This is a genomic window from Acinetobacter pseudolwoffii (genome assembly GCF_002803605.1).
In the GTDB taxonomy this organism is placed as follows: Bacteria; Pseudomonadota; Gammaproteobacteria; order Pseudomonadales; family Moraxellaceae; genus Acinetobacter; species Acinetobacter pseudolwoffii.
The window spans coordinates 1-230,686 of the sequence record NZ_PHRG01000004.1; the positions used below are offsets into that span (position 1 = coordinate 1).

Consider the following 230,686-nt stretch of genomic DNA (forward strand, 5'->3'; position numbering starts at 1 on the left):
ATCTAAAAAACTTGATTAAAATAATATATTTTTTATCTTATAAATAATAAATAAATTATCTAATCACGACCCAAATTATTATTTATTTTAATTTTAAAAATCTGTAAATTTTTATTTTATTAGAACTTCTCATTAATAATAATAAATATCACACTTTATTAAAAATACAATTAATCAATGAGAATGAAAACCACTTATAAAAAAATGCCGATTTTAAGCTGTTTTTTTGATAAAAAATGCCAAATAGCTTTAATGAATCCTTTCTGTTTGCAAGCTTTTGAGAGCAGCCAGCAAACCGTCAGCTGCTTTGAATATAAAGAAATGGCCAATCAGGCCTGTGTATAGATAGAGTACTGAGGAAGAAAAACCTCCAAAATCTTATAGTGTCCTGCATGATCGAAATAATTCAAAAATGACTCACGCAGATAAAAATAAATATATTTACAGCTGAAATACAATGTTTTAGCGTTAATTCAACTAGAATCAGGAAGGTAGGAAATGCTCCTGACCTCAGGATTCAGCATGTATATATGCTGTTGCAGCATATTATGAAGAGCTGCTGATCTAGAGAAAATTGCATCTCCTCCATAAACTTAAAACAAGTGAATACCAATCCTTGATGGAAAAACCTATGCAATGTCCTAAATGTGGTTCCACTGACATCGAACAGCGTGATCACGAACAGAATTTAAAGAAAATTGGTGGCATTCTCATGAGCTCGGCCGGTGCCACTGCGGGTACAGTCGGTGGTGCCGCTTCTGGCGCATCCGTTGGCGCAGCGATTGGTACTGTTGCTGGCCCCTTAGGTGTAATTTTAGGTGGGACAGTGGGTACTTTTGTCGGGGCAATCAGTGTTGGCATTACCGGTGGTGTAATAGGGAATTTCCTCGGCAAAAAAGCCGGGATTTCCGTCGACCGTAATTTATTCTTGGATTATCAATGTTTAAAATGCAAACATAGATTTATTCAAAAAGATCAAAAAGATCAAAAAGATCAAAAAGATCAAAAAGATCAAAAAGATCAAAAAGATCAAAAAGATCAAAAAGATCAAAAAGATCAAAAAGATCAAAAAGAAGATTAATATCATGAAGGAAATGAAGTGAGTGAGTTCTTCATTTCCTTCTGAGTTAATGCTTAAGACTGATTGAGTTTGAAAGCCACTTCAGCCAGTCGTTTGCCCTGTACTTCGCACAAAACTTTTTCATCTGGGCTTAAACCCTGATCATGCCGTGGGCCACTGACATGACTGGCACCGTACGGCGTACCGCCAGTCTTGGTATTGGACAAGGCAGCTGTAGCATTACTGAGCCCCATAATCATCATACCGTGGTGGAATAATGGTGGCAGCATAGTCAACAAGGTACTTTCCTGTCCGCCATGCATGGAGCCCGATGCGGTAAAGACACAAGCCGGCTTACCATGCAACGCGCCATTCAGCCATAGACTGGTGGTCTGATCCCAAAAGTATTTCATTTCTGAGGCCATATTGCCAAAACGGGTCGGTGAACCTAAGGCCAAGCCAGAACACTGGGCCAAATCCTCTAAACTGCAATAAATATCCCCTTCTGCCGGGATACTCGGCTCGGCTATGGTTACGACGCTAGAAATATTCGGGACAGTCCGAATTTTTACCGCCATTCCTGCCGATTCAACGCCATTGGCTATCAGATGTGCCATTTCTTTCGTTGAGCCATATTTGCTGTAATATAAAACAAGAACATAAGGTTGCATGAGGCTTCTTATTCATTACTTAAAAAAATAAAACTATACGATATTCTGTAACTTTTTTGGTTAAGCTAATGGATGAAAATTCATGATGATTAAAAAAATTGAGATTGGATGCACATGATTGTTGAGTATTTAAAAAAGTTACCCTTTTATGAGAAACACTGGTTTCAGTTTATTTTATTCGTACTTCGACGCTTTGAAGCAGACCGTTGTCGTGAGCAAGCCGGTTCTCTGACCTATACTACGCTTTTCGCAGTCGTGCCGATGTTGACGGTTTTCTTGGTCATTATTTCATCGATTAAAGCCTTAGAGCCTGCACGACAACAATTGCAACAGCTGATCTACAGTAACTTTCTACCCAAAACCACGATTGCCTTTGATAAAGCGCTGAATGCCTTTACCGATAAATCCAGTAATTTAACCGTGATTGGTATCCTGTTTTTATTTATTACGACCGTATTGATGCTCACCAGTATCGAAACGGCCTTTAACCGAATTTGGCGAGTGACTCAGACCCGAGGTGGAATTATCGGGTTTATGCGCTACTGGACTATCATTTCGCTGGGACCAATTTTACTGGGTAGTGCCTTCGTCATTTCATCAACCGTGGCTTCCATGAGTATCCTCAGCAATAACTTTGCCGGGTATGAACTTAATGGTGCTTTTATCCTCTGGGCCATTTCCTTTTCTCTGACCGTACTCGGGTTTTTCATTCTCAACTGGACCATCCCCAATCGCAGTGTGCCACTCAAGTCTGCATTTATTGCCGGCCTGTTTAGTGCAGTGGTGTTTGAGCTGCTTAAAAACCTGTTCGGTTTTGTGATGTCAAACTTTACCAGTTATGAGATTGTCTATGGTGCATTCGCCGCTGTGCCGATCTTTCTACTGTGGATTTATTTATCCTGGAATATTGTCTTACTCGGCGTTGAGATCAGTTATGCCCTGACGGCCTTTGAATCTGGCCAGGATCATAAACGTCACCCAATCATCATGCTGCTGGATCTATTAGAGCTGTTTTATAAAAAGCAAAAAACTGGTGAGAGCATTAGTGAAGCAGAAGCATTAGATGCTTTGGGTCGTGATGAAATTGGTCGCTGGCCAAACTATGTGAGCATGTTTGAAAAACAAAATCTGATCAAACGTACCGATGACAATGAATATGTCTTGGTACGTGATCTGGATCAGGTGAGTTTTTGGGACTTTTATCTGCAACTTCCTTATCCATTGCCACGTAAGCATCACTTCACCGAGGCACATACCGAGGAAATCTGGATGCAGAAATTCTCGCCTAAGCTACAGGAAACCGATCAATATCTGGAAGAAAAGCTGAGTTTTCCACTTTCCGAATTGTTCCGGAATAAATAATCCTAAATCCTCTCGCTTGAGAGGATTTTTTTAAGTTGTTTGCGTAGACTTCCAGCAGACGATCGCACCTGCGGTCACCAAAGCAGTACCAATCCAAAAACTCAGCTCGGGTCGAATATCCAGAATCAGCATCGACATAACTGAAGACAGAATTGGCATAAAATAGGTGGCCAAAATCAGTACCTTGATATTGCCGTACTGCATGCTCTGATTCCAGTTACTATAAGCAATCCCGATCAGACTGCCTACTATGGCGATTTCCAGCCAGAGCTTCAATGAAGGCATCCTGAAAGGCTCATCCAAGCCCAGATGTAAGCCCCATAACGCAATGACGGCGACCACAAAAAAAATCGGTACGCCGTTTTGTCCACGACCATATTTTCTGGTCAGAATGCAATAACATGGCCATAACAAGGCACCGATAAAAGCAAAGCCATAAGCCCAAGGATTTTCAGCTAAAACCTGCATAAGTTTCGATAGATTGGTAATTTCAGGATTGACCACCAACATCAGACCGACTACAGCAAGCAAAAATCCTGGAATGACCCAAAGACGCGCCTGCAATTGCCGAGCAAATATCGAAAAGACAATCATCAAAGGTGGCCAGAGATAATTAATCATCGCAATCAGCATCACCTGTTCACGGTGATCCGACCAGGCAACTGCAACAAGAAATAGAATTTCATAAGCAACGAACAAAGCCCCACAACCCAAGAGATAGCGCTTGGACATTTGCCTGATTTTAGGAAATCCAATCAATGCCAGAATCGCCAGACTACTAAAAGTGTAAATCAGGGCAATCCCCTGCACCGGACTGGTAGATTCGGTAATCAATTTGACCACAGCCACCAGACTGGCCCAGATCAGAATGGAAGACAGGCCAATCCAGGTGGCCAGTTTCATCGACCAGACGTTCATGTTTGCTCTTGAGGATTATTCGTTGTATTCGGTTTTTTCAGCCATCCCTGCAAGCTCACCAGAATCACGCCCAGCATGACCATACAGGTTCCAACAATAAAATTCAGTTCGATCTGTTCATCCAGAATCAGCACCCCAAACAGCATGCCAAATACAGGCGTTAAAAAAGAAAATACGCCCAAACGTGAAGCCAGATAATGTTTCAGCATCCAGAACCAGATCAAATAACTAGCAAAGGAAATCAGCACGGTATGAAAGATCAGACTGGAAATAGACAGGGTCGTCCATTGAATGGTCGCTTGCCCACTAAAAAAGGCCAAGGGTAGCAATAATATGCCGCCCATCAATAATTGATAGAATAAGGTCTGGGTGGCAGGTGCTTCAGCCAGTCGGCTCAGACGTACACTGACAGTGGTGGCTGCCCAGAATATACCTCCGAGTAAGGCCAGAAAATCTCCCCACAAAGCATCGGTTTGTAAAGTAGAGCTTGTCTGTGGTCTGAGTAAAAAACTGACCACAATCCCGCTAAATGCCACGAAGATACCGCCCCATTGCACACGCGACAAACGCTCTGCCGGCAATTTCCAGTGCAGACCCAATGCGACAAAAATCGGCGCAGTATAAAGCAAAACAATGGTATGCGAAGCTGAGGTATAGCGTAGTGCTTCCCCAATCAGATAAAACTCGGTTGCGAACAGTATTCCGACCAGCAATCCTGCAGGCAAATAGCGGGTGCTCAAAAGCTGACGGCGCACGCTCTGCTGAATCAGGGGATACACCATGATCGCAGACAAGGCTGAACGCAAGGCAATTTGCATCAAGACTGAAATATCACTGGCCGCCCATTTCAGCACGACCTGTTGTAGCCCCACAACATACATAATACAAACATGATGGCAGATGCTTTGGCATCTAGCGCCTGACGTTGCTTCACCCCTACTCCTGTGACCGCTTTAAAGTGCCCACTATAATCTTCTCTGCGGTAAAACAATACTTTTCTATTATTTTGCCAGCGCTGTAAATATTTTAAAACTCGATAAAAAAGGACTGCGTTCGCAGTCCTTTCAATCAAAAAATAAACCGTTCAGCTTATTTAACCCAAGTCGTCCAGATATAATCCTGAGACTGGCCTTTCAGGATCATTTTTAACTGATCGCCTGCATGCAATGCCGCCACACCTGCGGGTGTACCCGTCATCACCACATCACCTTCTTCTAAAGTGAATACCTGGCTGATATCTGCCAGTAAAGTCGCGATATCAAAAATCAATAAAGCGGTATCGCCTTTTTGACGCAGTTCTTCATTCACCTCCAAAGTGTAATGCACATCTTGCCAGTCCGCGACCACATCATTCACAGGAATCCAGTCTGACAACAGACACGAACCATCAAAGGCTTTGGCACGTTCCCAAGGCTGGCCTTTTTTCTTGAGTTCATCCTGCAAGTCACGCAGGGTCAAGTCCAGACCTAAAGTCACCGCACCCACCGCTTGCAGTGCTTTTACAGGATCATTTTCTTTGCTTAAAGTCCGGTCAATACGCAAACTGAGTTCACATTCATAGTGGCAGTTGCCCCACTCCGGATTCCATTCAATCCCTGCATCAAGCGAGCCTAAGGCACTCGGTGGCTTAATAAATAAGACCGGACGATCAGGGATCGCATTTCCGAGTTCTTTGGCATGATCGGCATAACTGCGACCAACGCAGACAATTTTGGATGGGCGTGTACTCATGATCAAAACTTTCCTTTATTTGTCTTTATATCGATCTCTGGATTATTTTTTAAATGTATTCTCAAAAATGTTTTGCTCAGTCGCATCTTTAAAGGCACGTTTTGGCACAATGATGACGGTACGGTTTTTCAGTTCCAGCATATAGGTCAGTTTGCCGGCAGCAAAATTCTGCACTTCACTATACGCTACCAGCTTGCTACGCTCATTATTAAAAATCTCCGCATAGTCCTGATACAGATCGAGGCCTTGCTCACTCTTACCAAACTGATATTTGACGAACTGGCGTTTAAACATCATCGGTAGAAACCAGTAACGCATGATGCCTTGCAGGATCAGGAAGAATGCCCCCAAAGCCACGTAATAGCGTCCTACCCCGTCAAAGCCCATCGAAAAACCCCAAATAATAATCCCGATACTGACCAGAGGCGTCAGAAAACGTGAAATCTGCTTTTTGCCAAAAGTCGCCAAGGCAAAACCATCCTGAGATTCTTCTAAAGTCAGAAAATAACGGGTCGATAAAGTCGGTGCTGACTCAGTCATAGCATCACATCAAAAAAATAAAATCTTGCCCAATACTATAGCAAAATATGCACAATGCTTATGGCCTGACGCATCAATTACATAACTTTGCTTTGGAAAAACGTGTATTTAGTTTTAAATAAACAGCAATTAAAACAAAAAATATGCAACAGGATGTTGAATGAAAGGATTCAAGCAATGCATTGCGATCGGTATCTGTTCGGGTCTGTCTACTTTATCACTGGCCAAGATCATTCCCTGGGATGCAGAATTACCCAGTAGCCTGAGTGCTTATCCGGGCAATGCCCAACAATTGGCAGAATTGACAGGCGAAAGGATTCTGATTTATGCGCATCCGGTGACTAAAACCCAGCTTCCTACCTTAAACAGTAAGGCCACCAGCAAGGCACAATTTTATAGTGCCGCCGTGGTTTTGCCTGTGGCTGAAACACAGGTCGAGAAATTGCTACAGCATTATCCGGATTATGTTGGCCTGTTTCCGACTTTAAAGTCAGCCAAAATTCTAGAACAGCAAGGCTCGATTCAGCAGGTCAAATATCAGGTGCATATCCCCACACCAATTCCGATATTGAACTTCAAAGAAACCGTGGTGATGCAGCATCATCTGGGCAATAACAGCATCAGCACTTTAATTATTGATGCACCCATTCCTTATGGCGCGGGAAAACTGGAATGGTTCGCGCTTGATCCGCACAGAACTCTGGTGACAGTGACCCAGTGGGGCGACCTGAACCAGCCCAAAGGTTTTCTATTCAGTAAGATTCTCAATGCCCTGCCTGAAGCCAAACTTGGCATTCCTCCCGGTACCAACGCATTTCTACTCGAAGCACTGCAACAGCGTTTTAAAATCAGTCATGCCACAACACTCACCGCCCCGACTCCACAGCTCAAATTTAATTCACAACAGCTACAGAAGATTGCCCAGCTTAGTCAAAAATCCGGCCAACCGGTCAGTTTTATTTTGCCCAGCTATCAGGTCAAAGAAGGAAAAGCGTCAGAAAATTTGAGATTTAGCAGCACCTATCAATACTTTCCGCATTCGGTAGACAAGCTACGACCGTGGTTGGCTGCACAAGCCAGTCAACAGCTTTTCCCGCGCCAGATCAAGAAAGTCGAACTTAACCCGATCAATACCCAAAGTGTAGATGCCAACTATAAAGTTTCAGTGGGCTTAGGCGTGATTCAGATTCCATTTAACTTCAAGATGCGTTTTTACCAGCCCGATCCCTTGCAGAATCAGTTCAATGCCAATGGTGGCGACTTAAAGTTTGTCAAAGGCGGCATGAAGCTATTGCCGCAATCACAAGGTAATCTGTTCCAAATTACCAGCAGCATGAAGATTCATGATCAGGCACCGTTTTTATTAAGGGCCATGCGCAGTCTGCCCTATCACGATGTATTACCTGCGGTGGGTGGCAATACCGTCTATGCACTCAAGGTACAGCAAAAATTAAGATAATCAACGAATCGGTAGTTATTGGTTTTTTATATGAAAAAGCGTTAAATATCACAGACGTAAAAAAACCGCATCAATGTGCGGTTTTTTCAAAATTCTTATCAAGATTGGTGCGCTCAGAGAGATTCGAACTCCCGACCCCTTAGTTCGTAGCCAAGTGCTCTATCCAGCTGAGCTATGAGCGCGACGTCTTGATGGGGTGCATTATACGGTTTTTTTAAGGCTTGTTAAGTGTTTTTTAATAAAAGCACAACTGAATGTATAGTAATTAAACGATACAGCAGTATTGACAGTTTTCTGTGAGAATTTCTGCACATTTAGAGCTAAAAACAATTAATACCATCCGGACTTTGACGCTGCATTCAATGTGGCGACAAGCTCCATTTCATCCTGATGAAAAGTACACAGCAAATACCGAGAAAGATGTTCCCAAATTTCAGGCACAAAAAAACCGCTATGAAAGCGGTTGATTGTTCAAGTTGGTGCGCTCAGAGAGATTCGAACTCCCGACCCCTTAGTTCGTAGCCAAGTGCTCTATCCAGCTGAGCTATGAGCGCGTAACTTGTGTGCCTAGGTTGGCAATACGTTTTTCTGCTTAACTTACTTGGTGCGCTCAGAGAGATTCGAACTCCCGACCCCTTAGTTCGTAGCCAAGTGCTCTATCCAGCTGAGCTATGAGCGCGCGACATAAGTAAGCGTGGCGGTGAGAGAGGGATTCGAACCCTCGATACAGTTACCCGTATGCGTCCTTAGCAGGGACGTGGTTTCAGCCACTCACCCATCTCACCGTAACGTGCGGCCATAATACAAATTTCGGCATGGCACTGCAAGCGCAGCATCGAAAAAAAGTGCATATTTTTGCTCGTTTAAATACTTTTTAAGCAATTCAGCGATTTTTCGTACATTTTCCTGCTCAAAAAACCGAATAAATTTCCAGTTATCTAAAATGAACAGAAAATTGAAAACTTAAATGGATTATTGCAATCATTTACGTGCAGTCTGCGCACACATGTTTTATGCTAAACCTATCTCCTAAGATAAATTTAAAGACATGATGAAAAACTGGGTCGATCCTGAAGCAAAAGCTGAAGCCGAACGTTATGACAACCCTATCCCAAGCCGTACGCTAATTTTAGAAACCATAGAAAAAAATAATGCCCAGTCTCATGCCGACCTGGTAGAACATTTCGAAATTGCAGATCAAAAAAGTATTGATGCTCTCAGTCATCGTTTAATTGCGATGGTACGTGACGGGCAATTGATGAAAGATGGTTATAAATTCCAGATTGCCGTCGAGCAGCCTGAATCCGAAGCGACGGTTTATATCAATTCCCGCGGGATGGGAACTGCCAACATTTCTGGCCAGGACGATCTCTTACTGGCTGAGCGTGAACTACGACTGGTCTTTAATGGCGACCGTGTCAAAGTACGTCAAACTTCAGTAGACCGTAAAGGTAAAGCCTGGGGTTATGTGACTGAAGTTGTGCAGCACCGCGTTAAGCAGATCATTGGTAAAGTTTCCCTATATGAAGGTGAATACTTTGTTCAACCTGCCAGCCCAAATGCGCATCAGCCCATTACTCTTGAAAAAGAACTGATTGAACATGCGCAAGTCAATCTGGGTGATTCGATTCGCGTGGCGATTGATACTTATCCGACCCGTGAAGAATTTGCGACCGGTCATATTGTCCAGTCCATGGCAAATAAAGCCGATACCGAAATCATCATTCCACAAACCATTTTAGAATATGGTTTGCCCTATGAATTCCCGGAAGAAGTGATTCAGGATGCAGAAAGCTTTAAAGAACCAACAGAAAAAGACCGTGAAGGTCGTGTGGATCTGCGTGATTTAGCTTTGGTCACCATTGATGGTGAAGATGCACGTGACTTTGATGATGCAGTATATGCTGAAAAACGTCCGGGTGGCGGTTATCGCGTGGTCGTAGCGATTGCCGATGTCAGTCATTATGTACGTACAGGCAAACCACTGGACGATGAAGCGCAGGAACGCGGAACTTCTGTCTACTTCCCGCACTTTGTTTTACCAATGCTGCCTGAAGCCTTGTCGAATGGCTTGTGTTCTTTAAATCCGGCTGTTGATCGTCTCTGTATGGTCTGTGATTTAAAACTGTCACGTGCCGGTCGTGTTACCGGTTTTGAGTTCTATCCATCCGTGATGCACTCTAAAGCACGTTTGACTTATGATCAGGTTGCCCAATATCTGGAAGGCGACAGTCAGGCCATTACCGAAGATCGCGAAGTTCGCAAGTCGATCAATACCCTGTTCCAACTCTATCAGGTTCTGAAAGGTTTACGTGCTGAACGTCATGCCATGGAATTTGAAACCGTTGAAACGTATATGACTTTTGATGAGCTGGGCGGAATTAAAGAGATTTTGCCGCGTAGTCGTAATGATGCGCATAAGCTGATTGAAGAATGTATGTTGCTGGCCAACGTGGCAGCCGCAGAATATGCATTGAAAAATGAAATTCCGATGTTGTACCGCGTACATGAGCCACCTGAATTCTCGCGTATTCAAAAAGTCCGTGATTTCGTCAAGCTGCTTGGTTTGAAATTCCCGGAGCAACCGACCCAAGCAGATTATCAGGCGGTGATTGAAGCGACCAAAGACCGCATAGATGCACCAAGCATTCATGCGGTGTTATTACGCTCCATGATGCAGGCTTATTACGGCCCTAACAATGCGGGGCACTACGGTCTGGCTTATGAGGCGTACACACATTTCACTTCGCCAATTCGACGTTATCCAGACCTGTTATTGCATCGTGCCATTAAAGCGCATTTAAATAAAAAGCCATCTCCGCTTTCAGGTGGAGCTTTAGATGAAGCAGGAACACATTTCTCTGCCACTGAACGCCGTGCCGATGAAGCCTCTCGCTCGGTGACGACCTGGTTGAAATGTCATTATATGCAGCAGCATCTGGGCGAAGAATTTGTTGGCATCATTAGTGCCACAGCAGAGTTTGGCCTGTTTGTGACGCTAAAAGACCTGTATGTAGATGGTATGGTGCATGTCAGCCAGTTGGGCGATGACTTCTTTGTCTTTGATCAAGTCAGTCAGAATCTGGTCGGCCAGAATCGTGGTCAGGTCTTTGGTCTGGGCGATGAAGTCAAGATCAAGGTGGCTGGTGTCAATCTGGAAGAGCGCAAGATCGACTTTGAACTGGTACAGCAGCTCAGTCATGCCGGCCGTGCGATCCGTGCCCGTGCGCCGCGCGTGAGCGAGAAAAAACCGGCAGTACGTCCAGCAGCAACAGAAGAGGTTTTTAGCAAGAATGAGCGCGAGTCTAAATCCAGCCTGAATGCCGATGGAGAACAGCCCATACGACGCAAAAAAGCCAAAGGAAAACCCAGCTCTTACAACAGCAAGTCTGCTAAAAAATCTGCAGCAAAGCCTGAAGCAAAGGCTAAAGATAAAGTAAAGAAAAAGACCAAAGTGAAAAAGAAAAAGTCGAATGCAAAAGCCAAGACTGAATAATTTTTGACGGTATAAAAAGAGCGCTAAGGCGCTCTTTTTTATTTATAATCAAAATATTAAAATAGGAAAAATTATAAGAATGGATACCATAACTATTTTTACTTTGATCATTTCTTTAATGGCTTTGCTTGTGACTTATGCCGTATTTAAATCTGATCAGCAACCACAAATTATAGTTTTTGCTCTTCCGCATTACGGTAAGCAATCTTTCATTCAACTACAGATAAAGAATATAGGAAAATCCATTGCCTATAATGTACAAATATCGAGTGATCAACCCATTCCTAAACGGGCCTTCGGAATTAAAAAATTAAATATTTCAAAAGATTATTTTGATAGCGGTATTTTCAAACATGGAGTCAAAGTATTTACACCCAATCAGAGCTATATATACGATTGGGGACAATACGGCGGCCTCAGAGAGGCTTTAGATAATAATCCTATCACCATGAAAGTCACGTATTGGTATCAGCACCCTTTAAACTTATGGAAAACTCAAATCACTGATATTTCCATCATCGATATAAATGAACTAGAAGCCTTACCCTGATCTGATGGTGGATTTATTGAACAGCTTCAAAATATTAATAAAGAATTGAAAATATTAAATACAAAGCTAGAGAAAAAACTTTAACTACCTTGATTTCCCCCACCAAAGGCCCTACATCTAGACTGAATATAGAAAATTAATTTGGCAGACCGACATGACTTTAGAAAAGGCAACTTTGCCTGTTCCACAATTTGATCAGATTACCCTGGCCGATCTCAAAGAAAAAATTGAAACAACCATTCAAGCCGGACAAAAGTTTTTAAATGAACTGACTGACACGCCAGACTCGGTTCAGGCCCAACTTGAGATTCTGGAACAGGTCGATACCCTCGAAAATAATATGAGTGAATCCTGGGGCGTGTTATCGCATCTGAATGCCGTGATGAACAATGCCGAAACCCGTGACGTCTATCAAGCCTTATTACCGGGTCTGAGCGAATACTATACACAACTAGGTCAACATACGGCGCTGTATCAAACTTATCAGCATGTTCATGATGCATCAATTTTTAATGAATTACCCGCAGCCCAGCAAAGTGCCATCAAACTGGCCTTACGTGACTTCAAACTGTCTGGTGTGGCCTTAGAAGGCGAAGCGAAGAAACGTTATGCGGAAATTTCTGCACGTCTCTCACAACTGTCTTCGGACTTCTCCAACCATGTGCTGGATGCAACTCAGGCTTATTTCAGACCATTAGCTGAAGATGAGTTAGCGGGTCTCTCTGAAAGTAATATTGAGCTGTTAAAACAATATGGCCAGCAACGCGAGCTGGATCAGCCGGTCGCTACGCTAGATTTCCCGTCTTATCTGGCAATCATGACCCATGCGGAACATCGTGAACTGCGTGAAGAGCTGTATAAAGCCTATACCACGCGCGCTTCAGATCAGTCCGAGCAGACTGAATTTGACAATACCGCCTTAATTGAAGAAATCCTCAGCTTACGTCAGGAAATGGCCAAGCTGCTCGGCTTCAACAATTATGCAGAATTGTCTCTGGCCAGCAAAATGGCGCCAAGTGTAGAGGCAGTAGATGAATTCTTGCGTGATCTGGCAGAGCATGCCCGTGCGCCGGCAACCAAGGAAATTGCAGAACTAAAAGCCATTGCCGCTGAAGATGGTATTGATGAACTGAAACCTTGGGACAGCAGCTATTATTCAGAGAAGCTGAAAATGCAGCAGTTTAACCTGTCACAGGAGGCGCTGAAACCTTATTTCCCTGCACCAAAAATCCTGCAAGGCCTGTTCAGTATTGTCAATCGCCTGTATGACATTCAGGTGATTGAACGTGAAGCGCCGGTTTGGCATCCAGAGGCGCGTTATTTCGAACTGGAAGATCAAGGTCAGGTGATTGGCGGTTTCTATTTTGACCTGTATGCGCGCCAAGGCAAACGTGGTGGTGCCTGGATGAGCGGTTTCCGTTCGCGCATGCAGACCCGTGATGGCCTGCAAAAACCGATCTGCTATATGGTGGGTAACTTTACTCCACCTGTTGGCAACCGACCTGCACTGCTCACGCATGATGAAGTGATTACCCTGTTCCATGAATTTGGTCACGGCCTGCATCATATGCTGACTGAAGTCGACAATATCGCGGTGGCAGGTACGCATGGCGTGGCTTGGGATGCCGTGGAGCTGCCAAGCCAGTTTATGGAATTCTGGGCCTGGGATCAGGACAGTCTGAATCTGCTCAGTGAACATATTGAAACCAAGGAATCTTTGCCGGCCGACCTGCTCAAAGCCCTGCTCGATGCACGTTTCTTCCAATCCGGCATGCAAACCCTACGTCAGCTTGAATTTGCCTTGTTTGACTTGAGTATTCACCGTGCCAATCCGGCTTCAAATGCGGAACAGGTTCAGGCCACACTGAATGAAATTCGTGAAAAATATGCAGTTCTGCCCACCACCGCCTATAACCGTTTTCAGCACAGCTTTAGTCATATCTTTGCCGGTGGTTATGCAGCGGGATATTATTCCTATAAATGGGCCGAAGTTTTGGCCAGTGATGCCTTCGACCGTTTCGAAAATGAAGGGATTTTTAATACCACCACTGGAAAACAGTTTCGGGAAAATATCCTCGCAGTTGGCGGAAAAGATCAAGCACTTGACGCATTTATCAATTTCCGCGGACGCGAGCCAAAAATAGATGCATTGCTACGTCATCAAGGTTGGACGAACCGCTCTAAAAACGCTTAAACTAGCTTTTTAAGTTGATCACAAGGTGAGTATGATGACCATTAAACGTCGTTTCATTGCAGGCGCAAAATGTCCAAAATGTCAGGCGTTAGATCGTGTCGTCATGCTGACCTCTGGTGAAGATGAGTGGATTGAATGTATCGAGTGTGGTTATGAAGAAAATCGTCCCACACATGTTGACCAACCAGAAACACCAGCTGTTCCAGATGAAATTGGCGTGATTCAGTTTAAACCTCGTTCAGCAAAATAAAAAATCAAGGTTCAAGCTATGTCAGTAGAACAAAGAAATAACCCCAAACTTTTAATGGGGATTATGGGGGCTTTAGTTACTGTCGTTGTATTGGTGCTGCTCTATCAATGGTTGAATGCACCTTCGAAGGAGACACAACGCATGCAACAGGAGGAAATCGCAGCTGTTCCGGCAACCACATCTACAGCGACAACTGAAGAAGATACAGATGCAAGCAATGCGGCTGAGGCACTCGAGACCAAAGCATTAATCAGCGGCAGCCTGTTAAAAGCGCCAGTGCCGGAAAATTCTACTTTGGCCAACGAAGAGATGGCCAAATTAGCCGATATTCAAGTTCAGCTCAATGAGCAAAAAGCCACGCTAGATGCGCAGCACAGCGATGCTGACCAGCTCATTCAATTGAAAGAGGAACAGATCAAGCTACTCGAAGCACAACTGGCTCAAGGCCAATAATCTTGATGCATTTCGGCTAGAAGATCTGCAGATCTTCTAGCCGAATTGTCTCCCTGTCTACCACAGCCACCTCACTACTATTCAAAGCCATTATTTTACTGACCTGCTCTGCTTTTTTATTTTCAGTGATGGGCGTATGTATCTGTTATGCCTCACAAACGGTTGATCATGCTACTGTGGTTTTCTTCCGTAATGTAGTCGGGCTGTTTATTTTCCTGCCTTTCATTTTCAACCAAGGTCGCGGATTTTTTAAAACTGAAAAACTGTGGATGCACACCTGGCGTGCGGTGGTCGGTCTGATTACCATATATGGCTTTTGTTGCAGTTCGAGCGCTGACCAAAACAGAATCTCCAGAAAAAATCGTATTTTATTTCTGTTTGATTGGCAGCCTGATTTCAGTGATTCCGATGTTTTGGGTGGGGTAGCCCTATACCCTGACAGAACTCAGCTATCTGATTACTGTCGGCATTCTGGCCAATTTCAGTCAGTTATTGATGTCAAATGCTTACAAACTGGCGTCGGCAGGACAAATTGGACCGGTCAACTATGTGGCAATTTTCTTTGCCGGTATGTGGGGATTTCTGTTCTGGCAGGAAGTTCCGGACCTCTATAGCCTAATCGGGCTGGGGCTGATTTTCTGTGCGATTCTACTGTGTAGCCCGATACTGCAGAAGCGCCTGAATTCATCGAAGATTTGATCAAGATTCGAAATCAAAGCAATAAAAAAGCACCCGTAGGTGCTGTTTTATTGCTTTTCTTTTATTGATACCAGCCGAACAGCTTAAAGATATAAGGCACATAGGAAATGATCAACATCGCAGGCAGCAATACTATCACCGGCAAAATCCAGCGTTCATAACGGTAGTAGAAAGACAGGTGTCGTACTTCGGCATCCGCTTCGGCCACTTCAGCATCACCAATCGACTGTCTGGCCAACAGATGATTCAGCGCCACCGGTGGCGTCACGTAACCCAGCTCAAAACCAATCAGGGTAATCATCCAGAAATGAACCGGATGAATGCCGTATTGGTAAGCCACTGGAGCAACGGTTGCAGAAATCAGAATCACCGCGCCAAACGGATCCATGATCATCCCGACAAAAATCATCAAGCCGACAATCAGTGAAATCACCAGAATGGTACTACTGATATCGGTCGGGAAGGCTTCCATAATTTCCATACGTTCCAGCAAGCCACCGACACTCACCGAGAGTGCCATCAGGATGACCAGCGCACCAATATGTCCCACGGTCTCACTGGTCGAAATATGCATTGACTTCCAGAAACCCACCTTGCGCAGGATTTCTGTAGCATTTGAACGCTTTACACCATGATCAACAGCCAGTTCTTTGCCTAGTTGTTCGCTATGTTCAGCTTCACGATATTCTGCATTGGCCGCGGCACCGGCTGTCACCAGTTCAGGTGTCGATCTTGAGTTTAAAGTTGCGGTCAAGGTTTCATCCCAATGCCCCACTGCCGGCAACGGCGCAGGTTCATGACGTAACTTATCGAACAGAACAATCATCAGCAGAATGACCGGCATCATCACTGGTGCGGTAAATTCATTCAGGTCAGTCGACAAGGCATATTTATAGAATAACCAGATCAGAATAAAAATCACGATATAAGGAATAATCGCAATGAAGGCACGACCTGATTGAGGAGCAGCTATAGTAGGCGCAGCAATGCGGAATTTGTTTTCTGCAAAGAACAGGGAAATTACCAGGAATAAAGTCGAGCTGAGCAGGAAGACATAAATCCCGTAGTGATACAGTAAGTCGGTGGTCACTTCTTTATTGAGTGATGCCACAACAACAATCAGCAAGCAAGGACGTAAGACTACGCCCATTGAACCGGACATTGCAGTGGCGGCCAGTGCAAACTGACGGCGTCCACCTGCATTCCAGACTTCCTTATAAATGATCGCACCTGCGGCAATCACGAAAATCCCTGATGCACCGGTATAGGCAGTCGGTAAGGCAGCGGCCAGCAGAATTAACCAGGTCAGGGTTTCAGGGGCCAGATTCCATGGACGCAGAATGTTCAGGAACATATCTACCACACGGGTCTGTTTCAGCAACATACCGGCCCAGATAAACAAGGCCAGATTCAGGAAAATACTGGAAAACTCGACCAGTTGCCCCAGATAAATCCCCTGTCCCATTGGATAATCCATAAAGAAGGTAAAGTTTATTCCGGTAATAATGGCCATATAGGCATACAGTGGCACACTCAAAAAGGCCAGACCAAAACTGCCGCCCTCACGCGTTGGTTTTGGTTGTTTAACCACCTGATATAAACTGATCAAGGTTAAGCTGCTAAACAGAATCATCCACAGCCAGTAGATGTATTTCATCTCGCCCATCGGTACGCCCGAGTTCAGTACAGACTGGTATTGACTGTAGGATGAGAATGCCAGAAAAGCATTACCCAGCAGCATGGCGACCGAATAGACTTTAAAATCGATACCTGTACTTGGACTACGCAGACCAATATGATGGGTTTTTAGGGTGGCACTGATCGCAGCGAATACCACCATGATGACCAAGAGCAAGGCCCGGTTCTCAGTGCCAAACTTGAATATTCCAAAGAAAGACGTTTCAAAGGCCCGATAAGCCCGAATACTCGGTTGTGCTTCGACATGTTGAATGGCTTTATCGTAGAACAGATAAGATTCTTCACAAACCTGCTGTGCCTGTAATACCGCAGCCCGGACATCCGCTTGCGAGCGCACGCCGAAGAAATCAGCATATTCATCGGCTGCATCGGCTTTCATCTGCTGCTGAACACGCTGATCGACATTGATATTGCGTTCACATTGTGGACGTGTCGGTTCAGCACGTAAAAATGAATATTGCATCCCGGTTGCCGGATCGCCATAGAGACGCTCCCCCATGCGCAGCAACTGGCCGTGAATCATTTCTCCAGTACCAATTATCAGTGTGAGCAAAAGCAAGACCAGCACCACGAAGGTCGAGATCCACTCTGTCCAGATATAACGCAACAGACCTAATCCTGATCTGTTTTGATCATCATTTTGCATGTATATTCCTATTTTTATTTTAGCGGCCTGTGTTTGTTCTAGGACGCTGATCTTTCCTTCTGTCCCCGAAAATTCCTTTTCAAAGGTCAGGATTTTTATTCTATGTTTTGACTCTGCATCAAAATCAGCACAATAAAAATGACAATTTATATTTTCTTTTTGTTTTTTCTGCCAAGTGCTTTATTCATTGCTTCACTTTAGCTATCCCGAAAATAGTTGCTGACAATATAGGCCAGCGCCAACATCACTCCCCAAATTACCCCGAGCAAATGTGCTTCGACCAAGACCGGACTGCCAATCAGCTGTGCGGTTCCGACATTGCCAATGGTATTTTCCCAGACCAGTTTGCCAAAGATCAAAAATAACACCAGTGCAGCAAAACTGCGTTCCCGCTTATACAGCAAATGTACACAGGCAACGGCAACATAGGCACCATGCAGCACACCCGACAAGCCAGCGTAGGCTTCAATATTGGGTAAGAAAAAATAAAAACTTAAACTGATCAAAGGTGGCAAGATCAGTAAAATGGCAGAAAAGTGCCATAGAATAGCGCGTGGAAAAATAAAAGGCAGACAGATAAAAGCGAGAATATTCAGGAAATAATGGGTCCACCCCACATGTACCCAATGTGCCGTCCACAGTCGCCAAAACTCACTGAGCAAACTCTCTTGCCAGTAGATGAAACTATCCTTGAAAATTTGCAGACATGCACAGAGAGAGACAAAAGCCGCTAGAAAAATAATTTTTCGTCGAACATGTTGATCTAGCATCAGCTTATGCTTCTCCCTAACCATCTAGTTTAATTTCATCCTTAAAATTCTATGCAGGCTATCTGGGTTACAGGTCTGCACTGAACAGGTCATCGAGTTCCGAAGAGCTGTCTGATTCATCCCAGAAACGTTGCATGCCATCATCGGCGCTGCGCACACCAGTATTTTCTGTCCAGTAACGATCTGAAATTCCACCGACCATAATCGCTGCCATACTGTCGATCAGCTTGAACTGTGGATTTACCGGCTTTTCCTCGGTACGGGCCTGCGCAAAGGTTTTTAAAGCATCGCGGATTTTGGCATCGTCACCACTGGCCTGTGCTGCTACAGCATATAAAGCATGCGATAAACGTACACCTTTTTGCTCACCAATTTGTGTAGATTGTTTTAATGTTTGGTAAGGATCAGGTTTACCATCGCTTGCACCTGGTAATAAAGTCCAGATCACAGCACGCGTAGCATTCGGTGCTCCCCAGAATTTGGCATTATCCAGACAGGTCATACCACGTTCCACCACGGCAGCGATATCTTTGGGTACATGCACTGCACCGCCGGAATTAATATCATTGGTCATGGCTTGTAAACCGCTGAGCATACCCAGCAGATAAACCGTTTGCTCCATATCGCTGTTCATGCGCGGGCATTCTTCACCCAAGGCTTTTTGATATTTTTTTTCATAACGGCTCTGGAACAATTGATAACCGGTATATTGACGCTGTGCCGCTAGAGCCGCCCAGCGCTTCTGCTCAATTCGCGCATCTTGGGCTTCCGCTACCTGGTTGGATTTTGAAGCACGCAAATAGCGTAACTCAGCTTCCAGCGCCTTTTGCTCGGCACAAATGCCGGCAGCCGAATACATCAATACGGCTACCCGGGTCGGATCCGCTCCCATTTCTTTGGTTGCCATGATGGCCGGAGTTAGAGAATTGCCTGAATTACAGACCATCTCGGCATCATCCATGGCTAAAATTGGCGGGACAATATGGTTTTCGGTAAAACCCAGTGCGACATTGGCACCGGTTTTAATGACATGGGAACACCCCGTTAATACTGTTGTTGTTATTGCAATGGTCGCCATACCTTGGCATATTTTACGGACGCCTGACATTTTCCTGTCCTCTATAATTGTGATTATGTCCATCTTTCTGCTAAAGATATCAGAAGCATTTTGTGAATAAAAGAGTATTTACTCTAATCCGGACCAGACACTGTGCCATCAAACTGGCCGACTGCAATTGACTTGATCTGTTGAATTCCCAAATTTTGGGCAAAAAAAAGTAGCATTGCGACGGTTCAGCACATGCTACTTATTAACTGTACAAACAGAGAGCCGGTAATAACTCTGCTTGATTAAGATGAAAATTTATCCTTCAGCACCGTCGCGAATTGTCCAACCCCCAAAGCTGAAACAATCACTACGATCAAAAACATCCACACTGGAGATTCTATTGAGTTCTCTCGTATTTGCTGTTGGTGCGTTCAATGTACAGGCTAAAAATAAAACATAGGTGGGAAATTGTCATACAATTTATCTTACTGATAAGTCATTATTATTTTTTGTCTGACAATGAAAGCGCGTTAATGATCTAAGTATCTGTTTTATTGAAATTTCAATCAAGTGATTAAAATAGCGTTGTCTGACAACTAGATAAGTTTGGTCAGAACTTTCAGGGATTTCCATTGTTTTAGCGGCAATTGGTCACACCAGATCAATAAAGGCTGAGCCTTGGCGTGCTGAAAATACACCACAATATAAGCTTGATGATCAATCACATGACTAACACATACCCGACAGGTGGGCCGAGATTTGGCCGTCAATGACCATTCACGTCCATCCAGATATTCAAACTGTTCAATCTGGGGCGTCTTGCGATAAAACAGCTGATAAATCACCAGTCCAATCGCAGCACACAGCAGCCAAATCGCAATCGGCAATAGCTGGTATAGGAGGTACATCAACAGTGCAAAAATAAAAAGCTGAAACGCCAGTGCACAATAACTGCGTTTCAGCTTGAAACAGCGATTATCCATGGACGTAAAATTTAAGCTTCTTGATCAAATCTTTTAATTCAGGACGCGGCGGCTCAGAGACTTCCATAAACCAGTCCAGCAGATCTGGATCTTCCTGTTCAACCAGTTCGGCAAACATCTGCTTTTCAAATGGATCAGCAGTTAAGTAGTAGTTTTTTACGTAGGGATCAAAATACACATCCAGCTCTTTTAGACCACGACGCGCGCGATAAATCACTTTGCGCTCTTCTAAGGTGATGTCATCAGTCATCGAATTTCCCCAATTCGTTATAAACCGGAATAGTTTACCTGAAGCCATCGCTGAATTTCGAGGGATTTCATACAAATGACCAAAAGCATCAGCATATTTAAGTTATTTGAACATTCCGCTCATTGTTGCTGATCTATGCTTGACCTACTTTAAAGCAAACAGATCAGAATAAGGAATAACAAGATGCAATCCGCAGCCATTCGCCCGCTTGCCCCGATGCTGCCCCGCCAGCTTTTTACTGCCGAACATGAAGCATTTCGTCAAACCGTACGCAAGTTTTATGAAAAGGAAGTTATTCCGCATAGCGAGCGCTATGAAAAGCAACAGCATGTGGATCGAGAGCTCTGGACTAAAGCGGGTGAACTGGGACTACTCTGCGCCACCATGCCGGAGCAATATGGCGGCTCTAGGGTAGACCGGCTGTATAGCATGATTCTGATTGAAGAACAGGCCTATGCCGGTGATTCAGCCACAGGTTTTTCCCTACATTCAGATATTGTCGCCAATTACCTGCTGAACTTTGGCAATGATGCTCAAAAACAGCAGTGGTTACCCAAAATGGCTTCCGGGGAAATCGTCACCGCGATTGCCATGACCGAACCGGGAACCGGTTCTGACCTGCAAGCAGTACGTACCTCTGCGGTACTGGATGGCGATGACTATGTGATTAATGGATCCAAGATCTTTATTACCAATGGCTATCTCTGTGATATGGCGATTGTGGTCTGCAAGACCGGTCATAGTGACAAAGGCTCGGCCAATCTCTCATTGATTATGGTCGAAGCCGACCGGGCCGGATTTAGCAAAGCTAAACCGCTGAATAAAATCGGCATGAAAGGCCAGGATACTTGCGAGCTGTTCTTTGACAATGTACGCGTACCACAAGAAAATTTGCTCGGTCTGGAAGGCATGGGCTTTATGATGTTGATGAAAGAACTGGCCTGGGAACGCCTGATTGTGGCAATTATGTGTCAGGCTGGCGCTGAAGCTGCTTTCGCACATACAGTGAAATACACCAAGGAACGTCAGGCCTTTGGCAAGAGTATTAGCCATTTTCAGAATACCCGCTTTAAACTGGCAGAAATGCGTACCGAAATCGAGTTTTGTCGCGCTTATCTGGATCGCTGCATGGAGCTGCAACTCAAGCAAGAATTAGGCATCGATGCCGCTGCTGCGGCTAAATATAAGATTTCAGAAATGTATAGCAAGGTGGTAGATGAATGCCTGCAATTGCATGGTGGTTATGGCTATATGCTGGAATATCCAATTGCCCGGGCCTATATCGACAACCGTGCCAACCGGATTTATGCCGGTACCAACGAAATTATGAAAGAACTGATTGCACGTTCACTGTAAACTGGACGCATAAAAAGGAGTCACTCAGGACTCCTTTTTCTTTAGTTCGATATCCGACTTTAAGAGACCAGACGCGGTTTATGTTTGACAGCCTTGCTGTTTTTTTTAAATTTCAGCACCCTATCTTCAAACGAAGCTTGTTTGAGTTCCTTACGATCTGCCAGATAATTGTTGCTGACTTTCCATGGCGCATGTTTACCTTGTTTTGGCATCACATCTGCAGCACGGGCAATATAGCCCGAACTGAGACTACCCATCACAGTATCCTCTAGTAATTCAGTCTGATCACCCTGAGCGATGACTTCAGCATAGCCCTGCTGATCCATATAGTTCAGCAAACGGCAAATGTACTCAGCGGCAATATCCACTTTTAAAGTCCAAGAGGCATTGATATAACCAATAATTAGCGCCATATTCGGCACATCACTAACCATGATGCCTCTATACAGCATATGTTGTGAGGTATCGACAGGTTGACCATCAATCGTCGCCTGAATTCCACCAAGAATCTGGATATTTAAGCCTGTGGCTGAAACGATAATATCTGCCTCCAGATGTTGACCCGATTTCAGCTGAATGTCAGTTTCAGTCAAGCTTTCGATCTGATCCGTTACAACTGATGCCTGCCCTTCACGTAAAATTTTAAACAGATCACCATCCGGCACCACGCATAGGCGCTGATCCCACGGCTCATAATTCGGGGTAAAGTGTTTCATATCCACTTTACCTTTGAGCTGAAACTGCACGGATTTAAGTAACAGCGTTTTTAACAGTTTTGGCTGTTTTTGTGCCAAGGCATAAATTCCGCGCTGCATGCCAATATTCCGGGCACGGGTAATTTTATAAGCCACATCTTCTGGTAGATACTGCCGCATCTTTGCATAAATCATATCAATGGAGGGCACTGAAGCGATATAGGTCGGGGAACGCTGTAACATGGTCACATGCCCGGCGCCGCCTTTGACCATCGCCGGAACTAAAGTAATCGCGGTGGCACCACTACCAATGATCACCACTTTTTTGCCCTGATAATCTAAATTTTCCGGCCAATGCTGCGGATGAATGAATTGACCTTTAAAAGCCTCCTGATTTGGAAACTCAGGCTGAAAACCTTGGTCATAATTGTAATAACCGGTACAACTCAGTACGAAATTCGCAATCCAGATCTGCTTCTTGCTGTGTTCATCCTCAATCTCTACTGACCATTTACAGGTCATAGAATCATAGTTGGCGGTTAACACACGGTGTTGATAATGAATTTTCGATTCCAGATTAAATTCATCTACTACTTCGGCCAGATAGCCCTTAATCGAAGCGCCATCGGCAAGTACACTGGCTTTTTTCCAGGGTTTAAAATTAAAACCAAAGGTCGACATATCTGAATCAGAACGAATTCCCGGATATTTAAATAAATCCCAAGTTCCGCCAATGCTGGTACGTCGCTCAATAATTTCAAATGAGCGCTGCGGACAATGTTTAGAAAGATGCGCTGCCAGACCAATTCCCGAGATCCCCGCACCCACAATTAAAATATCGATTTGCTTTTCCATATTGTTCTTTTACCTAAGCGATACTATCTGTTTTTATTAAATCACAAAATTGACAATACACAATGTCAAGTTTGATAAAAAGCCATTATTTTTTTATCTTTTCAGGCCAGATTCAGATTAGTTCTGCATGATGCAAATACCTGAAAATAAATTTCAGACATTAAAAAAGGCCGGTTTATTCAACCGACCTTTTCGAACAACTCGCGTTATTCTTCACGAAATTAGTTAACTTCGCGATCTACTAGCTCAACGTAAGCCATCGGTGCAGCATCACCTGCACGGAAGCCCGCTTTAAGAACACGTAGATAACCGCCGTTACGCTCTTTGTAACGAGGGCCAAGAACGGTAAATAATTTACCAACAGTTGCTGCTGAACGAGTACGAGCAAACGCCAAACGACGGTTTGCTACTGTATCGTTTTTAGCTAAAGTGATTAAAGGCTCAGCTACACGACGTAACTCTTTCGCTTTAGGCACAGTTGTTTTGATCAACTCGTGCTCGAACAAAGAGTTAGCCATGTTTTGGAACATCGCTTTACGATGGCTGCTTGTACGGCCTAATTTCACACCACTATTACGATGACGCATGGTGATAGTCCTACTTAATTAACGGCTACGATAGGCGAAACGATCGTCCATACGGAGACTAGCCGGTGGCCAGTTCTCTAAACGCATGCCGAGTTGTAAGCCTTTAGAAGCCAGAACATCTTTGATCTCAGTAAGCGATTTTTTACCCAAGTTAGGAGTTTTAAGCAACTCAACTTCAGTACGCTGTACAAGATCACCAATGTAGTAAATGTTTTCTGCTTTCAAACAGTTAGCAGAACGAACAGTTAGCTCTAGATCATCTACTGGGCGAAGCAAGATTGGGTCAACTTCTTCACGCGGCTCTTGAGCCACAGGTGCTTGATCTTTCTGAAGGTCAACAAAGATTGCAATTTGTTGTTGCAAGATTGTTGCCGCTTTACGGATTGCTTCTTCAGGATCTACAGTACCATTGGTTTCAAGATCAATGACCAATTTGTCAAGGTCAGTACGTTGTTCTACACGAGCGTTTTCCACTGTATAAGACACACGTTTGATTGGGCTATAAGAAGCATCTAACTGCAAGCGACCCACTGGGCGAGTTTCGCCTTCTGGGAAGCGTGAATCAGAAGTCTCGTAGCCACGACCTTGAGCAACTTTCAGACGCATTTTCAATGAGCCTGAGGCACTTAAAGTACCGATCAAATGTTCAGGGTTAACCACTTCAACATTATGAGGTAAACGAAGGTCAGCCGCAGTTACGTCGCCTGCACCTTGTTTCTCTAATGTTAAGTATGCTTCATTTTGATCGAACAGCTTAATCGACAATCCTTTTAGGTTCAGCAAGAGCTCGACGATGTCCTGCTGCAAGCCTTCCAAAGTACTGTACTCGTGCTCGACCCCTTCAATCTCAACTTCTACCACAGCTGCGCCAGGTAGAGAAGAAAGAAGGATGCGACGTAAAGCATTACCCAGAGTATGACCAAAGCCACGCTCTAAAGGTTCTAGAATAACTTTTGCCGAGGTCCCGCTTGCCGCTTCGACCTTGATCGCTTGCGGAGTTAGAAACTCATTTGCAGTACGCGTCATATTGCTTCCTCAAGGATTATTTAGAATACAATTCTACAATCAAGCTTTCGTTGATTTCAGCAGGTAAATCAGAACGATCCGGTGCAGCTTTGAACGTACCTTCTAATTTAGAATGGTCGATTTCCATCCAAGAAGGCATGCCACGTTGAGTTGCTAATTCAATTGCGTTTTTGATACGTAATTGTTGTTTAGCGCCTTCGTGAACTGCGATCACATCACCCGCTTTAACTTGGATAGACGCAATGTTAACACGACGGCCATTCAAAGTGATGCTGCGGTGAGATACTAACTGACGAGCTTCTGCGCGAGTAGAACCGAAACCCATACGATAAACAACGTTATCAAGACGGCTTTCAAGTAGCTTCAACAAGTTTTCACCAGTTGCGCCTTTAACACGAGCAGCTTCTTTGTAGTAGTTACTAAATTGACGCTCTAAAACACCGTACATACGACGTACTTTTTGTTTTTCACGTAATTGTAGTGAGTACTCAGACTGTTTACCGCCACGAGCTCCACCATGTTGGCCAGGAGCTTTAGCGTGTTTTTTAGTTTTTACATCAAACGGTTTAACGCCTGATTTAAGTTGCAGGTCTGTCCCTTCGCGGCGAGAGAGTTTGCATTTTGGACCAATATAACGAGCCATGAATGTTTCTCCTTACACGCGACGTTTTTTAGGTGGACGGCAACCGTTGTGCGGGATTGGCGTCACATCGGTAATGCTGTTAATTTTATAACCCACTGCACCTAAAGCACGAACCGCAGATTCACGACCAGGACCAGGACCTTTTACAAGGACGTCCAAGTTTTTCAAACCGTAGTCTAAAGCAGCTTTACCAGCAACTTCAGCAGCTACCTGAGCAGCGAACGGAGTTGATTTACGTGATCCACGGAAGCCTTGTCCACCTGAAGTGGCCCAAGCCAGTGCATTACCTTGACGATCGGTAATAGTCACAATGGTGTTATTAAAAGAAGCGTGAATGTGTGCGACACCTTCAGAGACGGTACGAGTGACCTTCTTGCGTGCGCGAGTATCTTTAGCCATCTTTTAGCTTCCAGAAATCTTATTTCTTAATAGGTTTGCGCGGACCTTTACGGGTACGAGCGTTAGTTTTGGTGCGTTGACCGCGGACAGGCAAGCTGCGACGATGACGAAGACCGCGATAGCAGCCTAAATCCATTAAACGTTTAATGTTCATGGAAATTTCGCGACGTAAATCACCTTCGGTCGGAACCTTAGCAACTTCTGCACGAATCGCATCAAGCTGAGCGTCATCTAATTCACGGATCTTAGTCGTTGGAGCAATACCCGCAGCAGCTAAAATAGCTTTTGAAGTATGGCGACCAATACCAAAGATATACGTTAGAGAGATAACAGCGTGCTTGTTATCCGGAATGTTTACACCGGCAATACGAGCCATTCAATTTTCTCCAAAAAGGCAGTAGATAATCAACCGCCCCACAAAAATCTTGAGGGGCGGATAATAACCCAATTTGCCTACAGAAATCAACAGGTCTTAATCAGATTAACCTTGACGCTGCTTATGACGAGGTTCTGCGCTACAAATTACGCGGATAACCCCATTACGACGGATAACTTTACAGCTACCACAAATTTTCTTAACAGAAGCTTGTACTTTCATGATGAAACCTCTAAGTGCGCTTATCCCTTAGGATGAGCTGTCGTTTTTCTCATTAACGTTTGATTATCATACTGGTGCGAGGTGAGGTGTGACTGCAGCTGAGCCATAAAGTCCATCACTACTACCACAACAATCAGCAAAGAAGTACCACCCAAATAGAATGGAATACCAAATGAACTTTGCAACACCATCGGCATCAAACAAATGACGGTGATGTAAATCGCGCCAATAAATGTCAAACGACTGAGAATATGATCTAAGTAACGAGCAGTTTGCTCACCTGGACGTATACCAGGCACATAAGCTCCGCTGCGTTTCAAGTTCTCTGACACTTCTTTAGGACTAAATACCAGTGCTGTATAGAAGTAACAGAAAAAGATAATTAACGCACCAAAGAGCACCAAATACAACGGCTGACCAGGCGACAATACCAATGCTACATCTTGCAGGCTACGCTGAATAAATCCGGCATTCGGATCTGCACTACCCACCCACTGGCCTAAGCTCGCAGGGAACAACAGCAATGAGCTGGCAAAAATTGCCGGAATCACACCCGCCATATTAATTTTCAATGGCAAATGTGTCTGCTGTGCAGTAAATACACGACGACCTTGTTGTTTTTGAGCATAGTTGACCGGAATACGACGCTGCGCTTTCTCGATAAACACGATGGCTGCCAAAACACCCAGAGACAACAGACCAAAAATTACCAAGCCAATCAGGCTGGTCTGGCCATTATCTACAGATGACAAAGATTGCATAATTAAATTAGGCAATCCGGCAACAATACCCGCGAAGATGATCATGGAAATACCATTCCCCACCCCACGTTCGGTAATCTGCTCACCCAACCACATTAAGAACATGGTTCCCGCAACCAATGAGGTTACTGCAGGAATATAAAAAGCCAAACCAGTATTCAGGGTAATCCCCTGACTGATCAAGCCTGCACACATCCCGATTGCTTGTACAAGCGCCAGAAATAATGTGCCTTGTCGTGTGTATTGATTTATTTTACGCTTGCCTTGCTCGCCTTCTTTTTTCAAAGCTTCCAGCGAAGGAACCACTGTCGACATCAGCTGCACGATAATCGATGCAGAAATGTAGGGCATGATCCCAAGAGCAAGAATAGACATTCGTTCTAATGCACCACCGGAAAACATGTTAAACAAACCAAGGATAGTACCTTGGTTTGCATTAAACAGGTTTTCTAGGGCCGCATTATTGATGCCCGGTACTGGAATATGCGCTCCTAGCCGAAACACCAACAACGCACCAATGAGAAACATCATTCGACGAATAATTTCACGGTATTTCACATGAAATGGTTGGCCTTTCATCATGTTGACATGACCTGAAGAACTAGGAGTCATAGACACTGGGGATTACTCCTCGACTTTGCCGCCAGCAGCTTCAACAGCAGCTTTAGCGCCTTTAGTCAATGCAACACCTTGAACAGTGAATGCACGAGTAATTTCACCAGAAAGTACGATACGAGCACGGATCATGTCTTTACGTACAACGTTCGCCGCTTTTAAAGTTTCTAGAGACACGATGTCGCCTTCAACTTTAGCAAGCTCAGATAAACGTACTTCAGCAGTTTTCAAAGCCAATTGGCTAGTGAAGCCGAATTTAGGCAAACGACGATAAAGTGCTGTTTGACCGCCTTCGAAACCTGGACGAGTACCACCGCTCTTACGTGAGTTTTGACCCTTGACACCACGGCCACCGGTCTTACCAACGCCAGAACCGATACCACGGCCTACACGAAGGTTGTCACGTTTAGCACCTTCTGCAGGTGCAATTGTATTTAAACGCAGAGTCATGGCTTATTCCTCTACACTAACCATATAGTAGACTTGGTTGATCATACCACGGTTAGAAGGCGTATCTTGCACTTCTACAGTATGACCAATACGACGCAGACCTAAACCTTGCAGGCTCAGCTTATGATTTTTCAAGCGGTGCGATGCAGATTTAGTCTGGGTAACTTTAATCGTTTTCATGATTGATTACCCTTGAATTTGTTCTACTGAAAGACCACGTTTCGCAGCAACCTTCTCAGGAGTAGTCATATCACGCAAACCGTTGAAAGTTGCGTTAACTACGTTAGCAGCGTTAGTAGAACCACGGCATTTAGTCAAAACGTTACGTACACCTACAGCTTCTAAAACTGCACGCATAGCGCCACCAGCAATTACGCCTGTACCTTCAGAGGCAGGCTGCATGAATACGCGACTAGCGCCATGACGTGCATGAATTGGGTGCTGTAACGTACCATCAACAAGGTCAACAGTAATCATGTTGCGACGAGCAGCTTCAAGTGCTTTAGAGATAGCAGCTGGAACTTCACGTGCTTTACCACGACCAAAACCTACGCGACCATTACCATCACCCACAACAGTTAATGCTGTGAAAGAGAAGATACGACCACCCTTAACAACTTTGGCTACACGATCAACGGCAACCAGCTTTTCAACAAGACCTTCGTTTTGTTCAACTTTAGCCATGATTAGAACTCCAAGCCGTTTTCACGAGCAGCATCAGCCAAGGCTTTGATACGACCATGATATTTAAAACCAGAACGGTCAAATGCAACTTTAGTAACACCAGCTGCTTTAGCGCGTTCTGCGATTAAAGCACCTACTTTTTGAGCTGCTTCAACGTTACCAGTTGTACCTGCACGTAGAGTAGCGTCTAAAGTAGAAGCTTGCGCTAATACTTTGCCACCATCTGCAGAGATAACTTGAGCATAGATGTGACGCGGAGTGCGGTTTACACACAAACGAGTCGCACCCAATGCACGGATGTGCAAGCGTGTGCTTTTCGCACGACGCAAACGGGATTGTTTCTTTTCGTTCATAAGAACCTCGCGCCTTATTTCTTCTTAGCTTCTTTACGAAGTACAACTTCGTCAGAATAACGAACACCTTTGCCTTTATACGGCTCTGGTGGACGGTAACCACGGATATCTGCAGCAACCTGACCTAAAGCTGCTTTGTCAGCAGATTTAAGTACGATTTCAGTTGCAGTTGGAGTTTCAGCAGTTACACCTGCAGGAAGTGCATAATCGATCGGGTGAGAGAAACCAAGGTTAAGATGAACAACATCACCTTTAACCGCAGCTTTATAACCAACACCGATAAGCTGTAACTTACGTTCGAAACCTTCGCTAACACCTTTTACAAGGTTGTTAAGCACAGCGCGAGCAGTACCAGCTTGCATCCAAGCGTCTTTCGACTCTTGTACTGGAGCAATAGCCAGAGTACCGTCTTCCTGTTTAAGCTCGACCAGCGCATGCAGGTTGAAAGACAATGTACCTTTAGTGCCTTTCACTTCGACCTGCCGGCCGTTCTGAGTAACTGTTACACCATTCGGTACAGTTACTGGGGCTTTAGCCACACGAGACATGAGGAATCACCTATTAAGAAACAAAAGCAATAACTTCACCACCAACGCCTGCAGCACGTGCAGCGCGATCAGTCATGATGCCTTTGCTTGTAGAAACAATTGCAATACCTAAACCTTGCTTAACGCTTGGAAGTGCATCTTTACCGCGATACTGACGTAGACCTGGACGGCTTACGCGTTTCACAGTGTCAATCACTGGCTTGCCTTCAAAATATTTTAACGTAATTGTTAAAGTTGGTTTGCCTTCAGCTTCCGCAACTTCTACGTTAGAAATGTAACCTTCTTGTTGAAGTAAGTTAGCAATTGCAACTTTCAACTTAGAATTAGGCATAGAAACAGTTTGTTTCTTCGCCATTTGTGCGTTACGAACACGTGTTAGCATGTCGGCAACGGTATCTTGCATACTCATTTATAGTGCTCCTTACCAGCTTGCCTTAACAACGCCAGGTACATCACCTTGCATTACTGTTTCACGTAATTTGTTACGGCTTAAGCCGAACTTACGGAAATAGCCATGCGGACGACCAGTTAAACCACAACGGTTACGTAGACGTACTGGAGATGCATTACGTGGTAATGCTTGCAATTTCATCATCGCTTCGAAACGTTCTTCGTCTGATGCATTTACGTTTGCAATAACAGCTTTTAATTCAGCACGTTTTGCAGCGTATTTAGCAACAGTAGCTTCGCGTTTCAATTCGCGATTAATCATACCTTTCTTAGCCATATCGACCTCTTATTTGAACGGGAAGCCGAATGCACGCATAAGCGCACGGCCTTCGTCATCGGTGCGAGCAGTCGTAGTAATGGTAATGTCCATACCACGAATACGATCAATCTTGTCAAAATCGATTTCAGGGAACATGATCTGTTCCTTAAGACCCATTGAGTAGTTACCACGACCGTCGAATGATTTCGCAGAGAAACCACGGAAGTCACGGATACGAGGGATCGCAATCGAGATCAAACGGTCTAAGAATTCGTACATACGTTCGCCGCGTAAAGTAACTTTACAACCGATCGGCCAACCATCACGGATTTTAAAACCAGCGATTGATTTACGAGCTAACGTAAGTACTGGTTTTTGACCAGCGATAGCTTGCATATCTGAAAGAGCACCATCAAGGAGTTTTTTGTCAGCAGCAGCTGCGCCAACACCCATGTTGATCGTGATTTTAGTGATGCGAGGAATTTCCATCACATTTTTAACGCCTAAAGTCTCTAATAACTGAGCTTTAAGTTCGTCATTGTAACGTGTTTTAAGTCTGGCCATGGCCTATATCAACCTATTACTTCGCTACCGCCACTGATTCACCATTTGATTTGAATACGCGAGTTTTCACGCCATCAATCACTTGGTAACCAACACGGTCAGCCTTTTGGGTTGTAGCATTAAAAACTGCCACGTTTGAAATATGAAGCGAAGCTTCCTGAGTTACAACGCTACCTTCAGCGCCTGTAGCACGGTTCGGCTTTTGGTGCTTCTTCACCAAGTTAAGGCCTTCAACCTTAACACGGTCATTAGAAACAGACAGAACAGTACCCTGTTTGCCTTTTTCTTTACCTGCGATCACAATTACTTGATCGCCTTTTTTAATCTTAGCCATGATCGCCTCTTATAGAACTTCAGGAGCCAATGAAATAATTTTCATGAACTGTTCAGTACGAAGTTCACGAGTCACTGGTCCGAAAATACGAGTTGCAATCGGCGCTTTGTTGGTGTTCAAAATAACAGCAGCGTTATCGTCGAAACGAATCACTGAACCGTCTGCACGACGGATACCGAATTTTGTACGAACCACAACTGCATTCATCACGTCACCTTTTTTAACACGTGCGCGTGGAATTGCTTCTTTTACAGTAACTTTAATAATGTCGCCAACAGAAGCATAACGACGATGCGAGCCACCAAGTACTTTAATACATTGTACGCGGCGTGCACCACTGTTGTCTGCTACGTCGAGCATAGTTTCGGTCTGAATCATTGCCCTACTCCAAAACCGAGCAACACCGGTCGAAATTTCGAAAGGCTCAAAGAGTACTCGAAATTGACCGATGATGCAACAAGAACGTTAATTACTCAGCAGCTGCTTCAACAACTTCAACTAGAGTCCAAGACTTAGTTTTAGAAATTGGGCGGCTTTCTTTAATGGTTACAACATCACCAGCTTTCGCTGTGTTGTTCTCATCATGAGCATGTAATTTTGTTGAACGGCGGATTAATTTGCCATACAACGGGTGTTGAACTTGGCGTTCAATAAGAACAACGATAGATTTATCCATCTTGTCGCTTACAACTTTGCCAGTTAACGTGCGGACTGTTTTATCACTCATTGTCCGTTCCCCTGTTTTTCGGTAAGGAGGGTCTTAATACGAGCAATAGTCTGACGAGTAAGTGCAACTTCATGCGATTTACCCAATTGACCAGTTGCTTTCGCCATACGAAGACGGAATTGGTTAAGCTGTTGCTCATCAAGCAAAGCTGTCAACTCTTCTACCGACTTTTCACGTAGATCTTTAGTTTTCATTACATTACCGTCCGAGTCACGATAGCGGTTTTAAACGGAAGCTTAGCTGCTGCAAGCGTAAACGCTTCGCGAGCCAATTCTTCGTTAACACCATCAATTTCGTACAAGACTTTACCTGGTTTGATTTGGCAAACCCAATATTCCACAGAACCTTTACCTTTACCCATACGCACTTCAAGAGGCTTAGAAGTAATCGGCTTGTCCGGGAATACACGGATAAAGATCTTACCACCACGCTTAATACGACGGCTAATTGTACGACGCGCTGCTTCAATTTGACGCGCAGTCATTTGACCACGTTCAACTGATTTAAGTGCAATAGTACCGAAAGATACTGTGCTACCGCGGTGTGCTAGACCAGTGTTACGGCCTTTCTGCACTTTACGGAATTTAGTACGCTTAGGTTGCAACATGGATTATTCTCCTTTTTCAGCAGAACGATCATTGCGACGACCACGACGCTCTTGACCTTCACCACGACCACGACCGCGTTTAGCTGGACGTTCTTCTGCTGGAGCTGGGTTCATGACTTGTTTCATGCCGCCCAAGATCTCACCACGGAAGATCCAAACTTTAACACCGATCGTACCGTAAGTAGTCTCAGCACGCATAGTCGCATAGTCGATATCTGCACGAAGCGTATGTAGAGGTACACGACCTTCACGATACCACTCAGTACGAGCAATCTCAGCACCACCTAAACGGCCTGAAACTTCTACTTTGATACCTTTAGCACCAGCACGCATTGTGTTTTGTACTGCACGCTTCATAGCACGACGGAACATTACACGTTTTTCCAATTGAGAAGCGATTGCTTCAGCAACTAGACGCGCGTCTAAGTCTGGACGATCAATTTCATTGATACTTACTTGCGCAGGAACACCCATGATAGATGTTAATTCGCGTTGTAGTTTCTCAATATCTTCGCCTTTTTTACCGATTACGATACCAGGACGAGCAGTGCTAATCGTTACTTTAGCAGCGCCTGTAGGACGTTCGATAAGAATGTTGCTGATCATCGCGTTTTTAAGTTTTTTGATTAAAAACTCACGAACTTGAAGATCTTTAAGCAAGTATTCAGCGTATTGTTTCGGATTCGCATACCAGTTAGCGTTATGACGTTTCACAACACCTAGGCGGATACCGATTGGATGAACCTTCTGACCCATATCAAACCCCTACCTTAACGGTGATGTGACAAGTACGCTTAGTAATACGATCTGCACGGCCTTTAGCACGTGGCATAATACGTTTCAGGCTCATGCCTTCATCAACGTAGATCGTAGAAACTTTAAGGTCGTCTACATCTAAACTGTTATTGTGTTCAGCGTTTGCAATCGCAGATTCCAACGCTTTCTTAACTAGAACTGCAGCTTTTTTGTTGCTGAAGTTAAGGATGTTAAGCGCGTGCGCAACAGATTTGCCGCGGATAAGATCTGCAACCAAACGAGCTTTTTGTGCCGAGATAGCGGCACCGCGTAATTTAGCAGTTACTTCCATCATAGCACCCATTAACGTTTAGATTTCTTGTCAACACCGTGACCGCGATAGGTACGAGTTGGTGCAAATTCACCAAGCTTGTGACCAACCATGTGTTCAGAAACGATCACAGGAACGTGGTTACGGCCATTGTGTACAGAAATTGTTAAACCAACAAAATCCGGTAGGATCATCGAACGACGCGACCAAGTTTTGATCGGCTTACGGTTATTAGCCGCGATAGCCGCTTCAACCTTAGCGAACAAGTGCGCATCGACGAATGGGCCTTTTTTCAGAGAACGAGGCATTGTCAGATTCCTTTACTTGTTACTTAACGCGACGGTCGCGAATGATCATCTTAGTCGTACGCTTATTGGTACGTGTCTTGTACCCTTTAGCTTTTTGACCCCATGGGCTTACAGGTTGAATACCTTTGTTACGCCCTTCACCACCACCGTGCGGATGGTCAACCGGGTTCATTGCCATACCACGAACGGTAGGACGAACACCACGCCAGCGCGATGCACCAGCTTTACCAAGCGAACGAAGGTTGCTTTCCGAGTTAGATACTTCACCTAACACAGCGCGACATTCAACGTGAATTTTACGCATCTCGCCTGAACGTAGACGAACGATAGCGTAAGAACCGTCACGACCCAACAGCTGAACTGAAGTACCAGCTGAACGAGCAATCTGCGCGCCTTTACCGATTTTAAGTTCGATGTTGTGAAGAGTAGAACCGATTGGCATGTTGCGAAGCGGCAAGCAGTTACCTGGACGAATTGGAGCATCGTTACCAGACTGTACTTTATCGCCAGCGCGAAGGCCTTTAGGAGCGATGATATAACGACGTTCACCATCAGCATACAATACAAGTGCAATGTGTGCAGTACGGTTAGGATCGTATTCAATACGCTCTACAGTTGCAGGAATACCATCTTTGTTACGCTTAAAGTCAACTAGACGGTAGTGCTGCTTATGACCGCCACCAACGTGACGAGTCGTGATGTGACCGTTGTTGTTACGGCCGCCAGTACGTTTTTTAGCTTCAACCAACGGAGAGTACGGTGCGCCTTTGTGAAGGTGATCATGAACCACTTTCTCTACAAAGCGACGTCCTGGAGACGTTGGCTTACATTTTTGAATAGGCATAATTCTCGTCCTTATTCCGCTGTGCTTTCAGCGGTATCGCCCAAGTCAGCCATTTCAACATCTTGGCCAGCTTTCAGGGTGACGTATGCTTTTTTAACATCAGAACGACGTCCTAATGTTTTACCAAAGCGTTTAGACTTACCTTTAGTGATAGTCGTGTTAACTTTAACAACTTCTACACCAAAGAGTTGTTCCACTGCTTTTTTGATTTCAAGCTTGTTTGCATTGATAGCAACTTTAAACACTTGAACACCAGCAGTTTCACCTAAAACTTGTGCTTTTTCTGAGAATACAGGTCCTTGCAGGACTTGATAGATACGTTCGTTGTTCATCCGAGTTCTACCTCAATTTTCTTAGCAGCAGCTACAGACATAACAACTTTGTCGAACGCAATCAAGCTAACAGGATCGATTGCAGCAGCATCAACCACATCTACGTGTGGAATATTGCGTGCAGCAAGATACAAGTTCTCATCAACAGCATCGGTAACGATCAATGCACGAGTTGCATTCAAGTCGTTAAGCTTTGCAAGCAATTCTTTAGTTTTTGGAGCTGCAACAGCAAACTCATCAACTAAAATTAGGCGATCTTGACGAACAAGTTCAGCCATGATGCATTGCATAGCACCGCGGTACATTTTACGGTTTACTTTTTGAGACCAGTCTTGTGGACGAGCAGCAAAAGTTTTACCACCGCCAACCCAGATTGGGCTACGAATAGAACCAGCACGAGCACGGCCAGTACCTTTTTGACGGAATGGCTTGCGGCCACCGCCAGAAACGTCTGCACGTGATTTCTGAGCTTTTGAACCTTGACGGCCACCAGCTAAATAAGCTGTAACCACTTGGTGAACAAGAGCTTCATTAAATTCACGACCGAACGCAACTTCTGATAATTCAACAGCAGAGCCGGAAACAGTATTTAAATTCACGTTATTTCCCCTCAGGCCTTGATCGTAGGACGAACGATTACGTCGCCACCAGTAGCACCAGGAACCGCGCCTTTAACAACAAGAACTGAACGTTCTGTGTCGATAGCAACGATCTCAAGACCCTGTGTAGTTACGCGTTCAGCACCTAAATGGCCAGCCATTTTTTTGCCTTTGAATACGCGACCAGGAGTCTGGTTTTGACCAGTAGAACCTAAAACACGGTGAGAAAGCGAGTTACCGTGAGTTGCATCTTGCGTACGGAAATTCCAACGCTTAACACCACCTTGGAAACCTTTACCTTTAGATTGACCAGTTACGTCAACAACTTGACCAACCTGGAACAATTCAACGGTAAGCGTACCACCAACTTCACGACCTTCAAGATCAGCTTCTGTAGCGCGGAATTCTTGAACTAGACGACCAGCTGCAACACCTGCTTTCGCAAAGTGGCCTTTCTGAGCGTTAGTTACGCGAGATTCGCGACGTTCACCAGTAGTGATTTGAATCGCTTGATAACCATCAGTTTCAAGCGTTTTGATTTGAGTGATGCGGTTAGGATCAACCTCAATCACTGTAACAGGCACAGAAACACCAGCATCTGTAAAGATACGTGTCATACCGCACTTGCGACCGACTAAACCAATAGCCATGTGCATAAACCTCTAAAAAAGCGGCCTAATTAACTTAGAGTGTTAATTAACCCGAAAGCCTTAACCCAATGCGATCTGAACATCAACACCAGCTGCAAGATCTAACTTCATCAATGCATCTACAGTTTTGTCTGTAGGTTGAACGATGTCGATCAAACGCTTGTAAGTACGGATTTCGTACTGGTCACGCGCGTCTTTGTTTACGTGTGGTGATGTTAAAACGTTAAAACGTTCAATGCGTGTTGGCATTGGAATTGGACCACACACTTGTGCTCCAGTACGTTTTGCGGTTTCTACGATTTCTTGAGCAGATTGATCAATCAGGCGATGATCAAAAGACTTAAGACGGATACGAATTCTCTGGTTAGACATACCAGTAAACTCCAAGCCAAATATATAAAGAATCACTCCTGACGCATCTCACCCCACTTTAATACGGGTAAGTGTCAAGAGCAGTGAAATATCACTAAGGTCGTGATCGATGCCACGACTGTAACGATAGTTAACTACTTTATTCGCAGTTAACCCCCTTCCTATCGAAGGGTCGCTTATTATAGCCATTGTTTAATGCATAAGCAAATCCCTTTTATGGTTTTATCCAAGTTTTCAATTTACCCCCTAAAACAAGAGTTTATTTTCTGAATGCGGGGCAGTTTTCGCCAAGACATATTCTATAGCTCGATTTAATATCTGATTTCCTTCAACAAACTTATTTTTATGGGTCTTTTTTAATTCAGAGAGATCCTGAACATATTTTCCTGAAAATTGTGCAAGCTGCTCCTCATCTTCCAAAAATAAAGACAGGATTTCTGGAGTACTCTCTGGATGAAACTGAAAACCGAGCACATTTTTACCCAACTGGTACATCTGATTACGACAGGCTTGGTTTTCTGCCAGATGCACTGCCCCTTTGGGTATTTCAAAGCTTTCACTATGCCATTGCAGAATATTGAACTGTTCGGGTAAGCTAAAACATTCTTGCGGTAGATTGGCTACCTTGTGTACCGTGGCCCAGCCCAATTCCTGCTCAGGATTACGACTGACGCCCGCCCCCAATGCATTGGCAATCAATTGTCCACCCAGGCATAAACCGATTGCCGGTTTGCCATGTGACAGATAACGACGCAACCAGCGTTTCTCTATCTTTAACCAGGGGAAATTCGCCTCATCATTGACACTCATGGTTCCGCCCATGATGATCAGTAAATCGACGTCCTCAACCCTTGGCAAAGCCTCAATCTCTAAAGGACGATCCAACGGTAAAGCAAAAAACTCAGTCGCACTAATGTACGCCTGATACTGCTTTAAAAACTCATGACAACTACCATAGCCTTCACCAGCAATATGCTGAAAATAATGCACTTTTAAATGCGACTTCATGCTCCTCAACCTATTTTTTAGCTAGATAGTTTTAGGTTTTGCAAAAATGAAGCCAACTTTTTTCAAGGACCAATTTTTTTAACAATTCACAACCGAACTGGCAGTGAGTCACAGATTCTCTTAAGCTAAGGTAATATTTGATTACATTTAAGGGCATTCACGTGAAAAAAAACGCTCAAACCACCCTGATTCATGCACCACGAAAAGCCCCTCAATCCATTTCTACGGTTCAACCTCCCCTGTTTCGTGCATCGACCATTATTTTTGAGAATACTGATGCGCTATTTAATCGCCACTGGACCGATGCTTATGACTATAGCTACGGCACCCACGGCACACCCACGACATTCACCTTAGGCGATAACATCGCGCAAATTGAAGGGGGTGAATACTGCCTACTTGCGCCGAGCGGTTTATCCGCCATTAACCTGGTGAATTCTTGTTTCTTGAGCCAAGGTGATGAAGTCTGGGTTGCCGATAACATCTATGGCCCAAACATGGAACATCTGCGCAATCTGGAAACGCGTTATGGCATTGCGGTCAAAGTGTATAACCCGCTTGAGGTCGAAACCTTTACACCAAGTGAAAAAGCAAAACTGCTTTGGCTGGAAGCGGCCGGTTCAGTCACACTGGAGTTTCCAGATCTGGTCGGTTTAATCAAAAAAGCCCAGGCACATCATATTTTGACGGCGCTGGATAATACCTGGGGCGCAGGTCTGGCTTTTAATGCTTTTGATTTTGGCGAAGAGCATTTAAGTGTCGATATCACGGTTCATGCCCTGACCAAATATCCAAGCGGTGGTGGCGACATCTTGATGGGCTCAGTTGTTACACGAGATAAAACCCTGCATCACAAACTGTTCCGTACCCATGCCATTCAGGGCATTAGTGTTTCTGGTGATGATGTGGCGCAGGTACAACGCAGTCTGGCTTCGATGCAACTGCGTTATCAGCATCAGTCCGAAAGCGCACTGACTTTAATGAAGTGGCTCAAACAGCAAACTGAGCTTGTTCAAGTTTTACATCCAGCCGATCCAGATTGCGCTGGACATCAATACTGGAAAGATATTTGTAATACAGGTCAAAGTGCCGGCCTGGTTAGCGTGATTTTTGATCATTCTTATAAGCTGCAAGATATTCGCAATTTCTGTGACAGCTTAAACCTGTTTAAGCTCGGCTTTAGCTGGGGTGGTCCTGTTAGCCTGGTCATGCTCTATAACTTAAAAGACATGCGTGTACTGAAACATTCACATTTAAAAGATGGCTTTTTGGTTCGTTTTTGTATCGGACTGGAACATCCGCAAGATTTGATTCAAGATATCCAGTACGCCCTAGAACACATGAAAAAGCCTAAAAATGAATAATAAACAATAGGAAAAGTTATGTGAGCACCCCTTGGTATTGCTAAAAAACCACAAATACCATGCAAGACATTGTTTTATGTTCACAGCTTGCCAGTCGGCATGGTCTGCTTGTCGGTTTAACTGAAACTAAAAAAACAGTCACTCTTATTTATGAACAGAGTGTCGATCGGAATAGTGCTTTTGAAATGCTGCAAAACCCAAGTGGCCGAACCTCAAAAAAATGCCAAACAAGCAGAATTTGCAAAACAGCAAGCCAAGGAACAGTGACCTCTAACCGGTGAGCAACAAAAGGAATTAGAACACGCGACTTAGGCAACCTAAAAAGTTCATAAAAGATACTGATCGATTTATCAAACTGCGCACGCAGGCTCGGAGATGATACCGGAGAGAATTGTCCGCGAGTTTCATGACTGCTTTTTCAGTGAAAATAGCACGATTTATTCCTATCAAGATTTTTAAAATTATGGGATATTCAGATATCCCATAATTTTTTTATGGTTTTATTAAAAAATGTATTTACAAGGCATGCTATAAGATGTATTTTAAATACATCTTACAAATAAACAGCCATGAGAGATCAAACATGACTCCGCAGCAAATTGACCTTGTAAAAGCAACAGTGCCTGTACTCCGCGAAAATGGTGTGGCACTCACGGGCTATTTTTATAACCGCATGTTAGGCAACAACCCTGCCCTTAAAGAAACGTTTAATATGGGTCACCAACGCAGTGGTGCACAGGCGCAAGCTCTTGCCGGCGCTGTATTGGCCTATGCCGAAAATATTGAAGACCCATCTGTACTTTTACCTGTGGTTGAGCTGATCGCGCATAAACACGTGAGCTTAAACATTCAAGCGCCAGACTATAATATTGTGGGTGAAAACCTGCTGCATTCTATTAGTGAAGTATTAAGCATCCCGATGGAAGATCCATTAATTGATGCTTGGGCTACAGCTTATGGTCAATTGGCTGACTTGTTCATCAGCACTGAAAAAACGATCTATGAGCAGCATCAGCAAACCAAAGGTAGCTGGTTAGGCTGGCGCAATTTCAAAATTGCCCAAAAAGTAGTGGAAAGTGACGAGATTACTTCAATCTATCTACAACCGGTCGATGGTGGCGATTTACCGAAATATGAAGCCGGTCAATATATTTCAGTTCGTGTATTCGTAGAAGAACTTGGCTTAAAACAGCCGCGTCAATATACGCTTTCAACCAGCCCTCAAGCAGACTATTTGCGTATTTCAGTTAAACGTGAACCGGGCAATGGCGCAGATCAAGTTGCAGGTTGGGTGTCTAACACTCTACATGGTTTGCCGGAAGGTTCAGAAATTGAAGTATCTGCACCAACAGGTAACTTCTACCTGATCGATCCAGCTAAACGTAATGTGTTTATCAGTGGTGGTGTTGGCCTGACGCCAATGATCGCGATGCTGAACCAGCTGGTGACTCTGGATATGCCACAACCTGTGACCTTTATCCATGCTTGCCGTAGCAAACAGGTTCATGCGATGCACCAGCATATTCATGACCTGAAAGCAAAATATCCGCGCTTAAGCACCCTTACTGCTTATGAATTTCCACATCAAGCTGACAAACTGGGTGAGGATTATGATGTAGCAGGTCGTCTGGATCTGAGTACAGTTGATGCAGCGCTGTTACCAGTCAATGCCGATTACTACCTTTGCGGCCCAATGCCATTTATGGCAGAACAGCAAAAAGCACTCGTTGCCCGCGGTATTCCTGCTGAAAATATTCATAGTGAAGCATTTGGTACAGGTGGGGTTCACCACTAAGCCCTCGCTTCAAGCTGAATAGGTGGGGCTAGTCTGGTTATGCTAGACTAGCCCTTATCTATTTAATTCTTAAAGATATTAGTGCGATCATGCAATTAAACAAATTTACCGACTATGCTTTGCGTATTTTAATGTACATCTCCCAGCCGCGAGATACGCCGTATACGATTGCGGAAATTGCGCGAGATTTGTATGTGTCACAAAATCATTTAATGAAGATTGTGCATTTCATGTCGAAACAAGACTGGATTATTGCCACACGCGGTAAAGGCGGCGGCATCCGCTTAAATCCTACTACACTAAATCTAAAACTCGGTGAGATCGTGCGTAGCTTGCAGGGTGAAAATCATGTGATTGTCGAATGTAATACCCCACCCTGCGTACTGCGTAGCAATTGTGGTTTAAAAGGTATTCTCGACCATGCGCTGGAACAGTTTTACCAAAGCCTGAACCAATATACCCTGGCCGATGTGCTCACCCCATCTAACCAATCTCATTTTAGTACTGTTTCTCCAATCGGTTTAATTAACCTGATGGATTAAGTTGCAATAGCATTGCAAAGCAAAGTTCGCTTGCCTGTGCGACTTCCTTTATAATGTTTCTTTGTAGATCATTTATTGAAGTTGAGTTATGCACCACAGCAGAGGAAAATCCAAAAACAGTAAGACAGCCCATGCACCCAAGCAAAAGATCAGCTATGCGAAAAAAGTTGATTCTGCCATTACTGAATATTCTGTGCGCTCACTCAACTGGCTACGCAAAGCCGAATTTTTAATGAGTGCACCAAAACTCAGTCTTTGTGTAGAAGATACAGGCTATGAAATTGCTTTTGCCGGTCGCTCCAATGCCGGTAAATCCAGTGCGATTAATGCCCTGACCAACCAGAAACAGTTGGCACGTGCATCAAAAAGACCCGGCCGCACCCAGATGATTAACTTTTTTAGCTTGGGTAATCCAGATCAGCGTCTGGTCGATTTACCAGGCTATGGCTATGCTGCCGTACCAGAGGCGATGAAAATTGTTTGGCAAAAAGAACTGGAAAATTATCTGATTCATCGCAAAAGCTTACAGGGCTTGGTGCTGTTAATGGATATTCGTCATCCGCTACAACACTTTGATGTGATGATGCTGGAATGGGCTTATTCACGTCATTTGTTTGTGCATGTTCTTTTGACCAAATCAGATAAACTGAATCGCGGCCCTGCCTCTAAAGCGCTTCAGGAAGTCAAAGCTGCATTGAAAAAAATGAAACTGGACTTCTCGATTCAATTGTTCTCCTCTATGAACAAAGAGGGACTTGAAGAACTGGCCAGCGTCATGGGCGGCCGTCTGAATTTCACTTTAGATCAATCAACTCAATTTGATTTGGACAGTATTCCGGAAGTATCGGCTCATGATCTAAATCAATTCGATGAACCAGTTGAACTCGACTCTGGGTCTGATGCAACTGCTATTGGTGAGGTTTCACCGCATGACTTAAATGAAGCTGAAGAACCGCTTGAATTACTTGAGCAGGATCAGTCAGAACTTAAAGCAGCAGATGAGCTGAACCAGAATAAACGCTCAGCTGAATAATCAAATGACAAAATATTTGATTGATTGATTTAAATTAAAAACCTCCGTTATGTCGCATAACGGAGGTTTTTTTCTAGGCTGATTTTCGCTATGCCAAGCTGGCCAAGTGATAGCAGCGCCGGATTGATCAGATTTACCTGTTTTTACATGAAGACTGCATTGTTTACTTAGTGATTAAATCCTGATTCATATTAGAATAAATCTTGATCAGCCTTAGATCAGGCACCCATTATGAAACCATCTATCTCTGTGATTGCGCTGGCTGTTCAGGACATAGAGCAATCATTGCAATTTTATTGTGAGGGTTTAGGCTTTAAAAGCGACGGAATTATGGGGCAGGAATTTGAATATGGTGCGGTGGCGTTTATTCAACTGCAATCCGGTCTTAAGCTTGCCTTATGGCCGCAGCGCAGCCTTCAGCAAGATACCGGTCTTGAATTGAGTCCGATCTGCCCAACCCAAATGGCGCTGGGACATAATGTCTATAGTCCATTAGAGGTTGACCAGATCATGGTACTGGCTGAACGTGCGGGCGCTAAAATTATCAAAGCTGCACACACCACCTTTTATGGCGGATATGCTGGTTATTTTCAGGATCCCAATGGTCATCTCTGGGAAATTGTCTGGAATCCGGACTTAAATAAAGATTAAACTGGCGCTTCAGGTTCACGGGTATGCCGGTCTACCACCACACTGATCATCATATCGCCCTGCACATTCACCACGGTACGTACCGTATCCAGTAAACGGTCGATCGGCAATAAAATCGCAATCGCCTCGGCAGGCAATCCCACAGATTGCAACACCATAATCATGGTGACCATGCCAGCGCTTGGAATCCCAGGTGCGCCTAAGGATGCAATCATTGCCGTGGCACAGACCACCAGCTGTTGCCCTAAACTCAGATCCAGCCCCATTAAATTGGCAATAAACAAGGCGGCGGCTGCCTCATAAAGAGCTGTGCCATCCATATTCAGCTGTGTTCCCAGTGGAATCACAAAACCTGCCGTATGCGGACGTACGCCCAGATTTTCCTGCGCACATTTCATTGACAGTGGCATGGTGGCCGAACTGGAACTGGTGGCAAATGCGGTAATTAAAGCAGCGCGTGTGCCTTTAAAGAACGTGATCGGATCCATCTTGCCAAAAATCCACAGCAATAAAGGCAATACCACGATGCCATGGAAAATGGTGGTTCCAGTGACCACGGCCGCAAATTCAGCCAGACGACTGAGTACCGAAATATCCTCAGTCGCGATCAGCTTGGCCAATAAAGCAAAAATACCGAAAGGTGCCAGTTTCATCACCCAGCCAATCATCAACATCATGATTTCAAAAAACTGGTGACTCAACTTGCGCACGGTACGGAATTTATCTCCGCCTGCGACCAGTGCCACACCGACAAACAAGGCAAAGACCACCACCGCCAGGACATTGCCATCTGAAAATGCCTTAAACGGATTGATCAGGGTATTTTGGATAAAATTGGTAAAGAAAGAAGATGGCGTTAAGGTGTCCGGAGTCTGATGCTGCGCCATGGCATCCTGGAACATCAGTACATCGACACCCTTGCCGACATCAAACAGATGTGCACAGGCCAGACCTAAAATGAGTGCCAAAGTCGTTGTGGTCACACAGCACATCAGGGTGATTTTCCAGGTGCGATTCAGTTGTCCGCCTGCCTGTAGATTAGATACCCCGACCACAATCGACGTAAAAATTAGCGGAACCAACAGCATTTTTAATAAGCCGATAAAAACACTGCTGACGATGCCGATGCCGTATAAACTGACATCAAAAAATGAGGTCTGCGGAAATATTGTGAGTAAAAATCCAAACAGCACCCCCAATACGGCGGCAATTAAAATTTGCGTATTTAAGCTCATCTTTTCATGCATTTTAATATAGATCTTAAGCGGCACTATGCCATGCCGATTCTACAGAATCGAGTAATATTTTATAAACGCGTGCCTAGAACAAGATCTCAAATAATGATTGTTCTGCGGATTAAAAACAAAAAAACCGAATCTGGGATTCGGCTTTTTGAGCAAAAATATAAAAATTATTGGGTTTCGATTTCACGTAAGCGGATCAGCCCTTCCTGCGTGGTACTACAGACCAGTTCGCCATTCTGCCACATCCGTCCAAAATTCAGACCACGCGAACTGGCACTCTGGGTGGCATCCATGTCATATAGCATCCATTCATCGGCACGAAATGGCTTATGGAAGTACATGGCATGGTCAATACTGGCACATTGCAGGCTTGGCGAAATATAGCTCAGACCATGTGGACGCAGTGCCGTGGTCATCAAGGTAAAGTCTGAATAGAAAGCGGCAATGGCCTGATGCAAAGAAATCTGATCCACTTCTGCAGCAATTCGGTCATGGGTGCGGATATAGTGCGCATAAGACGGCGCTTCCGGTTGCGGCTGAAACGGATTTTGCGGATTGATCGGGCGAATCTCGACATGACGATCACGGGTGAAGGACGCACGGACATTTTCCGGAATAAACTCAATCATTTGTTTGATCAGTTCTGCTTCATTTTTCAGGCTTTCTGCTGGCGGATATTCCGGCTCTGAAATCTGGTAATTGAGACCTTCTTCCTGATGCGCAAAAGACACCATACACATAAAAATAGTGCGACCATGCTGAATCGCACGTACTTGACGGCTGACAAAGCTCTTGCCGTCACGGATACGATCCACTTCATAAATAATCGGTGCATTGACATCTCCACCAAACAGAAAATAGGCATGTAACGAGTGTGCCGGACGGTCTGTGGTATAAGACGCAGCGCGGAGTGCCTGCCCTAAAACCTGCCCACCAAACACGCGCTTGCCCACCAGATTACGGCTGATTCCCCGAAAAATGTTTTCTTCTAACTTTTCCAAGCTGAGCAGCTCGACCAGTTCCTGTGTTAAGGCATTCATAAGCAACCTACGTAATATTGGAGATATCCCAAAAATGGAAAAACAGATCTAAATAATTAATCTGGAATATTCTGCCACAAAATCAGACCGAAACTCTAAAGATTGCATGACTGTTCTGTCATACTGATGTCATAAGTGACTAGGAAAAGCATCTGCTTTCACGCTAAAATTAGCGCACTTCTGTTGAAGTTGTTAAAAAAAGATATATGGTTTCGCTTTGGAAACCCGCAAAAATAAATCCCCTCAGAAGTCCTGTGGTTTTGGTCAGTAAAATTAGGAGCAGCTATGTCCAAGAATGGCTTTGGTCAAATGTATCGCAAGCTTTCAAGTAAGCTACTTGATCTTGTGGTTACCCCTCATGTTCTTGGGGAAGTACCAAGTGAAGTGACAGCACCTGAACCTGATCAGACCGCGGCAGAATCGCGAAAGCTGGTCTGTTACGTTTTACAGAACCATTCGCGTAGTAATGCACTGGTGGTCGATGCAGAAACCCGCCGTTTAAAGTTGCCAGCTGCGCTCGATCCAATGCAACTGGGCAATAGTAAGGAAAAAGCTTCGCTGCTGTTTTTACAGCATCATGATGAAAATAACCTGCTCAGCTCACCGCCGCATGCGTTTCCGCCGCGCCTGTTACGCCTGATTGAAATCCTGGAACAACATCCTGAGCTGGATATCGAACTGGTACCAGTCACGGTGCTTTGGGGACGTGAACCTGAAAAAGAAGATTCCTGGTTCAAACTGCTATTTACCGATACCTGGTCTACGCCAAGCCGGGTCAAGCAACTGGTCAATATCGGTCTGCATGGCCGTCAGTCTTATTTAGAGTTTCACGAACCCCAGTCTTTACGTGCCATGATTGAGCATGCCAAAGAAACGCATCCAAATTCAGCGCCAGCAACTTATATTGTCAGCACTTTAAATGATTATCTGGATGGTCAGCGCGAAGTGATTCTCGGGCCCGACCTGTCCGATCGCCGTAATGTCATGCACAGTCTCATCAAATCGCCAGATGTACAGGCTGCGATTCGCAATGACAGTATTCGTAGCAAAATCTCGATGCTGGAATCTGAACGTCGTGCCATCGGTTATCTGAACGAAATTGTTTCCGATTATTCTCATTCGACTGTACGTTTTGCCGATAAAGCCCTGACCCGTTTATGGACACAGCTCTATGACGGCGTGGAAGTGCATAATTTCAGTACCGTGCGTGAACTGGCCAAAGATTATGAGATTGTCTATACCCCATGTCACCGCAGTCACATCGACTATTTGTTATTGTCTTATGTGATCTATCGTCGTGGCTTGATGGTGCCGTATATCGCTGCGGGCGATAACCTGAACATGCCTTTTGTCGGGCAGATTTTACGTGGTGGCGGTGCCTTCTTTATCCGCCGTACTTTCCGTGGCAATGCGCTCTATACCACAGTCTTTAAAGAATATTTATATAGCGTTCTGTCACGCAATACCCCACTGGAATACTTTATCGAAGGTGGTCGTTCACGTACTGGTCGTTTGCTACCACCTAAAACTGGGATGCTGGCGATGACCGTGCATGGTCATTTACGCGGCAAGGCCAAACCAATTGTCTTTGTACCGACCTATATCGGTTATGAACGCCTGATGGAAGGCGGCACTTATGTCGGTGAGATGAGCGGCAAGCCGAAAGAAGCCGAATCTATTTTTGGTATTGTCAAAACCCTGCGCAAAATTGAACGCATTTTCGGTAAAGTGCATCTGAATTTTGGTGAGCCGGTATTTCTGGATGACATCCTGAAACAGCATGGCGCAGAAAATATTAAAATTGAAAAGAACGATGATCCAATTCCACAAGCAGTTTCTGATGCAGTAAACAGCTCTGCGCAAGCGATTCTGGAAAATATCAACCGTGCAGTGGTGATCAATCCGGTATCGCTATTATCGTTGATCCTGCTGGCGACACCGAAACATACGCTGGATGAAGAAATCTGTATCAAGCAGCTGGATACTTATCGTACCCTGCTGGCGGCATTACCTTATGATGAGCGGATGGAAGTTACCCCGCTTTCAGGCAAAGAAATTATTGCCTATGCGATGAAGCTAAAACTGATCAAACGGGTAAAACATGTGCTGGGCGATATCATTGCCATTGAAGATAATCAGGCAGTTTTGCTGACTTATTTCCGCAACAATATCGTGCACTCCTTTGTGCTTCCGTCATTGATTGCAGCACTGGCTGAACACAATGGAACGATTCGCCGTGATGATGTCGTCAACATCAGCAGCACCCTGTATCCATTCCTAAAAGCAGAGCTGTTTTTAAAATGGCGTGAAGATGAGATTCAGGATCAAGTCAATGCGCATATTGATAACTTGATTTCTGCCAAACTGATCACGCAAGATGGTGAAAATCTGCTTGCTCCGGCACCCAATACTGAAGTCCATCATCAGCTCGAAGTTCTGGCTGCACCAGTGACTCAAAGTCTGGAACGTTATTACATGACTTTGGCACTGATTACCCAGCGTGGTTCAGGCAATATTTCGACCCGTCAGGTTGAAGAATTGAGCTATCTGGTTGGTCAGCGTTTATCAGTTCTATACGAATTCAATTCGCCTGAATTCTTCGACAAAGCCCTGTTTCAGAGCTTTATTAAAGTCTTAACCCAAAAAGGTTATCTGTGTACCAATGACGACAATGCCATTGTTTTTGATGAACAGCTGACCAACGTGGCGCAATATGCAGATCTGGTACTGGATGAAGTGAAATTACAGATGCTGCATCACATCACCGCCTTTACCGATGAAGAACTCAAAGAAGCACTTGATGCAGTTGCGGCTGAACAAGCCAAGAAACGTGCCAAGCGCAAAAAGAAGTAAAGCTTTTATTCTCTCTCCTTTCAGGAGATGGGAAGCACTGCTTCATAAGGGGGATGAGGGGGAATTTAATCCTCCCCTAACCCCTCCTTTTCCAAAGGAGGGGAATTTTCTTTAATTTAAAAAAGGATGAAGATAGCTCTTCTGTAAGGGAGAAGTTCCAAATTTATTCAAATTTATTCATCAACCCCAAATAATCCTCAAAACAATCTGTATGCTTTAATTCAAATCCTGTTTTTTGCATCCGAGTTGCATAGAGCTTTTTACCGGTGACCTGCTTGTTCTCAACTTCGAGTAAAGGCAGCCCCATCTGCTGCTGAAACCATTGCAAGACTTTATGTAAAAGCTGTGGCTGGTTATTGCTCACAATATAAGAAGACTCAGGATGTTCCACGTGAATCATCTGTGACAAGAAATGTGATAAATCTTCGATATGAATCCGGTTTGACCAGTGCAGATTTGGATAGCTGGTCATAGATACTGCCATTTTTTGTAAGCGCTCTACCGATGTTCCATAAATTCCACTTGGGCGAATGATTGTACATTGCTCAGGATAAGCCGCTAAATAGGCCTGCTCCATCCGATACAGGATTTTTCCTTGCACATCGTTGGGCTGTAGAGGCGTTTCATCATTGATATTTTCTCCAGCATTTTGCCCATAGACCCGTGTCGATGACACCACCACAATCCGCTGCACTGGATGCTGTTTCAAGGCAGTCACAATCGGCTGAACTGAATCCAGATAGGTGTACTGATAGCCTTCAACCGTACTTTGTTTTGGACTAAGCAATACATAGACCCAATCAATCGGTGTGACTGTCGTTAAATTCGGTTTATGCACATCTTGAATCAGATGAGTTGCAAAGGAATCTGTTTTGGGACTTGAGCTAATTGTGCTAATTTGATGACCTTGCTCAAATAGTTGTTTAGCAACACGCCGGGATGTTTTACCATAACCGATAAATAGAATATGCATTGAGCACCGAATCACGAATCTGGTTGAGGGGACATGGCTGCAGTCCATCAGTTACAAGGCGTTGGCAATGCCGCCGCTGCATTACTTGAAAAATTAAATATCTTCAATACTGATGATTTGCTTTTTCATCTACCACGTGACTATGAAGACCGTAGCACGATCATTCCCATGAATCAATTGAGCGTGGGGCGTAGCTATTTGCTCGAAGGTATCGTCAAAGGCGTGGATTTCCCGCCGGGTAAACGCAAGTCCATGGCTGTATTACTGGATGATGACTGCGGTAAAGTCACTTTGCGTTTTTATCATATTTATAAAGGCATCACCGATCGCTGCAAGCTCGGTCACCGTTTAAGAATTTTTGGTGAAGTCCGGGTCGGTGCGCGCGGTCTGGAAATGTATCATCCCGAGCTGCAAGTCATTACTGAAGATACCCCGCTACCGCAAACCCAACTTACCGCGATTTATCCTGCCACTGAAGGTCTGACCCAGCCAAAAATACGCGATTATATTCAACAGGCTTTGGCTCAGTATAGCGATCATCTGCCTGAACTGCTGCCAGCAAAATTTAGCAATGGTTATGCGTTAAAACAAGCACTGGAATATATCCATCATCCGCCAGTCAATGCCAATATGTTACAACTGGCACAAGGCTCGCATCCCGCACAGCAACGCCTGATCTTTGAAGAACTGGTGGCGCATCAGATCAGTTTATTGACCCGGCGTGCCTTTATTCAGCAGGTTGAAGCTCCTTCATTTGCACCGAGTAAAACCTATGCCAAACAGCTTCTGGCCAGTCTGGCTTTTGAAATGACCGGTGCACAAAAACGTGTATCCAAAGAAATCGCACAAGATTTAAAAGCCAATAAACCGATGTTACGTCTGGTACAAGGCGATGTCGGTGCCGGCAAAACATTGGTGGCCGGTGTCGCAGCCTGTCATGCCCTGGAAGAAAGCTGGCAAGTGGCGTTGATGGCACCTACCGAAATTCTGGCCGAGCAGCATTATCTCAACTTTAAACGCTGGTTTGAGCCACTAGGTCTTAATATCGCTTGGCTGTCCGGCAAGCAAAAAGGCAAAGCCCGCGCCGCAGCGGAACAGGTCATTCGGGACGGGAGCGCCCATCTGGTGATTGGCACCCACGCCCTGTTTCAGGAGAATGTCGAGTTTGCCAAACTCGGTCTGGTGATTATTGATGAGCAACACCGCTTTGGAGTCGATCAACGTCTTGCACTCAGAAATAAAGGCCTGGATGGCATGTCCCCGCATCAGCTGGTGATGACCGCAACCCCGATTCCCCGCACCTTGGCCATGTCGGCTTATGGTGATCTGGATACCTCGGTGATTGACGAGCTGCCACCGGGTCGTACCCCGATTCAAACGGTGACCATTCCACTGGATCGGCGTGAACAAGTTCTGCAACGTATTGCGACGAATTGCGCTGAAGGCAAACAGGCCTATTGGGTCTGTACCTTGGTGGAGCAATCCGAAACTTTAGATGCTCAGGCCGCGGAAGCCACTTTTGCCGAAATTCGGGAACGCTTTCCTGCGCTGAATATCGGTCTGGTACATGGCAAAATGAAAGCCGATGAAAAACAGGCGGTGATGCAGCAATTCAAAAACAATGAATTACAGCTACTCATTGCCACTACCGTAATTGAGGTCGGGGTCGATGTACCCAACGCTTCCATTATGGTGATTGAAAATGCCGAACGTTTAGGCCTGTCACAGCTACATCAGCTACGTGGTCGGGTTGGCCGTGGTGCCAAAGCCAGTTTCTGCGCCCTGCTATACAAGCATCCGCTGTCGCAAAACGGTCAGGAACGCTTAAGAATCATGCGTGAAACCAATGATGGTTTTATGATTGCCGAGAAAGATCTGGAATTGCGTGGGCCAGGTGAATTACTGGGGACTAAACAAACCGGCGATATGAATTTCCGCGTGGCCAAACTTGAACGCGATGATCACCTGCTCAATCAGGCACATTATGTGGCGCAGCAAATTTTAAAAGATTATCCAGATCAGGCTGAGGCGTTATTACAACGCTGGCTACCGGAAGCACCGCGTTATGCCTATGTTTAAATTACTGGCACAGGGAATCTCCAAGCTGAATACGCTTCAGCCCTGCCAGTTGTGTCAGACTGATTATCAGAGCATTTATTCAGTCTGTCAGGATTGCTGGCAGCAGTTGCCGTGGATACATCAAACCATTCAGCGTCAAGAAATGCAGTTTCAGATTGCCTGCGATTATGCCTACCCAATGGATCGGTTGATTCAGCTGTTTAAATATGAACAGAAGCTGCATTTGCAAAATTTACTGGCCGGTACGCTGTTGAGTTTAGAATTACCCAAAGTCAGTGCAATAGTCCCGATGCCGATCTCGACTGAACGCCTGGCCGAACGCGGTTATAATCAATCTCTGGTACTGGCCAAGCATGTGGCGAAAAAATTGAATGTTCCCATCTGGCAACCTGTTAGCCGGCTGAAACAGCATTCACAAAAAGGCTTAAGCCGTCTGGAAAGAATCGAAGATATCCAGTCGCAGTTTCAGATCAGTACACCGTCTAATATTCGTTACCGACGCGTGCTAATCATTGATGATGTAGTGACGACTGGCAGTTCGATTCTAGCGCTCACTCGAAAACTTGAAGAGCTAGGCTGTCAGAAAATTTATGCAGCCTGTCTGGCAGGCGCGCAAATCTAAAATTTAAGCTTGGGCGAGCAAATGTGACTTCACCCACGGAATCACAATTTCAGTCGTTAAGGGCGCCAGCAAGACCTCTTTTTCATCCAGATCAACCCATTTCATTTCAGCGATTTCTGCTTCAATTTTAGGTGCTTGATCGAGCCTTACCCAATAGACATAACTCACCAGTTGATGATCAGGTTCATTGGCAGTCTGGGTTTCAAAACGGCCAATGAATTGCTGAATCTGGGCTTGTGTGCCAATTTCTTCCTGAATTTCACGCAACATGGTGGCTTCCGGGGTTTCATTTGGCTCCAGCTTGCCACCGACCTGCATAAAGCAGGATGTTCCTTGCTTGCGAACCACCAGCAGTTGCTGCGCTTCATTTAAAATAATGGCTGCAGCCACCGTAATCACTTTCATTTATTTTCTACAATTGCGTATTCTGGATAACTTATTTTACAAGGTCGGTCTGATCAACCATACCCCATTTGGCTTCAGGCGGCTGATAACTTTCGAATTGGCGCAAAATATCGTCCAGATCATCACTGATAATCAAAGCCTCAGTGAAACGTGATTTAGTAAAACCCTTCTCCGTGGTCATACGGATGAATTTAATCAGGTCATCATAAAAACCATCGGTATTGAGAAAAGCACAAGGCTTCTGATGAATCCCCAATTGTGCCCAGGTCCATTGTTCAGAAATCTCTTCCAGTGTTCCTGCACCACCGGGAATGGCAATAAATCCCTGAGCCAGTTCCGACATCCGGGTTTTACGCTCATGCATATTATCCACCACATACAGCTCGGTAATATGTGGATGTGCCAGCTCACGATTGACCAGCTGTCTTGGAATTACGCCAATCACCTTACCGCCCGCCGCCAAGGCACTATCAGCCACAATACCCATTAAGCCAGAACGACCTCCTCCATAAACCAGCGTTTGCTGTCGTGCCGCCAGAGTCTGACCGACTTTTTCGGCAACCTGCGTATAAAGAGGATCCGAGCCAAGCGCTGAACCACAAAAAATTGCGATAGAATTCATCATTTCATCCTCTAATTGACGCCATATTGTACGAAATCGCGGCAAGCACGCTTTTTACCAAAATAACTGCTTAATATCAGTGTTTTTATTCAATTCCTTGTCTAAAATACACCCATTCCAATTCACATACTGCGCCCGGGAGAAAAGACAGCATGCTTGAAGCCTTTTACGCCACAGAGCGCGGTAGCTTAGAAGATATCACGATTAATGGTGATTTCGACCTGCATCCAGATTTAGTCTGGCTTGATCTGATTGCGCCTTCACAGGAAGAGCAGCAATGGATTCTAGATGCCTACGAGCAAAACTTACCGACCTTAAAATCGCTGGAAGATATTTCCTCGAGTGCCCGATTTTACCGTGATGATGACGGTATTTTGCATATCAGCACCTATTTTTTAACCAAGAATAAAAACTATCAAGTCGAAAACGAACACGAAGATGAATCCAGCATGCTGGCAACAGTACAAACTGTTGCATTCATTCTGCACAAGGATCGTCTGTTTACTTTGCGTGGTGAAAAACTGGTGGCTTTTCGCGCCTTTCGTGCCCGCGCGCGCCGCAATGATTATGAAATCGATTATAAAGATCCGACCTGGATTTTATTGGGCTTACTCGAAGCCAAGCTGGATGAGCTGGCCGATATTCTGGAAGATGTGCATAAAGATTTAGAGAAATATTCAACTGAAGTGTTGAATAACCGCCATCGTGAACAGATTCTGGATCTGGATGACATGATTACCCGCTTGGCGCAACTTGAAGATATGTTGGGTAAAGCGCAACTGTGTCTAATCGATTTACGCCGCGTCCTGACCTTCCTGTCGCGTCCACGCGCCTTGGGCAGTCATATTTATGATGCGGATATTCGAGAACTGAGTGAAGATGTGCGCTCGCTGGTCGAGCATGATGCTTTCTTGTTCCAGAAAGTACGTTTCCTGCTCGATACCACGTCCGGATTCATTAACACTGAGCAGAACGATACCATTCGTCGATTCTCGATTCTGCCGAGTATGCTTGCGCCACCAATGCTGATTGCCAGTATTTACGGTATGAACACCGAAGTGCTGCCCTTTGCACAAGGCACCATGAGTTTCATCATGGTCAGTATTATTTTAATTGGCTTCCTGATTGGCCCATTGATTTACTTTAGATGGAAGAAGTGGATCTAGAATCCCTCCTAACCTCCCTTTTGAAAAGGGAGAGATGTTTCCTGTCAGGGAAAGGTTTTTTTATTAGATATCCCTTTCTAAGTCTCACTTGCTCTTTAATTAAAGTGAAGCGCAAGAAATGCCTGTATTTAATTCATATTTATTTAATCCCTCTTCAACTTCTCTTTAAAAAGTGAAGAAAATGGTTAGGGAGGATTTTTACACCCCTCTCTCTAACTCTCTCCCTGAGGCAGAGAGGACGTGCAATCCATATTTAGATCTATTTGATTTTAATGATTTCTTAAAATTTGATCACAATAAAAAAGCACCTTTCGGTGCTTTTCTTTTACTGGACGATGTTTAAATCATCCTGCAAATGGCTGGCCTGAATGATATTCATCATTTTAGCAGGAACAGCTTTAAACTGTAGCCCTTGAGCCTGAGGAGTCTGGCGCAGCCAGCGCACCAACACTGCCAAAGCCAAAGTACTGCCACTTTCAAGCTCAGCCAGATTAACCACAAGTGGAAACTTGCTTTGTGACTGAACCACACGCAGACCATTTAAGTAATAGTCCTGTGCATTGTCATAGTCAATCTTGCCTGAAACCTGTAGTTCCTGATCATTGAATGTAATCACGACTCACCTGTTTGATTATTTCTTGTCGATTGCAGCTTCTGCATCCGGTTTAAAGTTGGCAATTGCTTTATCAATATTACCGCCATTACGTTTTACTGTCGCAGCAAACTGGTTACGGAATTGCAAACCTAGATCGATACCCGATACGTTGATGTTGCGGATTTTCCATTGTGAGCCTTTGTCCACCAGCTGAAACGCTACCGGAATTTTCTCGCCTTTATTATTAAAGTCGATGGTTACAACAGGGTTTTTGCTGTTGCTGGCCTTGTATGGACGCACGCTATAGGTCTGATTACTAAACTTGGAAAATGCAGAACCATAATTTTCAATGAGCGTTTCACGGAAATTCTTTTCAAACTGCGCGCGCTGTGCAGCAGTACTATACTGGTTCGTCGCATAAGTCCCCATCACAATACGCGTGAAAGACTGTGAATCAATGTATGGATCCAAATTCTGGCGGACAATCGCTTTGACCAGCGCCGGATTGTTCTGCAATTTTGCATTATCGGCTTTGAGGCGCTCAATCAAACCATCTGCCACTTTTTTAATAAAAGCAGGTGGTGCTTCAGACGGTGCAGCAAACACTGTACCAGCAACCATTGTGGAAAGAATGCCTGCTGCAAGCGTTTGTTTTACTAAAGTCTTCACTGAAATCTCCTCAATCTATTATTCAACAAATGCAGGTTCTGCATCAGTCGATTCTGAAACTGTCGCCTGTTCTGGGGCAGTTTCTTGACTATCCGACGATTTACCGGCACCGCCAGTAATGAACTTCGTCACTAAATCTTCAATTTCCATGGTGCCTTGGGTATTGGCAATCTGATCACCGCGTTTCAAATAGTTCAGACCACCACCTGGAATAATTTTCAGGTATTTTTCACCCAACAACCCATTGGTCGCTACCATAATATAAGCATCTTCATCAATATTGGTGATGGAGTTCATGTTATCTAACAGTTGTTTTTCCATGTCTTTTTGTTGCGCAGGTGCAGCCGCAGTATAGTCCGAACTATAACGTAACTCTTCCAGTGCTTCCTGCTGAACTTGTTTCAATTGTTCAGTATTAAAAGAGGTCAATGAGCCATCCAGGGTCATATGCACGGTTGCCAGACGCGTTACAGGATCTAAGGTAATGTCATCGACCTGTCCTACTTTCACGCCACTTAAAGCGACTTTGGCACGTGGCTTGATGCCATTTACATTTTCAAACGTTGCCGTCATTTTATAGCTGTCGGAAATATTGCTTCCCACCAGTCCACTGACACGCATCGCCAAAAAGAACAGGGCAATCCCGAACAAAATAACAAAAACACCAACGGCCAGCTCACTAGTACGTGATTTCATTAAACACCTCCGAACATGACCGCAGTCAACACAAAATCAAAGCCTAAAACGCACAGTGAAGAATATACGACTGTACGGGTTGTAGAAGTTGCAATACCTTCCGATGTTGGTACACAGGCATAGCCTTGATATACCGCAATCCAGGTACACATTAATGCGAATACAAAACTTTTAATAATAGTGCCATTCAAGACATCTTTATAGAATTGCACGCTGCTTTCCATGCCGCTCCAATAAGCGCCTTCATCAGCCCCCAAAAAGTCTACACCGACCATTTTGCCGCCCATAATTCCGACTGCGGCAAAGATCACCGAAAGCATGGGCAAGCTGAAAATCCCCGCCCAGAGACGTGGCGAAATCACCCGCTTTAAGGGATCCACCCCGATCATTTCCATACTGGACAATTGTTCAGTGGCTTTCATCAGACCAATTTCTGCGGTCAAAGCCGAACCGGCACGTCCTGCAAACAGCAAAGCCGCGACCACAGGTGCCAGTTCACGGAGCAAGGTCAGCGCAACTGCTGTGCCAAGCATGGATTCACTGCCAAAAGTCGACAGAATACTGAACATCTGCAAGCCAAGTACAGCACCAATAAACAGGCCAGAAACCACAATAATCAGCAGGGACAATACCCCGACCCGATACATCTGATAAATAAATAGTCTTACCCCCAACCAGGTCGGCATGGAAAATAAGATCTGCAACAGCATCAGGGTTGCGACCCCAATCCCCTGTACACGTTCAATAACGCGTCTACCTAATGCGGCAATTGCATTCATGAACGTACCTCATCACTTAAATAAGCCCGATGACTAAACTGATAATCGACTGGACCTTCCACCGAACCCGTCAGGAATTGCTGCACAAAAGTTGAAGGATGCACTTTTAGCTCTGCCGGTGTTCCTTCGCCCTGGATCTTGCCTTCTGCCACGATATAAATGTAATCAGCAATGGATAAGGTTTCTGTCACATCATGCGAGACAATAATCGTGGTCAGATCCAGTGCTTCACGCAGAGAGCGGATTAAACGAGTCAACACCCCCATCACAATCGGATCTTGTCCGGCAAAGGGTTCATCGTACATGATCAGTTCAGGGTCCAGCGCAATCGCCCGGGCTAAAGCCACACGTCGGTTCATACCACCAGACAGTTCCGATGGCATCATTTGCTCTGCACCGCGCAAGCCGACGGATTCCAGTTTCAATGCCACGATTTCCTTAATTAGATGTTCTGGCAGTTTGGTATGGGCCCGAATTGGAAACGCGACATTTTCATACACGCTCATATCGGTAAACAAAGCACCACTCTGAAATAGCATACCCATCCGTGCACGTGCTGAAAAAAGTTCGGAACGTGACATCGAGGCAATATCTTTGCCATCCAATAAGACCTGCCCATGCTCAGGCGTCAGCTGCCCACCGATCAATCTTAATAAGGTAGTTTTACCAGTTCCGGATGGCCCCATAATGGCGGTAATCTGCCCACGACGAATATTTAAACTCACGTCGTCATAAATCACGCGCTCGCCTCGTTTGAAGCTCAAATTCTTGACTTCAATCAAAGACTGAGTATCTCGCGCTGTTTGATTTTTCATAGCTGAGTTTATTCCTACATTTTTTCAGCATGCATACTATAAAGGAACGAAGTTCAAAATGTTAGCAGTTGAAAAAGGTGGGTGAATATCATAAAAAGATGACAATAATTGATTATTTCGTGTTTTTTATAATAAAAATATGTACTTAGGCTTAAAATGACTAGATTGATTAATTAAAAACACTGTATAAATAATAGATAATATTACATAAAATCAAAGTCAATGCGATATATGGCATATGCACCTCCATCAATTGAGATCGAGCAGCTAAACTTTTCATATTAATAATTATCATAACCCTGACAAAATATGAATTAGTAGACATTTTACGTTAAAAAGCAAAAAACTCAATGCATAAAAAAACCGGTATTTCTACCGGTTTTTTTATCTTCATCTAGCGACTCTATTAGTCGTTAAATTTACGACGTGGACGATCTTCACCACCGAACGAACGTTCACCACGTGGTTTGTCATCAAAGTTGCGACGTACTGGACGATCACCGAAATCACGTTTTGGACGATCATCACCGAATGAACGCGCTGGACGATCACCGAAACCACCTTCACGACGTGGAGCAGGACGATCACCAAAATCACGTTTTGGACGATCACCATAACCGCCTTCACGAGCTGGCTTGTAATCTACACGGTTGCCACGGTTGTCATCATTAGAGCGAGGACGGTCACCAAAACCACCTTCACGACGCGGAGCTGGACGATCACCGAAGTCACGCTTTGGACGGTCATCAAACGAACGTTGTGGACGGTCGCCAAAACCACCTTCACGACGCGGCGCTGGACGGTCACCGAAGTCACGCTTTGGACGGTCATCAAACGAACGTTGTGGACGGTCGCCAAAACCACCTTCACGACGTGGCGCTGGACGATCACCGAAGTCACGACGTGGACGATCTTCGCCAAATGCCGGACGTTCGCCACGTGGTTTGTCATCGAAGCTACGACGTGGACGATCATCACCGCCTTCACGACGTTTGAAGTTGCTTTCGCCTTCAAAACGACGACCGCCACCGAAACCACCACGACCGCCATCACGACGACCGCCGTCACGGCCACGACCACGACCAGCGCCATCACGGCTACCACGTGCAGGAGGTGGAGATGGCTCAAGACCTTCAATTTCAGATACATTTAGACGCGCATCAAGGAAGTCTTCTAAAGCACGGATCTTGCCACGCTCACGGTAAGTTGCAAGTGTAATGGCTTTACCAGTACGACCGGCACGACCTGTACGACCAATACGGTGTACATAGTCTTCGTTCTTCATTGGAAGACCGAAGTTAATTACGTGTGAAATGGTTGGTACGTCAAGACCACGAGCAGCAACGTCAGTTGCAACAAGGATTTTTGCACGACCTTCACGGATGCTGCGTAAACGACGGTTACGTACAGTTTGTGGCATAGCACCATGCAGCGCTACAACTGATAGGCCTGCTTCAGCAAGTTCTTCAGCCAGCATATCTGTGTCTTCTTGAGTTGACGCAAATACAACTGCTTGATCAACGTCTTCTTCGTTCAACCAGTGAGTAAGAAGTTTTTTCTTGTGCTCGAAACCGTCAGTCCAATGCAAAGTCTGAGTAATGTCAGTATTTGTAGAGTGACCAGTTTCAATCGAAATACGCAGTGGATCATTCATCATGCGTTCTGCAAGTGTAATGATACGTGGTGCAAACGTCGCAGAGAACATTAGAGTTTGTTTACGGTTTGCAGCCAACTCACCAATTGCTTCTAAGTCTTCAGAGAAACCGAGGTCAAGCATACGGTCAGCTTCATCGACGATTAACGCATCAACTTTATCAAGTTTGATTTGACGGCGATTCACCAAGTCAAGTAGACGACCTGGAGTTGCAACAACAACTTGCGCGCCTTTTAACTGTTGAATTTGCTTACCGAAAGGCATACCGCCCATGATTGCAGCAATACGAACACCTTTCATGTGACGTACAAATGCAATTGCGTCTTGACATACCTGTTGTGCCAATTCACGAGTCGGTGAAATCACCAGAATATTCGGTTGAGTAACCGCTTTCATACGGTCTTTAAATGGTACTAATGTATCTTGGCTTGCCAACGCATTTAGGGTAGGAAGCAAGAAAGCAGCAGTTTTACCAGAACCTGTTTGGCTTGACACAAGAAGGTCTTTACCTTCAAGTGCAGCTGGAATCGCTTGTTCTTGTACAGGAGTTGGAGTAGTAAAGCCTAAAGCATCGAGAGCCTGGGTTAGAGATTCGTCGAGGGAAAAATCAGCAAAAGTTTTGCTCATAGAGAGTATTCACCCTGAAGTGGGTGCTCCATTTAATAAATAACAATTATGGACATCGGCAAAAAGCGGCACAGCAAATAATGCTGAAAATATTAGGATTCAGCAGCGATCCGAGTAACGACGATGTGGATATAACGCACGCATGATTACGGCCGCAAACCTGAAGGAATCGCTTAAGCGATTGGGGCGCGAAGGATATGTCCTCTCTATGGACAGCACGCGCATACAATGATTAGAAGATAGTGTTCAGGTAAAGAACAGAAATTAAGTGCGTGGCAAAATTATAGCAGAATAATCAACAATGTCATTAAGTTTTAAAACTAATTTGCTCTGTTTATAATTTATATATTAATTTCATGCACTTAAATATCAATAAAAAATGTAACAACCGGTATAAAAAGGCAGTTTTCGCCAATTCACTTGATATTTCCAATATTCATATCATGTGAGAAATATACTTTACCTCCCTTCTTAACTACTTTACTGCTCTAAAAAAGGCATCCCGAAGGATGCCTTTTCTGAAAATTAGATATATTTCATCTAAACCCGATTATTTTGCTGCTTCACCCCAAGCAGGAACAACTGCTTGCATTAAAGGTTTAAGCATTTTCATTGAACAAGCCAAAACTTGACCATTTTCCATAGAGTCGCTACCACCACGTGCATCAACTACAGTACCGCCTGCTTCTTTTACGATCAATTCGCCCGCTGCGATATCCCAAGGTTTTAAACCAAGTTCGAAGTAAGCATCAAAACGGCCTGCAGCAACATAGGCTAAATCCAATGCCGCAGAACCTGAACGACGATATTGCGCGCCAGCTTCAGTCACGTTTAACAAACTTTGAAAATGGTTCTTGGCATAAGATACAACTTCGCCATTACGTTTAGCACGGTAAGCGTGTCCAACAGCCATAAAGGTATTTTCCAGACTGTCTTTGACATTCACACGAATACGACGCTGGTTCATCATGGCACCACGACCACGACTGGCAGAGAATAGCTCATCTTTCACCGGGTCATAAATCACCCCGTGTTGAGTAATGCCTTTGTGCTGAACTGCGATAGAGATACAGAAATGCGGGAAACCGTTAATGAAGTTTAAAGTACCATCCAGTGGATCGATCACCCAACACCAATCGGCATCGTGACCATTACCTTCCTGATAGCCAAACTCTTCACCAAGGAAACTGTGATTTTTATAGCTTTTACGTAGGGTATCGATGGTCAACTGCTCCAAATAACGATCTACACGCGTTACTGGACCATCAATTCCTTTTTCTTCGACTTGTAGATCGAGTTTATGACGATTCTGATGCGCTTTTAAAAGCTCTTGACCAACTAACTGAGCCGCACGCGCAGCCATCACCACCATAGGTTCCATTGAACACCCACTACAAATTTAAAGAAACTGATAAAGAATAATGCATAAAAGCCCCGATATCTTAGCAAATATCAGGGCTTTTTTGGAGAAAATGTGTCTAAAATTTTTAAGAACTTATGACAAAACGCTTTGCCTCAAGGCTGACCAGGCTTGATTCATTGATTTTTCAATACCTTGCGCATCTAATCCGGCCTGATGCAACATTTGTGCATGCGTGGCCTGAGCCATGAACGTGTCGTCTAAACCAAGATTCAGCAGCGGTTTCACAATCTGTGCTTCTGCCAGATATTCATTCACAGCACTACCCGCACCGCCCATCACGGCATGTTCTTCTACTGTCACAAACAGACTGGTGCTTGATGCCAGATCATCCAGCATTTGCGTATCAAGAGGTTTGATAAAACGCATGTTCACAACACGCACACCAATCTCATGTTTCACTGCAAAGGCTTCAGCGGCGTCGACTGCGGCCTGTACCCGACTGCCAAAAGCCAGAATAGAAATATATTCGTCACACTGCGCATTAAAGCTGGCGACAATTTCCGCCTGACCGATTGGAATTTCAAACATCTTTTGCTGGATATCCACCCCTAAGCCATTACCACGTGGATAACGCACAGCTGCCGGCCCAGGATATAAATACGCAGTATGCAGCATTTGACGACATTCATTTTCGTCTTTTGGTGCCATGATTACGATATTCGGAATGGTCCGCATATAGGCATAGTCATAGGCACCGGCATGGGTCGGACCATCTTCACCGACCAGACCAGCACGATCAATACCGAAGGTCACATCCAGATTTTGTAAGGCCACATCGTGTACCAGCTGGTCATAACCACGTTGCAGGAAGGTCGAATAAATTGCCACGACCGGCTTTAAGCCTTCACAGGCCATGCCCGCAGCCAGCGTCACGGCATGCTGCTCTGCAATCGCGACATCGAAAAAACGTTCCGGATATTCTTTGGCAAACTGCACCATACCTGAGCCTTCGCACATGGCCGGTGTAATCGCGAGCAAGCGCGAGTCCTGTGCTGCTTCATCGCAGAGCCACTGTCCAAATACATCCGAATATTTCGGTGCAGTCTTGGCAGCGGTAATGGCATTAAGCTTGCTAATCGCGTGATATTTGATTTGATCCGATTCGGCCGGCGCAAAGCCCTTGCCCTTTTTAGTATAGATATGAATCAGACGTGGGCCTGTACGCTTTTTCAGCGCTTTAAATACATGCACCAGTTGTTTGACATCATGACCGTCATAAGGGCCGAAATAGTCAAAGCCGATGGCTTTAAACAGGTTATCTGCGGCATCAGTCGCGGCACAGTGCAAGCGTGAGTTATACAGCCACTCCGGATGCGGCTGTACGTAAGCTTCACCTTCCTCGGTAATATTAACGAATTCACCGCGCTCCCAGATCGCCGCCAGATGCTTGGCAAAACCGCCAGTACTGCAAGAAATCGACATGTCATTGTCGTTCAGCACCACCATCAGATCGGCATTGTGCGCAACGGCATCGTTCAAGGCTTCAAAGGCCATACCCGCCGTCATGGCGCCATCGCCAATAATCGATACCACTTCACATGGCTTGTTCTGGTAGCGACGTGCCAAGGCCATGCCCAGACCAGCAGAAATTGCCGTCGAAGAATGCCCTACCCCAAAGGTATCAAATTCAGATTCTTCACGTGCTGGAAAGGCTGCCAGACCATCTTTGGCTCGGATAGTAGTGAGCTGTTCACGACGGCCGGTCAGTGCCTTATGCGGATAGGCCTGATGCCCCACATCCCAGATCAGACGGTCATGTGGAGTATTGAAGCAATAGTGCAGAGCCACCGTAAGTTCAATAACACCGAGGTTGGCACCAAAATGTCCACCACTTTGCCCGGCAGCATACAAAATGAATTGACGTAACTCATCTGCCACTTGTACTAGCTGGCTTTGCTCGAGTAAACGTAGTTGCTCAGGATGATTGATCGTATCCAGCAACGGTGTTACAGGGCGTTGAGTAGGGATTTCTGTATACAGCATATTATGGCAAAGCCTTCTAAAGCCTGGCAAATCTAAAGCTAGGTCAATGGGGAGTACCCGATCATATAGCTGAATTGTAGCAGCTTCAATTCAGCTACGCTTCTAGCGATGCAATATTAAACAATGATCTCATCGGGGTGAAAAAATCGCAGGCTACGATTATCCTGAATAATCTTACTATTTATCAACTATTATCGTCTGCTTTCTACAAAAAAGAAAATCTAATACAGAATTTCGACTTTGCAATTCTACCAATGTTCAATCATTACGCTATACTTTAGCCACTTTCAGGATTTAACGGGTTCAGCTGTGCCAATCGAATTTGTCGCAACGTCAAGATTACCTACCGCTCACGGTGAATTTAAAATTACTGTATTTCAAGACCCTAAGACTGGCGAAGAACATGTCGCTCTTTCCAAAGGACTTGAAGAAGTTTCTGACGAGCCAGTCGTGGTTCGTGTACATTCTGAATGTTTAACCGGTGATGCCTTTGCTTCACTGAAATGTGACTGTGGCCCGCAATTGCAGGCGACTTTAAAGCTGATCAATGAGTTAGGTCGCGGGGCGATTCTGTATTTGCGTCAGGAAGGACGCGGTATTGGCCTGACCAACAAGATTCGTGCCTATGCCCTGCAAGATCAGGGACATGATACGGTCGATGCCAATTTAATGCTGAACCTGCCGGCTGATGCACGTCAATATGACATGTGCAGTATTATGCTGGATCATTTGCAGGTCAAAGCGGTACGTCTGGTGACCAACAATCCTTTAAAAATTGAAGCTTTAAAAGCCCAAGGGATTAATGTGGTCGATCGGGTGCCCCTCACCGTCGGCTTAAATCCGTTTAATGAGCAATATCTCAAAACCAAACATGAACGTATGGCGCATCTTTATCAGAAGGATGATTTTTAAATCCTCCCCTTAATAAATCCCTCCAAACCTCACTTTCTTGCGCTTCGACTTAAAGCAATGCTTAAGTCTTGCTCAGGGAGGCTTTTCCTTCTTTCAAAAAGAGGAGAAAACTCCCTCCTTTCTTAAAGGAGGGCTGGGGTGGATTAAGTATTAAATCGTCATCGAAAAAATCCGGTTCTCCGGCATGCGTCGCTTTAAACGTAAATCAAAAGCCATACAAATATTACGTACAAATGGTTTCCCTTTCTCCAAAATCGTGACTGATGAGTCTGTCATTTGAATCAAACCATCCTGTGCCATTTCTTTAAGCTGTTCCACCACCTGATCGATTTCAGGGAAAAATAGCTCGGGTTTTTCCCATGAGGTACTAAAGCTGCACATCAAATTCAGAATATGCTGACGAATAATCAAATCTTCCTGATTTAAGACATGTCCTTTAAATACCGGAATTTCATTGCGAGCTAAACAGGCATAATATTCTTCAATAGTTTTCACATTCTGGGCAAAGCTGTACCAGCTATCACTGATCGAAGAAATTCCTAAACCGATCATCACTTGAGTTTTAGAGGCGGTGTATCCCATAAAATTGCGGTGTAATGTTCCAGCTTGAAAGGACTGGTACATGCCATCTGTATCTAAAGCAAAATGATCCATGCCAATTTCATGATAGCCATGCGCCAGCAGTTTCTTTTTGGCCGCTTCATAACATTCACGTTTGATTGCATCTTTGGGTACATCAGCATCTTTAAAACCGCGCTGGCCATTGCCTTTAATCCAAGGCACATGTGCATAGCTATATAGAGCCAAACGATCCGGCAGAAGTGAATTGGTTTGCTCAATGGTGTTTAAGACATCGTCCAGATGCTGAAAAGGCAGGCCAAACACCAGATCATGCGAAATCGACTCATAGCCAATTTCACGCGCCCATTCGGTTACCTGTTTGACATGTTCATAGGGCTGAATCCGGTGAATGGCTTTTTGCACGGTTTCATTATAATCCTGCACCCCATAACTGACCCGGCGAAAGCCCAGATCATACAAGCCTTGTAAATGCTCACGCGTGGTATTGTTCGGATGCCCTTCAAAACTGAATTCATGCACAGGCGCTATGTCTGCTTTGGCCAAAACACCTTGAATCAGTCGAGTCAAATGCTCAACAGAAAAGAAAGTCGGCGTTCCCCCGCCTAAATGAATTTCTTTAATGACCGGCTTATCTTTCAGCAACTCACAATACAAATCCCATTCTTTCAGCACTGCCTGAATATAGGGCTGTTCCATTTCATGTTTTTTCGTGACTCGCTTATGACACCCGCAAAAAGTGCACAGGCTTTCGCAAAATGGCAGATGGATATACAGGCTGATGCCTTCACTTTGATTGGATTCAGTAAAGGATTTTTTCAGCGTTTGCTTCCATTGTTCCAGTGAGAAATTCTGCTCTTCCCAATATGGAACGGTCGGATAACTGGTATAGCGGGGACCGGGAACATTATATTTTTGAATCAGGGAATTGACCTGTACCGACATGACACCCACCTATTACCATCGAGAAATGCTCAAACCCATGAGCGCTTGCAAGTTATTGTGCGGAGCTTGAAAAAAGAATTCAACCTAGCCATTTGGTCGGATTTAATACCCCATTCTGTCCATCAATACTCAAATTTAAAGCCTGGTTCAATCCACTACATTGCTAAATAGACCTTAATCTTTGACTGATTTTATGCTTTGATGTAGCTAGTTTTTTATTTCCCTACGAGGCTCTGATGCAGCATCCTACATCTGCGGATATTCAACGCGTTCGTGAATTTCTCCTCGACTTGCAGGCACGGATTTGTGCAGCACTGGAACAACAGGAGCGTGCTGGCGGCGGTACGGCCGAATTTATCATTGATGACTGGGAACGTCCTGAAGGTGGTGGTGGCCGTTCGCGTGTCTTGCAAAATGGTACCGTGATTGAGAAAGGCGGGGTGATGTTCTCCCATATCAATATTTCCAAACTGCCCGCTTCAGCCACTGAACGCCATCCCAATATTGCCGGTGCCAAGGCGCAAGCGATGGGTGTATCGCTGGTCATCCATCCGAAAAATCCGAATGTACCAACCTCACATGCCAACGTGCGTTTATTCGTTGCAGAAAAAGAAGGGCAAGATCCAATCTGGTGGTTTGGTGGCGGTTTCGACCTGACGCCGTTCTATCCAAATGATGAAGATGTCCTTTCGTGGCATCAGACGGCGCATGATCTGTGTGCGCCATTTGGTGAAGAGATTTATCCTGAACATAAACAATGGTGTGATGATTATTTCTATTTAAAACATCGTGATGAACAGCGTGGTGTCGGCGGGTTATTCTTTGATGATCTGAATCAGTGGGATTTTGATACCTGTTTCCAGTATATACAGGCCGTAGGCAATGGTTATCTAGAGGCGATTCTGCCGATTTTCCAGCGTAATCAGGATAAGCCTTATACCGAAGCACAACGCGAGTTCCAGTTGTATCGTCGTGGCCGTTATGTCGAATACAATCTGGTTTATGACCGCGGTACGCTATTTGGTTTGCAGACCGGCGGCCGAATTGAATCAATCTTGGTGAGCTTGCCTCCGCTGACCGGCTGGTCCTATCGTCCTGAATGGGATGAAGGCTCGCCGGAAAAGCGTTTGACCGATTACTATCTGAAACCCCATGACTGGCTCACAGAATTAAAATCAACTGCAATGAAATGATACAAACAGCCCTCAAATAGAGGGCTGTTTTAATCCATTATTCCTCTATACTGCTGCAGAGTAATCCCTGATTTGGTCGCGGCATCCTATCGCTACATCGATCACAATCTATTAGATGTCTAGTGAGAATAACAATGCATCATCTTCAATTAAATCTTCCTGTTTTTGCCTTTTGGCTTTTTCTGGCTCTCGCCATCAGTGCGATGAGTACCGCCGTTTTGAGTCATAATCTGCTTCTGGATGGCGCAGCTATTCTGGTGAGTATCCTGACTGTGGTCGGAGCTGTGCTTAGTATGGCGCTGGTATTTGCAGAACATATTATGGACATCTGCAGTTCCTAAACCGCATTTCCTGACCCCTTATTTAAAACAGCGCAGGCTTTAGTCCCTGCGCTTTTTCACGTATATTGATGACCATTTCAGCATATGGACATTGTGAAATGAGCAAACAATTTGCCGTGATTGGTAATCCGATTGAACAGTCACGCTCTCCAGAATTGCATCACGCTTTTGCAGCAAAAACCGGAATTGATCTAAATTACAGCAAACGTCTGGCTCCTCTGGATGGCTTTGAGGCCAATATTCAGGAGTTTTTTGCCCATGGCGGAATCGGGATGAATGTCACCGTGCCATTTAAAGAGCAGGCTTTTGCCCAATGTCAGGTACTCAGTGAGCGAGCCAAAATTGCCAAGGCGGTGAATACCCTGTGGATGAAAAATGGCGTTCTGCATGGCGATAATACTGATGGGCAAGGTCTGGTCGACGCGATTCGTGCACTCAACTGGCCGCTGGAAAATACCAACATCTTGATTATCGGTGCAGGCGGCGCAACCCGTGGCGTGATCTATCCACTCGCCCAGGCAGGCGCAAAAAAAATTGTGATTGCCAATCGCACCTTGGCACGCGCTGAACAACTGGTTGCGGATCTACAGGATGCTGTAGCGCAGCTCGAATTACAGGCTATTTCACTAGAACATCTTGCCGGTGAGTTTGATCTGGTGATCAATGCCACTTCAGCCAGTCTCAGCGGTGATGCTTTGCTGCTTCCAGAAGCCTTACAGTTTAACTATGCCTATGAAATGGCCTATGGCAAGCCTTCCTCCTTCCTTGATCAGGCCAAAGCACGTGCTGTGCCAACATCTGAAGGCTTTGGCATGCTGGTCGGTCAGGCACTGGAATCTTTTTCTATCTGGAATGGCATCAAACCAGATTTAAAAGATTTTCTATAAATATCCAGTTATTTTGACCAGAGAATTCGGGTTGTAACAACAACCCGAATTGATCTTAACTCCATTATTAAAGACTAAAAATTCAGCTACTGGATTTAATGACATTTTTAACTTGAATTTTTTATTGATAACAATTGAGTACAATTCATACAAAAGTAGCACTAGACAATCTGGTGTTCAATTCATTAAAGTCCAATCAGATAAGAAGTTTTCAACCTTTCTGTACGCTGACAGCCAGAAGATGAAATCATCCGATTTTATTGGTTGGCTCTAAGACTCGATTCGCTTTTCTGACATTTTTATTTGCTTGCCTTATCAATGTTTTTTTATCTCAAATATGAATAATCAAAGAATCGATACAGATAATCCAAAACTATTTTAATCAGGATTAAACGCATGCCAGCATATAAAGCCCCTTTACACGACATTCGCTTCCTTATGAATGAAGTGCTCGATTACCCTGCGCACTACCAGAATTTGTCGAATGGTGAATATGCCGATACCGACACGGTAGACATGATCTTGGAAGGTGCAGCAGATTTCTGTGAAAATGTACTTTCACCTCTGAATGAAAGCGGTGATGCTGAAGGCTGTCATTTTGAAAATGGCGAAGTGAAAACGCCTAAGGGCTTTAAAGACGCTTATGATCAGTTCGTCCAAGGTGGCTGGCAAGGTCTGTCTTATCCTGAAGAGTTTGGTGGTCAAAACCTGCCAATGTCTTTAAACCTGATCAAATCGGAAATGATGGGAACTGCAAACTGGTCATTCCAGATGTATCCGGGTTTAAGCGTGGGCTGTATCAATACCATTATCCAGTACGGCACCGATGAGCAGAAGAATACCTATCTGCCGCATCTGGTTGCGGGTACTTGGGCTGGCACCATGTGTCTGACTGAGCCGCAATGTGGTACTGACTTGGGTCAGGTTAAAACCAAAGCCGAGCCGCAAGAAGATGGCACGTATGCCATTTCAGGAACCAAAATCTTTATTTCCGCAGGCGAGCACGATCTCACTGAAAATATCGTACATATCGTGCTGGCGCGCCTTCCGGATGCACCGCAAGGTACTAAAGGCATTTCACTGTTTATCGTACCGAAATTTATTGCTGCTGCCGATGGTGGCATCGGTGAGCGCAATCCAGTCAATTGCGGTTCGATTGAACATAAAATGGGGATTCGCGCCTCAGCAACAGCCGTGCTGAATTTCGACAAGGCCACGGGTTACTTGATTGGTGAACCGAATAAAGGCTTGCATGCCATGTTCACCTTCATGAACACTGCGCGTATTGGCACTGCGATTCAAGGCATCTGTCATGCGGAGTTATCCTTCCAAGGTGCTCTGCCGTATGCCAAAGAACGTATGTCGATGCGTGCCCTGTCTGGCAAAAAAGATCCGGAAAAAGTGGCGGATGCCATCATTCATCATGCCGATGTACGCCGTATGCTGTTGACGCAAAAAGCCATTGCCGAAGGTGGCCGTGCCATGATTTATCATGCTGCGCAAATTGCCGACAACATGAATGATGCTTTATTGCGTGGCGATACCGCTGCCTTTGAACAGCATGATGATCACTTAGGTTTCTATACCCCGATTCTAAAAGGCTTCCTGACTGAAATGGGCTATGAAGCATCGAATCACGGTATGCAAGTCTTTGGTGGTCATGGCTATATCAAAGAATGGGGCATGGAACAGATCGTGCGTGACTCACGTATTTCTACCCTTTACGAAGGAACGACAGGTGTACAGGCACTCGATCTGATCGGTCGTAAAGTACTGTTAACCTCGAAAGGCAAAGTGATTCGTGATTATACCGCTGAAATCCTGAAATTTTGTGGTCAGCATGCGCGTAATAAATATATGCGCCGCTTTGCTTGGGATCTCACCAAGCTATGTGCCCAGTGGAATGCATTAACTGTTCGAATCATGCTGGCAGCCCGTAAAGACCGCGACATCGTCTCTTCTGCTTCAGTCGATTTCCTGATGTTCTCGGGCTATGTGATGATGGCATACTTCTGGGCGCAGCAAGCCGCAGTTGCCTCAGCCAAACTGGCTTCTGGCGATGGTGCAGAAGTACCTGAGTTCTATAAAGCAAAAATCAAAACCGCTGATTTCTATTTCGAACGTATTCTGCCTCGTACCCAAGGTCATGCTGAAGCGATGGTGAATCCATCCAAAACTATGACCGCACTGGCACCAGAGCACTTTAGTTTTGATTACTAAGCTGTAAATTGAATTACAAAGAGCGCTTCGGCGCTCTTTTTATTGAGAGCTAACCTTTTAAAACCCTAAAAACACCGGCCTGAATACAAAATATACAGGTTTAATTTTATATTTTTCAATAGCCTAATAAATTAGATAAATAAAACGCTTGTATATCTCAAAATAAGCGGTATGATAATCCCAACTAGAAAAATTCTTGTTTTGGTTAGTTTCTTTTAAGTATCGCAGTTTTAGTCATAAACCTTCGTATTACAGATCAAAAAGCTCCATCCTTTTTATTTTTCAAAGTTACAGTTAGTCATCTGAAATTTTGGCTATAAATTCATACGATTCAATAGGTTACATTATGTCTAATACAGTTAACGGTACAGTAAAATGGTTCAACGAAACTAAAGGTTTCGGTTTCATTCAACAAGAATCAGGTCCAGACGTTTTTGCTCATTTCAGCGAAATCACTGGTTCAGGTTTCAAAACTTTAGTTGAAGGCCAAAAGGTTTCTTTCAGCGTAGCTCAAGGTCAAAAAGGCCCTACAGCTGTAAATATCGTTGCTCTATAATTTAGAAGCAAGATATTAAAAAAAAGCACTCTTAGAGTGCTTTTTTTGTGCTTGTAATTTCTCTTATTCAACTCTAGCTTTTAAAGCTTATTTGTTTGATTTAAAAACCGGTGTGCTCTATGCCAAGCTAAAAATTCCTGATCTGGTAAAATCTGCACAATAAAAACCCCCATATAGATTTATGAAGGTCTTTGAAAAATGTTCAGAAAATAAAAATCAGTTAAAGAAATTCTTCCAGTACCGAATTTAAGAAGATATGCCCCTGCTCGGTACATGCAAGCCGGTTTTGATCATCGATCATTAATTTTCGTTTACGTAAAGAGCTTAATAAATCTTGTAAAGTATCCAAACTTTGACCAGTACGCTCGATATAAAATTTAGCCTCTACGCCCTGATTTAAGCGTAGCGCATTCATCATAAACTCAAATGGCATCTCTTCAGCTTCAATACGCTTAAACTGCAAATGTTCAGCAGGTACTTTGGCTAAGTAATCCTTAGGTAAGCGGGTTTTCTGGAAACGATATACGCCATCAGGTTGAGTCACTTTGCCATGTGCACCCGCACCAATCGCCAGATAATCGCCGAATTGCCAATAATTCAGGTTATGCGCTGAAGGTAGTTCTTTACGCCAGGCAGAAACTTCATAATTGATAAAGCCTTGAGCTTTGAGATAAATTTCGCCCTGCTCCTGAATCTCTTCAAGTACATCATCTACCGGTAGAATAGGTTGGGTACGGAAAAATACCGTATTCGGTTCAATCGTCAGCTGATACCAGGAAATATGTGTCGCGCCATTTTCTACCGCAAGTTTTAAATCATGCAAGGCCTGATCTAAAGTCTGTTCAGGCAAGCCATGCATTAAATCGACATTAATTCGTCGAAAGCCTGCTTCACGCGCCAATCCAATCGCAGAAATCGCATCTTCATTGCTGTGAATCCGACCCAAGCGTTTAAGATGGTCAGTATTAAAACTCTGCACCCCAATCGACAAACGGTTAATGCCGGCCTGCAAATAACCTGCAAATGGGTCATGCTCTACCGTACCAGGATTTGCTTCCAGCGTAATTTCACAGCCTTCTGCAAAGGGAATAATGGCTTGCAACTGATCAAATAACCATTGATAACCTTGAGCAGAAATCAGCGACGGCGTACCGCCACCAATAAATACAGTATGAATCTGGCGGCCTTGGGCAAAATCGACCTGCGTTTTAAAATCCTCAACCAAGGCATGTAAATATTCCTGTTCTAGTTCCAGTGATAATTCACCATCAGGAACAGCATGCGAATTAAAGTCACAATACGGACATTTGCGCACGCACCATGGCATATGAATATATAAAGACAATGGGATAACAGCAGGATTCAATTCAGCCAAAGAACTACTCAAAAACGACTACAAGATATAGCTGAATTTTAACATGACTCGACAGCAACACTGCTAAAATTAAAATGATCACCGGGTTATATCTAAAAACTCAAATAGAATTAGACAGTTAAAATTATGAAAATATCTTCTCAACTGATTATTTTACTTCCTTTAGTCTTTGCAATTGGTGTTTTGCTGACGCTTCAAACCGCAATTAACACGCAACTGAAAGAATATTTATATTCTCCTATGCAAGCTGCATTTTTTTCCTTTTTGATTGGTACAATAGTGCTCGCTGTGATTGTACTTTTTCAGTCCAATCCCAAACCCGGTGTACAGGAATTAATGAATGTTCCCTGGTATTTATGGCTTGGGGGCATCGTGGGTGTCTACGCGATTAGTATGAGCATTTATGCAGCCCCCAAACTTGGCTTTCTGGTGCTTAGCGGCCTGATTATTTTTGGTCAGATGGCCATGTCGATGCTGGTCGATCATCTGGGTTTATTGGGCAACGAAAAAATGCCGATTAACTGGCAACGTCTTTTAGGCGGCGGAGTAATTTTTATTGGTGTGCTTCTCACTTTACAACGCTAAACCCCTCTATTTAAGCACATGATCACGATGAGTAATTTTTGTGTCGAATGTTACACCGGTTACGACCTTTGGTTTTGAATTAAAAAAACTGTTTCATCTGATGTTACCTATTCTGGTAACCCAATTTTCCCAAGCAGGTTTGGGCCTGATTGATACCATTATGGCAGGTCATCTGTCTGCGACCGATCTTGCAGCAATTGCAGTCGGGGTGGGTCTATGGATTCCGGTGATGCTGCTGTTTAGCGGTATCATGATTGCCACGACACCCTTGGTGGCTGAAGCGAATGGCGCACGTACCCCTGAAAAAATTGCCACCATTGCCCGTCAGTCACTTTGGGTTGCCCTGATTCTGGGGATTATTGCTGGCCTGATTTTGCAGCTGTTGCCAGCGACTTTACCAATCTTAGGTGTACCGGAAAGCTTGCAGCCTAAAGCCGGTTTATTCCTGCATGCAATTGGTTTTGGTATGCCGGCAGTGACTATGTATGCCGCCTTGCGTGGCTATTCAGAAGCGATTGGTCATCCACGCCCGGTGACCGTCATCAGCCTATTGGCACTGGTATTGCTGGTTCCACTGAACTATGTATTTATGTATGGAATTGGCCCTGTTCCAGCCTTGGGTAGTGCCGGCTGTGGTTTTGCTACGGCAATTTTACAGTGGTTAATGGTCATTACTCTGGCACTGTATATTTTTAAGAATAAAGCCTATCAACGCACCCAGCCGTTTACTCATTGGGAAAAAATCAACCCGGAATGGATGAAACGCATCTTGCAGCTTGGTCTGCCGATCGGACTGGCGATTTTCTTTGAGGTCAGTATTTTTAGTACTGCGGCGATCGTGCTCAGCCCTTTGGGAGAAACCATTGTTGCTGCGCATCAGATTGCCATTTCAGTGACCTCACAGCTGTTTATGATTCCAATGTCACTGGCGATTGCCCTGACCATTCGGGTCGGCACCTATTATGGCGAACAGAACTGGCAGGCAATGCGTAAAGTGCAATATCTCGGCCTGATCACTGCTACTATTCTGGCAATCCTGACCATGATTTTGCTTTGGGCGTTCCGTAATGAAATCGTGGCGCTCTACACCTCGGATATGATCGTGACCCAAATCGCGGTCTATCTGATTCTGTTTGCGATTGCTTATCAACTAATGGATGGCTGGCAGATCAGTGCAGCAGGTTGTCTGCGTGGGATGCAGGACACCAAAGGCCCTATGTGGATCACCATGCTGGCTTACTGGGTGATTGCCTTCCCGGTCGGGGTGTATCTGTCCCGCTTTACCGACATGGGCGCAGCCGGTGTCTGGGTTGGCCTGATTGTGGGTCTGAGTGTGGCCTGTGTACTTTTATTAGCTCGTTTATATGGCAACAATAAACGTTTAAGTCTCGACCACTCAATGCGTTCAGCCGATTAATTCAAGCTGGAAAATGCGCTGCGATTCAGGATCCAGCGCATTTTTTAATGCTTTGGAAATCTCTGATTCGTCTATCACATCTTTGATCAGCAGCGGCTCTACAACCACCTCCGTGCCATTAAAGCGCATGGTGGGTGAATCATCTAACTTAGGTCCTGTATTTAAAGTTTAAGTGATACGCACACAAAAATACACATCATCTTGAGCAGTAAAATATCGATAGACTTTCATTGAATTTTCTTCATTACTGCGAGTTGTTTTATTTATACTTTTGGGACTAAAACAACCTTTAGTATGATTATGCAGCCTGACCTAAAACAATGATGTATTCAGGAATCTTGTTTGGGTTTAAGTACAGGAGATGAAGAAAAATCTTCTGATAAATCAAAGATCATGCACCAAAGATGGAGAAGTTAAAGAAAATCACAACACAACCTCTACAATTAAATCTAGGCAATTGAATCTTTGTCACCTATGATCAAATACATCAAATAATTGTTGGTTTCAAGGAATCTCGCATGGCAAAAACGGCTAGCACACCCGGTCGTCGCTTTATGAAACTTGCCGGAATGACCGCAAGTATTGCAGGTAAAACCCTATCCAATTCAATTAAAAATTTAACTGCCGACGAAGAGCAGAAAAATACTGCGCGCAGCAAATTATTTCAGGATATTGGTATACAAATCGCGGATACCTTGGGAGAAATGAAAGGCGCGGTCATGAAAGTTGGTCAGATCGCCTCGCAATATAAAGATATTTTTCCACCCGAAGTTGCCAAAGCCATTGCCAAATTGCAACGTCAGGCACCGCCCATGCCATTTAAGGACATTCAGGCGCAAATTGAAAAGGAACTCGGTAAACCTTTACAGCAATTATTTCAACAGTTTGATGAACAACCTTTTGCCGCAGCATCGATTGGTCAGGTACATAAAGCCACTTTACCCAATGGCCAGCAAGTGGTGGTCAAGGTACAGTATCCGGGGGTCGATGAAGCCTGTGAAAGTGACCTGAAACAGGTACGTCTGGCGCTACGCATGATGGGCGTTTTAAAGATTGACCGTAAACTTCAGGATCAGTTATTTAAAGAAATCCAGCATAGTCTGGACAATGAGCTCAACTATGAAATTGAAGCTCAGAACCTGGAAGTTGCCCGCGCTTTCCATGAGTCACTGGATCATAAAATTGTGATTCCACAGGTTTTTCATGAATATTCTTCACGGCATATTCTAACCTTGAGTCAGGAAATGGGAGAAAGTATTGAAACCGCCAGCACCTGGCCACAGGAAACCCGCAATGCCTTAGGGCGACGTCTGCTGCGTGCGATTGGTCAGGAAATTTTTTATCTGAAACGCTTTCACTGTGACCCGCATCCGGGCAACTTTGCCTTTCGTGAAGATGGCTCTGTGATTGTTTATGATTATGGTGGCGTTAAGACTCTTTCGACTGAAGTGATTGGGCATTTCCGGGAACTTATTCATGCCGCACGCGAGAAGAATATTCCCGTGATCGAGCAACAGTTAGATGCGCTGCATTCCTTGACTGAAACCGGAAAATTCCCGACTGAATTGTATGAACAATGGCTGGAAGTTCTGATGCGTCCACTGGTCACCCATTATGATTTTGCTGAAAACTCGGCCCATCATGATGGCATGGAGTTGCTCAAACCTTCTCTAAAATATTGGGATGTGTTTAAGCCATCTCCAGATACGCTCATGGTGAACCGGACGATTTCAGGACAATACTGGAACCTGATTCATTTAAAAGTTCATGATGATCTGAGTGATGTATTTGAAGAACTGGTGCCGAGTCGAGGTTAATTTTGACCCCAAAGGCTTACACGCTGTAACTCTAGATGACTTGAAATACCAAATGTTATATTATAACATTTCATTAAGAATCATAAGGGAATTATATATGCGTCCAGATATTCATCCAGCGTATCGTGAAGTGTTATTTCATGACACCAATGCCGATACTTATTTTGTGATTGGCAGCACAATGAACTCTAGCCAGACTAAAGAATATGAGGGGAAAACATACCCTTATGTTACGCTTGATATTTCAAGTGCTTCTCATCCCTTCTATACTGGCGAGCAGCGTCAAACCAGCAATGAAGGTCGCGTGGCAAGCTTTAATAAACGTTTTGGCCGCTTTAAACGTGGCTAAAACTAAAAACCGTCGATTATCTTGATCTTCAAATCGTGGTTTATGTCAGGAAATAACCTCCAGTTTCCTGACTTTTTTATGTCTGTTTCAGCTTTGAGCCAAAGCCAGTGAAGTCAAGTAAAAACCCAGCGCCAGAACGATAATTCCAACAATTACACTCGACAGCGCATACAATAGAGCTAAACCTACAGCGCCATGTTTCAAGAGCTGAAAGCTTTCCAGACCAAAACTGGAAAATGTGGTAAATCCGCCCAGTATCCCCACCATTAAAAACAGACGTGCTTCCTGTTGCAGCATTGGATATTTTTGGCTACAGGCAAAAAAGATCCCTGCACATAAGCAGCCCAGAATATTGACCCACCACGTCGGCCAAGGAAATTGCATCTGTGGTTTTAGCAACCAGAGCCCTGCTGCATACCGTAAACTGGCACCCGCTGCCCCGCCGATTGCCACCCAAAGCCAGCCCATATACGTTCCTATTCTATTTATTGATCCAGTTGATTTGATCCGGAATTTCAAATTAATTATGAATCATTTTCATGATTATCTTGAACTGCAAACCCATTAAATACCATGGAACTTCGCAAGAAAATTGCTATATTCATCGCATCGAATTTTTATTGATTGCAAAGGGAAAACAGCATGGCACAAGATTTATTGGCACAATTGGCCGCAGGTGAGGCAAAATTTGCAGATGTGATTGCCTATATCGAAGCGCGTTATACCCATACCCCGACTGCATTTAAAAATGGCCAGCAGAGCAATGCGACCACTGAAAACCAAGGCAGCGCCAAAGTTTTTGCCTTTGCACGACTCAATGGGCTGGATCAGGCCCAAACCTTAAGCCTGTTTGCCGAGCACTATGCAGCTGTACAAGCGACGCCTCAAGCCAGCGATCATCCGAATATCCGCCAGTTTATGCAAAATGGCTGGGATGGCATTGCATTTGAAGGTCAGGCTTTAACTGCTAAATAAGCAGTTTATCAGTATAAAAAACCGCTCATAAGAGCGGTTTTTTATAGGCATCTAAATAGCAAATTTTAATTTAGCTTTTCCCAACCTGTTCAATCCACTGAATTGAACTGACACGGAATACCTCACAGGCGCCATCACCGGTATCCGTCGGGGTCAATGAAGAAGTCCAGACCAGATCTTTATCACGCACTTCAACCAGCTCACCCTGCATACGCACCAGATCACCACGTTTTACCTTTTTAATGGCCTTGGCAATTTCAGGATTGGCCGGAATGATATGCATATTGGACACCATCTGCTTGGCTTGTTCTACCGGCACGGGCACCCGATCCATTTTCCAGTTCAGATAACGGTCATATTGATTGACACTAATATGTCGGGCAATTTCAGGTTCAGCAAACAGGCCCCAACTCACCGCATAATCAATCGGAGAGAATTTGGCCTGCGGATCAGCGCTATAGACTTTGGAACCCAAAATACGGAAATCACCTTTAAAAGGCTGCAAGACGGAAATCGACTGTCCTTTGACCACAGGTGGCAAACCTTTGGCAATATTGTGATCGACCGAGCTATAGCTGGAAATAGGCAGCAACAAACCGGCCAACAAAGCATAATGTTTAAAGTGTTTGAACATCATTTTTAATCTAATCCTAATCGAGTTGATCAAACGTTTTAAGGATATCTTCCTTGATCTTACGTATTTTTTAATGAATAAACAGTTGAACTTGGTAACAAACTGGGTGTATTTAGTCAGCTTGGGCATTCCCGAATATTGTATTTTTCAGTTAAGCTAAAATACATTCAGATTAAATTAAAACAACCCAAATGCTGTATCAACTTTATCAACAACACATCTTTCCGCACCTTTTAAATCAGGTGATGCAAACGCCGTCCTTGATGGATTTACGCCGTGAATTGCTTTTGAACATTTCTGGTGAAGTACTGGAAATTGGTTTTGGTACAGGGCTGAATCTGCCTTTCTATCAAGAAGTAGATCTGGTCTATGCCGTAGAACCCAATCCGGCCATTTTCAAGCTGGCAGAACCGCGCATCCAGCAGGCTGCTTTTCAGGTTGAACATATTCAGGCCAGCGCAGAAGCATTGCCTTTTGCAGAACATAGTCTAGAACATGTGATCTCGACCTGGACGCTGTGTAGTATTGCTGACCTCGGCCAAAGTCTGCGTGAGATTTATCGTGTGCTACAACCGGGCGGTCACTTGCATGTGGTCGAACATGTGCTGAATCGACAAAATTTAAATATCCAGCGCCTGCAGCATTTACTCACCCCGATTCAGAAGAAAGTCGCAGATGGCTGTCATTTAAACCGGGATATTGAAACTGCCTTACTGGAAACTGGTTTTGAAATTGAAGAATTGAATTATATCAATGCCGCAGGGATTCCGAAGATTGGCCAGCGTATGCTGCTGGCTCGACTGCGTAAACCGCAAGGCTAATTTATTTTCGTTTTGCCGTTAATGTTGCTGCAACTGAGTCACACGCAGCAACTGACAATGGGCATGATATTCCGAGCCTGTACCCACCTGAAATTCCTGTCCCGTGCTTCCTGAATGTACTGTGACCAGATCACCGCTGAGTGTAATCTTCTGCCCTGATTTTAGCCTGCGAATCTGATTGGCAATTTTCTCGTTGGCAGCGATCAGACTAAAATGCCGGATATGCGTGCTGAGAAATTCAGCTTCAGCCTGGCTGATTTGTTCCTCGATTTGATAACAGCGTTTTGCTTGATCAAATGCTAATGTTGCCTGCATGGCTGGCAGTGACTGGCTGAGCAACAGCACATCGATATTACTGACATAGGCCAGATCATTAAAATGTCCAACCATAGGGCTGGCCTGATGCAAGACACGACGATTCGGTTTAACGAAACGTTTATCATGCACAGTAAATGTAGCTGAAATGGGTTGAATCGGCTCTACCGAAAAGTTTTTCAAGACACCTCGTTCTTCCAGATGTGGGATCGCACGAAAAAACTCATTCCAGACCCACAGTCCCAGCATAAACAGCAGCGCAGTGATCAGTAATTTCTGCATAATTTCTTATTCTTTCCTTGGTTGTGCTCAATCATCGAAATCAATCCGGATGGTTTCAAAACGCACCCGCCCTTCCTGAACTGCACGGGCAATGGCTTGCTGGCCTTTGGTCAGACGCGCTCCGCCACTTTTGATATCAATCAATACCACTTCAATATCCTCTGCTTCGCCTACGCCGTCTCTGAAATCGGTATAGCCATCAAAGACCACATAATCGACAGGATCGCCCAGAAACTTGGCATCACTGGGCAGATATTGAAATTCCGGCATGATCGGTGCGAGCTGTTCCGCCATTTTGCCTTTCAGGACTGCCCTGCTGGTATTGACACTGCGTTTTTGCGCGGCGATCAATGCCTGCTGATGTTCTAGTTCCAGCTCGGCAATATACTGCTCATATTCAGCCTTGATGCGTCCATTGCGTGTCTGACTTAAAATAATGGTGGTCAGCACCACCCCGATACATGTGCCAATCAGCATGGCCATCCATATGGACATTCAATCTTCCTAATTTACTTTATTTTTTCAGCACAACATTCGACTGAAGTTGAAAACATCAGCCATTGGTACGCTTGAAAAGAATGATATGCTAGGCAGGAACAGAATAAAATCACCTTGAGTCATGAAAACAATTTTAGTTGCGAATCAGAAAGGCGGTTGTGGCAAAACCATGACAGCTATTAGTTTAGCGTCAGCACTCGCACAAAAAGGTTATAAGGTGGCGCTGGCCGATGCCGATAACCAGAAATCTGCATTGCAATGGCTCAAGCAACGTCCGGAACAGGCCATGCCGATTCAAAGTCTGGACTGGCGCAATCACAAATCCATTGGTGATGCACCGAAGCAGATTGAGTATCTGATCATTGATGCACCGGGAGCGTTGACTGAAGATCATGCCGAGCAGCTGATCAGTGAAGCGCATGCGATTATTATTCCGATTCAGCCTTCATTTTTTGATATTGATTCGACCCGTCGTTTTCTCAAACATTTGCAGGATATTAAGCGGATTCGTAAAGGCAAGGTTGAAATTTTACTGTTGGCCAACCGTACCAAACCGAATGCAGCCAGTAATCAGGACATACAGCAGTTTTTTGACAAGATCGACCAGCAGCCGGTGGCCTGGATTTCAGAACGTGCACCTTATAGCCGTCTGGCTATGGAAGGTCTGTCAGTCTTTGATAAACCTCAAAAAATCTATCGGGAATTACAGGATCAATGGCAACCGGTGCTGAATGCCATTATCGATGATCCCAGTCAGTGGTTTTAAGCCAGTCCGCTGAATCCTAACACTGCTTTGGGAAAATAATCACGCTACTTACCAAGCCGTCATTTTCGATCGCTTTTTTTTCAGTTAATATGCCTGAACACGACCTAAAAAATGAGCCATTAAATTCAGTGCAACAGTACGCGCCTACATTACAAAAAGTCTTATTATTTGGATTGTTCTTTATCCTGATTTTTTTGAGTTTTCATATACTCAAATATTTCATCATCCCTGTAGTTTGGGCAGCGATTATCGCCTATATGACTTGGCCCTTGTATCAGTCGGTGTTACGCATGTGCGGCAATCGGCCAACGCTGAGTGCAACCGTGATGATTCTGGCCGTGATTCTGGTGTTTGGTCTGCCATTTATCTTCGCCATTTTTATGTTGCAGCATGAAGGTCGTAATCTGTATTTTGAATTGCAGCGACAGGTCTTTTCCGGTCATCTGGATGTACCGGATTTTATTCGTGGCCTTCCGATTGTCGGCAAGGAAATTAGCCGAACTTTAAATGAAATCAATACCGATCCAAACAGTATCGCGCTATCGATCTCGAGCTGGATTCAAGGTCATCTGAATTACGGCAAAGTGGTATTGAATGAAGTCAGTAAAAATATCTTTAAATTGTGTTTTGCGATACTTTCGCTGTTCTTTTTCTACCGTGATGGTCAGACCATTTTAAATCAGGTGCGTAAAGCTTTTGAGATGGTGGTCGGGCCACGTGTACATCATTATTTTTCTACCATTTCTGCCACTACACGTGCGGTGGTCTATGGCGTTGGTTTGACTGCAATTGCCCAGTCTTTATTGGCAGGTCTGAGTTATTTTGTCGCGGGTGTACCGAATCCGATGGTCTTGACCATTGTGACCTTTATTTTCGCCCTGATTCCTTTCGGCCCACCGGTGGCTTATAGTGCAGTATCACTGTGGCTCTTTTCACAGGGACAGACGATTGAGGCGATTGGGGTGATGGCTTGGGGTGTCTGTATTGTCAGCACGGCCGACAACGTAATTCGTCCACTGGTGATTTCTGGCGCAACACAAATTCCATTCCTGTTGATTATGTTTGGTGTTCTGGGCGGTATTGCCAGTTTTGGTCTGGTCGGCGTCTTCATTGGTCCAGTGATTCTTGCAGTCTTGCTGGCAATTTGGCGTGAATGGTTACATGAAAGTAATTTGAATGAACCCTTAATGATGCCTAAAGCCACCATGGCACATGACATCGATCCGCAGACCGAGGACACACCGCCCAAAGCACCTTAAAGCACAGATTGAATCGACTTAAACAAAACAAAACATTTAAGTACTGATTCTATATAGAGCTTCTGATCTTGCTCTGTTTCAATAGATTTACAAAACAGAATAAAGATCAGGATGCCAATACCATGTCTTCATTGTTTAAAATTACGACACTTTGTGCGCTCAGTGCTGCACTTTTCACAGGTTGCGCCTCGACTTCTCCATCGAATGAACTGGTCAGAGCCGTGACTGTAAATGCAGTAACCGCTGAGGGGATAGGTCAAGAGATTGGCACCGTATTACTCAGTGACAGTCCAGCCGGTCTGGTGATACGTACCAACCTGAAACAGCTCCCTGCCGGTGAGCGAGGTTTCCATATTCACGAAAATGGTTCATGTGCACCCGCCATGAAAGATGGCAAGATGGGTGCAGCACTGGCTGCCGGTAGTCATTACAATCCGAACCAGGCCCCCAATCATGGTACCCCGGTGACCGGTCACCTCGGTGATTTGCCTGCATTAAAAGTCAATACTGACGGTACTGCCCGTGTCACCCTGCTTGCACCACGTTTGAAACTGGCAGATCTTCAGGGTCGTGCCATTATGGTTCATGCCGGCGGCGACAACTATTCTGACAACCCCTTACCATTAGGTGGTGGTGGCGACCGCATTGCATGTGGTGTGATCTAAACAGATTAATGTAGATATAAAAAGAAAAAGACGGGCAATCTGCTCGTCTTTTTTCATGAAATTTTCTTTAGAGTTGGTATCTAAATAACTTTTTTACTCTTGAAATAGATCAGTTTATTGCCGGAAAACTTAAAGTTTTTTTGCAGTTATGCCATCAATAACAATATCGTGAAACTCAATAACCAACCGCTTTACTCGGTTATAACTCATTATAAATATTGAATATATTTTTATTTTTAAGATTTAATCTTCAATTTATATTGGGTACACTCAGGGTTAATTTAATTAAATCAGTATGTCTTATGAACATCAAAACTTTACGTCTGGTCGGTTTGTTTGAAGGGATTTCATTTCTGCTACTTTTATTTATCGCGATGCCCGTGAAATACATGATGGATAATCCGATTTTAGTGAAATATGTTGGTATGGGGCATGGCGTACTATTTGTACTGTTTTTAGTGGTGTTATTTGCGGTCTGTGAAAAGCAAAAATGGTCGCTCAGCATGTTTTTGATGGGCCTGATCGCTTCAATTTTGCCATTTGGGCCATTTTTGTTTGATCTGAAATTAAAGAAACTAGAGCAGCCCGTCGCTGAGCTTCAATAGATATTAAAATCCTCTCCCCCTCTGGGAGAGAGTTAGAGAGAGGGTATAGCCTTCCTTTATAAAAGGAGGAGCTTTAAAACTCCCCTCTCACCTTCCGCTCAGAAATAATCTGCTTTAAGCTCAGACGCGGCAAAGTAAACCACAATGCAATCAAAATGAAAGAGGCGATGCAATAGGCCCAAATATCATAGGCTTCATAAGCCATTCGAACTGCTTCAATCACCACGAAAAAGCTCAGCATCAGGATAATCGAAACCATAGCAGCCACCGTACCTTTGGACACTTCAGAAGACATCAGTGCAAAACGGTACAGCACCGAGAAACTTACGCCTTCACCAAGGCTGATACAGGTGGTGCCGATAATCAGGCAATGCACAAAATAATCTGGAATAAACAGACCGAGTATTAATAAGCCTGTACCAAACAGCATCAATGGCACACCCAAGAGTACAGTTTTCCCCAGCGGCATTTTGTCGATGATTTTTAGCAAAACCAGATTACCGATAATCAAGCCGCCCAAGACCGGAAACTGTGCCAGACCATATTGCACGCTACTGAATCCAAATTTCTCGACCAGAATTACAGGCGATAAGGCAATCCATAACATCAACGGCAGGCTGACCAAGGGCAAGGCCGCGGTCATAATTACAAAATGTTTATTTTTTAAAACCTGTTTAAAGTCATCCAAAATATAGCTGAAGGGCTGCTTCGGAACACTGACTTTCAGGTTTGGCATTTTGGCTTTCAGGCCAAACCAGCTTAAAAATGACAGAAATGCAATGCCGATAAAGCCCCAATGCCAGGAGATATGATCAATCATAAAGGCACCCAGCACCGGCCCGAGCAATGGCGCCAGTAAAGAAACATTGGCCATGAGTGCCATGACTTTAATGGCATCGCGCTCTTCGAAGCTTTCCTGAATGGCGGCATAACCTACGGCGGTAATAAAGGACAGTCCAAAGCCTTGTAAAAAGCGCAGGAATAAAAAGCTTTCGATATTGGGTGTCAATAAAATGGCCAAACAGCTAATTGTGAAAAATGCCACGCCGCCCAAGAGTACGGTTTTACGTCCAAGACGATCGGACAATGGCCCCAAAATCGCTGCAACAAATGCCCCACCCAACAGGAAAAAGGACATGGAGGATGGCGCCCATGAACTGCTTATCCCAAAATCACGGGTAATCGATAGCATGGCTGGTTGGATCAGGTCATTACAGATATAGACGGAAAATTCAAACAGAACCAGTGCCAGCGGGAACATGAGTGTGGCACGGGTCAGTTTTTGGGTTTGGATGTTTTGCATGGGAGTTTTTATTGTCACCCTGCTCGTTTAAGCAGGCTAAACTTTGTCTAAAATAGAAAGAGGAAATTTTAGCAGAGTCCTGTTTTTAAGTCCGTTCTCTTTTTTAATGACCTACTCAAAACAAATCAATGGAGGATACATTATTCATCTATATTCTAATAATTTATAAAAATCAAATAGACTCTACTGAGTTCCACTCTTGAAACCATTTTTCTTTTCTAGGATTTTCAAAATGAAGAATTTGTTCTACTAAGTCTATAATTAGTTGATCAATATCTTTTGCTATCGAAGATCCTAACGTTATTTTTGAAATACTTCCACTTTTTAATTGGTCACTACAGTCTAATCTAGAGTAATGATAGTTAGCCCTATCCATGATAAATTTATCAATATAATTAACATATCCTTCTGTTGAAAAATGGTCTTGAGGAAAAAATTTTACTAAGCTCAGCCAACAGAATCTTAAAAACCAGATTAAGTCTTCATTACCTTTCATCATATTAAGAGCAATTTCGCTATCCCAATTGATATGACAGTTTAAATACACTTCTCTTTTCAAGTCAGGTAAAGAAAAAATAAAATTTTGATCTGCCTCTAATTCACTATCTTTCTCACGATACAATAATTTTTCTCGTAGGATTTTTTCTGATTTTCTTTTATCGTAATTGGTATAAAACCTATTTAGATAGAATAATAAGAGTGAAGCTAAAAATCCTCCAATCACGCCAATTGTAGCGGCTAATATATTTGAGTCCATCAACTCCCCCCTCTTCCCAAAAGCAAAAAGCGCACCACTAAGATACGCTTTTAACCAAATTCTGACTAAAGATCAAACACTATTATGGGCAGACTGCTTTCTGGAAGTTTCTGGTATTTGAACCACGTGCACATTGATATAACTTTTCAGCATTGTGCATTTTCCAGCTCTTCTGTTCTTTTTTGAAATGATAAATGGTCTGCACTGATTTGACCGAATCATCCAACAAACCTGTTTCAGTCACTTTCACCTGCCCAACGGTGGGTGACTCCACATTATTAAAAAACTGACGAATCTCGACTGTTGCCAGTTCATTACGTAAATCAGGCCTCATTTTAAGTACCTGATCCAAAGGTGTATCCGAAGAAGACTGCACTTTTGCAATCACCTGCTGGGTAGTGGTACAACCCGACATCATCATACCCAGACCTAAAGCTGTAACCGCCAATAACCGTAACATATCGTTTAACCCAGATTATCCTTATTATACAAATTTATCATGCCGCGCTTTTCAGCTTAACGCTATTTAGACTATGTAACCCCATTTACACAGCAATAAAAAAAGCGCAACTTGCGATGCGCTTTTGTAAACTTTTAAAATCCGATCAGATTAAAGATCAAATAATTTACCCGGGTTCATAATACCATTTGGATCGAACACTTGTTTCAGGGCTTTCATATATTCGATTTCTTCCGCAGAACGTGAATATTCAAGGTATGGCTTCTTGGTCATCCCTACGCCATGTTCGGCTGAAATTGAACCATCATATTTTTTCACGGTGTCAAAGACATACTTGTTTACTACCTGACATTTAGCGAAGAATTCATCCTTGCTTAAATCCGCTGGTTTTAAGATGTTCAAATGCAAGTTACCGTCACCAATATGACCGAACCAGCAAATTTCAAAGTCTGGGTAGTTCTCTGCAACAATTGCATCAATTTCTTTAATAAATGCAGGAACGTGCGTGATCAATACTGAAATATCATTTTTGTATGGTGTAAATGGCGCGATTGACTCAGAGATGTCTTCGCGTAAACGCCATAAGCTTTCGACCTGGTCCAGACTTTGGCTCAGAACGCCGTCCAGTACCCAACCTTGTTCCATACAATGCTCAAAAATTTCCATCGCCTTGTCCATAATCGGCTCAAACGGCGCTTCAAACTCAAGCAAAACATAGAATGGACATTCAGTTTCAAATGGACGTTGTACATGACCATTGGCCAGTACTTTTTGCATTGCCAGTTCACCAAAGAACTCAAATGCGGTTAAATCAATTTTCGCCTGGAATGCATGAAGCACGGGCATGACTGCATCAAAATCAGTGACACCCAGCACCATCACTTGCAGGTCTTGCGGTTGACGTTCCAACTTGATTTCAGCTTCAGTGACTAGCCCCAGTGTACCTTCACCACCAATAAATAAGTGTTGCAGCGCATAACCGGTTGCATTCTTGATCATGCCCTTGTTCAGGCGTAGTACATCACCTTTACCTGTCACCACGGTCAGGCCAAGTACCCAATTACGGGTCATGCCGTATTTAATAACTTTAATACCACCGGCATTGGTGCCGATGTTCCCGCCAATCTGGCTTGAGCCCGCAGAAGCAAAGTCGACTGGATAATACATGCCCTGATCGGAAGCATAGTTTTGCAACTGTTCAGTTACCACGCCTGCCTGCACGCGAACCATCCGGTCTGCCGGGAAGAATTCCAGAATCTGGTTCATCTTGTCCATGCTCACCACAATCTCGCCATTGGCTGCAACTGCACCTGCAGACAGACCCGTACGACCGCCTGATGGGGTGACTGCAACATTAAACTGGTTTGCCAATTTTACGATGTCTTGAACCTGTTCAGTCGTCGAAGGAAAAACGATGACCGATGGGTTTGGATCAAAGTGTTTCGTATGATCACGACCCCAATTCTGGAGGCTGTCCGTATCGGTTTTAATACGGTTTTCACCCAAAATTGCCGTCAATTGGGTCAATAACTCAGGGGTTAAAGCGACTGGAGCATTCATCGTTTGCAGACCTAGCATGATTTAAACAAGAGAGACTTCGCTGGTTTATTTGCATATTTTTTAGGCATAAAAGCCTGTATACAAATCAGGCGAAACATGATGATTAAAGCACCAAAAATGGCAGCTTAAACAGCATGGCGCAATATTATAAGCTATTTTTAGGGGATTCCTTTAAAAAATGACAATTTTGATAATATACCTTTGAAAATGAATATTTAAATCAACCAGATTTATCATTTTCACTACTATCACTTGCAAAAATAGCTGATATTGCCGTCATCAAGGAAATGTATAACCGCCCTTTTCCTGTGCTATTATACCGCGACTAAATTTGGCCTTTGTAGCGGAGCCGTAATGAGCCAACATCTATCTCTACCTAAAGATAAAATCCGTTTTCTACTGTTAGAAGGCGTTCATCAGAACGCAATCGACACATTGAATGCAGCTGGATATACCAACATCGATTATCGTAAAACAGCGCTCGAAGGCGAAGCACTGAAAGAAGCGATTAAAGATGCACACTTCGTCGGTATTCGTTCCCGTACTCAATTGACTGAAGAAGTATTTGAAGCTGCGAACAAACTGATTGCTGTGGGTTGTTTCTGTATCGGGACCAACCAGGTGAACCTTGATGCTGCGATGCGTCGCGGTATTCCGGTATTTAACGCCCCTTACTCAAATACCCGTTCGGTTGCTGAACTGGTATTGGCAGAAACGATTCTGCTTCTGCGCCGTGTACCTGAAAAATCAACAGATACACATGCAGGTGGCTGGAACAAATCGGCTGTCGGTTCATTCGAAACACGTGGTAAAACTTTAGGTATCGTTGGTTACGGTTCAATCGGTTCACAACTTTCTGTACTGGCTGAAAGCCTGGGCATGAAAGTGACCTATTATGATGCAGTGACAAAACTACCTTTAGGAAATGCACGTCAAGTCGGTTCTATGGGCGAATTACTGGCCAATGCAGATGTGGTTACTCTACATGTTCCGGATCTGCCATCTACCCGTAATTTCTTTGGCAAAGAACAGTTTGCGCAAATGAAAGAAGGTGCAATCTTCCTGAACGCAGCACGTGGTACATGTGTTGTGATTGAAGATCTGGCAGATGCGATCAAGTCTGGTCACATTGCTGGTGCTGCAGTAGACGTATTCCCGAAAGAGCCGAAAGCCAATGGTGAAGAATTCGTTTCTCCACTGCGTAACCTTCCAAACGTGATCCTGACTCCGCACGTGGGTGGTTCGACCATGGAGGCACAAGCCAACATCGGTCTGGAAGTTGCTGAGAAATTCGTTGCCTATTCAGATAAAGGTATGACTTTATCTGCAGTGAACTTCCCGGAAATTGCGCTGCCATTGACTGAAGGTAAACACCGTTTACTGCACATTCATAAAAACATGCCGGGCGTTCTTTCTAAGATCAACAACCTGTTTGCTGAACATGGCATTAACATCTCTGGCCAGTCTTTAATGACCAAAGGTGATGTCGGTTACCTGGTGATGGACGTAGACGCGACTGCATCTAAAGAAGCACTCGATACCCTACATGAAGTTGAAGGAACAATCCGCGTACGCGTACTGTTCTAATTTAACGATATGCAAAAACCACAGCTTTCGGGCTGTGGTTTTTTGTTTTTTAAGGTTTTTATTTTTCAGCCTTTACTGTTCTTCCGCTCTTCGAGAAATCGAAACCTATTAAGTTATGCTGAATTTTAAAATTGCACCTATTGTACAAGCGCCACTGATTCTCCTGATCGCGATGATCAGTATGCAAAGCAGTGGCTCCTTTGCCAAATATCTGTTCGGTCAGTTTCCCATTCTGACCGTTTCAGCCATGCGTCTGCTTTTGGGTGCTGTAATTTTGGCATTGATTTTTAAAATTTGGCAAATTCATTTCAGACAGATCAAGTGGCCGGCCATTCTCAGTTATGGTCTGGCCCTGGCAGGTATGAACCTGCTGTTTTATCTGTCTATTGATCGCTTGCCGCTGGGCATTGCGGTTGCTTTTGAATTCATTGGCCCTTTAAGTGTGGCGCTGTTTTATGCGCGGCAAAAATTTGATTTTGTCTGGGTCGGATTGGCGATTTTAGGCCTGATTCTGCTGTTTCCCTTTGATCAGGCTGCACAGCCACTTGATCCGGTCGGGATTCTATTTGCCCTAAGTGCGGGTGCCTGTTGGGCGCTATACATCGTCGCTGGGCAAAAGCCTTCCGGGGTTTCCGGCAACCATACCGTGTGCTTGGGCATGTTGGTCGGGATGCTGGTACTGATGCCAATTGCACTTTTTGCTGGCATTCCTGCGCATACCTTTGAACCCATCAGCCTGTTATATTTCATGGCTCTGGCTGTGCTGGCCAGCGCCCTGCCTTTTACCCTGGAAATGATTGCCCTGCGAAATTTAACCGCCTTGAGTTTTGGTACTTTGATGAGTCTGGAACCTGCAATCGCAGCACTCTCTGGTTTTATCTTCCTGGGTGAAACTTTATTGTGGACACAATGGCTGGCACTGACCACGATTATTAGTGCTTCAATTGGCTGTACGGTGACCAGTCAAAGACGAAAACATTGAATAAAAATAAAGGCGCTTAAGCGCCTTTATTTAAAATACCTTTATTAGAATCATTTTAACGTGGTGTTGCGTCTTTAATCGCCGTATTTAATACAGTGGCTGCTGTCACATTATAGCCATCACATGCAAAAGCAAGCTGATCATAAGTGTATTCTGTCCATTTGATCATTAAAGGACTGGCATCATTTTCCTTTAATTTGTCTAAAGCCACTTTTCGTGATTGGGCAACATAATCGTTGTGATCAATATGTTCTCCATGTTCCGAGAACGCACTGTTATAAATTCCTCCTTGATATTCGATCGCACCAAAATATTTGTAATATTGCATAGCAGCATCTTTATATTCTGCCTTTTTATATTTCAAGCCAGCCATGGTCTCATCTAGAATAATTTTTGCCAGCTCCTGGACAGACGTTTGTGCTTGCCAAGCAGCCAGCGTGCGATAGTCAGTTTCTGTTTCCGGATCAAATTCAATATATTCTTCTTCCGGATGTTCAGCCTGGAGACGGAAACATTTAGATCCATTCGGGAATATGCGCGCCTTCTGCAAATCAATAAAATTGGCTGCAAACTCATTATAATATTTACGGTCAGCGGCTGTCGTATTATCACTATTAAATAACACTCTGGTTGCAGCATCCTCATACATTTTCACCACAGCAATATTGGTACGTTCAGTTAATGCTTTTCCTGACAGGTCGTACCACTCTATATGCCGATGATTACTGATGTTGTTCTCCGGTATCGTCACAGGACGACTCTTAAATTGAGTGGTCGTATTTTCCAGTACTTTTTCCAGCTTATAGCCGAATGCTGTACGGGTCCGATCTGCAGGAAATACCCCTTTAGCGGTGACATAAGTCGGGAAGACCATGTTCTCCTCAATATTATATTCAGTATCCACGACACTGTTATCATCTGCATATAATATGCCGTCAGTAATTTTATTTTTATGACTGGCCAATAGAAGTTTTTTCGACTCCATGTCTGCTGCATCAGCATTCGGCAAGTTGAACTGATAGTTGTAGAATTCCGACACTGTGTCTGATGCTCCATCACCCGGGGTTCCAGGATTGTTCGGATTACCAGGATTGCTTGGAGCCGGTTGGCTAGGGACTGGTGTATTATTATCCGAATTATCAGAGCTACCACATGCTGCAAGCATACAGCCCAAAATGGCGCAAGAAAGTATTCGTAATTTCATTATTATCTACCTTATTATTTTCATTGTTATTTTAATGCTGCCCCGAATTGGGATCTAAGATATTTTAATAAATATAAAAATAAGATCAAATTAAAAATTGATTAATTTGTAACCACACCTGAGGTAAGTTTAATTTTGAATTTAAAACTTCACATATTTGATTGAGCTAAAATGTAAATTGATTGTCTCCAAACTTAAGTTGCATTCACAAAATATTGCTCTGGCCTACTCAGCAAAAATCAACCAGTTTGCTATAATTTCATTTCTTTCTATTTCTCATTTTCACCCGCTCTGGGTAGAAGCTGCTTTCATGCCAAACGCCCAACTTCTTGCCGTATTCTTCATGGTCTTGTCCATGACTTCGTACCAGATCAGTGCATCTTTTGCCAAACAGCTGTTTAGTGTACTGGATCCGATTACTGTCACCATTTTAAGACTCTGTTTTGCTGCAATCATTGTCTGCGTCATGTTCCGCTCTTGGAAAATAATTTCACGTTTGCCTTTTTTAAAATGGCGGGATTTACTCTGCTATAGCGCGGCTTTAGGGGTCATGAATATTTTATTCTATCTGTCACTTGGTCGTTTACCGCAGGGCATTGCGGTAGGTCTGGAGTTTATTGGCCCTTTGGGCCTGGCTCTACTCTCGATTAAACACCGTAGTGATTATATCTGGGTATTGATGGCCATTTTGGGCATCGCGCTGATGGTGCCATGGGGACAGGCCAACAGCAGTAATTTTGACCTGTTGGGCGCAGCTTGTGCCTTGGGGGCAGGTTTCTGCTGGGCATTATATATTTTCTTTGGCCAACGTGTAGTTCAGCAGAATATCGGCATGCATGCACTGACCATTGCCATCAGTATTTCAGCATTGTGTCTGCTGCCGATCGGGCTCTACAACAACGCGCCCGCATTGATTGATACACAACATTGGGGCAAGGCCATTGTGATTGCAATTCTGGCCACCGCGATTCCTTATGCCCTCGATTTAAAAGCCTTACAGCATTTAAACAAAATGAGTTATGGCACCCTGTCCAGCCTCTCTCCGGCTTTAGCAGCTTTGACCGGTTTTCTGTTATTGGGTGAGAAAATCACGGTACTGCAAGCGGTCGCTCTGGTGTGTATTATGCTGGCCTCTGTCGGTGTGACAGTACGTGCCGCGCGTCAAGGAGCTGCAGAGCGGAGTGCATAAAGCCTGATTGGGATCTGGGCAACTGACTCAATATTTTCATTCATTCTTGTGCTTTCTTCATTTGGAAGAAATACCTCAAAGAAATGAATCCGGATAAAAAGATGGCTGTAGCGCCATCTTTTTTATTTATTTGATGTGAAGTTAAAATTTAGCTTTGTACCAGCATATCTTTTTTCATGTCTTTATAACGTTGATATTCAGTCTTGTACTGCGCTGCTAAAGCGGTCTTTTGCTCTTCACCGAGAATTTTTCCTGCTTGCTGGAAGAAACCATGTTCCTCTTCTTTTAAGTGGTGATGCACTTTTTCGGAAAGCTTTTTGGCAATTGCAATCCAGCCCGGATTACTCAATTCTGTTGCAGTCAGCTCTTCAATCATCTCGTCCATTTCATGATGTTCGGCCAAGGCATGCCGAGTAATATTCAAGCCCGAATCAGTCATCATCAGGGGGATATAGAAATAACGGTCTTCAGCCGCTTCATGGGCAAATAATTCATTCTTGAGTTGTTTGAACAGCTCACGACGTTCTGCTGTATCCCCTGAAGTTTGTAGTAATTTTTCTGCAAGATCACGCTGAATTTCATGACTTTCTCTTAATGCTTCAAAAATGGTGGTCATCTAATTTTTCTCCTGTTTTCGCCCTGCCTTTTTACATCATAGAAAGAAAATGTCATGGGTTCAGGAGGTTTTATAAGTACAAATTGTATAAAAAACTTTAATATTGAGAATGGTTTACATCTATTCTTATATAAAGAAAATCTGATAGGCCATCCGGCAAATCAGTAAACTGACCAGAATCAGGAATAAAATCCGGATAAAGCCACTGCCATATTTAAAGGCTAATTTGACACCTAGCAAGGAACCACAGATATTGGCCACCGCCATCATCGCCCCGACCATAAATAGCACATTGCCGCTGGGAATAAAGAAAGTTAACGCTGCCAGATTGGTGGTGAAATTGGCAATTTTAGATAAAGCTGAAGCATGTAAAAAATCGACACTTAAATAACGAATGAAAAAGAAAATAAAGAAACTGCCCGTACCCGGCCCGAAAATTCCGTCATAAAATCCGATGGCCAGACTGCCCAAAACTGCCAATGCCAACATTTTCCTGGTGAGCTTTTGCTGAACATGCACCTGACCAAACTGCTTTTTCATCACGGTATAAATCGCGATGACAATCAGCATGATCAATACAAAAGGTTTGAGGATTTCGACCGGAATCAGGGTGACACTGGCCGCGCCAATAAACGAGCTGATGAAACTGCAAGCTGCAATCACGCCCAAGAGCAACCACGGCAGTTTTACCTGACGCAAATAGGAAAATGCAGCAGAGCCAGTACCAAAAATCGAGGCCAGTTTGTTGGTACCAAATACGGTAGCCGGCTGTAAATGCGGCAGACTACCCATAATTGCCGGAATCTGGATCAGACCACCACCGCCTACAGCAGCATCAATTCCCCCTGCAAAAAATGCAAAGACAATCAGGCTGATGATGATCTCAATATCCATATTTCAGACCTTGCTTAGAGGTTTAAGACGCGTTTTGGCACCAGGCGTTTTTTATCACTAATTTCCGCCAGGCCTAAACATTTTTCACCATCAAAAACCAAGACCTGTTCAGCTGCATCGTGCTCGATATTACTTTCCATGCCACGGCTAAAATATTCTGCCCGCCCTTCTGGCACTTGGACTTGCGGGAAATGTTGCACCGGCGCATAAGCCGGCAATAACAACCTATCACGCTCGTCTTCACTCAGGCTTTCCAGATATTCAATGGTATAACTCGGGATCAAATCAAAATGACCGGTTTTAATGCGGTGTAAATAGGTCAGATGGCCGTAAGTACCCAAGGCTTTGGCAATATCTTCACCGAGTACCCGGATATAAGTCCCTTTAGAGCAGGTAATATCCAGCGTGATGCTATTTTCAGTAAAGGATAAAAACTCAATGGCCAGAATGCTAATCGGGCGCGCTTCACGTTCAATCTCGATGCCCTTACGTGCCAGTTCGTATAAAGGACGGCCTTCTTTTTTCAGCGCCGAATACATCGGTGGCACTTGCTGGATATCACCGATAAACTGTGTCAAGGTTTCTTGAATCAACGCTTCCGAAAGTTCAGGAACCGCTTTTTCTAATAAGACTTCGCCTTCGACATCGCCGGTGGTGGTGCTATGTCCAAGAAAGACCGTCGTTTGATAACGCTTGACTGAATCTAATAAATAATGCGAAAACTTGGTCGCCTCACCTAAACATATCGGTAATAAACCCGAGGCCAGAGGATCCAGTGCCCCGGTATGGCCTGCTTTTTGCGCACGATACAACCAGCGAACTTTTTGCAATGCAGCATTAGAACTAATGCCCAAGGGTTTATTCAAAAGGAAGACACCACTAAGATGACGACGCTGAATTTTAGGAGATGATGCTTTCATGGCAAAAAATCAGACATTTTATAAATTGGCGCCATGGTAAAACCCTGTGCGATGATTTACAACTTTTCTATGGTATCTGATGATTTTTATGGCATATTCAGCCGAATCAAAACTCTAAAAATAATGAAACCGAAAAAACAGGTGCATAGGATATGCAGAAATACAAGATATGGATCATTCTGGCTCTGGTGGTGCTGTGCTTTATCACCCTGATGCTCTGGTTATCTCCTCAGAATGAATCACAGACAGAGATTATTGGCCAATCACCTCTTAGTGAACGCCGCGGCGAACCCGCTGCATTAAGTATGACCAGCCCGGCCAATGCAGCGTTTTCCAGTGCCAGCCAGCAAGATACCGAAATCAATTGCCAGATGCAGCTGGATGCGAGTAACCGTCTGACCGTCAATGAACAGACTCGAAACTGTTTTGAATATTTTATTACCCAGTTTGGTGAAAAAAATCTGGCGCAGATTCAAAAGGATTTTAAAACTTACATTCGCCAGAATCATAAAGAACCCGCTCTCTCACAAATTCTGGATTTATGGGATCGCTATATTCAGTATCGTCAAGGTTTAGGCCAACTGACTGCACCGACAGGCCTCGATCAGGAAGATCCGGCCTATTACCGCAGCATCTATAGCAGCACCCAGAATTTGCGTAAACAATATTTTTCTAATTATGAAATTGAAGGTTTATTTGGTACCGAAGACACCTATCATGAATATACGCTTGACCGTATGGCCGTGCTGGCAGACAACAGCTTAAGCGAGTCTGAAAAAGCCCAGAAGCTCAAAAATCTGTTTGAAAAATTGCCACAAGACTGGCAGGAAAATCTGGAACAACTGAATAAACTCGAAGATTTACGCAAACTCAGCGCAGACATTAAAGCGCGTGGTGGCTCAAATGCAGAGATTCGTCAAATGCGATTAAACCTGGTCGGCCCTGAAGCCACGCAACGTCTGGAGCAACTGGATGGCGAACGTGCCAGCTGGAAATCCAGTGTCACGACGTATCTCAATGAACGGGATAGCATCATGCAAAGTGGCATGAGTGACAGCGCCAAACAGCAAGCCGTCGAGAAGCTGCGCCAGCAACGTTTTCAACAGCCGAATGACCAGCTGCGGGTCGAAACCTTTGAAAAGATTCATGATCAAGGCGGCAAGTTGCCCTTTGCGAATTAAGCCTAAAAGCCATCACCTGTTGATGGCTTTTTTATGATTCTCATATCGAAAGCTTTATGCCTTCATATCTCCCACCCTAACTTTGTTTCTAAATATTTCTTGTTTACACAAAATAACCTCAATGAGTGTTTTGTATTTCAACAACTTAAAATTTAAATACAGCCGTAAATAAAACATATTCTTACAATGTAAATCTCTTCTCTCTGTCGTGTCCTAAAATGACATGGTTTTAGCGCGTTGAAGTGAAAAAATACCGCTACTCAAAAGAAAAATTGCTCAGCCATAGAAGGCCAAAACTGTATGGTCCAAAGTCTGATTTTGTGGCTTACAACACTCTAGAAAAGCAATGATTGCTTTAATAACGATAAAATTAAAAAGGGATGCTTATGCGTACTTTCAGCAAGACAGCACAGTTACTGACTGTGACTTTAGCAACAACTCTGGGATTAAGCTTTTCTGCACAGGCTCATGCCGCGGCAAGTGCGACACAGGTGATTGAAAAGGCCAGATCTGATTATGCCAAAACCAAATATCCTATTCTGATGGTACATGGCTGGCTAGGCTGGTCACGCATTGGCACCGACAGCATCGGGCTGGATTACTGGTATCAGATTCTGCCGGATATGGCACGCAATGGTTCTACCGTCTTTGCTGCACAGTTGTCTCCGGCAAATAAGACAGCACATCGCGGTGAACAGCTGATCAGCCAGGTTGAAGATGTGATAGCAATCACCGGCAAACACAAAGTCAACCTGATTGGTCACTCTCATGGCGGGCCAACCGTGCTCTATGTCGCTGCCACTAAACCAGAATATCTGGCATCGATTACAGGCGTTGCTGGTACCTATCATGGTTCTAAAGTTGCTGACGATATTCAAAGCAATAGTTTAAGCCGCACCGCGTTTAATATTTTAGGTGACTATATTGTGGGACCTTTAATTGCACTCGCTCAGCTTAAACCTGAATTAGAAATCGATTTTGATGCATCGATGAAATCACTAACCCAAACAGAATCAAAAAACTTTAATGCAACTGTTGCAAAAGAAGCAGTCAAAGACGGCGTTTTAGCAGCGACTGAGAACTGTAATAAAAACCTCAAACCTAAAGATTCTAAAGGTATTTATTACTATTCATGGACAGGTGTGGCACAAGCCACCAATGCCTTAGACATCGATACGATTTTAATGCAACTGGGCCCACTGTCTTATGGCAATAAAAACAATGATGGTATGGTCGCACGTTGTAGTACTTATATGGGTAAAGTGATTAATGACAATTACAAACTCAATCATACCGATCTTGCCAACATGATGTTTGGCTTGAAAGGTCTATTCGCTCCAGATCCGGTGACGTTATACCGTCAGCATGCCAACCGCTTAAAGCTGCAAGGTTTGTAAGCGGCTCGCCTTTATCGGGATTGATAAAGGCTTTGCTATATAAGCGGTCATCATTTTCCCGGATGAAGCAGAGATAGAATAATGAAAACAATAAGCCTGGTATTCAGTCTATTTATTGGATTCAGTTGTTCCTTGGCTTATGCCAAGCAGAGTCCATTGATTGAATATACACCCAAATTCGCTATATCCAGCTACGCCAAAACCCATTATCCGCTCATCTTTGTCCATGGCTTCGGTCTGGGCTTTAACCGCATTGGAACCGATAACATCGGTTTAGATTATTGGTATCAGATCCCGCAAGATTTAGCCCGTCATGGTGCGCGTGTATTTTCCGCGGAATTATCTGCGGTTGCATCCAATGAACTACGTGGTGAACAGCTGTTACTACAAATTGACGAAGTTCTTGCACTGACGGGTAAAGCTAAAGTCAATCTGATTGGACATAGTCAAGGTGGACCAACCATTCAATATATTGAAGCTGTTGCACCTGCCAAAGTGGCTTCACTGACCGCAATTGCAGGTGCGATGAAAGGCACACCTGTTTTTGTCAATACCAGCCAGACACCTTTACTAGAACCGCTGATTCATGCCATTGGAACAATTCTGGGCTACAGCATGAATCTGGTAACAGCAAATCAATATCCCGTAAATATCACAGCGGCCTTAAGTGCCATGCATCCTGAAGACATTCGAGCCTTCAATATAAAATACGGTTCTGCTGCGATTCCTAAAGACTGTCAGACCCAAGGCATAAAGATCACAGCCAATGGCATTCATCATTACTCCTGGATGGGCAACCGGCAAACCACCAATCCTCTGGATATCATTGAATCGACTATTGTCAGTTTAGGCGGGACTTTCTTAAAAGGTGAAGCCAACGATGGCGCTCTACCTTTATGTAGTGGACGTTATGGTCAGATCATTCGTCAAGACTATGCCCACAATCATTTCGATGAAGTGAACCAGTTCTTCGGCATTTTAGGGCCTTTTGCCCAAGACCCGATAGCACTCTATCGCCAACATGCCAACCGGCTCAAACTGCAAGGCTTATAAATCATTCACTGCTATCCATCAATCATAATTTTTAAATACAGCAACTTAAAACTTAACTCGCCCGTTTCGGATGGGTCATTTGGCAAAGCAGGATAAGAATCATCCTGTCAAAACAACAAAAATGAGGAAAATAGCATGAAATACGGATTATTCATCACCAGTCTGCTGCTGGCAGGCACATGTGTCACGGCTCAGGCATCCACTCAGGCCAGTCAGGTCACAGCGAAAGCCAGCTCACACTATGCCAAGACCCAATATCCCATCGTGTTTGCACACGGGATGGCAGGCTTTATCCGGGTCGGTACAGATCAGTTTGGTCTGGATTACTGGTATCAGATTTTACCGGATCTGGCCCGCAATGGTGGCAATGTCTGGGCGACCCGAGTATCGCCGTTTAACTCATCAGAAATTCGCGGTGAACAACTCTTAGAACAAGTGAAGGAAATTCGGGCGATTACAGGCGCATCTAAAGTCAATCTGATTGGTCATTCTCATGGTGGTCCCACGATTCGTTATGTCGCTGGTGTAGCGCCTCAACTGGTCGCCTCTCTGACTGCGGTCGGTGCGCCGCATAAAGGCTCACCAGTTGCAGATCTGATTCTTCAGGCAGAAGATACGCCACTACAAGGCCCTTTGGTCGGTGGGATTAATCTGGTGTCTAAAGCCATCACCTGGGCCCAAGGACTGGATCCAAACAGCTTCCCGCATGATTCTCTTGCAGGTGGTCGCAGTCTGACACTGGCAGGATCGGCACAATTTAATCAGAAATATCCGCTGGGAATGTCAAGCACGACCTGTGGCGAAGGTGCCTATAAACAGAATAATATTTATAACTATTCATTTACCGGCACCGGCACAGTCACCAATATTCTCGATCCTGACTCTGCTTTGAAAGTCACCAGCCTGCTGATTGATGGTGGCAAGGACAATGATGGTCTGGTCTCTCGCTGTAGTGCCAAATTTGGTAAAACCATTCGTGATAACTACAACTGGAATCACTTAGATGAAGTCAATATGGTCTTGGGCCTGAAAAGCATCTTTGCCCCTGACCCGGTCGATGTGTATCGCCAACATGCCAACCGGTTGAAGCTTCAAGGCTTATAGTTCTTATATCAATATTAGAATATAAAAAATGCGCCCAAAGGCGCATTTTTTAACTCGAGATAAAACTTAACTTGAGCCTAAACTTAAGAAGCTTTAACTTTACGAGCTGGTAATTTTTCACGGATACGTGCAGCTTTACCAGACAATTCGCGTAGGTAGTAAAGTTTAGCGCGACGAACATCACCACGACGTTTCACTTCAACTTTAGCTACGATTGGAGAGTGAGTTTGGAATACACGCTCAACACCAACACCGCTAGAAATTTTACGTACTGTGAACGCAGAGTTCAAGCCACGGTTTTTCTTCGCAATTACCACACCTTCAAAAGCCTGAAGACGCTCACGGTCGCCCTCTTTAACTTTTACAGAAACAATCACTGTATCACCTGGTGCGAAAGCAGGGATGTCTTGTTTCAATTGTGCATTTTCAATTACTTGAACTAAAGGATGCTTACCGCTCATGGGGTATCTCCAATAATGCGAGTCAGAAGAGGTCTGATCATCGCGGGGGCTAGAGGCTAAAGCGCATAGACCCGATTATCTTTCCCTTTAAAGTTGACCATCTCAACTTTAAAGAGCCTATTAAAGAATACTTAAACTCAATTTAAGTACCGTTTTCGAAGACAGCACCAATTTCTCAGCAATGTCTTACAAATCTTTCAGCCATTTTTTTTGCTGCTTGGTCAATTCTACTTGTTCGACCAGTTCAGGTCGACGTTCAAGTGTCCGTTGATAACGCTGCAAAAACCGCCATTTTTCAATGTTTGCATGATGACCTGATTTAAGTACCTCAGGCACATCCAAACCTTCAAACTGGTCAGGCTTGGTATATTGTGGGCAGTCTAACAGACCATCCACAAAGGAGTCTTGCACATGGGATTGTTCATCAGACATCGCCCCCGGAAGTCTCCGGATAATACTGTCCAATAAAACCATCGCTGGCAGTTCACCACCCGACAAAACATAATCACCAATTGACCATTCCTGATCAACATATTGCTGGATCAAACGTTCATCGACCCCCTCATAACGCCCACACAGTACAATCAATCCGTCATATTGAACGAAGTCCTGTACCGCAGCTTCATTTAAGGTTTTTCCTTGCGGTGACATATACACCACAGGAACCTGAACTGCGCCTGCTTCATTTGCAAGCTCTTTGGCACGGTGAATTGCTTGTGCCAGAGGCTTTGCCATCATCACCATACCCGGACCACCACCGAATGGACGTTCATCCACCCGTTTATAGTTGCCCGTTGCAAAATCGCGTGGATTGATGCAATGAATTTGCATCAAATCACGTTTTGCTGCGCGCCCGCTAATACCGTAGGCTGTAATCGCTTCAAACATTTCAGGAAAAAGCGTAATGACTGCAAAAAACATCGCAGACTCCCTTATTTCCAAAAAGTGTTAGTAGTCTACGCCCCAATTGACGTAAATACGACCAGCTTCAAGATCAACGCGTTGTACCACATCTTTATGCCATGGAATCATGCGCTCTTCGCCATCGATACTGTCGGCAGTTGCGCGAACCACCATCACATCATTGGCACCTGTTTCAAACAGTTCAAAAATTTGACCGAGATTCACTTCTTGATCCTCATCATTCAGACCTAACACTGTTAGACCCTTTAAATCAGACCAATAATATTCATCTACACCCGCTTGAGGCAGTTGCGATTTAGCAATCCAGACATTGGTGCCAACCAGTTGGTCTGCCCCAGTGCGATCACTCACACCTTTAAGCGAAACAACCAGGCCTTTACCATGTGGTTTCCAACGTTTTACATCGACAATTTGCCAACCTGCTTTGGTCTCAATGTACCAAGGCAGATAGTCAAATATGTTGCTCATGGGTTCTGTATTGGAATAGACCCAGAGCCACCCATTTAATCCATATGCTGAACGTAGCTGTCCAATCTGAATACGATCTTCGGGAACATTCTGTGTTGGTGTCATGGGCAATCTACTACCATATTAAACAGCAGTTGCAGCTTTTTTAGCTTGAGCAGCTAAAGAAGCAACGCGATCTGAAGGTTGAGCACCTTGAGAAACCCAGTGAGCAAAACGGTCAGCATCTAAACGAAGTTTTTCTGCTTTACCTTGAGCTGTCGGGTTGAAGAAACCGATACGTTCGATGAAACGACCGTCACGCGCATTGCGGCTGTCAGTTACAACGATTTGATAGAATGGACGCTTTTTAGCACCACCACGAGTAAGACGAATAACAACCATGATAGAACCTTATAGTTTTTACGGATTATCCCTGTATCGACCATCGATACAGCTCAAACCCCTTTCATAGAGGGCAGTATTTTACTTGAACTTTGCCCTGAATGAAAGATTAAAAAGTGTGTTTGGCTACAATTTTGGATTTGGAGTTATTTGCCGTCCCATGGCGAGCAGACCAGAGCATCCTTATACCAACACTGTTTTCCTTGAGAGTCCAGTGTTAACACACCAGTATTTAGCATTCCATTTATTGGTGTCGCAGTTAAACGCCATGAACCATTTTTTGTCGTTGCAGAATAGGCTACGCCGTCAATATCTGTAATTGAAAGATTATAATTACTTGCTCCGGTTGTCGGTATTGTAGAATTGACTAATCCGGAAGTTCCAATATCTTTGAAAGAACCATTTGCAATTTTGTAAGCCGTTAACTTTTGAGCCATCTCTTGCATAAGTGTTTGTGCTTCAACTCTTTTTGTTCTTTTTGAGTATTCTATATAATTTGGATAAGCAATTGCAGCTAAGATGCCTATGATTACAACTACAATCATTAACTCAATTAATGTAAAGCCATTTTTAATCATGATGACACCTTACAACTTGCAGGCACCGTACATGTATCTGTTTCTTTCCATCGGCATGAAGTTCCCTCACTATTCAACGCAAAGTTATTGTATTTAGCAGCATCTTTTAAATCTTTATTGACACACGCTACTAATATCCATTTTTGAAAAATTGAAGTATCAATAACAATATTATATTTAATATCTGTTCCTACCTTGCCTTTCGGGGTAGTTTTATCTTCAGAATCTAATATAAAATTTTTATAACTAAAGTTTGTACTCCGTTCACTTTCAAGCTTAAGTGCAATATCTTGCAATTTCTGTTCAACAATTTTTTCATTATTTTTACGTGCATAATGTTGGTAACTTGGCAGCGCAATGGCTGCCAAAATCGCAATAATAATAACAGCCAACATTAATTCAATTAATGTAAACCCTTTAGCCATTATTTCGCTCCCACATATGGTGTCATATCATACCAACGGGTTGGTAATAACTTATTTGCAGTTTGATACTCTGTAATTGAATTTTGTGTGCAGTCTGAACCAATACATATTTCTGGAGGTTTATTAAAAATTAATTTTCGAGAACCTTGGGTAGAGCCAGGTCCAACATTGAGACCAATAATCCCTCCACCTAAGTCACCTACAGTTGTAATTTTTGTATCTGTTCCACACTTACCAGATGGCAAACATAATTTGACTGCTGTACTTACTCCAACAATACCGCCAGAACAACTGGTACTACTTCCATTACTGCCATTGTTGGTTTTACTTGGGTCAAAAATTGAATAGTATAAATCACCATCTAGAGCGACGCCTTCGGATAATCCTCTTGTTTGATATGATTTTGAATTACCCCCACTAGTAGCTGTTATGATAGGTAATCGATAATACCAGCCAGCTGTTTTATCAGTCGCTGCACCAGCCTTATAAATTTCATTCATATTTGTTAATTTGACTGTTGTGCCTTTTGCAGGTGTAGTTTTAGTTACATCATTATCATAGAACCCTAAAATCATATCTTGTGCAGAACTGTCAGACTTCAAAGGACTACTTCTATCTCCTGAAGCCATCGAAATGACTGCATATTTTTTAGCTACAGTATTTGTATGAATGGTAAATGTGGGTGCCTCATAAAAACGTGGGGGATTTTTACCGGCTTCTTTTGCATCGGCAAACTCAAAAGCATTAAGCACAAACTTATTATTTACATCATTTGCTTTGTGGCTTGGATTCAAATCTACACGAAACACCTTACCTCCCAAGTCACCGACATAAAGATGATCGACTAAACCATCACCATCTCGGTCTACTGTTTTTACTCTTGATGGAATACTATTAACCATACCATCAATTTTCGTTTCAACCCCGCCTGTTGCAGTTCCATCTCGATTTCCAGCATTACTACTGCCCCACCAGAGCAACTTTCCATTTTCTGCATCAAAAATATAAATCCCGTTTCCTTTTACATTCCCAGAAGATGAGCTAGTAAAAGTAGGATCCTCATATTTCATATCATAGCCACCACCTACAATCATGGCGAGTTTGCGCTGACCATTCCATTTGATATAAGCAACTGTTGGTTTAGACCAACTTTGCCCCATATAGGACAATGCTCCGCTTGTTGCACTATCTGGGTCAATATGGAACATCAGTTTTGGCTTAGACATATCAGAAAGGTTTAAAGCGTAATAGCTCCGTCCTCCCATACGTAAGCCCCCATATACATATTGATGACTGTTTTTCCCATCTGCTTTTACTTGCAAACCGTCACGTTCAACAGTTTTTCCATCGACTATAGCATCATAAAAATTAGGCTCATAAACCGTATGTGCAGTCCAAGGACCATCTATTCCATAATAAAAATTATCATTATTATCTGAGGCTTTCTCTACAGCCATTGATTCAAAGAAGCCCTTTTTTTGTCTAGCCAACATTTCTTTAGGAACAAATGAAAACACTTCTTCACCACTCCCCGAAGCGATTCCACTACCATTTATTACTTGGGCATTTTGTGTTCCCGATTTAACAACATGCAGAACACCTTGTGTTGTACCAAAAAGCACATAGTCATCACGATCTACTGACCCTAATGACCCCGTATCAGCAACAATTGCACCTTTTTGTGTGAGTAAAATAGGTGAAGAATGAATAATAGAACCTAGTTGGTAACCTTTTAATGCATCTTTAGTTTTTAAATAGGTTAATTGCTCTGTATAAGATTTTTGTCTTAACGCCGTTAAATCGGCTTCTGTGAGTTTTGAATATCCCAATAAACCATATAAGTACTCTCGCTCAGCCAAAGTTTCTGATTTAAGAATGCTTTCCGCAGATTTTAATTCCCCAGCAGAACTATCACTGTTGATAAATACTTTTCTTTGTAAAACTAAATTTGATCCATCTAATTTGGGTAATTGCGTACCCAATAATTGACTTAAATTACCACCATAGCTGATTACTTGATCTGGCTGTGCAGCGCTGCTGTTAAACCAATAATCTTTCAATGCAGTATTAAAATCTGTTGCATTGCTATATACCAATTTTTTATTAATATCATATAAAGTACCGTCAATAACATTGTATTTTTTTAAGTTGCCGATCCATAGCTGATCTTGCGTGCCAATCAACGGTTTAAACATCGGGAAATAAGCAAAAGGCTGCAACTGATTTGTATTTAATGCATCTACTGGAATGGTGCTGCTACCGATGGTTGAACCTTCGATAGGTACGGTAGTTTCAGTAATAAACGATTTTAAACTCGCAACTAAATCCTCAGAAGATTGTGCAGTATAGAAACCACCTTCACCATAACCACCTTCACTACCTGTTCCATTAGGTATGGTTTTAGAGCCCCACAAACATAAATTACGCTCATTACTATTTGCAGTACCCACTTTACTACAATCAAAGTATTTTTTATCACCTTGCGTAATAATCGCATCATCAGATGTTAAGTACCCTCCACCAAAACCTACTGTAGCAGTTTTCACTTTTTTATTATGTGCTCGAATGGACTGAGCATAATAGCCAATCTCTTTCCAGTAACTAGAATATGAACCTGTTCCAACCAAGTTTTTATCCGTTTTTTTTGTAAGCCCGCTAGGGTAAGAAAAGTTTGCACTATCTCCATCAGGCGTACCATCTGTTAAAAAATAGATCCCATTTCCCGTACAACTCTCGCTAGTATTCGAACTTCCCGATGTATCAATATAAACCTTACCAGCGAAATTATATGCTGTTGCTATAGGAGTTCCACCATTTGCTGTAATTTTTTGAATTTTATTAATTAAAGTTTTTTTGTTTGTCGTATCAGGATCCATTGATAAAAAGTCTTGTAAATTTTCAGCTTTTGAACCTGAATATACACCTAGTCCAAGTTGAATATCTTTACCAATAGTTGAATCTAAGATGAGGGATATTAAGCCTTTCCTTAGATTAACAATTCGGTTATAACAATTGTATGTTGTTCCACTTTGCAACACACATAATTTTTTTATTTTTGCTTTATATCCAGCATCATCAGTATCAAAAGTCTTTGATAAATCAACTTGACAATACATATCAGTATCTTTAATTGTGTAATTATATTCCCCCACTTTAAGTGAGTTATATAAAGATGAATTTATTGTCGTACCTTTTGAACATACTTCAGTTGTAGTATCCCACCACTCCCACCAGCTTCCTTTAGTAGTAAAACTATTACCATAATCTTGTTTCATATAAGTATCGTGGTTCATACTTCCCGACTTATCGAGCATCATATAAATCTTAGTTGTCCCAGTCCCCCCCGCTTGATAAATATCAATATCACTTGCCTGAATTTGCACAGGTAAACCCGCCAAAATCAACGAAGTTACAGATGCAGCTAAAGTCGACACTTTAAAACGCATCCAATGGCTTGGAATCTGTTTATTCTTGTTCATAAAAACCTCTAACTAATCCTAACCTCAGGTCGAACCTGATTTTTTTAAAAATTGCCCCAAACTATATTCAGAAATCTGAGTAGTAAACGGTACATTTAACTTATGCAAACACTCAGATACAGTGACTTTGTCATCGGTACTAATATCTGTAATACTTGGATCGATATAACTCGCTCTTTTTAAACATGCATTTATCTCTTTCGCAGAAGCACTACTTAAAACAGGCATAACTGAGATCGCAGTCACTACGAGTGTTTTTGGCTCATCAATTTTTGCTCCTTCAGCATCAGTACCTTCTGGCACACCACTAAAAGGCAACACAGGCTTAATAGTAGACGTACCAACACGCACTGAAATCTGCGTCAAAGCAGCAGAACGGCCACTGCTAAAGAAGCCATCCTCATATTTACAAAAACTATCAAGCGTTCCTAAATTCGATGTTTGTAATTTTGAAGAATTATCAATATAAGCAAGACCAGCTCTACGCAAGGAAAAAAAGTCTTTCTCCGACCCCTTGTAACAGAAAACCAATTCTTTATTTCGATTTGCATCCATTTTTGGATAACCAAACAAATTTGTTCCGAGTAAATAGGTTTCGAGTTTGGCTTTATCTTCAATAGGAATAAAAACTGCATCAGTATTCTGATTTAAAATTTGAATAGCTTGACTATTAGTTGCCACTTTAAGTCCAAACCATCCTGCCTTTACTGCCATTGCACCAATGATGGTGATTACAATCAGTATAAACAGCACTACGATCAACGTTGAGCCCATCTGCGTGTTTGTCTTTAAACTCATTGCGCATCTCCTATTGCATTACGCATGACAACAGTTTGCTCCAAAGGAACTCTTAAAAATTTTCCAGTAACGCCTGTAGGATTACTTACTGTATAAGAGTTATTTAATAAGGTATAAGATGCGGGAATAACAGTATTTCCACCCGAATTATCAACAGAGCGTATAAGCACACCTAGTTGTAACGTAACCGGCCTAATAGTAGTTGCAGCATCTGCAAATTGTTTTAGAGTGAGGTAACTCATTTGGTTTGAAGCATTCACAACACCAACAAGCACTTTAAATTGGTCTACTCGCTGTAAAACAACCTGACCTGTACTACTACTGGTTAAATCAGTCAAGGTAGGGGTTACTGCACTAGAGTCATAATGCCCTGCCGCACAAGCGAGAACATAATCGTTTTTACTTTTTTCATCTTTTCGAATAAAATATTTTTGTACAACCACCGTTGTTGCTGAAGTAACTTTCTTACCTTCACAATCAAAACCATTAAGCTGTGCTGGTTTATACTGAATCACTAAAATGTCACTTTTTATATTGGCTAAACTATCTCCAGTTGATGTAGAACTTAATGCTAAATCAGTAGTTGTCATTGCTGAAGGGTAATTCTCTTTTTTAACAATCAAACCAGATAATTTACTATTTTTCATTATTCGCCCACCCAAATCTAAATTGGTCTGACGAATATCAGCTGTAATATAGTTCATGCCAAAATTTGCATTATCTTGCACATTTTCCATTGCTTTTTGATATGAAAGCGTAGACTGCCCACTAATTAAAAGCTGTATAGCAGCAGCAACAATAATCAACCCAAGCGCTAAAGCAACCATTAACTCAACAAGGGTAAACCCCTTAATTTTGATTTTCATTAGAATGCCTCCACTACAACACAACGGGCACCTGACTTATATTTAAATTTATCTGCTTCTGTACAGGCTGCAGCATCACTATTACTTTGAGATGCTTTGGTTTCATCCCATGCTACATATATACAATTTCTCAAATTTTTTGTATCTGGACAGGAAAGTATGGCTATAGTCATATTCTTGTTTTTTGCCAGTTGAGTTACATCTGCAATATCTTTGAGTGCAAAATCATTCGCAGTACAATACGCATTTAAGCACTTGGTTGTGTCTGTCGAACTCACACCTTTATACGTACCTGACCTATTAAAATACATACGCTCACTTAAGTTTCGAGCAATATTAACTGCCTCTATTTTACGTAAAGCCTGCTCTCCCATCCCCAAAGATTTGTACTGTAACAATGCAAAACCTAAAACAGCAACTCCCAATAAGAGCATTGCGACTATGACTTCCATCAAACCGACACCTTTCTGATATTTCATATTTTTCTCTTATTTTCTCATTAGCATGTTTTCAAAGCTCTAGTAATCAATCCCAACTGGGTTATAGTTATAGATTCAATTTTTAAACTTTTACTGTGCTTTACACTTATACAAACTGGGTACACTGCATTTTCAGTTTGAACCTGCCCATTCGCTAAAAAATAAATTGCTTTTACATTATTGTTTTGCAATTCTAAATTTGTTCCTAATCCAGTACTTAAATCGAAAATTTTTGCAGTTGCTGGAACACTATAGGAACTATCTAATTTCAATACAGAAACCTGTCGAGTCAAACGTGCATTATTTTTTGCATCATTTAAAGAAAAAAGAATCTTATCCACCCCTTCCTTTAATTCATTGTTTTGAATTAAAGATTGAAACGAAGGCGCAGCCATCATGGCAACAATCGCCAACACTGCAATCGTCACCATCAGCTCAATTAACGTAAATCCCTTATTCTTTTTCATCCAGCCCCCAAAGCAACAAAACTTTACCCTATTAAAAATAATATCTCACTTAATTACAAAACATACACACAACAGATAAAAGGTATAAAAAAACAGATAATTGCCAAAAAGCAATTATCTGTCAATTCCTAAAAAATTCAGAATGTTAAGTACTTAACACTTTAGGCTTGAGTTACCGGAATACGTAACTCTTTGGGTAAACTAAATGTAATATTCTCTTCACGACCATCCAGCTCTTTAGGTGCTTGGGCACCCCAATCCTGTAAACGCTGAATGACTTGTTTAATCAGAATTTCTGGTGCAGAGGCTCCGGCGGTTACTCCAATCTGGGCATTTTCTTCAAACCATTCCTGTTTGAGTTCATCGGCATTATCAACCAGATAGGCCGCTTTACCCATACGTTCTGCCAACTCACGCAGACGGTTGGAGTTTGATGAATTTGGCGAACCCACGACAAGTACCACATCACAACGCTCGGCTAGATCTCGTACTGCATCCTGGCGGTTTTGGGTGGCATAGCAAATATCATCTTTACGCGGCCCTTGAATCAGCGGGAATTTTTGGCGTAAAGCATCAATCACTTTTGCGGTATCATCAATCGACAAGGTTGTTTGCGTGACAAAAGCCACTTTTTCAGGATGATGCACAGTTAAGGCAGCAACATCGTCTTCATCTTCGACCAGATAAATTTCACCACCATTTTTCTTGTCATACTGACCCATGGTACCTTCGACTTCAGGGTGACCTTCATGACCAATCAGAATGGCTTCTACGCCTTCACGGGCATATTTGGTCACTTCGATATGCACCTTGGTCACCAACGGACAGGTCGCATCAAAAACCTTTAAACCACGGCGTTCGGCTTCAAGCTGTACCGCTTTTGAAACCCCATGTGCGCTAAAAATCACAATATTGTCATCGGGCACTTCATCAAGTTCATCAACAAAGATCGCGCCACGCTGACGTAGGTCATCGACTACAAATTTGTTATGTACCACTTCATGCCGTACATAAATCGGTGGATTAAAGCATTCTAGGGCACGGTTCACGATCGCAATGGCACGATCTACACCAGCACAAAAACCACGTGGGTTGGCTAAAACAATTTCCATAGAATCCTCAATACTCACACCATTTTTAGCGGTTCAATTGAAATAAATGTAAAACAATCGACTGGTAACTATTTAGTTTAAAGCCGGTCTACTCTAAAATAGAGAAGATATTTTATCATATCAGGAAAAATATCATGTCGGGTCTCTTGTTTGTCGTTTCTGCAGCGTCTGGAACAGGCAAAACATCCCTTGTTAAAGCCCTACTTGAGCGTGTCAATAACCTTCACGTTTCTGTGTCCCATACCACACGCGGTCAACGACCTGGCGAACTCGATGGCGTGCACTATCATTTCTCCCAGAAAGACGATTTTTTAAATCTGGTCAATGAAGGTGGTTTTATTGAATACGCAGAAGTATTCGGTAATTACTACGGTACCGCGCAGGCGACCGTTAAAGAACAACTGGCCAAAGGCCATGATGTGCTGCTGGAAATTGACTGGCAAGGTGCACAACAAGTCCGTCGACTTTTTCCTGAATCTCAACAAATTTTTATCTTGCCACCAAGTCAGTTTGACCTGCGTGAACGTCTGTCTAACCGGGGTACGGACACAGTTGATGTGATTGAACATCGTCTGAGCTGTGCAGTGGAAGATATGCAGCAATATAGCAACTTTGACTATATTATTATCAATGATGACTTTAACAAGGCACTGCATGATCTCGAAGCGGTCATTATCGCCAACCGTTTAACCTTGTCGCAGCAAGCCAACCGTCATGAAAAACTGATTCAGCAACTGATCACACCCACTGAACAGTGATTAAAACTTGAGTCTATAGGCAAAGCCTTTTATACTGTGCAGTCTGTTAAAATTTATTATTCAAACGAGAATTCTTATGGCACGCGTCACCGTTGAAGATTGTTTAGACCATGTAGACAACCGCTTTGAGCTTGTACTAGTGGCAAGCAAGCGCGCGCGTCAATTGGCACGTCAAGGTATTGAACCAACTGTAGAATGGGACAATGACAAACCGACTGTTGTTGCTTTACGTGAAATCGCTGCAGGTCATGTATCCAAAGATATTTTGAAACAACGTGATCAGGACTATCAAACATCAAGTCTGGACCTTGCACTTTCTGCAAATAATCTAAACTTAGACGGTTTTTCTTTCCAATAAGAGATCGTCACAAAAAAAGCCTAGTTTTAAACTAGGCTTTTTTTGTTATGTGACTTTTATATTTATGCCAGAACGGTTATAACATAAGGGTTAGCTATCGAACTTGAATCCGCTTTCTATTTGTTAAAGTAAAAATTTGGCAAGCGCTACAATTCATATTTAATCAAAGCTTTCATGGTTTTATTTGTAAGAAACTCAGTTTTAAAGGTGTTTTATGCCAGGCCCACAGGTCAGTCAAGCCAAGCAACAGTTAGAGATGATGATCGACGCGTATTTAAATGAACGTGATGTCGAACGTGTGCTTGCGGCCTGTGATTATGCAGATATCGCGCATGACGGAATTGTGCGTAAAAGTGGCGAACCCTATATCCTGCATCCGATTGCGGTGAGCTGTATCTTGGCGCATATGCGTCTGGACACTGAAACCCTGATGGCTGCTTTGTTACATGATGTGATTGAAGATACCGACTTCAATAAAGATGATATCAGCGAGACTTTTGGTTTTACCGTGGCCGAGCTGGTCGATGGCGTGACCAAACTCAGCCATTCCAGCGATAAAGAATATAATAAAGCCGCGTCATTCCGAAAAATCCTGCAAGCCACCTTACAGGACCCACGTGTCATTATTGTGAAACTGGCCGACCGCTATCACAACATGACTACTTTAGAGGCGCTACGCCCGGACAAACGCGCGCGTATCGCCCGCGAAACCTTTGAAATTTTTGTGCCGATGGCACGTATTGTCGGCATGAATGAAATGGCCGACAATCTGGAACATCTGTGTTATCAGAATCTTGATCTGGACATGTATAACAACGTTCAGGCAGCGCTATTAGAAACCAAGCCAAAACGTTGTGAATATCAGGCGATCTGGGAACAAAAGCTGAATGATCTCTTAGAAGACTATAAAATTGAAGGTCGAATCAAAAAGAAAAATAACAATATTGAGCTGTTACGCCACTTTGTTAAAAATGATATTGACCTGCAAGAGCTGACCCATAGTCATGCATTTGAAATTATTTTACAAAGCATTGCAGATTGTGACCGTCTGGCAGAAATTCTGACTCAAAGCTTTAAAATTCAAAGCTATGAAGATCATATTCGCCGTCCATTACCCGGTGGCAACCAGTCCTTGATGATGCGTTTAAAAGGCGAAAAGACCACCTTGTCGCTCACCATTCAAACCGAACTGATGCGTAAAGCCGCACGTTTTGGTGTGGTACTGGGTGAAAATGCCCCGCAAGCCTGTCGTTCTGCAATTCAGGCCTCGATGCAAAATCTGAACGTGTTGGTCGATGGTGAATGCGCCAAAACCACCTTTAGTGAATTACTGGATTATCTGCATCAGGAAAAAATCTGGGTATATACCCCGCATGGGCATTTACACGAATTGCCGCAAGGTGCGACAGCGGTTGATTTTGCTTATGCGGCCAGCCTGTTTCTGGGCAACCATGCCATCGGGGCGAAAATTAACAATGAGACTAAACCGCTCTCTACCCCGCTAGTCAGCGGCCAGGTGGTCGAAATCATTACCGATGTCCTGGCAACCCCCAACCCGGACTGGCTCAGCTTTATTAACACCCAAAAAGCCCGCCGTGCCATTCAGAATATCTTGCGCGATCAGGATCTGGACGAACAGCGTCTGGTCGGTCAGCAAGCACTGAATCGTGCCCTAAAACTGTTTCATCGTTCGATCCGGGATCTGACCGAAGCGGACTGGAAAAACCTGCTGGAATGGCGCCATATTGCGACTAAAGAGCAACTCTTTGAGCAGATTGCAGTCGGTGACTTATTGCCGCAACTGGTGGCCAATCATTTATTCGCCCAAGACCAGCATCAAAACATTGCCAGCTCAGGGCGCCTGATTCAGGGCACTGAAGGTGTAGATGTCAAATATGCACATTGCTGTAATCCGGTGCTTGGCGATCCGATTCAGGGTCATTTGACTCGTCGTGGCCTGATTGTGCACCGTTCACGCTGTCATAACCTGTTGCACGAACAGCATCAGCATCCTGAAAATATCATGCCATTGCAGTGGACTGCCGATGATCTGGACGATATCAGCTTTAGCGCTTATCTCAGCATTGATCTGGCCATGGATGATGAGCAGATTTCTGACCTGATTTATCAATGTCGTAAAGCACATTCAGGGGTAGAGATGGTGCGCACCCAGGATGAGCAGACCTATGTTAATATCGTGGTGCATAACCGCAAACAGATTGCCCAGATCATCCGGGACCTGCGTATGTATTTCGGTTTTCCAAGAATTACCCGTCTGACCCGGCCCGTTATTCTGAGCGAAGCATCTAAAGCGAGTTAATCATTTAAAACGATAATGCTGTTGTCGGCTGGATTGATCGAATATGATGTATGTTGATGTTGACATCCTCCAGCTAAAGCAAGCGGATTCCTACTGCTAGACGCTCATGCCCAAGCGCAAGTATGTTCTTAGCGGAATTTAAATCACGATGATTTATACTTCCACACTCACATTCCCATACTCTTATTCGCAAATCTGTTCTACCTTTGGGACTGCTAGAGGTAATTTCACCGCAGCACGAACAGATTTGGGTTGTGAATTTCTCACTGACTTCCTCAAACAATACCCCTGCGTTCTCGCATTTATACTTGAGCATTGTTTTCAGTGCTGAAAATCCTGTGTCCAAAACAGATTTCGCCATCTTGGTTTTTACAAGTTTGCTCGCACTTAAGTCACCTACAACAATCAGTGCATTTTCTTTCACAAGCAGAGTGCTTGCTTTATGCAAATGGTCTTTACGACAATTGGCAATTTTAGCGTGTAATGCACGTACACGTTTTTTATTTCTTGCTCTTTGAGCAATCCCTAATTTCTGCTCGTAATTACGGTAGAACTTAGGATTTGAAATTACAGTACCATCTGAGCAGGTGGCAACGTCTTTTAGACCAAGATCAATACCAATCGCTTTAGTTGCCGTTGGTTTGTCTTGTTTAGGTGAGTCCACAACAAGACACACATACCAGCGCCCACGACTATCCTCAACGAATGAGCCTGTTCTCACGCTGTATTTACTTATGCCGTAGCTATCCCATAGCTTAAATTTCTGCTTGCCGTATTGCACATATCCATCAGCATATTTAATCGCTACTTTTTTAAATGGTATCCAACCAAGCGAACGTCTTGCTGACTTCTTGTTACTCACACGCCATTTCAGCTTTGCTTTCTTGTGTTGTCTTCTTTTATCAACATATTCTTCTGTTATCCCTTGCACTGTTTGACTATGCAAACCACACAATTTTGAAGTTCCTTTTGTGTATTGAGTCATATCAAATGCTGAGAAAAAGTCACCTGTTCTTTTCAGGTGTTTGAAACTCAAATCATTCACATAATTCCAAACAAAGTTCACCTCAGATGCTAATTGGTCTAGCACCTTGCAATGTTTGTCTTTTATGCGTAATTTAAGTGTTTTCATGAGCTTATTTTAGATCATGTTAAATTAAAGGTGTTGATTTTAAAAAATTCAACGACATTTTATGTCGTATCGCTTATATCTCTGCCCTGAAGGACAGAGTTTTACGCTCCATTTGATAAAAGGAGAAATTAATGTTCCGCCAAGTAATCCATACTGAAAATGCCCCTGCTGCCATTGGCACCTATTCGCAAGCCATTCTTGTGGGCGATACCCTGTATCTATCTGGTCAAATAGGTTTAGATCCATACAGCATGGAACTGGTTGAAGGCATTGAAGCACAGATTCGCCGTGTATTCGATAATTTAAAAGCCGTCTGCGAAGCGGCCGGTGGCTCTCTGGCAGACATCGCCAAACTGAATATTTATCTGACTGATTTATCGCACTTCCAGCTGGTGAACCAGATTATGGGTGAATATTTTGCCCAGCCTTATCCAGCACGTGCAGCACTCGGTGTTGCCAGCCTGCCAAAAGATGCTCTGGTCGAGATGGATGGCGTTGTTATCATTCAGCAATAATTTTTAAAATTTATTTAATACCTAAACTTCTATATTTCGTTTGCAATCATGAATCACTCAAGCAAAAACCCGAGCAATAATCGGATTTTTGCTTGAGTGATATTTTTTTATCTAAATCACCAATCATTATAAAAGCTATTTCAAATGATTTTTATTGACAAACGATAACAATTATCAATAATATTACTTATCTTATTTAAACACTGTGGTTGTGTCCTATGTACGTTTGTTTATGCCGTGGCATTACAGATCAAGACATTAAAGATGCTATTGCAAATGGCGCTGAAAGTTATCGTGATGTGCGCGATGCATTGGACCTCGGGACTTGCTGTGGCCGCTGTGCCCCGGAAGCCCGTATGATCATCAGTGATGAAGTTTCACAGATTGCGGCCCGTCTGGCTGTAGCCGCCTAAACCGAATAAAGATAATGATAACACCAATGATCTAAGATCATTCTTCCTCCCCCGCCTCTGACTCTGGTGGGTTTTTATTATCATTCATCTAAGCCGAGATGGATTCGATTGCGATTTTCATTTGCTGTTCTATAAATTACTCGCCATTGCCCCCTGTCTTGCTTTACTATCATGAGTTAGAGCGCTTTCTTAGAAAGATAAAACAGTTCAAATGGAGTTATGTGATGAAAGGCAATCGTGATGTGATTAATCAGCTCAATCAGGTGTTGTATCACCACCTAACTGCAATTAACCAGTATTTCCTGCATTCACGCATGTTTAATGACTGGGGCATTGAGAAACTGGGCTCGGCAGAATATAAAGAATCGATTGTGCAGATGAAGCATGCCGATAAAATTATTGAACGGATTTTATTTTTAGAAGGTCTGCCGAATCTGCAACATCTGGGCAAACTGTATATCGGCCAGCATACTCAAGAAGTGCTGCATTGTGATGTACGTAAAGTTAAAGAAAACATTGAGACCATTCAGAAAGCTGTGGCACTGGCTGAAACTGAAATGGATTATGTGACCCGTGATCTGGTGCAGGAAATTCTGGAAAAAGAAGAAAACTATCTGGACTGGACCACCACGCAAATCGATCTGATTGAAAGTGTGGGTATCGAAAACTATATTCAAAGTCAGCTCTAAGATTCAATTCACAATAAAAGAAGCCAGCATCTGCTGGCTTTTTTTGTACTTATTGGCGTGGCATATCCCGAGTCACCTCTGCATAACTCAGTTCAGTTTTCTGAATCGTATTTAAACGCTGCAGTTGATGCTGTGCTTCATCGACATAGCCGTTATACGCCAATAAACGGATATATTTTAAAAAGTTGTATTTGGTTGGATAGCTCACCACCAACTTTTCATATTGATGAATTTCATCTTCGCTCATCTTGCGATAAGGATTGACTCGAATCCAGTCAATGCGGTGATTAAACTCGGTCAGCAGATAGATCGGCTTTTGATTGGTGATGTTTTCAGGCTGCATTTCATAGCGAATACTTTGTCCGAGTTTTGGTACAGCAGTATCGTAATCTAGATAAATTATGACTAACAAGAGCAACCCAAGACTGAAAGTCAGTTTCAGCCATATCGAAGGCAAAGTAATGGTTTTAATTTTCGGATTTTGCGCCAAGACCGTGCCCAGAATAAAACCGACTGGCAACAGGAAATAGGCATAATGCTGCGGAAACTCAAACATGGCATGTGTCACAAATGCCCCGATCATCAAGATCCCGATGACAGATTCTGGGGTATTGACCCGGCGTTGTAACTGATAACCCAAATAACCTAAATAGGCCAGAAATGGCAGACCGATGATCAATCCATTCCAGAGCAGGAAATCGATAATAAAATTATGCGCACTACGGATCCACACCGGGCCTTGTACGGTATCGCTGATTGAAACGAACGCTGCGCTAGTTTGATACCAACCATAGCCCAACCATGGCTGAACCTGAATCGCGGCAATCATTTGCTGCCAGATCGCGAGTCGTGACATATCTCCGGTAGCACGAGATACCACATCCCTGCTTTGTACGACGTCCGTGTCCATTGCTTGTGCAGCGAGCTGACTGAGTAATGGAAAAGCCCCAATACATGCAATAAAGAAGACGAACCAAGCAGTGCTATAATACCATTTTAGGCGAATAATGCCTTTATATTGATAAAAAGCTAGATACAGTATAATTGCAATCGCTGCTACCCAAGCGGTACGTGATTGGCTTAAAGCCACTCCCATGACAATTACTGCTGCACATGCAAATAGCCACTTGGTCTTGATTTTTTTCTTTTCGTAGAGGTACAGACAGCTCATCAAAGCCATGACTAAAAAAGTCGCCATATTATTGGGCTGGGCAAAATTAGCATAGGGCCGCTGATTACCGCTGATATTCACCATCCCTGGCAGTACAGAATCCAGATTAGACCACTGACACAGTGTAATTACACCCGTAATCGTTCCTGAAGCTAAAAATACATAGCTTAAATAGGTAAAGGTTTTTTCTCTATTATAATTCCCTATCGATAAATTATAACTAAGCACACTTACGAGCCAAAAGCTAAAGACAAAAATAAAGCCCATCATGGCAGTACTAAAGAAAAATACCTGCCCTGCTAGAAAATGTATAAGCGGCACGCCAGCGAGTAGCAATAAAGGCAAGCTAACTGTTGGAATTTTTAGTTTTTCTTTTAAGCAAATCGCAGCTAACGCAAATAGCGCAAAGAAGGCATAGAGTTCACCAGTATATGTTACCCACGGGCGGTAATGAATGGGCATGAGCCAGGCAAGAGAGATGAGGATTGCTGCTATTAGAGCGAGCATAAATTTCATGGAAATATCAAGCGGTAGAAGTTTGGCACATGATAAACAAAAAGCAGATTAAAGGGGAATCTGCTTTTTGTTTTGATCTTTCAAATACAAGTTAGTTCCACGGGCGAAGGTCGACGATTGCAAGTGGTTTACCCTGTGCATCAAGCAGTACCGTCATATCTATTTGACTTGCCTTTAGTGGTACAAATCCTACTGCTGTAGGTGAGTCGTCTAAAATTTTACGAACACTTAATGCCTCATTGTACTCATAAAGTTTTCTAATATTCAAAATATTTTTACCTTGCACAAGTGCTTTATTATCAAATTCAATATAACGATCTGGCATTTGTGATAATGACACTCCTCCAAGCACTTCCGTAAATAAATCGGCTTGACGCTTTTGAATATCTGTAGCCACCTCGACCATCACATATTGAGGTTTTAATAATGAGGGCTGTTTGTACTGTGGCTGTGCCTTTTCAATATGTTCATTGATGATTTCATTTTTACGCACAAGCTCAAAACGGTCTACATTATAAACAATCCAAGCTGGTCGCCCCTGCTCCAAACTATAAATACCATACATTAAAGCCGAAATCTGGATCAAAATAATGACAGTCAAATCAAATTTTAAGGTTTTTTTATGTTCTTTATAAACCAATAAACCTAATAAAGGTCCAACAATAATATCAATAGCAAATAACATTAAAATGATATAAGTTACACCAACAGCTTTTGCAAGTGGTGTAGGGTACCAACAGTAAAAAACAACCCCAAGCACCACTAGGGCAATGATAAAGGATAACGTTAGATGCTTGATAAAAAACTGAATACGCTTTGTCATAACCAATTACTTCATGTTTGGGGCTGATAGATCATCATGCTTTTTTAAAAATAGCGATGCAATATTATTACTTTGGTGTGTATCGATTTTTGATAAATCTTTGAATAAAGTCTTTTTATTATATAGTGCATTCGATACTTCAAAATAATAATTTGCTTTCACCCAATCTTGATTAAAGTAAAATATTTGTGCCATTTTAAATAAATTATAGTAGCTTGGTTGACTAACTACATAGTGCTCAAATGAATCTAATTTGTCTTCAGCATACTGTTTATCCACTTTTGCAACAATAAACTCAGCTCGATCTGCAAACTGTGAAAAAATGACTGATTGCTTATTTTGTGATTGACCTGTATTTTCCATACCTGATGCATAGCCCAGATTCGTCAACCATTGATCATATTGTTGAAATATTAAAGCGTAAAATATAATTGAAAATAAAAAAGTTACTTGCTTTAATTTTTCATTGATTGAGATTGTATTGACATTGCAATTTATCAATAATACTCCAACAAAGAACCCCAAAGGGAATAAGAAATAGCTATAATATAGTGGATATTCAAGCTGAGCATGCACCAATATACATAGCATCATTATAAATACATAAAGTTCATCTGTTGTTTTAATATTACAAATAATCACCTTGATTAAGTACAAACTATAAAAAATCAAAAGAATACCGAATGGAATGCCTACCCATAGTATTAAATCAATCATAATATTATGTGCACTTGAGAGATTGCCTTCATTTTTAAATAAAAGCACACCTTCAAATTGAGCAATTGTGGTTTGAAACCATCCATAACCAAACCAAGGATGTTGCATAATTGCATAGTACATATGCTTCCACATTTCTATACGAGCAAAACCACCATTGATGCGATCTTCTAAAGGAATCGGTGCAACTAATTTTAAGTATTCAGCAATTTCAGCATTAAAAATAAAAAGAAATACATACAAAGCGAGCGATAAAAATATGATCTTTGCTGTTGATGCTCTTTGAAAATTTATTTTTTTGAATACATACACAGTTAGTAAGATAATGATAATAACCCATGTCGTTCTCGATTGTGTCAGGGCAAGTGCATAAGTATCTAAAACAAGTAAAGGCACACATAAGAACCATTTATATCCATGCCGCTCATATAAAAACACAACACTACAGATACTCATCATTAAAAGTGTCGCCAAATGATTGGGTTGCCCTAAGTTTGCATAAGGTCGATTATGACTTAAATTTAAGATATAAGGATGAGAAATTTGAAGCCATTGCGCAATGGCGAATAAGCTACTGATCAAACCAATAAGAGTAAAAAAATATGCAATATATTGAATAATTTTATTTTTATCTGCTAAGTGATGACTGTTATACCCATAAAAAAGAGACACTAAAAAACCAAAAACAAAGCAAAAACTAAAAAAAGCCGTAGACAAAAAGTAGACTTGACCAAATATAAATTGGATAAAAGGAATTAAACAGATCAAGAATACTGGAAGAATAATTTTCGGTAGTTTAACTTCTTTTTGATAAAACACACCTAGATATAAAATCAAACCCAAAAACCATAAAAAATCTTGAGAAGAAGATAACCAAGGAAATGATGAAACACCTATAAAATAAGACAATCCAAAACAAAATAAAATAATAAAAATTATAATTTTCATAATAGCATTCATAAAAAAGCTGACCGAAGTCAGCTTTTCTGATATCCAATTACTGTGGTGTACGGCAAGTAGCTGGTAAATATTTTTGCATTGCAGCAAGATCCGCTGTTGCAGGGCCACATTTCCATTCTTTAATCAATGCACCTGAAGCAGTATCAATTTTAGAAGCTGTGTTAATAGTTAAAGGACCAGCACTAGTATGAGGGGTCATAATAATTGCTTTACCAGAAGCTCCTTTTAAAGAATTATCAGCAGTTAAAAGAACCGTGATTTGACCAACTGCTGTACCTGTACTAGCAACTGAAATTGACTGAACATACTTAGATGCATTATTACCAGCTCCAGCAGCACCTTGTTCACAACCCCACAAACCTCCAGCACCAGGAATTGCCCCTGAATCAACCGCTTCCGTCACAGCAGTACGACAAGAAGATGCCGCCAAGATACCTTCAGAGACTTTTGCACGAACTGTATAGTCTTGGTAAGCAGGAAGTGCAACCGCAGCCAAAATACCAATGATTGCTACAACAATCATTAATTCAATAAGGGTAAAACCCTTTTGCACTATATTCATAACATTCTCCACAAATGTTTTTTGTTTATTTATAAGCCTAAAGAAAAAGCTCATTTAGCTTAATTTTATATTTAGCACGAAGTGTGCCAAGTTTTATTATAATAAAATTAACAGAAAAAACAGCACTTTAAAAAAATATTTTTATTTTTGTAATTTTTATGTTTTATTTTGTGTAACTAACTGACAAAAAATGTCAGTTAATTGACTAAAATCACCCCAGAATAATCGGTTTATTCCCTAATTCATTCTTTAAATCATCTATTTTTCGATCATAGTACTGATCTAACACCTCTCCAATTTGCTTTACCCCTTCAATTACACCCTCTTTAAACTTCTGCTGAGCCAGATTTTGAATGATGCTTTGACAGATTTCATCCCAGACCTGCTGGGTTGTCGCATTCTTAATTCCCCGATCAATCACAATTTCAACCTTGTGCTCGCACAGGTTCAAATAGAGTAATACCCCACTATTATATTCAGTATCCCAAACCCCAATTTCAGAAAATAACTGACGAGCCCGACATAAGGTATCTTGATAATAAGCAGATCGTGAAGGCAAACAACCTTCAATCACCACCTGAATCTCTCCGACATGGCCATGCTCAGCTTCTTCAACAGCCTGTGCTATCGCATACTGATCCTGCTTGGAAAAAAAACGCTTGGTTGCCGGCATATAAAAGAAATGTTTTAACCAGCGTTTAAAACTCGGCTGCACATGCTCTTCCAGCTTTGGCTGCGTGATTATATCTGTCGTATCTGTTGTTGTTACCATGAGCCTGATGCTCCTCCCCCGCCAAAACCTCCACCACCACCGCCGAAGCCGCCGCCACCAAAACCACCTCGGCCACTACCGCCGCCGCGACCACCACCCGCCAAGAAGGCATGTAAAATCAGCTGAGCAATGGAGGTTACCAATAAAAAGAAAATACCTGCGCCAATCATTAAACTTGCAAGTAACCCCATGCCGTTCACCAGACCGGCAGCCGTCCCTGCAACTGCGGCAGTCGCAGCGCTCAATTTTCTGCCGAAAATCATGGAACCTACGACACCTGCAATAATAATAAAGATAACGCTCCCAAAAGTGGCTTGAGATGCTTTTTGGGCCTGATAAGCCTGTTTCTGACGCTCTTTCAACTCATCCGCGGCCTGTGCTGCAATTTCAGGATCTAAATTTAAAATACGTTCAATTTCGGTTAGTCCGGAATCAATGCCCTGCGCATACTGACCTTGCTTAAAAAATGGCGTAATTTTGTCATGAATAATTCGACCTGCCACGATATCGGGCAGTACCCCTTCCAGACCATAGCCCGTCAAGATCTGAATACGGCGATCATTAATGGCAATGGTCATCAATAAACCATTGTCGCGTTTGGCCGAACCGAGCTGCCAGGCTTCAGCAACGCGCATGGAATAATCAAAAATATCTTCTTGCCCTGTGGTCGGAACAATGACTACACCTATTTGCCCTTTGCCTTCATTATAAAGTTTCAAAATACGCTGACTGAGTTGCTGTTTTTCAGCGGGACTAAGTAAATTTGCCTGATCAATGACCGGTTCATTCAGGCTTGGTAAGTCGCGCTGAAACTGCCCTTCCGCCATGTCATTGGCAATTTGCGGCTGTGATGCTGCTGCAGTTTCTGTATTTTGGGCTGGAGTATTTTGATTATTTTTAGGCTGTAAGATTTCACGGGCTACGATGACTTCTTCAGTATCTGTAGCCGTCGCCGTTTCTGCTGAAACAAGTGTTGTCATTCCCATGCCCAACATAAGAATCAAACTAGCACAGTATTTCAGCAGTATTTCAGGCATCTGATCTCTCACTTATCTACAGATATTACTTATTCAAAGGAAACCGTTGGTGCTTTCTGTGCACTTTGCTCGGCGCTAAAGTTCGGTTTGGTATCCATACCAATCACTTTTGCCGTCATCACTTGCGGGAACTGACGGGCATAAGCGTTAAAGTCCTGTACTGTCGTAATATAACGGTTACGTGCCACTGCAATCCGGTTTTCAGTTCCTTCTAGCTGCACCTGTAAATCACGGAACTGCTGGTTCGCTTTCAAATCTGGATAATTCTCAGTGACGGCTAAAAGACGAGACAAGGCACTGGTCATCTGGGCCTGTGCTTCCTGATAGCGTTGGAATAGTTCAGGATCTTCCAGTACTTCACGGTCAACTTTCAGGCCGGCAACATTGGCACGTGCTTGAGTCACCTCAGTTAAAACTTGCTCTTCATGTGCGGCATAGCCTTTGACCACATTGACCAGATTCGGCACCAAGTCGGCACGGCGCTGATACTGGTTTTGCACTTCAGACCATGAAGCAGTTACCGCTTCATCTTTCACCTGTAAAGTGTTATAGCCACATCCTGTGAGGGTCAAGGTACTGGCCAGCATCAGGGTTATTAAAGATTGTTTTAATAGACGCATGATGTTTATCCTCAATTATTTATTGATATTTATTTAATTAATTTGATTTTAAACAGTATTTTCTAAAGTTTTGTTACTTTTTATAATCTTTTTAATGCTCCACACTTTAAAATTAAAAATTATCGAAGATGAAAAAACCCGCCGTAGCGGGTGTTCTTGAATAATATCCGTTGATCTTTAACTATTAGATATCCAGATAATCCAGAATCCCTTCTGCGGCCTGACGACCTTCCCAGATGGCTGTGACGACCAAGTCAGATCCGCGAACCATGTCACCACCAGCAAAGATTTTCGGATTTGAGGTCTGGAACTTGTATTGCTGCTGTTCAGCAGCAACGACACGACCTGAACCATCCAGATTAATCTCGACATCGGCGAACCAGTCAGCGGGGCTGGTACGGAAACCAAAAGCAAGCAAAACCGCGTCGGCGGGCAGAATCTCTTCTGAACCCGGAATTGGTTCTGGGCTGCGACGACCACGGCTATCTGGCTCACCTAGCTGAGTAGTAATAAATTTCACGCCAGTCACTTTGCCATTTTCACCGACAATCTCGATTGGCTGACGGTTGAATTGAAATTCCACCCCTTCTTCACGCGCATTTTGTACTTCACGGCGTGAACCCGGCATGTTTTCTTCATCACGACGGTAAGCACAAGTGACTGTCTCAGCACCTTGACGAATCGAGGTCCGGTTACAGTCCATCGCAGTATCGCCACCGCCTAAAACGATGACTTTTTTGCCTTGTACGCTAATGTATTCAGCTGGCTCTTTTTCCCAGCCTTGGGTGCGGTTGACGTTGGCAATCAGGAAATCTAGCGCGTCATACACACCATCCAGGTCTTCACCGGCAAAGCCACCTTTCATATAGGTATAAGTGCCCATACCCATAAATACAGCATCATAATCGGCAAGTAACTGGTCAATGGTAATATCTGTGCCAATTTCAGTGTTCAGACGGAATTCCACGCCCATACCGGTGAAAATTTCACGGCGGCGTTTCATCACATCTTTTTCCATCTTGAATTCTGGAATACCAAAAGTCAGCAAACCACCAATTTCCGGACGTTTATCAAAGACCACAGGTTTTACCCCTGCACGAACCAAAATATCCGCACAGCCCAGACCCGCAGGACCTGCACCAATAATCGCAACTTTTTTATCTGTCCATTTCACATTAGACATGTCTGGACGCCAGCCTAAAGCAAAGGCGGTATCGTTGATATATTTTTCAGCATTGCCAATGGTGACTGCACCGAAACCATCGTTCAGGGTACAAGCCCCTTCACAGAGACGGTCTTGCGGACAGACACGGCCACAGACTTCCGGCAAGGTATTGGTCTGGTGACACAGTTCAGCCGCCTGAAACAAACGCCCTTCAGCCACCAGTTTCAACCAGTTCGGAATATAGTTATGTACCGGACATTTCCATTCGCAATAGGGGTTACCACAACCTAAACAACGATGGGTCTGGTTCGCAGCAATTTCCGCAGTAAACGGTTTATAAATTTCTACAAATTCTGCTTTGCGGACATCAAGCTCTTTTTTCTCTGGATCTTGGCGTGCGACATCCAGAAATTGAAAGTCATTATGTAGGCGTTCAGCCATGTCTCTCTCCGTGGCTAGAGGTAAGGGCTTTACAGTTGCCTTACATCTGGCTTTATATCTGTTCGTCGTGGAATTATTGTGGATCAGCTTGAGTTGTTTTTAACAGCGTTTGCAAGTTGGCTGCTTTTGGTTTTACCAACCAGAACTTACGGCTGTAGAAATCAAACTCATGGCGGATCTTGTACGCCCAAGCACTACCGGTTTCTTTAATATGTTCATCCAAAATGCGACCCAGGAAGGCTTTATGCTCTTCCATCGCTTCGGTGGAAATACGATTCAGCTCAATCAGTTCGTGGTTATAATGATCAACGAAGTCATTATCCAGATCAAGTACATAAGCAAAACCACCGGTCATACCCGCCCCGAAGTTATGTCCAACTTTACCCAGCACGGTCACGATCCCACCGGTCATATATTCACAGCAGTGATCGCCAGCACCTTCGATGACCGCGAATGCGCCCGAGTTACGCACCGCGAAACGCTCGCCTGCCGTACCCGCGGCATATAGCTTACCGCCAGTGGCACCGTAGAGGCAGGTGTTGCCAATGATCGCGGTATTTTGGGTCTGGAAAGGCGAACCTTTTGGCGGGAAGATCGAGATGCGACCACCGGCCATGCCTTTACCGACATAGTCATTGGCATCGCCTTCAAGGCTGATATGCAGACCACCGGCGTTCCAGACACCCAGCGACTGACCTGCAGTACCATTCAGGTGTACTTTCACCGGATGATTTTCCATGCTCAGGTTGCCATAACGGCGGGCAATTTCACCGGATAAACGCGCACCAATCGAACGGTCACAGTTACCAATCGAGAAGTGATACTCACCGCCTGTTCCGGCTTCAATCGCAGGCAGAATCTCATCCACCATTTTCTCTGCCAGAATACCTTTATCAAATGGCGCATTGCCTTGAACCTGACAATACTGTGCTTTACCTTCCGCAGCAGGATGGGATTCCAGTAACTTGCTCAAATCTAGATGTGCATGCTTGGCGGTCTCACCCGGCAAGACTTCTAATAAATCTGTCCGGCCAATCAGGTCTTTTAGACGCGATACCCCAAGTGCTGCCAACCATTCACGGGTTTCTTCAGCAATAAAGGTGAAGAAATTAATCAGCATTTGTGGCTCGCCAATATAATGCTCTTGACGTAAATGGTCTTGCTGCGTTGCGACACCGGTTGCACAGTTGTTTAAGTGACAAATACGCAGGTATTTACAGCCTAATGCGATCATTGGGGTTGAACCAAAACCAAAGCTTTCAGCCCCTAAAATCGCGGCTTTGACCACATCCAGACCGGTTTTTAAACCGCCATCGGTTTGTACGCGAACTTTACCACGCAGGTCGTTGACACGAAGCGCTTGATGCGCCTCAGAAAGACCCAGTTCCCACGGAGAGCCTGCATGATGAATTGAAGAAAGTGGCGAAGCCGCTGTACCGCCGTCATAACCTGAAATGGTAATGAAATCGGCATAGGCTTTTGCTACACCTGCCGCAATCGTACCGACACCCGGTTCAGAAACCAGCTTAACGGACACCATCGCCTGTGGGTTAACCTGTTTTAAATCAAAGATCAACTGTGATAAATCTTCGATTGAATAGATGTCATGATGCGGAGGTGGCGAAATAAGCGTGACACCCGGTACAGAGTAACGTAAACGGGCAATCAGACCATTTACTTTACCACCCGGCAACTGACCACCTTCACCTGGTTTTGCACCTTGCGCGACTTTAATTTGCAGGACTTCTGCGGAAGTTAAATACGCAGGTGTCACACCAAATCGGCCCGATGCAATTTGTTTGATTTTCGAGTTACGGATGGTGCCGTAACGCGCCGGATCTTCACCGCCCTCGCCTGAATTCGAGCGACCACCAATGGTGTTCATGGCAATCGCAATCGCTTCATGTGCTTCCGGCGACAATGCACCCAAAGACATACCAGCAGAGTCAAAACGCGGCAGGATCTCTTCTACCGATTCCACTTGATCGACTGGAATCGAATTATCAGTTTTCAGTTTGAACAGGTCACGAATGGTGGCAATCGGACGGTTATTCACCAGTTCGGCATATTCTTTAAAATCTGCGTAGTTACCTGAACGCACTGCTTTATGCAGCGAGTTGATTACATCCGGATTAAAGGCATGATATTCCTTGCCGAATACAAATTTCAGCAAACCACCCTGATCAATGGGTTTACGGTTTTTCCAGGCAAGATCCGCCAGCTGTTTTTGATCATTTTCAAGATCAACAAAGGTTGCACCCTGAATACGGCTTGGCACACCAATGAAACATGTATCAACCACTTCATTCGACAGACCGACTGCTTCAAATAACTGACCGCCACGATAAGAGGCCACCGTCGAAATTCCCATTTTTGATAGAACTTTCAGTAAGCCTTTCTCAATGCCTTTACGGAAATTGTTTTGTGCATAGATTGGATCACCCAAGAGCTCGCCTTTGGCAACCAGATCATTGATCACGTCATAAGCCAGATATGGATAAATCGCAGTTGCGCCAAAGCCGAGAAGCACTGCGAACTGATGTGGATCACGGGCAAAACCGGTTTCAACAATCAGGTTGGCATCGGTACGCAAACCGGTATTAATCAAGTAATGATGCACCGCACCGGTCACCATAAAGGCATTGGCCGGCAAGTGGCCTTCACGAATTTTCTTGTCTGAAAGCATCAGTAAAGTTTTGCCATCACGAATCGCTTGTGCAGCCTCGATGCAAATACGCAGAATTGCGGCTTGTAAACCTTCAGTTTCAGTATAGTTCAGGTCGATGTCAGCAATTTCGTAACCTTTACGCCCCAAGGTACGAATTTGATGCATTTTCGAATTTGAAAGAACCGGACTGGAAATAATCAGACGGTCAGCATGTTCAGGCCCCTGTTCAAACACGTTCTGTTCACGGCCTAAACAGGTTTCCAGTGACATCACGATCGATTCACGTAACGGATCAATTGGCGGGTTGGTCACCTGCGCAAACTGCTGACGGAAATAATCCGAAACATGGCGCACCTGACGTGACAATACTGCCATGGGCGTATCATCACCCATAGAACCTACAGCTTCCTGACCGCTTTCTGCGATTGGACGCAATAACTGGTCACGTTCTTCAAAGGTCACCATGAACATTTTTTGGGCCGCTTTCAGGCCATCGCCTTTTAAGCCTTGATCACATAAATATTCTTCCAGCTCGGGGCTACCTTGCAAACGTACAGAATTTTCACGTAACCATTCACGGTATGGACGCATCCGTTTTAGATGATGATTCACATCTTGCGTATCCAGTACCTTGCCGGTTTGCGTATCGATCACCAGCATTTGGCCGGGGCCGACACGTCCTTTAGAAATCACATCTTCAGGTTGATAACCCCAGACCCCAATTTCCGATGCCAATGTGATGTAGCCATTTTTGGTAATCACCCAACGTGCCGGACGCAGACCGTTACGATCCAGCATACAGATGGCATGACGACCATCCTGAATTACCAGACCTGCCGGGCCATCCCAGGCTTCCATATGTTTCGAGTTGAATTCATAGAAAGCACGCAAGTCCGCATCAAGCGTTTCCACGTTCTGCCAGGCCGGCGGCACCAGCATACGTAGGGCACGGAACAGATCCATACCGCCACCGACCAGAATTTCCAGCATATTGTCCAGACTTGAAGAGTCTGAACCGGTACGGTTTACAATCGGATTCAGTTCAGTTAAGCCAGGCAATAACGGATTTTCAAATTTTGGTACCCGCGCCATGGCCCAGTTACGGTTTGCAGTAATGGTGTTGATTTCACCATTGTGCGCCAGATAACGGAACGGCTGCGCCAACGGCCAGCGTGGCAAAGTATTGGTCGAGAAACGTTGGTGGAACACTACAATATGCGATTCCAGACGCGGATCCGCCAGATCGGTATAAAAATCGGCAATCGCTTCCGGCATCATCAGGCCTTTATAGCTGATGACTGTTGAACATAAGGTGGTGACATAGAAAGACGTATCATTCAGCAGCAACTGTTCTGCACGACGACGCGCCAGGAATAATTTGCGGTTAAATTCAACTTCAGTCACACCCATCGGGCAATTGACAATAATCTGCTCAAATGCCGGCATCGATTGCAAGGCAATTTCACCCAAAGCATTGACATTGGTTGGAATCAGACGCCAAGCCAGAACGATTAAACCTTCAGCTTCAATTTCTTTGTTTAAAACCTGTTTGGCATGTGCAGCAAGGGCAGGATCAAGATTCAGGAATACCGAACCCACAGCAAAGACTTCACTTAAAGTCGTATCACTTAAGCGCTTGGCTTCTTCACGGAAGAATTTCTTCGGCATCGCCAACAGCAGGCCACAACCATCCCCAGTCTTACCATCCGCGGCAATACCACCACGGTGGGTCATACAACTCAGACTATGAATCGCGGTCTTGACGAGATCATGGCTTGCATCACCCTGCATATGGGCGATTAAACCGAAACCACAGTTATCTTTAAACTCATCCGGTTGGTATAAACCTTGAGCGGGAGCTACATTATTAGGCGATGGCATGTGCATAGCGTACCCTTCTTTCACGAAGCCTCAATAGGCTGTTAAACAATCTAAATTCTTCTCTGCGCTGCGTTGAATGGACTTTCGAAGACCGTTTTAATCAAGCAAAATTTTTCCTCTTTATTTCTTCAGCGTAGTCCTTTTTTAGACCGAATGCATAAAAAATAAAGTTTATTTTGCTGATGAATAACATAAAAATCAGGAATAAATATGACATTCATAGGTTGTCATCGAATCATTTTTCGCGCTAAAACAGGGAGATTAATTCAATCCATGCACCAATAAAGCAAATTACATGCCAATAAATAGCACGTAAATTAAAACCATACAGATGACAAAGCTTTAACAAGGATTACAGGGATACTGGTTATTTTTAATGTGTATTTTTTGCACCAAAAGCGCACATTTTTAATTAGGTCATTTTTTTGGTGCGCTATTTTAGAACGGGTTAGTTAAAAGGATCACTAATCTCATTGTTTTGAGGACGCGGATTACTGCCCTGAGCAGGTCGATTATTGTTATTTTGTGGTTGAGGTGTACCTTCTACAGCACTTTCAGATTTCTGTACATCAACTACATTTCCCGATGAATCACGGCGCACAATGGTGGTACTGGTAGTCGCCGCATCAGAGCTGCGCGGCTTGGCCTCAGTTTGGGTTTGCTGCTGTCTAAGTCGTACCGATTCATCTACTTTCGGCAAAGGCACATTTTTCAAACGAATTTCGTAAAGCTTTTGATTACTGGCCAATTCCTCTGAACCCAGATTATTGACCAAACCAACATATTGTTGCATTGCAACAACTTCAGGTTTGACGGATGCCGGCAGATTTAACTGTAATGTAGATAAAGCCTGATTGGCTTGCGCCGCAGTCTTATATTGGCCATATAACAATACATATTGTTCTGGCTGATTTTCACCCGAGATTCTTAAATAAATAAAAGGTTTACGATCGGACTGTTTTTTAAGAAAACTTTTTAAAATTGCTTCATTGGTCACACGGAATAATTCAATTGCATGCTGGTTTTTCGCTTCATTGACAAATTTGGTACCGCGAAATTCCGGCTCATGACTGGCATTCACGACGGTACGCGTATTTAGATCCAGTGGTTTCACTTCCTGAAAAAGCGCACCAAGATGGGTCATTGTCGCTACTTTTTCCGGCTGAATCTGCAACTGAACTTCAGTTTCAGGCTTTTTTTCAATTTCGATGACATCATCTGAATCAGTCACCGCCCAAAAGACCAAGGCAGCAAATAGGCAGCATACACCACAGACCAGCCAGAAATAATGCTGAATCTTTTGCCAAGGAGTATGTAATGCTGCCATAAAACTAAACCTATGCCTGATTGGCTAAAATTGCCTGTTTCATTAACTCGAGATCAAAGTCTCGTGTAATCACTGCTTTGCCTAATTGCTTTAATAACACCAGACGCAATTGCCCATTCAAGACTTTTTTGTCATGGGCCATATAGGCCAGAAAATCATCCAGAGGGATTTTAGGACAAACGATAGGTAATTGGGCACGAGAAATGATTTTTTTTGTACGCTCTAAATCTTCTTGAGAAATCCAGCCCATACGCTGTGACAGATCCGCAGCCATCACCATACCGGTGGCAACAGCCTCACCATGTAGCCAGACACCATACCCCATGTAGGATTCAATCGCATGACCAAAGGTATGACCTAAATTGAGTAAAGCACGTTCCCCTTGCTCCTTCTCATCATTGGCTACGATCCGTGCCTTATGCGCACAGGAACGATAAACAGCTTCAGCCAATAATTTCTCATCACGAGCGACCAGTGCATCCATGTTTTCTTCAAGCCAGACCAGAAATGACTCATCGCCTAGCAGAGCATATTTAATCACTTCAGCCAAACCTGCTGAAAGCTCCCGATCAGGCAAAGTAGAAAGCTGCGACATATCGGCCAGCACCACTTGCGGTTGCTGGAAAGCACCAATCATGTTTTTACCGAGTGGATGATTAATCCCGGTTTTACCACCGACACTGGAATCGACTTGAGACAGTAAAGTCGTCGGTACCTGAATGAAGTACACGCCACGCTGGAAACATGCCGAAGCAAAACCGGCCATATCGCCAATCACACCACCACCCAGCGCAAGCACAGTACAGTCCCGGTTAAACCCGGCTTCAAGCAGTGCATCAAAAATCAGATTCAGATGCTGGCTATCCTTATATTTTTCACCATCAGGCAGAATGCAGGTCGCAACACGTTTGTCCAGAGCCTCAATTGCAGTTTGATAACGCTGCAAATAAAGTGGTGCAATCGTAGTATTGCTCACAATCATCACTTGCTTGCCCTGAATATAGGGTGCCAATAAGGCCTGTGGATCCAGATCGCTCCCGATAAAAATAGGGTAACGACGTTCTCCGAGTTCTACATATAAGGTTTGCATGCTTGATTAACCACTTGATTCAATGAACTTAGTTTTTAGAAGTAATGAGATTGAGAATCCGCTGCGCCAGATCACGCGCAGCACCCTGATTGGTCTCAATAATATGATGCGCCACTTCCCGATACAAGGGATCACGGACTGCCAATAAATCACGTAACTTTTGTTCCGGATTTTCGACTTGGAGGAGAGGACGGTTTTTATCCCGATAGGTACGTTGCAGTTGAATTTCAACCGGCGTATAGAGATAGACAACGATTCCTCGCTGTTTCAGATAATCCCGATTTAAGGTCTGAGTAATGGCACCACCGCCGGTGGCTAAAACCAGATGAGGACGTGAGGTAAGGTCATTAATCACAGCAGTTTCACGGTCACGAAAACCCTGTTCCCCTTCTTTTTCAAAAATCCAGGGAATAGTCGCGCCTGTTTTACGTTCAATTTCATGATCACTGTCTAGAAATTCGCGTCCTAACAATTCTGCGAGATGTCGTCCTACTGTTGTTTTACCGGCCCCCATCGGCCCTACCAAATAAATATTTGGTAGGGTTTCAAACTCTTTGCTTGGCAAGGAGTCACCTATTCGTTTTGTTAAATTCAAAATATATTAATGATTTCTTGAAACACTGTCATTAACAATTCGAGGTGTAACGAAAATCAGTAGCTCACGTTTATTATCCGACTTTAAATCTTTACGGAATAAACGCCCTACATAAGGAATATCCCCCAGGAAAGGTACCTTGGTTTGTGCATTACGGGTTTCCTGCTCAAAAATACCACCTAAGACGACTGTTTCACCATTATCAACCAAAACATTGGTAGTGATCTGGTTTTTGTTAATAGTGAGCTGTCCGGTCGGTGTCGGGTTACCCGGTGAGTCACTGGTAATATTGAGTTCCATCTGTACCTTGCCATCTGGCGTAATGCTTGGTGTGACATCCAGACTTAGCGTAGCATCAATAAATTCCGTAGTAGATACTGCATTCGCACCGCCACCCTCTGCTGACTGGTACGGAATTTGAGAACCAGAGGCAACAGTTGCTTTCTGCTTGTCCGCAGTCAGTACTTTAGGTGTAGAAATCACCTCACCGTAGCCATCTGCCTGAAGTGCAGAAAGCTCCAGATCCAGCATAAAATCAGAAAGACTGATTAAACCAAAGGCGATACGACTTGCACCCGGGCTTGTTACGCCTAAATCCACATTCAGGTTTTGTGGACGCTGAATATCATAGGTATATCCACCGAAATCATTTTCTTCTGGTTCTCTAAGATCCCACAAGGTGGTATCACTGCCACCGACCAGAAGGCTATTATTGTTGGTAATGCCTTGTGACAGAATCCCCCACTTCACCCCCATTTCTTTGGTGAAGTCAGTGGTGGCACGTACAATACGCGCCTCAACCATCACCTGCTTGACCTGTACATCGAGCAGATCCACCATATTCCGGATTTTATCGATAAAAGGCTGGGTATCATTCACAATAATAGTATTGGTTCGTGCATCAATAGACACTGAACCACGTGAACTTAATAAACTTTCTTTATCATCATTATTCGTGGTGTTACTTGAACCACCCGAACTAGATGCACCTTTATTTTGAGTGATCAGTTTTTCAATATCTGTAGCTTTAGCATAACTCAGCTGCATATATTCAGTCTGAATAGGGGCAAGTGCAACGCTCTGCTTCAAGGCTTTTGCCTCTTCCTCTTCTGCCTTAATCAATTCTGTCACTGGTGCAATCCAGATCACATTACCATTACGGCGTTTATCCAGGTTTTTGGTTTTCAGTACAATATCCAGTGCCTGATCCCAAGGCACTTCTTTTAGGCGCAAGGTAATATTGCCTTGTACACTATCTGCTGCCACCATATTGATATCGGTAAAATCAGCCAAAAGCTGTAGTACACGACGTACTTCAATATCCTGGAAATCGAGTGAAATTTTCTTGCCGCTATAAGCCACGGTCTTCGGACGTAGCGGACTCTTGGCTTCCGGACGTTTCAAACTAATGGTCAGCTTATTATCCGTTTGATAAGCCATATATTCATAGCTTTCCCCGGACTGGATCGTAATCATGCCTGATCCATTTTGATTCACTGCATCCACACTCGACACAGGCGTCGCAAAATCATTCACATTCAGACGACGGGTCAAATGCGTCGGGATCTTCGTGCCTAAGGTTCGAACAATGATTTTAGTCCCCTGCTGCTGTACATCGACCGGGGTGTTGTTGCCTGCCAAGTCAATCACCACCTGACCTTCACCTTGAGCCCCACGCTGGAAACTGATATTGCTAATTCCCTGAGCTGACTGCTGTAATACCGGTTGAGCTGTCGCGACTGGTGTGACTGAATTGATTTTCAGGATAAAGGTATTCCCTTCAACTCGCGTGGTAAAGGCACCAGCATCTGCCAGATTAACAGTCAAACGGGCACGTTGTGCATCCGAAGTCACATCGACCGAACTGGCTTCACGTGTTGCCACCGGAATATTGCTTTGCTTTAAGTTTTGTTGGGCCTGGTCAAAATCTAAAATTAGACGTGAAGGTGATTCTAATTGATAGGCCTGTGGCTGTGGTGGCAAACCATTGAACATCACCCGAATTTCAGTTCCTTGTCCAGGAAGCTGCATAGCTACGATATTGGTCACGGCTACCTGCGCGCTGGCTGCTTGCATCACCGCAATCGCAACAGCACCCATTGAAAACTGACGAAACACACGATTCATTGTATTAGCATCCCCAAAAATAAATTCTTTAATACTCTTATTCATTGTTATTCCCTAAAACTTATGGTGCCGGCCCAATCAGAACCAGACTTCGCGGACGCTCCACATATCCTTCACGGCCATCTGGAATAATCTCAATCAAATCGATCTGCGTTGGTGTAATACCACTCACACGACCATGATTAAGCCCCATATAGCTACCACGCTGTATCCGTTCAATCTCACCGTCCGGTGTCTGGATTAAAGCCAGAATCTGTCCGGCCTGATTACGCATGCTACCTTTCATGCTCAAGGTTTCCAGAGGATAACTTTCTAGTGGTTGCAATTGACGTGATAAATTTGGATAAACCCGTTTCCCTGCCATAATCTTTAGCTCGGCAGCCAGAGAACTCGGTAGAAAAGGACTTTTGATCTGATGTGCTGCATAGTTGAAGGTTTCAACTGGCATAAAATCGGGTGCAGGTTCAATCGGCAAAGGTGGCTGATTACGAATATTGGCCATTTCCTGATTGACTGCATCAATACGTGAATCGCATCCCAGCAATACCAGTCCAAGCGCTAAAACTGAAGTAATTTTAATCCTATTCATTACTGCGCCCCCTGAGTCGTGCTCGTACCTGCTGAAGAAGCCTCGGCATTGCCCACATAACGATAGGTTTTGGCCTTGACCACATAATCAATCACCGGAATCTCAGACTTTTTCTCTTTATTCTCAGTACCGGTAATGGTGAAATCATGCAAGGTAACAATACGCGACAAACCTGCAATACTGCTGACAAAAGAGCCAAAAGCGTGATAATCCCCAGTCGCTTCAATCGCAATGGGCTGTTCAATAAAGAACTCTTGCTTAATTTCAGGTTCCAGACGGATATTTTTAAACTTCAGACCTGAATTGACACCGCTCAGGTTAATATCCTCAACCAGACCCGGAATTTCAGTTTCCTTCGGCAATTGTTCTAATTGCTGGTTAAAACGTGCTTCCATTTCCTGAAGCTGAATCTGATATTGTTGTAGATTACGTAATTTTGATTCCTTTTCACGAAACTCATTCAGCAGGTTTTGTTCCTGGGCACTGGCTTGTGAAATTGATTCAATCGTACTTCTGGTCAGAGCAAAATAAATCAGCATAAATACCAAGATAACAATAAAAATCCAGCAGCTAATCTTGACTGATAAAGGCCAGCTGCCATAATTATTAGGATCTAGAGTATTGAATTGCTGAAAAAATTTCTCAACTGTCATTTTATTTTTAGGTACAGCCACGGCATCCTGGCTGAACTCATCGAATTTTTCATTACTCATGATGATGCCCCCGGAGTGGTATTGGCTGCTTGCTGTTCTTCATTCAGTACCGGTTCAGCGATCTGATCCAGATCCACAGTCACGGTAAAGCTGCCATAAGACTCTTCAACACGTGGAATAATCGAGCTCGGTGCCTTTTCTTTGGATTCTTCAGCCACCAGAAAGGCATTCATAAAGGCATTTCGGTACCAGGAGGAAGCTTCCAGATTACGCAGTAATTCTGCTACGGTATTTGGACTCTCGGCTCGACCTTCGATGCTAAATTTATCGCCAGTACGCTGAAACTTGGTGATGTACATATTGGCTGGTGTCACCCGTACAATTTCATCAATCAAATGTACCGCGATCGGACGTTGCGTTTGCAAGCCCTGAATCAGCTTCATCCGCTCAACAATGGCATTACGTTGCTCTTGCAAACCTTCTAGCGCTTTTAACTGCACATCCAGATTCTGGTTGGTACTTTGAATCAGCTGATTGGCCTGTTCCTGATCCTGAAGCTTGTGATCATAATAAAACCAGGTTGAACCTGCCGCCGCCAGTCCTAAGAAAAGCGCCCCCACACAGATTGCCACGAATTCATTATTTCTTTTAATTCTTAGCTCATCACGCCAAGGAAGTAAGTTAATCTTTGCCATTAATCAAAACTCCTCAATGCCAAACCACATGCAACCATGAGTGATGACGCGTCATTTTCAATTTTTTTAATATCAATTTGAGGAGAAAAGCCCATTTGCAAAAATGGATTCGCGATCGTGACACGGTAACCGAGTTTTTGTTGTAATAATTTTGCCAGACCTGGAATATTGGCATTCCCGCCGGCCAATAAAATATGATCAATCTCATTAAACTGAGACGATGAAAAGAAGAATTGTAATGACCGCGCTGCCTGTTGCACTACGGCATCCAGGAACGGTTCTAGCACTTCAATATCATAATCATCTGGCAAAGCACGGGTTTTTTTAGCACGCCCGGCTTCTTCAAAAGACAGACCATAACGGTTCTGAATTTCCTGAGTCAGCTGTTTGCCACCGAACACCTGCTCACGGGTATAAATAATTTTGTTGTTCTGCATGACAGACAAGGTGGTCATACTATGTCCAATGTCTAAAATACCGACAGTATTTACCCCCATCGGCAAAGTATCCGAAAACACTTTAAAAGCATTTTCCAGCGCAAAACTTTCTACATCCGCGATCTTGGGTGTCAGTCCGGCAATTTCCAAAACTTCAGAACGTGCTTCAATATTTTCAATGCGGGTTGCCACCAACAGCACATTGACCCGGTTTGGATTGGCAAGACGGTCAGGCAGAACTTCAAAGTCCAGACTGGCTTCATCGAGTGGGAACGGAATATACTGTTCTGCATCCTCACGAATCTGAACTTCACGCTCATCATTCGACATGTCTGCATCCATCTCGATAGTTTTGGTAATCACCATAGAGGTTGGAATGGCAAAAGCGGCATGATTCGACTGGGTGTTGGCCAAATTAATTGCACGCCCAAGGGCATCCGCGACTGCTTCCGGGTTTAAGACGTTTTTTTCAACAACACTGTTTTCCATTAATGGGACCAAAGCATAGCTCTCTACCCAGTAACGGCCACTTTTTACAGAAAGCTCCAAAACCTTAACAGAAGTCGAACTAATATCAACTCCTATTAACCCCTTATTTGGTTTACGATATAACCTGCGCACAATATAATTCCTATTATTTTTTTGTCCCCAATTAAATCTAACTTACCAATCGATCCGATCTATAATTTTATATAGATACAATAACTCATCTAACAATATGTATATCTAAAGGATATACTGATCGGTAATTAGTTCGCCATTAGCTCTTATTAAAACTTACTTGTTATGAAAAAGCTATCTTGTTCAGGCCTTGTCCACCCATTTTTTTTGATCATTATCATTATCCTGATCTCAATTCCGATGGGTTTTTATGGCATGTATCTCTATATTGCCCCATCTTTGCCTGAAATGTCCACGCTTAAAAAGGCGCCTTTATTAAAGCCTTTACAAGTTTTTAGTTCAGATAATGAATTAATTGCTGAGTATGGTGGCAAGCTTTCTGTTCCCGTGAAATATGAACAAATTCCATCCGAGTTTATTCATGCTTTCCTCGCCGCTGAAGATTCCAGCTTTTTCGAGCATAGCGGAATCAGTTTTAAAAGCTTAGGCCGTGCAGTCAGTGAAAGTATCACCGGTTCGGATGTGCAGACCGGTGGTTCCACTATCACCATGCAGGTGGCGAAAAACTATTATCTCAGCCCCGAACGAACACTCAAGCGTAAACTGACTGAAATTTTTCTGGCCCGTAAGATTGAGCAAAGCCTAACCAAAGAAGAAATTCTGACACTGTATGTGAATAAGATCTTCTTGGGTAAAAATGCCTACGGGATCGCAGCAGCAACCAAAATTTACTATAACAAGAGTTTAGAAGAACTTTCGATTGCGCAAATGGCCATGATTTCAGGCTTACCTAAAGCGCCTTCTCGATATAATCCGGTGGCCAATCCCAAACGTGCTCTCGAACGTCGCAACTGGATTTTAGGACGTATGCTGCAACTGGGCTATCTGAACCAGAGTCAGTATCAACAAGCGATTGCTGAACCCATCAATCTGGATATGCCTGACCGAAGTACCCGCAATAAATTCCCGTATGTCGGTGAGATGGTGCGTTCTGAACTGGTACAAAACTTTGGCGAACAGGCGGTAGATTCTGGCTACAAGGTCTATACCACTATCCATAGTGAACGCCAGACCTATGCAGAACAGGCGGTACAAGAGGGTCTGGAAGCTTATGACCGTCGACATGGCTGGCGTGGTGCTGAAGCACATGATCAACCGCTGGAAAATTTCCGTGCCTATGCCAACACCTACCCTGCTCAAGTGACCAAGATTGGCAATTCCAGTTTTGAAGCGTTGATGCAGGATGGCACCACGGTAACTGTACCGTGGTCCGGTATGTCTTGGGCGCGCCCCTTTCGCAATGTCAACAGTGTAGGTGGTGCGCCTAGCAAAGCTTCCGAGATTGTCAAAGTCAAAGATATTATACGTTTACGACCGAATCAGAATAAAACCTCGTGGTCGCTGGTACAAATTCCAAATGTGCAAGGACAGTTGATTGCCATCAATCCAAATAATGGTGCAATTGAAGCCATTGTGGGCGGATACAACTTTTATCAGTCGAAATTTAACCGTGCAATCCAGGGCTGGCGTCAACCCGGCTCTACGATTAAGCCTTTTGTTTATGCACTGGCTTTAGAACGAGGCATGACACCGCATACCATGGTGAATGATGCGCCAATTACCATTGGCAAATGGACACCTCGTAATTCAGATGGCCGTTATCTGGGGATGATCCCGCTACGCCGCGCACTTTATCTTTCGCGCAATACCGTTTCAGTGCGTTTATTACAGGCTGTCGGGATTGAACGTACCCGTCAGCTGTTTATGGATTTTGGTTTACAGGACAATCAGATTCCGCGTAACTATACCATTGCACTTGGCACGCCTCAGGTTTTGCCGATTCAGATGGCGACAGGTTATGCGACTTTTGCCAACGGCGGTTACCGGATCCAGCCACATTTCATTACCCGTATTGAAGATGCCTATGGCCATACCATTTTTGAGGCTCAGCCTGAATATGCGTGTATTTCATGTATCAATACCGAAGAAGAACCTGCTCAACCTGCCGACACCATGACCGCAGATGACGAAGCGATTGCAATCAACAATACAAGTCTAGAACAGAAACAGGCTGCACCCAAAGTCTCTGCCGAAGACAGTAATTATCGTCAGGCACAGCGTATTTTAAAATCCAGCTCTGCCTATGACATGGCCAATATTCTGCGTGATGTGATTCAGCACGGTACCGGCCGTGCGGCCTTAAGAATCGGGCGAAATGATATTGGGGGCAAAACCGGAACCACCAATGACGCCAAAGATGCCTGGTTCGCAGGGTTCAATGGCAAACTTGTTACCATCACCTGGGTCGGCTTTGACCAGCCTAAAACCTTGGGACGCCGTGAATATGGTGGTGTGGCAGCCTTACCGATCTGGACCGACTTTATGGGCAATGCCTTAAAAGGTCAGCCAGAAGCATGGGTGCGTTTAGACCGTAATGCCAAGGCACCAGTGAATCGAAGCAAGGTAGTTCAGGGTGATGAAGCGCAGAATGATCCGTCTTCACCACCAATGGCCACTGCACTTTACCGCCCGGCACCTGTGGTCGTCCCGAAACGGACAGAAACGGATTTCGAAGATCTGCCAGGACAGGAAATTACTGTGCCAGATGCTGCTGAAACAACTGCTCCGCCAGAACAGCCGCTTCAACCAAGTAAAGTGGACGCTTTAGAAAACCTGATTCAAGAAGTGCAATAACCACAACCGACAAACTAGTATAAAAAAGCCCTCAACAATGAGGGCATTTTTATCGGTGAATTTTTATTTTTTCTGAAACAGATAGATCTGATATTGCGCCAGCAATTTAAACTGATCCTGCTGTTCAAGTGCCAGACGGCGTTCAGGTTTGGCCTTGTAAGCATACGGTGTCATAGCAATCAGGTTTTTTAAATCTGTCTGTGGCAAAGTCATCGGGGCATCAATCACCTGCTCACTGAGCAGATCAAATTCATCTTGCAGTTGCTCAACAAACTTTTGCGGTTCGTGGGGTTTCACTTCTTCAAAAAGTGCCTCACGCATCGCATATAAATGCTGTGGCGCAGGTGTCACCACCATTAAATAACCTTCAGCTTTTAAAACCCGTAAAATTTCCTGTTTTGGGATCGGACTGAACAGGCTGGTACACATATCAATCGACCCATCCAGCACCGGTAAAGTCGCCCCGGTTCCTACGACCCAGGTGATATTTTTATTGAGCTTGGCCGCGACCTGAACGGCATTTTTGGCAATATCCACCCCGACGCATTGCAGCACTTCAGTCTGCATGGCATCAGTATAGTAGCCTTCACCACACCCAATATCTAAAAGATTTTCAATACGCAGCTCTCGGATCTTCTCTACCACGGCCTGTTGCAAAGGCGCATAATGACCCGCACTCAAAAATGCACGACGTGCCTGGACGGACTCAGGCGTATCCCCAGGATTTTTACTGTGTTTATGTTGCACCACATGCAGGTTCACATAGCCTTGCTTGGCCACATCGTAGCTATGATGATTCTCACATCGCCATGTTCTTTCATTTAAGCTCAACTGCTGGCGACAGACTGGGCACATGAGTAAATTCATCATTTTCTCCAAAACAAAAAAGCCGGCCTGCGCCGACTTTTTTCAATGCATCTCTTAGCGCAATTTTAAGGTCATTAGACCCAAAACCACCAGCATAATCGTAATAATCCAGAAACGAATGACGACTTGAGTTTCACGCCAGCCTTTCTTTTCATAATGATGATGCAGCGGTGCCATCAGGAACACGCGTTTATTGCGCATTCTTAATGAACCAATCTGCAAGAATACTGAAATCGCTTCGACCAAGAATACACCCGCCATAATCGCAAAGACGATTTCCTGGCGAACCATCACGGCAATCGTCCCCAACATCGCACCCAGCGATAAAGCACCGACATCACCCATAAACACTTGCGCAGGATGGGCGTTATACCACAGGAATGCCAGACCGGCACCAATCATCGCCGCACAGATCACCACCAGTTCAGAGGAATATTTCACATAGGGAATATGCAGGTAATTGGCAAAACGCACATCTCCGGCCAGATAGGCAAATACACCCAGACCTGCTGCAACCAGTACAATTGGCATAATCGCCAGACCATCCAGACCATCGGTGAGGTTTACCGCATTGGATGCACCATTGATCACAAAATAAGTGAAAATAATGAAGCCAATCCCCAGTGGAATAGCCGACAGCGGAATCGTCAAATCTTTAAAGAATGGAATCAAAAGATCCAGCATATTCGCGGTATGTACCGGATTGGTCTGCTGCTGTGCAATCACATACAGGGCAATACCGACTCCCAATGCACCGACCGAAGTCCAGAAGAATTTTTTCTTCGCAGGCAGACCGGCATTGTCTTTATAACGGATTTTAATCCAGTCATCCGCCCAACCCACGGCACCGAAGATGACCATCACCGCCAGTACAATCCAGACATAAGGATTGGAAAGATCCGCCCAAAGCAGGGTCGAAATACCGATTGAAAGCAAGATTAGTACCCCACCCATGGTCGGTGTACCCATTTTCTTGGCATGGTTTTCAGGGGCATACGAGCTGACCGCCTGACCATATTTGAGTGCCTGAAGCTTGCGAATCATGATAGGACCCAGCACCAGACCAATGGTCAATGCCGTCAGGACACTGAGCAACGCACGTAAAGTTAAATAACGAACCACCTGAAACGTGCTGTCAAAGCCCGCCAAATGTTCAAAGAGCCATAACAGCATTTAGAGTTTCTCCATCAATGCAGCCATCAATGTTTCCATATGGGTATAACGCGACCCTTTAAACAGAAATGACATCGGCTGAGGTTGATGTGTTTCAATCAAATGAATTAAAAATGGCAATGCCTGCTCCTGATTCAGGAAAGCCTGCATTTTCTTGCCATATTGGGTACTACGTGCACCTTCCTGTGCGGCAGGTGCAAATTCACCCACAGCCACCACAAAGTTAATGCCTTTGACCGAGACCAGATCTCGACCCAGCTTATAATGTTCCATCGCAGCCGATGAACCGAGTTCACCGATATCACCGGTCACCATGACCCGAATGCCCTGCTGCTGTGCCAAAACTTCAGCTGCTGCACGCATTGAACCAGGATTGGCATTGTAGGTATCATCAATCAGCAAATACTGTTTGTGTTGAATAAAATTCAAACGGCCTTTGGCACCCACAGCCTGCTCCAGACCGGCCACAATATCATCCAGACCAATCCCGATTGCCAAAGCAAAGGCAGCTGCTGCTGTGGCATTTTCAACATTATGTTCACCGGCAAAGGGCAGCTGAACTGTTTTCGAAGCTTGTGGTGTATTCAGGGTAAAGGTAGAAGATTGCGCATCGAGCACGACATCGCTGGCATACACCTCACCGCCGGCACCAAAACTTAAGCTTTGTTCAGTTTTGATTGCCTGACGAATGGTTTCAGTAAAATCATCTGCGGCAGGAATAATCGAGGTTTCTGTAATATGCGCGTAAATTTCAGATTTGGCAGTACAAATGCCATCACGGCCGCCGAATTCACCCAAATGCGCAGTCCCGATATTAATAATCCCGGCTACATGGGGCTGTACCATGTTTGAGGTGTACTCAATTTCGCCCTGATGACTTGCACCCAGCTCCATCACTGCATACTGATGTTCGGGACGTAATTCGAGCAACATCACCGGTACGCCGAGGTCATTATTCAGGTTGCCACGCGTGATCAGTGTCGGCGCAAGACGAGACAAGATGCTCCCCAGCATTTCCTTGGTGGTGGTCTTGCCACTGCTGCCGGTCAAGGCAATGACTTTGAGCTGAGGATTCTGCTGACGACGGTATGCGCCCAACCGCCCTAGTGCCAAACGGGTATCGTCTACGACAAGCTGGCAGATATCAATATCGAGCGGTCGACTGACGATCGCAATCTGACAGCCGCTTGCTGCTACTTGTGCCACAAAATCATGGGCATCAAAGCGCTCGCCTTGCAGCGCAAGGAAAGCATCCCCTTGTTCAGCATCACGCGAATCGGTCAGAATACGTTTGATGGCGTCTGCCGGTTTTTTATTATTGAGCCAATCGCCTTGAGTCGCTTGTTCAAGCTGTTCTGCTGTCCAAGGTGCAAGTGGCACGGTACTGGTTGTTGAGGTATGCATATCTGAATCCTAATACGCTGGATAAGCTGAATCTGCGCTGTGATGCTGGGCATCAATCGCGGCTTGCACTTCGACCACATCATCAAACCAGTGACGTACACCATCAATTTCCTGATAATTTTCGTGACCTTTGCCTGCAATCACCACGATGTCCCCTGCCTGCGCGTGTTTAACGACAAACTTGATCGCTTCACGACGGTCATGAATTTCATGGTAGCTTTTGCCTAAAAAGTCGATGCCATTTTTCATATCGGCAAAAATTTGTGCAGGATCTTCGGTTCGCGGATTATCGGAAGTCAAGACCGCAATATCCGAACCTTCTAATGCTGCTTGGGTCATGAGTGGACGCTTGCCGCGGTCACGATCGCCGCCACAGCCAAAGACGGCCCAGAGATTTTGCGCAACATGACGTTTTAAAGTGATGAGAACCTGAGTCAAGGCATCAGGTGTATGCGCATAATCCACTACAAATAGGCGCTCGCCATCACGCAGCACCTGCATCCGGCCTGGTGCACCTTTGAGCTGTGGTACAGTCGCAATCAAGCTGCTTAAATCAAATCCGGCCTGCTCTGCCATGATCAGACTGGCGACCAGATTTTCAATATTGAAATGTCCAAGCAGCGGACTGTTCACAACATATTCAGCAGAAGCCGTTTTCAGCTTAAAGGCCGCACCTGAAATGCTGTATTGAATATCCTGAACCTGATAATCCGCAGCTTGACGGGTTGAATAGGTCAAAATTTCTGGCTGTGAGGGATTGTTGCGCGCTGCATCAATCATGATATGAGCATGCGCATCATCCAGGTTGATGACAGCCACTTTTAAACTTTCAAATTTAAATAAAGCAGATTTGGCTTCTGCATAGGCTTGCAGCGTCCCGTGATAATCCAGATGATCGCGACTTAAATTACTATAGCCCGCAATCTCGATATCACAGCCATTCAAGCGACCTTGCTCCAGACCATGCGAACTGGCTTCAATCGAGGCAAATTTAGCACCGGCTTGAGCATAAACATGCAAAGCATTTTGCAATTGCAAAGCATCGAGCGTGGTATGCGACGAGGCTTCCAGATTTGGCAAAATCCCGTTACCTGTCGTCCCCATCACTGCACAAGCTTTGCTTTGTAACATGAACAGTTCCGCAACCAAACGTGAAATCGTGGTTTTACCATTGGTGCCGGTCACTGCAAGAATACCTGCAGCCTGAACAGGTTGGCTGGCTTGTAAGTATTGTTTTTGCCACTGTCCCATCAAATGTCGGACATCAGCAACCACTAGATTGGGTGAGATATCCAATTCGATTTCAGAAATCACCGCTAAGGCACCCTGCTCTAAAGCTTTTTGTGCAAATACTGCAGTTTTTTCTGGTTGTGACAGACTGGTCAGGGCAATAAAAATTTGCCCTGCCTTAACTTTACGGCTATCCAGTTCGAAACCCTGAAAGGCTTGGGTCATCCATTCAGCAGTATCTTGAACGGCGTAGAGATCTTTAAATGTAATAGACATTGATCACCTATTTACTGGACTTTGGGAGATTCTAAAGGTTTGTCCAGAGGGACATTCAGCAGACGCAAGGATTCCTGCATCACGCGTGCAAATACCGGTGCCGATACCGTACCACCGTAATAGGTGCCTTGCGGATTTTCGACCACCACCACCATGGCAATACGCGGATCACTCACGGGCGCTACGCCAGCAAACAAAGCCCGGTATTCATTGGTAGAATAGCCTTTACGATCGGCACGCAGTTTATGCGCAGTACCGGTTTTCCCTGCCACACGATAACCCGGAATTGTCGCGCGCGTAGCGGTACCGCCAGGCAGAGTTGCTACTTCCAGCATAAGCAAGACCTGATCTGCAATATTGGCATCAATCATTTGCTCACCCTGCGGCTGTTCTTCCAGCTTGTACAGGCTCAGCGGCATTCTCACACCCTTATTGGCCAGCATGGCATAGGCATCCGCCATTTGCAGTACAGTAGCATTCAGGCCATAACCATAGGACATGGTTGCCACTTCTGACACATTCCATTTACTTGGTGGCAAGATCAGACCGGCACTTTCACCCGGGAATCTTACTGCTGAGCGTGAGCCAAAACCCAAGCGTTTATAGAAAGTAGGTAGAGTTTCATACGGCAAAGACAAGGCCAGTTTGGCGACACCCACGTTCGAAGATTTCTGGATAATACCGCCCAGTGTTAACTGACCATAGTTATGCGTATCACGAATGGTGTGATTGCCAATTCGCATACTGCCCGGTGTGGTGTTGACCACAGAATTGGCCGTATATTTACCACTTTCCAGAGCCATTGCCACGGTGAAGGGCTTCATGGTCGAACCCGGCTCGAAGGAATCCACCGCACCACGGTTACGCATGGCATCCTTGTTCAGCAGACCATTTTTATCATTCGGGTTATATGATGGCCAAGATGACAAGGCCAGAATTTCTCCGGTTTTTACATCGACCGCAATCGCAGTCGCAGAACGGGCATTATTGGCCACACCTGCCGCAGTCAGTTCACGGTACATAATATATTGCAGACGCGAGTCGATACTCAGGGTGATATTCTCGCCCGGCTCGACTTCTTTAATCACTTCCGGCTCTTTAACCCGGTTGCCTTTTTTATCCCGGATAATCTGCTGCTCACCATCTTCACCTGCCAGACGGGTATTGAGCTGCATTTCCAGACCTTCAATCCCGGTGCCTTCACTATTGGTCAGACCAATAATCTGTGAATTGGGCTGTGGCTGCGGATAATAACGTTTGTAGTTTTTCTCGGTATACACGCCTTGAAAATTACGCTTCATGATCAGTTCAGCCTGTTGTGGCGGAACTTCTTTTTTCAGGATCAGATAACGAGAACGCGGGCGTTCTTGCATTTTTTTGCGTAGTTCTGCCCGATCCATACCGACTGCATCGGCCAGTTCATCCAGATTCAGGTTTTTATCCGGCAACTGGCGTTTCAGCTTGCGGCTATCTGGCTCTTTTTCTAGTGCCAGTATGGTCTCGTCATAGAGTTTTTTATTGTCAAAATAGTCACGTGGATCAATCACGATTTTCATGATCGGCGTACTGATCGCCAGCGGCACCCCATTACGGTCATAAATCACGCCACGCATGGCCTTGATGGTATTGGTTCTTAAAATATTGGCATTGGCTTTATTTTGCAAAAAATCCTTATTGATAATCTGCACATAGAAGGCCCGGCAAATCAGTGTAATAAAACACAGCAACACCACCGCCCACATGATATAGAAACGATTGATATACACATTTGAGGCGTTTTTGTCGGTAACTGATTGTTTTTTACGTACCGCTTGCTTCTTTCTTTTGTCTATCATGTCCGAGCGCTAGCCTTATTTTTTCTCATCTGAAGTTTGTGGTAAAGAAATGACGACACTTTGTGAAACCGGGGGAGAATACATGCGCAGCTGGGTGACAGCACGTGTGCCAATCTGCGCAGTTGCACCAAAAGTTTGCTGTTCAATTAACAAACGCCCCCAATCTGCATTCAGGTCATCACGCTCACGCAGATAAGTGCTCAGTTTTCTGGTGTCCTGACGATATTCAAACACCTGAAATACCACAAAGACTGCACTGATGAAGACCATCAGTATCAAGACGAGATAGATGCAGGCTTGTTTAAGCCACAACTTTTCTGTTTTTTTATCAACCACTTCAGTTTTCATGATGTGCCTATTAAGCTAAACGTTCTGCGACCCGGAGCCATGCACTACGTGAACGAGGATTGGCTTTGACTTCTTCGTCACTGGCTTTTACGCGGGATACCTTCTTTAAACGTCGTGTATCTTTTTGCTGCCCCGGCATTCCCCAGCCAAAATCTTCGTCTAATGTAGATTCTTTTTGAATAAACTGTTTGATCAAACGGTCTTCCAGAGAGTGAAAGCTAATTACGGCCAAACGTGCCTCAGGTTTTAAAACCTCAACTGCTTGAGGCAAGAAGATTTCAATATCTTCTAATTCTTTATTAATAGCAATACGAATCGCCTGGAAAGTACGCGTCGCAGCATGCTTATTTTTTTCCCATTTTGGATGCGCGACTTTCACAATTTCCGCAAGTTGAGCCGTGGTCTCAATCTGCCCTGCCGCCTTGATGGCTTTGGCAATCCGGCGACTATAACGTTCTTCACCGTATTTAAAAATGATATTGGCCAGTGCTTCTTCTTCAATTTCAAGCAGCCATTCTGCTGCAGTTGGACCTTGAGAATTGTCCATGCGCATGTCTAGCGGGCCATCTTTCATAAAACTGAAACCACGTTCGGCCTGATCCAGCTGCGGCGAAGACACGCCTAAATCTGCCATCACCCCATCCACGGTCTCAATCCCAAGCTCAGCCAGTGCGTCTTTCAGATCGGCAAAGCTGGCATGAATAATTTTAAAACGTGGATCCTCTTGTTCTAAGATTGCTGCCGTCTCTAGGGCCTGAGGATCTTTATCAAAGCCATACACACGTGCATGTTCATCTAATTTTGATAACAATAAACGGGTATGTCCGCCACGACCAAAAGTACCGTCTACATAAATTCCCGTATTGCGACCTGCCAACAAGGCATCAATCGTTTCGTGAAGTAATACAGAAATATGTGACATAAAAACTCAATCAATAGGGCGAAAAATTTAACTGCACATTATCACCCTGTTTCAGCAAAGCTCCAAACGACTTTTTGTAGATAAATATTACTTTCCATAGAGAAAACCGTTTTTATTTGAGTGTCGTCAATAAAAAAGCCTCCGCAAGGGAGGCCTGTTTATCTGTAATTCGTCTTCAAATCAGCAGATTAACGTTTTGAGTTATAGATCTGATCAAAAATCGCGCCATTCACAAAATGGGTTTTCTGTGCATTGGCCCAGCCACCAAACACTTCATCAATGGTAAAGGTTTTGATTTTCGGGAATTGTGCTGAATATTTGGCTAATACTTTCTCATTGCGCGGACGGTAGAAATGTTTGGCTGCCATTTCCTGACCCAATGGGGAGTACAGGTAGTTGATATAACCTGTTGCCAACCATTTATTGCCATTTTTATCCACGGTACGATCGACAATGGCCACCGATGGCTCGGTCAAAATCGTAATTGACGGATAAATAATATCGAACTTGTCTTTACCCAAAGTCTTTTGGGTAACCAGTGCTTCATTTTCCCAAGTCAGCAATACATCACCAATACCACGCTCAGCAAACGTGGTCATCGAAGCACGTGCTGCTGAGTCCATCACTTTGACATTTTTATAGAGTTTGCCGACAAAGTCCTGTGCTTTGGCTTTGTTCCCCCCCGGCTGTTTCTCGGCATAGCCCCAGGCAGACAGGTATACCCAACGTGGCAAACCACCGGTTTTCGGGTTGGGGGTAATAATTTCTACGCCTGGCTTGGTCAGATCACTCCAGTCCTTGATGCCCTTCGGATTGCCTTTGCGTACCATAAACACGATGGTTGAGGTATAAGGTGCAGAATTATGCGGAAACTCTTTTTGCCAACCGGGTTGAATCTGACCAGATTTCACGATTTCTTCGATGTCATTGGCCAGTGCCAAAGTCACCACATCGCCTTTTAGGCCATCGACCACCGAACGTGCCTGCTTGCCTGAACCACCATGTGACTGTTTAAAGTTCACATCCAGACCGGTCCGGTTTTTCCAGTAAGCACCAAATGATTTATTGAATTCATCATAGAATTCACGGGTTGCATCATAAGACACATTTAGAAATTGACGATCAGCCGCCTGTGAGGCAGTCGCTGTCAAGCCTAGACCTGTAGCCAATAAGGCAACGCTAAATAACGATTTTAATTGATTTTTCATGAGCGCACGGGAGTTTATCTTGTATAGATATAACTATATGAAATAAAATCATTTATCGCAATTCAACCTACAACATCACAACACGATATAATCAAAGGTTTTTTATTCTTAATCATCTGTTTTTAAAAACAAAATATAGCCAGTCATTTCACTTATTTCGAATATATAGAATTTTATGCATTAAATATAAAAAAAACGGATAACGCTTTATCCATTTTCTTCATTCAATTTAGATTCAAGCTTGTTATCGCTTTTCATTATAAATCTGGTCATAAATCGCCCCATTCACAAAATGGGTTTTTTGCGCTTTTGCCCAGCCACCAAAGACTTTATCAATGGTGAAGGTCTGAATTTTCGGAAATTGGGCGGAATATTTGGCAGCCACTTTGGCATCGCGTGGACGGAAGAAATATTTCGCAGCCAACTCCTGCCCTTTCAGGGAATACAGATAATTCAAATAGCCTTTCGCCAGATTGGCATTGCCATTTTTATTCACATTTTTATCAACGATCGCCACCGATGGCTCGGCCAGAATTGAAATAGAGGGATAGATGATATCGTACTTGTCCTTACCTAGACCTTGCGTTGCCAGCAAGGCTTCATTTTCCCAAGATAATAGTACATCGCCAATACCGCGCTCGGCAAAAGTCGTCAGTGAACCACGGGCACCGGAATCCAACACTTTGACATTTTGATAAAGCTTTTTGACCAGATCTCGGGCTTTGGCATCATTGCCACCGGGCTGTTTCAGCGCATAGCCCCAAGCAGACAGATAGATCCAACGTGGCGCTCCACCAGTTTTCGGGTTAGGCGTAATAATCTCGACACCCGGTTTGGTCAGATCATTCCAGTCCTTGATTTGCTTGGGATTAGCCTTACGCACCAAAAAAACGATTGTCGATGTATACGGTGCTGAATTATTTGAAAACTCTTTTTGCCAGCCTTTCTCGATTAAACCGACATTGACGATTTCCTCAATGTCATTGGCCAAAGCCAAAGTCACCACATCGGCCTGCAAACCATCGACGACCGAACGTGCCTGCTTGCCTGAACCGCCATGTGACTGTTTAAAATTGATTGTCTGTCCGGTTTCCTGCTTCCAGAACTGGCCAAACTCCTGATTATATTCTTGGTAAAATTCACGGGTCGGATCATAGGAGACATTCAGGAAATCTTTGGCCATTACATTTTGTATGGTGGTTGCAGTAAATATTGTCAAGATTGCGGTTGCTATTATTTTTTTCATGTTATGTGACTCATTATTGAGATAACCACACTGTATAAATAAAAAATAAATATAACAATCATGTGTTTATAATAATATTGATGATCTATTTCTGATTTTGAGATATCTGCTAACAATTAAACCTGGATACATATTCTGCTAAAAAATTAATCTCCTGCTACAATATAAGACAGTTCTTCACGTTCTCTTCACAGTTGTCTGTTAAAAATAGGCCGCCAAAAGAGAGAATTACGATTTTTAGTAATTTTCCATAGATGTTATATTAATTTTTTGTAAAAAATGTGACTTGGTTCTACTTCTTTATAATCAACTGTGATTAAATTGTAGACGGAGTATTAAAAAAACATTTTTAACAGAATAAAACCAACCAGAAGCAAGGAGGAAGTTTGGATATGAAATTTAAATTATTCACAGCTAGCATCCTAAGTCTGATCATGCTGTTTTCGATTCAACTGGGTCATGCCGTCGTTGTGAAGACAGATTTGCAGAAGGCCTCAGTCACTACTGTTGAAAGCAAGACATCGCCGATTGAAAAAGCAATTCAACAACAAAAAAGCGAAAAAACCCTGCATACAGACGATAATCTTAAAGTCTTAACTGCGCTGAAAGTCGCACCTTCACAAAATTTCTTTGCAGCACAAAATTATCGCTTTACCCGCTTCGTACAAAGCATATTTTCTAGCGATCATTCTTAATCAGTTTTAACCAACTCGAATAACAGCAGGATTTAAAGCCACATCACTGAATGTTGAATAAAGCATTAAGTGATGTGGCTTTTTCGCTATAATAGAACCAAATTTATATTCTAGATTATATCCGGCTATGACTGTTCGTACTCGTATTGCACCTTCTCCTACAGGTTTTCCTCATGTAGGTACTGCCTATATTGCCTTGTTTAACTTATGTTTTGCTAAACAGCATGGGGGTGAATTCATCCTTCGTATTGAAGATACCGACCAACTGCGCTCAACACCTGAATCTGAAAAAATGATCCTGGATTCATTGCGCTGGCTCGGTCTCAACTGGTCTGAAGGTCCAGATGTGGGTGGCCCACATGCACCGTACCGCCAGTCAGAACGCATGGATATTTATAAAAACTATGCGCTGGAACTGGTTGAAAAAGGTCATGCCTTCTACTGTTTCGCTACTGCCGAAGAACTGGATCAAATGCGTGCTGAACAGCAAGCACGTGGTGAATCTCCACGTTATGACGGTCGAGGCTTAAACCTTTCTCAAGAAGAGGTCGAGCGTCGTTTGGCTGCTGGCGAAGCACATGTGATTCGCATGAAAGTACCGACTGAAGGTATTTGTAAATTTAATGACATGCTGCGTGGTGAAGTCGAGATTCCATGGGCGCAGGTCGACATGCAGATTCTGCTGAAAACTGACGGCTTGCCAACTTATCATTTGGCCAACGTGGTGGATGACCATTTAATGCAAATCACGCATGTGATTCGTGGTGAAGAATGGATTCCGTCTGCACCGAAGCATCAGTTGCTGTACCAGTATTTCGGTTGGGAGATGCCGGTACTGTGTCACATGCCACTGCTACGCAACCCGGACAAATCAAAATTGTCTAAGCGTAAAAACCCAACTTCAATCAACTATTACAAAGATATCGGTGTACTGCCTGAAGCCTTGTTGAACTACTTGGGTCGTATGGGCTGGTCAATGCCAGATGAAAGTGAAAAATTCACATTGGCAGAAATGATTGAACATTTTGATATCAAACGCGTATCACTCGGTGGTCCAATCTTTGATGTTGAAAAACTCAACTGGCTCAATGGTCAATGGATCAAAGCCCTTTCTCCTGCTGAATTGCTCGATACGCTGCTGGCATGGAAAGCAGACCGTGCCAAATTAGAAGAAATTGCAGCTGCGATTCAACCACGTATCAACTTGCTGTCTGAAGCAGTGAACTGGTCTGCGCATTACTTCAACCACTTCCCGACACTGACTCAGGAGCAGTTTGTCAGCAAAAAACTGTCTGACGAACAGGTACGTCAGAGCTTGCAGTTTGCCATTTGGCGTTTAGAAAGCCTGTTCACCTGGAACAACGACACGGTCAGCCAAACCTTGATGGATTTGGCAGCACAAATGGAAATTAAACTGCGTGACTTCATGCCGGCCTTTTTTATTGCCATTGCCGGTTCAACTGCGTCTACCCCGGTGATGCAGACTATGGTCACCATTGGCCCTGATTTGACCTTCGCACGTTTACGTCATGCGCTGGAAATTGTCGGTGGCCCAAGCAAAAAAGAGCTGAAAGTCTGGGAAAAACTCAATGAAAGCTTAAAATTGCCGAAAAATGAAGCGGTTGATCAAGCTTAATCAATTTTTTTGTTGACGTGTGAGCGCGATATCCCTAATATAGCGCTCACACAGACTGGGGTCATAGCTCAGTTGGTAGAGCGCTACAATGGCATTGTAGAGGTCAGGAGTTCGATACTCCTTGACTCCACCAAATCAAGTCTTGCTTTAGCTGTGTAATGCCTCAATTGTCCCTATCGTCTAGAGGCCTAGGACATCGCCCTTTCACGGCGGTAACCGGGGTTCGAATCCCCGTAGGGACGCCATATTCAAGATTACTTTTGAAGTGGTCTTTTAAAAAACCCAAGCATTATGACTTGGGTTTTTTATTGCCTGTATATTTTATGTTGGGCAATATTTCGGTTTCTTCGCATCTTCCGATAAAATAATCAGTAATTTAGAATTTTGGAGTTGTAATGCAATATCGTTGCCCTAAGTGTCAAAGCCCGAAAATCATGCCGGTGGCCCAGCCAGGTCAAGCAGCTCCACGTCCGGTGGTTCCTAAAAGCCTGATGTTTCTGGTGCCCGCCCTATTCCTATTATTATTGCTGGTGATCATCAGTATCGCGATGTGGATCTTTGGTGATGGTGCAGGTACAACTTTACAGACTGCAACCGTCATCGTCTTTATTCTTTCTTTGATTGCAGGCTTTATGTTCTATAAAGACTTGCCTGATTTTAAAATTTCCATGCAGGCCTTCATGCAGACCCAAAAGAAATGGAAATGTCGTGAATGTAATCACGAGTGGGAAATCTAAGTCACTCCCCACCGCCCTATAAGCACAAAAAACCAGCCCGAAGGCTGGTTTTTTATTTTAAAATCAGGGATTAAACACCAATTTTACGGTATTTTTGACGCTTCGCGACCAAATCATCACCATCGCGCTTACGACGATATTCTTCAAACTCAGCATAGTTACCAGTGAAGAATTCAGGTGTTTCACCTTCAAATGACAAAATGTGCGTTGCAATACGGTCCAGGAACCAACGGTCATGCGAGATCACCATCACAGTACCCGGGAACACCAGAATGGCATCCTCAAGCGCACGTAAGGTTTCGATATCCAGGTCGTTTGACGGTTCATCGAGCAAGATTACGTTTGCGCCCATTTGCAGGATTTTAGCCAGTTGTAAACGGTTACGCTCACCACCTGACAATTGACCGACACGTTTTTGCTGATCCTGGCCTTTAAAGTTAAAACGACCGATATATGCACGAGATGCAATTTCGTATTCGCCAATCTTCAAGATGTCTAAACCGCCAGAAACTTCTTCCCAAACCGTTTTGTTGTCATCAAGCGTGTCACGAATCTGACCCACATAAGCCACTTTCACCGACTCACCCAGTACCACAGAACCGGTATCCGGTTGTTGTTCACCGGTCATCATGCGGAACAGTGTGGTTTTACCTGCACCGTTCTCACCGACGATACCCACGATCGCAGCAGGCGGTACAACGAATGATAAATCTTTATACAGGGTACGATCACCAAACGATTTGCTGATGCCTTCAACTTCTACAACCTTGTTGCCTAGACGTGGACCAGGTGGAATGTAGATTTCAGAGGTTTCGTTACGCTGTTGGAATTCACGCGAGTTAAGCTCTTCAAAACGCTCCATACGCGCTTTGTTTTTCTTTTGCTGGCCTTTGGCATTTGAGCGAACCCATTCAAGTTCTTTTTTCAATGCTTTAGCAAAAGATTCTTCTTGCTTGTTCTCTTGCTCTAGACGCGCATTTTTCTGCTCTAACCAAGAAGAGTAGTTACCTTGGTATGGAATGCCCATGCCACGGTCAAGCTCAAGAATCCACTCAGCCACGTTATCCAAGAAATAACGGTCATGCGTAATCGCAACGATGGTACCCGGGAAGTCTTTCAAGAAACGTTCTAACCAGGCAACAGATGATGCATCTAAATGGTTCGTCGGTTCGTCAAGAAGCAACATGTCTGGCTTAGACAAGAGCAAACGGCACAGTGCCACACGGCGGCGTTCACCACCTGAAAGCAGTTTAACATCGGCATCCCAAGCTGGAAGGTTCAGTGCAGCAGCTGCCTGATCCATCTGATTGGCAAGGTTATGTGCATCCCATGCATGGATAATGGCTTCGAGCTTTTCTTGCTCTTTTGCAAGTGCATCAAAGTCAGCATCTTCTGCTGCATATTCTGCAAATACTTCGTCAAGACGTGCCAAAGCATCCAGCGGCTCACGCAGACCATCTTCAACGTTGCCACGCACGTCTTTAGTTTCATCTAAAGGCGGCTCTTGCTCGAGATAACCGATTTTAGTACCTGGTTGTGCACGTGCTTCACCAGAGAAATCTTTATCTACGCCCGCCATAATACGAAGCAAGGTCGATTTACCTGCACCGTTTAGACCAAGCACACCAATTTTTGCGCCCGGGAAAAATGATAAGGAGATATCTTTCAGGATTTCGCGTTTCGGCGGCACCATCTTAGACACTCGGTTCATCGTATAAATATATTGGGCCACGTAGGACTCCTCAACTGAAAAACCAAATGGGGTTAAAACAACCACCCCAGCTCAAAAAAGAGCGAAAAAATAATCGGCTATTATACGCAGAAAGCTGCGAAAACATAAGCCATTGCCATGAACTTCAATGCATTGTTACAAGTTTATTTATGGTGATTTTTCAAACAGCTGATTTAAGTCAAATAAGTGCGTCGAATCCCAATTTATATATGATTATTTCATCTATCTATTTCAGTAAAATTGCACTTTTACTTATATATGAAAATGTTACACTCAAGTCATAAACTTAAACACAAGAAGATCAGTCATAATGAGTTATAAAGCAGAAACCCTTGCGATTCATGCAGGTTATAGCCCTGAAGCCACCACCAAAGCAGTTGCAGTGCCAATTTACCAAACTACGTCTTATGCCTTTGACAATACTCAACATGGGGCCGATTTGTTCGATTTAAAGGTACAGGGCAATATCTATACCCGGATCATGAACCCGACCACGGCGGTGTTAGAGCAACGTATCGCCGCACTTGAAGGCGGGATTGGCGCACTTGCTTTAGCGTCTGGTATGGCTGCAATTACCTATGCGATTCAGACCATTGCTGAAGCCGGTGACAATATTGCATCCGTATCTACGCTCTATGGCGGCACCTATAACCTGTTCGCACACACCCTGCCGAAGCAAGGTATTGACGTGCGTTTCTTTGATTATGAAAAACCGGAAAGCTTGCGTAGTTTAATTGATGACAAGACCAAACTGGTCTTTGTGGAATCCATTGGTAATCCACTGGGTAATATTATTGATCTGGAAGAGATTGCAAAAATCGCGCATGAGTACGGTGTGCCCGTGATTGTTGACAATACGGTGGCAACGCCAGTGCTACAAAAATCTTTTGATTTTGGTGCCGACATTATCGTGCATTCATTGACCAAATATATCGGCGGTCATGGCAACTCGATTGGTGGCATCATTGTCGATAGCGGTAAATTCCCGTGGGGTAAATATCCTGAACGCTTTCCCGCGCTGAATACCCCCGATCCAAGCTACCACGGCGTAAACTATGTCGAAGTTCTCGGTGAAGCGGCTTATATCGCTCGAGCGCGTGTGGTGCCACTACGCAATACTGGGGCTGCGATCAGCCCGCAAAATGTGTTTCTGATCCTGCAAGGTTTGGAGACTTTAAGTCTGCGTATGGAGCGTCATACTGAAAATGCGCTTAAAATTGCGGAATATTTACAGCAGCATCCTAAAGTAAAATGGGTCAATTACGCTGGTCTGAAAGATCATCCACAACATGCCTTGGCACAAAAATATGTGAAAGGTAAACCGTCTGCGATTCTGACCTTTGGCGTAGAGCATGGTCTTGAAGGCGGCACACGTTTTATTGATGCGCTGCAACTGTTTACCCGTCTGGTCAATATCGGCGATGCCAAAAGTCTCGCTTGTCATCCGGCGACCACCACACATCGCCAACTCAATGCCGAGGAGTTAAAATCAGCAGGTGTCAGTGAAGATATGGTGCGACTCTCGATTGGGATTGAACATATTGATGACTTAATCGCGGATCTGGAACAGGCACTAGCGACCGTTTAAAGGCGTGTTTCATCTGACTCAAAACTCCACCCTTTCTGGTGGAGTTTTTTTATTTATATTCTAAAACAGCCACTTGCTTTGCTTTTTATTTTCATGGTAAAAGTTAAATGAAATAGCGAACACAAATAGAGCAATTACTCTAATTTTTATTTTAATTTCAATAGTTTAATTTATAGATTTTCCTGAAGAATTGGTTATCATATCTGTACTCACCTTCGCTCTCATCTCCTGTTAGAGCGCCATACACCTTTAATAAAAATAATTTGAACGCTGACTTCAAATTAGGGATAACAAATGTGAAAACTAGACTACACAAACAACTGGAAAAATCTGTTGCAGGTAAAACCGTCCTGATCACCGGCGCATCCAGCGGTATTGGGTTAACGACGGCACATCAACTGGCCGATGCAGGTGCGCATGTTTTACTGGTGGCCCGTACTCAAGAAACCCTAGAACAAGTAAAAGCAGACATTGAAGCCAAAGGCGGCAAAGCCTCAATCTTTCCATGCGATTTAAACAATATGGAGTCGATTGATGAGGTGTCCAAACAGATCATTGCCTCAGTCGATCATATTGATATTCTGATCAATAATGCGGGTCGTTCGATTCGCCGCGCCGTGCATGAATCGGTCGACCGCTTCCATGATTTTGAACGGACCATGCAGCTGAACTATTTCGGCGCCGTGCGTCTGGTCATGAATATCCTGCCACAAATGATGATCCGTCGCGCGGGTCATATCATTAACATCAGTTCGATTGGCGTACTGGCCAATGCCACCCGTTTTTCGGCCTATGTTGCTTCAAAAGCTGCGCTGGATGCTTTTAGTCGCTGCCTGTCTGCCGAAGTACATTCGCATAAAATCGCAATCACCTCGATCTATATGCCTTTGGTACGCACTCCGATGATTGCACCAACCAAAATCTATAAATATGTACCGACACTTTCTCCGGAACAGGCGGCTGACCTGATTGCCTATGCCATCGTGAAACGCCCGAAGAAAGTTGCGACCGGTTTGGGTCGTCTGGCCTCGATTACTTATTCGATTGCCCCGGATATCAACAATGTTCTGATGTCGATTGGTTATAACCTGTTCCCAAGTTCAAGTGCCTCTGTGGGTCAACCACAAAAATTAAATTTGGTGCAAAAAGCATATGCACGGCTGTTCCCGGGCGAACACTGGTAATTTTTACTGGGATAATTTCCTAAAAATACGAGCCGCCGACCGGGCGGCTTTTTTGATGTCTCAGTTTTAAATCTCCAGGTGAAAGCAAGCTCATCTGGATCACACACGACATAGCCTGTCTTTATCGACACAGATTTTTGCCGCAAATGCTGCGAGATCACGTACACTATCTGCGGATATTTCCTATCCGTATTTTTATATTTTGATTGAAATGATGGAAACCCTTATGAACAACGCGCGATGGCTCGATGAAGTAAAATTTAACGAACAAGGATTAGTCCCTGCCATTGCCCAGCATCATCAAACTGGTCGTGTCTTGATGGTGGCCTGGATGAACCGTGAAGCGCTAGCACTAACGGCTGAGAAAAACCAAGCCGTGTATTTCTCCCGTTCACGCAGCAAGTTATGGCATAAGGGCGAAGAATCAGGACATTTTCAAACCGTACATGAAATCCGTCTGGACTGTGATGCCGATGTAATTGTGCTGCAAATTGAACAGCATGGCGGCATCGCTTGTCATACTGGTCGTGAATCATGTTTCTATCGTAAACTCACGCCAAATGGCTGGGAAATTGTCGATGCACAGCTGAAACACCCGTCTGCAATTTATGGTGAAAAATCCACAAATCCGCATACGCTGGCGATGGAAGCGTCAAGCGCCCAGTCTGAACAGGTCGAAGTCTTGTCCTATCTGGGCCAGATGATGGCAGAACGCAAACAGGCCGATCCGGATTCCTCTTATGTGGCCAAGCTCTATCACAAAGGCCTGAACAAGATTTTAGAAAAAGTCGGTGAAGAAAGCTTTGAAACTGTGCTGGCTGCCAAAGATTTCAACGCTCAGGTCTCTGAAGACAATAAAAATGATCTGATCTATGAAGTTGCTGATCTGTGGTTCCATACCATTGTGATGCTGGGTTATTTCGATATCGAACCGCAACTGGTCTTGAATGAGCTGGCACGTCGTCAGGGCTTATCCGGTCTGGTTGAAAAAGCCAGCCGTCAGCATTAAATGATGAATATGCCTGTGTCTGATCTACAAAAACCCAAGGCCACTTATGAGCAGGCCACTGCCATCGATAATGCCCGTCTGGGTAATTCCTTTAAAGTGATTGCCTATGCCGGCACAGGTAAAACCACCACACTACAAATGATCAGTGATGCCATGCCTGAACGGCGTGGCATGTATCTGGCTTTCAACAAAGCCATTGCCAGTGAAGCGCAAGCCAAATTTCATCGTGGCGTGGATTGCCGCACTTTTCACTCGCTGGCATTTCGCAGTGTTCCACGTGGAATCACCGACAAGCTGCGTCTGCCCCGTTTAAGCCCAAGCTTTATTGCCAAAGAATACCGTCTGGAACCGATGACCATGCGCCGTATGATGGGTGGGCGTTATGAAAAATATGTCTTGATGCCTTCGCGTCTGGCGAGTTTAGTCGCCAATGCGGTTGGCTATTTCTGTTCGACCAGTTCGCAATACCCTGCTCCGCGGCATATTCAGGCACCGAGCTGGTTACATCCAGATGATATTGAGATCCTGCAAAAGAAACTTTATCCGGCCGTAGAACGGCGCTGGCTAGAATCAATCGATCCCAATCATCAGGCCGGGATTGGCCATGATATTTACCTGAAACTCTGGGCGCTGTCTGAACCGAATATTCCGGCCGATTATGTGCTGTTTGATGAAGCGCAGGATGCCGACCCACTCATGCTCGGAATTTTGCTGAAACAGCGGAATACTCAGGTGATTTATGTCGGTGATGCGCATCAGCAGATTTATGCTTGGCGCGGTGCGGTGAATGCCATGCAGCAACTGCCTTTACCCGAATCACGCCTGACCACATCGTTTCGTTTTGGCCCTGAAATCGCGTTAAATGCCAATGCCATTTTAGGTGCACTGAATGAAACCGTGCCTTTGCTTGGCAATCCGTTGTTAGATTCTAAAGTCGTGAATAAACCGCATACCAAAATGCGGGATGCAATTTTATGCCGGACCAATGCCCGGGCCATGGAACTGTTACTTGCCGGACTGGTGCGTGGTGATAAAGTCAGCCTGCAAGCCGATCATGTCAAACTGAATCGTTTTGTCGATGCGGCTGCCATGTTGAAACAGGGCAAACGTGTGGTCGATGTGCCGGAATTGGCTTGGTTTAATTCCTGGCATGATGTGCATGAATACTGTGAAACCAATGAAGGTAGCGACATCAAACCGCTGGTTAAACTGGTCGATGAACATGGCACCGATCCATTGAAAAAAGCCTTGGCCAAAATCACCCCGATTGGACAGGCGGACTATATTATTTCCACTGCACATAAGGCCAAAGGTCTGGAGTGGGAACGGGTGCATATTGAAGATGACTATCAGTTTAAGCTGAATGAAAAAGATCATAAAATTAGTGATGAAGAGCTACGTTTACTTTACGTGGCCTGTACACGTGCTAAAGTAAGCTTAAATATTCATCACATTTATGACCTGATTCAACAACTGAAGATCAAGATGCCGCAGTCGCTTCGTCAAGCCGTCGGTTAAGGTATGGATGTAAAATCATGGTACAGGTGACCTATGCACATCGAAGCGCTTCAACTGAAACACACCCTGCATTTTCCAGAGATTCAGCTTCAGCTTGATCATTCACAATATCCGCTTACCTTAATTTTGGGCAATCAGGGTACTGGCAAAACCACTTTGTTACGCTGTGCTTATCAGGCGCTGACCTGGTTTGCAGCGCGTTATCGCGATAGCCGGGCTGCCGGTCTGGTGATGCCTGATCAGGACATCATGCAACACCGGCTGCAATCCAAAATTGATATCCGGGTTGGCTTTCCCGAAGAGGTTTCAGCGCTTACAGAATCCAGCCAGACTGAAGCTACACAGCAACAGAGCTGTTCCTGGCAAGTCTATAAGACTTTAAATAGTCAAGGACTCGGCTTTAGCAAAGCCGAAACCGCGCAACTGGACAGCATGCTTGGCCTTTATCAGAAAGCCCGATTCAATGATCCTCTGCTCGGCTTGCCGCTGATTGCCTATTATCCTGCCGACCGCTTTGTCAATGACGTCAATCTGATCAGCAAAAACAATCCGGCTATTTTCCATACAGCGCATGCTTACGACATTAGCGCGATTCCGTTTACGACCTTTGCCCGTTTCTTTGAATGGTTGCGTGAAGTCAGTGATATTGAAAATGCGCAAAGCGCCAAGATCATGGATCAGATTTTAGCACGTGCCTTGCAGCAACCTGAAGATATTCGGGGAGATGAACTGGCGCGGCAGATTGAAAAAGCGCAAGCACAGCTCCATACCCCGCATTTAACGGCCTTAAAAAATGCCTTGTCGCAGGTATTGCCTGACATCAGCCAGATTGAGTTAAAATACCAGCCCAAGCTGCAACTGATGCTGACCTATCAGGACAAGCGTTTTACTTTTCAGCAGCTTCCCAATAGCATCCGCACCTGGATTGCGCTGGTGGGCGATATTGTACGGCGTCTTTGTCTGCTCAATCCGAACAGTTTATTTCCATGTCAGGAAGGTACAGGAGTGTTGTTGATTGATGCCATTGATCATCAGCTGGATCAGGATCTGGCAGCAGAGATTCTGCCGCGTCTGCATCAGGCATTTCCTAATTTGCAAATTATTGCCACCGGCAACCGACCTGAGTTACTGGAACAGGCACAGGCCTTTCAGTGTTTAAGACTCGAAAATAAACAGTTGCATCCAATTCATCTTGAAAGCATGAAAATCCAGTTTGATCAGATCTATGCCGAAATGGGTCTACATACTGATCCAGACGCAATTCCTGCCGAAGAAGCGCTAATAGAAACCGTCACCGAACCGACTACACCGCTTGCTGTATTACAGCGGATTCAGCAACAGTTGAATCCTGAACAGCAGCAGGAATTGTTACGTTTACTTGCTCAGGATCAGCCGACGCTACCGCAATCGCTCTAAGTAACGTTGAAAAACAGTAATGATCGTTTCAATGAATATCGAGATTTATCCAGACCATTTTAGTGCTGTCTTTTTGCAATTGTAAAACTGCATTTAGTCATATTTACAATCAATGCTTGCAATTTAATCTTAATTTTCGGTCACTTCTGGATGATCTGTTTAAGCATCCACCCCACGCCAAAAGCCTGCTCGCGTATAATTTATAAGTTCGACATAAAAACGTTGATGTTGTTGTTATCCTGTAATATGATCGGTTTTATTTGCGAATTTCATTGTAAAATCGGAATTTGCTATCGTTTATAAGTTGCGCAATACAACTATTTTTATATTCTTTTGAATATTCTTTTGGCTTTCAAGATTGAGAAGTTTGGGTTGCTCCTTGTAATCCTGTAGTCCTTGAAAGATGAAGATTCACCCTAGGTTGGTCACAACCTAAATCACGACAATGGATACGAGTGTGCTGCCGATTATTATATTGTTACCGTTAGTATTAGGCACAACCCTTGTCTCGTGGCTGAAGCAATTTTCGCGCGGGGTAACGGCTTTAGGGGCAATTGGTGTCAGCCTCAGCAGTTTCTTATTATTATTGAGTCAGGCGCCTGCCATCTTTGATGGTGCCGTGATCATTCAGACCTGGTCCTGGCTGCCCCAGCTCGGGATCGATTTTAGTTTCCGTCTGGATTCTCTGGCCCTGCTGTTTGCCTTGCTGATCAGTGGCATAGGCACCCTGATCTATATTTATGCCTATTATTATCTCAATCCCAAAAATTCGCTGAGCAAACTTTATTTCTTGCTGATGCTGTTTATGGCAGCCATGCTCGGAATTTCATTGTCGAATAACTTGCTGATCCTGCTGGTTTTCTGGGAACTTACCAGTATTTCATCATTTTTACTGGTGGGCTATTGGAGCAATTACGAAGCCGCACAGCGCGGCTCACGTATGGCCTTGACCATTACCGGCATGGGTGGCTTGGCCATGCTTGGTGGCTTCATCCTGCTGGGTCAAATTACCGGCACTTATCAGATTGATCAAATCCTGACGATGACTGAACAGATCCAGTCACATGCGCTATTTGTTCCCACTTTGTTGCTGATTTTACTCGGTGCCTTTACCAAGAGTGCGCAGTTCCCCTTCCATTTCTGGTTACCCAATGCCATGGCAGCACCGACACCGGTCTCTGCCTATTTACACTCGGCCACCATGGTCAAAGCCGGCCTGTTTCTGGTCGCACGTTTACTCCCGATTTTTGCGGGCGCGGCACTGTTTCATAATATTGTGACCTTTGTCGGTCTGTTTACCCTGTGCATGGCCGCCTTTTTTGCCATTTTTAAGGAAGATCTGAAAGGCTTGTTGGCCTATTCAACCATCAGTCATCTGGGTCTGATCATGTGTCTGCTCGGGATTGGTTCTCCACTGGCAGTCGCAGCGGCAATTTTCCATATTATTAACCATGCCACCTTTAAAGCGGCCCTGTTTATGATTGCCGGTATTATCGATCATGAATCTGGCACCCGTGATTTACGTAAGCTTTCAGGTCTATGGCAACTGCTGCCCTTTACTGCAACGCTGACCATGATCACTGCGGCCTCTATGGCCGGTGTTCCATTGACCAATGGTTTCCTCTCCAAAGAGATGTTCTTTACTGAGCTGGTGGCCAATTTAAGCGGGCCAGTGCTGGTCGGTTCAGCCATTGTGGCGACATTGGCCGGAATTTTTGCAGTCACTTATTCGATTCGTCTGGTGCATGGGGTATTTTTCGACGGCCCACTGGGCAAGCAAGTCCCGAATAAAAATGCGCATGAGCCACCATTTGGCATGCGCGCACCCGCCACTTTACTGGCATTTTTATGTATTTTAGTGGGTCTATTGCCAGCACTTTTAGTCGAAAAAATCGTGAATAGTACCACGCAGGCAACGACTCAAAATTTTGCTTTTGAAGGTACGCATCTGGCCCTCTGGCATGGGTTTAATCTGCCATTATTAATGAGTGTGATTGCTTTGGCCGGTGGTGCAGTATTTTACTTTTCTCTGGCTAAAGGTGGTGCCTTACGTGAAATTGATCTGGATCCAAAACTGGGCCGCTTACAGGGTCGGATCCTGTTTGACCTGTTCCTGAAAAATCTGCTGTTAAATTCACGTCGTTTCCGCCGTGCCACTGAAACTGGCAAATTACAAAGCTATTTATTATGGATTGTGATCTTTACCATCGGTCTGGTTGGTTTCCCATTGCTATCCAATGGTATCGGTAGCGGTACGCGTGAGCTGACCCATGCCCCTGCCCTGGCCATTGTCTTGTGGATGTTGCTATTTTCTGCCTGCTGGATGCTGCTATGGTTCCATCATGAACGGATTAAAGCGGTACTGATCAGTGGTGCAGTGGGTCTGGTGGTAACCATGGTCTTTATTGGCTTCTCGGCACCTGACCTGGCATTGACCCAAATTACGGTCGATGTAGTAACCACCGTCTTGTTATTAATGAGTTTATCTCTGCTACCGCAGCTAACCCCTTATGAATCCAGTCCAACCCGGCGCTGGCGCGATGCGATCATTGCGCTGGGCGGCGGTCTCGGTATTGCCACCATCGCCTGGCTGATCATGACCCGCGATCATAATTCTATTTCATGGTTCTTCCTGCAGCAGTCAATTCCACTCGGCGGCGGAACCAATGTGGTCAATGTGATTCTGGTCGACTTCCGTGGTTTCGATACCTTCGGCGAAATTACTGTACTCGGGATTGCCGCGATTGGTGTGCTTAGCCTGATGGATGGCATGCGTGCGCATGGCACCACCATGACTCAAGGTTTGACCTATCGATTTAATCCCTCCCCCTTGATGTTACGTATCACGGCATCATGGATTTTACCTGTAGCTCTGGTAGTCAGCCTGTATATCTTTATGCGTGGCCATAACCTGCCGGGCGGTGGATTCATTGCAGGATTAGTCACCTCACTGGCCTTAATTATTCAATATATTGCAGTGGGACAGGATAAAACTGAACAGTTGCTGGGTGCCAAATCTGGTCGTTTGTATGAAATCTGGATTGGCGTGGGTTTAACCATTGCCGGTTTGACCGGGGTTGCAGCCTGGTTCTGGTCACGCCCATTCCTGACCAGTGCGCATATTTATGTCTCGCCACCCGTGATTGGAGAAATGCATCTGGCTTCGGCGGCGCTGTTTGATGTCGGTGTCTATGTCACTGTAGTCGGTGCGACCATGCTGATGATTTCTGTGCTGGGCGATTCACGTCACTCCAGTATGACTGGCCCAGTACCAAGAGGATAATAGAATGATGAGTTTAGAATTTTTATTAGCCTCCGCCATTGGTCTACTCGCCGCCACCGGAATCTATCTGATTCTGCGTGCGCGTACTTTTCCGGTGGTGCTGGGCTTGGCCATGATTGGTTATGCGGTCAACCTGTTTTTATTTGCCATGGGGCGGATCCAGATGAATTCGCCTGCCGTATTGACCGAGGCCTCCAGAGTCACCGATCCCCTTCCGCAGGCACTGGTGCTGACCGCCATCGTGATTGGCTTTGCCACCACTGCCTTTATTGTTCAGCTGGCACTGCGTAGCCGTTATGAATCAGGAACAGACCACGTTGATTCAAAAGAAGAAACACCTCAGATTGACCCACGTGAGGATGAGCCTTAATGACTGATTTTCTTCACTTCTGGTCTCAACATACGCCAATTTTCAGTATTCTTTTACCGGCCCTTACCGCTTTTAGTCTGGTACTTTTAGGCAATCCGGGTTCTGGCTCCCTGACCACAGACTGGCGTCAGCCTTGGCGTCGTGGTATCAGCCATATCTCGGGTATCTTGGGTCTGATCATTGCGGTCAGTTATTTAATTGACAGCAGTCAGGGTCAAGTCAGTGTATATACACTGGGCGAATGGGCGGCACCTTTTGGGATCGTGCTGGTGCTGGACCAACTCTCTGCCATGATGCTGGTGTTGACCTATGCCCTGGCAGTACCGGTGGTCTGGTATGCCAGTAAAGAATGGGATACCCGTGGCCGTTATTTCCATACCATGGTGCATTTCCTGCTGATGGGCCTGACCGGCGCCTTCCTGACCGGTGACTTATTCAACCTGTTCGTATTCTTTGAAATCTTGCTGATGGCGTCCTATGTGCTGCTATTGCATGGACAGGGCAAGGCGCGTTTCCAGCTGGGAATTCATTATGTCACCATTAACCTGCTGGCTTCTGCGCTGTTCCTGATTGGACTCGGCATGATTTATGGCAGTGTCGGCAGTCTGAACATGGCCGATGTGGCGCGCTTAATGCCTACCTTGGCAGAAGATCAGCATAAACTGGCTGTTGCCGGTGGACTCATGCTATTCGTGGTCTTCGGGATTAAGGCGGCAATGCTGCCGGTTGGCTTCTGGTTACCCAAAACCTATGCCGTAGCCACCACCCCTGTTGCCGCACTCTTTACCATCATGACCAAAGTCGGGATCTATGCGATTTTGCGAATCAATGGAACTGTTTTTGATGATGAATACAGCCATCAGATTCTGATGAACTGTCTACTGGTGATCGGTCTGATTACTTCAGTCTATGGTGTCATTTGTGCGATTGGTACAGAACGCCTGCGCCGTTTTGTCGGCTTTATGGTGCTGTCTTCAGTCGGCACGATTCTGGTGGCGATTGGCATGAATACGACTGCAGCCTGGGCCGGCGCCCTGTACTATATGGTACACAGTACCCTGATTGCTGCAGCATTTTATATCCTGTCTGGCTGGATTACCTCACAGCGCGGTGAGTTCAAAGATCATTTTAAAATCGCACCGCTGATGAAACAGAACAAGCTGGTTTCGATTATCTATTTCATCATTGCCTTGATGATGGCCGGTCTGCCACCGTTCAGCGGCTTCTTTGGCAAAGTCTTTATTTTGCAGGCTTCTGCCAATTCAGAGCATCAGATGATCATTATCCTGACCATTCTGCTGGTGAGTTTCCTCAGTATTCTGGCTTTTACTCGAGTCGGCTTTATGCTGTTCTGGCGCTCGACCAAACCTGAAGATGATTTGAATTCTGACGATTTCCACAAATATGAAGCTTTACCCAGTAAGGCACCTGCACGTAATGATCACACGATCTATTTGCTACTTGCCGGCTTAACAGCTTATGTTGTATTTGCTGGACCGATCTATCAATATAACTATCAGACGGCAGAACAGATTAAAAACAATCCGGTCTATGAAGCTGCCCTGTTAAAACGTGATGCAGAAGGTCAATTTATTAGTGTGCAACCCTTTGATCCAAGTTATTTGCCAGAAACCAAATATGGTGGCGAGGTGGTGGATCCAAATGCACATCTGATTCCTTATATGATTTCAGAAGCCACTTTGGAAGGTGAAAATATTTCTGAATTCAAACAACGTCAGATTGACCAGCAGCATATTGAACAAACCCAACATGATGATAATCAACTTAAACCGGCGGAGGGACCTTAATGGCTGAATCATTCCTGCAACGTTGGTTCCCGCACCCGTTGGTTTCTGTAATCGTGGGACTCAGCTGGACTTTACTGTCACATAGCACAGAAGCCGGAACCTTGCTGGTGGCCCTGCTTCTGGCGATTGTCATTCCCAAAATGGTCGCGCCGTTTATTGACTATACCCCGAATATCCAGTGGCGGCCTGCGCTGCGTCTGTTCTTTGTCGTGGTCTGGGACATTGTGGTGGCCAATCTTAAAGTTGCAAAACTGGTCTTGGGGCCGACCAAAAACCTACATCCCAAATGGTTCCGTGTGCCTCTGGAAACCGAGCATGAAGAAGTCAACACCTTACTGGCCATGATTATTACCACTACACCGGGCACAGTCACTGCCGGTATTGATCAGGATCGTGGTGATATTCTGGTGCATGCTTTAAGCACGGATGATGAAGCAGCTGAAATCGAGCTGATCAAACAACGTTATGAACAGCCCTTGCTTAAAATTTTCAGCGCACAGACAGGAGAAAAAATATGACGATTCTGCCTTATGCATTAATGATTTGCCTGGGTGCAGTCACTGTCTCGATGTTACTCTGCCTGATCCGACTCATTACCGGCCCTTCTATCGTTGACCGCCTCCTGGCACTCGATACCCTGTTCCTGAATGCCACCTGTCTGATTGTCATTTTGGGAATTTACTGGAGCAGCACTTTTCTGTTTGAAGAGGCTTTACTGGTGGCGATGCTCGGCTTTGTCTCTACAGCAGCCTTGGCGCGTTATTTCACCACTGGCCATGTCATCGACTAGGAGTTTTTAAATGCCGTTAATTTTAGAAATACTAGTTTCGATTTTTTTATTGATTGGTGCTTTCTTCATGCTGGTCGGAGGGATCGGGATGGTGCGCCTGCCCGATCTGTTTATGCGGCTGCATGCACCGACCAAATCCAGTACCTTGGGCTTGGGCAGTTTTCTGATTGCCGCGATTATTTTTTCTGCCATGTACGGCCGTTTCGGTTTTGCTGAAGTGCTGATTACCCTATTTGCCTTTATCACTGCGCCAGTATCGGCCAATCTGATGGCGCAGGCAGCATTGCATTTACGTTTACGCTCACTAAGTGGTGAGGTTCCAGAAACACTAGAGCGTCCCCTGCCTTGGCAACGTTCACGTCGCCGTGCTTTTTATGAGAAAAAAATGAATCATAAAAATGATGATCTCACTTGATTTGGACTATTTTTAGATAGGTCGATTCACTTCTAATGTTTAAAGTTTCAATAAAGCCAGCTATAAAAAAGCCACCCGAAGGTGGCTTTTTTATTGTCCTAAGACTTATTCATCATCTTTTTTTGCTTCAGCTTCAGGTAAATCCTTCACAGCTTCAGCAATCAGACCAAACATATAGTTACCATAGGCATTGGTCTTGTCGTAATGGAAACGTAGACGAGGTGTAATACGGGTTTTGATACGACGGCTCAGTTCGTGACGCAGGAAACCAGAGGCTTTGTTTAACACCTCTAAAGTTTCTTTATTCGCCGCTTCACTTTGTTCATCGCCCAGCTCACGTCCCATAACAGTGACATAAACTTCCGCATATCCCAAGTCCGGGCTCACCTTCACGGCAGAGATGGTCACCAGACCACCTAAGCGTGGATCTTTCAGCTCCTGACGGATCAGTTCTGACAACTCGCGTTGTACTGTATCCGCCATACGCTTCAGACGTTGACTACCCGCCATTAAAGACTCCGTTTAATCAGTTGAACATCGTACACTTCGATCTTATCCAGTGCTTTGATGTCTTTATAACCTTTCACCGCAAGACCACATTCCATACCGGCACGAACTTCTTCAACCACTTCTTTATAGCGACGAAGAGATTCAAGCTCGCCCTGGAATACCACCACGTCATCACGGAGTACGCGAATCGGTTTGTTACGATGCAATACGCCTTCAAGAACCATACAGCCCGCAGCCGCACCGAATTTACTTGAGTGGAATACTTCACGTACTTGTGCAACACCCAGAATCGTTTCACGATGTTCAGGTGCCAGCTTACCGCTCATTGCTGCTTTCACATCATCAATCAATTGATAGATAATTGAGTAGTAACGAATGTCGATGCTGTCTGCATCGGCTTTTTGACGCGCAGTGTTGTCCGCACGAACGTTAAAGCCAAGTAGAACTGCTTCTGAAGATTCAGCCAGTGTTACGTCAGACTCGGTGATTGCACCAACGCCCGAACCAATAATACGTACTTTCACTTCATCCGTTGCAAGTTCAGCAAGTGCAACATGCAAGGCTTCCAGTGTACCGCGTACGTCAGTTTTCAGCACCACGTTCACGATAGGCACATCTTTCTTGCCCATAGACGCCATGATGTTTTCAAGACGCATTGCAGATTGACGCTCAAGACGTTTTTGACGTTCACGATCCATACGTGCATCGGCAACTTCACGTGCTTTTTTCTCATCGCTAACAACAAGAACTTCGTCACCTGCCATTGGCGCTTCTGGAAGACCCAAAATTTCCACTGGAATTGAAGGACCTGCAGATTTGATACGCTGACCATTTTCATCGGTCATTGCACGAACGCGACCATAAGATGAACCAGCAAGAACCAGGTCACCCACTTTCAAGGTACCGTTTTGAACCAGAATAGACGTGACCGCACCACGGCTGTTGTCTACACGTGCTTCAATCACCACACCTTGTGCAGCACCTTCTTCCGATGCTTTCAATTCAAGCAATTCAGCCTGGATCGAAATCAGGTCTAGAAGTTCATCGATACCTTGACCAGAATGCGCCGAAACCATGGCAACCGGTACATCACCGCCCCATTGTTCAGGTACGATCTGTTTGGTGGTCAATTCGTTCAATACGCGATCTGGATCAGCAGATTCTTTATCCATCTTGTTGATTGCAACAATGATTGGTGTACCTGCAGCACGTGCATGGTCGATTGCTTCTGCAGTTTGTGGCATAACACCATCATCTGCTGCAACAACCAGTACCACGATATCCGTTGCTTTGGCACCACGTGAACGCATTGCAGTAAACGCTGCGTGTCCCGGAGTATCAAGGAAGGTAATAATACCTTTGTCGGTTGTAACGTGGTAAGCACCGATATGCTGGGTAATACCGCCTGCTTCGCCTTGCGCCACTTTGGCACGGCGGATACGGTCAAGAAGCGATGTTTTACCATGGTCAACATGGCCCATGATGGTAACCACTGGTGCGCGCGTTGTTTGTGCACCACGTGCTTCTTCAGCTGCTTCAAGCAAGTTATCTTCAGCTTGCGTATCAGAAACCAATACCGGGTTATGACCCATTTCTTCTACGATTAACGCTGCAATTTCCTGATCAATGGCTTGGTTCTGAGTAACCAGCTCACCCATTTTCATGAGAGATTTAATAACTTCACGAACCTTGATCGCCATTTTCGCAGCCAGGTCAGCCACAACAATGGTTTCACCAATTTCAACATCGTAAACCTGTTTCTTCACAGGTTTTTCGAAGCCGTGCTTGTTGCCCTGGCTGGTTTTCAAACCGCGTTTAGGCTGTTTGCTGAAGCTCTGCTCTTCCTGACCACGACGTCCACCTTTTTTCGGTGCACGTGCAGCTGGGGTATTGGTACCACGTTTGATCTCGCGGTCTTCTTTGGCAAATGAGTCCTCATATGCCTGACCCACCAGACCGGCAGCAAGCGGAGAATCGTCTACGACACGAATCGTTGCTGTTGTATCTTCAGCGGTGTACTTAGACGCCATCTGACGCATTTGTTCTAGCGTACGTTGCTGCGCTTCTTCAGCCGCTTTACGACGTGCTGCTTCTTCAGTCGCTTTTAATTGCGCTGCCTGAGCTTCACGTGCTTTTTTCTGTTCAGCCGTTTCAGTTTGTTTAACAACCTGTTTTACAATCGGCTTGTTGGTCGATTTGCGTTTTACCACGACTGCCGCTTTAGAAACTTCTTGCTTGTCGCTGGTTTGTTTTGCAGCAGCACGCATCGCTTCTAGAGCTTTACTCGCGTTATTTACGCCAGTTTTCGGAGCTTCAGCAGAAGAAGCAGCTTGTGCTGTATTCTGCTCAGGCGCAGCTTTGGCCTGTTGTTCAGCCTTGGCTTTCGCCAATGCTTCTGCTTTGATCTGTTCTGGATCAGGCTTAACAAATGTATGCTTCTTGCGAACTTCTACATTAATCGTTTTCGCCTTACCTGAAGTACTCGCAACTTTTGCGGTACTGGTTGTTTTACGTTTCAACGTGATTTGCCCTGCTTGGCTTTCTGAACCTTGTGATTTCTTCACATGGCTCATCAAGCTATCTTGTTGTTCGGTGGTAATAATATCGTCAGCTTTACGCTGTGGTAAACCTGCCTCACGAACCTGCTCTAGGAGCTTCTCAACTGGACGACCCACGCTGAGGGCTAACTCTTTAATCGACTTGTCCGTCATATACTACCTCCTAGTTAAACCATGATTCGCGCGCTTTCATAATGAGTTGACCGGCTTTCTCAGCACCCAAACCTTCAATATCTTCGATATCGTCGGTCGCCTGATCTGCCAAATCGTCAACTGTTACCACACCACGAGCTGCTAGAGCTTGCGCGATCTCTGCTGTCATGCCTTCCATTGCAACAAGTTCTTCACTTGGCGCTTGTATATTCTCTTGCTGTTGTAATGCATCAGCAAGTGCAATTTCTTTCGCACGGCTTTGCAATAATTCAACCAGTTCAGCATCAAGTTCGATTTCATCAAACGTTTCTGCAGGGACATAAGCAATTTCTTCAAGCGAGGTGAAGCCCATTTCTACCAGTGCCATCGCCAAATCTTCCGCGATATCCAGACGTGTTACAAACATGTCTAGATACTGTTGCGCTTCGTTTTGTTGACGGGCGTAGTATTCCTCTTCCAGCATCATGTCCAGCTTGTAGCCAGTCAATTCTGATGCCAGACGAACGTTCTGACCTTGTGAACCAATCGCACGAGCCAATTGATCACTCGTTGCAAAGATGATGTCTGCAGTACGGGCATCTTCATCGATGACAATACTCGATACATCTGCTGGTTCCAGTGCGCTGGCGATGTACTGGGCAGGGTCGTCAGACCATACCACGACATCGATACGCTCACCGTTCAATTCTTGTTGAACAGCCTGGATACGTGTACCACGCATACCAATACATGCACCAACCGGATCAATACGGTGATCATTTGTTTTTACTGCAATTTTAGCACGCACGCCTGGTTGACGAGCTGCTGCTTTAATTTCAATAATTTCTTCAGAAATCTCAGGGATCTCTTTCTTCATCAATGCGATCAGCATATCCGGCTTGGCACGTGACAACTGGAGTTGCGCACCACGACCTTCACGGTTCACATTGAACAGAATCGCATTCATACGTTGCTTCGGACGAAGAATTTCTTTCGGAATCATTTCTTCACGTGCAAGGTATGCTTCAGCATTATCACCCAAGTCAATGATAAAGCCATCTTTGGTTTGTTTCTTCACTTCACCATAGATCAGCTCGCCGACTTTAGATTCGTAAGCATCGGCCACAAGTGCGCGTTCTGCTTCACGGATCTTCTGTACAATCACTTGCTTGGCAATTTGTGCTGCAATACGACCGAAATCAATCGATTCTACTTCGAGTTCACGAATATCACCAATTGACCATTGTGCAGGATCAAGATCAGAAATCGCATCCTGACACGCTGGCATTTCATGATCTTCGTCAGCGACTACTTCCCACTGACGAAAAGTACGGTAGTCACCTGTTTTGCGATCAATTTCCACACGTAAACGTGCTTCTTCAGAGCGAGTTCCTTCGTAGAATTTTTTCTTGGTCGCCGCAACTAAAGCTTGCTCAAGCGCTTCGAAAATTGCTTCACGAGGTACACCCTTTTCGTTACTAACCGTTTCAACGACGGTCAGAATTTCACGTGCCATACGTCACCTATTCGTTAAATTTTTATTTATTCAATTAATCTTGGAAGACCAAATTTGCTTTATCGATATTGTGACTGTCGATCTCCAATACCTGTTGCTTTTCTACTTCAACTTGAATCATTTCATTGTCTAGGTCGACTGCAACCAGTTTGGCCTGGAATTTACGACGGTTATCTACTGCACTAATCAGACGTAATGCTACGCTATGACCAATATAGCCTGACATCTGTTCGAGCTGGAAGAATGGACGATCCCAGCCTGGAGAAGACACTTCAAGTGAATATTCACCCGAGATCGGATCATGAACATCCAGCATGGCGCCGACTTGCTGCGTTACACGCACACAATCCTGAACACCAATACCACGCCCCTGTTCCTCTTCACCGTCTTCATTAACGGCCGGTTCAGCGCTTGCATCGACCGGTTTGTCGATGTAGATACGTAATAACGAACGTTTACCCTGTGGCAGGAACTCAATCCCCCAAAGGTTTACATTACAGGCTTCAACTGCCGGTGCAATCAAGTCCTGAAGTGCTTGAGTTTTATTTGATAGCTTCATTTACTCTCGTCATCTGGTGCGATTTTATGATCTATTTGACCACTACAAACCAATACAAACTATAGTAGTAGTGAAACATGGAGACGTGACCAAATAATGTCGACACTACACGATAGCCAATAAAAAAGGGCGTAAATCGCCCCAATTAAGCACAATAGCGATTTTTTTTCAAATCCCACTGTGCAAAAAGGCCCACCTTGTTGTGAGCCTCTTTTTAGAAACTTGGTAGCGGGAGCTGGATTTGAACCAACGACCTTCGGGTTATGAGCCCGACGAGCTACCAGACTGCTCCATCCCGCATCAACGTGCAAAAATTATATACAAAAGATGAGAGCTTTTCAATCAAAACTGCATCATTCTGCATATTTGTCATCTGTGACTGAAAAAATGGTAGTGGGTGCTGGATGTAAACCAACAACCTTCGCCAGTTTATAGAGAGTTGAGCCCGACAAGCAATCAACTAAATCCATAAATAACGTTTACCAAACCATTTAAATGGTAGCGGGAGCTGGATTTGAACCAACGACCTTCGGGTTATGAGCCCGACGAGCTACCAGACTGCTCCATCCCGCATCAGCGTACAAATAACATTCAGCTTAAAAAAACTTAAACTGCTTTTAAAGTTTGCATCTTTAAAAGATTGGTAGCGGGAGCTGGATTTGAACCAACGACCTTCGGGTTATGAGCCCGACGAGCTACCAGACTGCTCCATCCCGCAACAACATGCAAATTATATTTCTCAGCTTAATAACTTATTAAACTGCCTCTTAAAAGTTTGCGTCTTTAAAAAGGATTGATTGGTAGCGGGAGCTGGATTTGAACCAACGACCTTCGGGTTATGAGCCCGACGAGCTACCAGACTGCTCCATCCCGCATCAACAGAAGTTTTTTCAGCTGCATACACCAACTTAAATTTCTGGATTATAAGTTGGTGCGGAAGGGGGGACTTGAACCCCCACGCCCGAAAGCACTACCACCTCAAGGTAGCGTGTCTACCAATTCCACCACCACCGCAGCTGTGACGCATTCTAGTCGCATCACTGGAAAAAAGAAAGGACTAATTAAAACTATTCGGTCGTTTCTGGTGCAGTTGGTGAAGTTTCATTCGATTGCACAGGCATGGTCGGCGCAGATTGAACCGTTCCCAAACTATAGGCATTTGTGCTGTCTTTCTTGGCCAAAACAGCCAGAGTCAAACTGGTCACAAAAAATAGCGCCGTTAAAATAGCAGTCAAACGGGTCATAAAATTGCCGGAACCCGATGCCCCGAATACTGTCGCCGCACCACCGCCACCGAAAGAGGCACCAGCATCTGCACCTTTACCATGCTGAACCAAAATCAAGACAATCATCAAAACAGCTAAGATAATATGTACTACCAGCACAAAAGTTTGCATGCTGAACTCCTAATTATTGTGTATTTGCAAATGCGTGAGCAATTTTATGGAACGACTCAGCATTGAGTGATGCACCACCGACCAGTGCTCCATTGATATCCGGGCAGGCTGCTAACTCTACTGCATTTTCCGGCTTGACACTACCACCATATAAAATCGCCATGGTTGCACCATAGCCGGTGATCTGGCTCAAACCTTGACGGATTTGTGCATGCATGGCTTGCGCATCTTCAGGAGAGGCGGTTTTACCGGTACCAATTGCCCAGATCGGCTCATAAGCAATCACGATATTTTTCCATTGCTCAGCGTCCACTACCGCTGCAATATCACAAATCTGTTGCAATACGACCGCTTCAGCCTGCCCTGCTTCACGTTGTTCCAGGCTTTCACCCACACAGTAAATCACCGTTAAACCGGCAGTTAATGCATGCTTGATTTTGGCATTCAGAACTTCTGCGTTTTCTGCGAAAATTTCACGACGCTCGGAATGACCAATCAGTACATAATGAATCTGGCTGTCTTGCAATAATTCAGCGCTCACTTCACCGGTATAAGCCCCCGTTCCTGAAATACGTGAAACATCTTGTGCTACAGTGTAAACAGGACGAGTCGCAGATGACAGTTCCGCCTGAATCTGGGTCAGGGCAAGAGCAATCGGGGCTACACCGATATGACATTTAGCTGCGGCGATTGGTGCGGTTTCCAGTAAATTTTTAATACCGTGCACCAGTGTTAATGCATCTGCCTGCAGCGGATTCATTTTCCAGTTACCTATTACCCAAGGGGTAATCGTCGAAACTGACATAATTAACCTATTTTATTTACATATTTCGAATTGGGCACATTCTACACGGAATTGGAAAATTTAAAGAATAGTTTTCTTATCACTTATTCTAGGTTTAGACTATTCAAAATGGTTGTTTTTTGTTATCACTTAAAAAAATGGGAACTTCTTCTAACCAGTTCAAAGTTTTACTGGATATGAGGAAGGTAGCAGCACTCTTAGCTATGGTATTTTTACGTAACAAACGTATAATTTTAATATAGCAATTAAAAAAATTTGATTTATAGGCATTTATAGCATGACAGCATTACAGGGGTCGCCAAGATTTACCGGATTTATTCGTCGTTTGGTCGAGGAAGGCGTCATCTCGGCTGAAGATATGCGCAGTGCTTTGGCACATGCCAAGCAAGAAAAAATAGATATTGTGGCGGAGCTGATTAACCAGCAACAGCTCTCCCCAACCGTTATTGCTGAAACGATTTCAGTCGAATTTGGTGAGCCGCTGTTTGATATCAGTGCCTATGATCCTGCGCAAATTTTGCGGGATATCATTGATGAGAAGCTGATTACCAAGCATCGCATCCTGCCAATTTTTAAAAATTCCAGTATTTTATATATTGCCATCAGTAATCCGACCAATATTGAAGCGATTGATGCCGTTCGCTTTTCAACCAAGCTCAATATTGAAACCATTATTGTTGAACACAATAAACTGGAAAAACTGATCGAGCAGAATTTTACCGAAGAAAGCACTTTTGAGTTTGATGAAGACTTTGATCTGGATGTAGATTTCGATTCATCTGATCCGAGTAAAGAAGAAGATGAAAAAGACAAAGGTGAAGAAGAAGCACCGATTGTCAAATATATCAATAAATTATTAATCGATGCGATTCGTATGGGTGCTTCGGATCTGCATTTTGAACCTTATGAAAAAATCTACCGGGTTCGTTATCGGGTCGATGGGGTATTACGCCAAATTGCAACACCGCCGCTGCAGTTGGCAACCCGCCTGTCTTCACGTTTAAAAGTCATGTCGCAAATGGACATTTCTGAAAAACGTGTTCCTCAGGATGGCCGTATCAAGCTGAAACTCTCAAAGAACAAAGCCATTGATTTCCGTGTCAACTCATTACCGACCCTGTTTGGCGAAAAACTGGTACTGCGTATTCTAGATCCATCTAGCGCGATGCTGGGGATCGATGCACTCGGTTATGAACCGGAACAAAAAGAACTGTTTATGCAGGCGCTGGATAAACCGCAAGGCATGCTGCTGATTACCGGGCCAACGGGTTCTGGTAAAACGGTTTCACTTTATACCGGTTTGAACATCCTGAATCGTGAAGATACCAATATTTCCACCGCGGAAGATCCGGTCGAGATCAACCTGCAAGGAATTAACCAGGTCAACGTCAACAATAAAGTCGGCCTGACCTTCTCTGCTGCCTTGAAGTCATTCTTACGCCAAGATCCAGATATCGTGATGGTCGGTGAGATCCGGGATCTGGAAACTGCAGAAATTGCCATTAAAGCGGCACAGACCGGTCATATGGTGATGTCAACGCTGCATACCAACAGTGCGCCTGAGACCCTGACCCGTTTACGCAATATGGGCGTGCCGTCTTTTAATATTGCCACTTCAGTGAATCTGGTTATTGCACAACGACTGGCACGTCGCCTGTGTTCACAATGTAAAAAACCTGCCGACATTCCACAGCAGAGTTTATTGGAAATGGGTTTTACCGAAGCAGATCTCCAGCAACCAGAGTTCCAGATCTATGAGCCGGTAGGTTGCAATGAATGTCGCGAAGGCTATAAGGGTCGTGTAGGTGTTTATGAAGTCATGAAAGTGACGCCTGAAATTTCTAGAATTATTATGGAAGATGGCAATGCACTTGAAATTGCCGATGCTTCTGCCCGTGCAGGTTTTAACAATTTACGCCGATCAGGTTTAATCAAGGTGATGCAGGGGGTGACTTCTTTACAGGAAGTCAATCGTGTCACCAGCGAATGATCGTGCGCTGATCTAAAATAAGGATAAAGGTATGGCAGCAGTAAAGAAAGGCCAGATGATGCCGATCTTCAGCTATGAAGGAATTGATCGTAAAGGGGCAAAGATCAAGGGGGAATTGCCGGCGCGCAACATGGCACTGGCCAAAGTGACGCTCAGAAAACAGGGCATCAGCATCAAGACCATTCGGGAAAAGAAAAAAAACATTCTCGAAGGCTTAATGAAAAAACGTGTCAGCACACTGGATATTACGATTTTTACTCGACAGCTCGCGACCATGATGAAAGCCGGCGTACCTTTAGTACAAGGCTTTGAAATTGTTGCAGAGGGTCTGGAGAATCCAGCCATGCGTGAAGTCGTTCTGGGGATTAAAGGTGAGGTGGAAGGTGGTAATACCTTTGCCGGTGCACTGCGCAAATACCCGCAATACTTCGATAAACTATTTTGTTCACTAGTCGAATCGGGTGAACAATCCGGTGCGCTAGAAACCATGCTGGATCGGGTCGCGATCTACAAGGAAAAAAGTGAACTGCTCAAGCAAAAAATTAAAAAAGCCATGAAGTACCCGGCTGCGGTGGTCGTGGTCGCGCTGATTGTCACGATTATTCTAATGGTAAAAGTGGTCCCGGTTTTCCAGGATTTATTCTCTTCATTTGGTGCTGACTTACCGGCTTTTACCAAAATGGTAGTCAATATGTCGGAATGGATGCAAAAATATTGGTTCCTGCTCATTATTGCCATTGGGGCCATCATTACGGCTTTTCTGGAAGCAAAAAAACGCAGTAAAAAATTCCGTGATTTTCTGGATAAAGCAGCACTTAAAGCACCGATTTTCGGTGATCTGGTGTATAAAGCGATTATTGCCCGTTATAGCCGTACCTTGGCCACCACTTTTGCAGCCGGTGTACCCTTGATTGATGCACTGGAATCCACTGCTGGCGCAACCAATAACGTGGTGTATGAAGATGCCGTCATGAAAATCCGCGAAGATGTTGCCACTGGTCAGCAATTACAGTTTGCCATGCGGGTGACCAACAAGTTTCCATCTATGGCCGTGCAAATGGTCGCCATTGGTGAGGAATCCGGTGCGTTAGATGCCATGCTGGATAAAGTTGCTACCCATTATGAAAATGAAGTCGACAATGCCGTAGACGGTCTCACTTCCATGATGGAGCCCTTGATCATGGCTGTTCTCGGTGTACTTGTCGGTGGTCTGGTGATTGCCATGTACCTTCCAATCTTCCAAATGGGTTCTGTGGTTTAATGCAAGATCTTATTCAATATTTCATTCAAAACCCAACAGCGCTGTATAGCGCAGTTGGGCTTTTTAGTCTCTGCATTGGTAGTTTCTTAAATGTGGTGATTTATCGCACTCCCAAGATGATGGAGCAGGAATGGCGTACCGATTGCCAAATGTTCCTGCATCCGGAACAGCCAATTATTGATGAGACCAAATTAAGTTTAAGCAAACCCGATTCGACTTGCCCCAAATGTCATCAGCCAATCCGCTGGTACCAGAATATTCCCGTCATCAGCTGGCTGGTCTTGCGCGGCAAGTGCGGCAACTGTCAAAATCCCATCAGTATCCGCTATCCATTTATTGAGCTTCTGACCGCGGCCTGTGCGCTGATGGTGGTGGCTGTTTTTGGTCCGACTGTCCAGATGTTATTTGGGCTGATTCTGACCTATGTCTTAATTGCACTGACCTTTATTGATTTTGACACCCAGTTATTGCCGGACCGTTATACCCTACCCCTGGCCGCGCTGGGTCTGGGCGTCAATAGTTATGCCCTCTATACCTCACCGAGTTCTGCCATCTGGGGCTATATCATTGGCTTCCTGTGTCTGTGGGTGGTGTATTATGTCTTTAAAATCGTCACTGGCAAGGAAGGTATGGGCTATGGCGATTTTAAATTGCTTGCCGCCTTGGGTGCCTGGATGGGGCCTTTGCTATTACCATTAATTGTGCTCCTTTCTTCTTTAGTGGGTGCGATTATCGGGATTATCCTGCTGAAAGTCCGTAAGGAAAATCAGCCTTTTGCCTTTGGTCCCTATATCGCGATTGCCGGCTGGATTGCTTTTCTGTGGGGCGAGCAGATTATGAAAGTGTATTTAGGTCAATAAAGTGAAATTTATACTCGGATTAACCGGTGGGATTGGTAGTGGCAAGTCTGCGGCCAGTCAATGGTTTGAAGCACAAGGCATTGTCGTTGTGGATGCCGATGTGGTGGCGCGTGAAGTGGTCGAGATTGGCCAGCCTGCACTCGCCCAGATTCAGCAGGCTTTTGGGGATTGGGTACTGCTTGAAGATGGTTCACTGAATCGTCGTGCCTTGCGCGAATATATTTTCCAGTCTCCTGAAGCACGTAAAACCCTGGAAAATATTACTCATCCAGCAATTCGCACTTCGATTATTCAGCAGTTAGATGCTGCGCAAAGTTCCTATGCCATTCTGGTTTCACCGCTCCTGTTTGAGACCAATCAACATGAGCTCACTCAGCATCGCTTACTGATTGATGCCACAATCGAATTGCAAATTGAACGTGCCTCACAACGTGATGGTCAAAATATTGAGCAAATCCGAAACATTATTGCCGCACAAATGCCACGTGAACAGAAACAGGCCATGGCTGATGATATTGTGCTGAATGATGGTCATCTGGATCATCTTTATGCCCATCTCCGCCCATTGCATGAAAAATATTTAAACATGGCAGCTGCCTGAGGTATAAAAAAAGCAGTCCGATTAAGACTGCTTTTTCTGTGCTGCAAGTTGTGCTTCTAAACTATCTTTACGGCCAATCCAGCGCCAAGGCTGTAAGGCCCCAATTGCCATCCCCACCAAGCCACAGATCATCGCCAGGCTCAGCGCTTCATTTAATAAAGGCACCGCCAGAATCGCAGCAATAAATGGTGCAAGATTGGTAATGCTACCGGCTTTAAATGCACCGAGACGCTTGATTGCTTCGACATAGCTTAAAGTGGCAATAATTACCACAAAAACCCCATGAAAGATGGTTTGAAACAATAAATGCTGGGGTTCTGGCACACTCAAATTTTTGGGTAAAAACAGCAGATAAACAGGTACGTAAACCACTGCTGACCAGATCGCGACACCGCTCATTGCCTGCCATGCAGTTAACTGATATTTCCGCAATAACACGGTAAAAATTGCCCAGAGTATTGCACTGATAAAAAACAGCCCATCCCCTGCCCCGAATGCCACCCCGGTTTCCTGATACATCAGCAGACTCATGATACAGAGCACCGCAATCATAATAATCAGGCTGGCCCAGGTATGCTTATCAAAAGCCTGTCCCATCAGGAAAAAAGCCATGATGGCAGTACAAATCGGAATACAGCCATTCAAGAAAATCGCGGCATGGGCGGTAGGCGCATAATGAAAGGCGCTATAGGCAAACAGACAGTAAATTACTCCGCCAATCATGGCCAGAATAAAGGGTTCTTTTTTCAGTAAAAAAGCCGCCTCCTTGCGATAGAGCAAGATCGGCATCAGAATCAGAAAAGCCAGAGAAAACCGCAGAGCCACGATATCCCAGGCACTGATGTTCCAAAGCGCATTCAGACGGGCGGTTAAAGTAAAACCGCCCCAGATACACATAGTCGTCAGTAGAAAGACATAGCCCTGTGTACGATCTGACAATGCCATCATCAATTACAGGTTACGCTGGCGGCAAGCTTCATACAGTGCCATACCTGTTGCAACACTGACATTCAGGCTTTGCAGATTACCCGCCATCGGGATATACACAGTCTGATCGCATTGGCTTTGTGTAATTGGACGTAGACCGGTATCTTCCGCACCCATCACCACACAGACACCAGTACCGGTGAAATCAAACTCCTGAATCGGCAGCGCTTTTTCATCCAGCATGGTACCGACGACTCGCACATTAAAGTCTTCTTTGATTTGCCCCAAGGTACGCGCCAGATTAGTCACCTGAATAAATTTGACTTTGTCAGCACCACCGGCAGCCACTTTACGTGCAGTCGGAGTCAAGCTTGCAGAACGATCACGTGGTGCAATCACCGCCTCAACACCCATCGCAGCGGCGGTACGCACACATGCTCCGAGGTTGTGTGGATCGGTAATATGATCAAGGGCCAATAACAAGGCTTGCGGATTTGCGCTCAATAATGTCTCAAGATCTTTTTCATTCAAGACCGGATGGGCACGAACGGCTGCTACAACACCCTGATGAAAGGGTTGACCGGCCAATTTTTCCAGTTTGTCACGGCTGGCTTGCTGCACACTGATGCCAAACGGTTCAGCCAGTTCCAGTACACGTTTTAAACGCTGATCATCGCGTCCTTTGAGAGTGAATAATGTCAAGACACGTTCAGGCTCAAGCTCTAACAATGACTCCACTGAATGTACGCCATAAAAATATTCAGGTTTTGCCATGAACGACCTCTAAATTAAATTTATATATAAAAGAAAAATCCCGTAAAGCTGACTTCACAGGATTTCTATAGAATGATTAGTTTAACCGATTCGCACTGAAATTTCTTGCCCGGTTTGCACTGATCTTGCGCTGTACTTAACCTTCAAAATGGCAGACATAGTCCAGCACATCATCGGTTTCGATTTTAAAACGGCTATTACCCGGCACATAGAAGGACTGGCCTGCACGGAACAGCTCACTTTCTTCGCTATCTCCGATCTGAACACGACATTCACCTGAAACAATTTCCATGCGCTCAGGCACATGCGTTTCAAAGGTTAAGGCATTTTCTGATGGTAAAATGACCCCCAAAGTCTTTTTGGTGCCATCTTCAAATTGAACAATATGGCTGATACATAAACCGCCGAAATATACATTTGATTTTTTAAGTACAGATACATGATCAAACTGAGCTGACATGCGATTTCTCCAGATAAAGCATTTTGTAATATTTTGATTGCTGTAGTTTAAATGTGCACTCTCAACTAATCAATCGAAGTTTGTCGGCAGCGGTGAAATATTCTATCTCGCCTGAATGCCTGTTGCGAAAGGGGTATTCTGGCCGCTTGTTTACTGGCTTGATGGTATATTCAGCCCGCCAGATTTGGTTTCTAGCTTAAACTTTGACAATGTCAAAACTATGAAAACAAGCAGTGAATTTGCCGGCTTTTGAGTCAGCTTCTTTCGAAAATACAGTGAAATAAGCATATATGAATCGCTAAAATTTAAGATAGAATGAAATTGATTCATCCTGATTTATAATCACAGCCGTGTTGTGACCCCAATCCAACATCAGGCTATTTCACTCAAACTTTTCGCAGCCCGGATGCGTTTATGCTGACACATTTAACTCTGATCAATTTTGCTTTAGCTGAGCACCTTGCTATTGATATTGATAAAGGTTTTAACGTTTTAACCGGTGAAACCGGTGCAGGTAAATCCCTCTTGTTAGATGCCTTGTCTGCCTGTCTGGGTGAGCGAACCGATACCAATTATGTGCGTTATGGTTCCGAAAAAGCCGATGTGACTGCAAGCTTTAGCTATCAGGAACATAGTCCTGAAGCCGCGTGGTTAAAAGAACATGAGCTGGATGATGAATCAGGTGAAATCCATTTACGCCGGGTAATTTTTGCCACCGGTCGCAGCAAAGCCTGGATCAATGGACGACCGAGCAGCCTGTCCGAACTAAAAGAAATTGGACGTTTACTGGTTCAACTCTATAGCCAGCACAGTCAGCAACAACTACTCGAACCCCCTTATCCGAAGCATTGGCTGGATCGTTATTATCATTTTTATGCGCCGGCGCAAGCGGTACGGGATGCTTACAGTACCTGGCAGAAAAATATCCGCCAGCATCAGGCAGCACTGGATGCACAAGCCACCCGTAAACAGCGTATCGAAACCCTTGAGCTGCAACTGGAAGAACTGGAAGACATCGTTCAGACTGATTATCAGGAGATTGAGCAGGAATTTGACCGGCTTTCCCATCATGAAGCGATCATGCAGGATTGTGTCTATAGCCTGAATGTACTCGATGAGGCTGAACAGAACATGACCCAGGAACTCGCATCAATTATGCGTCGGGTCGAATCGCATGCCGGTCGTAGTGAGCAGCTTTCCGGAATTTATAATTCCTTATTAAATGCACAAAGCGAACTTGAAGATGCTGCGGCGAATTTACGTCAGTTTATGGATCGTCAGAGTTTTGACCCGGAACGCATGGAAGAACTGAATTCAACTTTAGAGGTTTTCCACCGTCTGGCTCGTAAATATCGTACTCAACCGGAATTGCTCAAGGCAGAATATGAAACCTGGCAAACCGAATTAGAACAGCTGCATCAACTGGAAGACCCGGAAACACTGGCTGAACAGGTTGCAGTCTCTTATCAGGATTTTCTGGAGAAAGCCCAACATCTGGAACAGATTCGCCGTGAAGCCGCAGCACCTCTGGCCAAGCAGCTCACAGAACAGGTTAAACAACTGGCACTACCAGAAGCCCATTTCGAGTTTAAGTTTGAAGCTTTGGAACAGCCATCGAGTGAAGGCCTCAGCTTTATTCAACTCCTATTTACTGCCAATAAAGGCATTCCGGCACAACCCTTAGCTCGCGTGGCATCAGGTGGTGAGCTGTCGCGTATTGCACTGGTGATGCAGGTCATGAATGCAGAAAAAACCGAAGCCGAAGTACTGGTCTTTGACGAAATTGATGTCGGGATCAGTGGCGGTACAGCAGAGATTGTCGGGCGTTTATTGGCAGGTTTGGCCCAACATGTGCAGATTCTGTGTATTACCCATCAGGCACAAGTGGCCGCACAATCCGATCAGCATTTACTCGTGAAAAAGCAGCAAACCGACCCGGCCAGCAGCACCATTCTGAGTTTGCAAGAAGATGCACGTATTGATGAACTCGCGCGCATGACCGGTGGTGTTGAAATCAGTGAAACGACTTTACAACATGCCCGTCAGTTACGTCAGTTGAAATTTCAGCAGGTTTAAATATCACAATCCAGACAAATAAAAGTTGGTAAATCCATAAAGCTCGAGTAACGTAGCGGTTAGGATCATACGATTTCTTTGCGAAGAAATTGATTTTAAGGAGAACTGCTCAGGTGACCAAACAGTTTCTGACACATCGTTGTCTGATTGCGCCGCCACATGCGGATGATGATTTTTTTGCCCAGACGGTGATCTATTTGGCTCGCCATGATGAAGATGGTGCACAAGGCATCATCATCAATCGCCCTGCCGGTATTCAAATTAAAGAATTGCTGAATGATCTTGATATTGAAGCAGACAATGTCAATCCACATGAAGTCTTGCAAGGTGGCCCTTTACGCCCTGAGGCCGGCTTTGTGCTGCATACCGGTCAGCCGACCTGGCATTCCTCTATTGCGGTGGGTGAAAATGTCTGTATCACCACCTCCAAAGATATTCTGGATGCAATTGCGCATAATGAAGGTGTGGGTCGCTATCAAATCGCACTCGGCTATGCCAGTTGGGGCAAACACCAGCTAGAACAGGAAATTGCCCGCGGTGACTGGCTGATTTGTGATTCTGATATGGATCTGATTTTTAACTTACCTTATAACGACCGTTGGGATGCTGCCTATAAAAAGATGGGCGTCGACCGCAACTGGTTATCTTCCGAGATTGGACATGCCTGATGTAAACACGCCACAAACCATTATGGCGTTTGATTTTGGTACACAAAAAATGGGAATGTCTGTTGGACAATCCCTGATTGCAAGTGCCAGTCCCCTACCTTTATTTCCCATGAAAGATGGTATTCCCAACTGGGATGAACTGCTCAAAATCGTGAAAAGCCATCAACCGAATCTATTTCTGGTCGGTTTGCCACTGAATATGGATGATAGTGAATCGGAGCTTTCGACACGGGCACGTAAATTTGCGCGCCGTTTACGGCACCAGACCAATATTGCAACCTTGATGGTGGATGAGCGTCTGACCACCCGTGAAGCACGCGATGAGCTGGATCATTATCAGGCGCAAGGTCGCGGCAAAAGGTTGTCTGCGGACAGTATCGCCGCAGCCTTATTGATTGAAAGTTGGTATCGCCATCCTGCCGGAATCACCCCTTAAACTGCTGATAAAATTTTAAAATCAGCATCCTTTGGGATGCTTTTTTATGCCTAAAAACATGATTTAAGGGTAAAAATAACGAAAGGTCAGATTAATTCTGGGTGTCAAAACTTTGCTGCTTTTACCAATGCTGTGTTTCCAGTACTGCTGGGTCTGGCCGCGCATTACAATCAGTTGGCCACTGTGTAACAGCAACTCGACTTTATCCCCGTGGGTTTTATGTTTAAAACTCATTTTACGGGTCGCGCCCAGACTCAGAGAAGCAATGACATTTTCCCGAGAACTTCCTGTATATAAGGCAGGCTCATCATCGCTATGCCAGCCCAAGCCTTGTGAACCATCTTCATATAAATTGGCCAGACAGGAATTAAAGGGATGACCCACCAGCTGTTCAATATGCTGTTTTAAACGCAATAATCCCGGGGGCCACAACTGAGCTTGCTTGAGCGTCCCCGAATAGCGATATTGATAGTGCGCATCGCCATACCAGACCACCTTGCGTGCTGTGATATAGTGCTTGCCGAACACCCGTACTTCATCATGTTGCCAGGCCAACTGGCTCAGAAAATACTGCAAATACTGCTGGCTTTGTGCCTGCTCCAGAATCAGACCATAGTCCTCCACCACCCCATCAAAGGGTAAGATATTCGTTTCAGGTTGGGGCACAAATAAATCTAAAGTCATCTCAATTAGACCGAGTATCTTACTGAAAATACTGACATTGACTTTGAAAAAGTACAACCGAATTTCACAAATGACTACAAGATTTGCTCTTGTGACTTGTCCTGTTCCTGCCTAAACTGAATTTAACTTTCACAATAAAAATAATCCTTTATGAACTTATGGCAGCTGTTTCAGAAACTTCGTCCTTTTGTTCAGCCCTATCGGGTGCTGGTCATTGCCACGCTGATTTTGACCCTGATCGGTTCCTTTACCGCACAGGTCAATGCGCTGACCCTGCAATATGCAGTCGATAGTATCAATGCGCTGCTGGAACAAGGTCAGGGACTGGAGCAAGGCTGGCATATTCTGATTACGATTTCAGCGATCTTGCTCGGTAAAGAGATTATCAATGCCTTTGTCCAGTTCGGCCAGAAGTTCTATGGAGAAAAGCTACGGATTTTTGTTTCTCAGGATCTGGCCCAAGGAATTATTGAAAAATTCTTAAAATATCGTCTGGAATTTTTTAATCAGGAAAATAATCAGGCCGGAAAATTACAGACCCGAATTGATCGTGGTATTGGCTCACTGACCCGTCTGGTACAAATCTTTTTTATTGATATTTTACCATTATTTACCAGTGCGATTGTGGCTTTGGGCCTGATGTACTATGCCAATATGTATGTCGGTCTGGTGGCCACCGCCATTGTCCCAATCTATTTCTGGCTGACCTATAAACAGGCACAAAAGCTCGGTGGTTGGCGCCGCAGTTTAAGAGATGGCCGCGAGAAAAAGAGTCAAGGTATTCTCAGTATTATTAATTCAATTACCGTGATCAAATCCTTTAACCGGGAAGCGATTGAATCGGAAAAGCAGCTAGGATTGCAACGCGAACTGACCGACAACCAGATGAAAACCCGTCAGACCAGTTTCCTGTTTGATGGTCTGAAAACGTTCCTTGAACAGATCGGCATTGTGCTGATTATTATTCTGACCTCTTATTTTGTGCTGGATGGCCAGATGAGTATCGGCATGATCATGTTTCATGTGCTGCTGTTTAATAATGTCTCCGCCCCGATTCGCTCACTGCACCGGATTTATGATGAAGTGAATGATGCCATGATCTATTCAGAAAGCTTCTTTAAGATTCTGGAAGCGGATCAGGAAATTGAACAAAGTGGTCAACAAAAACCGCAAGTGACTGGTAAATTTGAACTGACTGGGGTGAATTTTTATTATCCGAATGGCCATCATGCCCTGAAAGATATTGAGATGGAAATTCGTCCGAATAAGATCACGGCTTTGGTCGGCTTATCCGGTGCGGGAAAATCCACCCTGATCAGCTTGCTGGATAAATTTTATGAGCCGCAACAAGGCCAGATTAAACTGGATGGCATTGACCTGAAAGACTATGACACCCAATATCTACGCGATCATATTGGTCTGGTGTTGCAGAAAAATCATATTTTCCAAGGCACCATTTTTGAGAATATCCGTTATGGCAAAACTACAGCTTCGATGGACGATATCATTGAGGCGGCAGAAAAAGCCTCGATTCATGCGCAGATTTTACAGTTACCGGATGGCTATGATAGTGATGCCCTCATGCTGTCTGGCGGACAGCAGCAACGCATTGCCTTGGCGCGGATGTTCCTGAAAAACCCACCGATTATTTTTCTGGATGAACCGACGGCGAGTCTGGATGCCATCGCCACCGAACAGATCAAGCAAAGTCTGGATCAAATCAAGCAAGGCCGTACCGTGATCATCATTTCACATAGCCTGTCGCAAATTATTGACGCAGATTATACCTATGTGATGAAAGAGGGAAGGATTGCCGAACATGGTGAGCACGCTCAGCTTTATCATCAGCAAGGCGTGTATAAGGAAATTTTTGATGCCATGGCCAAGAGTCTGAATATTGAAAAAATCGCCAAGACTTTTGAGGATGATGCCGAGGAAGAAACCCATAGTTAGCGTTTCTTCCAAACCAATAAAAAAACCTCCGAGCGGGAGGTCTTTTATTGAGAGATGATCACTCTTAACGCTGAACTTTTTGCTCAATTTCTTCGACGCTGGTATGACGTACGTCAAAACCTTTGACCATATAGATCACCTGTTCAGAAATATTCCGGGCATGGTCGCCAATTCTTTCGAGTGAACGAAGCACCCATAGTACATTGATAACACGACTAATATGTCGCGGATCTTCAATCATATAGGTCATGAGGGTACGCGTTGCTGACTGGTATTCACGGTCGATATCCGCATCTGCCAACATCACTTTCAAGGCCTGATCTACATCCAGACGTGCAAAAGCATCCAGTGCATCATGAATCATCACCCGAACCTGGTTGCCAATATGCCGGGTTTCCATATAACCGCGCGGCGAGCTACCCTCTTCGCTCAGGCTTTGTGCAATCCGGCCTATTTTAGACGCTTCATCACCAATACGCTCAAGATCGGTATTGGCCTTGGACATGGCAAGTACCATCCGTAAATCAATCGCAGCAGGATGACGGCGTGCCAGAATCAGGGTCAGTGCTTCATCAATGTCTCTTTCCATCTGATTGACAACATTGTCCTGAAACTGCACATCAATCGCCATGGCGACATCGGTATCCAGTAAGGCATGAATGGCGTTGGCCACCTGCTGTTCCACCAGTCCGCCCATGGTCATGAATTTGGTATTGACGTCCTGCAACTCTTCATTAAATTGCGAAGAAATGTGATGACTTAACACAGGATTATTTGGACACAAGGAAGTCTACTCCTGAAACGGCATATAGCGATGATCAATAATAAAGCACATTAAAGCATATTTATGATGAAAGTTTGATGACAATCGTAGCGTCATCTGGGCTGAGGTGAATCATATTCGATCAGCCAGGCATTCAGCTCTGCCAGCTCCTTTTCGGTCAGCTGCCCGACTGAAGCCTGTAACTGGAGTACATGCAGCAGATAATCATATTTGGCATTCAGATAATCCGTTTTGGCAGAAAAAGCATTGCGCTGGGCCAGCAACACATCGACCATGGTCTTTAAGCCCTCCTGATATTGGGCTCTGGAGGCTTGTGAAACCATTTCCGAAGATTCCATCGCCGCTTTACGCGCATTCAGTTTGGCCTGATCGGTTTCTACCTGCATGAAGGACTGCTTCACATCGGTATTGGCTTTGCGGATCGCAGCGTCTAATTGGGCTGCACTTTTTTGTACATTGACCCCAGCCTGACGAATACTTTTCTGGGTACGGCCACCACTAAATAGGTTCCAGTTGACTTCCACCCCAATCTGGTCGAAATCACCATTGCTGGACATAATCGTTTCTGGTGTCTGTTTCAGATAGCCATAGGTGCCGACCGCTTCAACCTGCGGATAGAGGGCGGCCTGCTCAACCCGTTTGGCATCTTCAGAATAGCGTTTTTGCAGACGGGCTTGCAGAATGTTCAGATTCTGGCTTTGTGCCAAATCTGTCCAGGACTGCATGTCACTTGGAATCGGTTTCTGAAACTGGAAGTCATTGCGTAATACCGCCAGATTTTCTCGGTAAGGCCCGATCAGCTGAGCCAGTTGCTCCTGAGCGAGAACCAGCTGAACTTGGGTCGAAATCCGGTTGGCTTGGGCACTTTGATACTGGGCATTGGCTTCACTGACCTCACTACGTGCCACCAGACCTTCTTTTAGTTTGGCATTCATCATGCGCAGCTGCTCAGATAGAGCCTGTTCTTCCTGCAAATATGCCGTGGTCAAAGACTGCTGACGCAAGACATTAAAATAGGCTTCTGCCACCTGTAAAATATGCTGCTGTTTTTGCAGACGTAAGTTGACTTCGCTGAGTTCGACCGAAGTTTTGACCTGTTTATAGCCCTGCCAGGCATCCCAGCGGAATAAAGGCTGGCGTGCAGTTAAAGCCAGCTGGCGGGTGGTATTACTGGAAGTAATGAAATTAGAAAACTGTGGATCGGCAGGTGCATCAACAGACTGGTTCTTACGGGTGATATTTCCTGAAAGGCTCACGGTCGGCAGTAAATTTCCGCTGGCAATCCCCAGATTGAGCTGATCGGCCTGATATTGCAACAGATTCGCTTGCCAGTTCGGATCGTTTTGCTGGGCGCGCGCATAGGCTTGTTGCAAATCCAGGGCAAAAATCGCCGGACTACTGCACAATAAACCGGCCATGACACTGAGTTTTAGTTTCATTTTATAGTGTTAACCCCTAACAGCCATTCAGATCAAAAATTCTGGCGCTTTAAGCTAAGCCATACTAAAGAGATTTTTTGCATTTTTGCGTATGATTTTTATTAACTTTTTAATATAACTCTCGGGTTTTATCCACGATTAATTCAATTTTCAAGATCTATACCCGCAATGTAACAAAGCAATTCACAATACTAAACATAGTATTTTTATTTGATCTATACAATATATCTCCCAGCAAGGCCGTTATTTTCTGAATTCACCTATACAGAGTCCTGAAACATAGTGTTAATGCCATTCCCGTCGATATTCAAAGCCTGTCTAATTTCCGGCAGTCTGCTGTTTCTGGCAGGCTGTCAGCAGCCGTCGGAACCACAGATCCAGGTCGAACAGACTGAGACCAATCAGAAGCAAAGTCCAGTCAATGACTTTAGCCTGATGTGCAAGAATATTGAAAAAAATATGTCCCAGATTAATGACCAGCGCACCACTTTTGCGCTGGAACAGGTTAATCAGGATCTTAAAGTGTGTCTGCCCCTGATGGAATTGGCGGAGCAGAAGCATCTGATGCTACGTTCTACTGAAATGTATCAGCGCTTTTTAGCCGTCGACCGTACCGAGTTCCAGCAACGCGCCTTTGAACAGTATGCGCTGGAAATGGCCCAGCATCCGACCATTCAGCAAGCCCATTTTCAGCAGCTCACCTCACGTGACCAGTACCTGTTAAAACACAAAGGTCAGGCTTATGTCGAACTGCTGGATCTTGGCGATGGCAACTTACATTATCGTCGTAGTCCGGAATATCTGGCCCGCATTTTTGCGCCTTATTTACCCGGCGCTGAAAAAGTTTTTATTGAACATCTGGCTGAACAGAATATGCAGCCGGTACTGGTGGAAAAACGTCTGCAAATTGAGGCGGCTGACATTGCAGCCCGCAGTCTGCTTTGGGAAGATTATCTCAAGACTTATCCTGAGAGCAGTTATAAGCGGGATGCCGAATACCTGCTGAAACAATATACCTATTTTTTGTTTAGAGGCACCGAAGCATCTCCCGTTTCTGAGGACTATCGTGACCGTTATGCAGTCGATACCAGTCATCTGGAAACCATTATTGGTCTATCCAGCGGTCAGAAATCAACGCTTTCGACCCAGGCTCGCCAATTTCTGGAGTTTCTGGACATGAATCCGCAACAGCGCCAGCAAGCCTTGCCTGCCGACTATCGCAACCGCTCGGACGCTGAACAGATTCTGTATTATGCCAAGATCAGCCCACCCTCACAAAAATATGATAAAGACTGTTTTATGGATGCGTTCTGTATCTAGCTAGAAATATTTGGCTTGAGTCCAGCTTCCCCTGCCTGAAGAGACCATCGCTAAAGTTGAGAGATTTAGACCTGTTTATTCGGCATAAACTGAGCTAAGCTTTAGCCTCGCTTGACGGAGCGCGAGTAATCCCTCGCTGAGATCATGTGATTCCTTTTCTTTATCAGGAATCGAGCATGGGTACCGTTGAACCTGATCAGGTTAATACCTGCGTAGGAATCAAGCCAGCTAAAAACCCAGCCCCTGCTTTATCTGCTCAGGATAAATCTGCCCGCGTTTTTGGTCGTGCTTGATTCGTTGATGTCATTCATAAGGATCATAGCCATGAACCAGTTAACGAATCTTTCTTCTGAAACTTCTCTCTCCACGCATGAACAGGAAGCACGTGATTTAACGCGCATTCTACCCGCTTCACGTAAAGTCTATCTGCCAGGCTCGCGTCCTGATATTCAGGTGCCGATGCGGGAAATTTCCCTCAGTGAAACCCCGACCGGCTTGGGCGGTGAATACAATCCGCCCTTGATGGTTTATGACACGTCTGGTGTCTATACCGACCCCAATGTGACGATTGACCTGAATAAAGGCCTGCCCAATATCCGTGACAGCTGGATTGAACAGCGTAACGATACGGAAATGCTGGACGATTTAAGCTCTGAATTTGGCCGACAACGTTTACGTGATATCCGTACTGCGGCCATCCGTTTCGCGCATATTCAAAAACCGCGCAAAGCCAAACGCGGCCAGAACATCACCCAGATGCACTATGCCAAACAAGGCATGATTACGCCAGAAATGGAATATATCGCCATTCGTGAAAACCTGCGTCAACTGGAGGGTGTCGATATGCGCCAGCATCCGGGACAAAATTTCGGCGCTAAAAACCTGACTGAAATCACCCCGGAGTTTGTACGGCAGGAAGTCGCTGCCGGCCGCGCGATTATTCCGGCCAATATCAATCATCCGGAACTGGAACCGATGATCATCGGACGCAATTTTCTGGTGAAAATCAATGCCAATATTGGTAACTCGGCTTTGGGTTCTTCGATTGAAGAAGAAGTCTCGAAAATGACCTGGGCGACACGTTGGGGCGCAGATACGATTATGGATCTCTCAACCGGGCAGAACATCCATGAAACCCGGGAATGGATTATCCGCAATTCTCCCGTGCCAATTGGCACCGTACCGATCTATCAGGCCTTGGAAAAAGTCAACGGCGTAGCCGAAGACCTGACTTGGGAAATCTTTAAAGATACCCTGATTGAACAGGCGGAACAGGGCGTGGATTATTTCACTATTCATGCCGGTGTACTTTTAAGATATGTACCGCTCACGGCGAATCGCTTAACCGGCATTGTCTCGCGTGGCGGTTCGATCATGGCACAGTGGTGTCTGGCGCATCATCAGGAAAACTTTCTCTACACCCATTTCGATGACATCTGCGAAATTATGAAAGCCTACGATGTGTCTTTCAGCCTCGGCGATGGCCTGCGTCCGGGCTGTGTGCAAGATGCCAATGACGAAGCGCAATTTGCTGAACTGAGAACCTTGGGTGAACTGACCCATCGTGCCTGGGAACATGATGTACAGGTAATGATTGAAGGTCCGGGGCATGTCCCAATGCACATGATCAAGGAAAATATGGACCTGCAACTGGAAGTCTGTAAAGAAGCGCCCTTCTATACCCTTGGGCCTTTAACTACGGATATTGCTCCGGGTTATGACCATATTACTTCAGCCATTGGTGCCGCAATGATTGGCTGGTATGGTACCGCCATGCTGTGCTATGTCACCCCGAAAGAGCATCTGGGTTTGCCAAATAAAAAAGATGTCAAAGACGGCATTATTACCTACAAGATTGCAGCACATGCAGCCGATCTGGCCAAAGGACATCCAGGCGCACAGGCCCGGGACAATGCGCTGTCCAAGGCACGTTTTGAATTCCGCTGGGAAGACCAGTTTAATTTGAGTCTGGATCCGGATACAGCCCGCAGCATGCATGATGAAACCATGCCCAAAGCAGCACATAAATCTGCACATTTCTGTTCCATGTGTGGACCGAAGTTCTGTTCAATGAAGATTAGCCAGAATGTTCGAGACTATGCCAATCAGCAGGCCAAGCCTGATCAGCCGGCAAGCTCTCAGGCCGAAATTGAAGCAGGTATGAATCAGATGAAAGCCAGCTTCCATAAGTCTGGCCAAAATCTGTACCACAAACTATAAAACTTTAAAAAAAACAGTTGTCTTCAAAAAAAACTCAGATAGGATGAAAATAAATCAATTCATTCTATCTGAGCATATGAATATTATTAAACAGGCCTCTTATAATAAAAAAGACTTTCGCATAGAGGCACGTGAGTTTTTGTACCGGGGATTTATTCAGGTGGAAAAAGTCAGCCTGCGACACCGTTTATTCCAGCAGGACAGCTCGACGCCTATTTTACAACGCGAGCTGATTCACCGGCCAGAAGCAGCGGGTGTGCTGCTCTATAACCATCAACAGCAGAAATTCGGCCTGATTGAACAGTTCCGGATTGGCGGACTGGACGATGTCGATTCACCGTGGCAACTCGAAGTGATTGCTGGCGTTCTGGATGGCGATGAAGCGCCTGAACAGTGTATCCGCCGGGAAGCACTCGAAGAATCAGGCTGTAGCTTGAATCAGTTACAGCATATTTTCAGCTTCTATCCTTCAGCGGGTGCTTGTTCCGAGTTGTTTCATTTATATGTCGCCGAAACTGAACTGCCTGAACATGGCGGGATTTTTGGCATGCCGGATGAAGGTGAAAATATCCAGCTGCATATTCTGGATTATGCAGATATTTCCGCACTACTCAGCAATGGGCGCTTAAGGAATGCACCGGTCATTATGGCCTTGCAATGGTTGCAACAACATATTCATACTGCAGGGATATGTCTAAGGGGAAAGACATGAGTTTTTCGCAGTCAAATACAACCGAACAGCCAGACTGGACCATTATCCAGATTTCTGATACCCATTTGATGGATCGGGAAGAGCTGGAATTTGCCCGGATGAATCCAGAGCAGAGTTTTCATGAAGTGATGCAGCAGATTCAGCAGCGCTTTCGCAAAATGGATGCGCTGATTCATACCGGTGATCTGGCCCAGGTGCCGGTGGAACGAACTTATCAGCGTTATTTAGACTTTATCCAGTCCTTAAACGTGCCGCATTATCAGATTCCGGGTAATCATGATGACACCCGGATCTTTCCGTTTCATCAGAATGCCAATCAGGTACATGCGATTCATTTTGGTAGCTGGACCATGATTTTGTTGAATAGTGCGGTTCAAGGCAAGGTTGATGGCTGGGTGGAACAAGCTCAGCTTGATCAATTGAACCAATTATTGATTGAGTTTAAGCATCAGCATGTCATCATCGCTTGTCATCATCACCCTTTTGCGATGAAATCGCACTGGATTGACCAGCACCGGCTTAAAAATGCCGAAGATCTGAAAGATGTCCTGGCACGGCACCAGAATATAAAGTTGGTCTTGTTTGGTCATGTGCATCAGGATTCCTGTAATGAATGGCATGGTATCTATTTTTTATCCACGCCATCGACCAGTGTGCAGTTCAAACCTAAAAGCCAGGATTTCGCGCTAGATCAGGCGGCGCCCGGTTATCGTGTATTACATTTGCAACAAAATGGTGAGTTTGATACCTATATTGAACGGGTGGCATTGAGTCAGCAAAATATTAATACTGAAATTTCAGGTTATTAACTTTTCAATTTGTTTTTTTTGCATTACTTTATTGCAACCAAAGGAAATGTGATATGCATAGTCCAGACATCAAAGACTATCAATAAGCATAAAAAGTCTATATGATGACGGCCCCCACAGGAGGATAATCCTTCTACAGGGTGGATAAAAATTGCATATCACCATATTTTTTGCGTAGCAATCATACGCATATGATGAGGAATGCCCTAAATGGCGAATGACAACCAAAATCAAGTCTTAGACAATCAAATTGAAGTTGTAGAAGAGAAAGCTGCAAAGCGCGTACGCAAATCTAAGCCTAAAACGACTGACGGTGGTTCTACTGCTAGCTTATTTGGTATTGAACCTTATCAACCTAAAAAAAATGAAGAATACATGTCTGAAGGTCAGCTTCAGCATTTCCGCCAAATTTTGCTGGCCTGGAAAGCCGAGTTGATGTCAGAAGTGGATCGTACGCTGAATACGATGCAAGATGAGAATACTGCCCTGCCTGATGTCAACGATCGTGCCACTCAGGAAGAAGAATTTGCAATTGAGCTGCGTACCCGTGACCGTGAACGTAAACTGATCCGTAAAATCGAACAGTCAATCGAAGCGATCCAGAATGATGACTATGGTTTCTGTGAAACTTGTGGCATCGAAATTGGTTTGCGTCGTTTAGAAGCCCGTCCAACGGCTACTTTATGTATTGACTGCAAAACCCTGGCGGAAATCAAAGAGAAGCAAAATAACGGTTAATGATGCTGTTGAATAATCCTCCCCTAACCCCTCCTTTAAAAAAGGAGGGGGACAATAGGATGGCTTATGTGGGTCGGTTCGCGCCATCGCCAACCGGCCCTTTGCATTTTGGCTCCCTCATTACCGCAGTTGCCAGTTATTGCGATGCCAAAGCCAACCACGGCACATGGCTGGTTCGGGTGGAAGATACCGATATTCCGCGTATTTATCCGGGCAGTGAAGAGCATATTTTGCGTGCCATGGACGCCTTTCAGCTTGAGCCAGACGGCGAAATCATTTTCCAGAAAGACCGTTTAGATATTTATGCAGATGTGATCGAACAATTACGTCAGCAGGGTCTGGTTTATGCCTGTCAATGTACCCGTAAAATGCTCGGTTCCAATCATATCTATCAGGATACCTGCCGTGACCTAGCTCTGGCATTCGACAATCAAGCGATCCGTTTAAAAGTCGAAGATATCGAAATCTGTTTTGAAGATCAATTACAAGGTCGACACTGCTCAAAGCTGAAGAAAGATCTGGGAGACTTTGTCTTAAAACGTCGTGACGGGATTATTAATTATCAGCTGGCGGTAGTGGTCGATGACTATCTGCAAGGCATGACCCATGTGGTACGTGGTGCTGACCTGCTGGACAATACCGAACGGCAAATCTATCTGGGGCAGTTGCTCGGTTATCCGCGTCTGAATTATATGCATCTACCCCTGGCGATGAATGATCAGGGACAAAAACTCTCAAAACAGAATCTGGCCCAAGCACTGGATTTAAGTCAGGCCCCACAACTCTTAAAACAGGCACTTAATGCTTTGCATCAGGCTGAAGTTGATCTGGATACGCCACAGTGCATGCTGCAACAGGCAGTTGCGCAATGGAACATTGAACGGATTCCACATACAACAGCGCTACAAGGTTGTTATCAATAAAAACCTGTTTTGGCTTAAGCTAGAATTCTAGAATTAAAATCAGAGAGGAAAAGCAGATGTTTTTTATTTTTGGATTCGGCCCTAAAACCAAAACCATTGAAAAGAGCCAGTTCCTGTGTCCAGTCTGCCGAACCCGTACAGGCTATGAGCTGAAACAGCAACGTCATTATTTTTCTTTGTTTTTTATTCCATTGATTCCACTTTCCAAGCCTAAAACTGCTTTTGTGACCTGTTCCAATTGCGGAACTGCAATGCCGAGCACAGTGCTTGACCATGCTCAGCCGGAGCCCGGATCCAACTCCAATCTAGAAGCTTGATTCTTCCCGGCTTGGATTGACCTGCCGAGTGGTCGAATCAATTTTCAGCACTAAACTGATCATTACCGCACAGATAATCAATGATGAACCCCCATAACTAATAAATGGCAGGGTCAAACCTTTGGTCGGTAACACGCCCATATTCATACCGGCATTCACCAAAATCTGTAACAAGAAAATGATACAGATCCCATAGGCCAGATAACCGGCACGTAGATATTGATGTTGCAAGGCACGATGTCCGATCCGGATACAGCAGACCAGCATGGTAAAAGACAGGATCAGGATGGTGGCAATACCTAAAAAGCCAAATTCCTCACCTAAAATCGCCAGCATAAAATCAGTATGCGCTTCAGGCAGATAGGACATTTTCTGAATGCTGTGCCCCAATCCAACCCCGGCCCACTCACCACGGCCGAAGGCCATTAGTGCATTCGAGAGCTGATAACCGCTACCCAGTGGATCTTCCCATGGATTTGAAAAAGACATCAAACGCTGCAAGCGATAAGGCTCTAATAAAATCGCTGCGGCAAATGCACCGACCAAGGTCATAAAGGCCACACCAAACTGAATCCACGGCGCACCCGCGAGGAAAAACACGCCAAGCATGGTCAAGGTAATTACTACGGTTGCCCCCAAGTCCGGCTCAAGAATAATCAAACCGACGGTCACACCCATAATCGCACTTAAACGAACCAAACCTTTAATATTGTTCCGGACTTCTTCCGCACGGCGTACCACATAGTCCGCGGTAAAAATCGCCATCATCACTTTCGCCACTTCCGAGGCCTGCAAGGTAAATCCGGCCACCCGAATCCAGCGCTTGGAACCATTGACCTCAGTCCCGACCACCAGCACGGCCACCAACAGTACAATGGTAATAATCCACAAAAAGAAGGTGTTATTAAACCAGACCTTTAAGGGAATTTTATAGGTTAGATAGGCGGCTACTGCTGCCACAAAAATCGAAATGCCATGGCGGCTAATATAATGAAAGGCATTTTCATGCATACGTTCAGCATAAGGCATCGAGGCCGATGCCACCATGATTGAACCAATACACAGTAAAGCCAATACACAGAAAATTAGTACATTCCGTGGATTTAGCTCAGCGGGGAGCTTGGGTACCCACTGGCTATAAAATTGGTTTAATTTATTGATCGTAGTCTGAGCAAACCCAGCCATATCACGAATCCTTGTTATTCTTAATTGAGTTCATTCACATACGCAACAAACTTGCGACCACGCTCAGGATAACCCGAGAACATATCAAAACTTGCGCATGCAGGAGACAATAGCACGACATCATCTGCCTGGGTGTGCTTTTGGCAGATTTCTACGGCCTGCTGCAAACTCTCTGCATGAACCAGCTCAGTCGTGCCCCTAATCGCTGCTTCGATGATCGGACGGTCTTCACCAATCAGCACTGCAATCTTGGCATATTTACTCAATGATTCACGCAAAGCCTTAAAGTCCTGTCCTTTGCCCTGTCCACCGAGAATAATCGCAACTTTGCCACCTTGGGCTTCAATCGCCATACCGAGACCATCGAGAGCCGCCAAGGTTGCACCGATGTTGGTGCCTTTGGAGTCGTTATAATAACGTACGCCCTGCACTGCTTTGACAAATTCGCAGCGATGTTCCAGACCTTTGAAGGTTTTTAAAGTGTTTAGCATGCTGTCCAATGGCAAACCAATCGCTTCACCGAGTGCCAGACAAGCCAGGGCATTGGCAACATTATGCGTGCCCTGCATATACATCTCGGTACTTTTTAACAGACGTTCACGACCACGCGCCAACCAGATGCCACCATCGGTATCTTTAAGAATCCCGTACTGGTTCATATCGGGTGCATTCAGGCCAAAACTTTGCATCGGCGTCACATCTGGCACCAAAGGACGGGTCAAAGAATCATCCCGGTTATACACCACTTTTTTCACACCCTGAAAAATCCGGTGCTTGGCGGTGTGATAGCCCATCATATCGCCATGCCGATCCAGATGATCTTCACTCATGTTCAGTACCACCGCCACTTCAGCCGCCAGATTTGAAGTAGTTTCCAGCTGAAAACTGGATAATTCTAAGATATATAACTCAGGATCATCTTTGGTTAAATCCAGTGCAGGACGTCCCAGATTGCCACCGACCGCGACTTTTTTGCCAGCATCGGCTGCCATTAAGCCAATCAAAGTGGTCACTGTACTTTTGGCATTGGAACCGGTAATCGCGACAATGGGCTTATCCGTAGCACGGCGTAAAATCTGGATTTCACTCACCACAGGAATACCCTGCGCCATCGCCGCCTGAATTTCTGGCAATTTTGGATCCAGTCCCGGACTGATCACGATTTCTTCTGCAGACAGCAACAGCTCGGCATCAAACTGGCCGAAACTGGTCTGGACTTCGGCCGGAATCTGGTCATGTCCCGGAGGGATGGCTCTAGAATCCGTTACTGCAACGCGGTAGCCCTGGTCATGTAAGAAATTGACTGCTGCAACACCTGATATTCCGAGTCCTGCAACGACTTTTAACCCACCACGTTGTATTAACATTTTCGCCCCATATTTTGGTCTATTTTGAAACTGACGAAATGGTAGCACTTTGCTGTTTTGAATGCCTTTTCTGATTGAGCTTTCTGCATATTTTTTTGTGTCCATGCGTAAAAAAACCGTCATGCTCATGACGGTTTTTAAAATTACAGCCAAAAAGGAACTTATTTCCATTTCACCGCTTGTTGGGCTGGCTTTTCTTCTGAACTTTTTTCTGAAACCGGACAGGCACAGTTGCCACCACAGCCTGCAGCCATACCCGGTTGCAGCCATTTGGCCAGACGCTTCCAGCCCTTGGCTGCACAGGCATCAGACAGCTTCTGGAAGACTGAGTTAGAGGTGTTCGGAAACACCTTTTTGAATACTACCAGCGCACTCCACAGCACCAGTGCCGCCACAATCAGAATTTCAATCATCTCAATCTCCCATGCATATACTCAGGCAAGCTTAACGGGCCGAGGCCAACCTGAGATTAGCCCAAATAATATGAAGCAATTTGATAAGTCAGGAATGACATGAAATATGCCAAGCCAAACAGGTAAACCGTCATGATACTGACCGTTTTCCAGGAACCAGTTTCACGTTTGACTGTCGCCAAAGTTGCCAGACAATGCGGTGCATAAATAAACCACACCAGTAAAGACAGACCTGTCGCCACTGACCAGCCCAGATCACCACCACTACTGATGAGTGAAGAGAGACCTTCGGACATTGCATCGTCATCTACGGCAGACAGTGCATAGACAGTGCCCAATGCAGCAACCACCACTTCACGTGCTGCCATGGCTGGAATCAAGGCAATACAGATCTGCCAGTTAAAACCGAGCGGTGCAAAGATTGGCTGCATCAGATGACCGAGCATACCTGCCAGTGAATAATCAATCGCCGGCAAAGTCGCACCTTCTGGGGGTTGCGGGAAGGTACACAGGAACCAGAGTACAATCGATAAGGCAAAGATGATACCGCCGACCCGCTTCAAGAAGATTTTGCCGCGATCCAGCAAGCCGATCCAGACGTTTTTCAGATCCGGGAAACGGTAGCTTGGCAGCTCCATCAACAGCATGTGCTGGGATTTATCTTTATGGAAAAATTTCAGTACAAAAGACACCGCCAGAGCACTGACAATACCCGCCATATACAGGCCAAATAACACCAGACCTTGCAGGTTCATAAAACCCCAGACAGTTTGCTGTGGAATGAAAGCTGCAATCAGCAAGGCATATACCGGCAAACGTGCTGAACAGGTCATCAGCGGTGCCACAAAAATCGTGGTTAAACGATCTCGCGGATCACTGATGGTACGCGATGCCATGATGCCCGGAATGGCACAGGCAAAGCTGGACAATAACGGAATAAAGGCACGGCCTGACAGGCCCGCTTTAAACATCAGCTTATCGAGCAAGAAGGCTGCTCGTGGTAAATAACCTGATTCTTCCAAGACTAGAATAAAGAAGAACAGAATCAGAATCTGTGGCAGGAATACCACCACCCCGCCGGCACCAGCAATAATCCCGTCCACCACCAGACTATTCAGTAAAGGATGAGCAATATATTCACCGAGGAATTCACCGAGCCAACCAAAGAAGGTTTCGATGCCATCCATAAACGGCGCAGCCCAGGCAAATACCGCTTGGAAAATCACGAACATCATTACAGCCAGGCTGAGTAGACCCAGTACCGGATGTAAAAAAATCCTGTCGAGAAAATCAGTACGTTTGTCTTCCTGATCGACGAAATTGACCACGTCGTTCAGAATGACTTCTACCTGCTGATGCGGGTCACCCTTTAAGCCACTCAGTTCAGTCTGCGGTACCGAGAATTTTCCCTGATCCAGGGCATTCTTCAGGTTTTCAATCCCTGAACTGCGTACCGCTACAGTTTCCACCACGGGCACGCCGAGACGTTCAGACAGCTTCTGGGTATTGATTTGCATCCCACGACGGCGTGCTTCATCCATCATGTTGAGTACAACCAGAATCGGACGACCCAAAGCAATCATTTCTAGGACCAGACCCAGATGCAGTTTCAGGTTAGTGGCATCTACTACACATAAGAATGCATCCTGCTGCTGTTCTTCTGCGATTTTACCTTGCACCACATTACGGGTGATTTCTTCATCCGGACTGGTCGCATCCAGACTATAAGTTCCTGGCAAATCCAGTACCCGCACCGCTTTGCCTGAAGCAAGCTGAAACGTACCGACTTTACGTTCAACCGTGACCCCCGCATAGTTACCAACTTTTTGGCGTGTTCCGGTTAAATGGTTGAATAATGAAGTTTTACCGCAATTAGGGTTACCGACAAGGGCAATACGTAATGTATCACTCATGCCGACACCGCCTGTTCGATTTCAATTTTGGCTGCTTCTGATTTACGCAAAGCAAAACGGGTAAATCCAACTTGAATCAAAATGGGATCTCCACCAAAAATACCTTTCGTAATCACCTGTACCTTCGTACCCGGCACAAAGCCTAGAGTTTCCAAACGACTCGCGACGACATCGTGTAGAGCACTTTCACCATCAGTTGTTCGACTCACTTTTCGAATGATGGCAATTTGTTTTGCTTTTAAATCAGACAAACGCACCGTGAAATTCCTGAACTATTTTGTACAGTATACAAACAAATGAGAATAATTAACAAATAAGATTGATTACATGCTGAATTAGTTTTTATATCACATCGACAGTCTGGTGAAATTAAACTACAGTGGAGAATACCTATTAAATTCATCGCTTTTTCAGATCAGATCCTTGCACCCTATGCTGAATAAAAAACCCCGTATTCCCGCCCCGGTTCAAATTCCTGAAGCCTTGAGCTATTTACAGGGTTTTCGTGATTATCTGATTGCGCAAACGGTCAGTCCACACACCCGAAATGCCTATTTATCTGATTTGCTGCAATGTGCAGAATGTCTGAGCAAGCCTTTGCCAGAATGGACCCATGACGATATTTCCGATGTATTGATTGCACTGACCAAACAGCAAAAAAGCCCACGCTCAATTGCCCGCTGTCTGTCAGCCTTGCGTTCATTTTATAAATTTCTGCGTGAACAGAAGCTGCGTAGTGATAATCCGGTGGCAGCGCATAAAACCCCGAAGCTTGGCCGTGCCTTGCCCAAAGATTTGTCTGAAGCCGATGTTGAGGCCTTGATTGATGCCCCCGATATCAATACTGCTTTAGGCCTGCGTGACCGTGCCATGTTTGAAGTGCTGTATGCTTGCGGTTTACGTGTCACTGAACTGATTAACTTACGTCTGGAACTGATTAACTTAAAACAGGGCTATTTACGCATCGTCGGTAAAGGCAATAAAGAACGGCTGGTACCGATGGGACACATGGCCTGTGAATGGGTGGAAAAATATCTGAATGAAGCCCGTCCACAACTGTATAAAACCTCAACCGATTATCTGTTTTTGACTCAGCATGGCGGCATCATGAGCCGGCAAAATTTCTGGTATGCGATTAAACGCTATGCTTTACAGGCCGGGATTGCATCCGAGCTGTCACCGCACACCTTGCGGCATGCCTTTGCGACGCATCTGCTCAATCATGGCGCAGATTTACGTGTGGTACAGATGCTGCTTGGACATAGTGACCTGTCGACCACCCAGATTTATACCCATGTCGCGCAAGTGCGGATGCAGCAGCTGCATGCAGCGCATCATCCACGGGCTTAAAACATCTACATATGGAATAAACTGAGAAGTTTGACGTGTTTGTATTTTTTTTTGTTATGCTAATGCTCTGTTTTTAGTCCAAGAAGAAAAGGGTTATTTATGACATTTGCCCGCTCAAAAGTTTTTATGGCTTGTACACTTGCTGCTGGTTTGGGGCTTAGCGCATGTTCCAATTCCGATAACAACACTAAAAAGCAAGATACACTGACTGCAAGTGCACCAGCAACGGGAGAAGCCTCTACCCTGACCGAACGCAATGCACAACAGCGTCTGGTCTCTACCTTGGAAAAGCATTTCAAAACTGCGGGGATCAGTGCCAAAATTATCGATATTAAAACCACCGAAGTACCGAACCTGTTCTGGGTCAGTCTGGAAGATATGTCTGCGGTCTATGTCACCAGCGATGGTAAATACCTGATTCAGGGCGACGTGATCCGACTTGGTGATAAACAGCTGCATAATGTCAGTGAAAACCTGCAAGCCGGAATCAACAACAAACTCTTTGCCGAACTGAAAGTAGAAGATCTGCTGATCTATCCGGCCAAAGGCAAGGCCAAGCATGTGGTCTATGTCTTTACCGATGTCAGCTGTCCGTATTGCCATAAATTCCATGAACAAATGGATGAAATGAATAGTAAAGGTATTGAGGTTCGTTATATCGCCTGGCCGCGTGGTGAACAGCATATGCCGGCCATGGAAGCAATCTGGTGTAGTGCTGACCGTCATAGTGCTTTTGATCAGGCCATTGCCGGCGCACAGATTAGTGCAGAGAAATGTGAAAATCCTGTTCAAGATCAATATCACATGGGCCTGAATATGGGCGTCAATGGCACCCCTGCCATTTATAGTTCGGAAGGGGTTTACCTAGGCGGATATCTGTCTAGCGCTGAATTATTGAAGCGACTTAAATAACTCATTTTAATACGTTATTTAACTTTATTTTATACATAAAGATATTCTGAAATGACCCTAGAGTCATGGCGTTTTTTTAGCTATGATCTAGGTTCTCGTAAAAAACTGTTTATTTGGAGTGTGACGTGAAACCAGTTCGTCTGGCTATCCTCGGTCTTGGTACTGTAGGTGGTGGTGCCTTGAAACTATTAAAAGAAAATGCTGCTGAGATTAAACGTCGCACCGGTCGTGAAATTGAAATTACCTATGTAGGCACCCGTCGTCCACGTCCTGATCTGGACCTACCTGCATCAGTGAAACAAAGTGCAGACTTGATGGACATCGTGCGTCAACCTGACGTAGACGTGGTGGTCGAAGTCATGGGCGGGATTCATCCTGCTTTTGAAATTATTATGGAAGCCATGAAACATGGCAAGCATATTGTCACTGCCAACAAGGCGCTATTGGCTGAACATGGGAATGAGCTGTTTAAAGCGGCTGAAGACAACGCCGTGCAGATTGCCTATGAAGCGGCAGTGGCTGGCGGTATTCCCATTATTAAAGTGATTCGTGAAGGTCTGGCGGCCAACAAGATTGAATGGCTGGCGGGCATCATCAATGGTACGGGTAACTTCATTCTCAGCGAAATGCGTGAAAAAGGCCGTACTTTTGAAGACGTACTCAAAGAAGCACAAGAACTCGGATATGCCGAAGCCGATCCAACCTTTGACGTGGAAGGTATTGATGCTGCACATAAGCTGACCATTCTGGCGTCATGTGCCTTTGGTATTCCGCTACAGTTTGACAAAGTCTTTACTGAAGGTATTGGCAAAGTCACTGCACAAGATGTCAAATATGCAGAAGACCTCGGTTTCCGTATCAAGCACCTGGGAATTGCACGCCGCACCGATGCCGGGATTGAACTCCGTGTTCATCCAACCCTGATTCCTGAAGAAGAACTGATTGCCAACGTCAATGGCGTGAAAAACGCCGTACTGGTACAAGCCAATGCGGTTGGCCCAACGCTGTACTACGGCGCAGGTGCGGGTGCAGGCCCAACGGCTTCTGCTGTGGTCGCAGACGTGGTGGATATTGTCCGTGATATCATTTATACCGAAGACGGTGCCGGAACCATTCCGCAACTGGCCTTTGAAGCCCTGACCGATTTACCGATCTTGAGTCGTGAACAAATGACCACCGGCTATTACATCCGTATTAATGCCGAAGATCAAATGGGCGTGCTTGCCGATGTCACCACGATCCTCAGTCGTGCCGGAATCAGTATTGATGCCATCATGCAGCAACCTCGCTTAAAAGACCTTATTCCGATCGTGATTCTGACCGATCCTATCGTCGAATCAAAAATGGATGCAGCGCTCTCACAAATTCAAGCATTACCCGTCATTCATGGCGAAATTGTACGAATTCGTTTAGAATCGCTTGATAATTAATCGGGTTAAGGGGAGTATTTCCTCTTGCCAAGCTCTACACACAATTGGAACATCATCATGTCGAATGCCAATCGTTATACTGGTTTAGTTGACCGCTATCGCGACCGTTTACCAGTGTCTGCAACTACTCGTGCGATCTCTTTGGGTGAGGGTAATACTCCACTGATCAAGCTTGAGAATATTCCACGCATTATTGGTAAAGATGTTGAAATTTATGTGAAGTACGAGGGCTTAAACCCGACTGGTTCATTTAAAGACCGCGGTATGACTATGGCGGTGACCAAAGCCGTTGAAGAAGGCTCTAAAGCCATCATCTGTGCATCCACTGGTAATACTTCTGCTGCTGCGGCGGCATACGCTGCTCGTGCCGGTATCAAAGCATTTGTACTCATCCCGGAAGGCAAAATTGCCATGGGTAAAATGGCCCAAGCGATGATGTATGGTGCAATCACCATGCAAATTCGTGGCAACTTCGATGACGGCATGCGTCTGGTGAAGGAAGTTGCGGATCAGGCACCGGTAACGATTGTAAACTCAATCAACCCGTACCGCCTGCAAGGTCAAAAAACCATTGCTTACGAGATCGTTGAAGCTTTAGGTCGTGCCCCGGATTACCACTGCCTGCCAGTGGGTAACGCAGGTAATATCACTGCACACTGGATGGGCTATACCGAAGCGGTGGCCAATCAGTCGAAAGAAGAATTTGAGCAAGTGATTTACGATGCTGAAACCGATGCTTTCACTGGTCCTAAACCGGCTGGCTTGCCAATCATGGCAGGTTACCAAGCGTCTGGTGCTGCTCCGTTCCTGCGTGGTGGTCCAGTAGAAAATCCGGAAACTGTTGCAACTGCAATTCGTATTGGTAATCCGCAAAGCTTCAATCATGCCAAAGCTGTCGTTCGTGATTCAAACGGCTGGTTTGATGAACTGACGGATGCTGAGATTCTTGAAGCACAACGTCTGCTGTCGATGTATGAAGGTGTATTCGTAGAACCTGCATCTGCTGCGTCTGTTGGCGGTGCAATCCGTGATATCAAAGCAGGTAAAATCGCTGAAGGTTCAGTAATCGTATGTACCGTAACCGGTAATGGTCTAAAAGATCCAGATACCGCGATCAAACAATGTGCCGATGCGGTGATGCTGTCTATCGACGCAACCATGGCTCAGGTAAAAGACTCTATTCTGTCGAACATGTAATTTCAGCCAGAATAAAAAACCCTGCATTCGCAGGGTTTTTTATGAGCGCAGAGATTAGATTCGTTTTGGTTGCTGGCTCACCCAGCTCATCAAACGGGTCGCATCATTGGTACGCGCCTGTGAGCTATTTGCACCTAACAGTACCACTGCCACCGGACGGTTATTCAGGGTCGTATGCATCACCACACAGCGCCCTGCTTCATTAATAAAACCGGTTTTAGAAATATTGATATTCCAGCCGCCGTTACGCACCAGTGCATTGGTATTATTCGATTTCAGTACACGATAACCCAAGTTAAAGTCATAGCTTGGTGTGGTCGAGAATTGACGAATCAAACCATATTGAGAAGCGGTATTCACTAAAATACCCAAATCACGTGCTGATGCCACATTTCCAGGGTGTAAGCCGGTTGATTCCATAAAGCGGGATGAATTCATGCCTAAGGCCTTGGCCTTACTGTTCATCGCTGCAATAAATGCACTGCGACCACCTGGATACGTTCGCGCCAAGGCTGCAGCTGCCGGGTTTTCAGACTTCATTAGAGCAAACAATAAAGCTTCGGCACGGTTCATGCTATCGCCAGCACGTAAGGTCGAGCTTGAGCTTTTACAACCTGCGCAAGAGAAATCAGCCTGTTGCAGCGTGATTTTTTCTGACATGTTTAAACGTGCATCGGAAATCACCACTGCTGTCATTAATTTGGTAATAGATGCAATCGGCAAAGCGGTATTGGTGTTTTTGCTAAACAGTACCTCACCGGTTTGCGCATCCATAACCAATGCAGCACGGGCATTTACAGAGGGTTGATTGCTATAACTGTTTGTATCAAAAATCTGTGTTGTTTTTGCTGGTTGCTGAACACTGACCGACTGCTGGGTGCTCGGTACACTCTGACGCAAGGTCGTGGTCACGGTGGCTGAACCGGGTGGCGAAGGCTCATCAGCAGCCACACGGAAATCATCACTCATCAGCTGATTGACTTCCTCAGAAGACCAACTAATGCTGGATCCGCCCTCTGTCGTGCCAGAATTCATAATGATTTCAGCAAAACTTGTCGCACTCATGCTGACTAACACGGACAGGCCCAATACATGCCTTAAAGACTTGTTTATTTTCTTCACTATTTCTTCACTCAACTAACAGAGGTAAGATTGATTTGCGTATTACCTCTAATATGCCTTACATTTAAACACATTGCAGAACATTTTTTGATCTTGACACTGTGTGATAAGTTTCAGATTTTATCTTGCGAATAGGATTGCTAATTTTGTACTTTCATTGCAAGCTTATTTTGCTTTATGTAACAAAAAAATGATTTTTTTAACAGAGGGAGAGCGTAGGTGATCACAGTTTTAGTTGTGGACGACCATGAATTAGTACGTACTGGAATTTGCAGAATGCTGGAAGACCATGCGGAGGTTCAGGTGATTGGACAGGCTGAATCTGGTGAAGAAGCGATTTCTCTGGTTCGTCAGCATCATCCGAATGTGGTTTTACTGGATGTGAATATGCCGGGCATTGGTGGCGTAGAAACCACGCGTCGTCTGCTTCAGAGCGCCCCTGAAACCAAAGTACTGGCTGTCAGCGGTCTGGCAGAAGAACCCTATCCTTCGCTGTTATTAAAAGCCGGAGCCAAAGGTTATATTACCAAAGGGGCGCCGATTTCAGAAATGGTTCGCGCCATCAATAAAGTCATGCAAGGCGGTAAATATTTTAGTGCCGACATTGCAGAACAGTTAGCGAGTTCTTACCTTTCTGATACACAGCAATCGCCTTTTGATGCACTGTCAGAACGTGAAATGCAAGTGGCGATGATGGTGGTGAACTGTATCAGCGCTCAGGAAATTGCTGACAAGCTCTTTGTCAGCGTCAAAACCGTAAATACTTATCGTTATCGTATTTTTGAAAAACTGAATATTGATAGTGATGTCAAACTGACGCATCTGGCCATGCGCTATGGGCTGATTAAACCTTAGCCTTTGGCGAGTCGCGCTGCATATGGCACAAAAAACCAATTATTCTGAACTCAATCAGTATCATTTAGGGATCTGGTATAGTGCGTATCGCCTGCTGATCAGCACTGGCCTGCTGCTGATTTTTCTGCTGACCTACTCCGAGCTAACCGGCGATTATCAATATCCACAACTGTATTATTATGCGCTGGGAATCGGTGTTGCCATTAATACAGCGCAGCTGTTCGCACTGAAATGGATCAGACGCCTGATCCAGCCGCAGCTGATTATGATTTTCTTTAGCGATGTCTGCGTCTTAAGTTTACTGACTTTGGCAAGTGACGGGCCTAATCTGCAAATTGGTTTGCTGTTTGTGATTACCATCTTTTCCGCATCGTTATTGCTGGATGCAAAAAAAGCTTTGGTGGTCACGCTGATTGCTGTGATTAGTGTCATATATCAACATTTTATCGGCAGTATTTTTGCATTTTCTTCCTTAAGCAATATCAGTAATAGTGCCCTGCTGGCCTTTTTGTTCTTTGTGGTCTATGGAACCGGGCAAATTGCGGTGCGCCGTTTTCAGATTCTGGAAAACCTGAACTTTTCGCAATCTCTGGAACTTTATCGCTTACAGAATATTAACCGTTATATTCTGGAACAGATCGAAACTGGCTATCTGGTGCTGGATGAAAATTATCATGTGGTCCTGAGTAACCCTGCGGCCTGTACACTGCTCGGGATCGAAGCAAAATTTGCGCATGAGAAATTTACCCTCTACCAGTCACAACCAGATTTATTTGAACTGATCCAGTTTGAAACGCTGGAAAATGGCGAGCGTTTTCAATTTGAATCACAGCAAAGTCGCTATAACATTCATGTACAGGTACAAAAGCTGATTGTGCCGCATCAAACCCTGATGTTATTGGTGTTACAGGATGCCAAAAAACTCAATCAACAGGTGCAGCAACTCAAGCTTGCTGCACTGGGCCAGCTTTCAGCCAGTATTGCGCATGAAATTCGTAATCCATTGGCAGCTATTGTGCAGGCCAATGATTTATACCTTGACTCTGACAATGAACAACAACAAGTACTCAACCAGATGATTGGCCGACAGGCGACCCGGATCGACCGGATTATTCAGGACACGCTGAATATGGTCAAAAATAAAGAAACCCATCCGGTGCCGATTCATCTCAATGAATTTATCCCGTTATTTATCCAGGAAGATTTGGCCGATATTTGCGATCAGATTCAATTTAATATTGATGTGCCGCTGCTGATTCAGTTCGATGAAGCACAATTTCGGCAAGTCCTGATTAACCTGCTTCGCAATGCCATCCGTCACAATTCAGCAGATGCCAATTACATTCAGCTGAATATACATCCCTATGAACATCGGGTCTGGATTGATATCCGGGATTTCGGCTCAGGTGTAGCCATACACGACCAAGCCCTATTATTTCAACCTTTTTTCAGTACCTCGATTAGTGGAACCGGATTAGGACTGTACTTATCACATAGTTTTTGTGAAGCAAATCAGGCACAATTAAACTATATACAACAAGAACAGGGCGCATGCTTTCGCATTAGCTGCCAACGTATTACGGTATAAAGGGGTTTAAGGGAAATGAGTGTGGAACAACAGCCACTGGTGCTCTTGGTGGATGATGAAGAAGATTTATGCACCCTCATGCAAATGTCGTTGCTGCGGATGGGGATTCGTACGCACATCGCACATCGTCTGCAAGATGCTAAAAAATATCTTGCAGATCATCAATATGATGCCTGTTTAACTGACCTGAACCTGCCCGATGGCAATGGTTTGGAGTTACTGGACTGGATTGGTCATCTCTATCCTGCACTTCCGGTCGCGGTTCTGACCGCCTATGGCAACATGGAAATCGCGATTGCTGCACTCAAGGCCGGTGCCTTTGACTTTGTCAGCAAACCGATCAATCAGAAACATCTGGAACAGCTGCTACAAAAAGCACTGAATAAACCGGTGGATTATTCCCATAATAATCCAAATGATGCTTTAGAACATAAAATGCTGATTGGGCAATCGATACCGATTCAGCACTTACGTATTACCTTACAAAAAATTGCCCGCTCACAGGCACCGGTTTTTATTACTGGCGAATCGGGAACTGGCAAGGAAGTGGTGGCCAATCTGGTCCATCGCCTGAGCAACCGTAATGAAGGCCCTTTTATTGCAATTAACTGTGGTGCGATTCCCACCGAACTGATGGAAAGCGAACTGTTTGGGCATAAGAAAGGCAGCTTTACTGGCGCCGCTCAGGACAAACAGGGGCTGATTCAATCGGCACATGGTGGCAGCCTGTTTCTGGATGAAATTGCAGAACTGCCACTTTCCATGCAGGTCAAACTGTTACGTGCCGTACAGGAAAAACGTATTCGTCCACTCGGTTCAGATACTGAAATTGATGTGGATTTCCGCGTCATCAGTGCCACGCATCAGGATCTGGAAGCCTTGGTACAACAAGGCAAATTCCGTCAGGATTTATATTTCCGTATTCATGTGATGGATCTGACTTTACCGCCGCTGCGTGAACGGAGTCAGGATATTCTCTTACTCGCCGAACATTTTATTCAGAAGATTTGCCAGGAATGGGGCATTGCCAATAAAAAACTGACAGAACGCAGTAAAGAATTTTTATTGGAACAATATTATCCGGGTAATGTTCGTGAATTGCGTAATATTATGGAACGTGCAATTACCTTGAGTGATGAAGAACGGATTGATCTTCAGCACCTGCAAAGTGCACCGTTACGTCAGGCTCTTAACAGCGCTCAGGAGATGAATACGCTCACGAGCGAGATCATTGCGACTGACACCCTGATTGCCCCGAGAAAGCTCCCAGAAGAAGGCCTAGAGCTATATTTAGAAAAGATTGAAAAAGAAGTCCTACTCAATGCGCTGAATCTAACGCACTGGAACCGCACACTGGCCGCGAAAAAGCTCGGTATGTCATTCCGCTCCCTACGTTATCGTTTGAAAAAGTTCGGACTGGATACTGAGGAAGACGAATAATTATTTTTGCAGGAGTAGCAGGTCTGTGACGTGTTCCAGATAGCTCTCCTCACGCATTTCCTGCTTAAACGGATAACTGAAATGTGGCTGCACGCCCCGCCCTTCAATCATCTGACCACTCGGACTGAAGTATTGTGCCACTGTCATTTGTAAAGCAGAACCATTACTCAGTGGAAATAGCTTTTGTACCACACCTTTGCCATAGCTTTGCTCACCGACCACCCAAGCCCGGCTATGTTCTTTCAATGCTGCCGTAAAGACTTCAGCTGCCGAAGCTGAACGGTTATTAATCAGAACGCCCACTTTCAGATTCTGAAATTCAAAACTTGGCAGCGCCTGAAATTGCTGATTGCCTTCCGAACGGCTTTGGGTCGAGACAATCACACCCTGATTCAAAAATAAATCGGCCGATTCTACTGCGGCAGAAAGTAAGCCACCCGGGTTATTGCGTAGATCAAACATCACCGCTTTTAAGCGTCTGTCAGAATAGCTTTCAATCAGGCGCTTGATTTCATTGGCTGTATCTTGCTGGAAAACTTTGACCTGCAATACCAGTACCTGATTATTGTGCAGACTGGATTTAATTTCAGTATCGAGCTTGGTATTCCTTACCAGACGAACCACCGGACTTTGCGGGGAAAGCTGTATGCTCAGCGTAGAGCCGACCGCCCCGCTCAATAACTGTCGCACCTGCTCCTGATTCAGGCTACTCAGTACCTGATCATCAATTTTATAGACCGTGACACCATTACGCAGTCCCTGCTTGGCAGAGTCGGCATCGGCGCTCAATCCCTGCACCATCCATTGCTTCATCTGCGAGTTAAATTGCAGATCGAAATCAATGCTGGCCAGATCACCTTCAGTATATTCACGTAGCTGCTTATAATCTTCAGGAGACAAATAACGGGAATAGCGGTCTAAGCCACTGACCAGACCTTGGATTGCCTGTTGGAACAAGGCGTCGTCATTTTTGTCTTGAATATAATTGTCTTTGACGATGCCATAAATTTGTACGAATTCTTGAATGGATGCCACAGGAATTTCAGTATAGGCCTGACCATCCATTTCCATATCATCGAATGCCGGCTCTTTTGAGCCCGCACCCCAGGCCGAATGACTCAAACACATCAGTAAGCATGGTATAACGACAGACTTCCAATGTGTTGTTGCCATTTTTTACCTTTCTTTTAGATCTTATCGAAAATTATTGATTCAGTTCAATCAGGTTGCGACCTTGCATTTCCGCAGGGACTGGAACTTGCATCAGACTTAATAAGGTCGGTGCGACATCTGCCAATACGCCACCTTCTGCGATCGTGGCCTGAGTTGGACCCACATAAATAAATGGAACCAATTCAGTGGTATGTTGAGTATGCACCTGACCACTGTGATAGTCCTGCATCTGCTCTACATTACCATGATCGGCAGTGATAAGCATATGACCTTTTTGCGCCATCACCGCCTCATAAACCCGGCCTAAGCAGGTATCGACCGCTTCAACCGCTTTCACTGCGGCATCAAAAACACCGGTATGACCGACCATATCACCATTGGCATAGTTCACCACCAGCAGGTCAAATTCGCCTGAATTGATCGCAGCGACCAGCTCATCAGTCACTTCATAAGCACTCATTTCCGGTTTGATGTCATAAGTTGCTACATTTGGCGATGGAATCAGGATACGTTTTTCACCCGGATATTCATCTTCACGACCGCCACTAAAGAAGAACGTCACGTGTGCATATTTTTCAGTTTCAGCAATACGCAATTGGGTTTTACCCAGATTTGACAGGTATTCACCAATCGAGTTGACCAACGCTTCTGGCATATAGGCCACAGGCGCATCAATCGTTGCTTGGTAACGCGTCAACATCACAAACTTGGCTAAGTTCGGCACCACTTTACGTGCAAATCCAGCAAAATCCTTTTCAACAAAGGCTTTGGTAATTTCACGGGCACGATCGGCACGGAAGTTCATGAAGACCACGCTGTCGCCATCCTGAATTTTTGCCAGCTCACCAATGCGGGTGGCTTTGACAAATTCATCCGACTCATCTGCGGCATAAGCCTGTTCCAGACCTTGAACTGCGGTGGCAGCTGTACGGGCCGCTTCGCCTTCAGTCAATAAACGATAGGCCTGTTCGACGCGATCCCAACGGTTGTCACGATCCATCGCGAAGTAACGACCAATCATGCTGGCAATACGACCCTGACCTGGATATTGTGCAAACAGCGCATCCAGTTTTTCCAATGACGGCTGGGCACTTCGTGGCGGCGTATCACGACCATCCAGGAAAGCATGCAAATAAACTTTGACACCACGTTTGAGTGCCAGTTCAGCCATCGCAACAATATGGTCTTCATGCGAATGCACACCGCCTTGAGATAAAAGGCCGAGCAAATGCACTGCACCACCTGAAGCTTTGGCTTTCTCCACCGCATCGACGAGTACTTCATGATTGAAGAAATCACCGGTACGAATGTCTTTGGTAATCCGGGTAAAATCCTGATACAGCACACGACCTGCACCGAGGTTCATATGTCCGACTTCCGAGTTCCCCATCTGGCCATCTGGCAGACCAACATCTTCGCCTGAACCCGAGATCAAACCATGCGGATGCTTGTCCTGCATTGCAGTTAAATTTGGTCGTTTAGCTGCTAAAAACGCGTTGTCTTCGACCGCTTCGCGATGACCCACACCATCCATAATCACCAAAACGTGAGGGATTTTGCCAGCAGTTGCATCCGTCATAATGAAATACTCTGTTCGTCTACGAATTAATCGCTCTATTTTAGCGAAGTTTGCAAAAAGAGGCCATGACCAGAGTATGGTTTAAGCCACTCATCGCGATTGATTTGTTCTATTTTCCTGGGTCTTAGCGTGCCCGATGCAGCAGGTAACCCCCAATACCGAACATGATCAGAATCGGAATAAAGACAAACCATGCCGGAGATGGTGCATAGACCAGACTGGCATAACCGAGGAAATCCTGCAGATAGAAAAAGCCCAGACCGGCAAATAAGGCAATCACCAGACGAAAACCCATGGATTGCTGACGCAGCGGCCCAAAAATAAATGAACAGGCAATCACCACCAGTGCAATCAGGGCAAAAGGAGAACCGAGTTTCTGCCAGAAAGCCAGTTGATAGGTTTTTGGCACCTGACTATATTCATGCATATAACTTGTGAAACTGACCAGTTGGCTCGGTGACAAGTCTTCAGGATCGATGGTGACCATATGCACATATTTTGGCTGTAATGCCAGTGCCAAAGGTTGCTGTTCCTGCTTGATCAGGGTAGCACTACCATTTTGCAGAATATCGAACTGCTCGGTATTGCTTAATGTCCAGGAGCCATCTGTGACGAATTCGCCCTGATCCGCTTGCAAGGTGCCGCGTAAGCGATAATTTTCATCAAAATCCAGCATCTGCACATTTTTCAGCTGACCTTGCGAATTGGCATAATCAATATAAATAAAGCGCTGCCCTTCCCGTGTCCAGTAACCCCGCACTTCGCCCAGTTGCGCGGCTTTACTCGAACTTTTTACGCTCTTGGCCTGTTCATTGGTATAAGGAATCACCCACTCGCTCAAGGCAAATGACAAGACCACCAGCAGTAATGCTGAACGGATCACCCAGCCAACAATCCGCCACAGACTGATCCCGATCGAGCGCATCACAATCAGTTCACTATTTGAGGCTAATGTGCCCAAACCTAAAACCGCACCGATCAGCGCCGAGATCGGCAGAATTTCATAAAGATAATTCGGAGCACCCCAGAGCACATATTTCAAGGCATCCCAGGCGCCATAACCTTCTTTTAGTGAACCCAGCTCACCCAGATAAGTAAATAACACCTGTAAACCCGCCAACACAGCGGTTGCACCCAGCATCGCCAGCGCAGTGGTTTGGGTCACATGTTTTGCAACTATACGACGTGCCAACATTATTAAGACCTCACTCGCTGAATCTGTTTCTTGATTTTCGGGGCCAAATTCTGTTTACGTGAGAACAAGGCACCCGCAATCGCATAAGCAATCAGGATCAATGGATAAGCCCAGATCCCCATTTCCTCTTTACTGATCCGGGTTTTCACGGCCATTAACGCCACAATCAGACTGGCAAAAATCATGAGCGCCGGAAATAACTTGAGATAACGACCTTGGCGTGGACTCACTTCAGACAAGGCCACGGCCAGAATCAAAGCAATCAGAATCGCAAATGGTACAAATACCCGCCAGCCTAATTCACTGGCCACCACAGGATCCTGACGGTTCTGCCACAATTGCGAGGTTGGCAGGGCTTCAACTTCAGCACTGGCAAACTGTGCTTCCTCATCATTTTCTAAACGCAGACGATAGCTTGCAAATTCAGCCTGGGTATATTGCGGAGTGCCCGGATAAATTTCATAACGGCGACCTTGTACCAGATCGACCACATTGGCCGCATCATTTGGCACCTCGATGCGGGTGGCTTCCTGGGCCAGAATCATCACATCCGGTTTACCGGGTTTTTCTGCCCGCTGATAGAAGAAAATATCTTTTAAGTTTTTACGGTCTTCAGACAGATCACCGGCATAAATGGTATAGGGGCCAGAGGAAATAAATTCTTTGGGTCGTACCAGATCAAAGCCGGTGCGTACCGCCTGACTGGTGGTCAGCGCTTCAAACTGGCGGATTCCCCATGGCGCTGCCCAGAGCATCAAGCCGGCTTGGGCAATGAGAAACACCAAGGTCATCGGCACCAGAAGGCGCGCCAATTGATGCCGGCTGACACCACTGCCATTCATCACCGCCATTTCATGGTCGACATATAAACGGCCAAATACCAGCATCAGGCCAATAAAGAAACCGAGCGGAAGAATTAAGGTTAAAAACTCAGGCAAACGGTAGCCAATGATGCTAAATAAAATGCCTGCATCCAGACGGCCTTGCGCTGCGACACCAAAATACTTGATCAGTCGGCCACCCATCATGATCAAGGTCAATAAGGCAATCACCACCAAGGATGTCGAGACAACTTGCTTGACCAGATAACGCCGAATAATCAAATTAATTCTTCCAAAATAAGGTCTATAAAACGAGTGCTAGTTTACCCGAATAGCAAAAATATAAAACCTAGACGGCCCTACCCATTGAAACTCTATTCAGATAAATGGTTCAATGACTGAATGATTTACAAATCTAGACAGGCGTGAAAACAGAATATGAAACTTACAATTAATACGTCATTCCCAGAGAATGGATCAAGTCAATCTTTGTTGATTTTAGTTGACTCAGAACAACTTCAAAATACCACCTCAACCTATCAAATCAACAATTTAGACAAATTAATTGAAGCATCTCAGTTCAAAGCAGCTTTGGCTGAAAGTCTGAGCCTGATTGGCCAAGTCAGCCAGTCCAGCCATGCAGCACTGATCGGTTTAGGCAAAGTCGCTGAATTGCAACCAGCAAAACTCGCAAAAATTGCCCAGACTATTATTCAGGCCACTCAAAAAAAATTCAAACAGATTTCTGTAGACCTGACACAACTTCCACAAGAATTGCATTATCTGTTTGCTCTGGCTTTGACCCAAGCCAGCTATGGTTATGATGAATATAAGTCGAAAAAGAATGAATTTGTACTTGAACAGATCGACCTGATTGCCACGCATAGCGTTTTAACGACAGAACAGCTGCAACTGGTTCAAGCAGTACAGAGCGGGCAAAACCTGGCACGTGATCTGGGCAACCGTCCGGGCAATATCTGTTTCCCGGAATATCTGGCAGATCAGGCCATCGCCTTGGCTGCTGAATATCCGGATTTACTGAAAGTCACGGTACTGGATGAACAACAGATGGCAGATTTAGGCATGGGTGCCTTCCTTGCAGTCAGCCAGGGTTCAGAGCGTCCGGGTCGTATTATCAGCATTGAATATCAATCAGAGCGTAGTGAAGCGCCAGTGGTACTGGTCGGTAAAGGCATTACCTTTGATACCGGTGGTATTTCACTCAAACCTGGCGCAGGTATGGATGAAATGAAATACGACATGTGCGGTGCAGCCTCTGTACTGGGTACCATGCGTGCATTGTGTGAGTCCCGCTTAGCTCTGCATGTGGTAGGAACCATTGCCGCAGCAGAAAATATGCCTTCAGGTAAAGCCACTCGTCCGGGTGACATCGTCACGACGATGAGCGGTCAAACGGTTGAAATCCTGAATACCGATGCCGAAGGTCGTCTGGTGTTATGTGACACCCTGACCTATGTGAAACGTTTCAACCCTGCTCTGGTGATTGATATTGCGACCTTGACCGGTGCATGTGTGGTGGCTTTGGGTTCCGTGCTGACAGGTCTGTTCACACCAGATGATAAATTGGCAGCAGAACTGGAAACTGCCGGCCAGCATTCATTTGACCGGGTATGGCGTATGCCGGTCATAGATGACTATCAGGAACAACTCGATTCACCATTTGCCGATATTGGCAATATCGGTGGCCCAAAAGCCGGTTCTGTCACTGCAGCCTGCTTCTTGCAGCGTTTTACCCGTGAATATCGCTGGGCACATCTGGATGTTGCAGGTACAGCATGGAACTCAGGTGCCAATAAAGGTGCAACCGGGCGTCCAGTGCCATTATTGATGCAGTTCCTGGCCAACCGCGTTCAAACGAATGGCTAAGGTCAGCTTTTATTTATTTGAAAAAAGTCCTGAACGACAAGTCGAAAGTGCTTGTCGTTTATGCCGCAAGATTCTGCGCCAGCCGGCGCGGATCTGGTTACTATGTGCCGATGCAGCCTTGCAGCAGCAGCTGGATGAACGCCTGTGGAGCTTTGATCCCGCGAGTTTCATTCCGCATGGCATTGATCAGCCTGAGGCGAGCGTGTGTATTTCGGCAACATTGCCTGAACAGTCCGACTGGATTATTTTCAATTTTAATCCGGAAGCACTTGAACCTTACGCAAAATTTAGTCACATTATTGAGATCATTGAAAACCATGAAACGGCTAAACAGCTGGGTCGTGAAAAATTCAAACAATATCGTCGTTTAGGTATTGAGCCCAACACCCATAAGCTTTAACCGATATCACCCACAAGGAGAGGCATGTGGCATTAAATGTAGGTCCAGATTTTAAACAGCGCTGGTTAAATGTGCCAGAAGCTGTACGTCAGACCTTTATCGATGACCTCTCTCGGATCTGTGACATTTTAAAGCCTGAAACCTCTTTAGAAGAATGGCAGATTCGTGATCAGCGCTTACAGCAGGAATCTGAACGCAAGATTGAAGAAGCCTATGCGCAGCGCAAGGCTGAATTGATTGAGGCTGCACTTATTCGCAGACAGCTGGCACTCGAACAGGCCCTGGCCGATAAACGTGCTGCAGAGCAGGCTGCGATTGCACAGTTATATCAGGATGAACAGCGTAAATTTACTGAGCAGACCCAAGCCCTCGCTGACATAAACCTCAGTCTAGAGACAGAAATGCAGCACTATGTTGCCCGTTATCAGAAAAATCCTGAGCATAGTTTTGACTTTGCCCAAGGTCGTATCCAGATTCAAGACCACACCATTTTATCTGAATTAGAGAGTGTGCGTTTGCGTCTGGAACTGGAGGCAGAAACGGTGATTGAACAGACCATCAATGCACTAAGAGAACAAATGCGTGTGGCGGCCCAAGAAGAAATCGACTACATACTGAAAAATTCAGAATTTTCCGAGCAAGTGAGACCTGATTAAAAATCCCAACTCATATAAAAAGCCCGCTCATTCGGTAATGCTGATCAGTTAAAGAGTTTAGAAATAGATGCTTTAACTGTTTAGTCGTTCACGACGAAACCTTAAGGTTTTACATCAAATATTTGTAAAGCATTGGTTACTTTGGTTTTGCCCAAATGAGAAGCAGAGCTTCGCAAGGAGGACATTCTCGCGGTGCAATACACCGCATGCCTCAAAAAGATGCGGATGACTTTCCCACCCATCAAATATAATCATGAATTTAAAAAAGAAAATGCCAGTCAATTGCTTAACTGACTGGCATTCGGCTGATTCGGGCTTTTTAGTTTGATCTTTTAGAGCACATCGGCCAGCATAAAGGCAGCATTTCCAAGCAAATAGCCAATACTTAATAAAGTACCAATCCAGAGAATACCACCCGTAATATTATAAAAGCTGAATGTGGCAAAACTCATATGGGCTGAACCGGCGGCAAAAGGACCAAATGAACGAACAAAGGGAATAAAACGGGCAATCAGAATGGTTTTACCGCCATGTTTCATAAAATAGTGATTGGTTTTCACCATATATTCTGGCTTGAAATAGCGTGAATGCCGATTAAAATATTTTAGGCCCAGCACTTTTCCAGTGTAATAATTCACGGTGTAGCCGAGTACCGATGCAGTAAAGAGCAGTAATCCCATCGAATGCAGGGTCAATATATCGCTGCTGGCACATAAAGCTCCTACAGCCAGCAATAAACTGTCACCGGGCAGAAAAAAGAAAAATACTGAGCCGGTTTCCGCAAAAATCACCAGAAACAGGATCGCGTAGATCCATACCCCATATTGATCAAGCAATAGCGGTAATGACTGTTCCAAGTTGAGTAAAAAATCGAGCATTCGACCCGTCCACCAAGGCAATATTTGCAAATTGAATTGCTGATTATCCCGAAAAATAAAAAAACAGTCTAATTTTTCAATCAGACTGTTCAGTATTTAAGCATTCCGCTTATTTTAAAAAGCCATTTTCAGCCAGAAAATCCATGCTGATCTTAGACTGTTCAGTGGTATCTGCGGCTTTATCACCGAGCAATAAACGCTCGATATAACGTGCCAACACATCCACTTCCAGATTGACCTTGCTACCCACTTTCCAGGTACCGATATTGGTACGTTCAGCCGTATGCGGAATCAAGTTCAGACTAATCACACAGCCACGCAAGTGATTAATGGTCAGGCTAATACCATCGACTGTGACCGAACCTTTTTCTGCCAGATATCTGGCAATTTCAGCCGGTGCAGTGACTTCATAATAAATCGAGCGTGCATCTGCACGCACCAAAGTGATCTCGCCGACTGCATCGACATGACCTGAAACAATATGGCCGCCAAAACGCGTGGTCGGCAACATGGCTTTTTCGACGTTAACAGGTTGACCGGCTTTCCAGTTGCCCAGTGTCGTCCGGTTCAGACTTTCACGGGACACATCAGCTGCATACCAGTTTTCGCCCCAGTCGATGACTGTCAGGCAGATGCCATTTGTAGCAATAGAATCACCCAGATGTACATCCGACATGTCCAGGTCAGTCTGGATACGTAAACGTACATCACCACCCACAATTCGCAGACTGTCTACTTTGCCGAGGCTTTCGATAATACCTGTAAACATTTTTATTTCCTTTTCTATTCTTTTACCAGAGTGCCAACTGGGTACTGACACCAGTGGTATCCACACCGCCCAATTCTGCATAATGATGCAACTGGCTGAGGAGTTGACGGATCGGTGGACCTGACCTGGCATGGGTATCGGTAATCACAATAAATTCCAGTACGCGTGCACGTTCAGATTGGCGCTGTTTGCTGACCCGATAACGTGGTACATCCTGAGTCAGCAAGGTCACCCGGCCACGTTTCAGGTTGGCCTGCAATAAATCAGTGGCGCTGATATTACCATCCGTTGAATAACTGGTCAGAATGAAACGCGCATTGATGGTCGCCAACAAGTTTTCATAGGCTTCTTTGGCATATTTGGAAGAGTTGTACTGGCTCGGACGCTCTTTGCGCCATGCCCGGTCAATCCCGCTCTTGAAACCCTTGGTATCTGGCGTCGGTAAATCGGCCTGATCCCATAAGGTCAAAGCATTCAGGACATGGTAATTACTGCTATAGGCATGCTGATTATACGGTGGATCCAGATAAGCCACATCTACTTCAAAACCGCTCATCTGATTGGCCAGATGCTGGGCATCGACACACCACATTTCGGCAGCCATACCTTTCTTCTGATCCGACTCGCAAAAGCGGCTTGGGGTCAGCCACAGTAAAGATTCAATCCGTTCCAGCGCCGTTTGGGTTTTTCCGCCCCAGCCGTGGTGGAAACTCTTGAAAACGCCCGAGGTATTGCTGACAAAACTGGCTGAATACAGTAATGGTGCCAGCAAGGCAGACATCTCTACATCGTCAATGGCACCTTGGGCCTGCCAAGCTGCAATCTGCTGACGAATCGCATCAATACGCATGCCGTTACGACGTTTAAAGAACAAACGGTCACGGGCGGGATCATAAATTTCATCATTGCGCGGACACAGGTTATGCGTGACCCAGCCTTTCACTTCCGGCAGACGGTTCAGATAATCAATGGCTTTCTGATAGCCACCCAATTCTTTAAACGCCGGTGCTTCAGTACAGGCCAGCACCGCATGATTCAATGCATGGCTATAGGGTTCCCAGTCATTGGCAATCACGCGATAACCATTTTGACGGGCTAAGCGTGATACCACACCAGAACCAGCAAAAAAATCAGCAAAAATCGGCGCACGGCCATCTTCACGCTTCAGAGTTCCTGTAATTTCAAGTGCTTCCAGAATCAAATGTAATAAACGGCGTTTGTTGCCCAGATAAGGAACCAGCTGATGGAAAAGATATTCATCGGTGGTACGTGCCGCATGGCGACGTTTATGATAAACCGTAGACTCTGAACTCATAGTGTCTCTTGAAAAGGAATTAACCTGAAGCGCACGTCATCACCCAAGCGGGTCACATCGCGCAGCTTAAATCGGAGTTGTTCTGCCATAAGGCTGAATTCTGCATTAAACATAGTACGTGCAGACTGACCCAATAAGGTCGGTGCAACGTAACTGATCAGTTCATCAACCAATTGTTCTTGTAAAAATGCCGTAGATAAGGTCGCCCCTGCTTCCACCAAGACATCATAAATCTGATGCTGCTCAGCCAGCTGGGACAATAATTGTTTTAAAGGCTGTACCGGCAATTGTAACACACCCAGATCGGCCAGCTCTTGCCGAAAAGGTCCCATCACCAACACGGTGTCGGCTTGCGCTAGAATTTTCGCCGTTAATGGCAAACGCCCCTGACGATCCAAAATGATACGCTTGGGCTGTACTACTGTTTCAATATCTTCAATGCCATCGAGTTGCCGCACATTCAGCTGACAGTCATCGGCCAGAACTGTTTCAATCCCAGTGATGACTGCACCGGAAATGGCCCGCCAATACTGCACGTCCTGACGCGCCTCGGCTCCGGTAATCCATTTCGATTCACCGGATGCCATAGCGGTACGGCCATCTAAACTCGAGGCAATTTTAAGACGCACATACGGCATGCCGGTCGCCATGGCTTTCAGGAAACCTTGATTCAGCTGATGCGCTTGTTCCTGACCAATCCCGACTTCAACATCGATACCGGCATCCTTTAAAATCTGTACACCCTTACCCGCCACCAGCGGATTTGGATCAGGACAGGCCACAACCACTTTAGCCACACCAGCTTCAACCAGACCCTTGGCACATGGCGGCGTTCGCCCATAATGCGCACACGGCTCCAAAGTGACATACGCGGTTGCACCACGTGCCTGCTCACTAGCCTGACGCAGCGCGAATACTTCAGCATGCGGCTGCCCTGCTTGAGGATGAAAACCCTCACCGATAATGACGCCATCTTTGACAATGACACAGCCGACATTCGGATTGGGCTTGGTCGAGTATTGACCTTGCTGGGCAAGCTGAATTGCGCGGCGCATCCAGACTTGATCTTGATTCAGTTCAGACATGCTTATTCTTGTGATTCTCGCTGTTGCATCTGTTCAATTTGATGACGAAAAGCTTCAACATCCTGGAAATCCTGATAAACCGAAGCGAAACGCACATAGGCCACATGATCGAGTGCGAATAAAGACTGCATGACAATTTCACCGATGGTACGCGATTTCACATCACGCTCACCCAAACGGCGAATCTGTAACTGGATATCGCTCAAAACTGTTTCAATCTGCTCTTGGGTTACCGGACGTTTCTGCAAGGCATGCATCAGGGAACGACGTAATTTGGCTTCATCAAAGGGTTCATTCTTGCCATCCGATTTAATCACGCGCGGCATCACCACTTCATAACTTTCAAAAGTCGTAAAACGTTCATTACAACTGACACATTCACGGCGACGACGAATCTGACAGCCTTCAGCTGCCAGGCGTGAATCAATCACTTTACTGTCGGCAGTATTGCAAAATGGGCAATGCATAGCGGTTTAATTGAACAAATCCAGATGGATTCCGAGTGTAGCAAAAATTGCAAACTTTGTAGAGTCTTACGCAACATATAGAAAAAAAACAGCCCATTTGGGCTGTTTTGCACTATATATTGATTATTGTGTGTTTATTATTATTCGACACGTTCACCATGCTGGCTCAAATCCAGACCCATGCGCTCATCATCAGATGCGACACGGATACCAATGATCAAGTCAATCACTTTCAGGATGATGAAGGTCATGATGGCAGAGTAAGCGATGGTCGCAAGTACACCTTCAACTTGAACCCAAAGCTGGCTCATCATGTTGGCTGGCGCAGCATCCCCCATAATGAATTCGCTGGCAAAAAAAGCGGTCAAAATTGCACCGACCACACCACCTACACCATGCAGGCCAAACGCATCTAAAGAATCATCGGCTTTCAAGGCACGTTTCAGCGCAGTAATCCCCCAGAAACACACCACACCACCGATCAGACCCATCGCCAATGCACCACCGACAGTCACAAAACCTGCGGCTGGCGTAATCACCACCAGACCAGCAACTGCACCCGATACGCCGCCTAATACAGATGCTTTGCCACGTGCCAGTTTTTCAGTAATCAGCCAAGAGAGCGCTGCCGCTGCCGCTGCCACCTGAGTCACCACCAGCGCATAACCTGCAGAGCCGTTCGCACCCAAGGCAGAACCACCGTTGAAACCGAACCAGCCCACCCAAAGTAAAGATGCACCCACCACAGTAAGGGTCAAGTTGTGTGGCGCCATCGATTCACGGCCCAGGCCCATACGTTTGCCCAGCATATACGCTGCTACCAGACCGGCAACACCCGAGTTGATGTGAACCACTGTACCACCAGCAAAATCGAGCGCACCGTCATTACCCAACCAGCCGCCGCCCCAGACCCAGTGAGTAATCGGCGCATAGACAATCACCACCCAAAGTGCAATGAAAGCAACGAAAGCACCAAATTTCATCCGTTCTGCGATCGAACCACTAATAATTGCAACGGTAATGATGGCAAAAGTCATTTGGAAAATGACAAACAGAATTTCAGGAATGGTGCCTGAAAGCGCCTCTGTGGTAATACCGGCCAACATAAATTTGTCCAAGCTACCAATGAAGGCATTCCCTTCCCCGAAGGCCAGGGTATAACCGATAATCACCCAGACAATGCTGACGACTGCAGCAGCAATAAAGCTATGCGCCATGGTCGCCAGGACGTTTTTCTTACGGACCATACCGCCATAAAAGAGTGCTAGACCCGGAATGGTCATGAGTAAAACTAATGCGGTGGATGTTAAAACCCAAGCAGTATCACCTGTATCTAATGTTGCTTCTTCTTCTGCAGGTACTGCTGTTTCAACTGGCGCTGCTTCAGCAATTGCTGCTGGAGTATCTGCCGTATTATTCAGTGTGGTTTCGCCTGTTTCTTCAACAAGCACAATGTCTTCTGCGGGTGGTGTTGCTGTTGCAGCATTTTCAGCCCATGCAACAGAACCACCAAAAAGTGCGCCGGCCATGCCGAACGCAAGTAGCATTTTTTTCATTCGTATCCCCCAACCAAGTTTTTGTGAGTTCTTAGGTACTCAGCAAACTTCGTGCCAAGTTAAACAGCGTCTGCACCTGTTTCACCTGTACGAATACGGATGACTTGTTCTAAGTTCGTCACGAAAATTTTTCCGTCACCAATTTTTCCAGTGCTAGCAACACGCGTAATAGATTCAATGACGGAGTCAACCATGTCATCGCTAATCGCGATTTCAATTTTGACTTTCGGCAGGAAATCTACAACGTATTCAGCACCACGATAGAGTTCAGTATGGCCTTTTTGACGACCAAAGCCTTTCACTTCAGTTACAGTGATGCCTTGAACACCAATTTCAGACAATGCTTCACGAACATCATCCAATTTAAAAGGTTTTACGATTGCAGTTACGAGCTTCATGTTTGTTTTCCTTCGGCTTATTTCACCAGTAAGGTTTTACGTTCAAATTTCATGCCAAGATTCCTAAGGTCGGGGGAAATTAGAAAGCCCGGCATGCGGTTTATTTATACCTTATTTTATACTTATAAAGGTTTTGAATCTTTAAAAAACCGACATTTTTTATGTGGATTTTTACAATATCTCTTATCGATTAAGCCTATATTTTGTCTGAAATACTAGGGTCTGTATTCGAGCAATGCTAAACTGTCGCTTCCTTTCGATGGCGATGGATCAGACAATGATTGAAACCCTATTACAAGCAATTTTGCAGCAAGTTGAACAACCTAAGAAAGATCTGGAACAGAATATTCGTGCTCTATTAAATGAAGCTGTGACAAAAATGGATCTGGTGTCCAAAGAAGAAATTGAACGTCAACGTACTGCCCTCGATAATGCCAATCATCGCCTCAATGATTTGCTGAAACAGGTTGAAGCCTTAGAAGATAAAATTTCGAATAAAAAATAAGCACAAGTACAGTGCACAAAAGACCTAAGACCGATAAAAATAATGCACTAAATTGGAACAATAATAATGTCTTTTGCCAAAATTTATACGCGAGGCTTGCTTGGCCTGCACGCGCCTTTAATTGAAGTCGAGGTTCATGTCAGTTCCGGCATGCCTTCACTCACGATTGTGGGGCTTCCTGAAGCCGCAGTCCGGGAAAGTAAAGACCGGGTGCGTTCTGCCATTTTAAATAGTGGCTTTCAGTTTCCGACCAAACGCCTGACCATTAATCTGGCTCCAGCAGATCTACCGAAAGATGGTTCGCGTCTGGATTTACCGATTGCTTTAGGTATTTTGGTCGCCTCCGGACAGCTTCCGGAAAACTGCACCGATGATCTTGAGTTTATTGGAGAATTGGCTCTCGATGGTCAACTTCGCCCAGTCGCAGGGATCCTGAGCATTGCGATTGCCTGTCAACATGATCAGCATCAACTGATGCTGCCGGGTCCGAATGCACAAGAAGCCTGCCAACTCCCGGACTTTAAGGTCTTTGCTGCCAATCATCTAAAAGAGGTCTGTGAGCATCTTGCTCAGACGCAGTGCTTAGCAGAAATACAAACCATTCCAGTCGATACCAACCATTTTTATAAATGTGATCTTGCCGATGTCAAAGGCCAATTGCGGCCACGGCGTGCACTGGAAATTGCAGCAGCGGGTGGCCATTCCCTGCTGTTTCGAGGACCACCGGGGACAGGAAAAACCTTACTCGCATCTCGATTAGCCAGTATTTTACCGCCTTTAAAAACTCAGGAAAATCTGGAAGTTGCCAGTATTTATTCAGTCGCCAATGCCAATCATCCTTTTGGCCAGCGGCCGTTTCGAGCACCGCATCATACCGCTTCTGCGGTTGCATTGGTCGGTGGCGGCTCACACCCCAAACCGGGTGAAATTACGCTGGCGCATTTGGGCGTGTTATTTCTGGATGAATTGCCTGAATTTGATCGAAAGGTACTGGAAGTTTTGCGCCAGCCTCTTGAAGCCAAAGAAATTGTGATTTCACGTGCATCACGTCAGATCACTTTTCCAGCCAATTTTCAGCTGGTGGCTGCCATGAATCCTTGCCCATGCGGTTATGCTTTTAATCAGGATATTCGCTGCCAGTGTTCGCCTGACAGTATCAAGCGCTATCAGAACCGGATTTCAGGGCCGCTGCTGGATCGGATTGATTTACATATTGATGTACCGCCCTTACAGGCGCATGAGTTACAGGATAACCAGCCGACAGAGGACTCTGAAACGGTCAGACAACGCGTGATAGCAGCTTATGAGATTCAGATGCAACGGCAAAATAGCTTGAATATGAGTTTGAGTCCAAAGCAGCTAGAACATTATGCTGGCTTGGATCAGACTGCCCAGAATATGCTTGAACTGGCTCAACAAAAACTGAATTTATCCGCACGTGGCTATCATCGGGTATTACGGGTGGCACGTACTATTGCTGATTTAAATCAAAGCACAGAAATCCAGAGTCAGCATCTGTCTGAAGCTTTGTCTTATCGGGGACAGCAACAGATCTAAATCAACAGATAAAAAGCGACCTGAGGTCGCTTTTTATCTGGAGGAAATTAGAAGCTGTAAGCCAACCCGAAGACCACTTTATTATTTTGTTTTACATCATTACGATCATAACCACCCAGAATATAATTCATGCTTGCCGTTACGCCTGTATCGGCAAGCGGCTTGCTTAAACCGATATCAAAATGACGGAAGCCAAAGCTTTCAGTTGAGTCAGGAATATAATCACCACTTTCTTTATAAATATACAAACCCAGTGCGGTATCCAGGCTAAAATCATGAGGTAAGGCATAGCTATAGCTGCCTTTGAGGTAGGTATCGCCAGTATTGCCCCAAGCGGTATCTTCCAAAAGTGTTTGAGCGCTTATACCGAAATCTTTGTAGCTCAGACCTAACATGGTTTCAAAGCCATTCGAGTCTGTATTTCCGACATCATAGTAATAATAGTAAGTTAGACCGATGGTATAAGCCA

225 protein-coding genes, 11 tRNA genes, 3 pseudogenes and 1 riboswitch (1 of these 240 cut by a window edge) are annotated in these 230,686 nt (G+C 44.7%); of the genes and pseudogenes, 92 read left to right on the forward strand and 147 right to left on the reverse strand.

The features are described from left to right. The first annotated feature begins 631 nt into the window (after positions 1-631). Positions 632-1,081 carry a hypothetical protein gene (locus CWI32_RS09095; RefSeq protein WP_100535247.1) on the forward strand — a complete coding sequence of 150 codons (450 nt, stop codon included), beginning with the start codon at positions 632-634 and terminating at the stop codon, positions 1,079-1,081. A gap of 53 nt (positions 1,082-1,134) precedes the next feature. On the opposite strand, the gene wrbA is transcribed toward CWI32_RS09095, so the two are convergent. Next, positions 1,135-1,731 (reverse strand): NAD(P)H:quinone oxidoreductase, encoded by a 597-nt coding sequence (wrbA, locus tag CWI32_RS09100; protein WP_100535169.1) that lies wholly within the window; start codon positions 1,729-1,731, stop codon positions 1,135-1,137. A gap of 114 nt (positions 1,732-1,845) precedes the next feature. Here wrbA and CWI32_RS09105 point away from each other — a divergent pair, with 114 nt between their 5' ends. Continuing rightward, the gene (locus CWI32_RS09105; RefSeq protein WP_100535170.1) at positions 1,846-3,093 is read left to right on the forward strand and encodes a YihY family inner membrane protein; all 1,248 of its coding nucleotides are present in this window, start codon (positions 1,846-1,848) and stop codon (positions 3,091-3,093) included. Positions 3,094-3,123: 30 nt separating this feature from the next. On the opposite strand, the gene yddG is transcribed toward CWI32_RS09105, so the two are convergent. From yddG to CWI32_RS09125, 4 genes and pseudogenes are all read right to left on the reverse strand, one after another. Continuing rightward, positions 3,124-4,011, reverse strand: coding sequence for an aromatic amino acid DMT transporter YddG (gene yddG / locus CWI32_RS09110; protein WP_005094096.1), 888 nt, complete (start codon positions 4,009-4,011; stop codon positions 3,124-3,126). Beyond that, positions 4,008-4,945: pseudogene (locus CWI32_RS09115) on the reverse strand (DMT family transporter). The gene yddG and the pseudogene CWI32_RS09115 overlap by 4 nt, the downstream one beginning before the upstream one ends. 155 nt (positions 4,946-5,100) lie before the next feature. Further along, the gene (locus tag CWI32_RS09120) at positions 5,101-5,742 is read right to left on the reverse strand and encodes a fumarylacetoacetate hydrolase family protein (protein WP_005094098.1); all 642 of its coding nucleotides are present in this window, start codon (positions 5,740-5,742) and stop codon (positions 5,101-5,103) included. A 42-nt stretch (positions 5,743-5,784) separates the two neighbouring features. Next, positions 5,785-6,282, reverse strand: coding sequence for a YcxB family protein (locus tag CWI32_RS09125; protein ID WP_100355124.1), 498 nt, complete (start codon positions 6,280-6,282; stop codon positions 5,785-5,787). Between the two features lie 160 nt (positions 6,283-6,442). Between CWI32_RS09125 and CWI32_RS09130 the strand changes: the two genes are divergently transcribed. Further along, positions 6,443-7,741 (forward strand): hypothetical protein, encoded by a 1,299-nt coding sequence (locus CWI32_RS09130; protein ID WP_100535172.1) that lies wholly within the window; start codon positions 6,443-6,445, stop codon positions 7,739-7,741. A 105-nt stretch (positions 7,742-7,846) separates the two neighbouring features. Here the strand turns inward: CWI32_RS09130 and CWI32_RS09135 are convergent. From CWI32_RS09135 to CWI32_RS09150, 4 genes are all read right to left on the reverse strand, one after another. After that, positions 7,847-7,923, reverse strand: a tRNA-Arg gene (locus CWI32_RS09135). A gap of 295 nt (positions 7,924-8,218) precedes the next feature. After that, positions 8,219-8,295 (reverse strand) — tRNA-Arg (locus CWI32_RS09140). Positions 8,296-8,343: 48 nt separating this feature from the next. Continuing rightward, positions 8,344-8,420: transfer RNA gene (locus CWI32_RS09145), tRNA-Arg, on the reverse strand. 16 nt (positions 8,421-8,436) lie between these two features. After that, positions 8,437-8,526, reverse strand: a tRNA-Ser gene (locus tag CWI32_RS09150). A gap of 263 nt (positions 8,527-8,789) precedes the next feature. Here CWI32_RS09150 and rnr point away from each other — a divergent pair. From rnr to CWI32_RS09180, 6 genes and pseudogenes are all read left to right on the forward strand, one after another. Continuing rightward, positions 8,790-11,237 carry a ribonuclease R gene (rnr, locus tag CWI32_RS09155; protein WP_100535173.1) on the forward strand — a complete coding sequence of 816 codons (2,448 nt, stop codon included), beginning with the start codon at positions 8,790-8,792 and terminating at the stop codon, positions 11,235-11,237. Between the two features lie 79 nt (positions 11,238-11,316). Further along, positions 11,317-11,787, forward strand: coding sequence for a DUF8453 domain-containing protein (locus tag CWI32_RS09160; RefSeq protein WP_227523620.1), 471 nt, complete (start codon positions 11,317-11,319; stop codon positions 11,785-11,787). A gap of 139 nt (positions 11,788-11,926) precedes the next feature. After that, positions 11,927-13,981: a M3 family metallopeptidase gene (locus CWI32_RS09165; protein ID WP_171304341.1), complete on the forward strand. Its 2,055-nt coding sequence runs from the start codon at positions 11,927-11,929 to the stop codon at positions 13,979-13,981. Between the two features lie 40 nt (positions 13,982-14,021). After that, positions 14,022-14,231 (forward strand): YheV family putative zinc ribbon protein, encoded by a 210-nt coding sequence (locus CWI32_RS09170; RefSeq protein WP_171063315.1) that lies wholly within the window; start codon positions 14,022-14,024, stop codon positions 14,229-14,231. A gap of 18 nt (positions 14,232-14,249) precedes the next feature. After that, the gene (locus CWI32_RS09175) at positions 14,250-14,684 is read left to right on the forward strand and encodes a hypothetical protein (RefSeq protein ID WP_100535175.1); all 435 of its coding nucleotides are present in this window, start codon (positions 14,250-14,252) and stop codon (positions 14,682-14,684) included. Between the two features lie 53 nt (positions 14,685-14,737). Then, positions 14,738-15,383 (forward strand): annotated as a pseudogene (locus CWI32_RS09180) (DMT family transporter). 61 nt (positions 15,384-15,444) lie between these two features. On the opposite strand, the gene CWI32_RS09185 reads toward CWI32_RS09180, so the two are convergent. The 5 genes from CWI32_RS09185 to CWI32_RS09205 all read right to left on the reverse strand — a co-directional run bounded on the left by CWI32_RS09185 (position 15,445) and on the right by CWI32_RS09205 (position 20,778). After that, entirely contained in the window at positions 15,445-17,727 is a 2,283-nt protein-coding gene (locus CWI32_RS09185) for a TRAP transporter large permease subunit (RefSeq protein WP_100535176.1), read from the reverse strand. A gap of 197 nt (positions 17,728-17,924) precedes the next feature. Next, complete coding sequence (rrtA, locus tag CWI32_RS09190; protein ID WP_005094122.1) at positions 17,925-18,497, reverse strand: rhombosortase; 573 nt, start codon at positions 18,495-18,497, stop codon at positions 17,925-17,927. A 67-nt stretch (positions 18,498-18,564) separates the two neighbouring features. Continuing rightward, on the reverse strand, positions 18,565-19,605 hold the full coding sequence (locus CWI32_RS09195; protein ID WP_005094123.1) for a hypothetical protein: 1,041 nt from the start codon (positions 19,603-19,605) through the stop codon (positions 18,565-18,567). Between the two features lie 536 nt (positions 19,606-20,141). Continuing rightward, a complete protein-coding gene (locus tag CWI32_RS09200) occupies positions 20,142-20,528 on the reverse strand; it encodes a hypothetical protein (RefSeq protein ID WP_005094124.1) in 387 nt (128 codons plus the stop codon). Beyond that, positions 20,521-20,778 (reverse strand): FAD assembly factor SdhE, encoded by a 258-nt coding sequence (locus CWI32_RS09205; RefSeq protein ID WP_100535177.1) that lies wholly within the window; start codon positions 20,776-20,778, stop codon positions 20,521-20,523. The genes CWI32_RS09200 and CWI32_RS09205 overlap by 8 nt, the downstream gene beginning before the upstream one ends. Positions 20,779-20,961: 183 nt before the next feature. Between CWI32_RS09205 and CWI32_RS09210 the strand changes: the two genes are divergently transcribed. Further along, positions 20,962-22,134, forward strand: a complete 1,173-nt coding sequence (locus CWI32_RS09210; RefSeq protein WP_100535178.1) for an acyl-CoA dehydrogenase family protein — start codon at positions 20,962-20,964, stop codon at positions 22,132-22,134. Positions 22,135-22,193: 59 nt separating this feature from the next. On the opposite strand, the gene CWI32_RS09215 is transcribed toward CWI32_RS09210, so the two are convergent. The 30 genes and pseudogenes from CWI32_RS09215 to CWI32_RS09360 all read right to left on the reverse strand — a co-directional run bounded on the left by CWI32_RS09215 (position 22,194) and on the right by CWI32_RS09360 (position 38,468). Then, positions 22,194-23,684, reverse strand: a complete 1,491-nt coding sequence (locus CWI32_RS09215; RefSeq protein ID WP_100535179.1) for a flavin-containing monooxygenase — start codon at positions 23,682-23,684, stop codon at positions 22,194-22,196. A gap of 221 nt (positions 23,685-23,905) precedes the next feature. Continuing rightward, the gene (gene rplQ, locus CWI32_RS09220; protein ID WP_004281488.1) at positions 23,906-24,271 is read right to left on the reverse strand and encodes a 50S ribosomal protein L17; all 366 of its coding nucleotides are present in this window, start codon (positions 24,269-24,271) and stop codon (positions 23,906-23,908) included. 18 nt (positions 24,272-24,289) lie between these two features. Next, positions 24,290-25,297 (reverse strand): DNA-directed RNA polymerase subunit alpha, encoded by a 1,008-nt coding sequence (locus CWI32_RS09225; protein ID WP_005094131.1) that lies wholly within the window; start codon positions 25,295-25,297, stop codon positions 24,290-24,292. 16 nt (positions 25,298-25,313) lie between these two features. Continuing rightward, positions 25,314-25,940 (reverse strand): 30S ribosomal protein S4, encoded by a 627-nt coding sequence (gene rpsD / locus CWI32_RS09230; RefSeq protein ID WP_005094132.1) that lies wholly within the window; start codon positions 25,938-25,940, stop codon positions 25,314-25,316. Positions 25,941-25,952: 12 nt separating this feature from the next. After that, the gene (rpsK, locus tag CWI32_RS09235; protein WP_004281491.1) at positions 25,953-26,339 is read right to left on the reverse strand and encodes a 30S ribosomal protein S11; all 387 of its coding nucleotides are present in this window, start codon (positions 26,337-26,339) and stop codon (positions 25,953-25,955) included. 19 nt (positions 26,340-26,358) lie between these two features. Then, positions 26,359-26,715 (reverse strand): 30S ribosomal protein S13, encoded by a 357-nt coding sequence (gene rpsM / locus CWI32_RS09240; RefSeq protein WP_004281492.1) that lies wholly within the window; start codon positions 26,713-26,715, stop codon positions 26,359-26,361. Positions 26,716-26,820: 105 nt separating this feature from the next. Next, positions 26,821-26,937 carry a 50S ribosomal protein L36 gene (gene rpmJ / locus CWI32_RS09245; protein ID WP_000867907.1) on the reverse strand — a complete coding sequence of 39 codons (117 nt, stop codon included), beginning with the start codon at positions 26,935-26,937 and terminating at the stop codon, positions 26,821-26,823. A 20-nt stretch (positions 26,938-26,957) separates the two neighbouring features. Then, positions 26,958-28,277: a preprotein translocase subunit SecY gene (secY, locus tag CWI32_RS09250; protein ID WP_171063316.1), complete on the reverse strand. Its 1,320-nt coding sequence runs from the start codon at positions 28,275-28,277 to the stop codon at positions 26,958-26,960. A gap of 45 nt (positions 28,278-28,322) precedes the next feature. Beyond that, on the reverse strand, positions 28,323-28,763 hold the full coding sequence (gene rplO / locus CWI32_RS09255; protein ID WP_005094137.1) for a 50S ribosomal protein L15: 441 nt from the start codon (positions 28,761-28,763) through the stop codon (positions 28,323-28,325). A 3-nt stretch (positions 28,764-28,766) separates the two neighbouring features. Next, complete coding sequence (rpmD, locus tag CWI32_RS09260) at positions 28,767-28,943, reverse strand: 50S ribosomal protein L30 (RefSeq protein ID WP_005094139.1); 177 nt, start codon at positions 28,941-28,943, stop codon at positions 28,767-28,769. Between the two features lie 6 nt (positions 28,944-28,949). Continuing rightward, a complete protein-coding gene (rpsE, locus tag CWI32_RS09265) occupies positions 28,950-29,447 on the reverse strand; it encodes a 30S ribosomal protein S5 (RefSeq protein WP_004281496.1) in 498 nt (165 codons plus the stop codon). Between the two features lie 2 nt (positions 29,448-29,449). Beyond that, positions 29,450-29,800: a 50S ribosomal protein L18 gene (gene rplR, locus CWI32_RS09270; RefSeq protein ID WP_004281497.1), complete on the reverse strand. Its 351-nt coding sequence runs from the start codon at positions 29,798-29,800 to the stop codon at positions 29,450-29,452. A 14-nt stretch (positions 29,801-29,814) separates the two neighbouring features. Continuing rightward, the gene (gene rplF, locus CWI32_RS09275; protein WP_005094142.1) at positions 29,815-30,348 is read right to left on the reverse strand and encodes a 50S ribosomal protein L6; all 534 of its coding nucleotides are present in this window, start codon (positions 30,346-30,348) and stop codon (positions 29,815-29,817) included. 13 nt (positions 30,349-30,361) lie between these two features. Continuing rightward, complete coding sequence (gene rpsH / locus CWI32_RS09280; RefSeq protein WP_005094144.1) at positions 30,362-30,757, reverse strand: 30S ribosomal protein S8; 396 nt, start codon at positions 30,755-30,757, stop codon at positions 30,362-30,364. A 12-nt stretch (positions 30,758-30,769) separates the two neighbouring features. Continuing rightward, on the reverse strand, positions 30,770-31,075 hold the full coding sequence (gene rpsN / locus CWI32_RS09285; RefSeq protein ID WP_004732275.1) for a 30S ribosomal protein S14: 306 nt from the start codon (positions 31,073-31,075) through the stop codon (positions 30,770-30,772). Between the two features lie 9 nt (positions 31,076-31,084). Beyond that, the gene (rplE, locus tag CWI32_RS09290) at positions 31,085-31,621 is read right to left on the reverse strand and encodes a 50S ribosomal protein L5 (protein WP_005094146.1); all 537 of its coding nucleotides are present in this window, start codon (positions 31,619-31,621) and stop codon (positions 31,085-31,087) included. A gap of 16 nt (positions 31,622-31,637) precedes the next feature. Continuing rightward, positions 31,638-31,955: a 50S ribosomal protein L24 gene (gene rplX / locus CWI32_RS09295; protein ID WP_004281502.1), complete on the reverse strand. Its 318-nt coding sequence runs from the start codon at positions 31,953-31,955 to the stop codon at positions 31,638-31,640. Between the two features lie 9 nt (positions 31,956-31,964). Further along, a complete protein-coding gene (rplN, locus tag CWI32_RS09300; protein ID WP_005094147.1) occupies positions 31,965-32,333 on the reverse strand; it encodes a 50S ribosomal protein L14 in 369 nt (122 codons plus the stop codon). Between the two features lie 91 nt (positions 32,334-32,424). Next, positions 32,425-32,682: a 30S ribosomal protein S17 gene (gene rpsQ / locus CWI32_RS09305; protein WP_004281504.1), complete on the reverse strand. Its 258-nt coding sequence runs from the start codon at positions 32,680-32,682 to the stop codon at positions 32,425-32,427. Then, positions 32,679-32,876 carry a 50S ribosomal protein L29 gene (gene rpmC / locus CWI32_RS09310; RefSeq protein ID WP_004281505.1) on the reverse strand — a complete coding sequence of 66 codons (198 nt, stop codon included), beginning with the start codon at positions 32,874-32,876 and terminating at the stop codon, positions 32,679-32,681. The genes rpsQ and rpmC overlap by 4 nt, the downstream gene beginning before the upstream one ends. Then, the gene (gene rplP / locus CWI32_RS09315) at positions 32,876-33,289 is read right to left on the reverse strand and encodes a 50S ribosomal protein L16 (RefSeq protein ID WP_004281506.1); all 414 of its coding nucleotides are present in this window, start codon (positions 33,287-33,289) and stop codon (positions 32,876-32,878) included. The genes rpmC and rplP overlap by 1 nt, the downstream gene beginning before the upstream one ends. Continuing rightward, a pseudogene (rpsC, locus tag CWI32_RS09320) lies at positions 33,229-34,045 on the reverse strand (30S ribosomal protein S3). The gene rplP and the pseudogene rpsC overlap by 61 nt, the downstream one beginning before the upstream one ends. A 1-nt stretch (position 34,046) precedes the next feature. After that, a complete protein-coding gene (gene rplV / locus CWI32_RS09325) occupies positions 34,047-34,376 on the reverse strand; it encodes a 50S ribosomal protein L22 (RefSeq protein WP_001982638.1) in 330 nt (109 codons plus the stop codon). Positions 34,377-34,387: 11 nt separating this feature from the next. Further along, positions 34,388-34,663: a 30S ribosomal protein S19 gene (gene rpsS / locus CWI32_RS09330; RefSeq protein ID WP_004281508.1), complete on the reverse strand. Its 276-nt coding sequence runs from the start codon at positions 34,661-34,663 to the stop codon at positions 34,388-34,390. Between the two features lie 19 nt (positions 34,664-34,682). Continuing rightward, complete coding sequence (gene rplB / locus CWI32_RS09335) at positions 34,683-35,507, reverse strand: 50S ribosomal protein L2 (RefSeq protein ID WP_005094148.1); 825 nt, start codon at positions 35,505-35,507, stop codon at positions 34,683-34,685. Positions 35,508-35,518: 11 nt separating this feature from the next. Beyond that, on the reverse strand, positions 35,519-35,839 hold the full coding sequence (gene rplW, locus CWI32_RS09340; protein WP_005094149.1) for a 50S ribosomal protein L23: 321 nt from the start codon (positions 35,837-35,839) through the stop codon (positions 35,519-35,521). Further along, positions 35,836-36,438 (reverse strand): 50S ribosomal protein L4, encoded by a 603-nt coding sequence (gene rplD / locus CWI32_RS09345; protein ID WP_005094150.1) that lies wholly within the window; start codon positions 36,436-36,438, stop codon positions 35,836-35,838. The genes rplW and rplD overlap by 4 nt, the downstream gene beginning before the upstream one ends. An 11-nt stretch (positions 36,439-36,449) precedes the next feature. Further along, complete coding sequence (gene rplC, locus CWI32_RS09350) at positions 36,450-37,088, reverse strand: 50S ribosomal protein L3 (protein ID WP_005094152.1); 639 nt, start codon at positions 37,086-37,088, stop codon at positions 36,450-36,452. A 60-nt stretch (positions 37,089-37,148) separates the two neighbouring features. Continuing rightward, positions 37,149-37,460, reverse strand: a complete 312-nt coding sequence (rpsJ, locus tag CWI32_RS09355; protein ID WP_000070912.1) for a 30S ribosomal protein S10 — start codon at positions 37,458-37,460, stop codon at positions 37,149-37,151. Positions 37,461-37,706: 246 nt separating this feature from the next. After that, on the reverse strand, positions 37,707-38,468 hold the full coding sequence (locus tag CWI32_RS09360) for a type 1 glutamine amidotransferase (protein WP_100357820.1): 762 nt from the start codon (positions 38,466-38,468) through the stop codon (positions 37,707-37,709). Between the two features lie 161 nt (positions 38,469-38,629). Here CWI32_RS09360 and CWI32_RS09365 point away from each other — a divergent pair, with 161 nt between their 5' ends. The 5 genes from CWI32_RS09365 to CWI32_RS09390 all read left to right on the forward strand — a co-directional run bounded on the left by CWI32_RS09365 (position 38,630) and on the right by CWI32_RS09390 (position 43,853). After that, positions 38,630-39,832: a PLP-dependent transferase gene (locus tag CWI32_RS09365; protein ID WP_100535180.1), complete on the forward strand. Its 1,203-nt coding sequence runs from the start codon at positions 38,630-38,632 to the stop codon at positions 39,830-39,832. A 583-nt stretch (positions 39,833-40,415) separates the two neighbouring features. After that, positions 40,416-41,627, forward strand: coding sequence for an NO-inducible flavohemoprotein (hmpA, locus tag CWI32_RS09375; RefSeq protein ID WP_100355133.1), 1,212 nt, complete (start codon positions 40,416-40,418; stop codon positions 41,625-41,627). 89 nt (positions 41,628-41,716) lie between these two features. Further along, on the forward strand, positions 41,717-42,169 hold the full coding sequence (locus CWI32_RS09380) for an RrF2 family transcriptional regulator (RefSeq protein WP_005168731.1): 453 nt from the start codon (positions 41,717-41,719) through the stop codon (positions 42,167-42,169). Positions 42,170-42,257: 88 nt separating this feature from the next. Next, complete coding sequence (yihA, locus tag CWI32_RS09385; protein WP_100535182.1) at positions 42,258-43,202, forward strand: ribosome biogenesis GTP-binding protein YihA/YsxC; 945 nt, start codon at positions 42,258-42,260, stop codon at positions 43,200-43,202. Between the two features lie 231 nt (positions 43,203-43,433). Beyond that, a complete protein-coding gene (locus CWI32_RS09390; protein ID WP_100535183.1) occupies positions 43,434-43,853 on the forward strand; it encodes a VOC family protein in 420 nt (139 codons plus the stop codon). On the opposite strand, the gene CWI32_RS09395 is transcribed toward CWI32_RS09390, so the two are convergent. Together CWI32_RS09395 and CWI32_RS09400 are read right to left on the reverse strand one after the other, a co-directional pair. Continuing rightward, a complete protein-coding gene (locus CWI32_RS09395) occupies positions 43,850-45,088 on the reverse strand; it encodes a dicarboxylate/amino acid:cation symporter (protein WP_034608350.1) in 1,239 nt (412 codons plus the stop codon). The genes CWI32_RS09390 and CWI32_RS09395 overlap by 4 nt on opposite strands. A gap of 176 nt (positions 45,089-45,264) precedes the next feature. Further along, positions 45,265-46,137, reverse strand: a complete 873-nt coding sequence (locus tag CWI32_RS09400) for an acyl-CoA thioesterase (protein WP_005094170.1) — start codon at positions 46,135-46,137, stop codon at positions 45,265-45,267. Between the two features lie 285 nt (positions 46,138-46,422). Between CWI32_RS09400 and plsB the strand changes: the two genes are divergently transcribed. Continuing rightward, positions 46,423-48,990 carry a glycerol-3-phosphate 1-O-acyltransferase PlsB gene (gene plsB, locus CWI32_RS09405; protein WP_100535184.1) on the forward strand — a complete coding sequence of 856 codons (2,568 nt, stop codon included), beginning with the start codon at positions 46,423-46,425 and terminating at the stop codon, positions 48,988-48,990. Positions 48,991-49,153: 163 nt separating this feature from the next. Here the strand turns inward: plsB and CWI32_RS09410 are convergent, their stop codons facing one another. Continuing rightward, positions 49,154-49,963 (reverse strand): NAD-dependent epimerase/dehydratase family protein, encoded by an 810-nt coding sequence (locus CWI32_RS09410; RefSeq protein WP_100535185.1) that lies wholly within the window; start codon positions 49,961-49,963, stop codon positions 49,154-49,156. Positions 49,964-49,996: 33 nt separating this feature from the next. On the opposite strand from CWI32_RS09410, the gene recG reads away from it, so the two are divergent. Together recG and CWI32_RS09420 are read left to right on the forward strand one after the other, a co-directional pair. Then, on the forward strand, positions 49,997-52,042 hold the full coding sequence (recG, locus tag CWI32_RS09415) for an ATP-dependent DNA helicase RecG (RefSeq protein WP_100357824.1): 2,046 nt from the start codon (positions 49,997-49,999) through the stop codon (positions 52,040-52,042). Next, complete coding sequence (locus tag CWI32_RS09420; protein ID WP_074383589.1) at positions 52,029-52,664, forward strand: ComF family protein; 636 nt, start codon at positions 52,029-52,031, stop codon at positions 52,662-52,664. Before recG ends, CWI32_RS09420 begins: the two co-directional genes overlap by 14 nt. A gap of 3 nt (positions 52,665-52,667) precedes the next feature. Here CWI32_RS09420 and CWI32_RS09425 read toward each other — a convergent pair whose 3' ends face one another. Both CWI32_RS09425 and CWI32_RS09430 read right to left on the reverse strand, forming a co-directional pair. Beyond that, a complete protein-coding gene (locus tag CWI32_RS09425; RefSeq protein ID WP_005094183.1) occupies positions 52,668-53,069 on the reverse strand; it encodes an NUDIX hydrolase in 402 nt (133 codons plus the stop codon). A 31-nt stretch (positions 53,070-53,100) separates the two neighbouring features. Continuing rightward, positions 53,101-53,691 carry an LOG family protein gene (locus CWI32_RS09430; RefSeq protein WP_005094184.1) on the reverse strand — a complete coding sequence of 197 codons (591 nt, stop codon included), beginning with the start codon at positions 53,689-53,691 and terminating at the stop codon, positions 53,101-53,103. A 152-nt stretch (positions 53,692-53,843) separates the two neighbouring features. Here CWI32_RS09430 and CWI32_RS09435 point away from each other — a divergent pair, with 152 nt between their 5' ends. Continuing rightward, positions 53,844-54,857 (forward strand): CorA family divalent cation transporter, encoded by a 1,014-nt coding sequence (locus CWI32_RS09435; protein ID WP_005168743.1) that lies wholly within the window; start codon positions 53,844-53,846, stop codon positions 54,855-54,857. 325 nt (positions 54,858-55,182) lie between these two features. Here the strand turns inward: CWI32_RS09435 and CWI32_RS09440 are convergent, their stop codons facing one another. From CWI32_RS09440 to dxs, 8 genes are all read right to left on the reverse strand, one after another. Further along, positions 55,183-55,473 (reverse strand): STAS domain-containing protein, encoded by a 291-nt coding sequence (locus CWI32_RS09440; protein WP_100535186.1) that lies wholly within the window; start codon positions 55,471-55,473, stop codon positions 55,183-55,185. A gap of 15 nt (positions 55,474-55,488) precedes the next feature. After that, positions 55,489-56,121 carry an MlaC/ttg2D family ABC transporter substrate-binding protein gene (locus tag CWI32_RS09445; protein ID WP_100535187.1) on the reverse strand — a complete coding sequence of 211 codons (633 nt, stop codon included), beginning with the start codon at positions 56,119-56,121 and terminating at the stop codon, positions 55,489-55,491. 18 nt (positions 56,122-56,139) lie between these two features. Continuing rightward, positions 56,140-56,817 (reverse strand): outer membrane lipid asymmetry maintenance protein MlaD, encoded by a 678-nt coding sequence (gene mlaD, locus CWI32_RS09450; RefSeq protein ID WP_100535188.1) that lies wholly within the window; start codon positions 56,815-56,817, stop codon positions 56,140-56,142. Continuing rightward, complete coding sequence (gene mlaE, locus CWI32_RS09455; RefSeq protein ID WP_005094189.1) at positions 56,817-57,596, reverse strand: lipid asymmetry maintenance ABC transporter permease subunit MlaE; 780 nt, start codon at positions 57,594-57,596, stop codon at positions 56,817-56,819. The genes mlaD and mlaE overlap by 1 nt, the downstream gene beginning before the upstream one ends. Then, the gene (locus CWI32_RS09460; protein ID WP_005094190.1) at positions 57,593-58,411 is read right to left on the reverse strand and encodes an ABC transporter ATP-binding protein; all 819 of its coding nucleotides are present in this window, start codon (positions 58,409-58,411) and stop codon (positions 57,593-57,595) included. The genes mlaE and CWI32_RS09460 overlap by 4 nt, the downstream gene beginning before the upstream one ends. A gap of 406 nt (positions 58,412-58,817) precedes the next feature. Beyond that, positions 58,818-60,692 carry a DEAD/DEAH box helicase gene (locus CWI32_RS09465; protein ID WP_074383591.1) on the reverse strand — a complete coding sequence of 625 codons (1,875 nt, stop codon included), beginning with the start codon at positions 60,690-60,692 and terminating at the stop codon, positions 58,818-58,820. Positions 60,693-61,242: 550 nt separating this feature from the next. Then, positions 61,243-62,073, reverse strand: coding sequence for an inositol monophosphatase family protein (locus CWI32_RS09470; protein WP_034608351.1), 831 nt, complete (start codon positions 62,071-62,073; stop codon positions 61,243-61,245). 114 nt (positions 62,074-62,187) lie between these two features. Beyond that, on the reverse strand, positions 62,188-64,098 hold the full coding sequence (gene dxs / locus CWI32_RS09475; protein WP_100535189.1) for a 1-deoxy-D-xylulose-5-phosphate synthase: 1,911 nt from the start codon (positions 64,096-64,098) through the stop codon (positions 62,188-62,190). 309 nt (positions 64,099-64,407) lie between these two features. On the opposite strand from dxs, the gene ribA reads away from it, so the two are divergent. Further along, positions 64,408-65,010 (forward strand): GTP cyclohydrolase II, encoded by a 603-nt coding sequence (gene ribA / locus CWI32_RS09480; RefSeq protein WP_005094196.1) that lies wholly within the window; start codon positions 64,408-64,410, stop codon positions 65,008-65,010. 150 nt (positions 65,011-65,160) lie between these two features. Here the strand turns inward: ribA and hemN are convergent, their stop codons facing one another. Then, positions 65,161-66,534 carry an oxygen-independent coproporphyrinogen III oxidase gene (gene hemN, locus CWI32_RS09485; RefSeq protein WP_100535190.1) on the reverse strand — a complete coding sequence of 458 codons (1,374 nt, stop codon included), beginning with the start codon at positions 66,532-66,534 and terminating at the stop codon, positions 65,161-65,163. A 236-nt stretch (positions 66,535-66,770) separates the two neighbouring features. Between hemN and hemF the strand changes: the two genes are divergently transcribed. The 5 genes from hemF to CWI32_RS09510 all read left to right on the forward strand — a co-directional run bounded on the left by hemF (position 66,771) and on the right by CWI32_RS09510 (position 71,731). Then, positions 66,771-67,727, forward strand: a complete 957-nt coding sequence (gene hemF, locus CWI32_RS09490) for an oxygen-dependent coproporphyrinogen oxidase (protein ID WP_005094200.1) — start codon at positions 66,771-66,773, stop codon at positions 67,725-67,727. A 134-nt stretch (positions 67,728-67,861) separates the two neighbouring features. Then, positions 67,862-68,068, forward strand: coding sequence for a hypothetical protein (locus CWI32_RS09495; RefSeq protein WP_005094202.1), 207 nt, complete (start codon positions 67,862-67,864; stop codon positions 68,066-68,068). 98 nt (positions 68,069-68,166) lie between these two features. After that, positions 68,167-68,955: a shikimate dehydrogenase gene (aroE, locus tag CWI32_RS09500; protein ID WP_100329366.1), complete on the forward strand. Its 789-nt coding sequence runs from the start codon at positions 68,167-68,169 to the stop codon at positions 68,953-68,955. A gap of 396 nt (positions 68,956-69,351) precedes the next feature. After that, positions 69,352-71,175, forward strand: a complete 1,824-nt coding sequence (locus tag CWI32_RS09505) for an acyl-CoA dehydrogenase C-terminal domain-containing protein (RefSeq protein ID WP_005168756.1) — start codon at positions 69,352-69,354, stop codon at positions 71,173-71,175. Between the two features lie 346 nt (positions 71,176-71,521). Then, positions 71,522-71,731, forward strand: a complete 210-nt coding sequence (locus CWI32_RS09510; protein WP_004281542.1) for a cold-shock protein — start codon at positions 71,522-71,524, stop codon at positions 71,729-71,731. A 220-nt stretch (positions 71,732-71,951) separates the two neighbouring features. On the opposite strand, the gene hemW is transcribed toward CWI32_RS09510, so the two are convergent. Then, the gene (gene hemW, locus CWI32_RS09515; protein ID WP_100535191.1) at positions 71,952-73,106 is read right to left on the reverse strand and encodes a radical SAM family heme chaperone HemW; all 1,155 of its coding nucleotides are present in this window, start codon (positions 73,104-73,106) and stop codon (positions 71,952-71,954) included. A gap of 126 nt (positions 73,107-73,232) precedes the next feature. Here hemW and CWI32_RS09520 point away from each other — a divergent pair, with 126 nt between their 5' ends. Both CWI32_RS09520 and CWI32_RS09525 read left to right on the forward strand, forming a co-directional pair. Next, positions 73,233-73,691: a DMT family transporter gene (locus CWI32_RS09520; RefSeq protein WP_005094208.1), complete on the forward strand. Its 459-nt coding sequence runs from the start codon at positions 73,233-73,235 to the stop codon at positions 73,689-73,691. A gap of 40 nt (positions 73,692-73,731) precedes the next feature. Then, positions 73,732-75,108, forward strand: a complete 1,377-nt coding sequence (locus CWI32_RS09525) for an MATE family efflux transporter (RefSeq protein ID WP_074383596.1) — start codon at positions 73,732-73,734, stop codon at positions 75,106-75,108. Here CWI32_RS09525 and CWI32_RS15565 read toward each other — a convergent pair. Beyond that, the gene (locus tag CWI32_RS15565) at positions 75,097-75,237 is read right to left on the reverse strand and encodes a hypothetical protein (RefSeq protein WP_005094217.1); all 141 of its coding nucleotides are present in this window, start codon (positions 75,235-75,237) and stop codon (positions 75,097-75,099) included. The genes CWI32_RS09525 and CWI32_RS15565 overlap by 12 nt on opposite strands. Positions 75,238-75,626: 389 nt before the next feature. On the opposite strand from CWI32_RS15565, the gene CWI32_RS09530 reads away from it, so the two are divergent. Both CWI32_RS09530 and CWI32_RS09535 read left to right on the forward strand, forming a co-directional pair. Beyond that, positions 75,627-76,925: an ABC1 kinase family protein gene (locus CWI32_RS09530; RefSeq protein WP_005094220.1), complete on the forward strand. Its 1,299-nt coding sequence runs from the start codon at positions 75,627-75,629 to the stop codon at positions 76,923-76,925. A 97-nt stretch (positions 76,926-77,022) separates the two neighbouring features. After that, the gene (locus CWI32_RS09535; RefSeq protein ID WP_005094222.1) at positions 77,023-77,274 is read left to right on the forward strand and encodes a type B 50S ribosomal protein L31; all 252 of its coding nucleotides are present in this window, start codon (positions 77,023-77,025) and stop codon (positions 77,272-77,274) included. Positions 77,275-77,361: 87 nt separating this feature from the next. Here the strand turns inward: CWI32_RS09535 and crcB are convergent, their stop codons facing one another. After that, the gene (gene crcB, locus CWI32_RS09540) at positions 77,362-77,742 is read right to left on the reverse strand and encodes a fluoride efflux transporter CrcB (protein ID WP_100535192.1); all 381 of its coding nucleotides are present in this window, start codon (positions 77,740-77,742) and stop codon (positions 77,362-77,364) included. Positions 77,743-77,916: 174 nt separating this feature from the next. On the opposite strand from crcB, the gene CWI32_RS09545 reads away from it, so the two are divergent. Further along, entirely contained in the window at positions 77,917-78,249 is a 333-nt protein-coding gene (locus CWI32_RS09545; protein ID WP_100535193.1) for a HopJ type III effector protein, read from the forward strand. A 70-nt stretch (positions 78,250-78,319) separates the two neighbouring features. Here CWI32_RS09545 and CWI32_RS09550 read toward each other — a convergent pair whose 3' ends face one another. Further along, on the reverse strand, positions 78,320-78,883 hold the full coding sequence (locus CWI32_RS09550) for a hypothetical protein (RefSeq protein ID WP_034608360.1): 564 nt from the start codon (positions 78,881-78,883) through the stop codon (positions 78,320-78,322). 191 nt (positions 78,884-79,074) lie between these two features. Between CWI32_RS09550 and CWI32_RS09555 the strand changes: the two genes are divergently transcribed. Beyond that, positions 79,075-79,704, forward strand: coding sequence for a class I SAM-dependent methyltransferase (locus CWI32_RS09555; RefSeq protein ID WP_100357832.1), 630 nt, complete (start codon positions 79,075-79,077; stop codon positions 79,702-79,704). An 18-nt stretch (positions 79,705-79,722) separates the two neighbouring features. Here the strand turns inward: CWI32_RS09555 and CWI32_RS09560 are convergent, their stop codons facing one another. Continuing rightward, a complete protein-coding gene (locus CWI32_RS09560; RefSeq protein ID WP_100357833.1) occupies positions 79,723-80,301 on the reverse strand; it encodes a hypothetical protein in 579 nt (192 codons plus the stop codon). A gap of 27 nt (positions 80,302-80,328) precedes the next feature. Continuing rightward, a complete protein-coding gene (locus CWI32_RS09565; protein ID WP_100535194.1) occupies positions 80,329-80,796 on the reverse strand; it encodes a Holliday junction resolvase-like protein in 468 nt (155 codons plus the stop codon). A gap of 124 nt (positions 80,797-80,920) precedes the next feature. On the opposite strand from CWI32_RS09565, the gene CWI32_RS09570 reads away from it, so the two are divergent. The 4 genes from CWI32_RS09570 to CWI32_RS09585 all read left to right on the forward strand — a co-directional run bounded on the left by CWI32_RS09570 (position 80,921) and on the right by CWI32_RS09585 (position 84,094). Continuing rightward, positions 80,921-81,565: a ParA family protein gene (locus CWI32_RS09570; RefSeq protein ID WP_005094230.1), complete on the forward strand. Its 645-nt coding sequence runs from the start codon at positions 80,921-80,923 to the stop codon at positions 81,563-81,565. A 128-nt stretch (positions 81,566-81,693) separates the two neighbouring features. Continuing rightward, positions 81,694-82,824: an AI-2E family transporter gene (locus CWI32_RS09575; RefSeq protein ID WP_370982120.1), complete on the forward strand. Its 1,131-nt coding sequence runs from the start codon at positions 81,694-81,696 to the stop codon at positions 82,822-82,824. Positions 82,825-82,946: 122 nt separating this feature from the next. After that, the gene (gene sodC / locus CWI32_RS09580) at positions 82,947-83,489 is read left to right on the forward strand and encodes a superoxide dismutase family protein (protein WP_100535195.1); all 543 of its coding nucleotides are present in this window, start codon (positions 82,947-82,949) and stop codon (positions 83,487-83,489) included. Positions 83,490-83,791: 302 nt separating this feature from the next. Beyond that, positions 83,792-84,094 (forward strand): DUF3817 domain-containing protein, encoded by a 303-nt coding sequence (locus CWI32_RS09585; protein WP_005094233.1) that lies wholly within the window; start codon positions 83,792-83,794, stop codon positions 84,092-84,094. Between the two features lie 73 nt (positions 84,095-84,167). On the opposite strand, the gene craA is transcribed toward CWI32_RS09585, so the two are convergent. The 4 genes from craA to CWI32_RS09605 all read right to left on the reverse strand — a co-directional run bounded on the left by craA (position 84,168) and on the right by CWI32_RS09605 (position 88,174). Further along, positions 84,168-85,397: a chloramphenicol efflux MFS transporter CraA gene (craA, locus tag CWI32_RS09590; RefSeq protein ID WP_100535196.1), complete on the reverse strand. Its 1,230-nt coding sequence runs from the start codon at positions 85,395-85,397 to the stop codon at positions 84,168-84,170. A 172-nt stretch (positions 85,398-85,569) separates the two neighbouring features. Next, complete coding sequence (locus tag CWI32_RS09595) at positions 85,570-86,154, reverse strand: hypothetical protein (RefSeq protein WP_100535197.1); 585 nt, start codon at positions 86,152-86,154, stop codon at positions 85,570-85,572. A gap of 82 nt (positions 86,155-86,236) precedes the next feature. After that, on the reverse strand, positions 86,237-86,614 hold the full coding sequence (locus CWI32_RS09600) for a hypothetical protein (protein ID WP_100535198.1): 378 nt from the start codon (positions 86,612-86,614) through the stop codon (positions 86,237-86,239). Between the two features lie 150 nt (positions 86,615-86,764). Further along, positions 86,765-88,174, reverse strand: coding sequence for an FAD-binding oxidoreductase (locus CWI32_RS09605; protein WP_034608361.1), 1,410 nt, complete (start codon positions 88,172-88,174; stop codon positions 86,765-86,767). Positions 88,175-88,528: 354 nt separating this feature from the next. Here CWI32_RS09605 and serA point away from each other — a divergent pair, with 354 nt between their 5' ends. Together serA and CWI32_RS09615 are read left to right on the forward strand one after the other, a co-directional pair. Further along, complete coding sequence (serA, locus tag CWI32_RS09610; protein ID WP_005094251.1) at positions 88,529-89,761, forward strand: phosphoglycerate dehydrogenase; 1,233 nt, start codon at positions 88,529-88,531, stop codon at positions 89,759-89,761. Between the two features lie 115 nt (positions 89,762-89,876). Continuing rightward, positions 89,877-90,743, forward strand: coding sequence for an EamA family transporter (locus CWI32_RS09615; RefSeq protein WP_005168793.1), 867 nt, complete (start codon positions 89,877-89,879; stop codon positions 90,741-90,743). 55 nt (positions 90,744-90,798) lie between these two features. Here the strand turns inward: CWI32_RS09615 and CWI32_RS09620 are convergent, their stop codons facing one another. Beyond that, entirely contained in the window at positions 90,799-91,947 is a 1,149-nt protein-coding gene (locus CWI32_RS09620) for a hypothetical protein (RefSeq protein WP_100535199.1), read from the reverse strand. A 310-nt stretch (positions 91,948-92,257) separates the two neighbouring features. On the opposite strand from CWI32_RS09620, the gene CWI32_RS09625 reads away from it, so the two are divergent. Then, on the forward strand, positions 92,258-93,136 hold the full coding sequence (locus tag CWI32_RS09625) for an EamA family transporter (RefSeq protein ID WP_034608362.1): 879 nt from the start codon (positions 92,258-92,260) through the stop codon (positions 93,134-93,136). Between the two features lie 148 nt (positions 93,137-93,284). Here the strand turns inward: CWI32_RS09625 and CWI32_RS09630 are convergent, their stop codons facing one another. The 3 genes from CWI32_RS09630 to truB all read right to left on the reverse strand — a co-directional run bounded on the left by CWI32_RS09630 (position 93,285) and on the right by truB (position 95,566). Next, a complete protein-coding gene (locus tag CWI32_RS09630) occupies positions 93,285-93,752 on the reverse strand; it encodes a hemerythrin domain-containing protein (protein ID WP_074383606.1) in 468 nt (155 codons plus the stop codon). 126 nt (positions 93,753-93,878) lie between these two features. Continuing rightward, on the reverse strand, positions 93,879-94,646 hold the full coding sequence (locus tag CWI32_RS09635) for a sulfite exporter TauE/SafE family protein (protein WP_100535200.1): 768 nt from the start codon (positions 94,644-94,646) through the stop codon (positions 93,879-93,881). A gap of 14 nt (positions 94,647-94,660) precedes the next feature. Further along, the gene (gene truB / locus CWI32_RS09640) at positions 94,661-95,566 is read right to left on the reverse strand and encodes a tRNA pseudouridine(55) synthase TruB (RefSeq protein ID WP_100535201.1); all 906 of its coding nucleotides are present in this window, start codon (positions 95,564-95,566) and stop codon (positions 94,661-94,663) included. A gap of 152 nt (positions 95,567-95,718) precedes the next feature. Here truB and CWI32_RS09645 point away from each other — a divergent pair, with 152 nt between their 5' ends. The 4 genes from CWI32_RS09645 (at position 95,719) to CWI32_RS09660 (ending at position 100,301) form a co-directional block, all read left to right on the forward strand. Continuing rightward, positions 95,719-96,747, forward strand: a complete 1,029-nt coding sequence (locus CWI32_RS09645; protein WP_100535202.1) for a lipase secretion chaperone — start codon at positions 95,719-95,721, stop codon at positions 96,745-96,747. 386 nt (positions 96,748-97,133) lie between these two features. After that, positions 97,134-98,144 (forward strand): lipase family alpha/beta hydrolase, encoded by a 1,011-nt coding sequence (locus CWI32_RS09650; RefSeq protein WP_100535203.1) that lies wholly within the window; start codon positions 97,134-97,136, stop codon positions 98,142-98,144. 81 nt (positions 98,145-98,225) lie between these two features. Further along, positions 98,226-99,197, forward strand: a complete 972-nt coding sequence (locus CWI32_RS09655) for an esterase/lipase family protein (RefSeq protein WP_100535204.1) — start codon at positions 98,226-98,228, stop codon at positions 99,195-99,197. 135 nt (positions 99,198-99,332) lie between these two features. Further along, positions 99,333-100,301: an esterase/lipase family protein gene (locus CWI32_RS09660; protein WP_074383612.1), complete on the forward strand. Its 969-nt coding sequence runs from the start codon at positions 99,333-99,335 to the stop codon at positions 100,299-100,301. A gap of 83 nt (positions 100,302-100,384) precedes the next feature. On the opposite strand, the gene rplS is transcribed toward CWI32_RS09660, so the two are convergent. The 12 genes from rplS to ispH form a co-directional block, all read right to left on the reverse strand. Further along, positions 100,385-100,762 carry a 50S ribosomal protein L19 gene (gene rplS / locus CWI32_RS09665; protein WP_005094271.1) on the reverse strand — a complete coding sequence of 126 codons (378 nt, stop codon included), beginning with the start codon at positions 100,760-100,762 and terminating at the stop codon, positions 100,385-100,387. A gap of 186 nt (positions 100,763-100,948) precedes the next feature. Beyond that, the gene (gene trmD / locus CWI32_RS09670; protein WP_100535205.1) at positions 100,949-101,683 is read right to left on the reverse strand and encodes a tRNA (guanosine(37)-N1)-methyltransferase TrmD; all 735 of its coding nucleotides are present in this window, start codon (positions 101,681-101,683) and stop codon (positions 100,949-100,951) included. 27 nt (positions 101,684-101,710) lie between these two features. Continuing rightward, the gene (rimM, locus tag CWI32_RS09675) at positions 101,711-102,259 is read right to left on the reverse strand and encodes a ribosome maturation factor RimM (protein WP_100329381.1); all 549 of its coding nucleotides are present in this window, start codon (positions 102,257-102,259) and stop codon (positions 101,711-101,713) included. A gap of 18 nt (positions 102,260-102,277) precedes the next feature. Beyond that, positions 102,278-102,535: a 30S ribosomal protein S16 gene (gene rpsP, locus CWI32_RS09680; RefSeq protein WP_005094274.1), complete on the reverse strand. Its 258-nt coding sequence runs from the start codon at positions 102,533-102,535 to the stop codon at positions 102,278-102,280. Positions 102,536-102,681: 146 nt separating this feature from the next. Further along, positions 102,682-103,113 carry a type IV pilin protein gene (locus CWI32_RS09685; protein WP_100535206.1) on the reverse strand — a complete coding sequence of 144 codons (432 nt, stop codon included), beginning with the start codon at positions 103,111-103,113 and terminating at the stop codon, positions 102,682-102,684. Continuing rightward, entirely contained in the window at positions 103,110-103,538 is a 429-nt protein-coding gene (locus CWI32_RS09690; RefSeq protein ID WP_100535207.1) for a prepilin-type N-terminal cleavage/methylation domain-containing protein, read from the reverse strand. The genes CWI32_RS09685 and CWI32_RS09690 overlap by 4 nt, the downstream gene beginning before the upstream one ends. Continuing rightward, the gene (locus CWI32_RS09695) at positions 103,538-107,017 is read right to left on the reverse strand and encodes a pilus assembly protein (RefSeq protein WP_100535208.1); all 3,480 of its coding nucleotides are present in this window, start codon (positions 107,015-107,017) and stop codon (positions 103,538-103,540) included. The genes CWI32_RS09690 and CWI32_RS09695 overlap by 1 nt, the downstream gene beginning before the upstream one ends. A 24-nt stretch (positions 107,018-107,041) precedes the next feature. After that, positions 107,042-107,815: a hypothetical protein gene (locus tag CWI32_RS09700; protein WP_005249804.1), complete on the reverse strand. Its 774-nt coding sequence runs from the start codon at positions 107,813-107,815 to the stop codon at positions 107,042-107,044. Next, the gene (locus CWI32_RS09705) at positions 107,812-108,681 is read right to left on the reverse strand and encodes a prepilin-type N-terminal cleavage/methylation domain-containing protein (RefSeq protein ID WP_100535209.1); all 870 of its coding nucleotides are present in this window, start codon (positions 108,679-108,681) and stop codon (positions 107,812-107,814) included. The genes CWI32_RS09700 and CWI32_RS09705 overlap by 4 nt, the downstream gene beginning before the upstream one ends. Further along, a complete protein-coding gene (gene pilV, locus CWI32_RS09710; protein WP_005249800.1) occupies positions 108,681-109,160 on the reverse strand; it encodes a type IV pilus modification protein PilV in 480 nt (159 codons plus the stop codon). The genes CWI32_RS09705 and pilV overlap by 1 nt, the downstream gene beginning before the upstream one ends. A 20-nt stretch (positions 109,161-109,180) precedes the next feature. Beyond that, positions 109,181-109,627 (reverse strand): pilus assembly FimT family protein, encoded by a 447-nt coding sequence (locus CWI32_RS09715; RefSeq protein ID WP_100535210.1) that lies wholly within the window; start codon positions 109,625-109,627, stop codon positions 109,181-109,183. Between the two features lie 161 nt (positions 109,628-109,788). Beyond that, positions 109,789-110,739 carry a 4-hydroxy-3-methylbut-2-enyl diphosphate reductase gene (gene ispH, locus CWI32_RS09720; RefSeq protein WP_100535211.1) on the reverse strand — a complete coding sequence of 317 codons (951 nt, stop codon included), beginning with the start codon at positions 110,737-110,739 and terminating at the stop codon, positions 109,789-109,791. A 134-nt stretch (positions 110,740-110,873) separates the two neighbouring features. Between ispH and gmk the strand changes: the two genes are divergently transcribed. The 3 genes from gmk (at position 110,874) to CWI32_RS09735 (ending at position 114,175) form a co-directional block, all read left to right on the forward strand. Further along, positions 110,874-111,497, forward strand: a complete 624-nt coding sequence (gene gmk / locus CWI32_RS09725) for a guanylate kinase (RefSeq protein WP_005094292.1) — start codon at positions 110,874-110,876, stop codon at positions 111,495-111,497. A gap of 76 nt (positions 111,498-111,573) precedes the next feature. Then, positions 111,574-111,855: a DNA-directed RNA polymerase subunit omega gene (rpoZ, locus tag CWI32_RS09730; protein WP_004650579.1), complete on the forward strand. Its 282-nt coding sequence runs from the start codon at positions 111,574-111,576 to the stop codon at positions 111,853-111,855. A 214-nt stretch (positions 111,856-112,069) separates the two neighbouring features. Continuing rightward, entirely contained in the window at positions 112,070-114,175 is a 2,106-nt protein-coding gene (locus CWI32_RS09735; RefSeq protein WP_100357313.1) for a RelA/SpoT family protein, read from the forward strand. A gap of 73 nt (positions 114,176-114,248) precedes the next feature. On the opposite strand, the gene CWI32_RS09740 is transcribed toward CWI32_RS09735, so the two are convergent. Then, positions 114,249-115,307 (reverse strand): RNA-guided endonuclease InsQ/TnpB family protein, encoded by a 1,059-nt coding sequence (locus CWI32_RS09740; RefSeq protein WP_004787095.1) that lies wholly within the window; start codon positions 115,305-115,307, stop codon positions 114,249-114,251. A gap of 131 nt (positions 115,308-115,438) precedes the next feature. Between CWI32_RS09740 and CWI32_RS09745 the strand changes: the two genes are divergently transcribed. The 3 genes from CWI32_RS09745 (at position 115,439) to bfr (ending at position 116,924) form a co-directional block, all read left to right on the forward strand. After that, on the forward strand, positions 115,439-115,822 hold the full coding sequence (locus tag CWI32_RS09745; RefSeq protein WP_004787096.1) for a RidA family protein: 384 nt from the start codon (positions 115,439-115,441) through the stop codon (positions 115,820-115,822). A gap of 218 nt (positions 115,823-116,040) precedes the next feature. After that, entirely contained in the window at positions 116,041-116,235 is a 195-nt protein-coding gene (locus CWI32_RS09750; RefSeq protein WP_005094295.1) for a bacterioferritin-associated ferredoxin, read from the forward strand. Between the two features lie 224 nt (positions 116,236-116,459). Then, complete coding sequence (gene bfr / locus CWI32_RS09755) at positions 116,460-116,924, forward strand: heteropolymeric bacterioferritin subunit Bfr (protein ID WP_004896252.1); 465 nt, start codon at positions 116,460-116,462, stop codon at positions 116,922-116,924. 49 nt (positions 116,925-116,973) lie between these two features. Here the strand turns inward: bfr and CWI32_RS09760 are convergent, their stop codons facing one another. From CWI32_RS09760 to CWI32_RS09840, 17 genes are all read right to left on the reverse strand, one after another. Beyond that, the gene (locus CWI32_RS09760) at positions 116,974-118,611 is read right to left on the reverse strand and encodes a PglL family O-oligosaccharyltransferase (RefSeq protein ID WP_100535212.1); all 1,638 of its coding nucleotides are present in this window, start codon (positions 118,609-118,611) and stop codon (positions 116,974-116,976) included. 91 nt (positions 118,612-118,702) lie between these two features. Next, positions 118,703-119,434, reverse strand: a complete 732-nt coding sequence (tfpZ, locus tag CWI32_RS09765) for a TfpX/TfpZ family type IV pilin accessory protein (RefSeq protein WP_004644967.1) — start codon at positions 119,432-119,434, stop codon at positions 118,703-118,705. Positions 119,435-119,440: 6 nt separating this feature from the next. Continuing rightward, positions 119,441-121,219, reverse strand: coding sequence for an O-antigen ligase family protein (locus tag CWI32_RS09770; protein ID WP_252146106.1), 1,779 nt, complete (start codon positions 121,217-121,219; stop codon positions 119,441-119,443). Next, on the reverse strand, positions 121,149-121,673 hold the full coding sequence (locus CWI32_RS09775; protein WP_100535213.1) for a pilin: 525 nt from the start codon (positions 121,671-121,673) through the stop codon (positions 121,149-121,151). The genes CWI32_RS09770 and CWI32_RS09775 overlap by 71 nt, the downstream gene beginning before the upstream one ends. Positions 121,674-121,884: 211 nt before the next feature. Next, the gene (locus CWI32_RS09780) at positions 121,885-122,445 is read right to left on the reverse strand and encodes a TPM domain-containing protein (RefSeq protein WP_100535214.1); all 561 of its coding nucleotides are present in this window, start codon (positions 122,443-122,445) and stop codon (positions 121,885-121,887) included. Then, positions 122,439-123,482, reverse strand: a complete 1,044-nt coding sequence (locus tag CWI32_RS09785) for a TPM domain-containing protein (protein WP_100535215.1) — start codon at positions 123,480-123,482, stop codon at positions 122,439-122,441. The genes CWI32_RS09780 and CWI32_RS09785 overlap by 7 nt, the downstream gene beginning before the upstream one ends. A gap of 29 nt (positions 123,483-123,511) precedes the next feature. After that, entirely contained in the window at positions 123,512-124,102 is a 591-nt protein-coding gene (locus CWI32_RS09790) for a LemA family protein (RefSeq protein WP_100535216.1), read from the reverse strand. Between the two features lie 184 nt (positions 124,103-124,286). Beyond that, complete coding sequence (locus CWI32_RS09795; RefSeq protein ID WP_100535217.1) at positions 124,287-125,708, reverse strand: FAD-dependent oxidoreductase; 1,422 nt, start codon at positions 125,706-125,708, stop codon at positions 124,287-124,289. 73 nt (positions 125,709-125,781) lie between these two features. Beyond that, positions 125,782-130,257 (reverse strand): glutamate synthase large subunit, encoded by a 4,476-nt coding sequence (gltB, locus tag CWI32_RS09800; RefSeq protein WP_171304340.1) that lies wholly within the window; start codon positions 130,255-130,257, stop codon positions 125,782-125,784. Between the two features lie 448 nt (positions 130,258-130,705). Further along, entirely contained in the window at positions 130,706-131,584 is an 879-nt protein-coding gene (locus tag CWI32_RS09805; RefSeq protein WP_100535219.1) for a hypothetical protein, read from the reverse strand. Between the two features lie 10 nt (positions 131,585-131,594). Further along, positions 131,595-132,674, reverse strand: a complete 1,080-nt coding sequence (gene aroB / locus CWI32_RS09810) for a 3-dehydroquinate synthase (RefSeq protein ID WP_100535220.1) — start codon at positions 132,672-132,674, stop codon at positions 131,595-131,597. A gap of 28 nt (positions 132,675-132,702) precedes the next feature. Next, positions 132,703-133,239 (reverse strand): shikimate kinase AroK, encoded by a 537-nt coding sequence (aroK, locus tag CWI32_RS09815; protein ID WP_005101380.1) that lies wholly within the window; start codon positions 133,237-133,239, stop codon positions 132,703-132,705. A 36-nt stretch (positions 133,240-133,275) separates the two neighbouring features. Then, positions 133,276-135,441 carry a type IV pilus secretin PilQ gene (locus CWI32_RS09820; RefSeq protein ID WP_100535221.1) on the reverse strand — a complete coding sequence of 722 codons (2,166 nt, stop codon included), beginning with the start codon at positions 135,439-135,441 and terminating at the stop codon, positions 133,276-133,278. Positions 135,442-135,457: 16 nt separating this feature from the next. Next, a complete protein-coding gene (locus tag CWI32_RS09825; RefSeq protein ID WP_005094322.1) occupies positions 135,458-135,985 on the reverse strand; it encodes a pilus assembly protein PilP in 528 nt (175 codons plus the stop codon). After that, positions 135,985-136,698 (reverse strand): type IV pilus inner membrane component PilO, encoded by a 714-nt coding sequence (locus tag CWI32_RS09830; protein ID WP_005094323.1) that lies wholly within the window; start codon positions 136,696-136,698, stop codon positions 135,985-135,987. The genes CWI32_RS09825 and CWI32_RS09830 overlap by 1 nt, the downstream gene beginning before the upstream one ends. Then, entirely contained in the window at positions 136,695-137,333 is a 639-nt protein-coding gene (locus CWI32_RS09835; protein WP_005094324.1) for a PilN domain-containing protein, read from the reverse strand. The genes CWI32_RS09830 and CWI32_RS09835 overlap by 4 nt, the downstream gene beginning before the upstream one ends. Beyond that, on the reverse strand, positions 137,333-138,391 hold the full coding sequence (locus CWI32_RS09840) for a pilus assembly protein PilM (RefSeq protein WP_005094327.1): 1,059 nt from the start codon (positions 138,389-138,391) through the stop codon (positions 137,333-137,335). The genes CWI32_RS09835 and CWI32_RS09840 overlap by 1 nt, the downstream gene beginning before the upstream one ends. Positions 138,392-138,556: 165 nt before the next feature. Between CWI32_RS09840 and ponA the strand changes: the two genes are divergently transcribed. Next, on the forward strand, positions 138,557-141,085 hold the full coding sequence (ponA, locus tag CWI32_RS09845) for a penicillin-binding protein PBP1a (RefSeq protein ID WP_100535222.1): 2,529 nt from the start codon (positions 138,557-138,559) through the stop codon (positions 141,083-141,085). Positions 141,086-141,148: 63 nt separating this feature from the next. Here the strand turns inward: ponA and CWI32_RS09850 are convergent, their stop codons facing one another. From CWI32_RS09850 to CWI32_RS09890, 9 genes are all read right to left on the reverse strand, one after another. Then, positions 141,149-141,952: a putative RNA methyltransferase gene (locus CWI32_RS09850; protein WP_100535223.1), complete on the reverse strand. Its 804-nt coding sequence runs from the start codon at positions 141,950-141,952 to the stop codon at positions 141,149-141,151. 54 nt (positions 141,953-142,006) lie between these two features. Further along, positions 142,007-143,125, reverse strand: coding sequence for a phospho-N-acetylmuramoyl-pentapeptide-transferase (gene mraY / locus CWI32_RS09855; protein WP_005094334.1), 1,119 nt, complete (start codon positions 143,123-143,125; stop codon positions 142,007-142,009). Beyond that, positions 143,126-144,529, reverse strand: a complete 1,404-nt coding sequence (locus CWI32_RS09860) for a UDP-N-acetylmuramoyl-tripeptide--D-alanyl-D-alanine ligase (protein WP_100535224.1) — start codon at positions 144,527-144,529, stop codon at positions 143,126-143,128. A gap of 9 nt (positions 144,530-144,538) precedes the next feature. Continuing rightward, positions 144,539-146,035, reverse strand: coding sequence for a UDP-N-acetylmuramoyl-L-alanyl-D-glutamate--2,6-diaminopimelate ligase (locus CWI32_RS09865; RefSeq protein WP_100329406.1), 1,497 nt, complete (start codon positions 146,033-146,035; stop codon positions 144,539-144,541). A gap of 11 nt (positions 146,036-146,046) precedes the next feature. Next, positions 146,047-147,870, reverse strand: a complete 1,824-nt coding sequence (gene ftsI, locus CWI32_RS09870; RefSeq protein WP_074383637.1) for a penicillin-binding protein PBP3 — start codon at positions 147,868-147,870, stop codon at positions 146,047-146,049. Positions 147,871-147,885: 15 nt separating this feature from the next. Continuing rightward, complete coding sequence (gene ftsL, locus CWI32_RS09875) at positions 147,886-148,218, reverse strand: cell division protein FtsL (RefSeq protein WP_005094344.1); 333 nt, start codon at positions 148,216-148,218, stop codon at positions 147,886-147,888. A gap of 10 nt (positions 148,219-148,228) precedes the next feature. Next, positions 148,229-149,140, reverse strand: a complete 912-nt coding sequence (gene rsmH, locus CWI32_RS09880; RefSeq protein WP_005094346.1) for a 16S rRNA (cytosine(1402)-N(4))-methyltransferase RsmH — start codon at positions 149,138-149,140, stop codon at positions 148,229-148,231. Positions 149,141-149,328: 188 nt separating this feature from the next. Then, positions 149,329-150,348: a sulfate ABC transporter substrate-binding protein gene (locus tag CWI32_RS09885; RefSeq protein ID WP_005168906.1), complete on the reverse strand. Its 1,020-nt coding sequence runs from the start codon at positions 150,346-150,348 to the stop codon at positions 149,329-149,331. A gap of 244 nt (positions 150,349-150,592) precedes the next feature. Continuing rightward, the gene (locus CWI32_RS09890) at positions 150,593-151,594 is read right to left on the reverse strand and encodes a sulfate ABC transporter substrate-binding protein (RefSeq protein ID WP_100535225.1); all 1,002 of its coding nucleotides are present in this window, start codon (positions 151,592-151,594) and stop codon (positions 150,593-150,595) included. A 392-nt stretch (positions 151,595-151,986) separates the two neighbouring features. Here CWI32_RS09890 and CWI32_RS09895 point away from each other — a divergent pair, with 392 nt between their 5' ends. The 5 genes from CWI32_RS09895 (at position 151,987) to CWI32_RS09915 (ending at position 154,662) form a co-directional block, all read left to right on the forward strand. Continuing rightward, positions 151,987-152,289, forward strand: a complete 303-nt coding sequence (locus tag CWI32_RS09895; RefSeq protein ID WP_005094351.1) for a hypothetical protein — start codon at positions 151,987-151,989, stop codon at positions 152,287-152,289. 127 nt (positions 152,290-152,416) lie between these two features. After that, the gene (gene gltX / locus CWI32_RS09900; protein ID WP_005168912.1) at positions 152,417-153,925 is read left to right on the forward strand and encodes a glutamate--tRNA ligase; all 1,509 of its coding nucleotides are present in this window, start codon (positions 152,417-152,419) and stop codon (positions 153,923-153,925) included. A gap of 57 nt (positions 153,926-153,982) precedes the next feature. Further along, positions 153,983-154,058, forward strand: a tRNA-Ala gene (locus CWI32_RS09905). Positions 154,059-154,094: 36 nt separating this feature from the next. Then, positions 154,095-154,170: transfer RNA gene (locus CWI32_RS09910), tRNA-Glu, on the forward strand. A gap of 150 nt (positions 154,171-154,320) precedes the next feature. Then, positions 154,321-154,662 carry a membrane protein gene (locus CWI32_RS09915; RefSeq protein ID WP_004281123.1) on the forward strand — a complete coding sequence of 114 codons (342 nt, stop codon included), beginning with the start codon at positions 154,321-154,323 and terminating at the stop codon, positions 154,660-154,662. Between the two features lie 70 nt (positions 154,663-154,732). Here CWI32_RS09915 and ettA read toward each other — a convergent pair whose 3' ends face one another. Continuing rightward, entirely contained in the window at positions 154,733-156,394 is a 1,662-nt protein-coding gene (ettA, locus tag CWI32_RS09920) for an energy-dependent translational throttle protein EttA (protein WP_005168915.1), read from the reverse strand. A 310-nt stretch (positions 156,395-156,704) separates the two neighbouring features. Between ettA and CWI32_RS09925 the strand changes: the two genes are divergently transcribed. From CWI32_RS09925 to CWI32_RS09975, 11 genes are all read left to right on the forward strand, one after another. Then, complete coding sequence (locus tag CWI32_RS09925; protein WP_074383639.1) at positions 156,705-157,982, forward strand: O-acetylhomoserine aminocarboxypropyltransferase/cysteine synthase family protein; 1,278 nt, start codon at positions 156,705-156,707, stop codon at positions 157,980-157,982. Positions 157,983-158,278: 296 nt separating this feature from the next. Continuing rightward, positions 158,279-159,166 carry an SDR family NAD(P)-dependent oxidoreductase gene (locus CWI32_RS09930; RefSeq protein WP_074383640.1) on the forward strand — a complete coding sequence of 296 codons (888 nt, stop codon included), beginning with the start codon at positions 158,279-158,281 and terminating at the stop codon, positions 159,164-159,166. Between the two features lie 226 nt (positions 159,167-159,392). Continuing rightward, a complete protein-coding gene (hisIE, locus tag CWI32_RS09935) occupies positions 159,393-160,175 on the forward strand; it encodes a bifunctional phosphoribosyl-AMP cyclohydrolase/phosphoribosyl-ATP diphosphatase HisIE (protein WP_100535249.1) in 783 nt (260 codons plus the stop codon). Positions 160,176-160,190: 15 nt separating this feature from the next. After that, positions 160,191-161,693: a UvrD-helicase domain-containing protein gene (locus CWI32_RS09940; protein WP_034608364.1), complete on the forward strand. Its 1,503-nt coding sequence runs from the start codon at positions 160,191-160,193 to the stop codon at positions 161,691-161,693. Between the two features lie 33 nt (positions 161,694-161,726). Beyond that, complete coding sequence (locus tag CWI32_RS09945) at positions 161,727-163,109, forward strand: AAA family ATPase (protein ID WP_100535226.1); 1,383 nt, start codon at positions 161,727-161,729, stop codon at positions 163,107-163,109. A 445-nt stretch (positions 163,110-163,554) separates the two neighbouring features. Continuing rightward, positions 163,555-166,392 (forward strand): monovalent cation/H+ antiporter subunit A, encoded by a 2,838-nt coding sequence (locus tag CWI32_RS09950; RefSeq protein ID WP_074383643.1) that lies wholly within the window; start codon positions 163,555-163,557, stop codon positions 166,390-166,392. A 4-nt stretch (positions 166,393-166,396) separates the two neighbouring features. Continuing rightward, positions 166,397-166,762 carry a Na+/H+ antiporter subunit C gene (locus CWI32_RS09955; RefSeq protein ID WP_005168933.1) on the forward strand — a complete coding sequence of 122 codons (366 nt, stop codon included), beginning with the start codon at positions 166,397-166,399 and terminating at the stop codon, positions 166,760-166,762. Then, complete coding sequence (locus CWI32_RS09960; protein ID WP_100535227.1) at positions 166,762-168,570, forward strand: monovalent cation/H+ antiporter subunit D; 1,809 nt, start codon at positions 166,762-166,764, stop codon at positions 168,568-168,570. The genes CWI32_RS09955 and CWI32_RS09960 overlap by 1 nt, the downstream gene beginning before the upstream one ends. Next, positions 168,570-169,088, forward strand: a complete 519-nt coding sequence (locus tag CWI32_RS09965) for a Na+/H+ antiporter subunit E (protein WP_005094373.1) — start codon at positions 168,570-168,572, stop codon at positions 169,086-169,088. Before CWI32_RS09960 ends, CWI32_RS09965 begins: the two co-directional genes overlap by 1 nt. Next, positions 169,085-169,360, forward strand: coding sequence for a monovalent cation/H+ antiporter subunit F (locus CWI32_RS09970; protein ID WP_005094376.1), 276 nt, complete (start codon positions 169,085-169,087; stop codon positions 169,358-169,360). Before CWI32_RS09965 ends, CWI32_RS09970 begins: the two co-directional genes overlap by 4 nt. A 10-nt stretch (positions 169,361-169,370) precedes the next feature. Next, positions 169,371-169,775: a Na+/H+ antiporter subunit G gene (locus CWI32_RS09975; protein ID WP_005094378.1), complete on the forward strand. Its 405-nt coding sequence runs from the start codon at positions 169,371-169,373 to the stop codon at positions 169,773-169,775. Between the two features lie 105 nt (positions 169,776-169,880). On the opposite strand, the gene CWI32_RS09980 is transcribed toward CWI32_RS09975, so the two are convergent. The 11 genes from CWI32_RS09980 to tpiA form a co-directional block, all read right to left on the reverse strand. Further along, entirely contained in the window at positions 169,881-170,285 is a 405-nt protein-coding gene (locus CWI32_RS09980; RefSeq protein WP_005094380.1) for a ribosome-binding factor A, read from the reverse strand. Next, on the reverse strand, positions 170,285-172,996 hold the full coding sequence (gene infB / locus CWI32_RS09985) for a translation initiation factor IF-2 (protein ID WP_005094383.1): 2,712 nt from the start codon (positions 172,994-172,996) through the stop codon (positions 170,285-170,287). The genes CWI32_RS09980 and infB overlap by 1 nt, the downstream gene beginning before the upstream one ends. A 10-nt stretch (positions 172,997-173,006) precedes the next feature. Continuing rightward, entirely contained in the window at positions 173,007-174,491 is a 1,485-nt protein-coding gene (gene nusA / locus CWI32_RS09990; protein WP_005094384.1) for a transcription termination factor NusA, read from the reverse strand. Positions 174,492-174,525: 34 nt separating this feature from the next. Continuing rightward, positions 174,526-175,050 carry a ribosome maturation factor RimP gene (rimP, locus tag CWI32_RS09995; RefSeq protein WP_005094386.1) on the reverse strand — a complete coding sequence of 175 codons (525 nt, stop codon included), beginning with the start codon at positions 175,048-175,050 and terminating at the stop codon, positions 174,526-174,528. 223 nt (positions 175,051-175,273) lie between these two features. Further along, a tRNA-Met gene (locus CWI32_RS10000) sits at positions 175,274-175,350 on the reverse strand. 196 nt (positions 175,351-175,546) lie between these two features. Continuing rightward, a tRNA-Met gene (locus tag CWI32_RS10005) sits at positions 175,547-175,623 on the reverse strand. A 68-nt stretch (positions 175,624-175,691) separates the two neighbouring features. Continuing rightward, positions 175,692-175,768 (reverse strand) — tRNA-Met (locus CWI32_RS10010). Between the two features lie 80 nt (positions 175,769-175,848). Further along, positions 175,849-175,925 (reverse strand) — tRNA-Met (locus CWI32_RS10015). Between the two features lie 54 nt (positions 175,926-175,979). After that, positions 175,980-176,064 (reverse strand) — tRNA-Leu (locus tag CWI32_RS10020). A 53-nt stretch (positions 176,065-176,117) separates the two neighbouring features. Then, complete coding sequence (secG, locus tag CWI32_RS10025; RefSeq protein WP_005094388.1) at positions 176,118-176,447, reverse strand: preprotein translocase subunit SecG; 330 nt, start codon at positions 176,445-176,447, stop codon at positions 176,118-176,120. 13 nt (positions 176,448-176,460) lie between these two features. After that, positions 176,461-177,252 (reverse strand): triose-phosphate isomerase, encoded by a 792-nt coding sequence (tpiA, locus tag CWI32_RS10030; RefSeq protein WP_100535228.1) that lies wholly within the window; start codon positions 177,250-177,252, stop codon positions 176,461-176,463. Between the two features lie 277 nt (positions 177,253-177,529). Between tpiA and pilB the strand changes: the two genes are divergently transcribed. Genes pilB through coaE form a run of 4 tightly spaced genes read left to right on the forward strand, consistent with a single transcriptional unit; the run spans position 177,530 to position 181,964 of the window. Then, a complete protein-coding gene (gene pilB / locus CWI32_RS10035; RefSeq protein WP_005094394.1) occupies positions 177,530-179,242 on the forward strand; it encodes a type IV-A pilus assembly ATPase PilB in 1,713 nt (570 codons plus the stop codon). A 31-nt stretch (positions 179,243-179,273) separates the two neighbouring features. After that, a complete protein-coding gene (locus CWI32_RS10040; RefSeq protein ID WP_100329414.1) occupies positions 179,274-180,503 on the forward strand; it encodes a type II secretion system F family protein in 1,230 nt (409 codons plus the stop codon). Next, positions 180,503-181,363 carry a prepilin peptidase gene (locus CWI32_RS15470; protein ID WP_074383650.1) on the forward strand — a complete coding sequence of 287 codons (861 nt, stop codon included), beginning with the start codon at positions 180,503-180,505 and terminating at the stop codon, positions 181,361-181,363. The genes CWI32_RS10040 and CWI32_RS15470 overlap by 1 nt, the downstream gene beginning before the upstream one ends. Before the next feature lies 1 nt (position 181,364). After that, entirely contained in the window at positions 181,365-181,964 is a 600-nt protein-coding gene (gene coaE / locus CWI32_RS10050; RefSeq protein ID WP_100329415.1) for a dephospho-CoA kinase, read from the forward strand. A gap of 21 nt (positions 181,965-181,985) precedes the next feature. On the opposite strand, the gene CWI32_RS10055 is transcribed toward coaE, so the two are convergent. From CWI32_RS10055 to ppnP, 3 genes are all read right to left on the reverse strand, one after another. Beyond that, entirely contained in the window at positions 181,986-182,909 is a 924-nt protein-coding gene (locus CWI32_RS10055) for a DMT family transporter (protein WP_005094400.1), read from the reverse strand. Positions 182,910-182,915: 6 nt separating this feature from the next. Beyond that, positions 182,916-183,665, reverse strand: coding sequence for a 23S rRNA (guanosine(2251)-2'-O)-methyltransferase RlmB (rlmB, locus tag CWI32_RS10060; protein WP_005168959.1), 750 nt, complete (start codon positions 183,663-183,665; stop codon positions 182,916-182,918). A gap of 136 nt (positions 183,666-183,801) precedes the next feature. Next, positions 183,802-184,125, reverse strand: a complete 324-nt coding sequence (gene ppnP, locus CWI32_RS10065; RefSeq protein ID WP_004281089.1) for a pyrimidine/purine nucleoside phosphorylase — start codon at positions 184,123-184,125, stop codon at positions 183,802-183,804. Positions 184,126-184,539: 414 nt separating this feature from the next. On the opposite strand from ppnP, the gene recN reads away from it, so the two are divergent. The 3 genes from recN to ruvX all read left to right on the forward strand — a co-directional run bounded on the left by recN (position 184,540) and on the right by ruvX (position 187,305). Next, positions 184,540-186,201 carry a DNA repair protein RecN gene (gene recN / locus CWI32_RS10070; RefSeq protein ID WP_005094403.1) on the forward strand — a complete coding sequence of 554 codons (1,662 nt, stop codon included), beginning with the start codon at positions 184,540-184,542 and terminating at the stop codon, positions 186,199-186,201. A 113-nt stretch (positions 186,202-186,314) separates the two neighbouring features. Then, positions 186,315-186,869: a YqgE/AlgH family protein gene (locus tag CWI32_RS10075; protein WP_005094405.1), complete on the forward strand. Its 555-nt coding sequence runs from the start codon at positions 186,315-186,317 to the stop codon at positions 186,867-186,869. Then, on the forward strand, positions 186,862-187,305 hold the full coding sequence (gene ruvX, locus CWI32_RS10080) for a Holliday junction resolvase RuvX (RefSeq protein ID WP_005168963.1): 444 nt from the start codon (positions 186,862-186,864) through the stop codon (positions 187,303-187,305). Before CWI32_RS10075 ends, ruvX begins: the two co-directional genes overlap by 8 nt. Before the next feature lie 63 nt (positions 187,306-187,368). Here ruvX and CWI32_RS10085 read toward each other — a convergent pair whose 3' ends face one another. Next, entirely contained in the window at positions 187,369-187,989 is a 621-nt protein-coding gene (locus CWI32_RS10085) for an alpha-ketoglutarate-dependent dioxygenase AlkB family protein (protein WP_100535229.1), read from the reverse strand. Positions 187,990-188,139: 150 nt separating this feature from the next. Here CWI32_RS10085 and CWI32_RS10090 point away from each other — a divergent pair, with 150 nt between their 5' ends. After that, the gene (locus tag CWI32_RS10090; RefSeq protein ID WP_100535230.1) at positions 188,140-189,942 is read left to right on the forward strand and encodes an ABC transporter ATP-binding protein; all 1,803 of its coding nucleotides are present in this window, start codon (positions 188,140-188,142) and stop codon (positions 189,940-189,942) included. A 64-nt stretch (positions 189,943-190,006) separates the two neighbouring features. On the opposite strand, the gene phoU is transcribed toward CWI32_RS10090, so the two are convergent. Then, positions 190,007-190,726: a phosphate signaling complex protein PhoU gene (phoU, locus tag CWI32_RS10095; RefSeq protein WP_005094412.1), complete on the reverse strand. Its 720-nt coding sequence runs from the start codon at positions 190,724-190,726 to the stop codon at positions 190,007-190,009. A gap of 92 nt (positions 190,727-190,818) precedes the next feature. After that, positions 190,819-192,165 (reverse strand): multidrug efflux outer membrane protein AbuO, encoded by a 1,347-nt coding sequence (gene abuO, locus CWI32_RS10100; RefSeq protein WP_100535231.1) that lies wholly within the window; start codon positions 192,163-192,165, stop codon positions 190,819-190,821. A 288-nt stretch (positions 192,166-192,453) separates the two neighbouring features. On the opposite strand from abuO, the gene CWI32_RS10105 reads away from it, so the two are divergent. The 7 genes from CWI32_RS10105 (at position 192,454) to CWI32_RS10135 (ending at position 199,204) form a co-directional block, all read left to right on the forward strand. Continuing rightward, positions 192,454-193,485 (forward strand): hypothetical protein, encoded by a 1,032-nt coding sequence (locus CWI32_RS10105; RefSeq protein ID WP_100355191.1) that lies wholly within the window; start codon positions 192,454-192,456, stop codon positions 193,483-193,485. A gap of 105 nt (positions 193,486-193,590) precedes the next feature. Further along, positions 193,591-193,721: riboswitch (TPP riboswitch) on the forward strand. 88 nt (positions 193,722-193,809) lie between these two features. Then, entirely contained in the window at positions 193,810-195,705 is a 1,896-nt protein-coding gene (gene thiC / locus CWI32_RS10110) for a phosphomethylpyrimidine synthase ThiC (protein ID WP_100535232.1), read from the forward strand. A gap of 76 nt (positions 195,706-195,781) precedes the next feature. Continuing rightward, on the forward strand, positions 195,782-196,417 hold the full coding sequence (locus CWI32_RS10115; RefSeq protein ID WP_100535233.1) for an NUDIX domain-containing protein: 636 nt from the start codon (positions 195,782-195,784) through the stop codon (positions 196,415-196,417). Next, the gene (gene cpdA / locus CWI32_RS10120; RefSeq protein WP_100535234.1) at positions 196,414-197,226 is read left to right on the forward strand and encodes a 3',5'-cyclic-AMP phosphodiesterase; all 813 of its coding nucleotides are present in this window, start codon (positions 196,414-196,416) and stop codon (positions 197,224-197,226) included. The genes CWI32_RS10115 and cpdA overlap by 4 nt, the downstream gene beginning before the upstream one ends. A gap of 210 nt (positions 197,227-197,436) precedes the next feature. Next, on the forward strand, positions 197,437-197,964 hold the full coding sequence (gene dksA / locus CWI32_RS10125; protein ID WP_005094428.1) for an RNA polymerase-binding protein DksA: 528 nt from the start codon (positions 197,437-197,439) through the stop codon (positions 197,962-197,964). A 2-nt stretch (positions 197,965-197,966) separates the two neighbouring features. Further along, positions 197,967-198,887 carry a tRNA glutamyl-Q(34) synthetase GluQRS gene (gluQRS, locus tag CWI32_RS10130; protein ID WP_167381279.1) on the forward strand — a complete coding sequence of 307 codons (921 nt, stop codon included), beginning with the start codon at positions 197,967-197,969 and terminating at the stop codon, positions 198,885-198,887. A gap of 56 nt (positions 198,888-198,943) precedes the next feature. Beyond that, complete coding sequence (locus tag CWI32_RS10135; RefSeq protein ID WP_005094432.1) at positions 198,944-199,204, forward strand: zinc ribbon domain-containing protein; 261 nt, start codon at positions 198,944-198,946, stop codon at positions 199,202-199,204. Here CWI32_RS10135 and ftsW read toward each other — a convergent pair. The 5 genes from ftsW to CWI32_RS10160 form a co-directional block, all read right to left on the reverse strand. Then, complete coding sequence (gene ftsW / locus CWI32_RS10140; protein WP_005094435.1) at positions 199,193-200,389, reverse strand: putative lipid II flippase FtsW; 1,197 nt, start codon at positions 200,387-200,389, stop codon at positions 199,193-199,195. The genes CWI32_RS10135 and ftsW overlap by 12 nt on opposite strands. A gap of 20 nt (positions 200,390-200,409) precedes the next feature. Then, positions 200,410-201,756, reverse strand: coding sequence for a UDP-N-acetylmuramoyl-L-alanine--D-glutamate ligase (gene murD, locus CWI32_RS10145; protein WP_034608365.1), 1,347 nt, complete (start codon positions 201,754-201,756; stop codon positions 200,410-200,412). 161 nt (positions 201,757-201,917) lie between these two features. Beyond that, entirely contained in the window at positions 201,918-202,169 is a 252-nt protein-coding gene (locus tag CWI32_RS10150; protein WP_100535235.1) for a DUF6587 family protein, read from the reverse strand. A 56-nt stretch (positions 202,170-202,225) separates the two neighbouring features. Then, complete coding sequence (gene feoB, locus CWI32_RS10155; protein ID WP_005094440.1) at positions 202,226-204,082, reverse strand: ferrous iron transporter B; 1,857 nt, start codon at positions 204,080-204,082, stop codon at positions 202,226-202,228. Further along, complete coding sequence (locus CWI32_RS10160) at positions 204,079-204,339, reverse strand: FeoA family protein (protein ID WP_004281065.1); 261 nt, start codon at positions 204,337-204,339, stop codon at positions 204,079-204,081. Before CWI32_RS10160 ends, feoB begins: the two co-directional genes overlap by 4 nt. 175 nt (positions 204,340-204,514) lie before the next feature. Here CWI32_RS10160 and xerD point away from each other — a divergent pair, with 175 nt between their 5' ends. The 4 genes from xerD (at position 204,515) to thrC (ending at position 208,971) form a co-directional block, all read left to right on the forward strand. Continuing rightward, positions 204,515-205,432, forward strand: a complete 918-nt coding sequence (xerD, locus tag CWI32_RS10165; protein WP_005094442.1) for a site-specific tyrosine recombinase XerD — start codon at positions 204,515-204,517, stop codon at positions 205,430-205,432. A 99-nt stretch (positions 205,433-205,531) separates the two neighbouring features. Further along, the gene (locus CWI32_RS10170) at positions 205,532-206,344 is read left to right on the forward strand and encodes a DsbC family protein (RefSeq protein ID WP_100535236.1); all 813 of its coding nucleotides are present in this window, start codon (positions 205,532-205,534) and stop codon (positions 206,342-206,344) included. Positions 206,345-206,469: 125 nt separating this feature from the next. Then, complete coding sequence (locus tag CWI32_RS10175; RefSeq protein WP_005094444.1) at positions 206,470-207,774, forward strand: homoserine dehydrogenase; 1,305 nt, start codon at positions 206,470-206,472, stop codon at positions 207,772-207,774. 57 nt (positions 207,775-207,831) lie between these two features. Then, complete coding sequence (gene thrC / locus CWI32_RS10180; RefSeq protein WP_005094446.1) at positions 207,832-208,971, forward strand: threonine synthase; 1,140 nt, start codon at positions 207,832-207,834, stop codon at positions 208,969-208,971. A gap of 54 nt (positions 208,972-209,025) precedes the next feature. Here thrC and CWI32_RS10185 read toward each other — a convergent pair whose 3' ends face one another. Continuing rightward, positions 209,026-210,093, reverse strand: coding sequence for a serine hydrolase (locus CWI32_RS10185; RefSeq protein WP_141667085.1), 1,068 nt, complete (start codon positions 210,091-210,093; stop codon positions 209,026-209,028). A gap of 219 nt (positions 210,094-210,312) precedes the next feature. Here CWI32_RS10185 and gacA point away from each other — a divergent pair, with 219 nt between their 5' ends. From gacA to CWI32_RS10200, 3 genes are read left to right on the forward strand one after another with little or no spacing between them, the layout of a single operon-like run. Further along, entirely contained in the window at positions 210,313-210,948 is a 636-nt protein-coding gene (gene gacA / locus CWI32_RS10190; protein ID WP_005108454.1) for a response regulator transcription factor GacA, read from the forward strand. A gap of 22 nt (positions 210,949-210,970) precedes the next feature. Next, positions 210,971-212,536, forward strand: a complete 1,566-nt coding sequence (locus CWI32_RS10195) for a sensor histidine kinase (protein WP_100535237.1) — start codon at positions 210,971-210,973, stop codon at positions 212,534-212,536. A gap of 15 nt (positions 212,537-212,551) precedes the next feature. Continuing rightward, on the forward strand, positions 212,552-213,976 hold the full coding sequence (locus tag CWI32_RS10200; protein ID WP_100329428.1) for a sigma-54-dependent transcriptional regulator: 1,425 nt from the start codon (positions 212,552-212,554) through the stop codon (positions 213,974-213,976). Here the strand turns inward: CWI32_RS10200 and CWI32_RS10205 are convergent, their stop codons facing one another. The 4 genes from CWI32_RS10205 to lptF form a co-directional block, all read right to left on the reverse strand. Beyond that, the gene (locus CWI32_RS10205) at positions 213,977-215,149 is read right to left on the reverse strand and encodes a S41 family peptidase (RefSeq protein WP_005169022.1); all 1,173 of its coding nucleotides are present in this window, start codon (positions 215,147-215,149) and stop codon (positions 213,977-213,979) included. Positions 215,150-215,180: 31 nt separating this feature from the next. Continuing rightward, complete coding sequence (gene gpmI, locus CWI32_RS10210) at positions 215,181-216,728, reverse strand: 2,3-bisphosphoglycerate-independent phosphoglycerate mutase (RefSeq protein ID WP_100535238.1); 1,548 nt, start codon at positions 216,726-216,728, stop codon at positions 215,181-215,183. A 124-nt stretch (positions 216,729-216,852) separates the two neighbouring features. Continuing rightward, positions 216,853-217,923, reverse strand: coding sequence for an LPS export ABC transporter permease LptG (gene lptG, locus CWI32_RS10215; protein ID WP_100355203.1), 1,071 nt, complete (start codon positions 217,921-217,923; stop codon positions 216,853-216,855). 2 nt (positions 217,924-217,925) lie between these two features. Continuing rightward, positions 217,926-219,026, reverse strand: coding sequence for an LPS export ABC transporter permease LptF (lptF, locus tag CWI32_RS10220; RefSeq protein WP_005094462.1), 1,101 nt, complete (start codon positions 219,024-219,026; stop codon positions 217,926-217,928). 156 nt (positions 219,027-219,182) lie between these two features. Here lptF and CWI32_RS10225 point away from each other — a divergent pair, with 156 nt between their 5' ends. The 3 genes from CWI32_RS10225 to blhA are packed head-to-tail and all read left to right on the forward strand — an operon-like array spanning position 219,183 to position 221,687. Then, a complete protein-coding gene (locus CWI32_RS10225; RefSeq protein ID WP_100535239.1) occupies positions 219,183-220,631 on the forward strand; it encodes a leucyl aminopeptidase in 1,449 nt (482 codons plus the stop codon). Continuing rightward, positions 220,624-221,031 carry a DNA polymerase III subunit chi gene (locus tag CWI32_RS10230; protein WP_005169032.1) on the forward strand — a complete coding sequence of 136 codons (408 nt, stop codon included), beginning with the start codon at positions 220,624-220,626 and terminating at the stop codon, positions 221,029-221,031. Before CWI32_RS10225 ends, CWI32_RS10230 begins: the two co-directional genes overlap by 8 nt. A 26-nt stretch (positions 221,032-221,057) precedes the next feature. Next, the gene (gene blhA / locus CWI32_RS10235) at positions 221,058-221,687 is read left to right on the forward strand and encodes a cell division protein BlhA (protein ID WP_100535240.1); all 630 of its coding nucleotides are present in this window, start codon (positions 221,058-221,060) and stop codon (positions 221,685-221,687) included. Positions 221,688-222,019: 332 nt separating this feature from the next. Here the strand turns inward: blhA and CWI32_RS10240 are convergent, their stop codons facing one another. The 7 genes from CWI32_RS10240 to glnK all read right to left on the reverse strand — a co-directional run bounded on the left by CWI32_RS10240 (position 222,020) and on the right by glnK (position 228,155). Further along, complete coding sequence (locus CWI32_RS10240; RefSeq protein WP_005094471.1) at positions 222,020-222,565, reverse strand: VTT domain-containing protein; 546 nt, start codon at positions 222,563-222,565, stop codon at positions 222,020-222,022. A 109-nt stretch (positions 222,566-222,674) separates the two neighbouring features. Continuing rightward, positions 222,675-223,334: a riboflavin synthase gene (locus CWI32_RS10245; protein ID WP_100329432.1), complete on the reverse strand. Its 660-nt coding sequence runs from the start codon at positions 223,332-223,334 to the stop codon at positions 222,675-222,677. 22 nt (positions 223,335-223,356) lie between these two features. Next, positions 223,357-224,649, reverse strand: a complete 1,293-nt coding sequence (locus CWI32_RS10250) for a DNA adenine methylase (protein WP_005094477.1) — start codon at positions 224,647-224,649, stop codon at positions 223,357-223,359. Then, positions 224,646-225,734 carry a bifunctional diaminohydroxyphosphoribosylaminopyrimidine deaminase/5-amino-6-(5-phosphoribosylamino)uracil reductase RibD gene (gene ribD, locus CWI32_RS10255; protein ID WP_005169044.1) on the reverse strand — a complete coding sequence of 363 codons (1,089 nt, stop codon included), beginning with the start codon at positions 225,732-225,734 and terminating at the stop codon, positions 224,646-224,648. The genes CWI32_RS10250 and ribD overlap by 4 nt, the downstream gene beginning before the upstream one ends. 2 nt (positions 225,735-225,736) lie before the next feature. Then, positions 225,737-226,201, reverse strand: a complete 465-nt coding sequence (gene nrdR, locus CWI32_RS10260) for a transcriptional regulator NrdR (protein WP_005094481.1) — start codon at positions 226,199-226,201, stop codon at positions 225,737-225,739. A 140-nt stretch (positions 226,202-226,341) separates the two neighbouring features. Further along, positions 226,342-227,757, reverse strand: coding sequence for an ammonium transporter (locus CWI32_RS10265; RefSeq protein WP_005169048.1), 1,416 nt, complete (start codon positions 227,755-227,757; stop codon positions 226,342-226,344). 59 nt (positions 227,758-227,816) lie between these two features. Beyond that, entirely contained in the window at positions 227,817-228,155 is a 339-nt protein-coding gene (gene glnK / locus CWI32_RS10270; RefSeq protein ID WP_005094485.1) for a P-II family nitrogen regulator, read from the reverse strand. Between the two features lie 277 nt (positions 228,156-228,432). On the opposite strand from glnK, the gene CWI32_RS10275 reads away from it, so the two are divergent. Both CWI32_RS10275 and CWI32_RS10280 read left to right on the forward strand, forming a co-directional pair. After that, positions 228,433-228,660 carry an accessory factor UbiK family protein gene (locus tag CWI32_RS10275; protein WP_005094487.1) on the forward strand — a complete coding sequence of 76 codons (228 nt, stop codon included), beginning with the start codon at positions 228,433-228,435 and terminating at the stop codon, positions 228,658-228,660. A 66-nt stretch (positions 228,661-228,726) separates the two neighbouring features. Next, the gene (locus CWI32_RS10280) at positions 228,727-230,217 is read left to right on the forward strand and encodes a YifB family Mg chelatase-like AAA ATPase (RefSeq protein WP_100535241.1); all 1,491 of its coding nucleotides are present in this window, start codon (positions 228,727-228,729) and stop codon (positions 230,215-230,217) included. A 47-nt stretch (positions 230,218-230,264) separates the two neighbouring features. Here the strand turns inward: CWI32_RS10280 and CWI32_RS10285 are convergent, their stop codons facing one another. Next, positions 230,265-230,686, reverse strand: partial view of a TorF family putative porin gene (locus tag CWI32_RS10285; protein ID WP_100535242.1) — the 3' portion only. The gene runs 310 nt beyond the window's last position; 422 of the gene's 732 nt are visible here — the last part of the coding sequence; the start codon falls outside the window, past its right edge — the gene reads right to left on this strand; it ends in the stop codon at positions 230,265-230,267.

Bases quoted from the DNA above. Each gene is read 5' to 3' on its own strand.
- CWI32_RS09615 (WP_005168793.1), top strand. From the start codon at position 89,877: ATGCTGAATTTTAAAATTGCACCTATTGTACAAGCGCCACTGATTCTC.
- rlmB (WP_005168959.1), bottom strand. From the start codon at position 183,665: ATGGCAAAACCTGAATATTTTTATGGCGTACATTCAGTGGAGTCATTG.
- aroE (WP_100329366.1), top strand. From the start codon at position 68,167: ATGAGCAAACAATTTGCCGTGATTGGTAATCCGATTGAACAGTCACGC.
- rpsD (WP_005094132.1), bottom strand. From the start codon at position 25,940: ATGGCTCGTTATATTGGTCCAAAATGCAAACTCTCTCGCCGCGAAGGG.
- pilV (WP_005249800.1), bottom strand. From the start codon at position 109,160: ATGAAATATCAGAAAGGTGTCGGTTTGATGGAAGTCATAGTCGCAATG.
- CWI32_RS09410 (WP_100535185.1), bottom strand. From the start codon at position 49,963: ATGCATATTCTATTTATCGGTTATGGTAAAACATCCCGGCGTGTTGCT.
- CWI32_RS09595 (WP_100535197.1), bottom strand. From the start codon at position 86,154: ATGGACTCAAATATATTAGCCGCTACAATTGGCGTGATTGGAGGATTT.
- CWI32_RS09975 (WP_005094378.1), top strand. From the start codon at position 169,371: ATGCCGTTAATTTTAGAAATACTAGTTTCGATTTTTTTATTGATTGGT.
- CWI32_RS09745 (WP_004787096.1), top strand. From the start codon at position 115,439: ATGTTCCGCCAAGTAATCCATACTGAAAATGCCCCTGCTGCCATTGGC.
- gltX (WP_005168912.1), top strand. From the start codon at position 152,417: ATGACTGTTCGTACTCGTATTGCACCTTCTCCTACAGGTTTTCCTCAT.
- CWI32_RS10265 (WP_005169048.1), bottom strand. From the start codon at position 227,757: ATGAAAAAAATGCTACTTGCGTTCGGCATGGCCGGCGCACTTTTTGGT.
- secG (WP_005094388.1), bottom strand. From the start codon at position 176,447: ATGCAAACTTTTGTGCTGGTAGTACATATTATCTTAGCTGTTTTGATG.
- aroB (WP_100535220.1), bottom strand. From the start codon at position 132,674: ATGCAAACCTTATATGTAGAACTCGGAGAACGTCGTTACCCTATTTTT.
- CWI32_RS09105 (WP_100535170.1), top strand. From the start codon at position 1,846: ATGATTGTTGAGTATTTAAAAAAGTTACCCTTTTATGAGAAACACTGG.
- mlaE (WP_005094189.1), bottom strand. From the start codon at position 57,596: ATGAATGCAATTGCCGCATTAGGTAGACGCGTTATTGAACGTGTACAG.
- rplX (WP_004281502.1), bottom strand. From the start codon at position 31,955: ATGGCTAAGATTAAAAAAGGCGATCAAGTAATTGTGATCGCAGGTAAA.
- CWI32_RS10085 (WP_100535229.1), bottom strand. From the start codon at position 187,989: ATGACTTTAGATTTATTTGTGCCCCAACCTGAAACGAATATCTTACCC.
- gluQRS (WP_167381279.1), top strand. From the start codon at position 197,967: ATGCTGTTGAATAATCCTCCCCTAACCCCTCCTTTAAAAAAGGAGGGG.
- rplV (WP_001982638.1), bottom strand. From the start codon at position 34,376: ATGGAAGTAACTGCTAAATTACGCGGTGCCGCTATCTCGGCACAAAAA.
- mlaD (WP_100535188.1), bottom strand. From the start codon at position 56,817: ATGAAATCACGTACTAGTGAGCTGGCCGTTGGTGTTTTTGTTATTTTG.
- CWI32_RS09740 (WP_004787095.1), bottom strand. From the start codon at position 115,307: ATGAAAACACTTAAATTACGCATAAAAGACAAACATTGCAAGGTGCTA.
- CWI32_RS09805 (WP_100535219.1), bottom strand. From the start codon at position 131,584: ATGGCAGCATTACATACTCCTTGGCAAAAGATTCAGCATTATTTCTGG.
- rimM (WP_100329381.1), bottom strand. From the start codon at position 102,259: ATGACACCAACACAGAATGTTCCCGAAGATCGTATTCAGATTGGACAG.
- hemF (WP_005094200.1), top strand. From the start codon at position 66,771: ATGCAGCATCCTACATCTGCGGATATTCAACGCGTTCGTGAATTTCTC.
- rplW (WP_005094149.1), bottom strand. From the start codon at position 35,839: ATGAACAACGAACGTATCTATCAAGTCCTGCAAGGACCTGTATTCTCA.
- CWI32_RS09715 (WP_100535210.1), bottom strand. From the start codon at position 109,627: ATGAAAAAGAATAAGGGATTTACGTTAATTGAGCTGATGGTGACGATT.
- sodC (WP_100535195.1), top strand. From the start codon at position 82,947: ATGTCTTCATTGTTTAAAATTACGACACTTTGTGCGCTCAGTGCTGCA.
- rpsQ (WP_004281504.1), bottom strand. From the start codon at position 32,682: ATGAGTGATAAAACAGTCCGCACGTTAACTGGCAAAGTTGTAAGCGAC.
- CWI32_RS09780 (WP_100535214.1), bottom strand. From the start codon at position 122,445: ATGGTAACAACAACAGATACGACAGATATAATCACGCAGCCAAAGCTG.
- CWI32_RS09795 (WP_100535217.1), bottom strand. From the start codon at position 125,708: ATGGCTGAACGCCTACATAATGACTTTCAATTTCTGGATGTCGCACGC.
- abuO (WP_100535231.1), bottom strand. From the start codon at position 192,165: ATGAAACTAAAACTCAGTGTCATGGCCGGTTTATTGTGCAGTAGTCCG.
- rpsK (WP_004281491.1), bottom strand. From the start codon at position 26,339: ATGGCTAAAGATACTCGCGCACGCAAGAAGGTCACTCGTACCGTCTCT.
- dxs (WP_100535189.1), bottom strand. From the start codon at position 64,098: ATGCTGTATACAGAAATCCCTACTCAACGCCCTGTAACACCGTTGCTG.
- ftsW (WP_005094435.1), bottom strand. From the start codon at position 200,389: ATGGCTGGGTTTGCTCAGACTACGATCAATAAATTAAACCAATTTTAT.
- rplP (WP_004281506.1), bottom strand. From the start codon at position 33,289: ATGTTGCAACCTAAGCGTACTAAATTCCGTAAAGTGCAGAAAGGCCGT.
- CWI32_RS09430 (WP_005094184.1), bottom strand. From the start codon at position 53,691: ATGAATTCTATCGCAATTTTTTGTGGTTCAGCGCTTGGCTCGGATCCT.
- CWI32_RS09505 (WP_005168756.1), top strand. From the start codon at position 69,352: ATGCCAGCATATAAAGCCCCTTTACACGACATTCGCTTCCTTATGAAT.
- hmpA (WP_100355133.1), top strand. From the start codon at position 40,416: ATGACTCCGCAGCAAATTGACCTTGTAAAAGCAACAGTGCCTGTACTC.
- CWI32_RS09660 (WP_074383612.1), top strand. From the start codon at position 99,333: ATGAAATACGGATTATTCATCACCAGTCTGCTGCTGGCAGGCACATGT.
- CWI32_RS09520 (WP_005094208.1), top strand. From the start codon at position 73,233: ATGAAAATATCTTCTCAACTGATTATTTTACTTCCTTTAGTCTTTGCA.
- plsB (WP_100535184.1), top strand. From the start codon at position 46,423: ATGTCCAAGAATGGCTTTGGTCAAATGTATCGCAAGCTTTCAAGTAAG.
- CWI32_RS09125 (WP_100355124.1), bottom strand. From the start codon at position 6,282: ATGACTGAGTCAGCACCGACTTTATCGACCCGTTATTTTCTGACTTTA.
- rpmD (WP_005094139.1), bottom strand. From the start codon at position 28,943: ATGAAAACGATTAAAGTTACCCAGACTAAATCTGCATCGCACCGCTTG.
- tpiA (WP_100535228.1), bottom strand. From the start codon at position 177,252: ATGTCAGTTTCGACGATTACCCCTTGGGTAATAGGTAACTGGAAAATG.
- CWI32_RS09955 (WP_005168933.1), top strand. From the start codon at position 166,397: ATGATGAGTTTAGAATTTTTATTAGCCTCCGCCATTGGTCTACTCGCC.
- rpmJ (WP_000867907.1), bottom strand. From the start codon at position 26,937: ATGAAAGTACAAGCTTCTGTTAAGAAAATTTGTGGTAGCTGTAAAGTT.
- CWI32_RS10205 (WP_005169022.1), bottom strand. From the start codon at position 215,149: ATGGCAACAACACATTGGAAGTCTGTCGTTATACCATGCTTACTGATG.
- CWI32_RS10055 (WP_005094400.1), bottom strand. From the start codon at position 182,909: ATGGCATTGTCAGATCGTACACAGGGCTATGTCTTTCTACTGACGACT.
- CWI32_RS09965 (WP_005094373.1), top strand. From the start codon at position 168,570: ATGGCTGAATCATTCCTGCAACGTTGGTTCCCGCACCCGTTGGTTTCT.
- rpsP (WP_005094274.1), bottom strand. From the start codon at position 102,535: ATGGTTGTTATTCGTCTTACTCGTGGTGGTGCTAAAAAGCGTCCATTC.
- xerD (WP_005094442.1), top strand. From the start codon at position 204,515: ATGCTGAATAAAAAACCCCGTATTCCCGCCCCGGTTCAAATTCCTGAA.
- bfr (WP_004896252.1), top strand. From the start codon at position 116,460: ATGAAAGGCAATCGTGATGTGATTAATCAGCTCAATCAGGTGTTGTAT.
- rpsJ (WP_000070912.1), bottom strand. From the start codon at position 37,460: ATGTCTAACCAGAGAATTCGTATCCGTCTTAAGTCTTTTGATCATCGC.
- rplS (WP_005094271.1), bottom strand. From the start codon at position 100,762: ATGAGCGGTAAGCATCCTTTAGTTCAAGTAATTGAAAATGCACAATTG.
- CWI32_RS10200 (WP_100329428.1), top strand. From the start codon at position 212,552: ATGAGTGTGGAACAACAGCCACTGGTGCTCTTGGTGGATGATGAAGAA.
- CWI32_RS09835 (WP_005094324.1), bottom strand. From the start codon at position 137,333: ATGGCAAAGATTAACTTACTTCCTTGGCGTGATGAGCTAAGAATTAAA.
- CWI32_RS09645 (WP_100535202.1), top strand. From the start codon at position 95,719: ATGCAGAAATACAAGATATGGATCATTCTGGCTCTGGTGGTGCTGTGC.
- ruvX (WP_005168963.1), top strand. From the start codon at position 186,862: ATGCCTGATGTAAACACGCCACAAACCATTATGGCGTTTGATTTTGGT.
- rpsM (WP_004281492.1), bottom strand. From the start codon at position 26,715: ATGGCTCGTATTGCCGGTGTAAACATTCCGGATAACAAGCACGCTGTT.
- CWI32_RS10275 (WP_005094487.1), top strand. From the start codon at position 228,433: ATGATTGAAACCCTATTACAAGCAATTTTGCAGCAAGTTGAACAACCT.
- CWI32_RS09690 (WP_100535207.1), bottom strand. From the start codon at position 103,538: ATGGCTAAAGGGTTTACATTAATTGAATTAATGTTGGCTGTTATTATT.
- CWI32_RS10135 (WP_005094432.1), top strand. From the start codon at position 198,944: ATGTTTTTTATTTTTGGATTCGGCCCTAAAACCAAAACCATTGAAAAG.
- CWI32_RS09585 (WP_005094233.1), top strand. From the start codon at position 83,792: ATGAACATCAAAACTTTACGTCTGGTCGGTTTGTTTGAAGGGATTTCA.
- rplE (WP_005094146.1), bottom strand. From the start codon at position 31,621: ATGGCCAGACTTAAAACACGTTACAATGACGAACTTAAAGCTCAGTTA.
- CWI32_RS15470 (WP_074383650.1), top strand. From the start codon at position 180,503: ATGCAAGATCTTATTCAATATTTCATTCAAAACCCAACAGCGCTGTAT.
- CWI32_RS09120 (WP_005094098.1), bottom strand. From the start codon at position 5,742: ATGAGTACACGCCCATCCAAAATTGTCTGCGTTGGTCGCAGTTATGCC.
- craA (WP_100535196.1), bottom strand. From the start codon at position 85,397: ATGCAAAACATCCAAACCCAAAAACTGACCCGTGCCACACTCATGTTC.
- CWI32_RS09750 (WP_005094295.1), top strand. From the start codon at position 116,041: ATGTACGTTTGTTTATGCCGTGGCATTACAGATCAAGACATTAAAGAT.
- CWI32_RS09950 (WP_074383643.1), top strand. From the start codon at position 163,555: ATGGATACGAGTGTGCTGCCGATTATTATATTGTTACCGTTAGTATTA.
- gpmI (WP_100535238.1), bottom strand. From the start codon at position 216,728: ATGACGGATGCAACTGCTGGCAAAATCCCTCACGTTTTGGTGATTATG.
- CWI32_RS09790 (WP_100535216.1), bottom strand. From the start codon at position 124,102: ATGCGTCTATTAAAACAATCTTTAATAACCCTGATGCTGGCCAGTACC.
- CWI32_RS09830 (WP_005094323.1), bottom strand. From the start codon at position 136,698: ATGAGTAATGAAAAATTCGATGAGTTCAGCCAGGATGCCGTGGCTGTA.
- recG (WP_100357824.1), top strand. From the start codon at position 49,997: ATGGCTGCAGTCCATCAGTTACAAGGCGTTGGCAATGCCGCCGCTGCA.
- CWI32_RS09530 (WP_005094220.1), top strand. From the start codon at position 75,627: ATGGCAAAAACGGCTAGCACACCCGGTCGTCGCTTTATGAAACTTGCC.
- CWI32_RS09420 (WP_074383589.1), top strand. From the start codon at position 52,029: ATGCCTATGTTTAAATTACTGGCACAGGGAATCTCCAAGCTGAATACG.
- glnK (WP_005094485.1), bottom strand. From the start codon at position 228,155: ATGAAGCTCGTAACTGCAATCGTAAAACCTTTTAAATTGGATGATGTT.
- rpmC (WP_004281505.1), bottom strand. From the start codon at position 32,876: ATGAAAACTAAAGATCTACGTGAAAAGTCGGTAGAAGAGTTGACAGCT.
- CWI32_RS09760 (WP_100535212.1), bottom strand. From the start codon at position 118,611: ATGAAATTTATGCTCGCTCTAATAGCAGCAATCCTCATCTCTCTTGCC.
- ribD (WP_005169044.1), bottom strand. From the start codon at position 225,734: ATGTCTGAACTGAATCAAGATCAAGTCTGGATGCGCCGCGCAATTCAG.
- CWI32_RS09775 (WP_100535213.1), bottom strand. From the start codon at position 121,673: ATGAATATAGTGCAAAAGGGTTTTACCCTTATTGAATTAATGATTGTT.
- CWI32_RS09185 (WP_100535176.1), bottom strand. From the start codon at position 17,727: ATGCAAAATGATGATCAAAACAGATCAGGATTAGGTCTGTTGCGTTAT.
- CWI32_RS09470 (WP_034608351.1), bottom strand. From the start codon at position 62,073: ATGGAACCTATGGTGGTGATGGCTGCGCGTGCGGCTCAGTTAGTTGGT.
- CWI32_RS09390 (WP_100535183.1), top strand. From the start codon at position 43,434: ATGAAACCATCTATCTCTGTGATTGCGCTGGCTGTTCAGGACATAGAG.
- CWI32_RS10115 (WP_100535233.1), top strand. From the start codon at position 195,782: ATGAATATTATTAAACAGGCCTCTTATAATAAAAAAGACTTTCGCATA.
- CWI32_RS10245 (WP_100329432.1), bottom strand. From the start codon at position 223,334: ATGTTTACAGGTATTATCGAAAGCCTCGGCAAAGTAGACAGTCTGCGA.
- CWI32_RS09945 (WP_100535226.1), top strand. From the start codon at position 161,727: ATGCACATCGAAGCGCTTCAACTGAAACACACCCTGCATTTTCCAGAG.
- CWI32_RS10250 (WP_005094477.1), bottom strand. From the start codon at position 224,649: ATGAGTTCAGAGTCTACGGTTTATCATAAACGTCGCCATGCGGCACGT.
- CWI32_RS10090 (WP_100535230.1), top strand. From the start codon at position 188,140: ATGAACTTATGGCAGCTGTTTCAGAAACTTCGTCCTTTTGTTCAGCCC.
- CWI32_RS09960 (WP_100535227.1), top strand. From the start codon at position 166,762: ATGACTGATTTTCTTCACTTCTGGTCTCAACATACGCCAATTTTCAGT.
- CWI32_RS09550 (WP_034608360.1), bottom strand. From the start codon at position 78,883: ATGTTCAAACACTTTAAACATTATGCTTTGTTGGCCGGTTTGTTGCTG.
- CWI32_RS09510 (WP_004281542.1), top strand. From the start codon at position 71,522: ATGTCTAATACAGTTAACGGTACAGTAAAATGGTTCAACGAAACTAAA.
- CWI32_RS10230 (WP_005169032.1), top strand. From the start codon at position 220,624: ATGGCTAAGGTCAGCTTTTATTTATTTGAAAAAAGTCCTGAACGACAA.
- CWI32_RS09685 (WP_100535206.1), bottom strand. From the start codon at position 103,113: ATGATTAAAAATGGCTTTACATTAATTGAGTTAATGATTGTAGTTGTA.
- CWI32_RS09095 (WP_100535247.1), top strand. From the start codon at position 632: ATGCAATGTCCTAAATGTGGTTCCACTGACATCGAACAGCGTGATCAC.
- yddG (WP_005094096.1), bottom strand. From the start codon at position 4,011: ATGAACGTCTGGTCGATGAAACTGGCCACCTGGATTGGCCTGTCTTCC.
- CWI32_RS09565 (WP_100535194.1), bottom strand. From the start codon at position 80,796: ATGTCCATATGGATGGCCATGCTGATTGGCACATGTATCGGGGTGGTG.
- tfpZ (WP_004644967.1), bottom strand. From the start codon at position 119,434: ATGACAAAGCGTATTCAGTTTTTTATCAAGCATCTAACGTTATCCTTT.
- CWI32_RS09545 (WP_100535193.1), top strand. From the start codon at position 77,917: ATGGCACAAGATTTATTGGCACAATTGGCCGCAGGTGAGGCAAAATTT.
- rplB (WP_005094148.1), bottom strand. From the start codon at position 35,507: ATGCCTATTCAAAAATGTAAGCCAACGTCTCCAGGACGTCGCTTTGTA.
- CWI32_RS09435 (WP_005168743.1), top strand. From the start codon at position 53,844: ATGCTTGAAGCCTTTTACGCCACAGAGCGCGGTAGCTTAGAAGATATC.
- CWI32_RS10040 (WP_100329414.1), top strand. From the start codon at position 179,274: ATGGCAGCAGTAAAGAAAGGCCAGATGATGCCGATCTTCAGCTATGAA.
- CWI32_RS09600 (WP_100535198.1), bottom strand. From the start codon at position 86,614: ATGTTACGGTTATTGGCGGTTACAGCTTTAGGTCTGGGTATGATGATG.
- CWI32_RS09465 (WP_074383591.1), bottom strand. From the start codon at position 60,692: ATGAGCAAAACTTTTGCTGATTTTTCCCTCGACGAATCTCTAACCCAG.
- hemN (WP_100535190.1), bottom strand. From the start codon at position 66,534: ATGTCGGTACAGGTCAATTCCCTGATTCAAAAATATAATGTTCCCGGT.
- CWI32_RS09380 (WP_005168731.1), top strand. From the start codon at position 41,717: ATGCAATTAAACAAATTTACCGACTATGCTTTGCGTATTTTAATGTAC.
- rplO (WP_005094137.1), bottom strand. From the start codon at position 28,763: ATGACTCTGCGTTTAAATACAATTGCACCTGCAGAAGGTGCTAAACGT.
- ftsL (WP_005094344.1), bottom strand. From the start codon at position 148,218: ATGAAAACTGAAGTGGTTGATAAAAAAACAGAAAAGTTGTGGCTTAAA.
- CWI32_RS09635 (WP_100535200.1), bottom strand. From the start codon at position 94,646: ATGGATATTGAGATCATCATCAGCCTGATTGTCTTTGCATTTTTTGCA.
- CWI32_RS09655 (WP_100535204.1), top strand. From the start codon at position 98,226: ATGAAAACAATAAGCCTGGTATTCAGTCTATTTATTGGATTCAGTTGT.
- trmD (WP_100535205.1), bottom strand. From the start codon at position 101,683: ATGTTTTTTGCAGTCATTACGCTTTTTCCTGAAATGTTTGAAGCGATT.
- ponA (WP_100535222.1), top strand. From the start codon at position 138,557: ATGAAAAAGCTATCTTGTTCAGGCCTTGTCCACCCATTTTTTTTGATC.
- rpsH (WP_005094144.1), bottom strand. From the start codon at position 30,757: ATGAGTATGCAAGATACCGTTGCCGACATGCTAACACGTGTTCGTAAC.
- CWI32_RS09210 (WP_100535178.1), top strand. From the start codon at position 20,962: ATGCAATCCGCAGCCATTCGCCCGCTTGCCCCGATGCTGCCCCGCCAG.
- CWI32_RS09695 (WP_100535208.1), bottom strand. From the start codon at position 107,017: ATGAACAAGAATAAACAGATTCCAAGCCATTGGATGCGTTTTAAAGTG.
- rrtA (WP_005094122.1), bottom strand. From the start codon at position 18,497: ATGCTAGATCAACATGTTCGACGAAAAATTATTTTTCTAGCGGCTTTT.
- ftsI (WP_074383637.1), bottom strand. From the start codon at position 147,870: ATGATAGACAAAAGAAAGAAGCAAGCGGTACGTAAAAAACAATCAGTT.
- CWI32_RS09825 (WP_005094322.1), bottom strand. From the start codon at position 135,985: ATGAATAGGATTAAAATTACTTCAGTTTTAGCGCTTGGACTGGTATTG.
- cpdA (WP_100535234.1), top strand. From the start codon at position 196,414: ATGAGTTTTTCGCAGTCAAATACAACCGAACAGCCAGACTGGACCATT.
- CWI32_RS09620 (WP_100535199.1), bottom strand. From the start codon at position 91,947: ATGAAATTACGAATACTTTCTTGCGCCATTTTGGGCTGTATGCTTGCA.
- CWI32_RS09895 (WP_005094351.1), top strand. From the start codon at position 151,987: ATGAAATTTAAATTATTCACAGCTAGCATCCTAAGTCTGATCATGCTG.
- CWI32_RS09850 (WP_100535223.1), bottom strand. From the start codon at position 141,952: ATGAATTTACTCATGTGCCCAGTCTGTCGCCAGCAGTTGAGCTTAAAT.
- CWI32_RS09735 (WP_100357313.1), top strand. From the start codon at position 112,070: ATGCCAGGCCCACAGGTCAGTCAAGCCAAGCAACAGTTAGAGATGATG.
- nrdR (WP_005094481.1), bottom strand. From the start codon at position 226,201: ATGCATTGCCCATTTTGCAATACTGCCGACAGTAAAGTGATTGATTCA.
- yihA (WP_100535182.1), top strand. From the start codon at position 42,258: ATGCACCACAGCAGAGGAAAATCCAAAAACAGTAAGACAGCCCATGCA.
- rpsN (WP_004732275.1), bottom strand. From the start codon at position 31,075: ATGGCTAAGAAAGGTATGATTAATCGCGAATTGAAACGCGAAGCTACT.
- CWI32_RS09650 (WP_100535203.1), top strand. From the start codon at position 97,134: ATGCGTACTTTCAGCAAGACAGCACAGTTACTGACTGTGACTTTAGCA.
- CWI32_RS10150 (WP_100535235.1), bottom strand. From the start codon at position 202,169: ATGATTGAAATTCTGATTGTGGCGGCACTGGTGCTGTGGAGTGCGCTG.
- rplQ (WP_004281488.1), bottom strand. From the start codon at position 24,271: ATGCGTCATCGTAATAGTGGTGTGAAATTAGGCCGTACAAGCAGCCAT.
- CWI32_RS15565 (WP_005094217.1), bottom strand. From the start codon at position 75,237: ATGCGCTTTAATGGCACGGAGGTGGTTGTAGAGCCGCTGCTGATCAAA.
- thrC (WP_005094446.1), top strand. From the start codon at position 207,832: ATGTCGAATGCCAATCGTTATACTGGTTTAGTTGACCGCTATCGCGAC.
- CWI32_RS09495 (WP_005094202.1), top strand. From the start codon at position 67,862: ATGCATCATCTTCAATTAAATCTTCCTGTTTTTGCCTTTTGGCTTTTT.
- CWI32_RS09890 (WP_100535225.1), bottom strand. From the start codon at position 151,594: ATGAAAAAAATAATAGCAACCGCAATCTTGACAATATTTACTGCAACC.
- serA (WP_005094251.1), top strand. From the start codon at position 88,529: ATGAGCCAACATCTATCTCTACCTAAAGATAAAATCCGTTTTCTACTG.
- CWI32_RS09785 (WP_100535215.1), bottom strand. From the start codon at position 123,482: ATGCCTGAAATACTGCTGAAATACTGTGCTAGTTTGATTCTTATGTTG.
- lptG (WP_100355203.1), bottom strand. From the start codon at position 217,923: ATGTTGGCACGTCGTATAGTTGCAAAACATGTGACCCAAACCACTGCG.
- wrbA (WP_100535169.1), bottom strand. From the start codon at position 1,731: ATGCAACCTTATGTTCTTGTTTTATATTACAGCAAATATGGCTCAACG.
- CWI32_RS09555 (WP_100357832.1), top strand. From the start codon at position 79,075: ATGCTGTATCAACTTTATCAACAACACATCTTTCCGCACCTTTTAAAT.
- CWI32_RS09560 (WP_100357833.1), bottom strand. From the start codon at position 80,301: ATGCAGAAATTACTGATCACTGCGCTGCTGTTTATGCTGGGACTGTGG.
- murD (WP_034608365.1), bottom strand. From the start codon at position 201,756: ATGTTAATACAACGTGGTGGGTTAAAAGTCGTTGCAGGACTCGGAATA.
- CWI32_RS10170 (WP_100535236.1), top strand. From the start codon at position 205,532: ATGACATTTGCCCGCTCAAAAGTTTTTATGGCTTGTACACTTGCTGCT.
- rplC (WP_005094152.1), bottom strand. From the start codon at position 37,088: ATGGCTATTGGTTTAGTCGGTCGCAAGTGCGGTATGACACGTATCTTT.
- CWI32_RS09700 (WP_005249804.1), bottom strand. From the start codon at position 107,815: ATGAGTTTAAAGACAAACACGCAGATGGGCTCAACGTTGATCGTAGTG.
- rpoZ (WP_004650579.1), top strand. From the start codon at position 111,574: ATGGCACGCGTCACCGTTGAAGATTGTTTAGACCATGTAGACAACCGC.
- CWI32_RS09605 (WP_034608361.1), bottom strand. From the start codon at position 88,174: ATGAATGCTCCAGTCGCTTTAACCCCTGAGTTATTGACCCAATTGACG.
- CWI32_RS10225 (WP_100535239.1), top strand. From the start codon at position 219,183: ATGAAACTTACAATTAATACGTCATTCCCAGAGAATGGATCAAGTCAA.
- CWI32_RS09860 (WP_100535224.1), bottom strand. From the start codon at position 144,529: ATGCATACCTCAACAACCAGTACCGTGCCACTTGCACCTTGGACAGCA.
- CWI32_RS10195 (WP_100535237.1), top strand. From the start codon at position 210,971: ATGGCACAAAAAACCAATTATTCTGAACTCAATCAGTATCATTTAGGG.
- CWI32_RS10280 (WP_100535241.1), top strand. From the start codon at position 228,727: ATGTCTTTTGCCAAAATTTATACGCGAGGCTTGCTTGGCCTGCACGCG.
- CWI32_RS09970 (WP_005094376.1), top strand. From the start codon at position 169,085: ATGACGATTCTGCCTTATGCATTAATGATTTGCCTGGGTGCAGTCACT.
- dksA (WP_005094428.1), top strand. From the start codon at position 197,437: ATGGCGAATGACAACCAAAATCAAGTCTTAGACAATCAAATTGAAGTT.
- CWI32_RS09630 (WP_074383606.1), bottom strand. From the start codon at position 93,752: ATGACCACCATTTTTGAAGCATTAAGAGAAAGTCATGAAATTCAGCGT.
- CWI32_RS09160 (WP_227523620.1), top strand. From the start codon at position 11,317: ATGGATACCATAACTATTTTTACTTTGATCATTTCTTTAATGGCTTTG.
- CWI32_RS09885 (WP_005168906.1), bottom strand. From the start codon at position 150,348: ATGAAAAATCAATTAAAATCGTTATTTAGCGTTGCCTTATTGGCTACA.
- rpsS (WP_004281508.1), bottom strand. From the start codon at position 34,663: ATGCCTCGTTCTCTGAAAAAAGGCCCATTCGTCGATGCGCACTTGTTC.
- CWI32_RS10105 (WP_100355191.1), top strand. From the start codon at position 192,454: ATGCCATTCCCGTCGATATTCAAAGCCTGTCTAATTTCCGGCAGTCTG.
- CWI32_RS09200 (WP_005094124.1), bottom strand. From the start codon at position 20,528: ATGGATAATCGCTGTTTCAAGCTGAAACGCAGTTATTGTGCACTGGCG.
- rplF (WP_005094142.1), bottom strand. From the start codon at position 30,348: ATGTCTCGTGTGGCTAAAGCCCCAGTAACTGTACCGAATGGTGTAACA.
- CWI32_RS09175 (WP_100535175.1), top strand. From the start codon at position 14,250: ATGTCAGTAGAACAAAGAAATAACCCCAAACTTTTAATGGGGATTATG.
- CWI32_RS09460 (WP_005094190.1), bottom strand. From the start codon at position 58,411: ATGAAAAATCAAACAGCGCGAGATACTCAGTCTTTGATTGAAGTCAAG.
- CWI32_RS09820 (WP_100535221.1), bottom strand. From the start codon at position 135,441: ATGAATAAGAGTATTAAAGAATTTATTTTTGGGGATGCTAATACAATG.
- rnr (WP_100535173.1), top strand. From the start codon at position 8,790: ATGATGAAAAACTGGGTCGATCCTGAAGCAAAAGCTGAAGCCGAACGT.
- gltB (WP_171304340.1), bottom strand. From the start codon at position 130,257: ATGCCATCGCCTAATAATGTAGCTCCCGCTCAAGGTTTATACCAACCG.
- pilB (WP_005094394.1), top strand. From the start codon at position 177,530: ATGACAGCATTACAGGGGTCGCCAAGATTTACCGGATTTATTCGTCGT.
- ppnP (WP_004281089.1), bottom strand. From the start codon at position 184,125: ATGTCAGCTCAGTTTGATCATGTATCTGTACTTAAAAAATCAAATGTA.
- CWI32_RS09535 (WP_005094222.1), top strand. From the start codon at position 77,023: ATGCGTCCAGATATTCATCCAGCGTATCGTGAAGTGTTATTTCATGAC.
- infB (WP_005094383.1), bottom strand. From the start codon at position 172,996: ATGACGGACAAGTCGATTAAAGAGTTAGCCCTCAGCGTGGGTCGTCCA.
- CWI32_RS09400 (WP_005094170.1), bottom strand. From the start codon at position 46,137: ATGAATGCCTTAACACAGGAACTGGTCGAGCTGCTCAGCTTGGAAAAG.
- CWI32_RS09625 (WP_034608362.1), top strand. From the start codon at position 92,258: ATGCCAAACGCCCAACTTCTTGCCGTATTCTTCATGGTCTTGTCCATG.
- rplR (WP_004281497.1), bottom strand. From the start codon at position 29,800: ATGAACGAAAAGAAACAATCCCGTTTGCGTCGTGCGAAAAGCACACGC.
- rpsE (WP_004281496.1), bottom strand. From the start codon at position 29,447: ATGGCTAAAGTTGAACAAAACGAAGGTCTTGTTGAAAAGCTGGTTGCC.
- thiC (WP_100535232.1), top strand. From the start codon at position 193,810: ATGAACCAGTTAACGAATCTTTCTTCTGAAACTTCTCTCTCCACGCAT.
- nusA (WP_005094384.1), bottom strand. From the start codon at position 174,491: ATGGCACGTGAAATTCTGACCGTCGTTGAAACGGTTAGTAACGAAAAG.
- truB (WP_100535201.1), bottom strand. From the start codon at position 95,566: ATGAAAGCATCATCTCCTAAAATTCAGCGTCGTCATCTTAGTGGTGTC.
- secY (WP_171063316.1), bottom strand. From the start codon at position 28,277: ATGAAAGGCCAACCATTTCATGTGAAATACCGTGAAATTATTCGTCGA.
- rsmH (WP_005094346.1), bottom strand. From the start codon at position 149,140: ATGTCACATATTTCTGTATTACTTCACGAAACGATTGATGCCTTGTTG.
- crcB (WP_100535192.1), bottom strand. From the start codon at position 77,742: ATGGGCTGGCTTTGGGTGGCAATCGGCGGGGCAGCGGGTGCCAGTTTA.
- CWI32_RS09980 (WP_005094380.1), bottom strand. From the start codon at position 170,285: ATGGCGGGTAGTCAACGTCTGAAGCGTATGGCGGATACAGTACAACGC.
- CWI32_RS10240 (WP_005094471.1), bottom strand. From the start codon at position 222,565: ATGCTCGATTTTTTACTCAACTTGGAACAGTCATTACCGCTATTGCTT.
- ispH (WP_100535211.1), bottom strand. From the start codon at position 110,739: ATGGAAATTGTTTTAGCCAACCCACGTGGTTTTTGTGCTGGTGTAGAT.
- CWI32_RS09205 (WP_100535177.1), bottom strand. From the start codon at position 20,778: ATGACTGATGACATCACCTTAGAAGAGCGCAAAGTGATTTATCGCGCG.
- CWI32_RS09425 (WP_005094183.1), bottom strand. From the start codon at position 53,069: ATGAAAGTGATTACGGTGGCTGCAGCCATTATTTTAAATGAAGCGCAG.
- rplN (WP_005094147.1), bottom strand. From the start codon at position 32,333: ATGATTCAGACCGAAACTATGCTCGACGTAGCAGACAACAGTGGTGCA.
- CWI32_RS09215 (WP_100535179.1), bottom strand. From the start codon at position 23,684: ATGGAAAAGCAAATCGATATTTTAATTGTGGGTGCGGGGATCTCGGGA.
- CWI32_RS09705 (WP_100535209.1), bottom strand. From the start codon at position 108,681: ATGAAAATCAAAATTAAGGGGTTTACCCTTGTTGAGTTAATGGTTGCT.
- CWI32_RS09570 (WP_005094230.1), top strand. From the start codon at position 80,921: ATGAAAACAATTTTAGTTGCGAATCAGAAAGGCGGTTGTGGCAAAACC.
- CWI32_RS09925 (WP_074383639.1), top strand. From the start codon at position 156,705: ATGAGTTATAAAGCAGAAACCCTTGCGATTCATGCAGGTTATAGCCCT.
- CWI32_RS09865 (WP_100329406.1), bottom strand. From the start codon at position 146,035: ATGTCTATTACATTTAAAGATCTCTACGCCGTTCAAGATACTGCTGAA.
- gmk (WP_005094292.1), top strand. From the start codon at position 110,874: ATGTCGGGTCTCTTGTTTGTCGTTTCTGCAGCGTCTGGAACAGGCAAA.
- CWI32_RS09130 (WP_100535172.1), top strand. From the start codon at position 6,443: ATGAAAGGATTCAAGCAATGCATTGCGATCGGTATCTGTTCGGGTCTG.
- recN (WP_005094403.1), top strand. From the start codon at position 184,540: ATGCTGACACATTTAACTCTGATCAATTTTGCTTTAGCTGAGCACCTT.
- CWI32_RS09225 (WP_005094131.1), bottom strand. From the start codon at position 25,297: ATGACGCGTACTGCAAATGAGTTTCTAACTCCGCAAGCGATCAAGGTC.
- hisIE (WP_100535249.1), top strand. From the start codon at position 159,393: ATGAACAACGCGCGATGGCTCGATGAAGTAAAATTTAACGAACAAGGA.
- mraY (WP_005094334.1), bottom strand. From the start codon at position 143,125: ATGCTGTTATGGCTCTTTGAACATTTGGCGGGCTTTGACAGCACGTTT.
- CWI32_RS09360 (WP_100357820.1), bottom strand. From the start codon at position 38,468: ATGAAGTCGCATTTAAAAGTGCATTATTTTCAGCATATTGCTGGTGAA.
- CWI32_RS09915 (WP_004281123.1), top strand. From the start codon at position 154,321: ATGCAATATCGTTGCCCTAAGTGTCAAAGCCCGAAAATCATGCCGGTG.
- CWI32_RS09395 (WP_034608350.1), bottom strand. From the start codon at position 45,088: ATGAGCTTAAATACGCAAATTTTAATTGCCGCCGTATTGGGGGTGCTG.
- rimP (WP_005094386.1), bottom strand. From the start codon at position 175,050: ATGAAGCTATCAAATAAAACTCAAGCACTTCAGGACTTGATTGCACCG.
- feoB (WP_005094440.1), bottom strand. From the start codon at position 204,082: ATGAGTGATACATTACGTATTGCCCTTGTCGGTAACCCTAATTGCGGT.
- CWI32_RS09195 (WP_005094123.1), bottom strand. From the start codon at position 19,605: ATGTCAGGCGTCCGTAAAATATGCCAAGGTATGGCGACCATTGCAATA.